This is a genomic window from Rhizobium sp. 007 (assembly GCF_015353075.1).
In the GTDB taxonomy this organism is placed as follows: domain Bacteria; phylum Pseudomonadota; class Alphaproteobacteria; order Rhizobiales; family Rhizobiaceae; genus Rhizobium.
In genome coordinates, this window is sequence record NZ_CP064187.1 from 565,282 (window position 1) to 786,182 (window position 220,901).

220 protein-coding genes, 2 tRNA genes and 2 pseudogenes (1 of these 224 running past the window's edge) are annotated in these 220,901 nt (G+C 61.5%); 122 read left to right on the forward strand and 102 right to left on the reverse strand.

Annotated elements, in window-relative coordinates; genetic code table 11:
- The 5 genes from ISN39_RS02680 to ISN39_RS02700 all read right to left on the reverse strand — a co-directional run.
- On the reverse strand, positions 1–208 hold the beginning of the coding sequence (locus tag ISN39_RS02680; RefSeq protein ID WP_194729094.1) for a PRC-barrel domain-containing protein. Its footprint begins 395 nt before the window's first position; only the first 208 of its 603 coding nucleotides appear in the window; its start codon is at positions 206–208; the stop codon falls past the left edge of the window.
- A gap of 277 nt (positions 209–485) precedes the next feature.
- Positions 486–1,373 (reverse strand): SMP-30/gluconolactonase/LRE family protein, encoded by an 888-nt coding sequence (locus ISN39_RS02685; RefSeq protein ID WP_194729095.1) that lies wholly within the window; start codon positions 1,371–1,373, stop codon positions 486–488.
- Between the two features lie 4 nt (positions 1,374–1,377).
- A complete protein-coding gene (locus ISN39_RS02690) occupies positions 1,378–2,010 on the reverse strand; it encodes a 2-dehydro-3-deoxy-6-phosphogalactonate aldolase (protein WP_074070177.1) in 633 nt (210 codons plus the stop codon).
- 13 nt (positions 2,011–2,023) lie between these two features.
- On the reverse strand, positions 2,024–2,941 hold the full coding sequence (locus ISN39_RS02695) for a 2-dehydro-3-deoxygalactonokinase (RefSeq protein WP_194729096.1): 918 nt from the start codon (positions 2,939–2,941) through the stop codon (positions 2,024–2,026).
- Complete coding sequence (locus tag ISN39_RS02700) at positions 2,941–3,711, reverse strand: SDR family oxidoreductase (RefSeq protein WP_246763269.1); 771 nt, start codon at positions 3,709–3,711, stop codon at positions 2,941–2,943. The genes ISN39_RS02695 and ISN39_RS02700 overlap by 1 nt, the downstream gene beginning before the upstream one ends.
- Positions 3,712–3,809: 98 nt before the next feature.
- Here ISN39_RS02700 and ISN39_RS02705 point away from each other — a divergent pair, with 98 nt between their 5' ends.
- Together ISN39_RS02705 and ISN39_RS02710 are read left to right on the forward strand one after the other, a co-directional pair.
- Positions 3,810–4,604 (forward strand): IclR family transcriptional regulator, encoded by a 795-nt coding sequence (locus ISN39_RS02705; protein WP_194729098.1) that lies wholly within the window; start codon positions 3,810–3,812, stop codon positions 4,602–4,604.
- A 236-nt stretch (positions 4,605–4,840) separates the two neighbouring features.
- The gene (locus ISN39_RS02710) at positions 4,841–5,572 is read left to right on the forward strand and encodes a LuxR family transcriptional regulator (protein ID WP_194729099.1); all 732 of its coding nucleotides are present in this window, start codon (positions 4,841–4,843) and stop codon (positions 5,570–5,572) included.
- A 63-nt stretch (positions 5,573–5,635) separates the two neighbouring features.
- Here the strand turns inward: ISN39_RS02710 and ISN39_RS02715 are convergent, their stop codons facing one another.
- On the reverse strand, positions 5,636–6,610 hold the full coding sequence (locus ISN39_RS02715) for a small ribosomal subunit Rsm22 family protein (protein WP_194729100.1): 975 nt from the start codon (positions 6,608–6,610) through the stop codon (positions 5,636–5,638).
- Between the two features lie 501 nt (positions 6,611–7,111).
- Between ISN39_RS02715 and apbC the strand changes: the two genes are divergently transcribed.
- The 11 genes from apbC to ISN39_RS02770 all read left to right on the forward strand — a co-directional run bounded on the left by apbC (position 7,112) and on the right by ISN39_RS02770 (position 17,324).
- The gene (apbC, locus tag ISN39_RS02720) at positions 7,112–8,269 is read left to right on the forward strand and encodes an iron-sulfur cluster carrier protein ApbC (RefSeq protein ID WP_074066838.1); all 1,158 of its coding nucleotides are present in this window, start codon (positions 7,112–7,114) and stop codon (positions 8,267–8,269) included.
- 412 nt (positions 8,270–8,681) lie between these two features.
- Positions 8,682–9,659 carry a magnesium transporter CorA family protein gene (locus ISN39_RS02725; RefSeq protein WP_194729101.1) on the forward strand — a complete coding sequence of 326 codons (978 nt, stop codon included), beginning with the start codon at positions 8,682–8,684 and terminating at the stop codon, positions 9,657–9,659.
- An 18-nt stretch (positions 9,660–9,677) separates the two neighbouring features.
- Positions 9,678–11,576, forward strand: coding sequence for a potassium transporter Kup (locus tag ISN39_RS02730; RefSeq protein WP_074066840.1), 1,899 nt, complete (start codon positions 9,678–9,680; stop codon positions 11,574–11,576).
- Positions 11,577–11,723: 147 nt separating this feature from the next.
- Positions 11,724–12,902, forward strand: a complete 1,179-nt coding sequence (locus tag ISN39_RS02735) for a cell wall hydrolase (protein ID WP_194729102.1) — start codon at positions 11,724–11,726, stop codon at positions 12,900–12,902.
- A gap of 282 nt (positions 12,903–13,184) precedes the next feature.
- Positions 13,185–13,529 carry an AtpZ/AtpI family protein gene (locus tag ISN39_RS02740; protein ID WP_074066842.1) on the forward strand — a complete coding sequence of 115 codons (345 nt, stop codon included), beginning with the start codon at positions 13,185–13,187 and terminating at the stop codon, positions 13,527–13,529.
- Between the two features lie 70 nt (positions 13,530–13,599).
- The gene (locus tag ISN39_RS02745) at positions 13,600–14,352 is read left to right on the forward strand and encodes a F0F1 ATP synthase subunit A (RefSeq protein ID WP_022716552.1); all 753 of its coding nucleotides are present in this window, start codon (positions 13,600–13,602) and stop codon (positions 14,350–14,352) included.
- 68 nt (positions 14,353–14,420) lie between these two features.
- On the forward strand, positions 14,421–14,648 hold the full coding sequence (locus ISN39_RS02750; RefSeq protein WP_027507791.1) for a F0F1 ATP synthase subunit C: 228 nt from the start codon (positions 14,421–14,423) through the stop codon (positions 14,646–14,648).
- A gap of 78 nt (positions 14,649–14,726) precedes the next feature.
- The gene (locus ISN39_RS02755; RefSeq protein ID WP_039844133.1) at positions 14,727–15,368 is read left to right on the forward strand and encodes a F0F1 ATP synthase subunit B; all 642 of its coding nucleotides are present in this window, start codon (positions 14,727–14,729) and stop codon (positions 15,366–15,368) included.
- A gap of 3 nt (positions 15,369–15,371) precedes the next feature.
- A complete protein-coding gene (locus ISN39_RS02760) occupies positions 15,372–15,857 on the forward strand; it encodes a F0F1 ATP synthase subunit B (protein WP_074066844.1) in 486 nt (161 codons plus the stop codon).
- An 80-nt stretch (positions 15,858–15,937) separates the two neighbouring features.
- A complete protein-coding gene (locus ISN39_RS02765) occupies positions 15,938–16,699 on the forward strand; it encodes a phosphotransferase (RefSeq protein ID WP_194729103.1) in 762 nt (253 codons plus the stop codon).
- Between the two features lie 184 nt (positions 16,700–16,883).
- Positions 16,884–17,324 carry a DUF4168 domain-containing protein gene (locus ISN39_RS02770; RefSeq protein ID WP_074066845.1) on the forward strand — a complete coding sequence of 147 codons (441 nt, stop codon included), beginning with the start codon at positions 16,884–16,886 and terminating at the stop codon, positions 17,322–17,324.
- Between the two features lie 131 nt (positions 17,325–17,455).
- Here ISN39_RS02770 and ISN39_RS02775 read toward each other — a convergent pair whose 3' ends face one another.
- Positions 17,456–18,148 (reverse strand): ribonuclease HII, encoded by a 693-nt coding sequence (locus ISN39_RS02775; RefSeq protein ID WP_074066846.1) that lies wholly within the window; start codon positions 18,146–18,148, stop codon positions 17,456–17,458.
- A gap of 193 nt (positions 18,149–18,341) precedes the next feature.
- Positions 18,342–19,499: a PA0069 family radical SAM protein gene (locus tag ISN39_RS02780; protein WP_194729104.1), complete on the reverse strand. Its 1,158-nt coding sequence runs from the start codon at positions 19,497–19,499 to the stop codon at positions 18,342–18,344.
- A gap of 137 nt (positions 19,500–19,636) precedes the next feature.
- Between ISN39_RS02780 and ISN39_RS02785 the strand changes: the two genes are divergently transcribed.
- Complete coding sequence (locus ISN39_RS02785; protein ID WP_074066848.1) at positions 19,637–20,155, forward strand: glycosyl transferase; 519 nt, start codon at positions 19,637–19,639, stop codon at positions 20,153–20,155.
- 185 nt (positions 20,156–20,340) lie between these two features.
- A complete protein-coding gene (locus tag ISN39_RS02790) occupies positions 20,341–20,655 on the forward strand; it encodes a hypothetical protein (RefSeq protein ID WP_194729105.1) in 315 nt (104 codons plus the stop codon).
- Positions 20,656–20,701: 46 nt separating this feature from the next.
- Here ISN39_RS02790 and moaB read toward each other — a convergent pair whose 3' ends face one another.
- From moaB to ISN39_RS02810, 4 genes are all read right to left on the reverse strand, one after another.
- Positions 20,702–21,253: a molybdenum cofactor biosynthesis protein B gene (gene moaB / locus ISN39_RS02795; RefSeq protein WP_074066850.1), complete on the reverse strand. Its 552-nt coding sequence runs from the start codon at positions 21,251–21,253 to the stop codon at positions 20,702–20,704.
- Positions 21,253–22,140, reverse strand: a complete 888-nt coding sequence (locus ISN39_RS02800) for a 4-(cytidine 5'-diphospho)-2-C-methyl-D-erythritol kinase (RefSeq protein ID WP_074066851.1) — start codon at positions 22,138–22,140, stop codon at positions 21,253–21,255. The genes moaB and ISN39_RS02800 overlap by 1 nt, the downstream gene beginning before the upstream one ends.
- A gap of 6 nt (positions 22,141–22,146) precedes the next feature.
- Entirely contained in the window at positions 22,147–23,979 is a 1,833-nt protein-coding gene (locus ISN39_RS02805; protein ID WP_194730088.1) for a tetratricopeptide repeat protein, read from the reverse strand.
- 131 nt (positions 23,980–24,110) lie between these two features.
- Positions 24,111–25,127 (reverse strand): polyprenyl synthetase family protein, encoded by a 1,017-nt coding sequence (locus ISN39_RS02810; RefSeq protein ID WP_074066852.1) that lies wholly within the window; start codon positions 25,125–25,127, stop codon positions 24,111–24,113.
- Between the two features lie 108 nt (positions 25,128–25,235).
- Between ISN39_RS02810 and ISN39_RS02815 the strand changes: the two genes are divergently transcribed.
- Positions 25,236–25,463, forward strand: coding sequence for a DUF2007 domain-containing protein (locus tag ISN39_RS02815; RefSeq protein WP_194729106.1), 228 nt, complete (start codon positions 25,236–25,238; stop codon positions 25,461–25,463).
- Positions 25,464–25,470: 7 nt separating this feature from the next.
- Entirely contained in the window at positions 25,471–26,262 is a 792-nt protein-coding gene (locus tag ISN39_RS02820; protein WP_194729107.1) for a methyltransferase, read from the forward strand.
- Here ISN39_RS02820 and ISN39_RS02825 read toward each other — a convergent pair.
- Entirely contained in the window at positions 26,240–27,580 is a 1,341-nt protein-coding gene (locus tag ISN39_RS02825; protein WP_092583473.1) for an Nramp family divalent metal transporter, read from the reverse strand. The two genes, ISN39_RS02820 and ISN39_RS02825, sit on opposite strands and share 23 nt — an antisense overlap.
- Positions 27,581–27,746: 166 nt before the next feature.
- Between ISN39_RS02825 and ISN39_RS02830 the strand changes: the two genes are divergently transcribed.
- The 8 genes from ISN39_RS02830 to ISN39_RS02865 all read left to right on the forward strand — a co-directional run bounded on the left by ISN39_RS02830 (position 27,747) and on the right by ISN39_RS02865 (position 36,441).
- The gene (locus ISN39_RS02830; protein WP_022716538.1) at positions 27,747–28,607 is read left to right on the forward strand and encodes a S49 family peptidase; all 861 of its coding nucleotides are present in this window, start codon (positions 27,747–27,749) and stop codon (positions 28,605–28,607) included.
- Between the two features lie 19 nt (positions 28,608–28,626).
- The gene (locus ISN39_RS02835) at positions 28,627–28,818 is read left to right on the forward strand and encodes a hypothetical protein (protein WP_194729108.1); all 192 of its coding nucleotides are present in this window, start codon (positions 28,627–28,629) and stop codon (positions 28,816–28,818) included.
- Between the two features lie 540 nt (positions 28,819–29,358).
- Positions 29,359–30,318: a glycine--tRNA ligase subunit alpha gene (locus ISN39_RS02840; protein WP_022716535.1), complete on the forward strand. Its 960-nt coding sequence runs from the start codon at positions 29,359–29,361 to the stop codon at positions 30,316–30,318.
- A gap of 329 nt (positions 30,319–30,647) precedes the next feature.
- Positions 30,648–31,199, forward strand: coding sequence for a LemA family protein (locus ISN39_RS02845; RefSeq protein ID WP_194729109.1), 552 nt, complete (start codon positions 30,648–30,650; stop codon positions 31,197–31,199).
- 92 nt (positions 31,200–31,291) lie between these two features.
- Complete coding sequence (gene aroA, locus ISN39_RS02850; RefSeq protein WP_194729110.1) at positions 31,292–32,554, forward strand: 3-phosphoshikimate 1-carboxyvinyltransferase; 1,263 nt, start codon at positions 31,292–31,294, stop codon at positions 32,552–32,554.
- Positions 32,555–32,597: 43 nt separating this feature from the next.
- Positions 32,598–34,532, forward strand: coding sequence for a DUF2207 domain-containing protein (locus ISN39_RS02855; protein ID WP_194730089.1), 1,935 nt, complete (start codon positions 32,598–32,600; stop codon positions 34,530–34,532).
- Positions 34,533–34,598: 66 nt separating this feature from the next.
- Positions 34,599–35,870, forward strand: a complete 1,272-nt coding sequence (gene purD / locus ISN39_RS02860; RefSeq protein WP_194729111.1) for a phosphoribosylamine--glycine ligase — start codon at positions 34,599–34,601, stop codon at positions 35,868–35,870.
- A gap of 106 nt (positions 35,871–35,976) precedes the next feature.
- Positions 35,977–36,441, forward strand: coding sequence for a plant virulence effector HPE1-like domain-containing protein (locus tag ISN39_RS02865; RefSeq protein ID WP_074066861.1), 465 nt, complete (start codon positions 35,977–35,979; stop codon positions 36,439–36,441).
- A 198-nt stretch (positions 36,442–36,639) separates the two neighbouring features.
- Here ISN39_RS02865 and ISN39_RS02870 read toward each other — a convergent pair whose 3' ends face one another.
- Positions 36,640–37,134: a DUF523 domain-containing protein gene (locus ISN39_RS02870; protein WP_194729112.1), complete on the reverse strand. Its 495-nt coding sequence runs from the start codon at positions 37,132–37,134 to the stop codon at positions 36,640–36,642.
- Between the two features lie 202 nt (positions 37,135–37,336).
- On the reverse strand, positions 37,337–39,649 hold the full coding sequence (glyS, locus tag ISN39_RS02875) for a glycine--tRNA ligase subunit beta (protein ID WP_194729113.1): 2,313 nt from the start codon (positions 39,647–39,649) through the stop codon (positions 37,337–37,339).
- 369 nt (positions 39,650–40,018) lie between these two features.
- Here glyS and ISN39_RS02880 point away from each other — a divergent pair, with 369 nt between their 5' ends.
- The 5 genes from ISN39_RS02880 to ubiA all read left to right on the forward strand — a co-directional run bounded on the left by ISN39_RS02880 (position 40,019) and on the right by ubiA (position 45,938).
- Positions 40,019–42,328 (forward strand): Tex family protein, encoded by a 2,310-nt coding sequence (locus ISN39_RS02880; protein WP_194729114.1) that lies wholly within the window; start codon positions 40,019–40,021, stop codon positions 42,326–42,328.
- 136 nt (positions 42,329–42,464) lie between these two features.
- On the forward strand, positions 42,465–43,724 hold the full coding sequence (locus ISN39_RS02885; protein WP_194729115.1) for a cyclopropane-fatty-acyl-phospholipid synthase family protein: 1,260 nt from the start codon (positions 42,465–42,467) through the stop codon (positions 43,722–43,724).
- Between the two features lie 49 nt (positions 43,725–43,773).
- A complete protein-coding gene (locus ISN39_RS02890) occupies positions 43,774–44,355 on the forward strand; it encodes a histidine phosphatase family protein (RefSeq protein ID WP_194729116.1) in 582 nt (193 codons plus the stop codon).
- Positions 44,356–44,433: 78 nt separating this feature from the next.
- Positions 44,434–44,919 carry a class I SAM-dependent methyltransferase gene (locus tag ISN39_RS02895; RefSeq protein ID WP_194729117.1) on the forward strand — a complete coding sequence of 162 codons (486 nt, stop codon included), beginning with the start codon at positions 44,434–44,436 and terminating at the stop codon, positions 44,917–44,919.
- A 59-nt stretch (positions 44,920–44,978) separates the two neighbouring features.
- The gene (gene ubiA / locus ISN39_RS02900; protein WP_194729118.1) at positions 44,979–45,938 is read left to right on the forward strand and encodes a 4-hydroxybenzoate octaprenyltransferase; all 960 of its coding nucleotides are present in this window, start codon (positions 44,979–44,981) and stop codon (positions 45,936–45,938) included.
- Positions 45,939–45,995: 57 nt separating this feature from the next.
- Here ubiA and ISN39_RS02905 read toward each other — a convergent pair whose 3' ends face one another.
- Positions 45,996–46,562, reverse strand: a complete 567-nt coding sequence (locus ISN39_RS02905; protein ID WP_039846650.1) for a DUF6101 family protein — start codon at positions 46,560–46,562, stop codon at positions 45,996–45,998.
- A 306-nt stretch (positions 46,563–46,868) separates the two neighbouring features.
- Between ISN39_RS02905 and ISN39_RS02910 the strand changes: the two genes are divergently transcribed.
- Entirely contained in the window at positions 46,869–49,082 is a 2,214-nt protein-coding gene (locus tag ISN39_RS02910) for a DUF1217 domain-containing protein (protein WP_194729119.1), read from the forward strand.
- 12 nt (positions 49,083–49,094) lie between these two features.
- On the opposite strand, the gene ISN39_RS02915 is transcribed toward ISN39_RS02910, so the two are convergent.
- From ISN39_RS02915 to ISN39_RS02925, 3 genes are read right to left on the reverse strand one after another with little or no spacing between them, the layout of a single operon-like run.
- Positions 49,095–50,525 carry an FAD-binding oxidoreductase gene (locus ISN39_RS02915; protein ID WP_194729120.1) on the reverse strand — a complete coding sequence of 477 codons (1,431 nt, stop codon included), beginning with the start codon at positions 50,523–50,525 and terminating at the stop codon, positions 49,095–49,097.
- Between the two features lie 19 nt (positions 50,526–50,544).
- On the reverse strand, positions 50,545–51,519 hold the full coding sequence (locus ISN39_RS02920; RefSeq protein WP_194729121.1) for an L-threonylcarbamoyladenylate synthase: 975 nt from the start codon (positions 51,517–51,519) through the stop codon (positions 50,545–50,547).
- A 55-nt stretch (positions 51,520–51,574) separates the two neighbouring features.
- Positions 51,575–52,183, reverse strand: a complete 609-nt coding sequence (locus ISN39_RS02925) for a DUF6656 family protein (RefSeq protein WP_194729122.1) — start codon at positions 52,181–52,183, stop codon at positions 51,575–51,577.
- 381 nt (positions 52,184–52,564) lie between these two features.
- On the opposite strand from ISN39_RS02925, the gene ISN39_RS02930 reads away from it, so the two are divergent.
- Both ISN39_RS02930 and ISN39_RS02935 read left to right on the forward strand, forming a co-directional pair.
- The gene (locus ISN39_RS02930; protein WP_194729123.1) at positions 52,565–53,809 is read left to right on the forward strand and encodes an aromatic ring-hydroxylating dioxygenase subunit alpha; all 1,245 of its coding nucleotides are present in this window, start codon (positions 52,565–52,567) and stop codon (positions 53,807–53,809) included.
- 160 nt (positions 53,810–53,969) lie between these two features.
- On the forward strand, positions 53,970–54,449 hold the full coding sequence (locus ISN39_RS02935) for a BA14K family protein (RefSeq protein ID WP_194729124.1): 480 nt from the start codon (positions 53,970–53,972) through the stop codon (positions 54,447–54,449).
- 428 nt (positions 54,450–54,877) lie between these two features.
- Here ISN39_RS02935 and ISN39_RS02940 read toward each other — a convergent pair whose 3' ends face one another.
- A complete protein-coding gene (locus ISN39_RS02940) occupies positions 54,878–55,873 on the reverse strand; it encodes a transporter (protein WP_039844162.1) in 996 nt (331 codons plus the stop codon).
- A gap of 200 nt (positions 55,874–56,073) precedes the next feature.
- Here ISN39_RS02940 and ISN39_RS02945 point away from each other — a divergent pair, with 200 nt between their 5' ends.
- The 3 genes from ISN39_RS02945 to ISN39_RS02955 all read left to right on the forward strand — a co-directional run bounded on the left by ISN39_RS02945 (position 56,074) and on the right by ISN39_RS02955 (position 60,914).
- Positions 56,074–57,852 carry an acyl-CoA dehydrogenase gene (locus tag ISN39_RS02945; protein WP_194729125.1) on the forward strand — a complete coding sequence of 593 codons (1,779 nt, stop codon included), beginning with the start codon at positions 56,074–56,076 and terminating at the stop codon, positions 57,850–57,852.
- An 8-nt stretch (positions 57,853–57,860) separates the two neighbouring features.
- Positions 57,861–58,613, forward strand: coding sequence for a crotonase/enoyl-CoA hydratase family protein (locus ISN39_RS02950; RefSeq protein ID WP_074066873.1), 753 nt, complete (start codon positions 57,861–57,863; stop codon positions 58,611–58,613).
- Between the two features lie 207 nt (positions 58,614–58,820).
- Positions 58,821–60,914, forward strand: a complete 2,094-nt coding sequence (locus ISN39_RS02955) for a methyl-accepting chemotaxis protein (RefSeq protein ID WP_194729126.1) — start codon at positions 58,821–58,823, stop codon at positions 60,912–60,914.
- A 94-nt stretch (positions 60,915–61,008) separates the two neighbouring features.
- Here the strand turns inward: ISN39_RS02955 and ISN39_RS02960 are convergent, their stop codons facing one another.
- Together ISN39_RS02960 and ISN39_RS02965 are read right to left on the reverse strand one after the other, a co-directional pair.
- The gene (locus ISN39_RS02960; protein WP_194729127.1) at positions 61,009–62,259 is read right to left on the reverse strand and encodes a class I SAM-dependent RNA methyltransferase; all 1,251 of its coding nucleotides are present in this window, start codon (positions 62,257–62,259) and stop codon (positions 61,009–61,011) included.
- Positions 62,256–63,002 (reverse strand): TlyA family RNA methyltransferase, encoded by a 747-nt coding sequence (locus ISN39_RS02965; protein WP_194729128.1) that lies wholly within the window; start codon positions 63,000–63,002, stop codon positions 62,256–62,258. The genes ISN39_RS02960 and ISN39_RS02965 overlap by 4 nt, the downstream gene beginning before the upstream one ends.
- A 321-nt stretch (positions 63,003–63,323) precedes the next feature.
- Here ISN39_RS02965 and ISN39_RS02970 point away from each other — a divergent pair, with 321 nt between their 5' ends.
- On the forward strand, positions 63,324–65,249 hold the full coding sequence (locus ISN39_RS02970; protein ID WP_194730090.1) for a methyl-accepting chemotaxis protein: 1,926 nt from the start codon (positions 63,324–63,326) through the stop codon (positions 65,247–65,249).
- 547 nt (positions 65,250–65,796) lie between these two features.
- Here the strand turns inward: ISN39_RS02970 and dxs are convergent.
- From dxs to ISN39_RS02995, 5 genes are all read right to left on the reverse strand, one after another.
- Positions 65,797–67,713: a 1-deoxy-D-xylulose-5-phosphate synthase gene (gene dxs / locus ISN39_RS02975; protein WP_194729129.1), complete on the reverse strand. Its 1,917-nt coding sequence runs from the start codon at positions 67,711–67,713 to the stop codon at positions 65,797–65,799.
- Between the two features lie 101 nt (positions 67,714–67,814).
- Complete coding sequence (locus ISN39_RS02980) at positions 67,815–68,738, reverse strand: pirin family protein (RefSeq protein ID WP_074066878.1); 924 nt, start codon at positions 68,736–68,738, stop codon at positions 67,815–67,817.
- Between the two features lie 72 nt (positions 68,739–68,810).
- On the reverse strand, positions 68,811–69,578 hold the full coding sequence (locus ISN39_RS02985) for an SDR family oxidoreductase (RefSeq protein ID WP_074066879.1): 768 nt from the start codon (positions 69,576–69,578) through the stop codon (positions 68,811–68,813).
- A gap of 88 nt (positions 69,579–69,666) precedes the next feature.
- Positions 69,667–69,918 carry an exodeoxyribonuclease VII small subunit gene (locus tag ISN39_RS02990; protein WP_022716503.1) on the reverse strand — a complete coding sequence of 84 codons (252 nt, stop codon included), beginning with the start codon at positions 69,916–69,918 and terminating at the stop codon, positions 69,667–69,669.
- 2 nt (positions 69,919–69,920) lie between these two features.
- Positions 69,921–70,856 (reverse strand): histone deacetylase family protein, encoded by a 936-nt coding sequence (locus tag ISN39_RS02995; protein ID WP_194729130.1) that lies wholly within the window; start codon positions 70,854–70,856, stop codon positions 69,921–69,923.
- 162 nt (positions 70,857–71,018) lie between these two features.
- Between ISN39_RS02995 and ISN39_RS03000 the strand changes: the two genes are divergently transcribed.
- On the forward strand, positions 71,019–71,420 hold the full coding sequence (locus ISN39_RS03000; RefSeq protein ID WP_039844171.1) for a thioesterase: 402 nt from the start codon (positions 71,019–71,021) through the stop codon (positions 71,418–71,420).
- Positions 71,421–71,429: 9 nt separating this feature from the next.
- Here ISN39_RS03000 and ISN39_RS03005 read toward each other — a convergent pair whose 3' ends face one another.
- The 3 genes from ISN39_RS03005 to ISN39_RS03015 are packed head-to-tail and all read right to left on the reverse strand — an operon-like array spanning position 71,430 to position 73,300.
- Entirely contained in the window at positions 71,430–71,993 is a 564-nt protein-coding gene (locus ISN39_RS03005) for a biotin transporter BioY (protein ID WP_092583447.1), read from the reverse strand.
- A 24-nt stretch (positions 71,994–72,017) separates the two neighbouring features.
- Positions 72,018–72,626 carry an energy-coupling factor transporter transmembrane protein EcfT gene (locus ISN39_RS03010; protein ID WP_194729131.1) on the reverse strand — a complete coding sequence of 203 codons (609 nt, stop codon included), beginning with the start codon at positions 72,624–72,626 and terminating at the stop codon, positions 72,018–72,020.
- Positions 72,626–73,300, reverse strand: coding sequence for an ABC transporter ATP-binding protein (locus tag ISN39_RS03015; protein ID WP_194729132.1), 675 nt, complete (start codon positions 73,298–73,300; stop codon positions 72,626–72,628). Before ISN39_RS03015 ends, ISN39_RS03010 begins: the two co-directional genes overlap by 1 nt.
- 98 nt (positions 73,301–73,398) lie before the next feature.
- On the opposite strand from ISN39_RS03015, the gene ISN39_RS03020 reads away from it, so the two are divergent.
- Entirely contained in the window at positions 73,399–74,589 is a 1,191-nt protein-coding gene (locus ISN39_RS03020) for a winged helix-turn-helix domain-containing protein (protein WP_194729133.1), read from the forward strand.
- Between the two features lie 121 nt (positions 74,590–74,710).
- On the opposite strand, the gene ribB is transcribed toward ISN39_RS03020, so the two are convergent.
- The 4 genes from ribB to ISN39_RS03040 form a co-directional block, all read right to left on the reverse strand.
- The gene (gene ribB, locus ISN39_RS03025; protein ID WP_022716496.1) at positions 74,711–75,814 is read right to left on the reverse strand and encodes a 3,4-dihydroxy-2-butanone-4-phosphate synthase; all 1,104 of its coding nucleotides are present in this window, start codon (positions 75,812–75,814) and stop codon (positions 74,711–74,713) included.
- A gap of 10 nt (positions 75,815–75,824) precedes the next feature.
- A complete protein-coding gene (gene aroC / locus ISN39_RS03030; RefSeq protein ID WP_194729134.1) occupies positions 75,825–76,922 on the reverse strand; it encodes a chorismate synthase in 1,098 nt (365 codons plus the stop codon).
- Between the two features lie 58 nt (positions 76,923–76,980).
- Positions 76,981–77,160, reverse strand: a complete 180-nt coding sequence (locus ISN39_RS03035) for a hypothetical protein (protein WP_194729135.1) — start codon at positions 77,158–77,160, stop codon at positions 76,981–76,983.
- Between the two features lie 132 nt (positions 77,161–77,292).
- Positions 77,293–80,472, reverse strand: a complete 3,180-nt coding sequence (locus ISN39_RS03040; protein ID WP_194729136.1) for an EAL domain-containing protein — start codon at positions 80,470–80,472, stop codon at positions 77,293–77,295.
- A 245-nt stretch (positions 80,473–80,717) separates the two neighbouring features.
- On the opposite strand from ISN39_RS03040, the gene ISN39_RS03045 reads away from it, so the two are divergent.
- On the forward strand, positions 80,718–80,978 hold the full coding sequence (locus ISN39_RS03045) for a DUF1344 domain-containing protein (protein ID WP_022716492.1): 261 nt from the start codon (positions 80,718–80,720) through the stop codon (positions 80,976–80,978).
- Between the two features lie 7 nt (positions 80,979–80,985).
- Here the strand turns inward: ISN39_RS03045 and ISN39_RS03050 are convergent, their stop codons facing one another.
- The 4 genes from ISN39_RS03050 to ISN39_RS03065 all read right to left on the reverse strand — a co-directional run bounded on the left by ISN39_RS03050 (position 80,986) and on the right by ISN39_RS03065 (position 84,410).
- Positions 80,986–81,576, reverse strand: coding sequence for a histidine phosphatase family protein (locus ISN39_RS03050; RefSeq protein ID WP_194729137.1), 591 nt, complete (start codon positions 81,574–81,576; stop codon positions 80,986–80,988).
- A 27-nt stretch (positions 81,577–81,603) separates the two neighbouring features.
- Positions 81,604–82,422 carry an enoyl-ACP reductase FabI gene (gene fabI / locus ISN39_RS03055; RefSeq protein ID WP_039844179.1) on the reverse strand — a complete coding sequence of 273 codons (819 nt, stop codon included), beginning with the start codon at positions 82,420–82,422 and terminating at the stop codon, positions 81,604–81,606.
- A gap of 122 nt (positions 82,423–82,544) precedes the next feature.
- Positions 82,545–83,696, reverse strand: a complete 1,152-nt coding sequence (locus ISN39_RS03060) for a DnaJ C-terminal domain-containing protein (RefSeq protein ID WP_194729138.1) — start codon at positions 83,694–83,696, stop codon at positions 82,545–82,547.
- A 255-nt stretch (positions 83,697–83,951) separates the two neighbouring features.
- Positions 83,952–84,410: an RT0821/Lpp0805 family surface protein gene (locus ISN39_RS03065; protein WP_074066891.1), complete on the reverse strand. Its 459-nt coding sequence runs from the start codon at positions 84,408–84,410 to the stop codon at positions 83,952–83,954.
- Positions 84,411–84,476: 66 nt separating this feature from the next.
- Between ISN39_RS03065 and pdxH the strand changes: the two genes are divergently transcribed.
- Positions 84,477–85,097 carry a pyridoxamine 5'-phosphate oxidase gene (gene pdxH, locus ISN39_RS03070; protein ID WP_039844182.1) on the forward strand — a complete coding sequence of 207 codons (621 nt, stop codon included), beginning with the start codon at positions 84,477–84,479 and terminating at the stop codon, positions 85,095–85,097.
- 4 nt (positions 85,098–85,101) lie between these two features.
- On the opposite strand, the gene ISN39_RS03075 is transcribed toward pdxH, so the two are convergent.
- Positions 85,102–86,148 (reverse strand): polysaccharide deacetylase family protein, encoded by a 1,047-nt coding sequence (locus ISN39_RS03075; RefSeq protein ID WP_194729139.1) that lies wholly within the window; start codon positions 86,146–86,148, stop codon positions 85,102–85,104.
- A 220-nt stretch (positions 86,149–86,368) separates the two neighbouring features.
- Here ISN39_RS03075 and ISN39_RS03080 point away from each other — a divergent pair, with 220 nt between their 5' ends.
- Entirely contained in the window at positions 86,369–87,637 is a 1,269-nt protein-coding gene (locus ISN39_RS03080) for a D-alanyl-D-alanine carboxypeptidase family protein (protein ID WP_194729140.1), read from the forward strand.
- A gap of 74 nt (positions 87,638–87,711) precedes the next feature.
- A pseudogene (locus tag ISN39_RS03085) lies at positions 87,712–88,010 on the forward strand (pyrophosphatase).
- A 108-nt stretch (positions 88,011–88,118) separates the two neighbouring features.
- Here the strand turns inward: ISN39_RS03085 and ISN39_RS03090 are convergent.
- The 3 genes from ISN39_RS03090 to ISN39_RS03100 form a co-directional block, all read right to left on the reverse strand.
- Positions 88,119–88,607: a GNAT family N-acetyltransferase gene (locus ISN39_RS03090; protein WP_074066895.1), complete on the reverse strand. Its 489-nt coding sequence runs from the start codon at positions 88,605–88,607 to the stop codon at positions 88,119–88,121.
- Positions 88,608–88,623: 16 nt separating this feature from the next.
- Positions 88,624–90,039 (reverse strand): metalloprotease TldD, encoded by a 1,416-nt coding sequence (tldD, locus tag ISN39_RS03095; RefSeq protein ID WP_194729141.1) that lies wholly within the window; start codon positions 90,037–90,039, stop codon positions 88,624–88,626.
- A 76-nt stretch (positions 90,040–90,115) separates the two neighbouring features.
- Positions 90,116–90,757, reverse strand: a complete 642-nt coding sequence (locus ISN39_RS03100; protein WP_074066897.1) for an invasion associated locus B family protein — start codon at positions 90,755–90,757, stop codon at positions 90,116–90,118.
- 341 nt (positions 90,758–91,098) lie between these two features.
- On the opposite strand from ISN39_RS03100, the gene coxB reads away from it, so the two are divergent.
- The 6 genes from coxB to ISN39_RS03130 all read left to right on the forward strand — a co-directional run bounded on the left by coxB (position 91,099) and on the right by ISN39_RS03130 (position 96,417).
- Positions 91,099–91,989, forward strand: coding sequence for a cytochrome c oxidase subunit II (gene coxB, locus ISN39_RS03105; protein ID WP_194729142.1), 891 nt, complete (start codon positions 91,099–91,101; stop codon positions 91,987–91,989).
- An 18-nt stretch (positions 91,990–92,007) separates the two neighbouring features.
- Positions 92,008–93,705, forward strand: a complete 1,698-nt coding sequence (gene ctaD, locus ISN39_RS03110; protein ID WP_022716479.1) for a cytochrome c oxidase subunit I — start codon at positions 92,008–92,010, stop codon at positions 93,703–93,705.
- A gap of 66 nt (positions 93,706–93,771) precedes the next feature.
- Positions 93,772–94,728 (forward strand): heme o synthase, encoded by a 957-nt coding sequence (locus tag ISN39_RS03115; RefSeq protein ID WP_194729143.1) that lies wholly within the window; start codon positions 93,772–93,774, stop codon positions 94,726–94,728.
- Positions 94,728–94,865: a hypothetical protein gene (locus ISN39_RS03120; RefSeq protein ID WP_022716477.1), complete on the forward strand. Its 138-nt coding sequence runs from the start codon at positions 94,728–94,730 to the stop codon at positions 94,863–94,865. The genes ISN39_RS03115 and ISN39_RS03120 overlap by 1 nt, the downstream gene beginning before the upstream one ends.
- Positions 94,866–94,869: 4 nt before the next feature.
- Entirely contained in the window at positions 94,870–95,478 is a 609-nt protein-coding gene (locus ISN39_RS03125) for a cytochrome c oxidase assembly protein (protein ID WP_194729144.1), read from the forward strand.
- Between the two features lie 60 nt (positions 95,479–95,538).
- Positions 95,539–96,417, forward strand: coding sequence for a cytochrome c oxidase subunit 3 (locus tag ISN39_RS03130; protein ID WP_074070190.1), 879 nt, complete (start codon positions 95,539–95,541; stop codon positions 96,415–96,417).
- Between the two features lie 56 nt (positions 96,418–96,473).
- Here the strand turns inward: ISN39_RS03130 and ISN39_RS03135 are convergent, their stop codons facing one another.
- Positions 96,474–97,115 (reverse strand): chloramphenicol phosphotransferase, encoded by a 642-nt coding sequence (locus tag ISN39_RS03135; RefSeq protein WP_194729145.1) that lies wholly within the window; start codon positions 97,113–97,115, stop codon positions 96,474–96,476.
- A gap of 127 nt (positions 97,116–97,242) precedes the next feature.
- Between ISN39_RS03135 and ISN39_RS03140 the strand changes: the two genes are divergently transcribed.
- The 11 genes from ISN39_RS03140 (at position 97,243) to ISN39_RS03190 (ending at position 105,706) form a co-directional block, all read left to right on the forward strand.
- Entirely contained in the window at positions 97,243–97,626 is a 384-nt protein-coding gene (locus tag ISN39_RS03140) for a DUF983 domain-containing protein (protein ID WP_194729146.1), read from the forward strand.
- Positions 97,619–98,374 carry an SURF1 family protein gene (locus tag ISN39_RS03145; RefSeq protein WP_194729147.1) on the forward strand — a complete coding sequence of 252 codons (756 nt, stop codon included), beginning with the start codon at positions 97,619–97,621 and terminating at the stop codon, positions 98,372–98,374. Before ISN39_RS03140 ends, ISN39_RS03145 begins: the two co-directional genes overlap by 8 nt.
- Positions 98,375–98,436: 62 nt before the next feature.
- Positions 98,437–99,441 carry a 4-hydroxy-3-methylbut-2-enyl diphosphate reductase gene (gene ispH, locus ISN39_RS03150; RefSeq protein WP_074066905.1) on the forward strand — a complete coding sequence of 335 codons (1,005 nt, stop codon included), beginning with the start codon at positions 98,437–98,439 and terminating at the stop codon, positions 99,439–99,441.
- Positions 99,442–99,669: 228 nt separating this feature from the next.
- Positions 99,670–100,635, forward strand: coding sequence for a homoserine kinase (locus tag ISN39_RS03155; RefSeq protein WP_194729148.1), 966 nt, complete (start codon positions 99,670–99,672; stop codon positions 100,633–100,635).
- Positions 100,632–101,072, forward strand: coding sequence for a ribonuclease HI (gene rnhA, locus ISN39_RS03160; RefSeq protein WP_074066907.1), 441 nt, complete (start codon positions 100,632–100,634; stop codon positions 101,070–101,072). Before ISN39_RS03155 ends, rnhA begins: the two co-directional genes overlap by 4 nt.
- A 24-nt stretch (positions 101,073–101,096) precedes the next feature.
- On the forward strand, positions 101,097–101,900 hold the full coding sequence (locus tag ISN39_RS03165; protein WP_194729149.1) for an endonuclease/exonuclease/phosphatase family protein: 804 nt from the start codon (positions 101,097–101,099) through the stop codon (positions 101,898–101,900).
- Between the two features lie 164 nt (positions 101,901–102,064).
- The gene (locus ISN39_RS03170; RefSeq protein ID WP_074066909.1) at positions 102,065–102,811 is read left to right on the forward strand and encodes a GntR family transcriptional regulator; all 747 of its coding nucleotides are present in this window, start codon (positions 102,065–102,067) and stop codon (positions 102,809–102,811) included.
- A 4-nt stretch (positions 102,812–102,815) separates the two neighbouring features.
- Positions 102,816–103,601: a transporter substrate-binding domain-containing protein gene (locus tag ISN39_RS03175; protein WP_194729150.1), complete on the forward strand. Its 786-nt coding sequence runs from the start codon at positions 102,816–102,818 to the stop codon at positions 103,599–103,601.
- A gap of 74 nt (positions 103,602–103,675) precedes the next feature.
- Positions 103,676–104,347, forward strand: coding sequence for an amino acid ABC transporter permease (locus ISN39_RS03180; protein ID WP_022716465.1), 672 nt, complete (start codon positions 103,676–103,678; stop codon positions 104,345–104,347).
- Positions 104,344–105,003, forward strand: a complete 660-nt coding sequence (locus ISN39_RS03185; protein ID WP_194729151.1) for an amino acid ABC transporter permease — start codon at positions 104,344–104,346, stop codon at positions 105,001–105,003. The genes ISN39_RS03180 and ISN39_RS03185 overlap by 4 nt, the downstream gene beginning before the upstream one ends.
- Entirely contained in the window at positions 104,981–105,706 is a 726-nt protein-coding gene (locus ISN39_RS03190) for an amino acid ABC transporter ATP-binding protein (RefSeq protein ID WP_194729152.1), read from the forward strand. Before ISN39_RS03185 ends, ISN39_RS03190 begins: the two co-directional genes overlap by 23 nt.
- A 21-nt stretch (positions 105,707–105,727) precedes the next feature.
- On the opposite strand, the gene ISN39_RS03195 is transcribed toward ISN39_RS03190, so the two are convergent.
- A complete protein-coding gene (locus ISN39_RS03195; RefSeq protein WP_194729153.1) occupies positions 105,728–106,498 on the reverse strand; it encodes an alpha/beta hydrolase in 771 nt (256 codons plus the stop codon).
- A gap of 274 nt (positions 106,499–106,772) precedes the next feature.
- Here ISN39_RS03195 and ISN39_RS03200 point away from each other — a divergent pair, with 274 nt between their 5' ends.
- Positions 106,773–107,459 carry a GntR family transcriptional regulator gene (locus ISN39_RS03200; protein ID WP_074066914.1) on the forward strand — a complete coding sequence of 229 codons (687 nt, stop codon included), beginning with the start codon at positions 106,773–106,775 and terminating at the stop codon, positions 107,457–107,459.
- 88 nt (positions 107,460–107,547) lie between these two features.
- Here the strand turns inward: ISN39_RS03200 and ISN39_RS03205 are convergent, their stop codons facing one another.
- Complete coding sequence (locus ISN39_RS03205) at positions 107,548–108,747, reverse strand: NAD-dependent formate dehydrogenase (RefSeq protein WP_194729154.1); 1,200 nt, start codon at positions 108,745–108,747, stop codon at positions 107,548–107,550.
- A gap of 275 nt (positions 108,748–109,022) precedes the next feature.
- Between ISN39_RS03205 and ISN39_RS03210 the strand changes: the two genes are divergently transcribed.
- A complete protein-coding gene (locus ISN39_RS03210; RefSeq protein ID WP_074066916.1) occupies positions 109,023–109,331 on the forward strand; it encodes a Dabb family protein in 309 nt (102 codons plus the stop codon).
- 17 nt (positions 109,332–109,348) lie between these two features.
- Here the strand turns inward: ISN39_RS03210 and ISN39_RS03215 are convergent, their stop codons facing one another.
- The 5 genes from ISN39_RS03215 to ISN39_RS03230 all read right to left on the reverse strand — a co-directional run bounded on the left by ISN39_RS03215 (position 109,349) and on the right by ISN39_RS03230 (position 112,803).
- Positions 109,349–110,248 (reverse strand): metal ABC transporter substrate-binding protein, encoded by a 900-nt coding sequence (locus ISN39_RS03215; RefSeq protein WP_074066917.1) that lies wholly within the window; start codon positions 110,246–110,248, stop codon positions 109,349–109,351.
- Between the two features lie 16 nt (positions 110,249–110,264).
- Positions 110,265–111,137, reverse strand: coding sequence for a metal ABC transporter permease (locus ISN39_RS03220; RefSeq protein ID WP_194729155.1), 873 nt, complete (start codon positions 111,135–111,137; stop codon positions 110,265–110,267).
- Entirely contained in the window at positions 111,134–111,874 is a 741-nt protein-coding gene (locus tag ISN39_RS03225) for a metal ABC transporter ATP-binding protein (RefSeq protein WP_194729156.1), read from the reverse strand. Before ISN39_RS03225 ends, ISN39_RS03220 begins: the two co-directional genes overlap by 4 nt.
- Entirely contained in the window at positions 111,871–111,993 is a 123-nt protein-coding gene (locus ISN39_RS37570) for a hypothetical protein (protein WP_281438303.1), read from the reverse strand. Before ISN39_RS37570 ends, ISN39_RS03225 begins: the two co-directional genes overlap by 4 nt.
- 372 nt (positions 111,994–112,365) lie before the next feature.
- The gene (locus tag ISN39_RS03230; protein ID WP_194729157.1) at positions 112,366–112,803 is read right to left on the reverse strand and encodes a helix-turn-helix domain-containing protein; all 438 of its coding nucleotides are present in this window, start codon (positions 112,801–112,803) and stop codon (positions 112,366–112,368) included.
- A gap of 86 nt (positions 112,804–112,889) precedes the next feature.
- Between ISN39_RS03230 and ISN39_RS03235 the strand changes: the two genes are divergently transcribed.
- Positions 112,890–113,705 carry an oxidoreductase gene (locus ISN39_RS03235; protein ID WP_194729158.1) on the forward strand — a complete coding sequence of 272 codons (816 nt, stop codon included), beginning with the start codon at positions 112,890–112,892 and terminating at the stop codon, positions 113,703–113,705.
- 47 nt (positions 113,706–113,752) lie between these two features.
- Here the strand turns inward: ISN39_RS03235 and ISN39_RS03240 are convergent, their stop codons facing one another.
- Together ISN39_RS03240 and ISN39_RS03245 are read right to left on the reverse strand one after the other, a co-directional pair.
- Positions 113,753–114,238, reverse strand: coding sequence for a peroxiredoxin (locus ISN39_RS03240; RefSeq protein WP_074060477.1), 486 nt, complete (start codon positions 114,236–114,238; stop codon positions 113,753–113,755).
- 68 nt (positions 114,239–114,306) lie between these two features.
- On the reverse strand, positions 114,307–115,149 hold the full coding sequence (locus ISN39_RS03245; protein ID WP_194729159.1) for a protein-disulfide reductase DsbD domain-containing protein: 843 nt from the start codon (positions 115,147–115,149) through the stop codon (positions 114,307–114,309).
- Between the two features lie 141 nt (positions 115,150–115,290).
- Between ISN39_RS03245 and ISN39_RS03250 the strand changes: the two genes are divergently transcribed.
- Together ISN39_RS03250 and ISN39_RS03255 are read left to right on the forward strand one after the other, a co-directional pair.
- Complete coding sequence (locus tag ISN39_RS03250) at positions 115,291–115,896, forward strand: YqgE/AlgH family protein (RefSeq protein ID WP_039844208.1); 606 nt, start codon at positions 115,291–115,293, stop codon at positions 115,894–115,896.
- 132 nt (positions 115,897–116,028) lie between these two features.
- Positions 116,029–117,114, forward strand: coding sequence for a putative zinc-binding metallopeptidase (locus ISN39_RS03255; protein ID WP_194729160.1), 1,086 nt, complete (start codon positions 116,029–116,031; stop codon positions 117,112–117,114).
- A gap of 107 nt (positions 117,115–117,221) precedes the next feature.
- On the opposite strand, the gene ISN39_RS03260 is transcribed toward ISN39_RS03255, so the two are convergent.
- From ISN39_RS03260 to thrC, 4 genes are read right to left on the reverse strand one after another with little or no spacing between them, the layout of a single operon-like run.
- Complete coding sequence (locus ISN39_RS03260) at positions 117,222–120,134, reverse strand: sensor domain-containing phosphodiesterase (RefSeq protein WP_074066922.1); 2,913 nt, start codon at positions 120,132–120,134, stop codon at positions 117,222–117,224.
- A complete protein-coding gene (locus ISN39_RS03265) occupies positions 120,131–120,745 on the reverse strand; it encodes a GNAT family protein (protein WP_022716447.1) in 615 nt (204 codons plus the stop codon). The genes ISN39_RS03260 and ISN39_RS03265 overlap by 4 nt, the downstream gene beginning before the upstream one ends.
- A gap of 28 nt (positions 120,746–120,773) precedes the next feature.
- Positions 120,774–122,072, reverse strand: coding sequence for a pitrilysin family protein (locus ISN39_RS03270; RefSeq protein ID WP_022716446.1), 1,299 nt, complete (start codon positions 122,070–122,072; stop codon positions 120,774–120,776).
- Between the two features lie 25 nt (positions 122,073–122,097).
- Positions 122,098–123,498, reverse strand: a complete 1,401-nt coding sequence (gene thrC, locus ISN39_RS03275; protein ID WP_194729161.1) for a threonine synthase — start codon at positions 123,496–123,498, stop codon at positions 122,098–122,100.
- 197 nt (positions 123,499–123,695) lie between these two features.
- Here thrC and ISN39_RS03280 point away from each other — a divergent pair, with 197 nt between their 5' ends.
- Complete coding sequence (locus ISN39_RS03280; protein ID WP_170250151.1) at positions 123,696–124,346, forward strand: hypothetical protein; 651 nt, start codon at positions 123,696–123,698, stop codon at positions 124,344–124,346.
- A gap of 19 nt (positions 124,347–124,365) precedes the next feature.
- Here ISN39_RS03280 and ISN39_RS03285 read toward each other — a convergent pair whose 3' ends face one another.
- Entirely contained in the window at positions 124,366–125,055 is a 690-nt protein-coding gene (locus tag ISN39_RS03285) for an HAD family hydrolase (RefSeq protein WP_194729162.1), read from the reverse strand.
- A gap of 120 nt (positions 125,056–125,175) precedes the next feature.
- Complete coding sequence (locus ISN39_RS03290) at positions 125,176–125,862, reverse strand: metalloregulator ArsR/SmtB family transcription factor (RefSeq protein ID WP_194729163.1); 687 nt, start codon at positions 125,860–125,862, stop codon at positions 125,176–125,178.
- Positions 125,863–125,935: 73 nt separating this feature from the next.
- On the opposite strand from ISN39_RS03290, the gene ISN39_RS03295 reads away from it, so the two are divergent.
- Positions 125,936–126,265: an NIPSNAP family protein gene (locus ISN39_RS03295; RefSeq protein ID WP_074066926.1), complete on the forward strand. Its 330-nt coding sequence runs from the start codon at positions 125,936–125,938 to the stop codon at positions 126,263–126,265.
- Positions 126,262–126,609, forward strand: a complete 348-nt coding sequence (locus tag ISN39_RS03300; protein WP_194729164.1) for an antibiotic biosynthesis monooxygenase — start codon at positions 126,262–126,264, stop codon at positions 126,607–126,609. Before ISN39_RS03295 ends, ISN39_RS03300 begins: the two co-directional genes overlap by 4 nt.
- A gap of 211 nt (positions 126,610–126,820) precedes the next feature.
- Here the strand turns inward: ISN39_RS03300 and ISN39_RS03305 are convergent, their stop codons facing one another.
- Complete coding sequence (locus ISN39_RS03305) at positions 126,821–127,228, reverse strand: nucleotidyltransferase domain-containing protein (protein ID WP_348651966.1); 408 nt, start codon at positions 127,226–127,228, stop codon at positions 126,821–126,823.
- A 142-nt stretch (positions 127,229–127,370) separates the two neighbouring features.
- Here ISN39_RS03305 and ISN39_RS03310 point away from each other — a divergent pair, with 142 nt between their 5' ends.
- Entirely contained in the window at positions 127,371–128,519 is a 1,149-nt protein-coding gene (locus ISN39_RS03310) for a site-specific DNA-methyltransferase (protein ID WP_194729165.1), read from the forward strand.
- 102 nt (positions 128,520–128,621) lie between these two features.
- Here ISN39_RS03310 and ISN39_RS03315 read toward each other — a convergent pair whose 3' ends face one another.
- Positions 128,622–129,239, reverse strand: coding sequence for an HAD family phosphatase (locus ISN39_RS03315; protein ID WP_194729166.1), 618 nt, complete (start codon positions 129,237–129,239; stop codon positions 128,622–128,624).
- Between the two features lie 26 nt (positions 129,240–129,265).
- A complete protein-coding gene (gene mutY / locus ISN39_RS03320; protein WP_194730091.1) occupies positions 129,266–130,357 on the reverse strand; it encodes an A/G-specific adenine glycosylase in 1,092 nt (363 codons plus the stop codon).
- A gap of 97 nt (positions 130,358–130,454) precedes the next feature.
- Between mutY and ISN39_RS03325 the strand changes: the two genes are divergently transcribed.
- The 4 genes from ISN39_RS03325 to ppdK all read left to right on the forward strand — a co-directional run bounded on the left by ISN39_RS03325 (position 130,455) and on the right by ppdK (position 138,537).
- Complete coding sequence (locus tag ISN39_RS03325; protein ID WP_194729167.1) at positions 130,455–130,943, forward strand: DUF721 domain-containing protein; 489 nt, start codon at positions 130,455–130,457, stop codon at positions 130,941–130,943.
- Between the two features lie 285 nt (positions 130,944–131,228).
- The gene (locus ISN39_RS03330; protein WP_074066931.1) at positions 131,229–131,921 is read left to right on the forward strand and encodes a DsbA family protein; all 693 of its coding nucleotides are present in this window, start codon (positions 131,229–131,231) and stop codon (positions 131,919–131,921) included.
- Positions 131,922–131,999: 78 nt separating this feature from the next.
- Entirely contained in the window at positions 132,000–135,461 is a 3,462-nt protein-coding gene (locus ISN39_RS03335; protein ID WP_194729168.1) for a chromosome segregation SMC family protein, read from the forward strand.
- A 403-nt stretch (positions 135,462–135,864) separates the two neighbouring features.
- Positions 135,865–138,537: a pyruvate, phosphate dikinase gene (gene ppdK / locus ISN39_RS03340; protein WP_194729169.1), complete on the forward strand. Its 2,673-nt coding sequence runs from the start codon at positions 135,865–135,867 to the stop codon at positions 138,535–138,537.
- On the opposite strand, the gene ISN39_RS03345 is transcribed toward ppdK, so the two are convergent.
- Together ISN39_RS03345 and ISN39_RS03350 are read right to left on the reverse strand one after the other, a co-directional pair.
- Positions 138,525–138,794, reverse strand: coding sequence for a hypothetical protein (locus tag ISN39_RS03345; RefSeq protein WP_074066934.1), 270 nt, complete (start codon positions 138,792–138,794; stop codon positions 138,525–138,527). The two genes, ppdK and ISN39_RS03345, sit on opposite strands and share 13 nt — an antisense overlap.
- 87 nt (positions 138,795–138,881) lie before the next feature.
- Positions 138,882–139,271 (reverse strand): hypothetical protein, encoded by a 390-nt coding sequence (locus ISN39_RS03350; protein ID WP_194729170.1) that lies wholly within the window; start codon positions 139,269–139,271, stop codon positions 138,882–138,884.
- 221 nt (positions 139,272–139,492) lie between these two features.
- Here ISN39_RS03350 and ISN39_RS03355 point away from each other — a divergent pair, with 221 nt between their 5' ends.
- The gene (locus ISN39_RS03355) at positions 139,493–140,398 is read left to right on the forward strand and encodes a DUF1499 domain-containing protein (protein ID WP_074066936.1); all 906 of its coding nucleotides are present in this window, start codon (positions 139,493–139,495) and stop codon (positions 140,396–140,398) included.
- Between the two features lie 9 nt (positions 140,399–140,407).
- Here the strand turns inward: ISN39_RS03355 and ISN39_RS03360 are convergent, their stop codons facing one another.
- Genes ISN39_RS03360 through ISN39_RS03375 form a run of 4 tightly spaced genes read right to left on the reverse strand, consistent with a single transcriptional unit; the run spans position 140,408 to position 143,774 of the window.
- Positions 140,408–142,105: an SDR family oxidoreductase gene (locus ISN39_RS03360; protein ID WP_194729171.1), complete on the reverse strand. Its 1,698-nt coding sequence runs from the start codon at positions 142,103–142,105 to the stop codon at positions 140,408–140,410.
- Positions 142,102–142,554 (reverse strand): DCC1-like thiol-disulfide oxidoreductase family protein, encoded by a 453-nt coding sequence (locus ISN39_RS03365; RefSeq protein WP_194729172.1) that lies wholly within the window; start codon positions 142,552–142,554, stop codon positions 142,102–142,104. Before ISN39_RS03365 ends, ISN39_RS03360 begins: the two co-directional genes overlap by 4 nt.
- Positions 142,551–143,474 carry an MBL fold metallo-hydrolase gene (locus ISN39_RS03370; RefSeq protein WP_194729173.1) on the reverse strand — a complete coding sequence of 308 codons (924 nt, stop codon included), beginning with the start codon at positions 143,472–143,474 and terminating at the stop codon, positions 142,551–142,553. Before ISN39_RS03370 ends, ISN39_RS03365 begins: the two co-directional genes overlap by 4 nt.
- Positions 143,475–143,477: 3 nt before the next feature.
- Positions 143,478–143,774, reverse strand: coding sequence for a cupin domain-containing protein (locus ISN39_RS03375; protein ID WP_194729174.1), 297 nt, complete (start codon positions 143,772–143,774; stop codon positions 143,478–143,480).
- Positions 143,775–143,937: 163 nt separating this feature from the next.
- Between ISN39_RS03375 and ISN39_RS03380 the strand changes: the two genes are divergently transcribed.
- Positions 143,938–144,012 (forward strand) — tRNA-Gln (locus tag ISN39_RS03380).
- A 449-nt stretch (positions 144,013–144,461) separates the two neighbouring features.
- Here ISN39_RS03380 and ISN39_RS03390 read toward each other — a convergent pair.
- On the reverse strand, positions 144,462–144,872 hold the full coding sequence (locus tag ISN39_RS03390; RefSeq protein ID WP_074066941.1) for a hypothetical protein: 411 nt from the start codon (positions 144,870–144,872) through the stop codon (positions 144,462–144,464).
- Between the two features lie 269 nt (positions 144,873–145,141).
- On the opposite strand from ISN39_RS03390, the gene ISN39_RS03395 reads away from it, so the two are divergent.
- Positions 145,142–145,218 (forward strand) — tRNA-Pro (locus ISN39_RS03395).
- 137 nt (positions 145,219–145,355) lie between these two features.
- Here the strand turns inward: ISN39_RS03395 and cysN are convergent.
- The 3 genes from cysN to ISN39_RS03410 form a co-directional block, all read right to left on the reverse strand.
- The gene (gene cysN, locus ISN39_RS03400) at positions 145,356–146,840 is read right to left on the reverse strand and encodes a sulfate adenylyltransferase subunit CysN (RefSeq protein WP_194729175.1); all 1,485 of its coding nucleotides are present in this window, start codon (positions 146,838–146,840) and stop codon (positions 145,356–145,358) included.
- A 1-nt stretch (position 146,841) separates the two neighbouring features.
- On the reverse strand, positions 146,842–147,795 hold the full coding sequence (gene cysD, locus ISN39_RS03405) for a sulfate adenylyltransferase subunit CysD (protein ID WP_194729176.1): 954 nt from the start codon (positions 147,793–147,795) through the stop codon (positions 146,842–146,844).
- Positions 147,796–147,953: 158 nt separating this feature from the next.
- Positions 147,954–148,694: a phosphoadenylyl-sulfate reductase gene (locus ISN39_RS03410; RefSeq protein WP_194729177.1), complete on the reverse strand. Its 741-nt coding sequence runs from the start codon at positions 148,692–148,694 to the stop codon at positions 147,954–147,956.
- A gap of 422 nt (positions 148,695–149,116) precedes the next feature.
- On the opposite strand from ISN39_RS03410, the gene ISN39_RS03415 reads away from it, so the two are divergent.
- The 5 genes from ISN39_RS03415 to ISN39_RS03435 all read left to right on the forward strand — a co-directional run bounded on the left by ISN39_RS03415 (position 149,117) and on the right by ISN39_RS03435 (position 151,203).
- Positions 149,117–149,563, forward strand: a complete 447-nt coding sequence (locus ISN39_RS03415; protein ID WP_022716377.1) for an Rrf2 family transcriptional regulator — start codon at positions 149,117–149,119, stop codon at positions 149,561–149,563.
- 139 nt (positions 149,564–149,702) lie between these two features.
- Positions 149,703–150,089, forward strand: coding sequence for a DUF6152 family protein (locus tag ISN39_RS03420; protein WP_028739821.1), 387 nt, complete (start codon positions 149,703–149,705; stop codon positions 150,087–150,089).
- A gap of 4 nt (positions 150,090–150,093) precedes the next feature.
- On the forward strand, positions 150,094–150,570 hold the full coding sequence (locus ISN39_RS03425; protein WP_194729178.1) for a DUF6644 family protein: 477 nt from the start codon (positions 150,094–150,096) through the stop codon (positions 150,568–150,570).
- 58 nt (positions 150,571–150,628) lie between these two features.
- Complete coding sequence (locus ISN39_RS03430) at positions 150,629–150,844, forward strand: CopG family transcriptional regulator (RefSeq protein ID WP_194729179.1); 216 nt, start codon at positions 150,629–150,631, stop codon at positions 150,842–150,844.
- Positions 150,838–151,203, forward strand: a complete 366-nt coding sequence (locus ISN39_RS03435; RefSeq protein ID WP_194729180.1) for a type II toxin-antitoxin system VapC family toxin — start codon at positions 150,838–150,840, stop codon at positions 151,201–151,203. Before ISN39_RS03430 ends, ISN39_RS03435 begins: the two co-directional genes overlap by 7 nt.
- Before the next feature lie 437 nt (positions 151,204–151,640).
- Here the strand turns inward: ISN39_RS03435 and betA are convergent, their stop codons facing one another.
- From betA to betI, 3 genes are all read right to left on the reverse strand, one after another.
- Positions 151,641–153,290 (reverse strand): choline dehydrogenase, encoded by a 1,650-nt coding sequence (gene betA, locus ISN39_RS03440; RefSeq protein WP_074066969.1) that lies wholly within the window; start codon positions 153,288–153,290, stop codon positions 151,641–151,643.
- Positions 153,291–153,351: 61 nt separating this feature from the next.
- Positions 153,352–154,815: a betaine-aldehyde dehydrogenase gene (gene betB, locus ISN39_RS03445; RefSeq protein WP_194729181.1), complete on the reverse strand. Its 1,464-nt coding sequence runs from the start codon at positions 154,813–154,815 to the stop codon at positions 153,352–153,354.
- A 64-nt stretch (positions 154,816–154,879) separates the two neighbouring features.
- Positions 154,880–155,464, reverse strand: coding sequence for a transcriptional regulator BetI (gene betI, locus ISN39_RS03450; RefSeq protein WP_074066971.1), 585 nt, complete (start codon positions 155,462–155,464; stop codon positions 154,880–154,882).
- 142 nt (positions 155,465–155,606) lie between these two features.
- Here betI and ISN39_RS03455 point away from each other — a divergent pair, with 142 nt between their 5' ends.
- The 5 genes from ISN39_RS03455 (at position 155,607) to ISN39_RS03475 (ending at position 160,544) form a co-directional block, all read left to right on the forward strand.
- Positions 155,607–156,161, forward strand: coding sequence for an HdeD family acid-resistance protein (locus ISN39_RS03455; RefSeq protein WP_194729182.1), 555 nt, complete (start codon positions 155,607–155,609; stop codon positions 156,159–156,161).
- Positions 156,162–156,338: 177 nt separating this feature from the next.
- The gene (locus tag ISN39_RS03460) at positions 156,339–156,581 is read left to right on the forward strand and encodes a type II toxin-antitoxin system ParD family antitoxin (RefSeq protein WP_022716366.1); all 243 of its coding nucleotides are present in this window, start codon (positions 156,339–156,341) and stop codon (positions 156,579–156,581) included.
- Between the two features lie 147 nt (positions 156,582–156,728).
- Positions 156,729–158,534 (forward strand): EAL domain-containing protein, encoded by a 1,806-nt coding sequence (locus ISN39_RS03465; protein ID WP_194729183.1) that lies wholly within the window; start codon positions 156,729–156,731, stop codon positions 158,532–158,534.
- A gap of 76 nt (positions 158,535–158,610) precedes the next feature.
- Positions 158,611–159,609 carry an NAD(P)H-quinone oxidoreductase gene (locus tag ISN39_RS03470; protein ID WP_194729184.1) on the forward strand — a complete coding sequence of 333 codons (999 nt, stop codon included), beginning with the start codon at positions 158,611–158,613 and terminating at the stop codon, positions 159,607–159,609.
- A gap of 212 nt (positions 159,610–159,821) precedes the next feature.
- Entirely contained in the window at positions 159,822–160,544 is a 723-nt protein-coding gene (locus ISN39_RS03475; RefSeq protein WP_246763270.1) for a class I SAM-dependent methyltransferase, read from the forward strand.
- 19 nt (positions 160,545–160,563) lie between these two features.
- Here the strand turns inward: ISN39_RS03475 and ISN39_RS03480 are convergent, their stop codons facing one another.
- Positions 160,564–162,018 (reverse strand): MFS transporter, encoded by a 1,455-nt coding sequence (locus ISN39_RS03480; protein ID WP_194729186.1) that lies wholly within the window; start codon positions 162,016–162,018, stop codon positions 160,564–160,566.
- 104 nt (positions 162,019–162,122) lie between these two features.
- Here ISN39_RS03480 and ISN39_RS03485 point away from each other — a divergent pair, with 104 nt between their 5' ends.
- From ISN39_RS03485 to ISN39_RS03495, 3 genes are all read left to right on the forward strand, one after another.
- The gene (locus ISN39_RS03485; RefSeq protein ID WP_194729187.1) at positions 162,123–162,743 is read left to right on the forward strand and encodes a MarR family transcriptional regulator; all 621 of its coding nucleotides are present in this window, start codon (positions 162,123–162,125) and stop codon (positions 162,741–162,743) included.
- Positions 162,744–162,858: 115 nt separating this feature from the next.
- Entirely contained in the window at positions 162,859–163,866 is a 1,008-nt protein-coding gene (locus tag ISN39_RS03490; protein WP_074070197.1) for an asparaginase, read from the forward strand.
- Positions 163,867–164,007: 141 nt separating this feature from the next.
- Positions 164,008–164,745: a hypothetical protein gene (locus ISN39_RS03495; protein WP_194729188.1), complete on the forward strand. Its 738-nt coding sequence runs from the start codon at positions 164,008–164,010 to the stop codon at positions 164,743–164,745.
- On the opposite strand, the gene ISN39_RS03500 is transcribed toward ISN39_RS03495, so the two are convergent.
- Positions 164,720–165,475: a DeoR/GlpR family DNA-binding transcription regulator gene (locus ISN39_RS03500; RefSeq protein WP_194729189.1), complete on the reverse strand. Its 756-nt coding sequence runs from the start codon at positions 165,473–165,475 to the stop codon at positions 164,720–164,722. The genes ISN39_RS03495 and ISN39_RS03500 overlap by 26 nt on opposite strands.
- Positions 165,476–165,594: 119 nt before the next feature.
- Here ISN39_RS03500 and ISN39_RS03505 point away from each other — a divergent pair, with 119 nt between their 5' ends.
- Positions 165,595–165,960: a DUF4406 domain-containing protein gene (locus ISN39_RS03505; RefSeq protein WP_194729190.1), complete on the forward strand. Its 366-nt coding sequence runs from the start codon at positions 165,595–165,597 to the stop codon at positions 165,958–165,960.
- Positions 165,961–166,049: 89 nt separating this feature from the next.
- Positions 166,050–166,670 (forward strand): glutathione S-transferase family protein, encoded by a 621-nt coding sequence (locus tag ISN39_RS03510; protein ID WP_194729191.1) that lies wholly within the window; start codon positions 166,050–166,052, stop codon positions 166,668–166,670.
- A 175-nt stretch (positions 166,671–166,845) separates the two neighbouring features.
- Here the strand turns inward: ISN39_RS03510 and ISN39_RS36055 are convergent, their stop codons facing one another.
- Positions 166,846–167,028 carry a hypothetical protein gene (locus tag ISN39_RS36055; protein ID WP_074066982.1) on the reverse strand — a complete coding sequence of 61 codons (183 nt, stop codon included), beginning with the start codon at positions 167,026–167,028 and terminating at the stop codon, positions 166,846–166,848.
- Between the two features lie 141 nt (positions 167,029–167,169).
- Here ISN39_RS36055 and ISN39_RS03515 point away from each other — a divergent pair, with 141 nt between their 5' ends.
- The 5 genes from ISN39_RS03515 to nadC all read left to right on the forward strand — a co-directional run bounded on the left by ISN39_RS03515 (position 167,170) and on the right by nadC (position 172,488).
- On the forward strand, positions 167,170–168,066 hold the full coding sequence (locus ISN39_RS03515; protein ID WP_194729192.1) for a LysR substrate-binding domain-containing protein: 897 nt from the start codon (positions 167,170–167,172) through the stop codon (positions 168,064–168,066).
- Positions 168,067–168,160: 94 nt separating this feature from the next.
- Positions 168,161–169,048, forward strand: a complete 888-nt coding sequence (locus tag ISN39_RS03520; RefSeq protein WP_194729193.1) for a hypothetical protein — start codon at positions 168,161–168,163, stop codon at positions 169,046–169,048.
- Positions 169,049–169,116: 68 nt separating this feature from the next.
- Positions 169,117–170,088, forward strand: a complete 972-nt coding sequence (gene nadA, locus ISN39_RS03525; RefSeq protein ID WP_194729194.1) for a quinolinate synthase NadA — start codon at positions 169,117–169,119, stop codon at positions 170,086–170,088.
- Positions 170,085–171,623: an L-aspartate oxidase gene (locus ISN39_RS03530; RefSeq protein WP_194729195.1), complete on the forward strand. Its 1,539-nt coding sequence runs from the start codon at positions 170,085–170,087 to the stop codon at positions 171,621–171,623. The genes nadA and ISN39_RS03530 overlap by 4 nt, the downstream gene beginning before the upstream one ends.
- Before the next feature lies 1 nt (position 171,624).
- Positions 171,625–172,488, forward strand: a complete 864-nt coding sequence (gene nadC, locus ISN39_RS03535) for a carboxylating nicotinate-nucleotide diphosphorylase (RefSeq protein ID WP_194729196.1) — start codon at positions 171,625–171,627, stop codon at positions 172,486–172,488.
- Between the two features lie 21 nt (positions 172,489–172,509).
- On the opposite strand, the gene ISN39_RS03540 is transcribed toward nadC, so the two are convergent.
- The 3 genes from ISN39_RS03540 to ISN39_RS03550 form a co-directional block, all read right to left on the reverse strand.
- A complete protein-coding gene (locus tag ISN39_RS03540) occupies positions 172,510–173,169 on the reverse strand; it encodes a glutathione S-transferase family protein (protein WP_194729197.1) in 660 nt (219 codons plus the stop codon).
- A gap of 96 nt (positions 173,170–173,265) precedes the next feature.
- Positions 173,266–174,591 carry a TIGR03808 family TAT-translocated repetitive protein gene (locus ISN39_RS03545; RefSeq protein ID WP_194729198.1) on the reverse strand — a complete coding sequence of 442 codons (1,326 nt, stop codon included), beginning with the start codon at positions 174,589–174,591 and terminating at the stop codon, positions 173,266–173,268.
- Between the two features lie 84 nt (positions 174,592–174,675).
- Positions 174,676–175,650, reverse strand: a complete 975-nt coding sequence (locus tag ISN39_RS03550; protein ID WP_194729199.1) for a glycerophosphodiester phosphodiesterase family protein — start codon at positions 175,648–175,650, stop codon at positions 174,676–174,678.
- Between the two features lie 135 nt (positions 175,651–175,785).
- On the opposite strand from ISN39_RS03550, the gene ISN39_RS03555 reads away from it, so the two are divergent.
- The 6 genes from ISN39_RS03555 to ISN39_RS03580 all read left to right on the forward strand — a co-directional run bounded on the left by ISN39_RS03555 (position 175,786) and on the right by ISN39_RS03580 (position 181,761).
- A complete protein-coding gene (locus ISN39_RS03555) occupies positions 175,786–176,796 on the forward strand; it encodes a ligase-associated DNA damage response exonuclease (protein ID WP_194730092.1) in 1,011 nt (336 codons plus the stop codon).
- 223 nt (positions 176,797–177,019) lie between these two features.
- Positions 177,020–178,666 carry a cisplatin damage response ATP-dependent DNA ligase gene (locus ISN39_RS03560; protein ID WP_194729200.1) on the forward strand — a complete coding sequence of 549 codons (1,647 nt, stop codon included), beginning with the start codon at positions 177,020–177,022 and terminating at the stop codon, positions 178,664–178,666.
- Between the two features lie 92 nt (positions 178,667–178,758).
- Positions 178,759–179,685 (forward strand): alpha/beta fold hydrolase, encoded by a 927-nt coding sequence (locus ISN39_RS03565; RefSeq protein WP_194729201.1) that lies wholly within the window; start codon positions 178,759–178,761, stop codon positions 179,683–179,685.
- A 41-nt stretch (positions 179,686–179,726) separates the two neighbouring features.
- Positions 179,727–179,948 (forward strand): hypothetical protein, encoded by a 222-nt coding sequence (locus ISN39_RS03570; protein ID WP_194730093.1) that lies wholly within the window; start codon positions 179,727–179,729, stop codon positions 179,946–179,948.
- Between the two features lie 117 nt (positions 179,949–180,065).
- Complete coding sequence (locus ISN39_RS03575) at positions 180,066–180,872, forward strand: L,D-transpeptidase (protein WP_074066993.1); 807 nt, start codon at positions 180,066–180,068, stop codon at positions 180,870–180,872.
- A 175-nt stretch (positions 180,873–181,047) separates the two neighbouring features.
- Complete coding sequence (locus ISN39_RS03580; protein ID WP_074066994.1) at positions 181,048–181,761, forward strand: L,D-transpeptidase; 714 nt, start codon at positions 181,048–181,050, stop codon at positions 181,759–181,761.
- 50 nt (positions 181,762–181,811) lie between these two features.
- Here the strand turns inward: ISN39_RS03580 and ISN39_RS03585 are convergent, their stop codons facing one another.
- Both ISN39_RS03585 and ISN39_RS03590 read right to left on the reverse strand, forming a co-directional pair.
- Positions 181,812–182,684, reverse strand: coding sequence for a cell wall hydrolase (locus ISN39_RS03585; protein WP_194729202.1), 873 nt, complete (start codon positions 182,682–182,684; stop codon positions 181,812–181,814).
- A gap of 149 nt (positions 182,685–182,833) precedes the next feature.
- A complete protein-coding gene (locus tag ISN39_RS03590; RefSeq protein ID WP_194729203.1) occupies positions 182,834–183,799 on the reverse strand; it encodes a LysR family transcriptional regulator in 966 nt (321 codons plus the stop codon).
- Positions 183,800–183,915: 116 nt separating this feature from the next.
- Between ISN39_RS03590 and ISN39_RS03595 the strand changes: the two genes are divergently transcribed.
- A complete protein-coding gene (locus ISN39_RS03595) occupies positions 183,916–185,316 on the forward strand; it encodes an MFS transporter (RefSeq protein WP_074070200.1) in 1,401 nt (466 codons plus the stop codon).
- Between the two features lie 39 nt (positions 185,317–185,355).
- Here the strand turns inward: ISN39_RS03595 and ISN39_RS03600 are convergent, their stop codons facing one another.
- On the reverse strand, positions 185,356–185,823 hold the full coding sequence (locus ISN39_RS03600) for a MarR family transcriptional regulator (RefSeq protein ID WP_022716337.1): 468 nt from the start codon (positions 185,821–185,823) through the stop codon (positions 185,356–185,358).
- A 124-nt stretch (positions 185,824–185,947) separates the two neighbouring features.
- Here ISN39_RS03600 and ISN39_RS03605 point away from each other — a divergent pair, with 124 nt between their 5' ends.
- From ISN39_RS03605 to ISN39_RS03615, 3 genes are all read left to right on the forward strand, one after another.
- A complete protein-coding gene (locus ISN39_RS03605) occupies positions 185,948–186,370 on the forward strand; it encodes an organic hydroperoxide resistance protein (RefSeq protein ID WP_074060536.1) in 423 nt (140 codons plus the stop codon).
- Between the two features lie 226 nt (positions 186,371–186,596).
- Entirely contained in the window at positions 186,597–186,980 is a 384-nt protein-coding gene (locus tag ISN39_RS03610) for an MbcA/ParS/Xre antitoxin family protein (RefSeq protein WP_074070201.1), read from the forward strand.
- Positions 186,940–187,692, forward strand: coding sequence for an RES family NAD+ phosphorylase (locus ISN39_RS03615; RefSeq protein ID WP_074067000.1), 753 nt, complete (start codon positions 186,940–186,942; stop codon positions 187,690–187,692). Before ISN39_RS03610 ends, ISN39_RS03615 begins: the two co-directional genes overlap by 41 nt.
- Here ISN39_RS03615 and ISN39_RS03620 read toward each other — a convergent pair whose 3' ends face one another.
- Positions 187,693–188,139 (reverse strand): MarR family winged helix-turn-helix transcriptional regulator, encoded by a 447-nt coding sequence (locus ISN39_RS03620; protein WP_194729204.1) that lies wholly within the window; start codon positions 188,137–188,139, stop codon positions 187,693–187,695.
- 89 nt (positions 188,140–188,228) lie between these two features.
- On the opposite strand from ISN39_RS03620, the gene ISN39_RS03625 reads away from it, so the two are divergent.
- The 3 genes from ISN39_RS03625 to ISN39_RS03635 are packed head-to-tail and all read left to right on the forward strand — an operon-like array spanning position 188,229 to position 190,287.
- The gene (locus tag ISN39_RS03625; protein WP_194729205.1) at positions 188,229–188,954 is read left to right on the forward strand and encodes a thioredoxin family protein; all 726 of its coding nucleotides are present in this window, start codon (positions 188,229–188,231) and stop codon (positions 188,952–188,954) included.
- Between the two features lie 31 nt (positions 188,955–188,985).
- Entirely contained in the window at positions 188,986–189,453 is a 468-nt protein-coding gene (locus ISN39_RS03630; protein WP_194730094.1) for a DUF1579 domain-containing protein, read from the forward strand.
- Positions 189,454–189,498: 45 nt separating this feature from the next.
- Positions 189,499–190,287, forward strand: a complete 789-nt coding sequence (locus ISN39_RS03635) for a VOC family protein (protein ID WP_194729206.1) — start codon at positions 189,499–189,501, stop codon at positions 190,285–190,287.
- 306 nt (positions 190,288–190,593) lie between these two features.
- Here ISN39_RS03635 and ISN39_RS36060 read toward each other — a convergent pair whose 3' ends face one another.
- From ISN39_RS36060 to ISN39_RS36075, 4 genes and pseudogenes are all read right to left on the reverse strand, one after another.
- The gene (locus ISN39_RS36060; protein WP_246763271.1) at positions 190,594–191,043 is read right to left on the reverse strand and encodes a transglutaminase-like cysteine peptidase; all 450 of its coding nucleotides are present in this window, start codon (positions 191,041–191,043) and stop codon (positions 190,594–190,596) included.
- Between the two features lie 473 nt (positions 191,044–191,516).
- Positions 191,517–191,664: pseudogene (locus ISN39_RS36065) on the reverse strand (transposase); the annotation flags it as partial.
- 155 nt (positions 191,665–191,819) lie between these two features.
- Positions 191,820–192,638, reverse strand: a complete 819-nt coding sequence (locus tag ISN39_RS36070; RefSeq protein ID WP_246763272.1) for a hypothetical protein — start codon at positions 192,636–192,638, stop codon at positions 191,820–191,822.
- Positions 192,639–192,939: 301 nt separating this feature from the next.
- Positions 192,940–194,484 (reverse strand): ABC-F family ATP-binding cassette domain-containing protein, encoded by a 1,545-nt coding sequence (locus tag ISN39_RS36075; protein WP_246763273.1) that lies wholly within the window; start codon positions 194,482–194,484, stop codon positions 192,940–192,942.
- Positions 194,485–194,897: 413 nt separating this feature from the next.
- Here ISN39_RS36075 and ISN39_RS03660 point away from each other — a divergent pair, with 413 nt between their 5' ends.
- On the forward strand, positions 194,898–195,200 hold the full coding sequence (locus ISN39_RS03660; RefSeq protein ID WP_194729209.1) for an alkylphosphonate utilization protein: 303 nt from the start codon (positions 194,898–194,900) through the stop codon (positions 195,198–195,200).
- A 115-nt stretch (positions 195,201–195,315) separates the two neighbouring features.
- Here the strand turns inward: ISN39_RS03660 and ISN39_RS03665 are convergent, their stop codons facing one another.
- Positions 195,316–196,884, reverse strand: coding sequence for a helicase HerA-like C-terminal domain-containing protein (locus ISN39_RS03665; protein ID WP_194730095.1), 1,569 nt, complete (start codon positions 196,882–196,884; stop codon positions 195,316–195,318).
- A gap of 235 nt (positions 196,885–197,119) precedes the next feature.
- Here ISN39_RS03665 and ISN39_RS03670 point away from each other — a divergent pair, with 235 nt between their 5' ends.
- Entirely contained in the window at positions 197,120–197,512 is a 393-nt protein-coding gene (locus ISN39_RS03670; RefSeq protein ID WP_039844279.1) for a hypothetical protein, read from the forward strand.
- A gap of 54 nt (positions 197,513–197,566) precedes the next feature.
- Here ISN39_RS03670 and zwf read toward each other — a convergent pair whose 3' ends face one another.
- Both zwf and tam read right to left on the reverse strand, forming a co-directional pair.
- Positions 197,567–199,078: a glucose-6-phosphate dehydrogenase gene (gene zwf, locus ISN39_RS03675; protein ID WP_194729210.1), complete on the reverse strand. Its 1,512-nt coding sequence runs from the start codon at positions 199,076–199,078 to the stop codon at positions 197,567–197,569.
- A gap of 368 nt (positions 199,079–199,446) precedes the next feature.
- A complete protein-coding gene (gene tam / locus ISN39_RS03680; protein WP_194729211.1) occupies positions 199,447–200,217 on the reverse strand; it encodes a trans-aconitate 2-methyltransferase in 771 nt (256 codons plus the stop codon).
- Between the two features lie 161 nt (positions 200,218–200,378).
- Here tam and ISN39_RS03685 point away from each other — a divergent pair, with 161 nt between their 5' ends.
- Complete coding sequence (locus tag ISN39_RS03685) at positions 200,379–201,041, forward strand: EF-hand domain-containing protein (RefSeq protein ID WP_194729212.1); 663 nt, start codon at positions 200,379–200,381, stop codon at positions 201,039–201,041.
- 24 nt (positions 201,042–201,065) lie between these two features.
- Here the strand turns inward: ISN39_RS03685 and ISN39_RS03690 are convergent, their stop codons facing one another.
- Positions 201,066–201,692 carry an isochorismatase family protein gene (locus tag ISN39_RS03690; RefSeq protein WP_194729213.1) on the reverse strand — a complete coding sequence of 209 codons (627 nt, stop codon included), beginning with the start codon at positions 201,690–201,692 and terminating at the stop codon, positions 201,066–201,068.
- 79 nt (positions 201,693–201,771) lie between these two features.
- Here ISN39_RS03690 and ISN39_RS03695 point away from each other — a divergent pair, with 79 nt between their 5' ends.
- Entirely contained in the window at positions 201,772–202,656 is an 885-nt protein-coding gene (locus tag ISN39_RS03695) for a LysR family transcriptional regulator (RefSeq protein WP_194729214.1), read from the forward strand.
- 84 nt (positions 202,657–202,740) lie between these two features.
- Here ISN39_RS03695 and ISN39_RS03700 read toward each other — a convergent pair whose 3' ends face one another.
- Both ISN39_RS03700 and ISN39_RS03705 read right to left on the reverse strand, forming a co-directional pair.
- Positions 202,741–203,472 carry a metallophosphoesterase gene (locus tag ISN39_RS03700; protein ID WP_194729215.1) on the reverse strand — a complete coding sequence of 244 codons (732 nt, stop codon included), beginning with the start codon at positions 203,470–203,472 and terminating at the stop codon, positions 202,741–202,743.
- Between the two features lie 13 nt (positions 203,473–203,485).
- Entirely contained in the window at positions 203,486–204,526 is a 1,041-nt protein-coding gene (locus ISN39_RS03705) for a zinc-dependent alcohol dehydrogenase family protein (protein ID WP_194729216.1), read from the reverse strand.
- Between the two features lie 251 nt (positions 204,527–204,777).
- Between ISN39_RS03705 and ISN39_RS03710 the strand changes: the two genes are divergently transcribed.
- Entirely contained in the window at positions 204,778–205,671 is an 894-nt protein-coding gene (locus tag ISN39_RS03710; protein ID WP_194729217.1) for a branched-chain amino acid aminotransferase, read from the forward strand.
- Positions 205,672–205,707: 36 nt separating this feature from the next.
- On the opposite strand, the gene ISN39_RS03715 is transcribed toward ISN39_RS03710, so the two are convergent.
- Entirely contained in the window at positions 205,708–206,274 is a 567-nt protein-coding gene (locus tag ISN39_RS03715) for a hypothetical protein (protein WP_246763274.1), read from the reverse strand.
- Positions 206,275–206,310: 36 nt separating this feature from the next.
- On the reverse strand, positions 206,311–207,594 hold the full coding sequence (locus ISN39_RS03720) for an adenylate/guanylate cyclase domain-containing protein (protein ID WP_194729218.1): 1,284 nt from the start codon (positions 207,592–207,594) through the stop codon (positions 206,311–206,313).
- A 442-nt stretch (positions 207,595–208,036) separates the two neighbouring features.
- Between ISN39_RS03720 and ISN39_RS03725 the strand changes: the two genes are divergently transcribed.
- Positions 208,037–210,130 (forward strand): catalase, encoded by a 2,094-nt coding sequence (locus ISN39_RS03725; protein ID WP_194729219.1) that lies wholly within the window; start codon positions 208,037–208,039, stop codon positions 210,128–210,130.
- A 153-nt stretch (positions 210,131–210,283) separates the two neighbouring features.
- On the opposite strand, the gene ISN39_RS03730 is transcribed toward ISN39_RS03725, so the two are convergent.
- Entirely contained in the window at positions 210,284–211,513 is a 1,230-nt protein-coding gene (locus ISN39_RS03730) for an MFS transporter (protein ID WP_194729220.1), read from the reverse strand.
- A gap of 167 nt (positions 211,514–211,680) precedes the next feature.
- On the opposite strand from ISN39_RS03730, the gene ISN39_RS03735 reads away from it, so the two are divergent.
- The gene (locus ISN39_RS03735; protein ID WP_194729221.1) at positions 211,681–212,022 is read left to right on the forward strand and encodes a nuclear transport factor 2 family protein; all 342 of its coding nucleotides are present in this window, start codon (positions 211,681–211,683) and stop codon (positions 212,020–212,022) included.
- A gap of 359 nt (positions 212,023–212,381) precedes the next feature.
- Here ISN39_RS03735 and ISN39_RS03740 read toward each other — a convergent pair whose 3' ends face one another.
- On the reverse strand, positions 212,382–213,113 hold the full coding sequence (locus tag ISN39_RS03740) for a sulfite exporter TauE/SafE family protein (protein WP_194729222.1): 732 nt from the start codon (positions 213,111–213,113) through the stop codon (positions 212,382–212,384).
- 743 nt (positions 213,114–213,856) lie between these two features.
- Here ISN39_RS03740 and ISN39_RS03745 point away from each other — a divergent pair.
- The gene (locus ISN39_RS03745) at positions 213,857–214,006 is read left to right on the forward strand and encodes a hypothetical protein (protein WP_022714476.1); all 150 of its coding nucleotides are present in this window, start codon (positions 213,857–213,859) and stop codon (positions 214,004–214,006) included.
- 74 nt (positions 214,007–214,080) lie between these two features.
- Positions 214,081–214,401 (forward strand): DUF2613 domain-containing protein, encoded by a 321-nt coding sequence (locus ISN39_RS03750; RefSeq protein ID WP_039844293.1) that lies wholly within the window; start codon positions 214,081–214,083, stop codon positions 214,399–214,401.
- A gap of 61 nt (positions 214,402–214,462) precedes the next feature.
- Here ISN39_RS03750 and ISN39_RS03755 read toward each other — a convergent pair whose 3' ends face one another.
- The 3 genes from ISN39_RS03755 to ISN39_RS03765 all read right to left on the reverse strand — a co-directional run bounded on the left by ISN39_RS03755 (position 214,463) and on the right by ISN39_RS03765 (position 217,011).
- Positions 214,463–215,266 (reverse strand): hypothetical protein, encoded by an 804-nt coding sequence (locus tag ISN39_RS03755; RefSeq protein WP_194729223.1) that lies wholly within the window; start codon positions 215,264–215,266, stop codon positions 214,463–214,465.
- Positions 215,263–216,564 carry a hypothetical protein gene (locus ISN39_RS03760; protein WP_074067022.1) on the reverse strand — a complete coding sequence of 434 codons (1,302 nt, stop codon included), beginning with the start codon at positions 216,562–216,564 and terminating at the stop codon, positions 215,263–215,265. Before ISN39_RS03760 ends, ISN39_RS03755 begins: the two co-directional genes overlap by 4 nt.
- Positions 216,565–216,681: 117 nt before the next feature.
- A complete protein-coding gene (locus tag ISN39_RS03765; RefSeq protein ID WP_194729224.1) occupies positions 216,682–217,011 on the reverse strand; it encodes a hypothetical protein in 330 nt (109 codons plus the stop codon).
- 211 nt (positions 217,012–217,222) lie between these two features.
- Between ISN39_RS03765 and ISN39_RS03770 the strand changes: the two genes are divergently transcribed.
- The 3 genes from ISN39_RS03770 (at position 217,223) to ISN39_RS03780 (ending at position 219,350) form a co-directional block, all read left to right on the forward strand.
- On the forward strand, positions 217,223–217,825 hold the full coding sequence (locus tag ISN39_RS03770; protein ID WP_074067023.1) for a superoxide dismutase: 603 nt from the start codon (positions 217,223–217,225) through the stop codon (positions 217,823–217,825).
- Between the two features lie 107 nt (positions 217,826–217,932).
- Complete coding sequence (locus ISN39_RS03775; protein ID WP_194729225.1) at positions 217,933–218,778, forward strand: metallophosphoesterase; 846 nt, start codon at positions 217,933–217,935, stop codon at positions 218,776–218,778.
- An 80-nt stretch (positions 218,779–218,858) separates the two neighbouring features.
- Positions 218,859–219,350, forward strand: a complete 492-nt coding sequence (locus tag ISN39_RS03780; RefSeq protein ID WP_194729226.1) for a DUF1772 domain-containing protein — start codon at positions 218,859–218,861, stop codon at positions 219,348–219,350.
- A gap of 34 nt (positions 219,351–219,384) precedes the next feature.
- On the opposite strand, the gene ISN39_RS03785 is transcribed toward ISN39_RS03780, so the two are convergent.
- Positions 219,385–220,086 (reverse strand): YafY family protein, encoded by a 702-nt coding sequence (locus ISN39_RS03785; protein WP_074067025.1) that lies wholly within the window; start codon positions 220,084–220,086, stop codon positions 219,385–219,387.
- Positions 220,087–220,213: 127 nt separating this feature from the next.
- On the opposite strand from ISN39_RS03785, the gene ISN39_RS03790 reads away from it, so the two are divergent.
- Positions 220,214–220,852, forward strand: coding sequence for a LysE family translocator (locus ISN39_RS03790; RefSeq protein ID WP_194729227.1), 639 nt, complete (start codon positions 220,214–220,216; stop codon positions 220,850–220,852).
- The last annotated feature ends 49 nt before the right edge of the window (positions 220,853–220,901 follow it).

The following is a 220,901-nucleotide window of genomic DNA, read 5'->3' on the forward strand; positions in this document are numbered from 1 at the left end:
TATCAGTCGACGGAGCCGGAGCCGGAGCCTGGGCGTCACCAGCCGGAGCGGTTGCATCCGGCATCTTTGGTGCTGCCGGGTCGGCCGGAGCCGTCTGGGTTGCATCAGGGGTGGCCGGCTGCGGTGCAGTCTGCGAGAACGCCGCCGGCGCGAAAGCCGTGGCAAACAAGGCGCCAGCGGCAACGGTCGTCAAAAGTTTGCGTGTCATTTCGAACCTACCTTTGTGTTCCTCGATTGGTCTTAAGCGCGGCCGCCGGTTTTGTTCTTTGGCGTCTTTTTCCGTGCCGGTTCAAAAGGAAAATGACTGGATAGGCTTTTAGTTCCGGGAACGAATACGGAAAGTTCGATGATCTTCGCAAAATTCTATCGAAATGCGTGTGATTTTGACGGCTACAACAAAGCGCGGCGGCTTTTGTTCGACCGGAATGAAGATGGACTGAAGGCATTTCGCCTTCAGCTTGCTTCAAACGTCCGCGTTGCGTTGTTCAGAGCACGTAGACTGGGTCGAAAACGCCTTTTACCGCCACACCAAGCTCCAGCAGCGCACCAGCTTGCGGCTGCGACGAGCGCGCGGTGTCGTCGAGCCCTTCCCAGGCGGTTGTCACCGCCAGCCGGTCCGCATTGACGCCGATAAAGGCTGGGCAGGAGGGTTGTGCGGCAGGAACCTTGTAACGGGCGATGCGCAGGCCGTCCGGGCTGTACCGGTCGACGACGCCTGCACCCCAGCGTGCGTTCCAGATATAGCCATCCGAATCGCAGACGGAACCGTCGATGCCGCCGGGATCATCCATGCTGTCGACCATGACGATCGGCTCGCCCGTCGGAAGCCCGGTCTGCGGATCGACCATGACGCGCATGAGACGGCTGATGCGCGTGTCCGTGTAATAGCCGATCGTGCCGTCGGGCGAAAAGCAGATCGAATTGGGAATGCTGATGCCGCTGAAGATCTTCGTCACCCTGCCACCGGCGACGTGATAGATCGCGCCTGCCTGGGGTTCCGCCCGTTTGCTCATCGTGCTGATCCACAGTGCGCCGGATGGGTGCGTGCGGCCGTCGTTCGAGCGGTTTTCCGGGTTGTCGTTTTCGAATGCGGCATAGAAGGTCAGATTGCCGCTGCCAATATCGCGGACGAAAAGTCCTTCTTCGGTTGCGAGCAGCTGGCGGTTGGCGTCGATGCGTGCGAGCACGCTCGCCATCATCGGAAGCGGATGCACCTTCTTTTTTTCGGTGGTGAGGTTCAGTTCGTGCAGTTCCTTGCCGAGAATATTGAACCACCAGACGGTGTCGGTATCCGGATCGTAGGTCGGGCCTTCGCCAAGTACCGAACTGGTATTGCAAAGCGTCTTGCCCTCGAACTCGTAAATCTCAGTCATATGCCTACGCTCCTACGGCTGCGTCATAGGCGTAAATGGTGGCCTTGGCGCGCTCGGCAACCTCTGCGGCCGTCATTCCGGGCTTGTAAATGCTGGTGCCGAGGCCGAAGGCCAGAATGCCCGCTTTCGTGTAGTCCGCGAAATTTTTGTCGGAGACGCCGCCGACCGCCGCGATCACCAGTTCGGGCGGCAGAATGGCGCGGATGGCCGTGATGCCCGAAGGACCGAGCACGCTGGCGGGGAAGAACTTCAGGCCGGTTGCCCCGGCGCGGGCGGCGGCGAGCGCCTCGGTCGGCGTGAAGACGCCCGGCATCGAGACCATGCCGTAGCTGCGCGCGCGAATGATGACGTCAGGCTCGACATTCGGTGTGACGAGCAGCTTGCCACCGGCATTGTGAAGGCTGTCGACAGCATCGACCGTCAACACGGTGCCCGCGCCGATCAGGCATTCCGGCGGCGCCATTTTCGCAGCGATCTCGATGGATTTGAAAGGGTCGGGCGAGTTCAGCGGGATTTCGATCGCGGCGAGGCCGTTCTCGATCAGTGCGCCGACGACGCTTTCGGTTTCCTCCGGCTTGATGCCGCGGAGAATGGCGATGAGCGGACGCTTCATGGAGGGAAAGGGAATGCGGTTGATCATGAGAATTTCCTCAATTCGGCCAGATAGCTTCGGCGGCGGCCGAAAGCCCACGGCGCACGGCCGTGTCGGCATCGATGACGGTGTACTTTAGAGACAAGAACTTGAAGGCCGTTTCATAAAGGCCCTGGAGGCGGCCCGACGCGACGAGCGTGACAGGCGTGTCGTTCGGTGCGTCGAAAAGCGCACCGGCGATTTCAAGCCCGATCAGAGTGCCGGAAATCCTTGCCTGTGCACCGGCCGCCGTCAATGCGTGAAGAAGCTGGCCCGAGCGGGCGGTAAAGAGAAGGTTCGACGCCATAACAGGCTGCCTGAAAGCGGCCGAGACTGCCGCTCTGAAGGCGGAATTGTCTGCTTGCGCCTCCTCGGCGCTCGCAACGGCATGCGAGAGGATCGTATGCTTGCTGATCGCGTCGAAGAGTTCACCAGTCATGAAGGTCGAAAACCCGATCACTTCGCCGTCCTGAACATGAACCCATTTCGAGTGCGTGCCTGGCATGCAGACGGCCTGCAATCCCCTGCTGTCGGGGCCAAGTGCGCCAAGCAGCTGTGTTTCCTCTCCGCGCATGACGTCGGGCGATGCCTTGTCGCGCTGGGCAAGGCCGGGGAGGATACGGACATCCCGGCTTTGGCCCGGAACGGAAACCGCGCCGGTGAGGATCGAGGAGATCGACGCGGGAACGTCGATATAGCCCGCCTCGACCCAGCCCTGCTTGGCGCCGACCATGCCGCAGGCGATGACCGGCACGTTCTGTGGGACCGAGAGTGCGGCAAGATGCGACGCCAAGACATCGGCAAAGCCGGTCTTGGCCGCCGTCGTCATGCCTTCGCCGCTGCGGCGTTCGCCGAGAATACTGCCGTCCTTGCCGATCAGCCAGAGCCTGAAACTGCTCGTACCCCAATCCACCGCGACATAAACGGGATTTGCCATCAGAAAATGCCTCCGTCGACAATCAAGGACTGCGCCGTCACCGCGGCCGCGCAGTCGGATGCAAGAAACAGACAAGGGCCGACGATCGCGTCGCCATGCAGGACCTTCTTCAGGCACTGCCGTTTGATGGTCTGCGCAATGCCTTCTTCGGTCAGCCAGAGCTTCATCTGCCGTTCGGTCACGATCATGCCCGGTAAGATGCAGTTGACGCGGATATTGTCGGGGCCGAGCTTGCCCGCAAGGCTCTTGGTGAGACCGATCACGGCGGCCTTGGCCGTGGAATAGGCCGGGAAGTCCGGCATGTTCAGGAGAAAGGCGATCGACGACATGTTTATGATCGCGCCGCCGCCTGCCGCACGCATGGAAGGCGCTACGGCCTGGGCGGTGAAGAAGACATGGCGGAGGTTTGTCGCCTGGTTGTTGTCCCAGTATTCTTCGGTCACCGTATCGAATTCATGCCGGTCGTCCCAGGCAGCGTTGTTGACGAGAACGGTGATCGGCCCTGATTGCGCGACCACCGCATCAACCGTCTGCCGGATCGCGCCGATATCGCGAAGATCGGCCTTGAAGAAATGCACCGGATGTTCCGAATCGCGGGAAAGCCGCATGGCAAGTTCGCGGCTTTCCGTTTCGGCTATGTCGATGAAGGAAACCTTCGCGCCCTGCCGGGCAAAGCCCTCGACGATCGCGGCGCCGATGCCGGAGCCGCCACCTGTCACGAGCACGCAACGATCCCTGAATTCCGGAAACTGCGCGACTACGCTCGTCACCGTATCCTCCCGATTTTCCATTATTTGGAACTCAATTTGACTATGTGGAATTATCTGATTACGCTGCCATTCGTGTCAAGGCCGACGGTAGGCGATCAATGGCTCCACGAAAAGATATATCGAGAGAAAGTGAAACGGGGACATTGGGTAAGGCGATGGCGCTGCTCGAGCTCGTGACGCATGCCGAACGTCCAATGCGCTTTACCGATATTCTCGCGCTCGTCGGCCAGCCGCGCGGCACGCTGCACCGCCAGCTCGGTCATCTCGTCGAGGAAGGGCTTCTGGAATTCGACGTAGACGGCCGCTATGCGCCGGGGTTGCGGCTTCTCGATTTGGCGTCGCGAAGCTGGGCGAAGAATGAGTTCCGGCTGATTGCCGAACCGCACCTGAGGCACCTACAGCAGATGAGCGGCGAGACGGTCCATCTCGGCGTCCTGCGCGAAACCTCCATTATCTACCTCGACAAGATCGAAGGCCAGCAGTCTATTCGCATGTATTCCCAGATCGGCAATGCCTCGCCCGTCTATTGCACCGGCGTCGGCAAGGTTGCTCTTTCGATTTTGCCGGATGATGCGCTGGAGACGCTGGTGCGAAGCCTCTCCTTCCATAGCTTCACTCCACAGACATTGGTCTCGGCCGAGGCATTGCTGACCGAGGTGGCGGCAATCCGCAAAGCCGGCTTCGCCTTCGACCGCGAGGAGCATGAGCCGGGTATCCGCTGCGTTGCGGCGCCAATCCGGATGGAGGATGGAAGCTTTACGGGCGGCGTTTCGATCACCGGTCCGGCTTACAGGCTCACGCTTGAGCGTCTCGAAGAATGGGCTGCACCCTTAAAGCAGACGGCAAAATGCATCGCGGATGCGATGCGCGTCCGTCTCGGCCCGCGCCGATAGCAGCCTACGTGGCGATGCAATCGGCTGGACGCTCCCGCAGAGCGCACTTATGATGAGCGCGATATTGAGATTTGGCTGCGAATCACGCCAACTGCGGTAGTTTGTTAAAACGAATAGTCTCTTCGGCCATTGTATTTCGGCCAGGTTGTTTTTCATTTCATGCTGGCGCGTGGTTGGCTTGCAGGCACACATCGATCTGAAACGGCGCCGCCGCTCTTGAGAAGACGAAAAAGTAGATGACAGCACTGTCACGGGCATCTTTCGATGCAGATGGATACATTCAGGAAATCGGGGGCCTGAAGACCCAATTCGATATCTTCCGCTTCATGAAGCGCCTGACGGAAGTCTGCCGAAGCCGCGCGTTCATGGTCCTCAACCTGCCGCCGGTCACGTCATTCGAACTGCAAAGCGCGACGGTGATCACCAGTTGGCCGGCCGAGCTGCTGGCGCTTTATGATCAGGAAAACCTGCTGGTGAGCAGTCCCGTCATACGCCGCCTGCGCACGTCGTCGGTCCCCTTTTTCGTCGACGTGACCAAGGGCCATAGGAGGGATGACGGCAAGACTGCGATGGCCGTGGCGCTTTTCGAGCGTTTCAAGATGATGCGCTGCGCCTTTTTCCCGACGCACGAGCCATCGGGCATGCGCGGCGCAGTCTCGTTCGCCGGTGATCGCGAGCCCTTCGCGTCGGAAGAGATGCGCGATCTTTCCTATATCTCGATCCATGTGTTCGACAGGCTTGCCGAAATCCGCAGTCTCGATACGCGCATGACGGATGCGCTGACGGACCGCGAAATCGATTGCTTGAACTGGACGGCGGCGGGAAAGACCAGTGCGGAAATCGCCGATATCCTCAACCTCTCGGAACATACCGTCAACCACTACCTGAACCGCGCAACGAAGAAGCTCGACACGGTCAACCGGACGCAGGCGGTCGCCAAGGCACTGCGCATCGGCATCATCAAGTAACCCTGCTGAAAATATTGGCAGTTTGGCTCAAAAGATGGGCAGGGCCGTGTCTTTCATCCGTTGCTACTCTCCGTCGCGTTCCGGCCCGTCGCCCCAATTCGCCCGTCGCGCCCATTTGAAGGTGGCGCCGTCGCGTTTGGAGAAGGTGCGCTCGCCCGCCGTCCCGTCGCTTTGACAGAGCTTCAGCCGGATCACTCCGCCCGAGCCCTGAGGCGGTGCGATGATGCGGGCCTGGGGAGCCTCGCCTGCAAAACGGCTTGCGGCGATGAAAATATATTTCTCGTCCTCCCACGGCACGTCCGCATCCTTGACCAAGCGGTGCATTTTCGAGCGGGCGACCCGGCGCGAAAAATGACACCAATCTGGCCGCGCGAGAGGACAGTCCGATGCATGCGGGCAGGGCGCGATCAGATGCGCCCCTTTTGAGAGCAGTAGGTCACGCGCGGCGAGGATGCGGTCCCAACCGGCCGGCGTTCCGGGTTCGATGATGACGATCGTGTCGAGCGTCATCGCCCAGAGCTTATCGATCGACGCGTCGATCTGATGCGGCTCTATCTCATCGAGCACATAGGCGATAGTGACGAGATCGGCGGGCGCAATTTTCGGCAACGCCTTGATAAGATTGCCATCCAGCCATTCCGTCTGAAGGTCGAGCCGCCCCGAGAGGCTTCTTCCGACGTTGCGGATCGCATCGCTTGCCTCCACCATCACGGCGCTTTTGATCTCCGGCCAGCAGTCGGTGGCCGCCCAGAGTGCCGAGCCTGGACCAGCCCCGATATCGACCAAATACTCAGGGGCGAAATCAGGCCGGGCTTGCGAAATCATTTGATAGGCGGCGCGGATCGCGGCATAGGTGGCGGGCAGCCTGGCGGCGAGATAAGCCTTGGCTGCAAGGCTGTCGCTGATGTGGAAACTGCCGTCACGCAGTTCCTGGCGATAGCGGCTGGAAAGGCGTGCCGCGGCGCGCTTCAGCCCATCGAGCGGCTGGCCCTCCAGCATCTCCTCCACCTGTTCCCGCAAGATCCTTGGCAATTCCATCGCTGTCGCCCGCATTGATCGATCACGCCATACAGCCGGGTGCGATCCATGCCAAGCGGCATATGAAGCGCTTGCCGATCATCATCTGGCACGAGCCTTGCTTCTTATTCCGCAGAGGTCCAGAGGGGACTTTGAAAGAGCGCCAAAAAAGAACGGCGCCATCGGCAACCCGCCGTCGGCAGCGTAGATGCATGTCTCCTGCATCCGTTGCCGGCGGCGGTTGTTGCCTTTTTGTAACGGCCCTCCCGGGATGACGCTCCAACCCCGTGGTTTGGGGTGATTTTTCCTCTGGTCATTTCCCCACATTGTTCTACTTCGGCCTGCATTGCGCCGGGTATCGGGCAGACCGTTGCGGCCATCGGGGCGAAAGCCCGGCGGACCAGATGGCCGCAACGGATTTCGATAGAGCGCGATTTCCGTTGCCCTTGATGCCGATTTCGTTTGGCGAAGCCGCAGCCCTCCACTATCTACGTCTCTTCAAAGACTATGCGTGAGGGTGGAATGACGGACGTCACCAAGGAACAAGTTCTCGAAACGCTGAAGACCGTGCGCGGTCCCGATCTCGAACATAATATCGTCGAGCTCGGCATGGTTTCCGATGTCTTCATTGCAGACGGCAAGGTCTATTTCTCGATCACCGTTCCGGCCGAGCGAGCCAAGGAGCTTGAGCCGCTGCGTCTCGCGGCCGAACGCGTCATCAAGGAACTGCCCGGCGTCAAGGGTGCGCTCGTGGCGCTGACCGCCGACAAGAAAGCGGCCCCTGCCTCCGCACCTGCCGCCCGTCCTGCTGCCCATGCCGGGCACGGCCATGAAGGCCATGCGCACGCGCCGCAGCAACAGCCGCCGCGCGCCGGCAAGATCGGCGTTCCCGGCATCAAGTCGATCATCGCGGTTGCCTCCGGCAAGGGTGGCGTCGGCAAGTCGACGACGGCCGTCAATCTCGCGCTCGGCCTACAGGCGAACGGTCTGCGTGTCGGTATTCTCGACGCCGACATCTACGGTCCCTCCATGCCGCGCCTTTTGAAGATTTCCGGCCGGCCGACGCAGGTCGACGGCCGCATCATTAATCCGATGGAGAATTACGGCCTCAAGGTCATGTCAATGGGCTTCCTCGTCGATGAGGAAACTGCGATGATCTGGCGCGGCCCGATGGTGCAATCGGCGCTGCTGCAGATGCTGCGCGAAGTCGCCTGGGGCGAACTCGACGTTCTTGTCGTCGACATGCCGCCCGGTACCGGCGATGCGCAGCTGACGATGGCCCAGCAGGTGCCGCTCGCCGGCGCCGTCATCGTCTCCACGCCGCAGGACCTTGCATTGATCGATGCCCGTAAGGGGCTCAATATGTTCCGCAAGGTGGAGGTCCCGGTTCTCGGTATCGTCGAGAACATGAGCTATTTCATCGCGCCCGATACCGGCACCCGCTACGACATCTTCGGCCATGGCGGCGCGCGCAGGGAGGCCGAGCGCATTGGCGTGACCTTCCTCGGCGAGGTCCCGCTCACGGTGAGTATCCGCGAAACCTCGGATGCCGGCACGCCGCTTGTCGCATCCGAACCGAACGGCATCGTTGCGGGCATCTATCGCGACATCGCTTCGAAGGTGTGGGAACAACTCGGCGGCCAGCCGCAGCGCCAGGCGCCGGCGATCATTTTCGAATAGCTGTTTCGGCGCGCCGAATTCCCCAAATTGTGGGGGAAATGTGGTGATATCGCCCAGTTCACCTAAGATGACTTGATTATTTCACAGCTTTCCGTCATATGGCCCGCCGTCGCCATGATGGCGGTTTCTGCGGATGCTCGATGATGGCCGCCCTTGCTTGAAAAGTTTCGGCCAGCCTGCATGTTCGGAGTTATCTTGTCGATCGAAGGATTGGTGACTGCGATGCGGTTGAGCAGAATGCATGGCCGGGTTCTGACCGGATGCAGCTGGAGTTGTATGAACCTTTTTCCGCGTCCGGTAAGATCGAAGACTATTAGCCTGTACGGCGCCGTGACGGCTGCCATTCCAGTGAAAGGCTCTCGATGAAAAGCGCAGGCATTGCAGGACGTGCCGGCGGCTGGAGCAACGCCCGGTGATCACGGCCTATTGTTCAAATTGCAAGTCGGTCGAAATCCGTGACCTATCGCACGCCGCGGAGTTTCCGGACGATGTGGTATGGATCGATATGCTCGAGCCAACCCGTGAGGAGGAACTCTACGTCGAAAAGATCGTCGGCATCGAGGTTCCGACCCGCGACGATTTGAAGGATATCGAGCCGTCCGCACGCCTCTATACCGAGAATAATGCGGTCTACATGACGGCTTCGTTGGTCTGGAAAGCTGAGACAGAGGCGCCGACGCTGACGGATGTTGCCTTCATCCTCGTTGGGAACCGGTTGATCACCATCCGCTACGCTCATCCAAAATCCTTTGCCCTGTTCATCGCCGCCCTTCATCGCGTGCCGGAAGAGTGGCGCAGCGGTGCCGCTCTCCTTGCCAAGCTGCTCGAGACGATCGCCGACAGGACTGCGGAAATTCTCGAACTCTCGGTCGCCCGCATCGATGTCCTTTCGACGCACGTTTTCGGCGACCGCGCCAGAAAGGTTCGCAAGCCTTCGAACTATCTCGAGGAGAAGCTTCGCGATATCGCCGGCCACCACCGCCTTGTCAGCAAGGTGCGCGAAAGCCTCGCCTCGCTCTCACGCCTCATGACCTTCTTCTACACCATCCCCGCAGTTCAGAAGGACCAGGCGACGAAGGAACTGTCGCGCACCGTCTCGCGCGATATCCAGTCGCTGACGGAGCATGCGTCCTACATCGCCGGAAACATCACCTTCCTCCTCGACGCCTCGCTCGGCCTCATCAACATCGAGCAGAACTCGATCATCAAGATCTTCTCGATCGCATCCGTCGTCTTCTTGCCGCCCACCCTTGTCGCATCCATTTATGGTATGAATTTCGAATTCATGCCGGAACTGCACTGGGTCGCGGGCTATCCCTCTTCGCTGGGCCTGATGGTGATGTCCGCCATCATTCCGTTTTTCTTTTTCCGATGGAAAGGCTGGCTCTAAGGAGCCTGTTGTCACTTTATGTCCGACGAAAGCCATTCACACGATCGCCACATGACGCCGCGCAAACTCTTCTATCTTACGCTCGGCTCCGTCGGCGTCGTCTATGGAGATATCGGTACCAGCCCGCTCTACGCATTCCGCGAAGCGCTGAAGCCGGTCGCGCACGATGGGATCACCCGTTTCGAGATCATCAGCCTTATCTCGCTGATGCTCTGGGCACTGACGATCATCGTCACCCTCAAATATGTCCTGCTGCTGCTGCGCGCCGATAACGAAGGCGAGGGCGGCACACTCTCCCTGCTTGCCCTGTTGATGAAGACGGCGAACGGGCACACCGCATTGCTGCTTACACTCGGCATGGCAGGTGCGGCTCTGTTCCTGGGCGATGCGATGATCACGCCGGCGCTTTCGGTTCTGTCTGCCGTTGAAGGCGTTAAGTTGATGGCCCCGAGCCTGTCGGCCTACATCGTGCCGATTTCGGCGGCCATTCTTGTCTTGCTGTTCGTTTTCCAATCGCACGGCACCGGCGCCATGGCCCGTTTTTTCGGACCGATCACCGCGCTCTGGTTCATCGTCATGGCGATTGCCGGCATTTCGCATATCTCCGACGACTACGGGATCTTGGCAGCCTTCAATCCGTATTATGCCGTCAGCTTCCTACTCCACGAGGGATTCTTCGGCATCGTTGTTCTGGGTGCGGTCTTCCTGACGGTGACCGGCGCCGAAGCGCTTTACGCCGACCTTGGCCATTTTGGCCGCCGCCCGATTCAGTGGGCCTGGTTCGCGCTGGTCTTTCCTTCGCTCGCGCTGAACTATCTCGGCCAGGGCGCACTCGTTCTCGGCAATCCGGAGGCGATGTCCGACCCCTTCTATCTCATGTTCCCGAAGTGGGCGCTGCCTTTTGCCGTCATACTGGCGACGGCTGCAACGATCATCGCCAGCCAGGCGGTCATCACCGGCGCCTTTTCGCTCGTGCGCCAGGGGATCAACCTCGGTTTCCTGCCGCGCATGGAGATCCTCTTCACATCGGAGACCAATACCGGGCAGATTTTCCTGCCGACGGTCAACACAGTGCTCTTCCTGGGCGTCATGTTCCTGGTCATCACGTTCCAGACGTCGGAAGCTCTTGCAACGGCTTACGGCATCTCGGTCACCGGCGCGATGGTCGTCACCACAATCATGGCCTTCGAATTCGTGCGGACGCGCTGGAACTGGTCGGCTTCGATCGCAACGATCGTTCTGTTGCCGCTGCTTGTGCTGGAACTGATCTTCCTCGGTGCCAACCTGCTCAAAATCCACGACGGCGGCTATATTCCGATCCTCATCGCCACCGCCTTCATCGTTGTCATGTGGACCTGGCGCCGCGGCACGGCGCTCCTCATGGAAAAGACCCGCCACACGGATATTCCGCTGCCTTCCTTTGTCAGTTCCATCGAGCGCAAGAGCGATCATTCGCCTGCCCATGTGCCGGGCACCGCGATTTTCCTCACCAGCGATCCGGAATCGGCCCCCGCAGCCCTGCTTCACAATCTAAAGCACAACCACGTCCTGCATGACCGCAACGTCATCCTGACGATCCGCACGGTCAACAAGCCGCGCGTTGCGAACTCCGAACGCTACAAGGTCGAGCAGGTTTCCGAGCGCTTCTCGCGTGTCGAACTGCTCTTCGGCTTCATGGAAACGCAGAACGTCTCCCAGGCGCTCGCAGCACTTAGAAAGACCGGGCTGAAGTTCGACATCATGACGACCTCCTTCTATCTCGGCCGGCGCAAGCTGGTGCCGGATGCGAAATCCGGAATGCCTTACTGGCAGGACCGGCTCTATATCGCGCTCGCCAACGCGGCAGCGAACCCCTCCGACTACTTCCGTCTTCCGGCGAACCGCGTAGTCGAACTCGGCTCGCACGTCATCATCTGACACGCTTTCCAAACAGTCTTCTCCCCGCGCGGGAGAAGACGAAAAACCGCTCACGGATGCATTCTGGGACACCGCATTAACCAAGCATCAAGGTTAATGGGTGATTTTCGTCTGACTGTTGAAGCGTCCCGTGTCCGGAGTCTGGCGTTGCGTCGAAATCGCGTTGTCCGCAGCAAGCTGCGTTTTCTCCCTCAGAGCTGGATTTCACCCGCCATCTTCGGCATTTGCGGGTGGCTCGCATTCCCCACCATCGCATCGCATGCCGATCTCGCCGCCATGCTCGCCGGGCTTGATCAAAGCCGCGACAACTGGCGCATGGTGATGACAAATTCTCCGGCGGGCTCCATTCATCAGGCCGAACTCGCTTTCGCGGATCCGATCGTGACGGGAACGATCGCGGCCGGCGCGGGCATGGTTCTTCCCGATGGCCGCAAGGTTGCCTTTGTCGCGAAAGGCAAGGGCCACGAGGAAACGCCGGACGAAGAACGCGTCAACCGCGGTACCAAGAAAGGCCGCATCGTCGCCGTCGAGAAGATGCAGCCGCCGAAGGATTTCTCCGCCGGCTCCATTCTCCAGCGCACGCAGCTCCTTTTCCAGCCGAGCTTCGACATCAAGGACAAGTCCGCCTTCGTGAAGCCGAAGATCATGGGCAAGGAAATCGAGATCGCCACCAATTTCTACAGGAAGCAGCCGGTCATGCCGGAACCCGGCGTTCCGGCGATGCTTGCAGGCCTCGTCACAAGCAACAAGGCCGACGTGCTGGCGACCGCTTATGCGCCGGCAGCCCCGGACTACGCCCGTCAATCGCCCTTCGACACGATCCTCGCCGATCAGGCAAATGACGGCCGCTTCGTTCCGCAGATCGGCGCGGGCGATCATGCATGGGCGGCGAGCATCCTGCCTGCCAGCGCGTTTTCGGCGCGCGAGCAGCAGTGCCTTGCATCCGGCATCTATTTCGAAGCTCGCGGCGAATCGGTAAAGGGGCAGGCCGCAGTCGCGCAGGTCATCCTCAACCGCGTCAGGAACCCGGCCTACCCGAAAACCATCTGCGGCGTCGTCTACCAGAACGAAGACTGGCGGAACCGCTGCCAGTTTTCCTTCGCCTGCGACAACATCCGCGATCGCGTGAACTCCGAAAATCACTGGCGCGTTGCCCGCGACGTCGCCATGGCGGTCACGGCCGGCAAGATCTGGCTTCCGCAAGTCGGCTCGGCTACACATTATCATGCCGTCTATGTCCGGCCGAAATGGGCAAGGACCATGGAAAAGGTCGGCCGCATCGGCCTGCACGTCTTCTACCGCACCTATGGCGGTGGCTGGAGCTGAGGAAAAGCCGGTCCGGCAGCGGATTTCCCCGCCGATCATCGGCTTCGAAAGCGGATTCTTTCGCTCGAATTTTCAAGGCGGTGTGAAATTCGGATCAAATCATTGATTCGGAACGATAATTTTATGGCTGGACATAAGCTTCCTACGCCTTGACTATGGTTTCCCCTAAAACTATGTTGCGCGCGACTTCAGAACGGGCCGAAAGGTTTTCAGACCTTGTGTCCGTTGTCCTGAAAACCGGGGTAGCGGGGATCGCGGACAGCGGAAGACGAGGAGGAAGCCATGGCGGATGACCGCGAGGAAAGTCTTGAAAAGCGCCGTGCGCAGCTGGGAGCGAAGCTCAAAGCCAAGCGCATAGATGCGGGAGAGGACGAGGCGAACGAAGCCCGCGCCGAGGTAAGCCGCAAAGGCTATGCTGAGGCGATGAAGCTTTCGAGCGAGTTCATTTCCGCCATCGTCGTCGGTGCCCTTCTTGGCTATCTTTTGGACCGTTTTGTCGGCACGGCGCCTTGGGGGTTGATTGTTCTTCTGCTTCTCGGATTCTGTGCCGGTGTTTTGAACGTTCTTCGTGCTGCGGGCAAGGTTGCAAAACCGGAGCCTGGAGAGGCCGAAAACGGCAAGAAATAGGGCAGGGTGCCAGGCGCTTTGTCCAGTGTGATGATCCCGCAATCGCGGGCCAAAGAAGAGAGAACAAGCGGTGTCTAACGATCCGACCCATCAGTTCCTGATCCAGAAGATTGTGCCGATCGAAATCGGCGGAATTGATTTCTCGTTTACCAACGCTTCTCTCTTCATGGCGGCATCCGCTGCCGTTGCCGCAGGCTTCCTTTATTTCTCGACGTCAAACCGCGCGATCGTTCCCGGCCGCTCGCAGTCGGTCGCGGAAATGTCTTACGAATTCATCGCCGGAATGCTGAAGGAAGGCGCAGGAACCAAGGGGATGAAGTTCTTCCCGCTGGTCTTTTCGCTCTTCATGTTCGTGCTGACGGCAAACCTGCTTGGCATGTTCCCGTATTTCTTCACGGTGACGAGCCAGATCATCGTCACCTTCGCCTTGGCGCTGCTCGTCATCGGCACGGTTCTCGTCTACGGCTTCTATAAGCACGGCTTCCATTTCCTGAATGTCTTCGTGCCCTCGGGCGTGCCAGGCATTCTTCTGCCGCTGGTGGTGGCGATCGAGATCATCTCCTTCCTGTCCCGCCCCATTTCACTTTCTGTTCGTCTTTTCGCCAATATGCTCGCCGGTCACATCACGCTGAAGGTGTTCGCAGGCTTCGTCGCCTCGCTTGGAGCCCTCGGTGCAGTCGGTGTCGGCGGTGCCATTCTTCCCCTCATCATGACGGTCGCCCTGACCGGTCTCGAGTTCCTCGTCGCCTTCCTTCAGGCTTACGTCTTTGCGGTGCTGACTTGCATGTACCTCAACGACGCAGTTCACCCGGGTGGCCACTAAGGATACCGACATTGACGTCAAAGGGCGTCAGTCAATTCGCCGCAACAACCATTTCAAAGGAGTTCAACATGGAAGCGGAAGCAGCAAAGTTCATCGGTGCAGGTCTGGCTTGCTTTGGTATGGCCGGTACGGCTCTCGGCCTCGGCAACATCTTCGGCAACTACCTCGCCGGCGCTCTGCGCAACCCGTCTGCTGCTGACAGCCAGTTCGGCCGTCTGGTTTTCGGCTTCGCCGTTACGGAAGCTCTGGGCATCTTCTCGCTGCTCGTCGCTCTCCTTCTGCTCTTCGCCGTCTAATATCGGTGGATTGAGGGATCACGGCCTGCGACCAGCAAGCCGTGATCCTTTGTATTTGCAGTACACCTGGAGGTGAGCATGTTTTTTGTGACCCCGGCCTATGCTCAAGAAGCTCCGGCGGGAACGGCAGAACCGGGTGCAGCGCCCGCCACGGACCCGCATGCCGCTCCGGCGCCCGGCGAGGTCCATACCGAGACCGGCGTTCCCGGTGGCGAGCATGGCGGCGGTGTTTTCCCGCCTTTCGATTCGTCGACTTACGCATCCCAGCTTCTGTGGCTGGCGATCACCTTCGCCGTTTTCTTCTTGCTCATGCAAAAGGTCATTACGCCGCGAATCGGCGGTATCCTCGAGCAGCGCCATAAGCGCATCTCGCAGGATCTCGACGAGGCAAGCCGCCTGAAGGCGGAAGCCGATGCGGACGTTGCAGCCTATGAAGCTGAACTCGCTGCGGCCCGCGCCAAGTCGAACTCGATCGGCTCTGCCGCGCGCGACGCCGCCAAGGCCAAGGCCGAAGAAGATCGCCGCTCCGTCGAAGCGAGCCTCTCCGAGAAGCTGAAAGCTGCCGAGGGCCGCATCGCCGACATCAAGGCGAAGGCATTTGCAGACGTCGGCACGATTGCCGAGGAAACGGCCGCTGCCGTTATCGAACAGCTGATCGGTGGCACAACGGCCAAGACCGACGTTGCCGCTGCTGTCGCAGCCGCCAAGAAGGAGGCTTGATCGATGGAATTTGATGCAACTTTCTTCGCCTTTGTCGGCCTCGTCTTGTTCCTGGCCCTCGTCGTCTATCTGAAGGTTCCGGGCATGATGGCAAAGTCGCTCGACGACCGCGCCGACCAGATCCGCAACGAGCTGGCCGAAGCCAAGCGTCTGCGCGAAGAGGCTCAGCATCTGCTGGCCGAATACCAGCGCAAGCGCAAGGAAGCGGAAGCGGAGGCTGCGCATATCGTCGCCGCCGCCGAGCGCGAAGCCGAGATGCTGACTGCCGAGGCGAAGAAGAAGACGGAAGAGTTCGTCGCCAACCGCACGGCCCTTTCGGAACAGAAGATCAAGCAGGCGGAAGCCGATGCGATGAAAGCCGTCCGTTCGGCTGCCGTCGATCTGGCGATCACCGCGGCCGAAACGGTTCTCGCCAAGAAGGCCGACGGCAAGGTCCAGGCCGACCTCTTCAAGGGTGCCGTCGGCGAAGTGAAGACGCGCTTGAACTGAGCGTTCTTTCATGTTGATCTGGAAAGGCCCCGGCATCGGGGCTTTTTTTATTGGCGGCGGTGCGGCTGCCGGAGTTGCTGATGCTGAAGGATGAGGCAGGTTCCGGACCGATCTTGCGTGACGGGCTTGTATGGCGCGCCACGCGTCCATGGACTGCGAATGTGCATTCTCTCTTTGGGCACCTGAAGCAGTGCGACTTCGCTTCAGCGCCGCGATCTGCAGGCTATGATGAGAATTTCGAGCGCGTGACTTTTATTGAGGGCGAGTGCGGCGACCTCGATAGTGTCCAAATGCGCTTGGACACGGTACTGACTTCTGCGGCGCGATTGCTGCGCATCTACCACGATTGCTCGGCATCCTTTCAGGGGGCCGCTGAAGGCGCCTGGCAGCTTAAGCCGAAGCCGCCGTTTGAAGTCATCTGTCATGGCGATTTTGCACCGTACAACGTCGTCATGCGCGACGGCAAAGCGATAGGCATCATCGATTTCGAAGCGGCACATCCCGGTCCGAGGCTCTGGGATATCGCCTATGCTGTCTATCGATGGGCGCCGCTGTCGAGACATATCGCGGTAGAGAGCATTGTCACGATCGAAGAGCAGATCAACCGGGCGCGGGACTTCCTCGACGCTTACGGCTTGCCAGCCGATGAACGCGCCGCTTTGCCTGATCTTGTCATCGAGCGTTTGAAGGGGCTTGTCGCTTTCATGGAAGCGGAAGCGGCGCGGGGATCGGAAAAATACCGCAAGGATATCGAAGAGGGCCATCATCGGCTTTTTCGCGATGACATCGGCTACATCCACGTTCATCGGGATCAAATCGCGGCCGGACTCATGGCCACTTGATTGAGCCGGCAACAAGCCGAAGTGGTGAATCCTGCCACAAATCCGCCGCTCGATGGTCGGCAGATCGCCTTCCTATTGCCGCACCGAAAACGTCTGAGAGTCACATTGTCGCCGGATCGTTCCTCAACCCTAACCGGCGGCCAAGGCAGTATGTCGCCGTCCACGCCACCACAGAGGAATGAATATGATCACTCGTTATACCCCTGTTGCATCGTTGACCGCTGCAGCTCTCAGCTTGATGTTTCTCGGCAACCCCGCGTCCGCACAGCAGGCAGCTCCAGCCCAGCAACCGGTTCAAGCGCAACCAGAAAGCAAAGGCGCGACCGCAGCCGTCAGCGATCAGAAAATCGAGGCCTTTGCGGTCGCCTATCTCCAGGTTGACCAGGTTAGGCAGGAATACTCGGCCAAGATCGGAGCCACACAGGACACGGCAGCGAAGCAACAGCTGCAGACTGAAGCCAGTAAGCAAATGGTTCAGGCCGTGGAAGCCTCTCCAGGCATCTCGCTAGATGAGTATAACTCAATTCTAACCGCCGCGCAGAACGATCCGGCGCTCGTCAAGAGAGTTCAGGAAAAGCTCCAGGAATCTGCACCCGCGCAGCCGGCGCCCGCGAAGCAGCAGTAAGCCGTGCGCCGGGACTGCACTTCAAATTGGTGCTGTTTTGGTTCCATTGAAGCGGTCTGAATGACCGCTTCAATCATCACGTGCGAACGCGAGATGCTGCTTCGAGTTCGACAGGTCTGCAGCGGCAGCAGTTACTCTTCCAGCATTTCGTCCATCGTGGCGCCTTCGGTGCCGTTCTTCTTCAACGGCCGGAAGCTCATGCGGTGAAGCGAGCAGGGGCCATGCCGCTCGATGCGGGCGCGGTGCTGCGCCGTGCCATAACCCACATGCGCGGCAAAGCCGTAATCGGGGAAGACGGCATCTGCACGCGCCATCATCCGGTCGCGGGTCACCTTGGCAACGATAGAGGCGGCGGCGATCGAGACCGAGCGCGAATCGCCCTTGACCACCGCTTGGCCTGGGCACTCCAGCCCCGGCGGCACGTCGAGGCCATCGGTCAGGACATAGCTTGCAGGGATGGCAAGGCCGCAGATTGCCCGGCGCATGGCGTCGAGGCTTGCCTTGCGGATATCCGTGAGGTCGATGTGTGTGGAACTCGACGATGCGATGGACACCGTCGCGGTTGCGAGGATTTGGGCGAAAAGTTGTTCGCGCCGTTGCGCCGAGAGCTGCTTGGAATCGTTCAGCCCGTCCGGGATACGCCTGGGATCAAGAATGACGGCAGCGGCGACGACAGGTCCGGCCAGAGGGCCGCGCCCTGCCTCATCGGCGCCAGCGACCGGCCAGTGACCGGCCTTGCGTGCCTTCAGTTCCAGCTTGAAGTCCGGGACGAGCGGCACCTCTTCGAAAAGCAGAGGAGAATCGGGTGACGTGCGAGGTTTCATGCGGCTGAACCTCGCACGCCAACCCGATTTCCTGCAAGCCCCCGGATCAGGGCGGCGCACCGGGGGCTCAGGCCGCGAAACGGGCAGGGGGCCGTTTGCGGCAGCAAGAGGCCAGGGCGGCGGCCTCCTGCGGGGTAACTCGTTATGGCATTCGCCGGACGGCCTCAGGGAACCCCCGCGTGCGGACGGGCGGCTAAAGCAGCGAAAGCTGCACGCCGCTGCCATCCGGCGGCACGAAAAGATCGTCGCGAAGCGGCATGCTGCGCCTTGTCATGCCGAGCCGTTTCGTCGCCATCTCGAAGCGGCGGGCGAGCTGCCAGGCATAGGGGCCGGCGCCTTTCATGCGCTTGCCGAATTCGGCGTCGTAGTCCTTGCCGCCGCGCATCGAGCGGACCAGCGACATGACGTGCCGGTAGCGATCCGGATAGTTCTGCAACAGCCAGTCGCGGAAGAGCGGAGCGACTTCCAGCGGCAGGCGCAGGATCACGTAGCCCGCCTCCAGCGCACCGGCAACCTTTGCCGCGTCGAGAATGCGTTCCAGCTCGTGGTCGTTCAGCGCGGGGATCATCGGAGCGGCCATCACCGAGGTCGGGATGCCCGCCTCTGTCAGGGCCTGGATCGCCTCCAGCCGGCGCGGCGGCGTTGCGGCGCGCGGTTCCATCGCACGAGCGAGCTTGCGGTCCAGCGTGGTCACCGAAAGCGCGGCACGCACAAGGCTCTTGGCTGCCATCTCCTGCAGGATATCGATATCGCGCAGAATCAGCGCCGACTTGGTGACGATCGAGACCGGATGGTTCGCCTTGTTCAGCACTTCGAGGATCTGCCGCATGATACGCCATTCCTTCTCGATCGGCTGGTAGGGATCGGTATTGGTTCCGATGGCGATGACCCGCGGCTTGTAGCCGGGCTTCGCAAGCTCGCGCTCCAAAAGTTTGGCCGCATCCGGCTTGGCAAACAGCCTGGCTTCGAAATCGAGGCCCGCCGAAAGCCCCAGATAGGCGTGCGTCGGCCGGGCGAAGCAGTAGATGCAGCCGTGTTCGCAGCCGCGATAGGGATTGATCGACCGGTCGAACGGAACGTCCGGCGACTCGTTGCGAGTAATCGCCGTGCGCGGCTTTTCGATCTGCACTTCGGTCTTGAAGGGCGGCAGTTCTTCCAGCGTCTGCCAGCCGTCGTCGAAGGTCTCGCGGTGCATCGGCTCGAAGCGCCCGCTGGGGTTCAGTCCAGCCGCGCGGCCGCGGCGCCGGTCGCCCTCGATGCGAAGGCCGGAAGAGGCGATCAACACTTCGGCAACATCCGCCGTATTGGCAGGCGCAAACGCAGCCTGCCCTGCAAGGGACTGTTCGTTCATCCGATTCTCCCGCGACAAGGCAATTGCCTTCGTCCGTCTTGATGATTAAATTCCTATCGAGAAAAAGAGAACAATGCAAGAACAAAATGAGGAAAGTCACGCTGGCAAATTTTTGTGCGGCGCTTTATAAATAGGCAATGTTGACGGTTGTTCTGGAGTGCCAGGATCAGGAACCTGAGCTGGCGCAGACTTTATCGGTGCTGGTGGCGGGTGCAGTCGAAGGGCTCGTAAGCGACGTGGTCGTGCTCGATCACGGCTCGCGCGATGGTACATCCAGGGTGGCGGACGCGGCTGGGTGCCGGTTCCATTCGCAATGGGATATCAAGGATATATTGCGCTCGGCCCGCGGCGAGTGGCTACTTTTCGTCGAACCTGGCGCCCGGCCGCAGACTGGTTGGATAGACGAGATCGCCGAATATGTCGCCCTCAACAAAGTCCCGGCGCGTTTCACCGCCTCGCGCGGATACAGGCGCCCGTTTTTCCAGCGTGTAGGCCGGTCGCTGCCGCCGCTGGAACTCGGCCTTCTCCTGTCGAAGAAACACGCGATTGCCGCCGCAAGAAGCGGAATGCGCCTTTCGGAATTTGCCAAGGGGCAGAAGCTGCGCAAGCTTTCCAGCGAGCTGATTCCCTCCTGGGTCGCCCGCGCCGCACGATAGCGCGCAAACTTTTCAGCACTCGCGCTAAAGATGGCGCCCGATACGATTTCGCGCTATAATTCAGCCATGGCGCCGCCCGAGCGCCCCGCTTCTTGGCGGCCGACCATGGAATGCCGACAGGCGGCAGAACAGGTCACAGCGGAAGTCTCCTCTTCTGCCGGGTTTCCGGCGAAAGGAGGTGCGTCATGAAACGCAATATGATCCGCGGCCTGCTGGCCGTCATATTGACGACATTGGTGATCGCGCATCCGCATTCGGCAGCATCGCAGATGATGCGCAGTTGCGCAGGCCGATCCGAGGTCGTCAAGTTCCTGGACAAGAACTTTGCCGAAAAGCTCACCGCGGTCGGACTGATCAACCAGAACGCCATTCTTGAGGTCTATGCCGCCAAGAGCGGCACCTGGACACTCATCATAACGGATGTTCACGGCGTCAGCTGCTTCCTGCTGTCGGGTGACAACTGGGAAACGATACCCACTTTGCCGGGCTTGGATACATAGCGAACGCAGGCTGCTGCCATGGCGCACCCGGGCAGCAGCGCGCCTTCTACTTCCCCACGCCGCGCTTCATGTGCTCGTCGAGCCGCGGCATGATCTCCACGAAATTGCAGGGCATGTGGCGGTAGTCAAGCTGCGCCTTCAAGATGCCGTCCCAGGCGTCCTTGCAGGCGCCGGGCGAGCCCGGGAGCACGAAGATGAAGGTAGCCTTGGCAACCCCTGCCGTTGCCCGCGATTGGATCGTCGATGTGCCGATCTTGTCGTAGGAGACGCGGTGGAAGACTGCCGAGAAGCCGTCCATGCGCTTTTCGAACAGCGGCTCCAGCGCCTCGGGCGTGACGTCGCGGCCGGTCAAGCCGGTGCCACCGGTGGTGATCACGACGTCGATGCCGTGAGTCTCCGTCCAGGCGTTGACCTGGGCTGCGATGGCCACCTTGTCGTCGCGCACGATGGCGCGGTCCATCAGCTTGTGGCCGGCCTCGGCGATCCGCGCCACAAGCGTGTCGCCGGATTTGTCGTTCTCCAGCGTGCGCGTGTCCGAAACCGTCAGCACGGCGATGCCGACGGGAATGAACGGCCGCTGTTCGTCGATACCTGTCATCACCTGTCTCCCGAAAGCGTTTCCGTCGCCTGGAAATACCAGTCCGGCCGTTCGCTGTGAAGCTTTGCCGCGGCCGCTCCGGCTGTTTCAATCGAGCCGAAGATGCCGAAACAGGTTGCGCCGGAGCCGGACATGCGGACAAGTCTTGCGCCTGCGCCCTTCAATGCGGCCGACACATCTTCGATCTCGGGAACAAGCTTGCGGGCAGGCGGCTCGAGATCGTTCCGGTTGGCCCCGATCGCCGCCAGCCAGTCGCTGCCTCGCAAGGCAAGCGGCGGGTTGTTCTTCGCCGTCAGCAGCCGGAATATCTCGGGCGTCGAGACCGCCTTCAGCGGATTGGCCAGCACGATCGCAAAAGAGGGCAAGGCAACGGGCTCGATCTGTTCGCCAATCCCGCGCGCAATCAGCGGCCGGTTCGCAAGGCACATGGGAACGTCGGCGCCAAGTCTGAGAGCGATCGCTGACAGCCTCCCGCCGGGCAGGCGGAGGCTCCAAAGCCGCATGAGGCCGCGAAGGGCGGCTGCCGCATCCGCGGACCCGCCGCCGATACCAGAGGCGATCGGAAGGTTCTTTTCGAGATGGATATGGACCGGCGGCGCATGGTCGCCCTGCGCCAGCGCTGCCTGCCGAAGCATGTCGCGCGCCTTGAGCACCAGATTGCTGCGGGATTCGATGTCGAGAGCGGGGCCGAACCGTCCGCTGATCGTGAATTCGTCCGATGGCGAAGCGGCAAAGCCCAGCCTGTCGCCGTGGCCGGCAAAGGTCACCAGCATGTCCAGCAGATGATAGCCGTCGGCTTTCTGGCCCGTCACGTGCAGGGCAAGATTGATCTTAGCGAGAGCATCTTCGGTAACCGCAAAGCCGCCGCTCATGCCCGCATCAGGCATGGGTTGTCAGGACTTCTTGTCGGCCGGCGGCGGCGTAACAGGCACCGGATCCGGCTGCTTCTTGTCGGCCGCCTTGGCGTCGTCGTTGTCCGTCGTCAGACCGTTCGCGATCTTGTTCTTGATTCGCGGAATCTCGGTCTCTTCCGGTGCCGAACTTAGCGCCCGGTTCCACTGATAAACGGCCTCGAGCTTGCGTCCGACGCGCCAGTAGGCGTCGCCCAGGTGGTCGTTGATCGTCGCATCACCGGCCTTGATCTCGGCGGCCTTTTCCAGTTCGGCAACGGCATCGTCGTAACGGTTCAGGCGGTAATAGGCCCAGCCGAGCGAGTCGATGATGTAGCCGTCGTCCGGACGAAGGTCGACGGCCTTCTTGATCATCGTCAGGCCCTCGTCGAGGTTGCGGTTCATGTCGATCCATGAATAGCCGAGATAGTTCAGAACCTGCGGCTGATCCGGATTGAGGTCGAGCGCCTTGCGGAAGTTCGGCTCGGCCTGATCCCACTTCTTCAGGCGCTCATAAGCGATTCCGCGCTGGAAGAAGACGGTCCAGTCGGCGCGGCGCGGCAGCGGGCCGATCACCTCCACCGCCTTGTCGTAATTCGCCGCCATTTCCGCATAGTTCTTGGCGTCGGAAAGCACGCTGCCATAGGCGAGATAGGAGCGGACGTCCTTCGGGTCAGAAACGATCAGCGCCTTGAGGTGTTTGCGTGCCTCGTCGGTCTTGCCGCCCTGTGCCAGGGCAAGGCCGAGCTGAAGCTCCGAGATGCGTCGCATCGGCGAGTTTTCCGGCACGCGCCTGTAGAATTCGATGGCGCGGTCCGTCTGGTCCTGTTTTTCAGCAATGCCGCCGAGAAGGACCAGCGTATCGGCGCTGTTCGGGTCAAGCGTATTGGCCGTCTGCAGATAGAGCGAGACGATGTCTTCGGCGCCGTCGCGGTTCAACGCGCTGCCGATGGAGAAAAGCACGGCGGCAGCGCCCTGCGCGGCGTTGCGCACCTGCTGTTCCGGCTTTTCGCCCTTCTCGATGCTCTGGCGCAGCGCATTCAGCGGCGCATAGTTCGGCAGCATGTTGTCACCGACCGAGATCGCGTCGAGCGCCTTCTGCTTGTTGCCCTGGGATGCTTCGAGGCGGGCAAGCGCCATGACAGCGCGCATGAAGGTGTCGGGTGCGGTCGCGCCGCCATCCTTGTCCAGCACTGCATCGTTGAGATGTCTGCGCGCGGCCGCCACGTTGCCGGTTACGATCGCAATTGCGCCCGCATGATAGTTCTGGAAGATGCCGAACCATTCCGGGCCCTTCATCTTCTCGACCATCGAAAGAGCTTCCTTGTTGCGGCCGGCGCCGGCGCGCGCCCAGGCGAGCAAAAGGTCGTTCATCATGCGGTCGAGGTCGTTCGGGCCGTCATATTTCAGGATCGCTTCGGCGGTCTTGAACTCGCCGCGGCGCATCGCGTCCATGCTGCGCACGACGGTGGTGATGCGCTCGACGGAAGGATCCTTCTTCAGGTCGTTGGCATATTTCACGCCATCTTCGATATTGCCGTTCAAAAGCAGCGAGATCATCAGGCGCTGGCGGATCTCCGGGTTGCCCGGCTCGATCTGGAGGGCCTTCTTGTAGAGCTCGATCGCCGTCTTGTAGTCATGATCGACATCGGCCGTGCGGGCAGCGAGAAATGCGCCTGCAAAAGTACCGACCGTATCCGGGTCGAAGATCACGTTCTTGCTGGCATCGTCCGTCTTGGCCGCTTCTTCGGCATTCACGCCGCCAAGCGCGCCGAGCGAAATGACCGCTGCAAGGGCTGCGCTCGAAAGAAGACGGATGGCATATCTCTGCCGCATTAGAAAACCTTTCATCAGGGCAGCCGATTCATCCGGCGGCTGCGAAATCAGTTGAAAATACTGATTCACAATAGGATGGCTTTTTTGAAGCGGCCCTGCAAGAAAATCAGCCCGCGATCAAGGACCTTTGATCAGTTGACCCGCTCGATGCAGAAATCGATCACTTCCATGAGGGCCGATTTCCAGGCCGTTTCGGGGAGCGGCGCCAGCGCGTCGCGGGCGATCGTGCCGTAATGAACGGCCCGCGAGATAGTGTCGTTCAGCGTGCCGTATTTGGTGATCAGGCCGAGGGCCTTTTCCAGGTTGGCATCGGTGCTGTTGTCGCCTTCGATCGCATCACGCCAGAAGGCGCGCTCGTCCTGGGTTCCGCGGCGATAGGCCAGGATGACGGGAAGGGTGATCTTGCCTTCGCGGAAGTCGTCGCCGACATTCTTGCCGAGATCGGCAGCCTTGCCGCCGTAATCCAGCGCGTCATCGACAAGCTGGAAGGCGAGGCCGAGATTCATGCCGTAGGATTTCAGCGCATTGCGGCCTGATTTGCCGGCGTCTGCGACAATCGGGCCGACTTCGGCAGCAGCGGCAAAGAGTGCTGCCGTCTTGGCCCGGATAACGGAAAGATAGTCGTCCTCCGTCGTCTCCATGTTCTTGGCGACCGAAAGCTGCAGCACTTCCCCTTCGGCAATGACGCAGGCGGCGGACGAAAGGACATCGAGCGCATCGAGTGAGCCGACATCCACCATCATGCGGAAGGCCTGGCCGAGCAGGAAATCGCCAACGAGAACGCTCGCCTGGTTGCCCCAGATCGTGCGCGCCGTTGATTTGCCGCGGCGTAGATCGCTTTCGTCGACGACGTCGTCATGCAGCAGCGTTGCCGTGTGCATGAACTCGACGCTGGTCGCGAGCTTGACATGGTTTTCGCCTCGATAGTCGAAGAGACAGGCCGATGCGAGCGTCAGCATCGGGCGCAGGCGCTTGCCGCCGGAAGAGATCAGGTGATTTGCGACCTCCGGAATCATCTGCACGTCGGAACCGGCCTTCGAAAGGATAAGCTGGTTGACCCGCTCCATGTCCGCCCGTGTCAAATCGACCAGCGGCTTGACGGATGCCAGTTTGTTTTTGCTTTCTTCAAGCGGTATGACCACGCCCAACGACCCGGACTCCTGTTCATTCTTTGGAATTGACAATAGAAAGGGGCGATTGAAGCGGCAAGGGGTGAATTGTCGCGCAACACAGAATTGAAAGGGAATTGACCGCAAATGCATGAACTTATCCGCGCCAATGACCCTGTTCTATTGTCCTATGCGCAGAGTCTTCTGAAGGATGCGGGAATTCACAGCTTTGTCGCGGATCAGGATATGAGCATTCTCGAGGGCTCGCTCGGCATGCTGCCGCGCCGTCTGCTCGTCGAGGAGGAGCGAGCCGATCAGGCCCGCCGCATCCTGACGGATGCCGGTCTCGCCGGCGAATTGCGTATCGCGAAATAATGTGGCCATGAACGGCGCTTCCGACACGATCGATGCCTTCCATCGCGGCGGCTTTTACATCGTCCAGCCGAAGGGCAGGGGGCACCGTTCGGGCATGGATGCCATGCTGCTCGCAGCACTCGTTGCCGATGACCGTGCGATCAAGGTTGCCGATCTTGGCGCCGGCGCCGGCGCCGCCGGACTGGCCGTGGTCTGCCGGCTGCAGAAAGCGCAGGCCGTGCTTTTCGAACGCTCTTCGGAAATGGCCGATTATGCCCGCCGAAGCATTGCCTTGCCGGAAAACGCCCATGTGGCAGGCCGCGTTTCGGTCGTCGAGGCGGATGTTACGCTCACGGCAAAGGCGCGCAACGACGCGGGCCTTGCCGACGAGGTCTTCCATCATGTCATCATGAACCCGCCTTTCAACGACGCGGCTGACCGGCGAACGCCGGATGCGCTGAAGGCTGAAGCCCATGCGATGACGGATGGTCTTTTCGAAAGGTGGATTCGTACCGCGGGCGCGATCATGATCCCCGGCGGGCAATTGTCGCTGATTGCGCGGCCGGAATCGATCGCCGACATCATCACCGGCTGCGTCAGGCGCTTCGGCGGCATCGAGATTACCGCCATCCATCCGCGCAAAGGTGAGAATGCCGTACGCATCCTGGTGACGGCGATCAAGGGGTCGCGGGCGCGGCTTTCATTGCGCGCACCCCTTATCATGCACGAAGAAGGAACGCATAAGTTCTCCCCCTTCGTCGACGATCTGAACAATGGCCGCGCGGCCTATGCAAGGCTTAGCCGGTCACGAAGTCGATAAGCAGCTTGATGTTCAATCCGGCGATCACGACTGCGATCACATAGGCAATAGTGCTCAGCCAGCGCGGCGCGACGAGCTCACCCATCTTCGCCTTGCTGGCGGTGAACATCACCAGCGGGAAGACGGCGAAGGAAAGCTGCAGGCTGAGCACGACCTGCGTCAGGATCAGCAATTGTGCCGTGCCCTGGTTGCCGTACCAGATCGTCACGATCGCCGCCGGCACGATTGCGATGGCGCGGGTGATCAGACGGCGCACCCATGGCTGAAGCTTGATCTTCAAGAAGCCTTCCATGACGATCTGGCCCGCAAGCGTTGCCGTCACGGTCGAATTCAGGCCGCAACAGAGCAGGGCGATGCCGAAAAGCGTGGGTGCGATCGCAAGCCCGAGCAGCGGTGACAGCAGCGAGTGCGCCTCGCCGAGTTCGACGATGTCCGTCCGGCCGTGGGCGTTGAATGCGGCTGCGGCCAGGATCAGGATCGAGGCGTTGATCAACAGCGCAAAGCAGAGCGCAAAGGTCGAGTCGATCGTCGCATAGGTCAGCGCTTCCCGCTTTTCCGGCACGGTGTGCCCGTAGGCGCGGGTCTGCACGATGCCGGAATGCAGATAGAGATTATGTGGCATGACCGTCGCGCCGAGAATGCCGAGCGCCAGATAGAGCATTTCCGGGTTGCTGACGATTTCCGTCGTCGGGAAGAAGCCCGTGATGACGGCGCCCCACTGCGGGTCTGCGAGGAAGATCTGTACGCCGAAGCACAGCGCAATGACGCCGAGAAGCGTGATGATGAACGCTTCGATCCAGCGGAAGCCGAGCTTTTGCAGATAGAGGATAAGGAAAACGTCGAGCGCCGTAATCAGCACGCCGAGTTCCAGCGGAACGCCGAAGATCAGGTTGAGGCCGATTGCCGTGCCGATCACCTCGGCAATGTCCGTCGCGATGATTGCGATTTCCGCAAAGGCCCAGAGCGGTACGGAAACGAATTTCGGGAAGGCGTCCCGGCAGGCCTGCGCCAGATCGCGGCCAGAAGCAATGGCAAGCCGGGCGCAAAGCGATTGCAGCACGATCGCCATGAGGTTCGAAAGCAGCGCCACAGTCAGCAGCGCGTAGCCGAATTTCGAGCCGCCGGCGAGCGAGGTCGCCCAGTTTCCGGGATCCATATAGCCGACCGCGACCATGTAGCCAGGGCCGGCAAAGGCGGCAATCCGCCGGAGTTTCGATCCCGGGCGGCCTGTGCCGATCGTGCGATAAACGTCTGAAAGCGAGGCTTCTTCGCGGTCGTGCCGCCAGCCGCCTTTTGGAGTACGATTCAAAACATCCATATGATTACCGCTTTTGGGACCAATGCCCCGCACTATGCCCGATTAGAATGATAATGCAAGTCATTCGCAAAATGAAAAATCGGATGCATGTTGGGAAGGTGGCCCATTGCGTTTGCTGCTCCATTGCATACATGGATTGCGATGCCGAGAGCGAGAAGGATTTGAAATGGCCGGATTTTTGAGAAAACTAGTACCGAAGCGTTTCCGCAAGGAAGGGGTGATCATCCCGGTCGTCAGGCTTCAGGGCGCAATCATGAGCGGCGGTGGCCAGTTCCGCCCGATACTCAATCTCGCCAATGTCGCACCGGTGCTGGAAAAGGCCTTCTCTGACAAAGAAGCTCCCGCTGTTGCCATTGCCGTCAATTCGCCGGGCGGTTCGCCCGTTCAGTCGCGGCTCATCTTCACGCGCATCCGGGAGCTTGCCCGTGAGAAGCAGAAGAAGGTGCTGGTCTTCGTCGAGGATGTGGCGGCCTCCGGCGGCTACATGATCGCGCTTGCCGGCGATGAAATCATTGCCGACCCGACCTCTATCGTCGGTTCGATCGGCGTCGTTTCCGGTGGCTTCGGCTTCCCCGAACTCCTCAAGAAGATCGGCGTCGAGCGCCGCGTCTATACGGCCGGCGAAAATAAGGTCATCCTCGATCCCTTCCAGCCTGAAAAAGAGAAGGACATCGAATATCTGAAGACACTTCAGCTCGAGATCCACGAGGTCTTCATCACCATGGTGCGCGAACGCCGCGCCGGCAGACTGAAGGATGACGAAACCGTCTTTTCCGGCCTGTTCTGGAGCGGCACGCGCGGGCTCGAACTCGGCCTCGTCGACAGCCTCGGCGACATGCGCCAGGAACTGAAAAGGCGCTACGGCCCGAAGACCAGACTGCAGCTCGTCACCGCCGCCCGCAGTCTCTTCGGCCGGCGGATTCCCGGTGTCTCGCCCGTCTCGATTGATGGCTTGGCATCAGGTCTCGCGACGGGACTTGTCGAAGCGGCGGAAGAAAAGGCATTGTGGAGCCGCTACGGACTGTGAGAGGAGAAGAAAAAGGGAGATGGCGCAGCTTATAACAATCATAATCCTGGTCGGTGCTGCCTGGTGGCTCTACCGCCGCTTCATCTCCGATGCCAAGCGCCTGCAGGAAAAATCCCGCCGTGCCGAGAAGGAGCGTCAGACCGGCGCCGTCGGCACGCTTGTCAAGGATCCGGTGACCGGCGAATACCGCGTGAAGCGGGATGATGAATGATGGTGACCGCTGAAGAACGCTGAAGAACGCGAGCAGGCTCTCGAATGAATAGGCGCTTTCCGGCTGCAAGTGCCGGCCGACTACAAGTTCGGTCGCGACAAGGCGATTTCTCGCAATAGAGCGTGCTTAGCCCCGCGCGACAGCGAAGCAATAACCGCTTTATCCGAAGCCGGAATTGCCCGGAGCCCGGGGTGAGCGTCGTTTCTTATGGTTCGATATGGGAAAAGTCGTGTTCGCCTGCGCTCTCCGCAGGTCGGAATAGTTTGACTTTAAATCGCCGATATTAAGCAGATCGGCCATTGACCTGCTCCTCAAGCCGCATCCGGGCGATACCCTCGCCAATGACATCGGATGCGCTTGGAAACGCCCGTTCTCGACGAGCTCTTCTGCAACGCGTAAATCCTTATGAGACAAGGTGACCGTTGTCTTGACGTTCGTGGAACTCCTTCCAAAACATGGTCCGATCATGCGTTATGTATTGACCCTTGTCCTCTCCCATGGCACCTGTCCGGCAAAATACGCAACCGGTGGCTTGTCTCCATGTCTGCATCGATTCCCGACCATATGAACCCGAAGCGCTCGTTCCAGGCGCTGATCCTGACGCTTCATAACTACTGGGCGGACAAGGGTTGTGCGGTTCTGCAGCCCTATGACATGGAGGTCGGCGCCGGTACGTTCCATCCGGCGACCACGCTGCGCGCGCTCGGCCCGAAGCCGTGGAAGGCTGCCTATGTCCAGCCGTCGCGCCGTCCGTCGGACGGCCGCTACGGTGAAAACCCAAACCGCCTGCAGCATTATTACCAGTATCAGGTCATCCTGAAACCGAACCCGCCGAACCTCCAGGAGCTTTACCTCGGCTCGCTGGCGGCGATCGGCCTCGATCCGCTGCTGCACGACATCCGGTTCGTCGAAGACGACTGGGAAAGCCCGACGCTGGGCGCCTGGGGGCTGGGCTGGGAGTGTTGGTGCGACGGCATGGAAGTCTCGCAGTTCACTTACTTCCAGCAGGTCTGCGGCATCGAATGCGCGCCGGTTGCCGGCGAACTGACCTATGGCCTCGAGCGTCTGGCGATGTATGTGCAGGGCGTCGACAACGTCTACGACCTGAACTTCAACGGCCGCGAAGGTGACGAAAAGATCAGCTACGGCGAAGTCTTCCTGCAGGCCGAACAGGAATACTCACGCCACAACTTCGAATTCGCCAATACCGAGATGCTGCATCGCCATTTCATCGATGCGGAGAAGGAGTGCCAGGCGCTTCTCGCCGCCGGTGCGCCGAGCGACAATGCCAATCAGCTGCTGCACAAGTGCGTATTTCCGGCCTATGACCAGTGCATCAAGGCAAGCCACGTCTTCAACCTCTTGGATGCACGCGGGGTGATCTCGGTCACCGAGCGTCAGAGCTATATCCTGCGGGTGCGCACGCTCGCCAAGGCTTGCGGTGAGGCCTTCCTTTTGACGGATGCCGGCGGCATGAATATCGCCAGGGCCGCCGCCTGAGAATGCCGCTTAGCGGCGGTGGTTGGACCGTACGACGACGCGCCGGGGCGCCGGCCGTGGGGTCTTTTGGAAGACGACAAGAGATGCGATCGCCGACAGGCTCAATAGGAAGATTGCTGCGCTCATTGTCTGATTATTTCCTCGTCATGAGTTGCGAGTGCGCCGTAACCAGCCGGCACAATAAGAAAGATACAACCGGCTATGTGTGTGCGGTATCGTGATATTTCGCTAGTCGCTGATGTAAACCGCAGCCCGGAAATGCGGGATGACAATCCAGCGGAAGCCGCATAGTCTCCGTCCAGACTTTGCGTCGTTGCGGGGGATTCGCGATGTATATCGTTCTCGGTGTGATCGTTCTGATCGCGCTTTATCTTGTCTTTATCTATAACGGTCTTGTCCGTGCCCGGCAGATGGCCGAAGAGGCCTGGTCCGGCATCGACGTGCAGCTGAAGCGCCGCGCCGATCTGATCCCAAACCTCATCGAGACCGTCAAGGGCTACGCTACCCACGAAAAGAGCACGCTGGAAGAGGTCGTTGAGCTGCGCAACAAGGCGCAGGCGGTGCCTTCTGGCGATGTAGCGGGCAGGGCGCAAGCGGAAGGCCTTCTCGGCCAGGCGCTCGGCCGTGTTTTGGCGCTTGCCGAAGCCTATCCGGACCTGAAGGCGAACGAGAACTTCTCCGAGCTTCAGGCCTCGCTCGAGACCATGGAAAGCGAAATCCAGATGGCACGCCGGTATTACAACGGCGCTGCCCGTGATCTCAACGTCAAGGTTGAAAGCTTCCCCTCCAATCTGGTCGCCGGGCAGCTCGGCTTCGAGAAGCGGGAATATTTCGAGATCACCAACGAGGCCGACCGCGCCGTTCCGGCCGTCAAATTCTGATATGGGCGTTTGCCTTTGCGCAAAAGCTGCTATGAGCAGGGCCGGTCAAGGCCGCAGGGCGGCTAGCGCAATGGACGGAATAGACAAGCGTCATGAGCAAGGACAAGAAACTCACCATCATCCCGGCTAAGGCTCCGCTCGTGGGGCGCGCCGTGCCGCCGGGCTCGAAGTCGATCACCAACCGCGCACTGCTCCTGGCTGGCCTCGCCAAGGGTATCAGCCGCCTGACCGGCGCGCTGAAGAGCGACGATACGCGCTACATGGCGGATGCGCTGCGCGCCATGGGCGTCGTCATCGACGAACCGGACGATACGAGCTTCGTCGTCACCGGAAGCGGCCAGCTGCTGGCGCCGAAAGCGCCGCTCTTCCTCGGCAATGCCGGCACTGCAACACGCTTCCTGACGGCCGCTGCCGCACTCGTTGATGGCACCGTCGTCGTCGACGGTGATCAGCACATGCGCAAGCGCCCGATCGGCCCGCTCGTTGATGCGTTGCGGTCTCTCGGAATCGATGCGACGGCCGAAACCGGCTGCCCGCCTGTAACCGTGAAGGGCACAGGCCGCTTCGAGGCGAGCCGTATCGGGATCGATGGCGGTCTCTCCAGCCAGTATGTGTCCGCGCTGCTGATGATGGCGGCCGGAGGCGACCGCCCGGTGGATATTGAACTCCTCGGCGAGGACATCGGTGCCCTCGGCTACATCGATCTCACGACCGCCGCGATGCGAGCCTTCGGCGCCAAGGTCGAGAAGACGAGCGCGGTCACCTGGCGCGTCGAGCCGACCGGCTACACGGCGGCCGATTTCGGCATCGAGCCGGATGCGTCGGCGGCAACTTATCTCTGGGCTGCCGAAGTCCTGACCGGCGGCTCCATCGATCTCGGCGTGCCGAACGGCGCCTTCACGCAGCCAGATGCGCGCGCCTATGAGATGATCGCCAAATTCCCGCGCCTGCCGGCTGAAATCGACGGCTCGCAGATGCAGGACGCGGTTCCGACGCTCGCAGTCCTTGCCGCCTTCAACGAAACGCCCGTCCATTTCGTCGGCATTGCCAATCTGCGCGTCAAGGAATGCGATCGCATCCGCGCGCTGTCGACCGGCCTGACGCAGATTCGCCCGGATCTGGCACGCGAGGAAGGCGACGATCTCATCGTCCAGTCTGATCCGTCGCTTGCCGGAAGGCGTCTTCCTGCCGAGATCGACACTTTCGCCGACCACCGCATCGCCATGAGCTTCGCGCTCGCCGGGCTGAAGATCGACGGCATCACGATCCTCGATCCGGACTGCGTCGGCAAGACGTTCCCTGCCTATTGGCGGACGCTGGCAGGACTGGGCGTCAAATATGCGAACGAGGGCTGACATTGTCTGAGGCGGCAGCGCGCCGCCGGCGGGGAGAGGTATGATGATCCGGCGGCTTTTCGGCCTTTGCTTCATTCTGTTTCTGGCGCTTGCAGCATATGGGGCAAGTGCCGCGGAGGTCATCAACTCCTTCGCATCGGATATAAAGCTCGAAAAGAGCGGCGCTGTGACGGTGACCGAGACAATCACCGTCAATGCCGAGGGCAATCGGATCCGGCGCGGCATATTCCGCGACTTTCCGCTGACTTTCGTCGATGAAGAAGGTCGCCGCCGCAGCGTCGACTTCGACGTTGTATCGGTGAAACGCGACGGCAATGACGAGCCGTGGAAGACGGAATCCGTCTCCGGCGGCATCCGTATCTATGCTGGGTCGGAAGACGTCATGCTTCCACCAGGCCGCCATCAATATGCCTTCACCTACACCACCAATCGCCAGATCCGCTATTTCGCCGATCACGACGAACTCTATTGGAATGTGACCGGTAACGGCTGGATCTTCCCGATCATGGCCGCGACCGCGACCGTGAACCTGCCAGATGGTGTCACCGCAACCGATACGAATGTCTTCACCGGTGCGCTTGGCGCAAAGGACAAGAATGCCCGGATTTCAGGCGGCAATGCCCGGCCGGTCTTCTCGACGACCATGCCGCTCGATGCCAACGAAGGTCTGACGATTGCCGTCAAGCTTCCGAAAGGCGCGATCGATCCGCCGAGCGAATCCGATCAGAACATCTGGTGGCTGAAGGACAACCGCGACTATTTCATCGGTTTCGGCGGCCTCCTCCTTGTTTTCCTTTACTACACCCGCTCCTGGCTGAAGGTCGGACGCGACCCTTCCCGCGGCGTCCTTGTGCCGCGCTGGGATCCTCCCGAAGGCATCTCGCCGGCGCTCGTCAACTACATCGACAACAAGGGCATTTCAGGCGGGGGTTGGACGGCGCTTTCGGCAACGGCGCTGGACCTGGCGGTTCGCGGCTATGTCGTTCTTGAAGACCTCAGGCAATCGATCATCGTACGCCGCACGGAAAAGCCGGTGGGTAAGGAGAAGCTGGAAGCCGGCGAAACCAGCCTCCTGAGCGCCGTCGCCAACAAGGGCTCGCTGACGATCGACAAGGCAAACGGCGAACGCGTGAAGTCGGTCGGCCAAAGCTTCCGCTCGGCGATCGAGCGGGAACATCGCGGCAAGTACTACAATTCAAATACCGGCTATACGACCGGCGGCGTCGCGCTCAGCGCTGCCGCACTTGTCGCGCTCTTCGTTTTCGGCACGCTGGAACCCGATGCGATCGTCTTGATGATCATCCCGATCGTCGTTTCTGTCTTCGTCGCCATCTTCGTGGCCGGCTTTGCACGGTCGTTCCGCCCTGGCCAGTCCCTGGGCGGCAAGATCGCCGCTGTGATCGCGATCGCCATCATCGTTTTTGTCGGCTTCAGCATCGTTTCATCGCTGGCTCTGGCACTTTTCTCCACGCTCTTGGAATTCCACGAGACGCCGATGCTCTTTGCCGTCGGCGGCATCGTGCTGCTCAACCTGCTCTATGTCTTCATCATGGGTGCGCCGACGCCGCTTGGTTCGAAGATCATGGATGGCATCGACGGCCTTCGTCAGTATCTGACCCTTGCCGAGAAGGACCGGATGAACATGGCCGGTGCGCCAGAAATGTCGCCCCAACATTTTGAGAGGCTGCTGCCCTATGCGGTTGCGCTGGGTGTCGAGAAGCCCTGGACGCGCACCTTCGAAACCTGGCTCGCGGCGGCCGCTGCCGGTGCGGCTGCGGCCTATGCCCCGTCCTGGTATTCCGGCAACTTCAGCAGCGGCAGCTTCTCCGACCGCATCGGCGGCTTCTCGTCGTCGATGGCGTCCACGATCGCCTCGACCATTCCCTCGCCTGCGCCCTCCAGTTCCTCGTCCGGTTTTTCCGGTGGCGGCGGTTCTTCGGGTGGTGGCGGGGGCGGCGGCGGCGGTGGCGGCTGGTGAGCTTTCCCGCTTGACCTTTGGCTTCCCGCCCCTTAACCGCCAGACAGAAAACGGAAAGGATCAGGCATGAAGGTTCTGTTGATCGGCTCGGGCGGACGCGAGCATGCGCTTGCCTGGAAGCTGGCACAATCGCCGCTGATGACGGAATTCTATGCCGCGCCGGGCAACCCGGGCATTGCGGAACATGCGAGGCTCGTTTCCCTGAAGGTTGAAGATCACGAGGCAGTCGCCGCCTTCTGCGCGCAAAAGGCGATCGACTTTGTCGTCGTCGGCCCCGAGGCGCCGCTGGTTGCCGGCCTTGCCGACCGCCTGCGAGCCGATGGGCTGAAGGTCTTCGGTCCCTCCGCTGCAGCAGCCCAGCTCGAAGGTTCCAAGGGTTTTACCAAGGATATCTGCGCCCGCTACAACATCCCGACCGGTGCCTACCGGCGCTTCAACAACGCCCCGAAGGCAAAGGCCTATATCCGCGAAAAAGGCGCCCCGATCGTCGTCAAGGCGGATGGTCTTGCCGCCGGCAAGGGTGTGACGGTGGCGATGACCGTCGAGGAGGCGCTTGCCGCAGTCGACGATTGCTTCGAGGGTGCGTTCGGCGCAGCCGGCGCCGAGGTCGTCATCGAGGCTTATCTCGACGGTGAAGAGGCAAGCTTCTTCTGCCTCTGCGACGGCAGCAACGCCCTGCCGCTGGCGACCGCACAGGATCACAAGCGTGTGGGCGAGGGTGATACCGGCGTCAACACCGGCGGCATGGGCGCCTATTCGCCGGCTCCGGTGATGACGGCCGAGATGATCGAACGGACGATGAAGGAAATCATCGAGCCGACGATCTGCGGCATGGCTGAAAGCGGCTATCCCTTCTCCGGTGTTTTCTTCGCCGGGCTGATGATTACGGCAAAGGGCCCGGAACTCATCGAATACAATGTCCGCTTCGGCGATCCCGAGTGCCAGGTACTGATGATGCGCTTGAAGAGCGATCTGCTGCCGCTGCTGCTGGCAGCGGCCGAAGGCACGCTCGACAAGGTTACAGCCGAGTGGAGCGACGATCCGGCGCTGACCGTCGTGATGGCCTCTAAGGGGTATCCGGGCTCCTACGAGAAGAACACGCCGATCCTCTCGCTGCCGGAGGCAGGCGACGGCGCGAAAGTATTCCATGCCGGCACGTCTTTGAAGGACGGCGAGCTTGTCGCGACCGGCGGCCGTGTGCTGAACGTGACCGCCACCGGCCGATCAGTCGGGGAAGCGCAGAGCCGCGCCTATGCGCTGCTCGACAAGGTGGAATGGGAAAACGGTTTCTGCCGCCGCGATATCGGCTGGCGGGCGATCGAGCGCGAAAAAGCTTAACTCTGGCCCGAAATCGGGTCAGTTCCCTAAATTTTTACCCTTTCCCCTGACGGGATGGAAATAAAGGCGCGCTATTCTGTTCCCATAGTAAGTCGGAGCAGTTTCCATGCGTCAATTCATTCTCGGTGCGGCAATTCTTCTGGCAGCCGGCTCGGCGATGGCATCCTCGATCGAGGTGATCGGCAAGACACCGCGCACCGGCGGTGAAAGCATCGTGACCGAGACCTGCACGACCTGCCCCCCGCTGCAATCGACCGAACGCAAGAAGGATTACACAGTCCCGGCCTTGCCGCCCGGCGCCATCCAGGCCAGCGCGCTCCGCGATGTGGCCGGAGAGCAGAAGCTCTACCGTACCGAAGGCTGGATGGGCGGCTCGCCCGTCGTTTTCGTGACCAAGGCAACCCCTGAAGTCCTGGCCGCCTTCAAGGTGACGGTCCCCGTCGAAGGCATCGACCCGACGGCAACTACCTCTGTCATCGGCGGCGATGCGAAGCCTGTTGTTGCAGGTATGTCCGCTCCTGCGGAACAAACGGCGCCGCTCGACGTTTCCGACTTTAAGCTAAGGATGTGATTTTTAGTTCCCTGCCCCTGACCCGGCCAAGGTTTTGGTCGTACGGGGTCCGCCGTATGGCGGATTGAATGCGCTCCTGAAGAGAAGCAGGAGCGCATTCTTTATTTCAATTGATTTCAAAGTACTCATGCAACCTGAGTAATCATACAAGAAACATGATTCAGTTTCGTCGGCAGAGCACAAGGACATGCCTTTTGATCAGACGGGCGTCGCGAGGCTTTCCACCAGCCGGTCGATCTCCCGGTCCGAGAAGACCTGGATTCCCGCGCGCTTCAGCAGGGCAGCTGTAACACCATTGCCGTCCCGCCGCGCTCCGCTGAAAGACCCATCATAAATGACACCGGAACCGCACGAGGGGCTGCCGTCGATGAGTAGCGCATGGGTGCAGCCCGTCTCCTGAGCCAGCCTGAGCGCATTCTGCGCCGCTTCTCGGAATGCCGCCGTCACATCGCCTCCGGTGATCTCCAGCACACGTGCTGCTCCCGACAGCACGTCCTTGCCGCTCGCGCCGCCCTCGATTTCCGCCGGCGGCCGCGGCACCGGCATGCCTGCCGACATTTCCGGACAGATCGTCACCAGCCTCCCCTCCGCCCGCCACCGCTCGAGCGCCGGATGTGCCAGGGGCTTCGCCCGGCCGTCATAACGGACGGCATGGCCCATGAGACAGGCGCTGACGAGGATTTTGGTGGTCATGATTGTCTGATAGCGCGAGCGCTGGTGAATGACCAGTGGGATGCGCTTTTCCTCCACCTCATCCCTGTGCCTGTCGCAGGGATCCAGCAGCGCATGTCCATCGCGTGGGAGACCTCATTCAAAGGGCAACAGAACCATTCACGGCGCAACGCGCCGTGAATGGTTCCTGTCACAAGCACAGGAATGAGGTGCCGAGGAACCGTTACCCTGCGATCTTCGAGAAGTCCGCAACCGTCCCCGTCGCCTCGCGGATCAGCCGCAGAAGGGCGAGGCGGTTGGCGCGGATCGCCGCGTCCTCGTCGTTGACGAGCACGTCGTCGAAGAAGCGGTCGACCGGGATGCGGAGCTTCGAAAGCGCCTCCATAGCCGAGCGGAAGTCTTCCCTGGCGATTGCGGCGGAAGCCTCGGCCGAGGCTTTGGCGATGGCGGCAAAGAGCTCCGTTTCGGCATCCAGCCGGAACAGCTTTTCCGAAACGCCGTCGGCGATGACGGTGCCCTTCTTCTCCTCGGCGGCCAGAATCTGCGTGGCGCGCTTGGTGCCGACCAGGAGGTTCTTGCCGTCTTCCGAGGTAATGAAAGCCGTCAGCGCCTCGACGCGGCGGGCGATCATGAGAAGGTCGTCGGCCTCGGATGTGACGACGGCATCGATCAGATCGTAGCGAGCACCCTGGTCGCGGAGATAGACCTTGAGGCGGTCGTGGAAGAAGGAGAGGAGGTTGATTGCCAGCTCATATTCTTCTTCGATTGTCTTTGGATGGCCGTCAGCAAGATAATTCTTGCAATATTTGATAGCTTCGCGCTGTTCTTGTACGAGCCTCTCGTGGTCGAGTCTTTCGTTATCCTGTTGGATTTTAAGCTCGAAAAGGCTTATCGAAGCTTCATGGCTAGCAATGGCCACAGCCCATTCGCTACGAAATGCAGAGCGAAACAGCGGGATGAGGGATGCTCTGATTCCCCGTTCCAACAGCAGCCGTATCGATCCTAGCGCTGCCCTTCTTAACGCGAACGGATCCTTTGAACCGGTTGGTTTTTCGTTTATTCGCCAAAACCATACAAGTGTGTCGATCTTGTCAGCAAGCGCTATGGTTATGGCAACATGGTCGGTAGGCACTCGGTCGGTAGGACCCTGAGGCTTATAATGGTCCTCCAGTGCCGCCGCCACTGTTTCATCTTCACCTTGCAGCAGCGCATATTTCTTCCCCATTGCACCCTGTAGTTCGGGGAATTCGCCCACGACCTCAGTTCGCAGGTCCGCCTTTGCCAACGCTGCGGCCCGACCGACCTTTAGGGGATCTGCATTGACGATTTTACCGATTTCGCCGGCAAGGGTGCGAACGCGTGTTACCCGCTCGCCCTGCGTTCCGATTTTCGCGTGGAACGTCACATGCAGCGCATCGAGCTTCGCCATCCGCTGATCGAGCGGCTTCCTCAGATCAAGCCCGAATTTCTTCGCCGATGCCTCCAGCGTTTCGAGGTCCGGCAAGTTCCCCTGGTCGCGCTTCCAAAAATGTAGCGCGTCTGAAAGGCGGGCGCGGACGACTTTGCCATTGCCGTGGATGATTTCCTTGCCGCCGTCGGTCGCCTCAACATTGGAGACGAGGATGAACTTGTTCGAAAGCGTCTCTTCGCCCTGTTTGCGCGTTACGAAACACTTCTGGTTCGTCTTGATCGTCAGCCGGATGATTTCGGAGGGGATCGAGAGGTAATCCTCCTCGAAGCTGCCCATCAGCACTTGCGGCCATTCGACGAGGCCGGAGACTTCCTCCAGCAGACCGTCGTCCTCGACCAGTTCCAGTCCGCCGGCAAAGGCGATGTCGCGGGCATCATGCAGGATGATGTTCTTGCGCCGCTCGGCATCGAGGATGACCTTCGCTTTTTCGAGGCTCGCGGCATAGTCGTCGAAACGCTTGACGGTGATGGCGCCTGGCGCATGGAAGCGGTGCCCGTAAGTCACATTGGAGGCGACGATGCCGTCGATCTCGAAGGGGATGACGGAGGTTTCCTCATGCTCGGTGCCGAAAGTGCAGACGATCGATTGCAGCGGGCGCACCCAGCGCAGCGAGCCAGGTTTGGAGGACGCCTTGCCCCAGCGCATGGATTTCGGCCAGGGGAAATCGCGGATGATGCCGGGCATAACGTCGCTGATGATCTCTTCCGCAGCGCGGCCGGGCCTTGAAATCACGGCAATGTAGAAATCGCCCTTTTTCGGGTCGCTACTCACCTGCGCCTCGGAAATCGAGGAAAGGCCGGCGCCGCGCAAAAAGCCTTCGATCGCCTTTTCGTTGGCATCGGTGCGCGGGCCCTTGCGCTCTTCGCGCACATCGGCGGAGCGGGCAGTCAGTCCGCGGATATCAAGCGTCAGGCGGCGCGGCGTCCAGTATTCGCGCGCGCCCTCATAGGAAAGTCCTGCCTCCACCAGCGCATCGGTGACGAGCTTCTTCAGGTCGCCGGCAGCCTTGCGCTGCATGCGGGCCGGAATTTCCTCGGAGCGAAGTTCTAGAAGCAGATCGGGCATGACACTTTTCCTTGCCTCCATTAGGGGGCGGTCCAAAACGGTCGCCTCTGCTACCAAAGAATGCCGCATCTGCACAACCGCAAAAACGGGAAATCCAGGCGCGCCAAGTGAGGAGACAATCGCCCTTCTGCGTCGCGCGGCCCCCGCATCCGCCCTGCCGGGCACCTTGTCCCTCGGGGAGAAGGAGATGAGGCCGCTGCGCTTTGTCGTCCCTTCTCCCCAGCGGGGAAAAGGTGGCCCGAAGGGTCGGATGGCTGCGAGCGCAAACCTGTATGAAGGCGTCAGTCTGCTGTGGAAAGCTCTGCCGGGCATTGCCTTGCCGCTTTTCGCCGCTATGGTCCCGCTACCTTCGTTAGTTCAGGAAATCCCATGGCCGCAGACCTCCGCTCGCTTGCCGCAGTCATCGCCTCCGAAATCAATGCCCGGCCGGACCAGGCCAAAGCCGCGATCGAGCTGCTTGACGAGGGCGCGACCGTTCCCTTCATCGCGCGCTACCGCAAGGAAGTGACGGGCGGCCTGGATGATACCCAACTGCGCAATCTGGCAGAACGCCTCGTCTATCTGCGCGAACTGGAAGCCCGCCGCGACACGATCGTCGAATCGATCGCCGGCCAGGGCAAGATGACCGACGAATTGATGGGCAAGATCGTCGGCGCCGCCACCAAGGCAGAGCTCGAGGATCTCTACCTGCCCTATAAACCGAAGCGCCGTACCCGTGCCGAGATCGCCCGCGAGCGCGGCCTCGGACCGCTGGCCGACGCGATCCTCGCCGATCGCTCGAAGGGACCGGCGGTGCTGGCGGAGGGCTATATCACTGCCGATGTGCCGGATGCGAAGACGGCGCTCGAAGGCGCACGCGATATCGTCGCCGAAGGCATTGCGGAAAATGCCGATTTGCTCGGCAAGCTCCGTGCCCATATGCGCAGCGCCGCGTTTGTGAAGGCCAAGGTCGTGGATGGCAAGCAGACGGCCGGCGAGAAGTTCTCCGACTATTTTGACCATTCGGAGCGCTGGGCGACCGCGCCCGGCCATCGCGCACTCGCCATGCTGCGCGGCTGGAACGAGGAAGTGCTGACGCTGACGATCGAGGCCGATGCCGAGACCGCCTCTCCCAACAAACCTGTCGAGCGCATGATCGCTGCTGCCTATGAAATCGGCGCGAGCCGCCCCGGCGACCGCTGGCTGATGGATGTCGCAAGCTGGACCTGGCGCGTCAAACTTTCCATGTCGCTGTCTCTCGACCTGATGCGCGAACTGCGCGAACGCGCCGAAGAGGAGGCGATCCACGTCTTTGCGCGAAACTTGAAGGATCTGCTGCTGGCGGCGCCTGCCGGATCGCGCGCCACAATGGGCCTCGATCCTGGCATCCGCACTGGCGTCAAGGTCGCAGTGGTCGACGGCACCGGCAAGGTCGTTGCGACCTCCACGGTCTATCCCTTCCAGCCGCGGAACGACGTGCGAGGCGCTCAGGCAGAACTCACCGCGCTGATCCTTAAGCACAATGTCGAACTGATCTCCATCGGCAACGGCACTGGAAGCCGCGAAACCGAAAAGCTGGTGGCCGACATGCTGGCCGATCTTCCGGGCGCAAAGCCCACCAAGGTCATCGTTTCGGAAGCCGGCGCGTCGGTCTATTCCGCCTCCGCGACCGCCGCAGCTGAATTTCCGGATCTCGACGTGTCGCTGCGTGGCGCGGTTTCCATCGCCCGCCGCCTGCAGGATCCGCTGGCCGAACTTGTCAAGATCGAGCCGAAATCGATCGGCGTCGGCCAGTACCAGCATGACGTCGACCAACAGAAGCTGTCGCGCTCGCTGGACGCTGTCGTCGAAGACGCGGTGAATGCCGTCGGCGTCGATCTCAACACGGCTTCGGCGCCGCTGCTTTCACGCGTTTCCGGCCTCGGCCCGTCGATCGCCGAAGCCATCGTCGTCCATCGCGACCAGAACGGTCCCTTCCAAAGCCGCCGCGACCTGCTCAAGGTCGCGCGTCTCGGCAACCGCACCTTCGAGCAGGCGGCAGGCTTCCTGCGCATCCCGAACGGCAAGGAGCCCCTCGACGCGTCCTCGGTGCATCCAGAAGCCTATGGCGTGGCAAAGAAGATCGTTGCCGCCTGCGGCCGCGACCTGCGGTCGCTGATGGGCGACAGCGTGGCGCTGAAATCGATTGATCCGCGGCAGTTCATCGACGAGAAGTTCGGCCTGCCGACGGTCAAGGATATCCTCGCCGAACTGGAAAAGCCCGGCCGCGATCCGCGCCCGAGCTTCAAGACGGCAACCTTCGCAGAAGGCGTCAACGAAATCTCCGATCTCAAGCCCGGCATGATGCTGGAAGGCACGGTGACCAATGTTGCGGCCTTTGGCGCCTTCGTCGATATCGGCGTGCATCAGGACGGCCTGGTGCATGTCTCGCAGCTTGCCGACCGCTTCGTCAAAGATCCTCACGAAGTTGTGAAGGCCGGCGATGTCGTTAAGGTGCGGGTCGTCGAAGTCGATGCAAAACGCAAGCGCATCGGTCTTTCGATGCGCAAAGACGATGGCTCCTCGGCTTCAGCGCCCCGCGGCGAGCCCCGTGTAAATCAGGGCGCACGGCCGCAAAACGACCGGCGTCCGGCTGTCCCGAAACAGGAAACCCAAGGCGCCTTCGGCGCTGCCCTTGCCGAGGCCATGAAGCGAAAATAATAGCTTAACGGCAGGCATTGCAAAAATGTCACAGTTCGGCGGCCTTGTTGCGGAACTGCCAAATACGGCGCTTGTGTGGCGGATGAGAGCGACTAAGTTTAACCCATAACATCCTGTCACATATGCGAGGCCTTTCATGGCGTCGGGATTTTTATCAATTGTCCAAAAAATCATCCGCAAGGGTAATCTGAAGCTCACGCTGGCCAATGGCGAGACACATGCGATTGGCGATGGCACCGGGGATCTGGTCGTCGTCCGGGTTGCCGACGAGGAGGCGGAGAAGCTTATCCGCCGCGACCCCACCCTCAAGCTCGGCGAAATGTACATGGACGGCCGGTTCATTCTTGAACAGGGCAACATCTACGACTTCCTTTCGATGGTGAAGCAGAACACCACCAACGAAATTTTCGATATTCCGATGGCCGCACTTCTGGTCGGCCGCATCGCACTGCAGCAGCTGAAGAGCCGGCTGCCGGTCAATCACAACAAGCGCAATGTCGCTCATCATTACGACCTGTCGGAAAAGCTCTTCGAACTCTTCCTTGATGAGGACTGGCAATATTCCTGCGCCTATTTCGACCCGCCGGGCATCAGCCTGGAGGAAGCACAAGTCGCCAAGAAGCGCCATATCGCAGCCAAGCTTCTGCTGGAGCCCAACCAGCGTGTTCTGGAAATCGGCTCCGGCTGGGGCGGCATGGGGATGTATCTGGCGGAATCGACAAAGGGCGTTGACGTCACCGGCATCACGCTCAGCGAAGAGCAACTGAAGTTCTCGCGCGAGCGCGCCCAAAAGCGCAGTCTCGCCGATCGCGTCCGCTTCGAGTTGCAGGATTACCGCACGATGACGGGCATGAAGTTCGACCGCATCGTCTCGGTCGGCATGTTCGAGCATGTCGGCATCGGCAATTTCAACAAATACTTCCGCAAGGTGCATGAACTTCTCGCCGACGACGGCGTCATGCTCCTTCACTCCATCGCCCGGCCGAAGCCGAGCTTTGCGACAAATGCTTTCATCGAGAAATACATTTTCCCACAGGGCTACATCCCGTCGATCGGCGAGACGGTGCCTGCAATCGAGAAGGCCGGGCTGCTGATCCGGGACATCGAGGTCCTGCCGTTGCATTATGCCTATACGCTCCGCCATTGGCGCGAGCGCTTCATGGCGCGCAAGGCGGAAGCCGTCGCTCTTTACGACGAGCGCTTCTTCCGGATGTGGGAATTCTATCTCGCCGGCTCCGAAATAGGCTTCCGCTGGGACGAACTCTTCGTCATGCAGATCCAGGTTTCCAAGAACCAGTATTCGACACCGGACAACCGCAATTACATTGCCGAGAACGAGGCGAAGCTGAAGGAATTCGAGGCCACGCGGCCTCCCTTGGAAAAGGTTGTCTTCTGATATCGCGGCGCGGCTTCGGCCGCGTTTTTCTACAAGGAAAGGCGTGCAGATGAACAGTGCATTTCCCGAAATCCATCTTGTCCGCCACGGCGAAACAGAATGGAGCCTCTCCGGAAAACATACCGGCAGGACTGACATTCCGCTGACCCCGAATGGCGAGACGGCCGCCCGCAAACTCGCGGATCGCCTGAAGGGACTGATTGTCTCGGCCGTCTGGTCGAGCCCTTCTCAAAGGGCGACGAACACCTGCGCCCTTGCCAATTTCGGCGCAGATGCCGTGATCAAGCCCGATCTCGCCGAATGGGATTATGGTGCCTATGAGGGCATCACGACGAAGGAAATCCTCGCGGCCCGCCCCGGCTGGCAGCTCTTCCGCGACGGCTGCCCGGACGGAGAAATGGCCGCAGATGTCGGCGCAAGGGCGGACCGTATCGTCCGCGAGCTTCGCCAAGCCGGCGCGTCGATCCTGATCTTCTCCAGCTCCCACTTCCTGCGCGTGCTCGCTGCCCGCTGGCTCGGCCTGCCGCCGGAAGACGGCTCGCGCTTCGTCCTCGATACTGCAAGCATCAGCATCTTAGGCTATGAGCACGACCTGACGGAGCCGGTGATCCGGCGCTGGAACCAGCGGTAAGGATCTGTTGCGCTTTCGCGCGGCGCGATGAACGATTGAATGTAAAGCTTGTTTCGAGTTCAAGCTTCGGAGCTGCCTATGCGAACACGTCTCGACGATTTCATCAGCAGGATTTCCGCACAGAGGGATATTCTCGATCACATCGCGGCAAGGCAGGCGAGCCTGCCCGGTGGACCGATCCTGGAAATCGGCCTCGGCAATGGCAGGACCTACAGCCATTTGCGGGTGCGCTTCCCGGATCGGCATATCATCGCATTCGACCGCGAAAACGGCGCGCATGGAAGCTGCCGGCCCGATGACGGCGATGTCGTCATCGGCGACATCAGGGAGACTTGCCTGAGTTATGCCGGCACTAGGGCAGCCGTCGTTCATGCCGACATCGGAACCGGTTATCGGGAGCAGGATGCAATCATCCGCGAGTGGTTGCCCTCTCGCGTGGTCGCCGTGCTGGCCCTTGGGGGATTTGTAGCAAGCGGCCTGGAATTGAAGCATTCCGAACTGGAGGAAATGCCGCTACCTGCGTCTGTCGAGAAGGGCCGTTATTTTCTCTATCGGCGAAGATGAACGCGGAGGCAGGCCACGCTGCTATTGACCCGCGCCTTCGCCCGTCGCTAGATGGCCGCATGCAACAGATTGGCGGCTTGAACGGGCGCGTTGCCGATGCGCCTTCGGACAATTGGGTTTACCGGGTTTTGCCCTCATGGCTCTGGCCCTATGCGCAGCTGGCGCGCTGGGACAGGCCGATCGGCTGGCAACTCCTGATGTGGCCCTGCTTCTGGTCGGTGGCGCTTGCCGCAAATGTGGCCGCGGGACAAGGCCTGTTTTCCGGCTCGCAGACGCTGTTTCACCTGGTTCTCTACTTCATCGGCGCCGTCGCCATGCGCGGGGCAGGCTGCACCTACAACGATCTGGTCGATCACAGGATCGACATGGAGGTCGCACGCACCCGCTCGCGGCCCCTGCCTTCGGGGCGCGTCACGCGCACCCAGGCAAAGATATTCATGGTGCTTCAGGCGCTTGCCGGTCTGCTGGTGCTTGCGCAGTTCAACTGGTTTGCAGTCATTCTCGGCGTGCTCTCGCTCGCCATCGTTGCGCTCTACCCGTTTGCCAAGCGCTTCACAGACTGGCCGCAGTTTTTCCTCGGCCTTGCCTTTTCCTGGGGCGCACTGATGGGTTGGGCTGGCATATTCGGCGGCCTGTCTTTCGCTGCGATTGCGCTCTACCTTTCTTCCGTCGCCTGGACGATCGGCTACGACACGATTTATGCGCATCAGGACAAGGAAGACGACGAATTGATCGGCGTGCGTTCCACCGCCCGGCTTTTCGGCGATCGGACGCGGCAGTGGCTGATCGGTCTTTATGGCGCAACACTGGTCCTGATGCTGCTCGCCTTTGTTTTGGCCGGCGTCGGTTTCGCGGCTTATCTCGGGCTGCTGATTGCCACTGGCATGTTCGCCTGGCAGATCGCCAGGCTCGACATCAACGACGCGACGCAATGCCTGGCGCTTTTCAAGTCGAATAACCGTGTCGGGCTGATCATCTTTGCGGGACTGTTCGTCTCGCTGCTCTTTGGGCTTCCCTGATTGAAACGAAAAACCCGGCGCTAGGCCGGGTTTCAGATTGGGTCACTCGCCGAATTCTTAATTGCGGGCGATAATTTCCTTGCCTTCGATCTTCATTGTCACGCCGAGCTTGCCGGTCGTGCGGCGCACGAGGAAGCGCGGACGGCGATTGGCGAAATAGGAATGGCGCCGGCGCGGTTTCATGTGGCTGGTACGCAAATCGCCGAGGTGCTCCTCGAGCGGGCGTGCAATGCCGTCGGCCTCCACCATCAGCATCGGAATGCGGAATGCCTCCGACCAGCCCCGCCAATCGGCCGCGATATCGGACAGATCGTGGGCGACAAGCAGCGGAATGCAGAGATCCGGATCTTCGTGGTGCAATTCCAGCGTTACGGTCACTTCCCCGTTGCCGTGGTCGATCGCCCGGGCTGCAACGCCTTTGAAGGCGCGCTTCGGCAGGGCAACGGAAAGTGGCAGGCCGCTGGAGGGAAGGGTCTTGCGGAGGACGGCGCCGCGTTCATCGATCGTTATGCTGACGTCACTTGTGGAGTCGTGGATGGCGTAGCTGACCTGCTGGGGAAAGCGCGACGGATCGAGACGCAGTGTCGTTCCAGCCCAAGCGGGCTTCATAACGGTGTTGTTCATGTTCATTTCTACCCTTGTCTTACCTGAGAGCCGGTTTCCGGTCTTCTCCTCGGGGCTTTTTCGCCCTCTACGCCTCGACAATAGGCGGGGCCTCTTCCGGACCACTTAAAATTTGCGGTTAAGAAAACTTTGCCTTCCCCGATGGTTATCAAAAACCAATGTGGCAGGGTTTCCGGACCATGAACGGACCGGCGAGGATGGCTGCGCCAAAGCGGGACGGCGTCAGGTAAGTCTCGGGTAAGCTTTGCGTGGCAAAATGCGCGCAGAATCCTGCATTATTCTCTTAGGTTGTTTAAGGGCGCATTCATGATTTCCGCCTCCGTTGCCTACGCGATCATAAGTCGCGACCCGAAGACGAGTCTTGATCGCATTGCCTCGCAGGCGACGGTCAAAAGGGACGCCGAATACTACGCCGAGAATATCAACAAGGTGAAGGACGTCGACGACTTCCTCGGCAACTACAAGCTCTACAGCTACGCGATGAAGGCCTATGGCCTCGACGACATGACCTATGCCAAGGCCTTCATGAAGAAGGTGCTGGAAAGCGACCTGACCGACCCCGACAGTTTCGCCAACAAGCTTTCGGACCAGCGCTACAAGCAGTTCGCGGCGGCGTTCAATTTTAATGCGCCCAAGCCCGATGCGCAGACGGATGCGCAGGAAGACGACCTGATCGACAGGTACAGCGCATCCTTCACCGATCAGGAAAAGCAGGCGATCAAGGACACCGACTATTACAGCGCGGAGATCGCTGACGTGCAAACAGTCGATGATCTCGTCAGTAATACGCGGCTGCGCACCTATGTGCTGAAGACGTTCGGCATCGATACGACCTACGCGTCCAAGCAGTTTCTGCGGGATGTGCTGACCAGCGATCTCAACGATCCGAACAGCGTGGTGAACCTTCAGGGCGGTGAGAAGTACCAGGCGCTCGCGGCGCAGTTCAATTTCAATGCAGACGGCACCGTGAATGGCTCGGCCCAGACCGCGACCCAGAAAAACACGGTCATGGAGCAGTACAATCTGAATTCGTCGACCGTCATTGTCGACAACGACGTGTTTCCGGATATCGTCTATACGACGAAGGCCGCTGCCGACTACAACAAGGCCTATTACGAATCCAAGATCAAGACGATCACCAATGTTGACAGCCTCATCGCCGATGAGCGCCTGACGGACTACATCAAGGCCGCTTACAGTCTTGGCCCGAGCAGCTTCGGCACGGACCTGAGCGACACGGCCTTGAGGCAAATCCTTGTCGATCCGGCCTATGCCAATACGATGGGTGCCACGGCCGTCCATCAGGCCTTCAGCTTTGAGGCTGATGGAAGCGTCCTCGCGCCTGACGGCCCGCAATCGGATTCCCTGATCCAGGCAACTTCCGTAAACTACATGGCCCGTTACGACGACGAGGCGAAAGCGGCCATCGAGGAAATCGTCGCCAACTACAAGACACGCATGTCCGATACCAGGACGCTGGACAATTTCTCCGACGTCGACAGCATCAACGATTTCCTGAAGACCAACAAGACCGGCGATCTAGACAAGACGAACGACGATCTGCCCGACCTCTATCAGGTTGCGCTTCAGGCCTACGGCTTGACGGAAGAGGAACTGTCGAAATCCGTCATGCGCAGGCTGCTGGCAAGTGATCCTTACGACCCCGAGGGCTATGTCGCGTCCTTCAAGGACGACCGCATCACCCAATTGGCGAGAGCCTTCAATTTCGATGGCGAAGGTAACGCGTCGATCCAGCTGCAGCCACTGTCGCCCGCCGCGATGGCCAAATATGCGACGAACTATAAGTCGCATGTCACAATGCTGATGAAGGACGGTCCCCTGAAGGAGAAGGCATCCAAAGATGCGACCGAGGAAGTCGACTATTTCGCCAAGACCATGGAATCGGTGCAATCTCTCGATGATTTCCTGGAGGACGACCGGTTGACCGGTCTGATTCTCAAGTCTGTCGGTCTCGATCCGAAGGACTACGACGAAGAGACGCTGCGCAAGATTTTCACATCCGATCCCGACGATGCAAACAGTTATCTGAACACCAAGGCGGACTCGAAGTTCAAGAACCTCGTCGCCGACTTCAACTTCGACACGGCCGGCAATCTCACGCGCGCCAAGCTGGGCATCGTCCAGGATCAGGGTGCACTCGATCGCACGCAGGATGCCTATCTGCAGCAGACCCTCGAGACGCAGGAAGGCGAGACGAACGATGGCACGCGCTTGGCGCTTTACTTCGCCCGCAAGGCGCCGGATATCACCTCGCTCTACTCCATCCTCGGCGACAAGGCGCTCTTCCAGGTCATCACCACCGCCTACAACCTGCCGAGCCAGATCTCCAGCATGGATGTCGAGAAGCAGGTTGCGCTTCTCGAAAAGTTTGTGGACCTGAAGGATCTTGGCGACTCGAAGAAGGTCGACAAGTTGGTGAAGCGGTTCACGGCGATGTACGACATTCAGAACGTCACGACCCAATCGCCGGCGCTGCAGATTCTGACCGGTGGCGGTTAAGCCGCCACGTTCTTACGCCACGCTGACCACTTTCCCCGGGTTCATGATGTTCGCCGGATCAAAGGCACGCTTGATGCGGCGCATCAGGTCGATCTCTATGGCGGGGCGGATCGCGGCGAGCTCGTCGCGCTTGAGCTGACCAATGCCGTGCTCTGCCGAGATCGAGCCGCTGTGTGCCAGAACGATGCCGTGCACAATCTCGTTGATCTCATGCCAGCGGGCGATGAAGGCGTCCTTGTCGGCGCCGACCGGCTGGGAAATGTTATAATGGATATTGCCGTCGCCCATGTGGCCGAAGGCGCATATGCGGGCGCCGGGCATTGCCGCCATCACGGCCTCGCCGGCCTCGTGCATGAAATGGGGGATCTTCGAGACCGGCACAGAAACATCGTGCTTGATCGAACCGCCTTCGGGCTTTTGGGCCTCCGACATGCTCTCGCGCATATGCCACAGCGCCTTCTGCTGCGCGACGGATGAGGCAATCGCCGCGTCCTGCACCAGCCCCGCCTCAAAACCCTGTTCGAGCAGCGCATTCATCATCCGCTCGGCGGTTTCCGCCGAATCCGAGGTCGAGATGTCGATCAGCACATACCACGGGTAAGCCGATTCCAGCGGATCGCGCACGCCCTCGATATGTTTGGCGGTGATCTCGACACCGAACCGCGGCATCAGCTCGAAGCCGGTCAGCGAGGTGCCGCAGAGGCTGCTCGCTAGATTGAACAGGGCAAGCGCCTCCTCCACGGAGTTGAGTCCTGCAAAGGCGACCTGATGGCCGAGCGGCTGCGGGTAAAGCTTGAGGACGGCACCGGTGATGATGCCGAGCGTGCCTTCGGCGCCAATGAAGAGATCGCGAAGGTCGTAGCCCGTATTGTCCTTCTTCAGGCGGCGAAGGCCGTCCCAGATTTCGCCGGTCGGCAGCACGACTTCGAGGCCAAGGCAAAGCTGGCGCATGTTGCCATAGGCCAGCACCGCCGTTCCGCCGGCATTCGTCGAGAGGTTGCCGCCGATCCGGCAGGAGCCTTCGGCGCCGAGCGAGAGCGGGAAAAGTTTGCCATGCGCCTCGGCCGCCTTCTGCACCTCGGCGAGGATTGCGCCGCCGTCGGCAACCAGCACGTTCGCCACCGGATCGACGTCGCGGATCCTGTTCATCCGCTCGAGCGAGACGATGATGTCCGACTTGCCCTCGCGCGGCGTCTGGCCGCCGACGAGGCCGGTATTGCCCGTCTGCGGTACGACCGCAGTGCCGGTTTCCGTCGCAAGCTTCAGGATGGCCGAAACCTCCTCGACATTCGCGGGCTTGAGCAGGAGAGGGGAAGAGCCGTGGTAGAGGCCTCGGTTCTCAATCAGGTGCGGGGCAAGCTCGGCCTCGCTGCGCAGCGCGTATTTCTCGCCGACGATTGCGGCGAAGCGGTCGAGAAGTTCGGGCGAGACGCTGGCGCTCATCGAGCTCATTCCTTCCTTGTTATTCGCGCGGCGCGGCGGCACGCCGCAAACGGTCGTTGATCGCTTCGCCAAGACCCTCGTCCGGTATCGGCGAAAAGGCGATCGTCGCTGCGCCGCTGGCATCGGCCTTCTTCATGTAGTCGAAAAGATTGGCAGCCGCCTCCGCCAGATCGCCACAGGGGCTGAGGTTGAGCACGATGGCGGCATCGCTCGCACCCGCGACATCGGCCGCGCCGAAGGCAATCAAGGCCTCGTCGCTTCTAACAGCCCCGGCATCGAGACGGACATTGGCACCGGGCGCATAATGCGAGGCGAGCATGCCGGGAGCCTCGATTGCTGCGGATGCCTTGCCGGCACGCCGCAGCCGCTTGCCGGCGACGCGCTCGATCTCGGAAGCGGGAAGCCCACCAGGCCGCAGCAGTTTCAGTTCGCCGTCCTCGACCTTGACGATAGTGGATTCGACGCCGACGGTGCTGGCGCCTGCATCGACGATGAGCCGGATCTTGCCGCCGAGATCGGCGTCGACATGCGCTGCGCTGGTGGCGCTGATCCTGCCCGATGTGTTGGCGCTCGGTGCGGCGAGCGGTTTGCCGAAGGCGCGGATCAGCTCGCCCGCAAACCCCTTCGGCACGCGGATACCAACCGTATCCAGACCGGCAGTTGCCAGCGCATGGATCCGGCTTTCCGCCTTCAAGGACAGGACGATCGTCAGCGGCCCTGGCCAGAAGGCTTGCGCCAATGCGCGCGAGACCGGATCGAACTCCGCATATTCTTCCGCCATCGCCAGATCGCTCATATGGCAGATCAGCGGATTGAAGCGGGGGCGGCCCTTGGTCTCGTAGATACGGGTTATCGCCGCCGCATTGGTGGCATCGGCAGCAAGGCCGTAGACGGTCTCAGTCGGGATGGCGACCGGAAAACCTTCCGAAAGCACGGCGGACGCCATTTGCAGCGCTTCATGTCGATGTTCTGCGATGTCGATTATGCGTGCCATGTGCCGCCCGTTGTTCCAGGCAGTCCCATAGGCCTTTGAAAGCTTGCGATCAATATCAGAGCTGGCGGATGATTTCGCGAAGCTGTTCGTTGCGGGCGCCAAGCAGAAGCACATTCCTGATCGCCACCTGCGGATCGTCGGTTCTGAAGAGCACGCCATTGCCGCGAATGGAGCGGTCGATCGTCATTTTCTCCGGCGTATGCTCGCCGGGCTTGATTGCGACGGCGAAATACATGCGGGAATACTTGATATCGATGTGATGGAAGAAATTGTCGTTGTCGCCGATGTCTGCGTAGAAATTGGCGATGTAGAAGGCCCAGCTGACCTCCTCGTAGCGGGCGAATATCGTCCGCGCCGCCGTGACATGGCAGTAGCCGAGATGCGGGCTGTCGGCGAGCGTCCGGTGGAACACCATCTTTGGGAAGTGGATCGTGCGGTGGAAGCCATTGATCTGCTGATGCGCCTTGATGCCTGCCGTGTGCAGTTTTCGGCCGGTTTGCTCGCTTACTTCGCGGTAGCTCAGGTAGCGGCGTTCTTCGGCGAGCCAGTGCGCACGATCGCGGGTGATCTTGCCGGTGCGGAGAAATTCGGAATGCGGCGCTGCAGGCTTCATGTCCTGCGGCCTGGCATCTCCTTTGGCGTCGAAATAGCGAAGTTTCGCCATGGCTCGCATTCCATCTGCTTTGTCCGATAAGGGAAACATAGGAGTTTATGCTTAATGGCCCGTTAAAGCGCCTCTCTTGCGCATGATGGCGGGAGCGTGTGGCGAAAGGGCGTCGCAGATGCGATAATGACGGCGAATGCAGGTGGATTGTGCTGTCAGGTTTGAGTTTGTCGGATGTCGCATTTGAAGGCTCTGGGGCGGAGGCGAAAATCGTGTTGCCTCGCCACGCTGTCGTCAATTTCGAAGCCGATGTCGCATTACAACCAAGCGGCAGTCATGGCCGGTGTTTAAATGACGCCATGATAGTTCTCCCGCATGGAGAAGAAGCGGGCGCTTCCATCCCGCCTTCGCGGCGGCAGCCTATGGCACGAGGATAAACAGATGGATATTCGCAGCAACGTTTTGCGGCAGCTCAAGAATCGGCGCGCAGGCTTCAGCCTTGAGCAGCCTTTCTATATCGACGAAGATTATTTCAAGCTCGATATGGAGATGATCTATTATCGCGACTGGCTGTTCATGGGCCATGATTGCGAACTGCCGAAGCCAGGCGCCTATTTCACGGCTCAGATCGGCCAGTATCCCGTAGTCATCGTACGTGGCCGCGACAACGTCATCCGTGCCTTTCACAACAGCTGCCGCCACCGCGGCTCGCGGGTCTGCACCAAGGAACACGGCTCGTCGGTCCGCCTCGTCTGTCCCTATCACCAGTGGGCTTATGACCTCGACGGCAAGCTCGCCTTCGCCCGCCACATGGGCGATGATTTCGACAAGAGCGGCTACAACCTGAAGCCCGTGCACTGCGAGAACTTTGCGGGCTACATCTTCATCTGCCTGGCAGAAAAGGCACCGGACTTCCAGCCGATCCGCGACATGGTCGGCCCCTATCTGCTTCCCCACCGTCTGAACGATGGCAAGATCGCCTTCCAGAGCACCATTATCGAAAAGGGCAACTGGAAGCTCGTTTGGGAAAACAACCGCGAGTGCTATCACTGCGCCGCCAACCATCCGGAACTCTGCCGCACCTATCCGGAAGCCCCGAGCGTCACCGGCACGGACGGTGGTGCCGACGACCCGGAAATCGCCGGTCACTGGGCGCGCTGCGAGGCGGCGGGCCTTCCGAGCAAGTTCCAGATCTCGCCGGACGGCCAGTTCCGCACCGCCCGCATGCCGCTGATCGAGGATGCCGAAAGCTACACCATGTCCGGCAAGAGTGCCGTCAAGCGCCCGCTTTCGGAGGATGTGAAGATCGACCGCATCGGAACCATGCTGCTCTTTCACTATCCGACGACCTGGAACCACCTGCTCGGCGACCACGCGATCTCGTTCCGCGTCCTGCCGCTCAGCGCCAACGAGACAGCCGTCACGACGAAGTGGATCGTCCACAAGGACGCCGTCGAAGGCGTGGACTACAATCTCGAGGAACTCACGCACGTCTGGACGGAAACCAACGATCAGGACCGCCGCATCGTCGAAGAGAATGCCTTCGGCATCCACTCGCCGGCCTACGAGCCAGGTCCCTACTCGATGCTCCATGAAGGCGGCGTCATGCAGTTCCTCGAATGGTATTCGAACTTCATGGTGAACCGCCTCCAGGGCGATCAGGCGAAGCTTTCCGACGTCGCCTGACTCTTCCCGTTCCAATTGCGGAAAATGAACCGGTTAATCCCCGGTTCATTTGCGTTCCGGTAGAAACTCAATCCATGCCGAACGGCGCGTGTTGGGAACATTTTCCGCACTCATACGTTTCAGGCGAGGCCAGATTCGCGCTTGGGGATTGGAGAATACAATGAATGTGCTCAGTAAGAAAATTGCCAGTGCCTTCTTTTCCGCCGCTGTTGTCCTGACGAGCTTCGTGCCGTCCCAGGCCATTCAGATGCCGGCAGCACCGCAGATGGAAAAATCCTCGGACGTGCAGAACGTTCAGTATCGCCGTTACTATCGCCCGGGCTATCGTCCCGGATACTATCCGGGTTACCGTCCCGCATATCGTTCTGGTTACTATGGCGGATATCGCGGCTATCGCTATTCGCGCCCTGGCTATCGTCACTATAACGGCTACTGGTATCCGCTGGCTGCTTTCGGCGCCGGCGCCATAATCGGTGGCGCGATCGCCTCGCAGCCGCGCTACGTTGCCCCGCCGGCCTACAGTGGCGGCGGCGGTCACGTCGCCTGGTGCGCAAACCGCTACCGTTCATATCGGGCTTACGACAATACGTTCCAGCCCTACAACGGCCCGCGTCAGCAATGCTATTCGCCTTACAACTGAGGCTTAATACAATTTTTGAACCGATCAGCCCGGCAACCACTGCCGGGCTGTTCGATATTGAATATAAATGCCGCCAGTTCACCTCGAAAGGACGGCACAATGGCGGCTGCTTTGCGCCAGGGAACGAACGCGCAACACCGCAAAGCCTTCGTCTCGACTCGATGCGGTCATTCTAGAGCTGGTTGGTCACCTCGACGAGGTTGCCGTCCGGATCCTTGAAGTAAACGGACAGGATTTACCCATCGCTCCGGCCCGCTCGCCCGGCCCGTCGACAATTTCTATGCCTTGGCGCCTGATCTGCAGGATGACCGAATCCAGCGGGTTGTGATCTTATGCTTCTGCGGGACGAAGTGCGAGCCGGCACCCAAAGTCTGCGCTATTTCGATATGCGTCCATGGCAGCAGTGCTTTGAACAGCGATTTTTCTTGTCAGAGAATATTGACCCGCTTGAGCAGCCACCAGGCAAGCAGCACCGAAGCGATAAGGAGCGCCACCGCGTATTCCGTACCGCCAGGTCCTTCGGCGAAGGGTAGATTAGCCGTATTCATGCCGAAGAAGCCGGTCACCAGCGTAGGCGGCAGCAGGAAGGCGGTCATGATCGAAAGAATGTAGAGGTGACGGTTGGTCTCGGAGGACTGCTTCGAGTCGATTTCCTCGTGCAGCAAGCGGGCGCGTTCCTGCAATGCATAGATATCGTGGTCGACCGATTCCAGCCTGCTCGTTAGCCGGCCGGCGATATCCTCGAAGCCGAAGGGCATTTCGTCCTCGTCGGAGGCCGAGGCCCGCCGCATGAGCGTCAACACGTTTCTAAGGTGTCGGTGGAGGCGTACGATTGTGCGGCGTGCCGGCGCCAGCCGCCGCCGCTCATCGCGCGAAACGTTGTCGTAGACGAAGTCTTCGATGAGGTTCAGCTCTTCGGTGAGCTCCATGACAACAGAAATCAGCGTGCGCTGAAACTCGATCACCAGCAGTTCGAAGAGGTCCACCGGCCGGGAGAATTTTGCCGGATTCTTTTCGATCATCGCGCGCGCCCGCTCGACACTGCGCAGCGGCTGCAGACGGGTGGTGATGATGAAGCGATCGGCGATGGCGAAATGCAGCCAGCCGAGATCGTTGGTATCCTGATCGAATTCACGCTGGCAATCGATGAGCGTGCCGTAGAGCATCTGCTCGTCCACGGTAAGCGCAGCATGCGTATCGCGCGTTGTGAGAGCCGTCTTGGCATCTTCGGAAAGGCCGTCCAGCGTCTCGAGCAGGGCAGGGACTCGTGCATCGGCGAGATTGAGATGCAGCCAGTAAAAGCCGTTGCCGGACACCAGTTCTGCCGGAAACGCGCTGTTGTGCAGGCGCACTGCCTTACCGCTTCCTGCCGGAAAACTGTAGGCCCAGACGAGGCCGGGTATATTGGCGGGCAATGTATCCATCGGTCTCGATCCTTTCGATGCGATCAGTCTGTTTAGAGATTCTCCATGACGGTTGTTTGTGCAAGTGTGAAGACCTGCGAGCGGCAAGATGTCGTCAATTCTGAAACGCCGAATTCGAAATTGACGTTTACGTAAAAATCAATTAGCTCTTCCACCGGAGGCTTGGAACCACGGTTCCGTTTGAGATGCGAGGAGATGATATGTACAAGGCGCCCGTCGAGGACATCGCGTTTACTCTGAGACATGTCGCAGGGCTGAGCGACGCGATCGATAAAAGCATGCTCGGTGAGCTCGGCGAGGATCTCGTCGATGCGATCCTGAACGAAGCCGGTCGTTTCGCGACGGAAGAAGTCGCCCCGCTGGCCGAGATCGGCGACAGGCAGGGCGCTCGTCTGGTTGACGGCGAAGTGAAGACCCCGGATGGCTGGGCGAAACTCTATCAGGACTGGATCGCAGGTGGCTGGAACGGACTGACGGGCCCCGAGGAATATGGCGGCCAGGGCCTGCCCAACATGCTGAACGTCGCCGCTCTTGAAATGTGGAATTCCGGCGCCACAGCCTTCGCGCTCTGCCCGACGCTGACGATGGGTGCGGTCGAGGCGCTGAGCGCCCACGGCAGCCCGGACCTTCAGCAGAAATACCTGGCGAAGCTCATCTCCGGCGAGTGGACTGCCACCATGAACCTCACCGAGCCGCATGCAGGGTCGGACGTCGGCGCGCTGAAGAGCCGGGCCGAGCGGCGCGATGACGGCACCTATCGCCTGTTCGGCCAGAAGATATTCATCACCTGGGGCGAGCACGACGCTACGGACAACATCATCCATCTCGTCCTCGCCCGCCTGCCTGATGCACCGGCCGGCACGCGCGGCATTTCGCTATTCCTCGTGCCGAAGTTCCTTGTCAACGACGATGGCTCGCTCGGTCGCCGCAACGACGTCTTTTGCCATTCGCTGGAACACAAGATGGGCATCCACGGATCGCCCACCTGCACGATGATTTATGGCGATGGCAGGTTCGGCGGCGAGAAGGGGGCGGTCGGCTGGCTCGTGGGCGAGGAGAACAAGGGTCTCAACTGCATGTTCACGATGATGAACAACGCCCGCCTGACGGTCGGCATGCAGGGTGTCGCGATCGCCGAAGCCGCGACGCAGAAGGCAATAGCCTATGCCATGGAGCGCACGCAGGGCAGGGCGCCCGGCTGGAGCGGTAGCGGCATGAGCCCAATCATCGAACATCCCGACGTTGCCCGCATGCTGCTGACGATGAAGGCGCTGACGCAAGGCTCCCGCGCCATTTCCTATGCCTGCGCCCACGCGATCGACATGTCGCATCGCGCCAGTGGAGACAAGCAGCATTGGCAGGAACGCGCTGCGCTTCTAACGCCGATCGCCAAGTCCTTCTCGACCGATGCGGGCGTCGACGTCGCCTCGCTCGGCATTCAGGTCCATGGCGGCATGGGCTTCATCGAGGAGACGGGCGCTGCCCGCTTCCTGCGCGACGCTCGGATCGCGCCGATCTACGAAGGTACCAACGGTATCCAGGCGATCGATCTCGTCAGCCGCAAGCTGCCGCTTTCGAACGGCGATCACGTGAAAGGCTTCCTCGCCGAACTTCGCGATATCGCCGATCAGGTGCGCAGTTCCAATCTCGATGGCTTTGGCGAAACGGCAGCGCGGCTTGATTCGGCCATCGCCGATCTCGAACAGGCAACCGGCTGGCTTTTGAAGGTGCAGGCAGATGGCAAGGTGGCCGAAGCCCTTTCGGGAGCGACGCCCTATCAGCGCCTCTTCGGGCTCGCCCTGACCGGCTCCTACCTCGCCAAAGGCGGGCTTGCCAGGGTCTCTGACGGCGCGAACGAAAGCCGCATTGCGCTTTGCCGCTTTGCCGCCGAAAATCTGTTGTCGGAAACCGCAGCCTTGAAGGATCGCGTCATCAACGGCGCAGATAGTCTCGCCGCCGCCCGCATTGCTCTTGCCTGAGGATCATCATGTCCGACCACATCATCGTCGAACAATCCGCTGCCCATCCCGGCGTACAGATCATTCGCTTCAACCGCCCGGAAAAGAAGAACGCGATCACCCGCGCCATGTATGTGCGGATGACTGAAGCGCTGAAGGCCGCGAATGAGGACATCGCCATCCGGGCGACGGTCTTCCTCGGCACGGAAGGCGCTTTTTCCGCAGGTAACGATATCGGCGACTTCCTTGCGGCGGCGATGGGTGGCTCCCTTGGCCCGGAGCTTCTCGATTTCCTCAATGCGCTCGTCAATGCCGAAAAGCCGCTGGTTTCCGGCGTCGATGGGCTGGCGATCGGCATCGGCACGACGATGCACATGCATTGCGATTTGACGGTCGCCTCCGACCGCAGCCAGTTTCGCACACCTTTCGTCGATCTGGCGCTCGTGCCGGAAGCTGCCTCCAGCTTGCTTGCGCCGCGCATCATGGGTCATCAGCGCGCCTTCGCCCTGCTTGCTGCAGGTGAAGCATTCTCCGCGCAGGAGGTAAAGGATGCCGGGCTGGTCTGGAAGGTTTGCTCCGCGCCGGACGTTGAGCCCCTAACCCTTGCGGCCGCCGCAAAACTCGCCGCCAAGCCGCCGGAAGCCTTGAAGATTGCTCGTGATCTCATCCGCGGCGACCGTGCCGAGATCATTGCGCGCATCGATGACGAGGCCCGGCATTTTGCCGCACAGTTGAAGAGCGCGGAAGCCCGTGCGGCTTTCGAGGCCTTCATGCGACGCTGATGCCGGGCACAGGATTTTTGCTAAATTTTAAGCCTGTTTTAATTAACCCCTAATAATCAGGGGGTGACGAGTTGATTCCATTCGGTCGTCCGGGCGCATGAGGCGCTTTGCGCATCCTTGTCTCCATGAGCCCTCTGCCCGTTCCGCGCTCCCGCCCCGCGTTCCTGCGCGCCGACGGGACGGCAGACGATCCGAAAGGAACGCATCTTGAAAAAGAAGACGAATTTGCTGACGCGCATCCTTGTCGCCGCGTCCGCCGTCGTTCTCGCGGCCTTTGTCGCCTTTTCCTCCTATATCAATTCGGTGCAGCGCAGCGTCACGACGGCCTCGATCGAAGCGAATATCCAGTCTTCCGGCGAGCAGGCTGCACGCAGCCTTGCCAACTGGATGAACGGTCGCGTTACGCTGACCGCGATGGTCGCGAACGCCTCCGCAAAGGCTGTCGATCGCGCCGGCGTTGTCAGCGTGCTGCAGAACGACGTCCTGACGAAGCAGTTCGTCAGTACCTATCTCGGCGACGAACAGGGCGTCTTCACGTCCTGGCCGGACCTGCCGCTCCCGGCGGACTACGATCCGCGCAAGCGCCCGTGGTATCAGGATGCTGTCAAGGCCGATGCGCCCGTCCTGACCGAGCCCTACACCGACGCCTCGAGCGGCGATCTCATCATCAGCGCTGCCGTTCCGGTCAAGCGCGACGGCAAGCTCGCCGGCGTGGTCGGCAGCGATTTCTCGCTCGATACCATGGTGAAGATGATCAAGGAGATCGATCTCGGCGGTCAGGGCATGGCTTTCCTGGTCAACAAGAGCGGCCAGATTCTCATCCATCCGGATGCCAAGCTTGTTACCAAGACGATTGCCGATGCCTTCCCGGACGCGACGCCGTCGATCGGTCCCGGCCTGGTCGAGAGCGAATTCGACGGCAAGCCGGTTCTCGTCAGCTTCCTGCCGGTTGACGGCCTGCCGACGGTCGAGTGGCATCTCGGCTTCGTCGTTGACGGCGACAAGGCCTTCGCGTCCCTGAACGAATTCCGCATTGCAGCGACCATCGCCACGCTTCTCGCCGTTGGCCTGATGATCGTCGCCATGGCTTGGCTGCTGCACGGTCTCGTCATCCGCCCGGTCACCGCCATGACGGCTGCGATGCAGAACCTGGCAGCCGGCAATCTCTCCGCCGCCATTCCCGGTGAGGAACGCCGCGATCAGATCGGCTCGATGGCCGAAGCGGTCGCCGTCTTCAAGAACAACGCAATCGACCGCGAGCGCCTGGAAGGAGAGGCCGAGACCAGCCGCGCACTGACCGAGCGCGAGCGTCAGGATCGCGAAGCGCAAAAAGCGCTGGAGGCGGCGGAAATCCGTACCGCCGTCGATGCGCTGGCGGGTGCGCTCGGAGCGCTTTCGGAGGGTAATCTCGCCCACCGCATCGAAACGCCGTTCGCCGTGCATCTCGACCGTCTCCGCAGCGACTACAACACGGCCGTCGGCAAGCTGCACGCCGCACTCCAGACCGTCGGCCGCAACGCGCATGCGATCGATGCCGGTGCGTCGGAGATCCGCACGGCTGCCGATGGTCTCGCCCGCCGCACGGAGCAGCAGGCAGCGTCAGTCGAAGAGACTGCCGCAGCACTCGAGGAGATCACGACCACCGTCAAGGACACCGCCCGCCGCGCCGAGGAAGCAGGCAATCTCGTCAACCGCACACGTGCCGGCGCCGAAGAATCCGGCGAGATCGTCCGCAAGGCGGTCGATGCGATGAACGGCATCGAGCAGTCGTCCGAGCAGATTTCGAACATCATCAGCGTCATCGACGATATCGCGTTCCAGACGAACCTTCTGGCGCTCAATGCCGGTGTCGAAGCCGCACGCGCCGGCGAGGCAGGCAAGGGCTTTGCCGTCGTCGCGCAGGAAGTTCGCGAACTGGCGCAGCGTTCCGCCAAGGCGGCCAAGGAGATCGAAAGCCTGATCACGGCCTCGAATTTCCAGGTTCGCTCCGGTGTGACGCTGGTCGGCGATACCGGCAAAGCACTGGAGGGGATCGTTCTAAAGGTGCAGGAAATCAGCCGCCATGTCGGCGCGATCGTCACGGCCACCCGTGAGCAATCGACCGGCCTCCACGAGATCAACATGGCCGTCAACACAATGGATCAGGGCACACAGCAGAACGCTGCCATGGTCGAAGAGCAGACAGCGGCAAGCCACGGCCTCGCAACCGAGGCCGCAAAGCTGATGCAGCTTCTGGCGCAGTTCAATCTACAATCCGGGGCGCACGCAATGACGGCTTCGGCTAGCCGCCGCGCCGCCTGATCCCTGCCGCTTCAAACCAAAAAATGCCCGCGTTGGTGCGGGCATTTTCGTTCGCGCGCTGGATCGCAATGGTGGCTCAGCGAGAGCCTGGGGCCTATTTTTCCAGCGTCGCCACCACCTCGACATGCGAGGTCCAGAGAAACTGGTCAATCGGCGTGACGCCGGTGATCCGGTAGCCGCCCTCGATGAGAATGGTGAGGTCGCGCGCCAGTGTCAGCGGATTGCAGCTGACGGCGGCGATCTTCTTCACTGTCGAACGGGCGAGCTCGCGGCACTGGAACTCCGCTCCGGCGCGAGGCGGATCGAAGACTACCGCGTCATAGACTTTCAGTTCGGACGTCATCAGCGGGCGGCGGAAGAGGTCGCGCTTCTCGACGCTGACCGGCTTCAGCCCTTGTGTCTTGCGCGCCGCCTGGTCGAGGGCGGCGAGCGCCTTCTCCTCGCCTTCGACGGCATGCACGCGTCCGATCCGGGCAAGCCGAAGAGAGAAAGTGCCGGCGCCCGCAAAGAGATCGGCGATGCGCTTTGCCTTGCCGACATGGGCAAGCACCAGCTCGGCCATCGTCTCTTCGGCTGGCTTCGTCGCCTGGGTGAAGCTGCCAGCCGGCGGCGAGACCTGCACACCGCCGAAGTCGACGATCGGCTTGGAGGGCTCGACCAGGATTTCGCCATTCAGCGAAACGCGCGCGATGCCGCGAAGGCCAAGCACGGTTTCAATCGCCTTGCGCCGCTGCGGGTCCGGCATTTTCTTGATCCCGTCGACGGCGAGATCGAGCCCGGAAAGTGATTCGAGAACCGAAATGCGAAAGGCCTCGGCGCTGGTGGCAAGCGCTGCGCCAATTGCCTTGATTGCCGGCAGCCGTGCAAGGATCGCTGCCGACGAGATGGGACATTCCTCGATCGCAACGATATGGTGGCTTTCGGCCTGGTTGAAGCCGATCAGCATATCCTTCTCGGTCTTGCGTGCCGCAAAGACGACGCGCCGCCGCTCGCCGGGATGTGCCGGGACGAGTTCGCCGACCTCGGCCGATATGCCCTTCGATTTCAGTGCGTCGATCACCAGCTGCCGCTTGAAGGTCCGGTAGGGCTGATACGCCATATGCTGCAGCGTGCAGCCGCCGCAAGTTCCGTTGACGCCGTCCGGGCCGAAATGGCGGCAGGGTGGCTCCTGCCGGTCGGCTGAAGGCTTGGCAATCGACATGATCGTGCCGTGGTTCTTGACGCGCGCGATCGCCACGCTTTCGCCGGGCAGCGAGAAGGGCACGTAGATCGGGCCATCTGCGCCGTCGGCAATGCCGTCGCCCTGGCCGCCGAGTTTCTGGATGGTGACTGTTTCGGTGCTCACGGCTTCGTTCCTGCGAGTAGAAATTCCTGATTGCCGTCGCCGCCGGCGATCGGCGAAGCGATGAGCCCGAGGCTCTTCCAGCCCATGTCTTCGGCGAACCAGCGCTCGAGCTCCGCCGCGACCGCGGGCGCGGAGGAAGGGTCCTTCAACAGTCCGCCCTTGCCGATCGCATCGCGCCCGGCTTCGAATTGCGGCTTTACCAAAAGCGCTGCAATGGCGCCAGGCTCGGCGATCTGCAACGCAGGCGCCAGCGCCAGCTTCAGCGAAATGAACGAAACATCCGACACGACGAAGGTTGTTGGCCGGCCGATATCCTCTGCCGTCAAATTGCGGGCGTTCAGCCCCTCGATATTCGTGACCCGCGGATCGCCTGCGATGCGCGGATGCATCTGCCCGTGACCGACATCGATGGCGGTCACATGCGCCGCGCCGCGCTCCAGCAGCACTTCCGTGAAGCCGCCCGTCGAAGCGCCGATGTCGAGACAGTGGTGGCCCGCCGGATAGAGTTGGAAATGATCGAGCGCCGCAATGAGCTTGAGCGCGGCACGGGAGACGTAATCCTGCGCCGGATCATCGACCTCGATTTCGGCCTCTTCGGCAAAGAGAGCGCCCGGCTTTGTCACGACAGCGCCGCCGACCTTCACTGTGCCACGGCTGACGGCATCGCGTGCCCGCGAGCGGCTGGAAAAAAGGCCGAGGCTCACGAGAAGCTGGTCGAGGCGCTGGGTATTCTGATCGGACATCGGCTGTCCATGACCGGCAAATCCGCTGCTTGCAAGCCTTTTGTTGCCGTCGCCGCAGATGAGATGAGGGCTTTCGAGGAAATGCAGAGCGCGTGGAAACAATTCCTCCCCCAAAATTTTGGACAGGACAGATTAAGTAAATTTAAAGCCGGTGCCCGTAGCGTCGCAGTGATTGCAGCGGTCCGCCCGGGCCGTTCCCTGCCATGATGGCATCATAACCTCCACCTGCAGATCATGATTCAGTTTAATTCGCTCTGCCGCTGCGTCTCGCGCGGCTTGTTTCGCCGTTTTTGTCAGGAGAGTTGACCGGTGTTCGCCAACATGTCCTTGAAGGGAAAGCTTGCCGCAACCTTTGCAGCGCTGATTCTCATCTTCATTTCCGTCTCGGCCCATGTGTACAGCAAGGCGAACGCTTCGGCGGCTGCTGCTGCCGAACAGGAGAAATCGGAGCTCCTCGTCAATCACATCGACGACGCGCTGCAGGCGATGCTGGAGCAGGCCGTCAACCTGCGGGGCTTCATCCTCTTCCGCAGCGACAGCACCTATGGCGATATCTTCGCCAATCGCGAACGCATGCTGAAGGCGATTGCTGCCGCCAAGCAGACAGCTGCAGGCGAGGCGGAACTGATCGGGATGATCGACGGCATGCAGAAGGCGGCCGATCTCTATTTCCGCGAACTTGCCGAACCGCAGGCCAAGGCCCGCAAGGAAACCGAGACGCCGATCGCAGACGTCGTCAAGATCGGTGTGAACGCCACGAAAGGACAACTCGACGGCTTCCGTCAGGCCTCCGCCAAGATCAAGGCTGTCGCCCGTGAAAAGTCGGCGGCCTTTGCCACAACCCAGCTCGACGCCAACAAGGATCTGACCTTCACGCTGATCGTCGGTGGCATCGCTGCATCGCTTGCCGCAGCCATGCTCGCCTGGCTTCTATCACGGACCATCGCGCAGCCGATCGTCGGCATGACCGTCGCCATGGGCCGCTTGGCAGCTGGCCACAACGATATCGACGTGCCGGCGCTCGACCGCGGCGACGAAGTCGGCCTGATGGCGAAGTCGGTGCTGGTCTTCAAGGAGGCCGCAATCGAAAAGCAGCGCCTTTCCGGCGAGACGGACCGCATGCGCGACGAGGCCGAGCGCCAGCGCCAGCTCTCCGACGAGGAGAAGGCCCGCGAGGCAGCCGAGATCCGCTTTGCGATCGACAGTCTGGCGGGCGGTCTTTCGAACCTCGCCAACGGCGATGTCGCAAGCCGGATCGCAACGCCCTTCTCCGCTCACTTCGACAGCCTGCGAAACGACTTCAACCATGCCGCTGAAAAGCTTCAGTCGGCTCTCCAGGCGGTTGGCCGCAATGCCTCGGCGATCAATGCCGGCGCCGGCGAAATCCGCTCCGCCGCCGACGACCTTGCCCGCCGCACCGAACAGCAGGCTGCTGCCGTCGAGGAAACTGCCGCAGCTCTCGAAGAGGTCACGACGACGGTCCGCGACAGCGCCAAGCGCGCCGAAGATGTCGGCCATCTGGTCGAGCGTGCGCGTCTCGGTGCCGAGCGCTCCGGCGATGTTGTCCGCAAGGCCGTCACCGCCATGCAGCAGATCGAGAAGTCCTCGGGCGAGATCAGCAACATCATCGGCGTCATCGACGACATCGCCTTCCAGACGAACCTGCTTGCCTTGAACGCGGGCGTCGAGGCCGCCCGTGCAGGTGATGCGGGCAAGGGCTTTGCCGTCGTCGCCCAGGAGGTGCGTGAACTGGCTCAGCGCTCCGCCAACGCCGCCAAGGAGATCAAGGCGCTGATCACGACCTCAGGCGACCATGTCAACACCGGCGTCTCGCTTGTCGGTGAAACCGGCAAAGCGCTTGCCGAGATCGTGAGCGAGGTCCAGGAGATAAACCGCCATATCGGCGCGATCGTCACCGCGACGCGCGAACAGTCGATCGGCCTGCAGGAGATCAACACCGCCGTCAACAATATGGACCAGGGCACGCAGCAGAATGCTGCCATGGTCGAAGAACAAACGGCGGCAAGCCATGCGCTGGCTCAGGAAGCCAACGCGCTGGACGCCTTGCTGCAACAGTTCAAGCTCGGCCAGGCCGCACCGGCGGCCGCGCCCCGTGCGAGTGCCGCGCAATCCGGCGCCCGCCCTGTTGCATCGCCCGCCCGCGCGCTGACCAACAAGCTCGCCAGCGCCTTCGGCGGCAAGGCGGCAACCGCCGCAGCTGTCCAAGACGATTGGACGGAATTCTGAGATCGTTGATCGATCTGGCATATAAGAGGGGCGGCCGGTTTGGCCGCCCTTCTCGTTGTTGCGTGCTAAATGCCGTCGATGCCGCGCATCCGCTCGACGTCGCGTTTCGGTGGCATATGGGCGAACCGGACATAGTCGCCGCTGAACTGGGACGGGCTGTCGTAGCCGACGCGAAATCCCGCTTCGGCCGCCGTCGCCTTCGACGATCATGATGCGCCGCGCCTCCTGCAGCCTGATCTGCGCACGAAATCGATTGCGCGGCCATCTGGTTCAGTCGGCTTTCGCCATTGGCGATCTGCTCAAGCAGACCCGCCTGCGACCCGCTCAGCAGCGTGTACAGGATCTCGCCTTCGAAAAGGCGGTGCCAGGACCTCCGCATCTTCCGGCGCGCGCGCAGCAATCGGACACCTGCGTCGATAAGATGCGGCGTCGCCACGCTGACTCTTGCGGCTGACCTGCCGCCGCCTCGGTGCGGCCGCATACCGGACGGAAAAAGTAGATTGGTAGATTTGGGGCGCCTGAGCGCTGCCGAAGGCTCCGGATGGCGTCAGCCCGCAACCCCCACGGCCGCGCCGTGGCCGAGTGTCCGGAAGACGGTGGAAACGATGCCTGCGCGGTCGAGGCCGGCATGGGCGTTCATCACCTCTGGTTTCGCCTGCTCCATCCAGATATCGGGCATGGTGAGCGAGCGGACCTTCAGGCCGCTTTCGAGCAGGCCTTCCATCGCGAGGAAATGCAGCACATGACTGCCAAAGCCGCCGATGGCGCCTTCTTCGACGGTGATCAGCATTTCGTGGTGGCGGGCGAGCTGGCGGATCAGGCCGTGGTCCAGCGGCTTGGCGAAGCGCGCATCGGCAACCGTGGTCGAAAGGCCGGCAGCCTCAAGATCTTCGGCCGCAAGCAGGCAGTCCGCGAGCCGCGAGCCGAAGGAGAGCAGCGCAACCTTGGTGCCCTCCTTGACGATGCGGCCCTCGCCGATCTGCAGGATTTTGCCGCGAGTCGGCATTTCGACGCCGACACCTTCGCCGCGTGGATAACGGAATGAAATCGGGCCGGCGTCATAAGCCGCCGCCGTACGCACCATGTGCTTCAGTTCCGCCTCGTCGGCCGCAGCCATGACGACGAATCCGGGAAGCGTCGCAAGGAATGTCGTGTCGAAGGAGCCCGCATGCGTCGGGCCGTCGGCGCCGACGAAACCAGCGCGGTCGATCGGGAAACGGACCGGCAGGCCCTGGATTGCGACATCGTGGACGACCTGGTCGTAGGCGCGCTGCAAGAAGGTGGAATAGAGCGCCGCAAACGGCTTGTAACCCTCGGTGGCGAGGCCGGCCGCGAAGGTGACGGCATGCTGCTCGGCGATGCCGACATCGAAACAGCGGGCAGGAAAGACTTCGGCAAGCTTGTCCAGGCCAGTGCCGTTCGGCATGGCCGCCGTGATGCCGACGATCTTGTCGTCGAGCGTTGCCTCCTGCACCAGCGCCTCGGCGAAGACGCTCGTATAGCTCGGCGCGTTCGGCTTCACCTTGGCCTGCGCCCCGGTGATGACGTCGAACTTGTTGACGCCGTGGTACTTGTCGGCGGCGGCTTCGGCAGGCGGATAACCCTTGCCCTTCTGCGTGACGACGTGGATCAGCACCGGACCTTCGGCGTTGTCGCGCACATTGCGCAGCACTGGGAGCAGATGCTCGAAGGAATGACCATCGATCGGGCCGATATGGTAGAAGCCCATTTCCTCGAACATGGTGCCGCCAGTGACATAGCCTCGCGCATGCTCGACGGCGCGGGTGAGCGCCCGGTCGACTTTCTTGCCGAGATAAGCCGTCAGCTTCTTGCCGAAATCGCGAAAGCCCATATAGGTCCGTCCGGAGGCGAGACGGGCGAGATAGGCGCTCATGGCACCCGTCGGCGGGGCAATCGACATATCGTTGTCGTTGAGGATGACGATGAGCCGCGCATCGAGCGCGCCGGCATTGTTCAGCGCCTCGTAAGCCATGCCGGCCGACATGGCGCCGTCGCCGATGACGGCAATCACGCGCCGGTCTGTCTCGCTGAGTTCCGCGGCGACCGCCATGCCGAGACCCGCGGAAATCGAGGTCGATGAGTGCGCCGCCCCGAAGGGATCGTATTCGCTCTCGGCGCGCCGCGTGAACCCGGAAAGGCCGCCTTCCTGACGCAGCGTGCGGATCCGCTCGCGGCGGCCGGTAAGGATCTTGTGCGGATAACACTGGTGGCCGACGTCGAAGATCAACCGGTCCTCGGGCGTATCGAAGACGCTGTGGATGGCGATCGTCAGTTCGACGACGCCGAGACCCGCGCCCAGATGTCCGCCGGTGCGCGAGACCGCATCGATCATCTCGTCTCGGACTTCGCGCGCAAGCTGCGGCAGGTCACGATCCTCGAGCTTGCGCAGGTCGGCGGGATATTTGACCTGGTCGAGCAGCGGGGTTTTCGGCTGATGTGTCACGGGCGGGAGCTCTTTCTTATGGTTCTTGCTTTGCTTATTCGATTAGATTGCGGCAAAACAAGTGCATTTCAAGAACCGCAACCCCATAATTCTAAAGGAGTTCATCCTTCAGGCAAAGGTACGAATTCCTCTTCGTCCCCCGGAACGATGTCGAAGCGGCCGGTGCGCCACTCCTCCTTCGCCATCTCGATACGCTCCTTGGAGGAGGAAACGAAGTTCCACCAGATGTACCGCTTCGAATTCAGCGCCGCACCCCCAAAGAGCATCAGATGACAGCCCGCAGGACCTGCCTCAAGCGTGATCGCGTCGCCTGGCCGGAAGACGAGCAGCTGATCCGCGGCAAAGCGGTCGCCGGCGATGATGACTTCGCCCGAAAGCACATAGGCTGCGCGCTCTTCATGGGCCACGCCGAAGGGGAACCTGGCGCCTGGTTCAATATCGAGGTCGGCATAGAGCGTGTCCGAAAACACCTTAACCGGCGACGTCATGCCTTCGAAGGAGCCGATGACGACGCGCCCTCTGACGCCACGTTCATAGATCAGCGGCATCTCGCTTTTTTCCGTATGGGCAAAGGAGGGGTCGATTTCTTCCTTGTCGTCCGGTAGTGCCAGCCAGGTCTGCAGGCCCGACATCAGCAACGGGTGACCACGCAGATTGTCGGGCGTGCGCTCCGAATGCACGATGCCGCGTCCGGCCGTCATCAGGTTGATGTCGCCGGGCCGTATCACCTTCTCGGTACCAAGACTGTCCATATGCCGGATTTCGCCATCGAAAAGGTAGGTGACTGTCGACAATCCGATATGCGGATGCGGCTTCACATCCAGCGCCTCGCCAGGCTTCAGAATCGCCGGTCCCATCCGGTCGAAGAAGATGAACGGCCCCACCAGCCGCCGCTGGCGCGTCGGAAGCGCCCGCCGCACCTGAAAACCGCCGATATCGCTGGTGCGCGGAATGATCAGATTCTCGATGGCGTCGCAGGCGAAGGCGTCACCGGGCAACGGGTCTTTACCGGGGAAGAAGGACATGGCGGTTCTCCGAGCACGAGGGCGCGACCAGCAATAGCGCCTGGAGGGCCGCCGCGAAAGGGTTCATGTTCGTCAGATGGCTGTGAAGCCGTTATCGACGAAGAGATGGGCGCCGTTGACGAAGCTGGATTCGTCGCTCGCCAAATAGAGCGCCGCCCTCGCCACATCTTCCGGCTCGCCGATCCTCCCCTGCTGCGCAGCAATCGCGGCGTCGGAAACATCGACCCCAAACGCCTGTAAGTCGGCCACCTCACGAAGGCCGTGCGGCGTGCGGATGAAGCCGGGGCAGACAGCATTGCAACGGATGTTGCGGTCGCGGAATTCCACCGCAATCGCTCGCGCGAACATATGCACTGCACCCTTGGTCGTGTCATAGAGCACTTCCATCGGCGTCGCGGCAACGGCGGAGATGGACGAGGTACAGACGATCGATCCGCCGCCTGCCGAAATCATCTTCGGCAACACGGCCTTTGTCATCAGGAACATCGAGCGCACGTTGACGGCATGCAGCCAATCCCATTCCTCAAGCGTCGTTTCCAGGAACGGCTTGATGACGATGGTGCCCGCATGATTGAAGAGCACGGTAACGGCGCCATAGCGCTCCTCGATACCGGCAACGGCCGTGTTCACCGCTTTCTCGTCGGAAACGTCGGCAATCCAGTAATCGGCTTCACCGCCTGCATCCCGGATGGCCGTGGCGGTCTGCGCCGCCGCCTCGCCATTGCGGTCTATGATCGCGACACGAGCGCCTTCGGCCGCAAACAGCTTTGACGCTGCGCCGCCCATCCCGGTCGCACCGCCCGAGATGATGGCAACCTTGCTCTTCAGCCTATCCGTCATTCTGAACTGTTCCCTCTGCTGTTGTGTGGGGGATGTTAGACTGACGATTTGCTTCCGGCCAGAAGTCCTGGGAGAATGTTTTAAGGGCTCACGCCCCGTCAAGCGGCTCCGTGCCCTGCGGTTTGCCGGCGCGGTCGAGCCGGATCTTCTCGATGCGGTTTTCGGCCGCCGAAAGCAGCGTCTCACAATGCTTCTTCAGCGCTTCGCCGCGCTCGTAGATCTCGATGGATTCATCGAGCGCCACGTCGCCGCGCTCCAGGCGGGCCACGATGCTTTCGAGTTCGGCAACCGCCTTTTCGAAGGAAAGACCGGAAACCTCCGGCTTGGCGCTGTCAGTCATACTCAACCCTTCATCAATCGAAGCACATGCAGGCCTGCCGATTCGGCAAGCCCTTCCAGATCATAGCCGCCTTCCAGCAGGCTGACGACCCGGTTGGAGGCGCTTTTGTCGGCTATCTCCAGCAATCGTCCAGTCGCCCAGTCGAAATCCTCGCCGACGAGATTGATCTGCGCCAAGGGATCGCGGTGATGCGCGTCGAAGCCGGCAGAGATGATGATGAGGTCCGGCCGGAAATCGACAAGCGCCGGCAGCACGCGCGATTTGAATGCCTCGCGGAAATGATCGCTGCCGACATTCGGCGAAAGCGGCGCATTGATGATCGTGCCGTGCTTGCCGCTTTCGTCCTTCGCTCCCGATCCCGGATAGAGCGGCATCTGATGCGTCGAGCAGAAGAGCACGGAGGCGTCGTCCCAGAAGATGTCCTGCGTGCCGTTGCCGTGGTGCACGTCCCAATCGACGATCGCGACACGCTCGGCGCCATGGCGCCTCTGGGCATGGCGCGCGGCGATCGCCGCATTGTTGAAGAAGCAGAAGCCCATCGCCGTCATCTTCTCCGCGTGATGCCCCGGCGGGCGGGCGGCGACGAAGACGTTGTCGGCCTTGCCGGTGAAGACGTCATCCACCGCAGCCATGGCCGCACCGACGCCCGTCAGCGCCGCCTGCAGGCTTTTCGGGCTCGCATAGGTATCGGCCTCGATCTGGTTGATCTCGCCGTCTTCTTCGGGAATCTGGCGCATGACGGCGCGCAGATGTTCCTCGGGATGGGCAAGCAGCACGGCCTCCTCGTTCGCCTGCGGCGCCTCCTTGCGCTCCAGCCGCTCGAAATTCGGATGGCCGAGCGCGACGTTGATTGCCCGCATCCGGTCCGGCCGCTCGGGATGGCCCGCGGGCGTGACATGTTCGAGAAAGATCGGGTGTTCGTAAAGGCGGGTGCTCATGCGGATACTCTTATCGCTTGCCCCAGTCATGATCCACAGCAGATGGCGCGAATGCCGGCAATTTCAACATACGCGCGGTGTCGTGCGCATGTTACCTCCACCGTTTACTTCGGCCTGTGTCGCCATTAGTCTTTCAGCAGGGAAGTGAGGATAGGCAGGCAGATGGCAAAATCAGCGCGCTCGAACGTAGCGGAAATACGTGTGCCGTTTCGGGATGTCGACATGCATGGTGAGATGTTCATCTCGTCCTATATTTCCTATGCCGAATCCGTACTTGCAAATTTCTGGCTGACGCGGCCGGAAGTGGAAGGCGAGCCAATTTATACTGCAAGCAAGATTTCCTGCATCCTGCACCGGCCCTTGCACTACGACGAACTGATGGAATTCACCACTGCGGTCGACAAGATCGGCGTTCGCTCCGTCGGCTTTCTGATTGCCGTCGAGGCGGAAGGCGAACGCGCCGCCGAGGTCGAGATTATCTGGCAGGCGCGCAATCGCGAAGACCTGTCGCCGGCCGCGCTCCCTGAAGAAACGCGCGACTGGCTTTACACCTTCGTTGATTAGGCTCCGATCCTAAGCACGTGCAGGCAGCAGCGGATAGCCGACCATGACGGCGCGGCCGGCGAGCGCTGCGACGAACGCCTTGATGACATCGCCGGGGACGAAGGCCATCGAGCCGACGAACGCCTGTTGCAGGCCGACGCCGGCAGCGACCGCGAGATAGGCGATCCCGAAAGCATAGAGAACGACGATGCCGCCGATCGCGGATGCGAGGAAGAAGCCGACCGTTTGCACGAGGCCGGACTGCTCGGCCTTCACCAGGCGCTCGGCGACATAGCCGGTGACGAAGGCGGCAAAGAGCCAGCCGATGAGGAAGCCGGTCGTCGGTGCGGCAAATGCCGCAAGGCCGCCGCGGCCGCCTGAAAGCACCGGAAGGCCGATCGCAACAAGAACAAGCACGATCAGGACGGCGATCGCGCCGCGGCGCGCGCCGAGCACGACGCCTGCCATCATGACGCCAAGCGACTGCGCGGTGATCGGCACCGGAATGAAGCCGAGCGTGATCGGCGGCAGAATGCCGAGCGCCACGATGATTGCGGCAAAGAGGGCTGAGAGAACGAGGTCGCGGGTGCTCATCATGGGCTCCGTGTTTACAGAATGTTAACTGACATGCCGCCGAACGCCGCGCGCGTCAATCGCTGCGGCAATATTATCTGCATCTCTGAGCGTGAGGATGATCAGCGGCGCAAGCACCGTGACGGGCCGCACCTTAATGCCGCGGGCTGCATGCGCCTCCTTGATCGCCTGGTAGCGGCCAAGGATTTCCGGCACGAAACGGACGACGAGACCGACCGCAAGTCCGACATCGTTCGCCGCCACCAGGCCGGCCCGCTCCAATGGGCGGGCAAGCAGCGTGATCTCGTCGATGAACTCGCTGATCGTCGTTGTTGCCGTCACCGCCGCCGCAAAGAGCATCAGCGCCGTCAGCCGCAGCAGCGCCTCGACCGCGCCATGCCAGGGATTGAAGGCGAGGCTGAAAAGTGCCACGACGAGGATCGTCAGCAGCACGGGCTTCAGCCGTGCAATCGCCTGCCCGAAAGGCAGGCCGAGGCTGAAATAGACGGCCCCTGTTATCAGCACGCCAAGCGAAAGCAGCGGAATGTTGCGGGTGGTGAAGAGAATGACGCCGAGGATCGCAAGAACAAGCAGCTTCGAGCGCGCCGGAAGCCGGTGCATGATGCTGGTTCCCTCGACATAAAGCGATTGCATCAGGCGGTAATCTCCCGGTAGCGCGCGATTGCCTCGGCCGCCGGCGCATCGGCGGCAAGCCTGCCCTCGTGGAAGAGCAGGACGCGGCCGAAATCCGCGACCAGTTCCAGATCATGGCTGATCACGATGGCGTTTTCAGGCAGGCCCTCGATGATCTTCTGCACCAATGCGCGATTCTTGAGATCGAGCTGGTTCGTCGGCTCGTCGAGGATCAGGATATCCGGGCCGGTCACCAGAACCGCGCAGAGGGCGGCGATCTGCAGCTCGCCGCCAGAAAGCTCGTGCGCCCGGCGCGCTGCCAGATGGGCGGCATCGAAGCGGCCGAGTGCAGCTTCAACCTTCGCTTCGATCTCGGCCTTCGAGAAGCCGCGGCCCTTCAATCCGAAGGCAATGTCGTCGCGCACGATCGGCAGGATGATCTGGTTCTGCGGCTGCTGGAAGATGAAGCCGACATCCGGAAGGGCCGAATGGGAGTCGGCCGTGTCCCGGCCATTGACGATCACGCGTCCGGCTGTCGGCTTCGTCAGACCATTGATCAGCCGCGCGAAAGTGGTCTTTCCCGAACCGTTGAGGCCGATTACGCCGATGCGGTTTTCCGTGAGAGTGAGGGTCAGCGGCGAGAGCGCTTCGCGCGCCCCATAAGTGACTGCAGCCCCTTCGAAACGGATCTCCAAATCATTCCCCTGTCACCATCCGATGCTGCTTCTATAGCCGCAGCGTCAAAAGTGCAAAACCGGGTGGCTAGGAACATTTTCCCGAATATGATGTGCCCATGACGAATCTCTTTTCGAACAGCGATGCCCGCCGCGTCTTCCTCGCCAAACAGGGCCTCAGCTCTCCGCCGAACCGCGCCCTGACCAAGGCCGGGCTGCTGCAGCTGATCCATGATATCGGTTTCGTGCAGGTGGACAGCATCCAGACGGTGGAGCGGGCGCATCACCAGATCCTCTTTTCCCGCAACCAGACATACAGACGCGAACACCTGACCGCGCTCCTGGAGAAGGACGGCGCGCTGTTCGAACATTGGACGCACGACGCCTCCATCCTGCCGAGCGCCTTCTTCAAATACTGGAAGCACAAATTCCGGCACCAGGAAGAGGTGCTCGTCGAGCGCTGGCGCAAATGGCGCGGCGAGGGTTTCGAGCATGCCTTCGACGAGACCTACGAGCGCGTGGCGCGCGACGGCGCGATCATGGCGCGCGAGATCAAGGCCGACGGACACACCTCGGGCGGCTGGTGGAACTGGCATCCTAACAAGACCGCGCTCGAATATTTCTGGCGCACCGGCAAGTTCGCCATCGCCGGCCGCTCCAACTTCCAGAAGATCTACGATCTGGTCGAGCGTGTCATCCCCGCTGAATTCCGCGATCCGGAAGTAAGCCGGGAGGAGTTTGTCGATTGGGCGTGCCGAAGCGCGTTGAAACGGCTCGGTTTTGCGACACACGGCGAAATCGCCGCCTTTTGGAATCTGCTGTCGCCGGACGAGGCCAAGGCCTGGGTTTCAACCCATCGCGACGAACTGACCGAGATCCTGATCGAACCGGCGCTCGGCGGCAAGCCGCGCCCCTCCTGGGCCTTCGCGGATTTCCTTTCGACGCTGGATGGCTATCTCGAGGCTCCGGCGCGCATTCGCGTCTTGAGCCCCTTCGATCCGACGATCCGCGACCGCAACCGCACCGAACGCCTGTTCGGCTTCTTCTACCGCATCGAGGTTTTCGTACCTGAGCCGAAGCGCGAATACGGCTATTACGTCTTTCCGCTGCTCGAAGGTGACAAACTCATCGGCCGCATCGACATGAAGGCCGACCGCAAGCAGGGGACGCTGGATGTGAAGCGGCTATGGTTGGAGCCCGGCGTGAAGGCTTCTGCGGGACGGATGGAGAGGCTGCGAGCGGAACTGGAGCGCGTGGCGAAGTTTGCGGGGGTGGAGAAGGTCGTGTTTCTCAAGGGGTGGAGGGGTTAGCCGCGTGGCACTTCTCCCCAGCGGGAAGAAGTGCCGGAGCCTAGCTCGGCACGAGATTGTCGGAACGCCCCGCTCATCCGGCCCGCAGGGCTGCCTTTCTCCCCGGGCAGAAGGGAACCTCTCACCAAATCTCCGTCTTTGAAATCTTGATTCCAAATCCCTCCAGGCCGACATAGTGTCGCTCGCGGCTGGTGAGCAGCCTGATCGAACTGACGCCGAGGTCTTTCAGGATCTGCGCGCCCAAGCCGATTTCCAGCCATTCGCTTTCGCGGCTCTTGGCTTCGGCGTGGGCTTCGCGTCCCTGGCTGCGGGCCTTGCGGCCGTTGTCGTAGTGGCCCACGCCCACGGAGCCTTCACGGAGGTATACGATGATGCCGCGGCCTTCCTCGGCGATTTTCTGCATATAGTGGTCGACCGGGCTCTTCTTGCCGAAGAGGTCCTCGGCGACATTTTCCGGGTGCAGGCGCACTGGGATGTCGATGCCGTCGCGTATATCGCCGAAGACAACGGCGAGGTGCTGCATCGGATCCCAGGGGAGCGAGTAGGTGTGCGCCTTGGCCTTGCCGAACGGCGTCTCGATATCGAAGCTGGCGCCGAGTTCGATCAGCGTTTCCTTGCGCTGGCGATAGGCGATGAGGTCTGCGACCGAGACGAGCTTCAGGCCATGCTTTTCCGCAAAATCGATGACCTGCGGCCCGCGCGTCACCGTGCCGTCGTCATTAACGAGCTCGCTGATGACGCCGATCAGCGGCAGTCCGGCGAGCCTGCAGAGATCGACGGCCGCTTCGGTATGGCCGGAACGCATCAGAACGCCGCCTTCGCGGGCAACTAGTGGAAAGATGTGGCCGGGCCGGACGAAATCGCTTGCACCGACATTCGGATTGGCGAGATTGCGCACCGTCAGCGTGCGGTCGTCGGCGGAAATGCCGGTGGTCGTGCCGTGCTTGAAATCGACGGACACGGTAAACGCCGTCGTGTGCGCGGAGTCGTTTTCGGCCACCATGGCGTTGAGGTTCAGGCGCTTCGCCTCTTCTTTCGGCATTGGCGTGCAGACGATGCCGGAGGTATGGCGGACAATGAAGGCCATCTTTTCCGGTGTGCAATGGACGGCGGCGACGATCAGGTCGCCTTCGTTCTCCCGGTCGTCGTCATCCATGACGACGACGATTTCGCCGGCTTCGAAGGCCCGGATGGCATCGACGACGCGCTTCTGGTCATAAGGCATGGGACAGTTCCTATTTCAGCCGGCCGGTCTGGCCGCGGTCGCGAAGGTAGTGGTCGGCGATGGCGCAGGCGACCATGGCTTCGCCGATCGGCACGGCCCGGATGCCGACGCAGGGGTCGTGCCGGCCCTTGGTGCGGATATCGACATTGTTGCCGCCGGCATCAATCGAGCGCCGCTCGGTGAGGATGGAGGAAGTCGGCTTGATCGCAAACCGCGCGATCACCGGCTGACCGGTCGATATGCCGCCTAAAATACCGCCGGCGTGGTTGGAAAGAAACAGCGGCTTGCCCTCATTGCCCATGCGCATCTCGTCGGCGTTTTCTTCGCCGGTGATTTCGGCGGCGCCGAACCCATTACCTATCTCGACGCCCTTCACGGCATTGATCGACATCAGCAGCGAGGCGATGTCCTGGTCGAGCTTGGCATAGATGGGCGCACCAAGCCCGGCCGGAACACCTTCAGCCACGACTTCGACGACGGCGCCGATTGAGGAGCCGTTCTTGCGGATGCCGTCAAGATATTCCTCCCATACGGGAACGATCTCAGCATCCGGCGAGAAGAAGGGATTCTGGTTCACCTGATCCCAATCCCAGTTCTGGCGGTTGATCTTGTGCTTGCCGATCTGCACCAGAGCTCCGTGAACTCTCATGTTCGGCACGACGAGACGGGCAATCCCGCCGGCGGCGACACGTGCCGCGGTCTCGCGAGCGGAGGAGCGGCCGCCGCCGCGATAGTCGCGGATGCCGTATTTGACGTCATAGGTATAGTCGGCGTGGCCGGGGCGGTATTGCCGGGCAATCTCGCCGTAATCCTTGGAACGCTGGTCCGTGTTCTCGATCATCATCGCGATCGGCGTTCCGGTCGTCGTCATCGTCTCGCCGTCGGCATCCAGCATCACGCCGGACAGCACCTTCACGAGGTCCGCCTCGCGGCGCTGCGTCACGAAACGCGACTGGCCGGGCTTGCGCTTGTCGAGCCAGGCCTGAATGTCTTCCAGCTTGAAGCGCAGGCCGGGAGGGCAGCCGTCGACGACGCAGCCGAGCGCCGGGCCGTGGCTCTCGCCCCAGGTTGTTACGCGGAAGAGGTGACCGAATGTATTATGCGACATGTGTTCCGACCACGCGCGGCAACCCGCGCCATTCTCCAAAATGCGCGACACTCATAGGCTAAAAAGAGGTTGGGGCAAAAGCCTTTCTTTGCGCGAAATTCACGTGAGGAAGAAATGCTGTTTCCGCAATTTGCAAACGATGCGGGTTTTGGACGTCATCGGCAATGAGAAATGCCGCGGCCCCTTCGTCCGCCACTGCTGGCACCTTCTCCCCGTTCTGACGGGCAGAAGGGGGCATGCCCACCCTTCTTCAAATCTCGGCGCTGGGTATGGCAAGTTCCCTCGCCCGTTTACGGGGAAAAGCGTTAGGGCGGTGGCAAATCATGCGATGGAGAGCGGCACAAAATCGCAAACAGCTATTTAAAGCCGCTCAGGAAGCGATCCGCCATGCCGCACCATCGGCTGCGGCGGCCGTGAAGTCGTCGAAGGAGAGGGGACGGGAGAAGGCGTAGCCCTGCAGCAGGTCGCAGCCAAGATCGCGCAGCATATCGGCGTGCGAGATCGTCTCGATCCCTTCCGCCACCGTTTCGACGCCGAGCGAGCGGGCGATGTCGATGATCGAGCTTACCAGTGCGCGCTCCTGCGGAGAGTTGAGGATCGGCTGCACGAGCTGGCGGTCGATCTTGAGCCGTTTCGGCTTCAGCTTCAACAGGCTGACGATCGATGTATGGCCGGTGCCGAAATCGTCGATTTCGATGTCGATGCCGAGCGCCTTGATGCGGTCGAGGTTGTGAGCCGCCACATCCTCGCTTTCGTCGAGGAAGATCGATTCCACCAGTTCGAATGAAAGCTCGCCCGGGCGTATCTGCAGGTCGCTCAGCGATTCGAAGAGGCTACCGTCATGCAGCCGCCGCGCTGAAACATTGACGGAGACCTGCGGCACTGAAACGCCGAGTGCTGCCCAGCGCATCTTGTCCTTCAGTGCGGTTTCGAGAACGATGCGGTCCAGCGCCTGCACCACGTTGATCTCGTCGGCGATGCGCAGGAACTTGTCCGGCGTCAGCAGGCCGCGGGCCGGGTGGTTCCAGCGCACCAGCGCTTCGACACCGGTGAGCCGCATCGTCCGCGCGCAAAATTGCGGCTGGTACCAGGCGGTGAATTCGCCATTCTCGATGCCGGCAAGGATCTCGTCGGCGATGCGCTTGCTGTTGATGATGTCGGCCTGGAGGTTCTGGTTGAAGAATTCGTAGCGGTTCCGGCCCAGGCTCTTTGCGCGGTAGAGGGCGATATCGGCGTTGATCAGCACCTTGCGCGCGTCGACATGGATGCCGTTGGCAAGCGCGATGCCGATCGAAACGCCGCAGCGGCAAGGGAAGCCCTGGAAATTGACGGGCTGGCGCATTTCTTCGATGATCCGGCCCGCCAGCGCGGCCATATCCTCGTCGCTGGCATCGAGTGCGAGGATGACGAACTCGTCGCCGCCGATGCGCGCGACGACATCGCTGCCACGGACATTCTTCGAAAGAACCTTCGACGCATGCACCAGCATCGCGTCCCCGGCTGCGTGGCCGAGCGTGTCGTTGATTTGCTTGAAGCGGTCGAGGTCGATGTGGAGGATTGCGAATTTCTGCCGCTGCGACCGGCTGCCGGCCGTCAGGTTTTCGAGCGCGATGTCGAGCTTGCGGCGGTTGGCCAGTGCCGTCAGCGGATCATGCAGCGAATTGTGCTCGATACGATTCTTGGCAAGTTCGAGCTCGATATTCTTGGCAACCGCTTCGTCCTTCGCTGCCTTCAGCTCGGCGGTCAGCAGCGCATCTTCCGTGACGTCGAGCGCGACGCCAATGAGCTTCAGCTGACCTGTCGCCGTCTGGTGCACCTTGCCGGTCGAGCGGACGTAGCGAATGCTGCCGTCCTCGGCCGGCACGCGGCAAATGAGCGTGTGCTTGTCGCCGAGCTGCTTGAAATGCCGTGCGCTTTCCAGCGCAAAAGCACGATCTTCCGGGTGAATGCAGGAAAGCCAAACATCCTGGGGCATGAATCCCTGCCGTGGTTCCAGCCCGTAGAGCTCGTGCATGCGTTCGTCCCAGACCGAGCCGGCAGTGCCGAGCGTCGTTTCCCAGATGCCGCACTGATAGGAATCGAGCGCCAGATCGAGTCGGGTTGAAAGTTCGGCAAGCTGCGTCTCGCGGCGGGAGAGCTCGTCCAGTGCCAGTTCCAGCTCGGCATTCTTGATATCGCTGTTTTCTTTTGCCTTGCGCAGCATATCGGCTGCCTCCGCGTCTGCGGTCACGTCCGCGACGATGCCGATCGTCCTGCCGGTTCCGCCCGCATCCGTGTAGAAGGAGCCCACCGAGCGCAGATACCGGATGCGGCCGTCCGAAAGCCTGATACGGTACTGCGCCGTGCAGGACGTACCTGCCAGGCTGCAGTTGAAAAAGTGCGTCTCGGCGATTGGCCGGTCTGCCGCCACGATTGCCTCGAGCCAGCTTTCAAGCGGATGGCTGCCCTCGCCGGCCGGCTGGCCGTGAAGGCCCGAGGCGCGCGTGTCCCAGTAAAGGCTGTGGCCGTGATCCTGCAGTTCCCAGATGCCGATATTGGAAGAATCCAGCGCCAGGTTCAGCCGCTGCGAAAGTTCGAGCAGCTTCGTTTCGCGGGCCTCGAGTTCGTTGACATTGCGGGTGCGCTCGCCAAGAAGCAGAGTCGCGAGGAAGATCGGCACGATGATGACGCAGCCGGCAGCGATGATGATCAAGCGAAGCTGAAGCTGGTTCGGCGGAGCTTCGTTCCATCCGGTCGTCGGCACGGCCGAAAGCTCCCAGCGCCCGCCCGCGAAGGTGATCTTGCGGCGGAGCGGCTGCTTGTCGAGCACATCGGCGCTGCCGAAGAAGGGAAGGGCGCGTTGCTCGGCCACAGTCCCCAGGTCGCGCACCGCGATCGAAAGATGGTCGAGATGCGGGTAGCGTTCCTGGTTTTCGCTATTGCGCGCGGGTTTGAGGCCAGTGTTCTCGTAGAACATATCCTGGTCGATCGTGACTTCGACCGCACCCCAGATCTTGCGCTGCCCGTTCTCCTTGATGAAGATCGGGAAGAAGATCGCGAAGGCATCCCTTCCGCTGCCGATCTTGACCGGGCCGTAGAAACGCGCCTGCTGGTCTCCCGTATTGCGTCCGACGGACTGGCGCAGCATCAGCTTTTCACGCACGTCCTTGCCGATGCGGCTCTTGTCGGATTGCGGCGGGAAGACGTTGCCGACGACGAAATCAGGTGCGACGGTGATGCTGACGAAATGGGGATTTTGGATGAGCAGCCAATTGATCTGGCGCTCCATTTCTTCATCGTTGGCTTTCGCGCTCACGGAAATCATGTTGGACAGATCGCGGACGACGGTGACGTCCATATTGATCTGTGCCGCCATGCGGGCGCGAATGAGGTTCGTCTCGTTTTCTGTGCGGATCTGCAACTCTCGCAGATAGGCCGCAGTATTCGCACGGTCGAGCGTGAAGCCGACCGCAACGACCACAAATGCGACGAGGGTCGAAACCAGCAGTGAAACCCAGGTATTCTTGAGTACCCGCCGCAATTGAATATTGGCGCCCAGCCGGAAAAGCAAAAATATGTCTCCCTGTTCGGCGGAACTCTAAGGAGGAACCGGTTAATTTACGATTTCCCGATGGTTCATCTTTGCGGCTTGCAATTAAGAGCACTCTAATGGTTAGCGGCTGCTTTTGATTGTTGTTAAAATGCTATTCATCAATGAGGCGCGGAAAGCCATTCTTCCGGGCAATTTTCGCCATATTCAGGAGCTTATCTGTGTTTCACCGGATTTTTGCGTCGAGTTTCAAGAGGGTTGCCGCGATGCGTTTTTTTGTTGCCACGCTGCTGGCCACAGCAAGTTTCCTGTCGCCCATCAGCAGCTTTGCGGAAAGCGCCGACGTCGAAGCGACCATCAAGAAAGTCGACATGAGCAGCCTCAGCCTGACACTCGATGACGGCAAGACATATCAGGCGCCCGAGGAGTTCAACTTCGATGGGCTGAAGGCCGGTGTGAAAGTGGTGATCTTTTACACGGAAGTGGACGGCAAGCGGGTGATCAACGACCTCGATATCGTGCAGTAATTAGAGACTATATCCAGCCGATCAGTCTTTTCGCGGTGTCGATCTTCAAGATTCGGTCCTGCGGAATTTCCCCCTCGGCAGCCTCGTGCTTCGGCAGATCGGCGATCATCTTGAAGAGGCTGCGGATGACGCCGCCATGCGTGACGCAAACGGTCGGGCGCTCGACGGAGTTCAACCATGATCGGATGCGCCACGACATGATTTCGTAGCTTTCGGCATAGTCGCCCGGCGGGATGAAATCCCATTTGTTGATATTGCGCTCGATGATGCGTTCGCGCTGGGTCGCCTTCAGTTCCCGGATGGTGAAGCCTTCCCAGTCGCCGAAGGAAACTTCGACCAGCCGGTCGTCGCTGCGGTAGTCCTTGGGCGGCAGGCCCATTGCCGTGCGCATGATCTCCATCGTCTCGCGCGTGCGCTGGAGCGGGCTTGCAACGAAATCGAAGGAAATGGCTTCGACCCCGAGAATCTCGGCCATGTCGATGCCGTTCAGCCGCGCCTGTTCGCGGCCGATGACATTCAGCGGAATATCCTTCTGGCCTTGCAGACGGCGTTCGGCGTTCCAGTCGGTCTGACCATGTCGGACCACATAGATGAGCAAGGCAGATTCCGCTTGATTGGACTTCGATCAGTCCTTGATAACTGAAATATCCGGCGCGTCTACCGCCTTCATGCCGATCACATGATAACCGCTGTCGGCGTGGTGTACTTCGCCGGTGACCGAACGCGAGAGGTCAGACAGCATGTAAAGGCCGACATCGCCGACGTCTTCGATGGTGACGGTGCGGCGGAGCGGAGCGTTATACTCGTTCCACTTCAGGATATAGCGGAAATCGCCGATGCCGGACGCTGCCAGCGTCTTGATCGGGCCTGCCGAAATCGCATTGACGCGGATGTTCTTCGGTCCGAGATCGACGGCGAGGTACTTGACGCTCGCTTCGAGCGCAGCCTTTGCAACGCCCATGACATTGTAGTTCGGCATGACCTTCTCGGCGCCGTAATAGGTGAGCGTCAGCAGCGAGCCGCCCTCCGTCATGAGCTTCTCGGCGCGGCGTGCGACGGACGTGAACGAGTAGACGGAAATCTGCATCGTCTTGGAAAAATTGTCCGGCGAAGTATCGACGTAGCGGCCGGTCAGCTCGTCCTTGTCCGAGAAGCCGATCGCGTGAACGACGAAATCGATCTTGCCCCACATCTTTTCGATGTTCTCGAAAACCGCATCGATGCTCGCTTCATCACTGACGTCACAGTGGCCGGCGAGTACGCCGCCAAGTTCGGCAGCCAGAGGCTCGACGCGTTTTTTCAGGGCATCGCCCTGATATGTAAAGGCAATTTCGGCGCCCTGTGTATGAATGGCTTTGGCAATGCCCCACGCAATCGAACGATTGTTGGCGACGCCCATGATGACGCCACGCTTGCCTGACATGAGGCCTGTTGCTTGAGCCATATTTTGCCCCCTAATGAACCAATTGGAAATTGCCTATGGCATAGGCCGTTAATCGGTTCAAGATTGCGGGCAATCATCAACTGTTAGGGATCGTAACAAAGGGTGCGCTTGTCACGAAAATTTCACAGAAACAGCCCTTCGCGCATGCTTCTCATGAGATCCGTGACCTTATCATCCGGCGTTTCCCACAACATAATGCGTAGCTCGACGATCAGGTCGCCCTTTCCGCCTGTGTCGTCGGGCAGGCCCTGGCCGGAGATTCGGATCGTCTTGTCGGATCCTGACCAGGGGGGAACGGTGACGTCGACCGGCCCGTTCGGTCCGTCGATGCGCGCTTCGGTTCCAAGGACGGCATTCTCGATCGTCACCGGCAGCACGGTACGCAGGTCGAAGCCGTCGACGGTGAAACGCGCATCGGATGCGATGTGGATGCTGACGACCGCGTCGCCTCGCTGCATGTTCGGCAGCTTGTAGCCTTGGCTCTTCAGCCGGACCTGATGGCCCTCCCGTGTCCCGGCCGACAACGCGAAGCTTGCCTCGCGGCCCTCGGCGAGCTGCACCGTGGTCCAGCTGCCCTTCAATATGTCCTCGATCGTGACCGTTACCTGCGCGAATTGATCCGGGGCCTTTTCCGGTGCGGGCGCGCTGCCGGTAAAGCGGCGCACAAGCGATGTCAGTATGCTCAAGGGCTGAAGTATGCCGCCAGCGGCCGCAACCGTCTCCGTGCTTTCTTCCTCGGGCTTTACAGCTTCCGCTTCGAGTTTGCCGGCCTCCGCCTCTGTCCGCTTGCCGGCATTTGCCTGTGGATGAGCCGTCGCGCCGGCGCTTGCAGCCTTGGCCTGCGCGCCAAAAATGCGCTCGACCATGTCTTCGGCGGATTCCGGGCTGACGTGCTGCTGTTTTGCCGCCTCGGCGGCGGCCTTCGCCGCCTTCTGCGCGTTGGCGCGGGCGAGTTCTTCCATCACGCGTTCGGCATTCGCCTGCGCGGCCTTCGCCCTGACTGCCGCCTCGCGGGCCGCCTGGCGCTGCTGCATGATCGTCTCGCCGTTCATTCGCGCCTCTGCCATCCGTGCGGCCGTATCGAAAAGGCTGCGCTTCTTGGGGTCCTTCAATGTCTCATAGGCACGACCGACCTCGGCGAAACGAGCCGTTGCCGTCGGATCGCCCTGGTTGTGATCCGGATGAACGGCCTTGGCCATGTTGCGCCAGGCCGCCTTGATCTCGTCTGTCCCTGCGTTCTGAGGAACGCCCAAAATCTTGTAAGGATCGCGCATTTAATAACCGCCGGTGTTGCGATGCGGCGTGCCTGTCCTTGCCCAGCACCCCGAAGCCCAATGACAACTCTCCGCGCGCCTTCCGGTCCATTTCAGAAAAACCGGAACACGCGTCTATGAGCCGATCGTGCGTCAGAGTTACTAATCAGTCCTTATTTTTCGGGGAGGGGAATGCGGCTTTCGCCGCAAATGGTTAGCTTTCTGCTAAGCATTGCGGCTGCGGTCCGGCTGCGATTAACCATGTCTTGAAGCGGGTCAGCCTTCCGGCTGGAAGCTCAGCAGTTGCCAGTTGCCGCCGCCGACGAGGCAGGTCTTGCCGTAGAATTTGGCAATGCCCGCATAGGAGTGCCGCGTCGTGCGGAACTGGCGGCAGACCTGGCCCTGATCGTTGTTTTCGACGATCGTGTCGATGACGCCGGCGCTGCCGGTGGAGGAATTCGCCCAGGGCAGCGGCTGGCCGGCCATTCTCTGGATGTCGGCAGAGGTGACCGCGTTGCGAACCGTCATTTCGTCGGAAAGCGTATCGGTGCTCGGCGGCGTCTGCGGCACGGTTCCGGTGGCAACCGAACGGTCCACCTTCGAATCGCTCAGGAAGTCAAAACCGCCCGTCATGCAGCCAGAAAGCGGCAGCATCGCCGCGCCGATGACGAACAACATGGCACAACGGCACAGCAGGCCCTTTGTATGGCGATTTGACTTTGCTATGACTTCCACCCTGCGTCCCGTCCAGTCGTGAAAAGCTGGGCATGAAACCAATAAACCCGGGGCATTTGAGCTAATATGTCGGCAAATGAGTTAATAAGCGGTGACTTCACTGAGCGCGACGAGCCGTTCAAGCTTTTCGCGGAATGGCTAAAAGATGCCGAGGGTTCCGAGATAAACGATCCGAATGCGGTAGCGCTTGCGACGGTCGATGAAGATGGCCTTCCCAATGTCCGCATGGTTCTCCTGAAGGGATTCGATAGCGACGGATTCGTCTTCTACACCAATTTCGAGAGTCAGAAAGGCCGCGAAATCTTGGGGCAGAAAAAAGCGGCCATGTGTTTTCACTGGAAAACGCTGCGACGGCAAGTGCGCGTGCGCGGTCCTGTGGAAATCGTGACCGAGGAGGAAGCCGACGCTTATTTCCAGACGCGCGCCCGCGGCAGCCGCATCGGCGCCTGGGCATCCAAGCAGTCCCGTCCGCTGGAAAGCCGTTTTGCGCTGGAAAGAGCCGTGGCCGAATATACGGCGCGTTATGCCATTGGCGAAATCCCGCGGCCGCCCTACTGGTCGGGTTTCCGCATCAAGCCGGTTTCGATCGAATTCTGGAAGGACCAAAACTTCCGCCTGCACGACCGCATCGAATTCCGCCGCAAGGCCCCGGAAGGCGATTGGCAAAAGATCAGGATGTATCCTTAAGCGGTTAACGGCCCATCAGCTTCAGCGGGATGCCGGAGGCGAGTGCCGAGACATAGCGCGGCTTCTGATAAAAGCCATTGAGAGAGAGCCGCGGCAGATAGGTGGTGCTGCCAGGCAGGTCCGGCCGCATGACGCCCGGCCGGGTCGTCACCGCGACCTTGAACCTGAGTTCGGCTGCGATTGCCGCCTCGCGACGGGTTGCTGCTTCGGGTGTGCCATATGGGAATGCGAAGGTTTCCGGCCGTTTGCCGGTAATCGCCTCTACATGGTCGGCGGAAAGCGCCATTTCCTCCCGTGCTTCGGCTTCCGGAAGCCGCGCGAGCGCGCGGTGGCTGACCGTATGGGCGCCGATGGAGGCGAGGGGGCTTGCGTCGAGAAGATTGAGTTCCGCCGCGCCCATCACGAGATCGTCGACGAGTTCGGCCGGATCGATCTCATGGTGACGGGCGAGCGCATCGATCTTCGCAACCGCCGAGGCCTCGTCGGTGCCGTGGACATGGGCTGCGAACCGCGAGAATGCCGCATGCTGATCGGCCAATGTGAAAAGCGTGATGCTCTCTTCGCCTCCGCCGAAATCGAAGTGGACCTTTTCGGCCTTCCGCAGGACGGCGGCAAGCGTCTCCCACCAGATCGTGTGCGTGCGCTCCGTCAGGCCCTTTGCCACGAACACGGTAAAGGGTGCCTCGTGCTTCTCGAAGATCGGATAGGCGTGAACGAGGTTGTTGCGGTAGCCGTCGTCCAGGCTAAAGGCTGCAAAGGGCTGGTCGCCGTCCGGTCCGGAAAGCAATGCCGGAATCTCGTCCAGCGCGACGAAACGGTACCCGTCATGCGCAAGCCGCGTCAGTGCCGCATCGAGAAATGCCGGCGTGATTTCGAGGTGTGCATTCGGCTCGAAAGCATGTGGCTCGTGCGGCCTGACATGATGCAGGGTGAAGATCGCGCCGCGCCCGCGCGCGCTGCGCATGAGCCGAAGAGCAGCGATGAGATGCGCAGCTTCGAGCCCGCCGGTAATGGCGATCCGTTTCGCGCGACTTTTCCACAGCCTGTGCATTCCGCCTCCCTGAAGACGGGCGAACCTATCAATTATGGTGTTAAGCGTTGTTGAACGTTGCATTTTCGGGTGAAATCTTTACGTTCCGTTCACCAAGAGCAAAGAAAACTCAAAAAATCAGTGTCCGTTGCGTCAAAGTCGCGCCAGATTAGCGGCTTCTGTCGCAGAACGGGACATGTTTTGACTTCGCCGCAGTCGGCACTTGTATTGAGGGGACTTCATGAAAAGGTTGTTGGCCGCATTTCTAGCTGTGACGCTTGCCGTTTCGGCACCGATCGCGGCCATGGCCGGCAGCGCCTCCCTCATCCTCGATGCCAGGACAGGCAAGGTTCTCGCGTCCGAGAACGGTGATGTGCTGAACCACCCGGCGTCGCTCACCAAGATGATGACGCTCTACCTCACCTTCGAGGCGCTGAACCGCGGCAAGATCACTTGGGACACGCCGATCGTCATGTCGAAATACGCATCCAGCCGCCCGCCGACAAAGCTCGGCGTGAAGGCGGGCGGAACGATCACCGTGCGCGAAGCCGTCTATGGGATGATCGTTAAATCCGCGAATGATGCCGCGGCCGCGGTGGGCGAAACGCTCGCGGGCTCCGAAAGCAACTTCGCCCGCGTAATGACGCAGAAGGCCCGTCAGCTCGGCATGAACCGTACCGTCTTTTATAACGCTTCCGGCCTGCCGGATAAGCGGCAGGTGACGACGGCCCGCGACATGTCCACCCTTGGCGTCGCGCTGCTCAAACACTATCCGAGGGAATACCGGCTCTTTTCGATGACGGCGTTCACCTTCCGCGGCAAAACCATCCGCGGACATAACAACCTGATGGTTCGCTACCAGGGTATGGACGGCATCAAAACGGGTTACACGAACGCCTCCGGTTTCAATCTCGTGAGCGCCGTGCGCGATGGCAACCGCCGCGTCGTCGGCGTCGTTCTCGGCGGCCGCACGGCTCGCAGCCGCGATGCCCAGATGGCCGCACTACTCGACAAGTATCTCGGCCGCGCTTCCAGCGGCGGCAGGCTGCTTGCAAGCGTCGGCGCCAAGCAGCCGGTCGAAGTCGCCTCCGCCGCCGCCGATACGGATGCGCCGCTTGCAGCCGCCGCGCCACGAAGCGAAGGCGAAACCGGCAACGCTCCTTTCGCGCTCGGTTACTCTGACACGGCAGCCGTTCCCTTGGAGCGTCCGGCAGCACTTGAGGAAATGGCCAATGCTGGCAAGCCGCAGCCGTCGACCCGCGGCTGGCAGATCCAGATTTCCGCCGCTCCAAGCGCCGATGCCGCCCGTGCGCTGCTTGCGCAGGCAAAGTCCGCAGGCGGCACGGCGCTGAAATCCGCAACGCCCTATACGGAAGCCTTCGGCACCGGCGCCAACGCCATCTACCGCGCCCGCTTCGTCGGGTTCGAAAGCGAGCAGGCCGCCACCGCCGCCTGCGAAGCCCTCAAGAAGCGCTCCTACGACTGCGTGCTGCTCGCCAACCAAGGCTAAGCTCCGAACACCCTTCGCTGGACAATCCGGACGAATCGGCATTCTCCTGTTTTGGATACAAAAGGAGAACGCCGATGCTTGCCGATCTCGCGGAAAAGTTCGAATCCTCTTCCCGCCGTTATGCTGAAGTGAATGGCATCGAAAGAGATCCGGACTGGTATCTCCTGAAGCTGCAGGAAGAAATGGGCGAACTCACGCAGGCCTGGAACCGCGTGAGCGGCAGAGGGCGCCCGAAGGCAAGGCGCCGGACGAACTGAAGCAGGACCTCGCCGACGAAACGGCCGACATGCTCGGCCACATCCTGCTTTTCGCCCGCCAAAATGGCATCGACCTCGCACGAGCGATCGAGCGCAAGTGGCTGTTTAGGCCGTGAGCTCTTATGTTCGTTTCAGGGAAGTCGCCTTGCCACGCCGCAAGCTCTCGGCGATCCACCACCCGCACTGTTCTTCGGTATAAGACGGCGCTCCCCAGTGGACGATCGCTAGACTGCCCTCCGGTAGAACTTGTTGTCCACGGCCATCAAGGGGAAGGAGCGAGGAAGGTCGCCGCGCTTGATCTCAGTGAAGCCGTTCTTCTCGTAAAAGCGATGCGCTGCCAGGAACCTGTCGGTCGTGCCGAGGAAGATCTCGAGAATGCCGTGTGCTTTGGCATGGGTAAAGAGCGTGTCGAGCAGCCTTGCGGCAACGCCGTGCCGCGGGCCACGCACGGGCGCGGCGACGAACATCTTGCGGAGCGCTGCGCGGTTGTTGCCGATATCCTTGAGGCCGATCGTGCCGACGATGACGCCGTCAAGCTCCGCGACCCAGAACTGGCCTTTGCCGGACTGGTAGAAATCCGGGATGACCTGTAGATCCGGTTGGTCGTCGGCTGTGATCGCGAAGCCGAATTCGTCGCGCTGGATCGGCAGGATGACCGAAAAGACGCCATCGATGTCAGGGGCGGCGAAGGGTCTGATCTCGATCTCGCTCATCGCCACCTCCGGATCGTTAGGCTTTCGTGCCGCCGACGGTCACCTGGTCCATGCGCAGATGCGGCTGTCCGACGCCGACCGGAACCCACTGCCCGGCCTTGCCGCAATTGCCGATGCCGGTGTCGAGCTTCATATCGTTGCCGATCATCGAGACGCGCTTCATCGCATCCGGGCCGTTGCCGATCAGCATCGCGCCCTTGATTGGTGCGCCGATTTTACCGTTCTCGATGAGGTAAGCCTCGGTGCAGCCGAAGACGAACTTGCCGGAGGTGATGTCCACCTGGCCACCGCCGAAGGAGACGGCATAGATGCCCTTCCTCACGGAAGCGATGATCTCTTCGGGCGTCTTGTCGCCGCCGAGCATGTAGGTGTTGGTCATGCGTGGCATCGGCACATGGGCATAGCCCTGGCGGCGGCCGTTGCCGGTCGGCTGCATGCCCATCAGCCGGGCGTTCTGGCGGTCCTGCATGTAGCCGACGAGCTTGCCGTTCTCGATGAGCACGTTGTAGCCGGAGGGCGTGCCCTCGTCGTCGATGGTGATCGAGCCGCGTCGGCTGTCGATCGTGCCGTCATCGACCACGGTGACGCCCGGTGCAGCCACCATCTGGCCAAGCAGGCCGGCGAAGGCCGAGGTCCTTTTGCGATTGAAATCGCCTTCGAGGCCATGGCCGACCGCTTCGTGCAGCATGACACCCGGCCAGCCGGAGCCGAGAACGACATCCATTGTGCCGGCCGGCGCCTCGATCGCTTCGAGATTGACGAGTGCCTGACGAAGCGCCTCGTCGGCACCGTACTGCCAATTGCCCTCCGCAATAAAATCGCCGAAGCCGATGCGCCCGCCGCTGCCATAGGAGCCGCTTTCCTGCCGATCGCCTTTCCCGACGATGACGGAGATGTTGATGCGCGTCATCGGGCGGATATCGCGAACGCGATGACCATCGGCGCGCAGGATATCGACAACCTGCCAGCTTGCGGCGACCGACGCCGTCACCTGGCGCACCTTGTCGTCCTTGCCGCGCAGGTATGCGTCGATATCGGTCAGGACTTTAACCTTCTCTTCGAAGGTTGGCGAGCCGATCGGGTTCTCGTCGCCGTAGAATTTCTTGTTGGTGCGCTGGGGCGCTGCGGCGTAGCTGCCGGAATAGCCCTTCGTGACCGCTCCGACGGCCTCTGCCGCCCGCTTTAGCGCCGCAACCGAAAGATCGCCTGCATGCGCGTAGCCGACCGCTTCGCCGGCGACGGCGCGAAGGCCGAAACCCTGCTCGGTATTGAAGCTTCCGCCCTTGAGGCGGCCATTGTCGAACATCAGCGATTCCGCCTGCGCATGCTCGATGAAGAGCTCGCCGTCATCGGAGCCGGAAAGCGCCTCGGCAACGTGTTTGCGCATCGTCGTTTCGTCGGCGTCGAACAGCGTCAGCAGGTCGGTATTCATAGTCGTATTCTCCGCTTCGAAGCAGAAACGCTTCCAGGCCGATGTAGGTCCGCAGAGCTGTTCGAGCAAGCCCTTATCAGGGCAGGGCGTCGTAGCCTTCTGCAAAGCCCTTGAGGTCGACCGGAATGCCGATGCCTTCTTCGGGCGTCTGGAAGACTATGAAAGTGGCGCTGGTGCCGCTGCGGAATGTCTTCAGCAGCTCGTCCTCGAGCACGACTTCGGCGTAGCAGCCGTCGGCAAAGCAGCGCACGAAATAGGCGCGGCCGATGTCCTTGCCGTCGACATTGAGGCCGAGGCCGTTCGGCAGCAGGACACCGAGCGGGGCCAGAACGCGGAGGATCTTCGACTTGCGGTCGGCGGTCTTCAGCACGACGACCGAGAGGCCGACCTCCGGCCGGTCTTCGGCAATCACGTTCTGCATCAGCGCGCATTGCTCGGCCGAAGCGCCAGCCGGCTTGTCGCAGACGACCGACCAAGCGCCGTGGTTGGACTTCACGGTTCCGGGGGCCTGCGGTTGGCTTTGTCCGGGCGTTGCCTGCTGCGGGCGATCCGCTTGCGCTGGTGCCGTCTGTGCCGGCGCCGGTTGCTGGGCAGGCGGCTTCGGTTGCTGGGCAGGCGGCTTCGGCGCAGGCTGCTGCTGGGCAAATACGGGGGTTGTCGCCGCGGCTGCGATGCTGGTGATCAGAATAAGCGACCGCGCGAGGGAACGGAAACCCATGGAAACCTCTGGAATTCGAATCAGTGCCGCTATTGTTGAAGGCCGCCATCGGAAATGAAAAGCCCCGCCCCGTCAAAACCGGGGGACTACGGCAGAAATAGGACCTTTCGCCGATATTGTCGGGAGGGCGGATTGGTTACAACCGGTCTTTTTCATATGACCATGAAAATCTTCAGCAATGTTTTGCCCTGGCTGCGGAATTTGACTTTAGGCAAAAATGCCGCATAGACAATCGCTCTGGCCTGTTGCGGTAGATGGCAAACTGTGGTTTGAAGCGCTGAAGATGGCAAGGATTCTGCGTTCGATTTGTGGCAGATCAAGCGCTCGAGGGAGATACTAAGGTGATTAAGAAGGCTTATGCAGCACTGGCCGCGCTGGTCTGTCTGCTTTTTGCTTCCGGCAGTTTTGCCGATCAGCCGCTGCCGTGGCAGGCAACGCTGCAGCCGGCGGCAACGCCGATCATGCGGGAAATCCGCTGGTTCGAACAATATACGCTGTGGTTCATCGTTCCGATCACGCTTTTCGTTCTCGTGCTGCTGATCGTCGCCTGTTTCAAGTTCCGCGCCAGCGCAAATCCGGTGCCTTCGAAGACGAGCCACAACACGCTGATCGAAGTCATCTGGACCGTCGGACCGGTTCTCGTTCTTCTCTTCCTTGCCGTTCCGTCGTTCAACCTTTTGACGGCGCAGCTCACCCTACCGGAAAACCCGGATGTCACGCTGAAAGCGACGGCCACCCAGTGGCAGTGGAATTACGAATACGCAGGCACCGGCGAGACGCCGCTCACCTTCGATTCCTTCCTGCTCAAGGATCCAGATCGCGCAGCTGCCGGCAAGTCCGACCTCGCCACCTATCCGCGTCTGCTCGCCGTCGACAACGAAGTCGTTCTGCCGGTCAACAAGACGGTCCGTGTTCTCGTGACTGCTGCTCCGACCGACGTCATTCACGCTTTCGCCATGCCGTCCTTCGGCATCAAGATCGACGCCGTTCCCGGCCGTTTGAATGAAACCTGGTTCAAGACGGAGCGCGAAGGCCTGTTCTATGGCCAGTGTTCCGAGCTCTGCGGCAAGGACCACGCGTTCATGCCGATCGCGATCCGCGTCGTCTCCGAAGACAAGTACAAGCAGTGGCTGACGGCTGCCGCTTCTGATCTTCCTGGAGCCTACAAGGCTCTCATGGCTGCCACCGACGGTCCTGCAAAGACCGTCGACGTCGCCGAAAACGTTCAGTAATAGAAGGGGCTCGGGACAATGGCTGGACCTTCCGCTCACGATCATTCTCATGATCACTCGCATGACGCTCATGCGCATGACGATCATCACGACCACTCGCACAAGCCGAGCTTCGTCAACCGCTGGTTCTTTTCGACGAACCACAAGGACATCGGCACGCTCTACCTGATCTTCGCGATCATTGCCGGCATCGTCGGCGGCGCGCTCTCTGTTGCCATGCGCATGGAGCTTCAGGAGCCGGGCATCCAGATCTTCCACGGCCTGGCCTCGATGGTCTATGGTTACGAAGGCGACGCCGCCATCGACGGCGCCAAGCAGATGTTCAACATGTTCACGACTGCGCACGCGCTGATCATGATCTTCTTCATGGTCATGCCCGCGATGATCGGCGGTTTCGCCAACTGGATGGTGCCGATCATGATCGGTGCGCCGGACATGGCATTCCCGCGTCTGAACAACATTTCCTTCTGGCTGATCGTTCCTGCCTTCCTTTTGCTCGTGCTTTCGATGTTCGTCGAAGGCCCGGCGGGCGCTTACGGTGCCGGCGGCGGCTGGACGCTCTACCCGCCGCTTGCCACCTCCGGTACGCCCGGTCCGGCGGTCGATCTTGCGATCTTTGCGCTGCATGTCGCGGGGGCCTCCTCGATCCTCGGTGCGATCAACTTCATCACCACGATCCTGAACATGCGCGCTCCGGGCATGACGCTGCACAAGATGCCGCTCTTCGCCTGGGCCGTTCTGATCACGGCTTTCCTGCTGCTGCTCTCGCTGCCGGTTCTGGCAGGCGGCATCACCATGCTGCTCACCGATCGCAACTTCGGCACGTCGTTCTTCGCGCCGGAAGGCGGCGGCGATCCGATTCTTTACCAGCACCTGTTCTGGTTCTTCGGTCACCCGGAAGTCTACATCCTGATCCTGCCAGGCTTCGGCATGGTCAGCCACATCATCTCGACCTTCTCGCGCAAGCCGGTCTTCGGCTACCTTGGCATGGCATATGCCATGGTCGCGATCGGTGCCGTCGGCTTCGTCGTCTGGGCCCACCACATGTATACGGTCGGCCTGTCGCTCGATGCGCAGCGCTACTTCGTCTTCGCAACGATGGTCATCGCCGTTCCGACGGGCGTGAAGATCTTTTCGTGGATCGCAACGATGTGGGGCGGCTCGATCACCTTCCGCACGCCGATGATCTGGGCGATCGGCTTCATCTTCCTGTTCACGGTCGGCGGCGTGACGGGTGTTCAGCTCGCTAACGCCGGTCTCGACCGCTCGCTGCATGACACCTATTACGTCGTGGCTCATTTCCACTACGTTTTGTCGCTCGGTGCCGTCTTCGCCATCTTCGCAGGCTGGTACTACTGGTTCCCGAAGATGACCGGCTACATGTACAACGAGTTCGTCGGCAAGCTGCACTTCTGGGTCATGTTCATTGGGGTCAACCTGGTGTTCTTCCCGCAGCATTTCCTCGGCCTTGCTGGAATGCCGCGCCGTTACATCGACTATCCGGATGCATTTGCCGGCTGGAACTACGTTTCCTCGATCGGCTCCTACATCTCGGCCTTCGGCGTGCTGATCTTCCTCTTCGGCGTTTTCGAAGCCTTCGCCAGGAAGCGCGTCGCCGGCGACAATCCGTGGGGCGAAGGTGCCACGACGCTCGAATGGCAGCTGCCTTCGCCGCCGCCGTATCACCAGTGGGAACAGCTCCCGCGCATCAAGTAAGATGCTGATATTCCGGGCGCCGCATGCAAATGCGGCGTCCGGCCTTGAAGAATGCAGGACGGAAGAATGAGGGTCATAAACAATCACGAGGTACTTGTGAACGACGGCGAACATCTCCTGTCGGAAGCCAGTGCGCGCGATTATTTCGAGCTTCTGAAGCCGCGCGTGATGTCGCTCGTGGTCTTCACGGCTTTTGCTGGCCTCGTGCTGGCACCCGGCCACATCAATCCCGTGCTCGGCCTGATTTCGATCCTCTGCATTGCCATCGGCGCAGGCGCCTCGGGTGCGCTCAACATGTGGTACGATGCCGATATCGACGCCATCATGACCCGCACCGCGCGCCGCCCGATTCCGGCAGGTCGCATCACGCCGAAGGAAGCACTGGCCTTCGGCCTGATCCTCTCCTGTTTTTCGGTTGTCATCCTCGGCCTCGCGGTCAACTGGCTCTCGGCTTCGATCCTCGCCTTCACGATTTTCTTCTACGTCGTCATCTACACGATGTGGCTGAAGCGTTCGACGCCGCAGAACATCGTCATAGGCGGTGCCGCCGGCGCCTTCCCCCCGATGATTGGCTGGGCGTGCGTGACGAATTCGGTGACAATCGAAAGCACCGTCCTGTTTCTCATCATCTTCCTCTGGACGCCGGCGCATTTCTGGGCGCTCGCGCTGTTCAAGATGCGCGATTATGAGGCCGTCGGCGTGCCGATGCTGCCGAACGTATCTGGCGAGCGCGCCACCAAGCACCAGATCGTCGCCTATGCCGTAATGACGGCCGTGTGCGGCGTAGTTCCGTCCTTCCTCGGCTTTGCGAGCGCCGGATACGGTCTTGTCGCTGCATCGCTCGGCGCGGTCTTCATATACTGTTCCATCGCCGTCTGGCGCATGCCGGATGGCGATCCCAAGATGATCCCGGCGAAGAAGCTTTTTGCTTTCTCGATCTTTTATCTCTTCGCCATCTTTTCTGCCCTGTTGATAGACCGGCTCGCTTCCATGCTGGTCTCGCATGCAGGAGGTTTGCTCTGATGGAAACGGTCAAGCTCACGGAAGCGCAGCGCAAGTCGCGCCGCAACCGGAACATCGCTCTCGGCCTCGCGCTTGCTGGCCTTTGCGTTCTCTTCTACGCCATCACCATCGTGAAGTTCACCGGGCACGGAGGCTGAACCGATGAGCGATGCCGTAAACGCACACAACAAGCAGGGCCGCAACAACGGCGCCGTCGTCTTCATGTGCCTGAGCTTCGTCATCGGTATGACGGCGATGAGCTATGCCGCGGTTCCGCTCTACCGCATCTTCTGCCAGATGACGGGTTACAACGGCACCACCCAGCGCGTCGATCAGGCGTCGAGCGTCATCCTCGACCGCAAGATGCGCGTGACCTTCGACGCCAATGTGGCGTCGGGCCTGTACTGGGACTTCAAGCCGGTGCAGCGCGAGGTCAATCCGCGCATCGGCGAGACCATCCAGGTCAATTTCGTGGCGGAGAACAAGTCGAACGAGACGCAGCGCGGCCAGGCAGTCTTCAACGTGACGCCGGGCGAGGCGGGGGTCTACTTCAACAAGATCCAGTGCTTCTGCTTTACCGAAACGGATCTGAAGCCGGGCGAGACGCTTGAAATGCCCGTGGTGTTCTATATCGATCCGGATATTACCAAGGCCGTCGAGTCGAAAGACATCCACACGATTACGCTGTCATATACGTTCTACCCGAAAGAGGGACCGAAGCCGGTGGCTTCGAATGAGGGTAGAGCGCAGAAGGTTGAAAAGAAACTTTGATTGAAGATCGTTTCCGGCTATGCCGGAGGCGAAGCGAAGGAAGACATCCGGGGATCTGACATGGCCGATGCGCATCAGAAAAATCACGACTACCACATCATCGACCCAAGCCCGTGGCCGATTCTGGCGTCGCTTGGCGCCTTCATCGTAACATTCGGCGGCGTCGGCTATATGCGCTACCTGAACGGCGGTTCGCTGCACCTCTTTGGTGTCGAATGGGCCCAGCCCTGGCTGTTTTACATCGGCCTCGTACTGATCCTCTATGTCATGTACGGCTGGTGGGCCGATACGGTGAAGGAGGCTCATGAGGGTGCCCATACCCGCGTCGTCTCGCTGCATCTGCGCTACGGCATGATCATGTTCATCGCCTCGGAAGTGATGTTCTTCGTCGCCTGGTTCTGGGCCTATTTCGACGCCAGTCTCTTTGCGAATGAAGCGATCCAGGCGTCGCGCCTCGCATATACTGGTGGCCAGTGGCCGCCGAAGGGCATTGAGGTCCTCGATCCCTGGCACCTGCCGATCTACAACACCGTCATCCTGCTGCTGTCCGGCACGACGGTCACCTGGGCGCATCACGCGCTACTGCACAATGATCGCAAAGGTCTCATTCAGGGCCTGACGCTCACCGTCCTGCTCGGCGTCCTGTTTTCCGGCGTCCAGGCTTACGAGTACATGCACGCGCCCTTCGCATTCAAGAACTCGATCTACGGCGCCACCTTCTTCATGGCGACCGGCTTCCACGGTTTCCACGTGCAGATCGGAACGATCTTCCTGCTGGTCTGCCTGCTGCGCGCGCTGCGTGGCGACTTCACGCCGAAACAGCACTTCGGTTTCGAAGCCGCCGCCTGGTACTGGCATTTCGTCGACGTCGTCTGGCTCTTCCTGTTCTTCTGCATCTACGTCTGGGGCGGCTGGGGCGCTCCTGTCGCGGCAGGCTGATGGACCGAAAGAAAATCAGAAAGGCGGGAGCCATCGGCGCCCGCCTTTTTTCATCGCTACCTTGAAGCAGCGATCCGCTCGAAGGCCGATGGCTCCGCAATTCCGAGATCGAGTTGGTGCCGGATCGCCTCGGCGCATTCATATGGCGTCAACACCGAGGTATCGAGCTCGAGATCGTAGATACCCGGCCTGTGCACCTCCTCCTGCCAGCGCCGCACGGGGACTGGAACAGGGACCTCGCCATTGCCTCTTTCGTAAAGATTCTCGCGCCCGGGCTCGTCGATGTTGCGGCGCTTCATGATGACGTCGAGCGGGCAGCGCACACCGACGAAGAGAACCGGGAAACCTTCAAGCCGCCGGGCGCAATCGGTGAGAATCCCGAGCGGCTGCGAATAGGCGTCGTGATGACCGAGGTCGGCAACGACATTCAGCCCGAGCCCGGCATGGATGGCGATGGACTCGTAGAGTGCCGCGTAGAAGAACGGCACCAGTTCCTCAAGATCGGGGCGCTCGCCGCCGGGGCGAAGGCCGATGCCCGGCAGGTAGCGCGCCGGCGTCGCGGCATTGTAGATGTCGACGCCGAGGTTCATCCACGGTCCTTCGAACTGCTGCTGAACGGCTCTCGCGATCGTCGTCTTGCCGCTTCGCGGTGCCCCGTTCAGGATCACGATCTGGCCTGCAGGGTTCTCGTTGCTCATCAGCTTCTTCTTCTGTTTGGCGCGAATCGCTGACGCGAAATCGCGCAGCTATTTCCTTTCGTCCTGCAGATACTTTATGGGAGAGTTAAGGCGCGGCTGAAAATGATCTCCGGCCGAAAGGAAGACGATGTGCGAAGACAGTGCATATTTTCCCCCTGTGGATCCCGTAAGGACCGGGATGCGGGGCTGCTGCCCGCGCTGCGGACAGGGAAAATTGTTCGATGGCGTGCTCGCGGTGAAGCCACGCTGTGCCGCCTGCGGCCTCGACTATTCCTTTGCCGATTCCGGCGATGGCCCCGCCGTCTTCGTCATTCTCATCGTCGGCTTCATCATCATCGGCTCCGTGCTCTGGCTGGAGGTGAACTATTCGCCGCCGATCTGGCTGCACATTCTGCTGTTCGCTCCGTTGACGATCGCTCTTTCGCTGGTGGCGCTGCGCTGGTGCAAGGGCATCCTGATCGCCATGCAATACCGCCACAATGCCCGTGAAGGACGCATTTCCAGTGACTGATATCCAGGCCGTGGCTGCACGTCGCAGGCTGCCGGTCTTCACCGGCATTGCCGTGCTGATTGCTCTCGCCATCCTCGTCTCGCTCGGCACCTGGCAGGTGGAGCGCCTGCATTGGAAGGAAGGGCTGATCGCCGATATTGCGCAGCGCCGCGCCTCGGCGCCGATGCCGCTCGCCGATATCGAGCGGATGCTCGCCTCGGGCGGCGACATCGAGTACCGGCCCGTCACGACGACCGGCCGTTATGTGAACAACAAGGAGCGGCACTTCTTCGCCACCTGGCGCGGCCAGACGGGCTATTACATCTACACCCCGCTTGAGCTTGCCGGCGGACGCTACCTCTTCGTCAATCGCGGCTTCGTTCCTTTTGAGAACAAGGAGCCGGAAATGCGCATGCAGGGCCAACTGACCGGCGAGCAGACGGTCATCGGCCTGACGCGCAACAAGCTGCCTGGAAAGCCTTCCTGGCTCGTACCGGACAACGATGTCGCTAAGAACATCTTCTACTGGAAAGACCTCGACGTGATGGCCGCAAGCACCGGTCTCAACAAGGCGAGCATCTTGCCCTTCTTCGTCGATGCCGATTCGACGCCCAACCCGAAAGGCCTGCCGATCGGCGGCGTCACCGACGTCGACCTGCCGAACAACCACCTGCAATATGCCTTTACTTGGTATGGCCTGGCGGCGGTGCTGGCCGTGATCGTTGCGATCTCGTGGTTCCGCGGGCGCGGCAAGCCGGCCTCGCAATAGTATCGCTTCAATTCCTTCTTATATTGGGCTAGACAGCCCTATCCCAGATTACCGGACATGACATGAACATAGCGGCGAAACCTCCATTGACGATCAGGCTTTGCGGACCGCGCGGCTTCTGCGCCGGCGTCGACCGCGCCATCCAGATCGTCGTGCTGGCGCTGAAATCCTATGGCGCCCCCGTCTATGTCCGCCACGAGATCGTACATAACCGCTACGTCGTCGAGGGACTGGAGGCCAAGGGCGCGGTCTTCGTTGAAGAACTCGATGAAATACCGGCGGAGCACCGCGCCCAGCCCGTCGTTTTTTCCGCACACGGCGTCCCGAAGTCCGTTCCCGAAGATGCGAACGCCCGCAATCTTTTCTACCTCGATGCCACCTGTCCGCTGGTTTCCAAGGTTCACAAGCAGGCGATGCGGCACAATCGCCTCGGCCGCCATGTCGTGCTGATCGGCCATGCTGGTCATCCGGAAGTCATCGGCACGATGGGTCAGCTTCCCGAGGGCTCGGTCTCGCTGATCGAGACGGTCGAAGACGCCGATGCCTATCAGCCTGCCGATCCCGACAATCTGGGCTACGTGACCCAGACGACGCTTTCGGTTGACGACACGGCCGGCGTGATTGCGCGTCTCGAGCAGCGTTTCCCGAAGCTGACGGCACCCGCCGCCGACTCGATCTGCTATGCCACGACCAACCGCCAGGAAGTGGTCAAGCAGGCCGCACCCGGCTGCGACCTCTTCATCATCGTCGGTGCGCCGAATTCCTCTAACTCCAAGCGCCTTGTCGAAGTCGCGCTGAGGGCAGGGGCAAAGATGTCGATCCTCGTGCAGCGCGCCGCTGAACTGGACTGGAACGAGATAGGTCCGATTTCGACGCTTGGCCTTTCCGCCGGTGCCTCCGCGCCGGAAGTGATCGTCAACGAGATCATCGAAGCCTTCCGGGCACGTTTCGACGCCAGGGTGGAGCTTGCCGAGACCGTGCAGGAAAACGAGCATTTCCTAGTCAACCGGGAACTGCGCAACATCGAGCTGACGACGGCCGACATGGCTTTTGTGAACGGGGATTAGAGGCTTGGATCGTGCCGCTTACCCTCCTCTGCCGTGCCGGGCATCCCCCCGGGGGAGATCGGCAGTAGCACCGTCTCCGGCAATCGCGACGAAGACGATAGATTGCAAGGCAAGACGCATGCTTTTAATCTCCCCCCTTGTGGGGGAGATGTCACGAAGTGACAACGGGGGGGTATATCCCCATGCGTTTCATCACTCCCCTTAGCGTATTTAATGTGAGAGCCCTCCTTGGCAGTCTATACCGATATTTCAGAAGACGATTTGAAGTGGTTTTTGACGGAGTATGATGCCGGCACCCTGCTTTCCTACAAGGGGATTGCGGAAGGCGTCGAAAATTCCAACTTCCTGTTGCACACCACCAAAAAGCCGCTGATCTTGACGCTCTACGAAAAGCGCGTCGAAAAGGCCGACCTGCCGTTCTTCCTCGGTCTGATGCAGCATCTTGCCGACCGCGGCGTGTCCTGTCCGCTGCCGCTGCCGCGCAAGGACGGTGCGCTGCTCGGTACGCTTTCGGATCGACCGGCGGCGCTCATTTCCTTCCTTGAAGGCATGTGGCTGAGGAAGCCCGAAGCCAAACATTGCCGCGAAGTCGGCAAGGCGCTGGCGCAGATGCATATCGCCGGCGAAGGTTTCGAACTGAAGCGGCCGAACGCGCTGTCGCTGGAGGGCTGGAAGTTGCTTTGGGATAAGTCCGAGGCGCGCGCCGACGAAGTCGAGAAGGGCTTGTTTGCCGAAATCCGGGGCGAGATCGATTTCCTCTCCGCCCACTGGCCGAAGGACCTTCCGGCCGGCGTCATTCATGCCGATCTCTTCCCCGACAACGTCTTCTTCCTCGGCGATGAGCTGTCCGGCCTGATCGATTTCTATTTCGCCTGCAACGATCTGCTTGCCTACGACGTCTCGATCATTCTCAACGCCTGGTGCTTTGAAAAGGACGGCGCCTACAACATCACCAAGGGCACGGCCATGTTGGAAGGCTACCGGAGTGTTCGGCCGCTCAACAGTGCCGAACTCGCAGCGCTTCCTGTGCTTGCGCGTGGTTCTGCGCTCCGCTTCTTCCTGACCCGCCTCTATGACTGGCTGACGACGCCGGAAGGCGCAATGGTCACCAAGAAGGACCCGCTCGAATACCTGCGCAAGCTGCGCTTCCACCGGCAGGTCGCATCGGCTGCCGAATACGGGCTTTCGCCATGAAGCACGTCGAGATTTTCACCGACGGCGCGTGCTCGGGCAATCCCGGTCCTGGCGGTTGGGGCGCAATCCTGCGTTATGGCGACATTGAAAAGGAACTCTCCGGCGGCGAGGCGGACACGACCAATAACCGCATGGAGTTGATGGCGGCGATTTCGGCGCTCTCGGCGCTGAAGACGCCCTGCGAGGTCGACCTCTACACCGACAGCGCCTACGTCAAGGACGGGATTTCCAAGTGGATTTTCGGCTGGAAGAAAAACGGCTGGAAGACCGCGGACAAGAAACCGGTGAAGAATGCCGAGCTCTGGCAGGCGCTGGAGGAAGCCCGCAACAAGCATAAAGTGACGCTCCACTGGATCAAGGGCCATGCCGGCCATCCGGAAAACGAGCGTGCCGACGAACTGGCGCGCATGGGCATGGCACCCTTCAAGAAGCGGTAGGGCGGCAAATCCGGGGAGGCGATATTGCGCATCATTTCGCTGAATGCCTGGGGCGGCAAGCTGCATCGGCCGCTGATGGACTATTTCCGGGCTGCTGAGGCGGACGTGCTCTGCCTCCAGGAGGTTACCCGTTCCGTCACCGTCAAGAGCGACTGGCTGGAATATCGCGATGGCAGCCACATCCTGCCGCAGCGCGCCAACCTCTTCGAGGAGATCAAGGCGGTTCTTCCGGAGCATGACGCCTTCTTCGCGCCGACGGCGAGAGGCGAGCTTTTTGATGACGAAAACAGCGTGCCTTCGGAATTCGGTCTTGCGACGTTCGTGCGTCGGTCGGTTGCGGTCATCGGCCACGCCGCAGATTTCGTGCATGGCGATTTCTCAGCAGATAGCTACGGAGAGCATCCGCGCGCCCGCAACGCCCATGCCATCCGCCTTTTCGACTACGGGGCCGGTCAAGCGATCACGATCGCCCACCTGCATGGCCTGCGTGACATGGCCGGCAAGGGCGATACGCCCGCACGCCGGGGTCAAGCCGATGCGCTGGTCAGCCTGATCGGGCAGATCTGGCGCAAGGGCGAGCGTCTCGTCGTCTGCGGCGACTTCAACGTGCTGCCCGGAAGCGTCATGTTCGATGTGCTCGGTGGACTCGGCCTCACCGATCTCGTCACTTCCCGCGGCTTCACGGATACGAGAACATCGCACTATGCCAAAGACGGGCGCTTTGCGGACTATATGCTGGTGACGCCTGAAGTCGGCGTCGTGAGCTTCGACGTCGTAGGGGAACCGGAAGTGTCCGACCATCGGCCGCTCCTGCTGGACCTTGGGTAGCCGTCAGCACGGCTGCCTCCAATATCGACGCCTCGTCGTTATTCAGAATATGAAACTGCTTAAATAGCGGGCATTGCAACGGACTGTTTCGCGGTCCAGGTGGGAAAGCCGTTGTAAATGAAGCATTTGCGAAAACTGGCATATGGCTTGCTTACCCGTCTTGTATGCAAGACAGCCATACATCCGAAAGCACACAGAGCAACATCGAAGAGGCCATCGTTTCGGGCATTCTTTCCGCCCGGATCCGGCCCGGCACGCGGCTGAGCGAAAACCAGCTTGCGTCAGTCTTCGGCGTTTCGCGAACCCGTGTGCGCGAGGCGATGATGAGGCTCGAAACGCGCGGCATCGTCACCGTGAGCCCCCGGCGAGGTTGGTTTGTGGTCGAGCCGTCCGCCGAAGAGGCGATGACCGTCTATGAGGCAAGGCGTGCTATCGAATCCGGCCTGCTGCGTGGCATGCGCGCGCTGACGGACGAGGGCCGCACGGTTCTCGTCTCCCACCTCGACGAGGAAAAGGCTGCGATGGCTGCAGGCGACCGCCAGCGCCTCACCTGCCTCATGGGTGACTTCCATATCCGCATCGCCGAACTCGGCGGCAACCCGATCCTTGTCGACATCCTGCGCGATCTCACTGCCAGGACAATCCTGATTTCGATGCTCTATCAGTCGGAATTTCACGCAGTGCAATCTCATGAGGGGCATTGCCGCATCTTCGAGGCCATGGCAGCAGGCGATTTCGTCAAGGCCGCCGAGCTCTCCGTCGAACATCTGGACGAGGTGGAAACGGGCCTGGACCTCACGACCCGCCCGGACCCACTCTCGGAATTGCGCAGTTCCCTGTCGCTCCCTCCCAGGACCGTGTCTTCCCAACCGGCAGGCACACGAAAAACCGCAACTTCAAAGGAGAAATGAACACATGCTGACAAGAAGAACATTCTTTGCAATCGCAACGCTCGCAGCCGCTGTCGGCTTCGGTTCCGCTTCCCATGCCGATGCGCTTGCCGACATCACCGCGCGCGGCACGCTGCGCGTCGCCGTCCCGCAGGATTTTCCGCCCTTCGGCAGCGTCGGCACCGATATGGCGCCGATGGGCTATGACATCGACATGGCCAATCTGATTGCCGAAAAACTTGGCGTCAAAACCGAACTCGTGCCGGTCACCAGCGCCAACCGCATTCCCTATCTGCAGACGAACAAGGTCGATCTGGTTATTTCCAGCCTCGGCAAGAATCCGGACCGCGAAAAGGTCATCGATTTCTCCGCGGCCTATGCTCCCTTCTATAACGGCGTGTTCGCACCAGGCGATCTTTCCGTCGCCAAGGTGGAAGATCTTGCCGGCAAGACGGTCGGCGTCACCCGCGGCGCCGTCGAAGACCTCGAACTGACGAAGATCGCGTCTGCCGATGTAACGATCAAGCGCTACGAGGATAACAACGGCACGATTTCCGCCTTCCTCTCCGGTCAGGTCGAGGCTGTTGCAACCGGCAACGTGGTTGCCGCCGCCATCCTTGCCAAGAACCCCCCGAAGCGGCCCGAACTGAAGTTCCTGATCAAGAACTCGCCCTGCTACATCGGCCTCAGCAAGGAGCAGCCAGCGCTTCTCGAAAAGGTGAACGGCATCATCGCCGCCGCCAAGGCCGATGGTTCGCTGAACGCCATTGCCCAGAAGTGGCTCGGCGCCGACCTCCCGAAAGACCTCTAAAAACCGGTCCAGCATGGTCATCCCGCGCCGCGGGGTGACCACTCGCCGTCGGTATTCAAAGAGGGGACAGTGTCTTGAGCTACCATTTCGAATTCGGTTGGCTGCTTCAATATTACCCGCAGATAGTCAAGGGCATCGTGATCACCATCGAGCTGATCTCGATTGGCGGCGTGCTCGGCATTTTGCTCGGCACCTTCTGTGCCTGGGTGCGCGCGCTCGGCCCGGCTTGGCTGAAGCCCGTCGTTGCGGCCTATGTCGAGCTGATCCGCAATACGCCGTTCCTGATCCAGCTCTTCTTCATCTTCTTCGGCCTGCCGTCGCTCGGTCTGCAGCTTTCTGAGCTGACGGCCGCCAATCTTGCCATGATCGTCAACCTCGGGGCCTATAGCTGCGAGATCATCCGCGCCGGCATCCAGGCGACGCCGAAGGGGCAGTTCGAGGCGGGCGCAAGCCTCGCCATGACGCCATTCGAAACCTTCCGACATGTCGTTCTCGTGCCGTCGCTCCAGCGCATCTGGCCGGCACTCTCCTCGCAGGTGGTGATCGTCATGCTCGGCTCCTCCGTCGTCTCGCAGATCGCCGCCGAGGACCTGACCTTTGCCGCCAACTTCATCCAGTCGCGAACCTTCCGCGCCTTCGAAGCCTACATCGTCTCGACGGCCATCTATCTGGCGCTGGCGATCCTGCTCCGGCAGCTTTTGGTGGTGGCCGGCGGGTTCATCTTCCCGAGGAGGCTTGTCCGATGATCGAGTTCACACTCTGGGATATCCTGCGTAACCTGCTGCTCGCCACGCGCTGGACGGTTCTGCTCTCGCTCGTTTCCTTCATCGGGGGCGGCGCGGTCGGGCTCGGCCTGCTCTTCCTGCGCATCAGCAAGCGGAAGTCGCTGCGGGCGCTTGCAAAATACTACATCGAGCTTTTTCAAGGCACGCCGCTCCTGATGCAGCTCTTCATCGCCTTCTTCGGTCTCGGCCTTTTCGGCGTCGACGTGCCGGCATGGCTTGCCGCCGCCCTGGCATTGATCCTCTGGACCGCTGCCTTCCTCGCCGAAATCTGGCGCGGCTGCGTCGAAGCGGTTGCGAAAGGCCAATGGGAAGCCTCCGCCAGCCTCGGCATGGGAAGGTTGCAGCAGATGCGCTACGTCATCCTACCGCAGGCGCTGAGGGTCGCCGTGCCGCCGACCGTCGGCTTCTCCGTCCAGGTCGTCAAGGGAACGGCACTCACCTCGATCATAGGCTTCGTCGAACTATCGAAGGCAGGCACCGTCGTCACCAACGCCACCTTCCAGCCCTTCACTGTCTACGGGCTCGTCGCTCTTATCTATTTTGCGCTTTGCTGGCCTCTGTCGAAGAGCAGCCAGATCCTCGAAAGGAAGCTCAATGTCGCTCATCGAAATCACTGAAGTCCGCAAGAGCTACGGCACGAACGAGGTGCTGAAGGGCATCGACCTGGATGTGGAGCCGGGCGAGGTCATTGCCATCATCGGCAAGAGCGGCTCGGGAAAATCAACGCTGCTGCGCTGCATCAACGGCCTCGAGACCATCACCCAAGGCTCGATCTCGGTAGCCGGCGCCCAGCTTCTGGACGACGAATTGCATCTGAAGGCGCTCAGGCTGAAAGTCGGCATGATCTTCCAGCAGTTCAATCTCTTCCCGCACCTGACGGCCGGCGGCAATGTCATGCTGTCGCAGTCGGTCGTCAAGAAGACGCCGAAGGCAGAGGCTGAAGCGGTCGCCCGCAAGATGCTCGACCGCGTCGGTCTCGGCCACAAGTTCGATGCCTATCCCGACGAGCTTTCCGGCGGCCAGCAGCAGCGTGTCGCGATTGCCCGGGCGCTTGCCATGCAGCCGATCGCCCTGCTGTGCGACGAGATCACCTCCGCGCTCGACCCGGAACTCGTCGCCGAGGTTCTGGCTGTCGTGCGCGAGCTTGCCTCCGAGGGCATGACATTGCTGATGGTGACGCACGAGATGAAATTCGCCCGCGACGTCTGCAGCCGCGTCGTCTTCATGCACCAGGGCCGCGTCCACGAAATCGGCCCGCCGGAAGAAGTCTTCGCCAACCCGAAGACCGCCGAACTCAAGCAGTTCCTCGGCGTGCATTAGTGGGCGGCCAGATCGCGTGTGCTATCCCGCCGCCTCGATGATCAGTTGGGTAATCTCATCCGGATGGGAGATCAGCGAGAGATGGCTGGCCTTCAGTTCGATGGTCTTGGCTCCCATGCGCTGGGCCATGAAGCGTTCGAGGTCTGGATTGATCGTGCGATCTTCCGTCGAAACGGCATACCAGCTTGGCTTCGAACGCCAAGCCGCCTGTGTGGTCTTGCCCGTAAGGAGAGCCTTGTTGAATGGCTCCTGGACTGCATAAAGCACCTTCGCCCTTGCTTCTGGTAGGTCGCCCGCGAAATCATGCAGGAATGCCGCCTCGCTGAGGCGTCCTTCGTCACCATCGAAAACGATGCCTGCGGAGGCCGGCGGCGTGGGAAATGTCTTGGCCAGTGCGGCATAGTCCTCGCCCGCATCCGGCGCCCGCGCTGCGACATAAACGAGTGCCGACACGTTCGGATGCATACCAGCTTCAGTTACGATCATCCCCGCGAAGGAATGCCCGACCAGAACCGTCGGGCCATCCTGCCGTGCCAGCACCCGCTCAACGGAGGATACCGCTTCAGGCAGCGTCGTTAGCGGATTTTGCACGGCCGTGGCATTGAACCGCGCTGCCTGCAGTCGGGCAATCACCTCGGACCAGCACGATCCATCAGCGAACAGCCCATGCGCCAGGACGACGTTGCGCGCCTTCACCGCACCAGAGGGCGCGGCCATGCTGCGGGTTGAGAGAAGAGAAGTGGCCGCGCCGGCAACAAAGGCGGCTGAGAAAGTACGTCTTGTCATCATCATGAGATGGCTTCCTTCTGCGTCGAACAGTTTGAAGGCTTGCGTACGACGTGTCTCAAGCGTGGCTGCGAGAGCTTTTCCAGCTCTCCAGCTCGCATTCTTAGAAAGTCGATGCGTATGCAAGATATATGATGTCCCGGTAATATGTATTCTTTATGCGGAAATGTTTCAATAATTGAATGCGTAACTGTTCCGTGATGACTAATTTGTATGCGGTCACTTTTCCGGTTGTGCATATTCGCGTACAAAAGAGCCCGAAGGGTAAGGAAGATTATGCATGGTCAAGGGATCAGACGCTCGAGATGATGTCGATGATCGGGAGCTCCTGTCTGACCGCATTCGCAACGCGCTGACGGATGAGATCGCTGCGGGCACGCTGGTAGCGGGTGCTTCGCTGGACGAACAGCAGCTTGCCGACCGTTTCGGCGCCTCCCGCACTCCAGTTCGAGAAGCGCTGCGTCAATTGGCGGTCAGCGGGCTCGTCGAGGTTCGCGCACGGCGAGGCGTCGTCGTGGCTCGCTTGACCCCCGAGCGCATCATGGACATGTTTGAGACGTCGGCCGAGATCGAGGCCATGTGCGTGCGGCTTGCGACCTACCGTATGACTCCGCTCGAGCGAAGCCACCTGATCGGACTGCACGACATGTCTGACGAGATTGTCGAGAAAGGTGATTTTGACGCGTATGATGCTTTCAACCGCGAATTCCATGAGACGATCTATCGCGCTACCCACAACGGCTTTCTTGCCGAACAAGCGATAGCGGTGCGCACGAGGCTGAACGCCTTTCGGCGCACGCAACTTCGGCAAGGCGATCGGATGCGTAAGTCCCGGGATGAGCACGATGCCATCATGCAGGCGATCGCGGAGGGCGACGGCGAAATGGCATCTCGGCGCATGCGAGCACATATGCTGAACGCTGCCACAGCGCTGCGTCGTTTCATTGAAGCGAACAAGTCGGCATAACATTGCTGACGACAACGCATGCCTGCAACCGCTTCGGCTCTCGGCAGGCAACGAGAGCCGGTCGAGCCTTCCGAGCAACCGGGCGCCTTCAGCTTTTGAAGCGCGCTGCCTCTTCAGACCCACGCGTCGCGTCTCCGGCGCTGTAGGAGTGAGCACCGGCGCCGGCGAGTTTGCCGCCGTCGACGATCAGATATTCCTCGCGGATCGGCTTGCCTTCGAACCAGCATTCGAGAATTTCCCGCGTGCCAGCGGCGTAGCGCGCCTGGGCGGAGAGCGACGAGCCCGAAATATGCGGCGTCATGCCGTGATGCGGCATCGACCGCCAAGGATGGTCCTTCGGTGCGGGCTGCGGGAACCACACGTCGCCGGCATAACCGCCAAGCTGGCCGCTCTCGAGCGCCCGCGCGACGGCATCGCGATTGCAGATCTTGCCGCGCGCCGTGTTCACCAGGTAGGCGCCGCGTTTCATCTTGGCGATCATCGCTTCGTCGAAGAGGTTTTCCGTCTCCGGATGCAGCGGCGCGTTGATCGTGACGACATCGCAGACGGGCACCATCTCAGTTGGCGTCTTGTGGAAGGTAACGCCGAGCTCCTTCTCGACTGCATCGGGAAGCCGGTGGCGGTCGGTATAGTGCAGCTTGACGTCGAACGGCTTCAGCCGGCGAAGCACCGCGCTGCCGATCCGCCCGGCACCCACCGTGCCGATCTCCATGCCCTCGATATCGTAAGAGCGCGCGACGCAGTCGGCGATGTTCCAGCCGCCTTTCACGACCCACTGGTAGGAGGGGATATAGTTTCGCGCGAGGCTGAGGATCATCATGACCACATGTTCGGATACGCTGATTGAGTTGCAGTAGGTCACCTCGGCGACGGTGATGCCGCGGTCCATCGCGGCCTGGAGATCGACATGGTCGGAGCCGATGCCGGCGGTGATCGCCAGCTTCAGCTTGGCCGCCTTGGCGATCCGCTCGGCGGTCAGGTAGGCCGGCCAAAAAGGCTGCGAGATCACGATCTCGGCGTCGGCAAGCTCGCGTTCGAAGACGCTGCCGGGACCGTCCTTGTCCGAGGTCACCACCAGATTGTGCCCCTGGCTTTCGAGAAACTTCCTCAAGCCCAGTTCGCCGGAGACGCTGCCCAACAGGGCGCCCGGCTGAAAATCGATGGCTTTCGGGGTGGGAAGCGTCTGGCCGCCGGGATAGTGTTCGAGTTTCGGCAGGCCATCCCGCGCATAGGCGCTCGGATATCCATCGACCGGATCGTCATAGAGGACGCAAACGACCTTTGCCAAATCCATCTCCCTTCATTTGAAAACGAAGAGGGAGGGCCTCGAATTCTTCAAAGCTGCCGGTCAATGCGGACGAACAGCAGGGCAATGTGCTCTGTTGAATGATCTGTGGCCAGCAGGCTCGCTCGCAGCGCTCCCGCGTTCGTAATTGGCACCACTGTGGAAAGGTGGAGGAGCCGGACACGGTTTCAAGTAGAGCCGCCGGGAAGTCACCGTAATCCCCTTGCCCTCTGCCTCGTTCCCTCTATTCTGCCGGCAACGCCATAGGAGGCCACCATATGATCCTGCATTGCGTATTGCTGCGGCTGAAGGCTGCTATGACGGGCGAGGAGAAGCAGGCGTTGCTCGAATCGGTCGTCGCGCTGAAGCAGGTGATCCCGGGCATCCTCGATGTCAGATATGGCCCAAACGTCTCGCCGGAAGGGCTGCATGGCGGCTTCGTCGACGGCTTCGTGGTGACCTTCGAAAATGCCGCGGCGCGGGATGCCTATCTCGTGCATCCCGAGCATGTGGCCGTCGGCGAGCGCATCGTCTCCTCGACGGATGGCGGCCTTGCCGGCCTCCTGGTCTTTGATTTCAATCTCTGAGGGAAGCCGCGGCGCAATCAGCTCGACTTTGCCATCGCCGCGGCGATCTGGTCGACATTGTAGCGGAACATCTTCTCGTAGGTCGGCGCCGGTCCCTTCGCATCCGAAAGCGATTCGACATAGAGCTCGCCGCCGGGTTCTGCACCCGTTGCCTTGGCGACCTGCCTGACGAGGCGGGGATCGTTCGAGTTTTCGAAGAAATAGCTCTTCACGTGCTCGGCCTTGATCTGCTCGATCAGCTTGGCGACGTCTGCGGCAGACGCCTCCGTTTCGGTTGACATGCCCAGCGGCGCTAGGAAGCTGACATTGTACTCGCGGCCGAAATAGCCGAAGGCGTCGTGGCTCGTCAGCACCTTGCGCCGGTCGTCCGGAACCGTGTCGAATTTGGAATGGGCATAGGCGTCAAGCGCGTCGAGCGTCTTCGTGTAGCGCTCGGCATTCGCCTTGAAGATGCTGGCATCCGCCGGATTGGCGGCCGATAGCGCCTTCTCGATATTGGCGACCCAGACCTTCACGTTGACCGGACTGTTCCAGACGTGGGGATCCGTGACAGTCTCGCCGTCCTCTTCCATCGTGCGGGTCTTGATGCCGTCGGAGACGGTGACCGGCGTTCCCTTGTAGCCGGAAGCGGAAATCAGCCGGTCCATCCAGCCCTCCAGGCCTTCGCCGCTGACGAAGGTCACCTGCGCGGCCTTCAGATGCTTGGCGTCGGCAGGCGACGGCTCGAACTCATGGGGGTCGCCATTCGGGCCGACGAGGCTCGTGACGTTCACGTGGTCGCCGCCGACCTGGCTGACGACATCGGCAAGCACGGTAAAGGAGGCAACCACCTTCAGGGTTTCGGCGGAGGCTGGTACGGACGAAAAGGCGATCAGCGCGGGAAGGGCCGCGGAAAGAAGTAGTCTGCGGGAAATCATCGAAGTCTCCTTGAGTTCAGCCCGTAAGACGCGGGCGGGGAAAGAGGCGCTGGGCAAGGCCCGACGGCGCGAAGAGGATGGAAAGCCCGTAGATTGCCGCCGCCGTCATGATGATGGTCGGGCCGGAGGCGAGCTCGAGATGGTAGGAGGCGATAAGCCCGAGATAGCCGGAGAAGGTGGCGCTGATCACCGCGATCGCCATCATCGACGGCAGGCTGCGCGACCAGAGCTGCGCGATTACCGCCGGCAGCATCATCAATCCGACGGCCATCAGCGTGCCGAGCGCCTGGAAGCTGGCGACGAGGTTGAGCACGACGAGCAGCAGGAAAAGCACATGATAGACCGGTCCCCGGCCGCCGACGGCTTTGAGGAACCCCGGGTCGAAGCATTCGGCCACCAGCGGCCGGTAGATCGCGGCGAGAACGACGAGCGTGATCGAGGTGATCGCGCCGATCTGGACGAGGGAAGGAGCGTCGATCGCCAGAATGGTGCCGAAGAGCACATGCAGCAGGTCGATATTCGATCCGCGCAGCGAAACGATCAGCACGCCGAGCGCCAGCGACGCGAGATAGAAACTTGCGAAGCTGGCATCCTCCTGCAGCACCGTCGTCCGGCTGACGATGCCGGAAAGCAGCGCGACGGAGAGCCCGGCGATAAGGCCGCCGATGCCCATGGCTGTCAGCGACAGCGATCCCGCAACGAGGTAGCCGATCGCCGCACCCGGCAGCACGGCATGGCTCATCGCATCGCCCATCAGGCTCATGCGCCGCAGCATCAGGAAGACGCCGATCGGGCCGGCGCCGAGGCCGAGGCAGAGGCAGGCGACGAGCGCGCGGCGCATGAAACCGTAGTCCGCAAACGGCGCGAGGAAGATGTCGTAGGCCGTCATCCCGCAGGCTCGCAGGCTCTCGCATCCTCGTCCCAGCGCTCGGCCATGGCGCGCGCCTTGAGAAGATTGGCGGGCGACATGATGTCGCCGGTCGGCCCCCAGCCGATCAGCGTCCGCGCGATCAGCAGTGTCTCCGGGAAATGCGCCCGCACCTGGTCGAAGTCGTGAAGCACCGCAATGACGGTTCGCCCGTCGCCGTGCCAGCGCGCGACGATATCGAGCAGATCCTTTGTCGTGCGGGCGTCGATGGCCGTGAACGGCTCGTCGAGCAGGATGAGCTTGGCATCCTGCAGCAGCAACCGGGCAAAAAGCACGCGTTGGAACTGCCCGGCCGACAGCGAACCGATATGGCGTTTCTCGAAACCTTCGAGCCCGACTGCGGAAAGTGCTTCGCGAGCCTTGCCGGTCTCATGCGCCAAGACGCGCCCGAAGGCGCCGCTGCTACGCCAAGCACCGAGCAGCACGGCGTCAAAGACCGAGATCGGAAAGCGCCGGTTGATTTCGGCCGCCTGCGGCAGGTAGCCGAAATCGGTGCGCTGCAGCCTATGGGAAATCCGCCCCTCGGCGGGCCGCAGCTCGCCCATAATGGCTTTCAGAAGCGTCGATTTACCTGCACCGTTCGGCCCGGCGATCGCCGTCAGGCTGCCTGCGAGAATGGAGCCGGAAACGTGATGCACCGCTGGGTGACGATCATAGGCGACGGTCAGGTTGTCGAGGGTGATCAGCGCGCCGCTCATGGCAGGACAATTGCCCAATGGATCGCCGTCCAGAGTGCCCCGACGAGAACGAGCACGCAGGCGACGCGGGTCACAGCAGAGGGCAGGAGCAGACCGGACGCGAAAGGCAATCTTTTCATAGGTGATGCTTCTTAAATGTAATAACATTACACGTTATGCTGTAACGAATATGGCAAATTGACGGCGTTGGCGAGCCGGCCGAAAAACAAAGGCCGGATACCAATACGGACTGGAAGTCAAACGGCTTGCCTTGTCATGTTGCAAAAGTCAGACGTAGACAATGTGGCTTTTAGCCGGGAATTCCGCGGGAGGAGGGGCTCATGGATGAGAGCGGCCACCCACCAGATCCCGATGGTTGGGGTACCGGGCTTTACGGGGGCCTGTTTAACAAAAGGCGCATGCAATTTGCGTCCCGACGACCTCATGAAGGGGCCATAATCTGCCCATGCGTATCTGGTGGCAGCAAGCATCTCCTGCGAGCATTCCTGAAATCATTCAGGTTTAACAATGCGTATCGCCCGAGTTCCGATCCTTGCGTTGGTAACACCATCCACGGCGACGGGCTCAATCTCCGTTCCAGTTTCAGCGTCCAGGAACCGTGTCAGCTTGCCGCCGCCACGGTGCTTGCGTCCCCATGCGCCAATCATGAAGAGCACCGGTAGAAAGTCGCGTCCGGCAGCCGTCAGCACGTATTCTTCCCGCGGGGGCCGCTCCAAGTAGCGCCGCTTTTCCAGCAAACCCTCCTCCGCCAGCATGGCGAGACGACGTGTCAGGATCGTGGGCGCAATGCCGAGACTTTTGCGGAACTCGTCAAAACGAGTGAGGCCTGCGTTCGCGTCCCTGAGGATCAAGATGCTCCACGCGTCGCCGACCAATGCCAGGCTGCGCGCGATTGGGCACGGTTCATTTAAAAGATTCTGATTGTTCATATCATTTTGATAGTGACTTACTCTCGAAATGATACTAACCTCATAGTGACAGACAGTCCACCCCGTAACAGGAGAATTGAAGTTACATGAGCAATACGGAACGTGGCGTAGCCTTGGTCACAGGCGCATCATCAGGCATTGGGCTGGCAACGGCCAAAGCCCTAAAGCGCGCTGGCTATCGCGTGTTCGGAACCAGCCGGAAAGCGGTAGCCGAAACGGCAGACGGTGTTACGATGTTGATCTGCGATGTGACCGATGACGCTTCTGTAGAGAAGATCGTGGATGAGATTCTAAGCAGAGCTGGACGCATCGATTTGCTCGTCAACAATGCCGGCATTGGCTTGCTCGGCGGCGCCGAGGAATCCTCGCCTGCGCAGGCTCAGGCCTTGTTCAATGTGAATGTCTTCGGCGTTCTCCGCGTGACAAATGCGGTGTTGCCGGTCATGAGAGGCCAACGCATGGGCAGAATCATCAATATGAGTTCCATCCTGGGCCTGATTCCGTCTCCCTATAACGCTCTTTACGCATCGACCAAGCATGCGATCGAAGGATATTCGGAATCGCTCGATCATGAACTGCGCACGTTCGGCATTCGGGTTGTGCTTGTCGAACCTGGCTTCACCCGCACGTCGTTTGAAGAAAACCTCACTAGGCCTGATCGGTTGCTGCCCATTTACGACACGGTTCGCGCTCAGATGGAGGGGCAAATGCGGAGCGGAGTCGAAACCGGCGACGCCCCCGAAGTTGTGGCAGAAGCCGTCGTGAAAGCCGCCGCTGATCCCGCGCCGAAAAGGCGCTACACCGCGGGAAAACTGGCGGGCCAAGTCAGCCTCATGCGTCGTTTCCTGCCGGAATTCCTGGTCGACAAGAACCTACGAAAATACAATAATTTACCGGTCTGAGGCGGCTGGGTTCGGCCGCCTCTCCACGCCTTCTCTGTGGCTCTCTCTCAGAGCTGCTCTATCATCGTGGCCGCACCTGAGATCGTGGCTTGGCCGGGGCTCTCCTCGACGTTCAGCGATTTCACGACGCCGTCTTCGACGAGCATCGAATAGCGCTTGGAGCGCACCCCGAGGCCGCCGGCGGAAAGGTCAGCGTCCAGGCCGAGCGCCTTGGTGAAGCCGGCGTCCCAGTCGGCGAGGAAGTGGATCTTGCCCATGCCGCCGGACTGCTCGGCCCAGGCGCCCATGACGTGCCAGTCGTTGACAGAGAGAACGGCGATATCGTCGACGCCCTTGGCGAGGATGGAATCGCGGTTTTCGAGATAGCCCGGCAGATGGTTCAGCGAGCAGGTCGGCGTGAAGGCGCCGGGTACGGCGAAAAGCACGACGCGCTTGCCTTTGAAGAGCTGATCCGTCGAAACCTCGACCGGTCCGTCGGCCGTCTTTTCCTTGAATGTGGCGGCAGGAAGCTTATCGCCGATCGCGATGGTCATGGGGTTCTCCTTGGTGTTTATGATTGCGGCGGGGGCAGCCGCGGGGTCGAGCCGACTATAAAAGCCGGTCAGTCAAAGGCAAGCGGCGTCTCCATGGCGCGGCCGCCGTCGATGATCAGAACGCTCCAGCTTTTGCGGGCGATTTCATAGTTCTTCGGCAGCTTGTCGACGGCAATCGACGTTGAAAAATTCTTTCCGTCGCGCTTGCTCATCAGCTTCCTAGTGAAGACATATCCGCTTGGCCCCGTGAGGATCACCTCCGGCGCGGTGTCGCCGCCGTCGGGCAAGGCAACTTGCAGCCAGAGCTCTTTCATGTCCTCAGAGAACTTGTGGGAGATCACCTTGAACTGCGACGACGGCTTTTCCGGCAGGGAGGCCTCGGCATTCTTGAGGATCGCTTCCTCTTCCGGCCGGGACTGATTGGCGGCAGCGATGGGAAGTGAGAATTCGGCCTGGAACGGAATGCAGATATCCTTGCAGATGCCGATGAACGCGCTCGCCTTCAGTTCGAGCGACCGGGAGGCGTCTTTCGCCGAGAAGGTCAGCGGCAGCGAAACGGGCGCGTCATAGGCGATGTCGTCTATCTTGCCGTCGACGAGATGTTTTGGCACGGGATAGCGGATTGCAGTCAGCGTGATGCCGCTTTCCGGCGCGACCGTGATCTGGGGCGGTATTCCGCTGTTGCCGGGCTCGCGCCAATAGGTGATCCAGCCGGGCTTCGGCTCGATCTGCAGCGCACCGCGCATCGTGCCGTCGCGGCCGGGCGGCAGCGCGATCAGCCGCATCCGGCCGCCCTCATTGTCGATCCAGCCGCTCATCTCGGCGCGCGCCGGCCCAAGCGAACCGGCCAGCGCGGCGGCGCAGATCGTGGCGTTCAGAAACTTGCGAAACCCGAGAAAAATAATCGTCATGGAACAACGGTTTATCGAAAATCGCCTTTCGCTGCCAGAAGTTCGGCCATCTAATTCTTCATTTTCAGTTGATTGATCTGCCGCATTGCCCCATGTTTCTTTTATAGGGCTGTTGGCAACGGTCTGGCAGCAGGAGGAAGTATGTCCTTATCCACGCTGAAAAACAGACGGGAACGCGGCTTTTTCGACGGGCAGTTCCTGATTGCCATGCCGGGCATGGAAGATAGCAACTTCTTCCGCACGGTCATCTATATCTGCGCCCATTCCGATGCCGGTGCCATGGGCTTCATCATCAATCGCGCCCAAAGCCTCACCTTCACGGACGTGCTGCTGCATCTCGAAATGGTCAACGACCAGGAGCCGATAGTCCTTCCGGAGCATGCCCGGGACTTCCCGATCCAGACAGGCGGGCCCGTGGAAAGCGGCCGCGGTTTCGTGCTGCATTCCGATGATTATATAAGCGACTCCAGCATCCCGATCAGCGATGATATCTGCCTGACGGCGACGCTCGACATCGTCCGCGCGATTTCCAAGGGCGGCGGGCCGAAGAGGGCCACGATGATGCTCGGTTATTCCTCCTGGGGTGCCGGCCAGCTCGAAATGGAAGTTGCCAGCAACGGCTGGTTGACCTGCGCCGCCAATGAGGCGCTGATCTTCGACCGCAATCTAGACGACAAATACGAGCGCGCTCTCGCGGGCATGGGCATCACGGCCGCCATGCTTTCCGCCGAAGCCGGACATGCGTGATATCTAATCCAGGAACGATTTCGTTGACGTGACGTTTTCTTCCGGCAAGCGTGCCAGATGGCGCGCCGCCGAAATGCCTGTTGCGCGCCGCGCAACAGGCATTTTGGTTCGTCACCATTCGTCGAGGTAATCATGAGGCTCTTCGCCTGCGATAATTGCGACCAGGTCGTCCACTTCGACAACCGCCATTGCGTCCGCTGCAATCATCGCCTGGGCTTCATGCCGGATGATCTCTGCGTGCACGCGCTCGAGCCGCGCGATGAGATGCAGTGGCAGCTCGTCGCACGTCCGGAGCGCAGGATCCGCTTCTGCGCCAATGCCGGTCTCGATATCTGCAACTGGCTGCTTGCGGATGAGGACCCCCATGATTTTTGCATCGCCTGCCGCCACAACAGACTGGTGCCGAACACCGGAACCCAGGACGGCATCGCCCGCTGGCGCCGCATCAGTCAGGCGCAGCGCCATCTGTTCTATTCGCTGCTGCGCTGGAACCTGCCGCATCCGGATCGCGAGGAAGATCCCGTCGGCGGCCTCGTTTTCGATATCCTCGAAGATACGGTTCAGAACGACGGCAATATCCTCCCCGCGATGACCGGACATGAGGAAGGCCTGATCGCCATCCGTGCGGCGGAAGCCGATGACGCCACCCGCGAACAAGCGCGCACCATGATGAACGAGCCTTACCGCACGCTGCTCGGCCACTTCCGCCATGAGGCCGGCCACTTCGTCTGGAACAAGCTGGTGCGGGACAGGAATGGCTTAGATGCCTTCCGCGCCGACTTCGGCGACGAACGACAGGATTACGGCGCAGCCCTTCAGAACCATTATGCCAGCGGTCCGCCCTTCGGCTGGCAGGAGAGCTTCATCAGCGCCTATGCATCCTCACATCCGTGGGAAGATTTTGCCGAGTGCTTTGCGCACTACCTCCATATCGTTGATACGCTGGAAACGGCCCGCGCCTTCGGCATCGCCATCGATCCCCGCGGCCATGAGGAAATGGCCTCGGAAGTGGATTTTAATCCATACAGGGCGGAAAGCGCTGAACAGCTCGTCAGCGCCTGGGTGCCGCTCAGCGTCGCGATCAACGCCATTCAGCGCAGCATGGGCCAGCCGGATTCCTATCCCTTCGTGCTGTCGCGGGCTGTCGTCGCGAAGCTGGAATATCTGCACAAGCTCATTCAGGTCGCGTCTGCGATGTCGCGGAAGGCTGCGGCGTAGCCCCTCATCCGCCTGCCGGAGCCCTTCTCCCCGACGGGGGAAGGGCCATGCGGTTGACGCGGGGACAGGACAGGTGAGGGGTAGTCGCCAGCATTGATTTGAAAGGCCTAAGCCCGCTTCGTCAGTGGAAAACGTTCCTTCAGCAGGCGCAGCACGGAATCGGAGCCCATCGGCGGGCCGAAGAGGTAGCTTTGCCCGTAGCTGCAGCCCATCTTGGCGAGCTCGATGGCATCCTCGTTGGATTCGATGCCTTCGGCGACCACCTGCATCCCCAACTCGCGCGCCATGGAGATGACCGACCTTAGAATGGTTGCCTTCTTGTCGCTGTCATCGCGAACGAGCGCTTTGTCGAGCTTGATCGTGTCGAAGGGGAAGCGGGTAAGATAGGCAAGCGACGAGTAGCCCGTGCCGAAGTCGTCGAGCGCCAGTCCGAGGCCAGCTTCCTTGAGCTTCTGCAGCACGAGCCGTGCCTGTTCCGGATTTTCCATGACCATGGATTCCGTCAGCTCCAGCTTCAGGCGCGACGGCTCGCAATGAGTCTTCGAAAGAACTGAGCGCACGTCGTCATAGAGTTCGTTGTTGAGGAGCTGCACGCTCGACAGGTTGATCGAGACGAAGATCGGCAGCTCGCCGGTCTGGTTCTGCCAGGCCATCAGGTCGCTGGTCGCCTGTTCGAGCGCGAACATGCCGAGCGGACCGATGATGTCCGAGGCCTCGGCTATCGGGATGAATTCGGACGGCGGGATGTTGCCGCGCTTCGGATGCTCCCAGCGCATCAGCGCCTCGAAACCGGCAATCTCGACATCCTCCAGCCGCGCGATCGGCTGGTAGACCATCGAGAGCTCCTTGCGCTCGATGGCGCGGCGGAGATCGGATTCGAGCTGCAGGCGGTCGGCGCCGAAATCGCGGAAGGCGGGGCGGAAGGGTTCGACGCGGTTGCCGCCGGCGCGCTTAGCGCGATACATGGCAAGCTCGGCATCGCTCAGCATTCCGGCTGCGTTTTCCTGCTGGTCTACCCAGGAGGCGAGACCGATCGAGGCCGTCAGAATAATTTCGCGATTGCCGAAATTGATCGGCACCATGATCGCCTTGCTGACGGCATCAGCAAAATCGGCGACCTTCGTCGGATCGCGCTCGGAAACGAGAATGAGACCGAACTGGTCGCCCGCAAGGCGCGCCAGCGTATCCTGCGGCTTCAGCAGGCGACGCAGGCGGCGGGTCAGCGCGATCAGAATGTTGTCGCCGGCTGCGACGCCAAGCGAATCGTTCACCAGCTTGTAGCGGTCGATATCGATCACCATCACCGTCGGCCTGAGCGTTTCGCCGCCGGGCGCAAGCGCCAGCACCGATTGCAGGCGGTCGATGAAGAGCTGGCGGTTCGGCAGGCCCGTGAGATTGTCGTGCAGTGCATCATGCAGCAGCCGCTCGACGGAATTCTTCTGCTCGGTGACGTCTACGATCGTGCCGACGCAGCGGATGATCTCGCCGTTCGAGCCGAGCACCGGCCGCGCGCGGATCAGCAGCCAATGGAAATGCCCGTCCTCGGCGCGGATGCGGAACTCGTGGTTCAGCCGTCCGCGACGATGTTCGAGCAGCACGTCCAGCGTCGCGCGGAATCGGTCGCGGTCGTCCGGGTGAAGCCGCGGCAGCCAGTTGCGGGCTGCGCCATGCATGGTCCCCGGCGACAAGCCCAGCTTGATGGAAACATCCGGGATGGTGACGACGCGGTCGCGCGCCACGTCCCAGTCCCACACCATGTCGCCGGAGCCGGTCAGCGCCAGAGACTGGCGTTCGAGATCGGAAAACAGACCCTGCTGAAAGGCGCCGCCCGCAAAGGCGTGCTGCATCACCGTAAAACCGATCAGCAGAACGATGAGGACGAGGCCGCCGCCGAGCGCCGGCTGGATGATGTCGTTGTCGAGCCGGCCGGTAACGGTCAGCCAAGCCCCGAATATCCACACCAGGATCAGCGCCCAGGCAGGCACCAGCAGGATGGCGCGGTCGTAGCGGTTGAAGCCGAGATAGATGATGAGCACGATGCCCATCGTCGCCGTCAGCGCGAAGGAAAGTCGCGCAATACCGGAGGCGATCGACGGATCATAGATCGCGACACCGAAGAGCAAAGCCAGGCCGAGCACCCAGGCAAGCGTCGCATAGCCGAGATGCGTGTGCCAGCGGTTGAGGTTCAGATAGGTGAACAGGAAGATCACGAAACTCGACGCCAGCGCCACTTCCGCGCAGGCGCGCCATATTCGTTGGTCCGCCGAGGCGACGCTGACGAGTTTGCCGAGGAAACCGAAGTCGACGCAGATGTAGCCGAGCACCGCCCAGGCAAGTGCCGCCGTTGCCGGCAGCATCGAGGTTCCCTTGACCACGAAGAGGATCGTCAGGAACACGGCCAGAAGTCCGGCAATCCCGAGCACGATGCCGCGGTAGAGCGTGAAGGCGTTGATTGTGTCCTTGTAAGCGTCCGGCTCCCACAGGTAGATCTGCGGCAGGTCGGGCGTCGCAAGCTCGGCCACGAAGGTGATGACAGCGCCGGGGTTCAGAGTGATGCGGAAGACGTCGGCCTCGTCGCTCGGCTGGCGGTCGAGCGCAAAGCCCTCGCTCGGCGTGATCGCCATGATGCGCTGCGAGCCGAGGTCCGGCCAGAAAAGCTTGGAATTCACGAGGCGGAAATGCGGAGCGACGATGACGCGCTCGAGCTGTTCTTCCGAGACGTTGGCGAGCGCAAAGACGGCCCAGTCGCCCTGGTGGTTTTCGGAGCTGGCACGCACCTCGATGCGCCGGCGGATGCCGTCTGCGCCTGCGGCCGTCGAGACCTGGAAGGCCTCGCCCTGATTGGCATAGATTTCCGTCGTCGCGGTCAAATCGAGCGCGGTGTCGTCGCGGGAAATCTTCACGGGTTCCGCCGCCTGCGCAACGCCTGCAGCCAATGCAAGCATCGACAGGAAAAGAGCTGCGATCACCGCGATCAATCGGCCGGACGGTGATTTGGGCAGCATGCGGTTCGTGGTCATCGGCTGTCGGTTTTCCTGCCTGTATCCGTATCGGTGGCAAGCAGTGAATACATCACGTGGTCATGCCACTGACCGTTTATTTTCAAGTATCCGCGCAGATAGCCTTCCCGCTGAAACCCGGCTTTCTCAAGCAGGCGAATGCTTCGTGCGTTCTCCGGAATACAGGCTGCCTCGATACGGTGCAACTCAAGCCCTGCGAAGATATAGGGTATAACCAACTGAAGTGCGGCGAACATATGGCCTTGGCCGGCATGCTTCTCGCCCATCCAGTAGCCGATCATGCAGCTCTGCGCCGCGCCGCGGCGGATATAGCCGATCGTGATCCCGCCGAGCAGTTCCATGTCTGGTTTTAGGAACAGGAACAGCGGGATCGCCTGGCCGGACGCGTACTCCTGCTTGCCGCGGATGACGCGGGCGCGATAGGCGCCCTCTGTCAGCTCGTCGCGACGCCATGTCGGTTCCCAGGGCTCCAGGAACTTGCGGCTGGCGGAGCGCAGCTTGTGCCACTGGTTGAAATCCTGATAGCGCGGAAGTCTCAGCGCATAGCGGTCGTTCTCGAGCTCCACCGCCTCCGGCTGCCGCGACAGGAATCGAAAAACCGATTTTGGCATCGATCACTCCCGGCAGATGGAACGCGGCTCAGCGGCTTGCAGTTTTCGACTGCGGCAGGGGAGCGGACAGCGAGGCGACGATATCTTCCGTCGGTGCCAGTTGCTCCAGCGGGCCGATTGCCGAAAGCGTCGGCACAGTGTCGAAGAACAGTCGGCCGGCGAGGTCGGTGAGTCGCTCGATGGTGATGCCCTCGAGCCGTTCCATCATTTCCTGATTGGAGATCGGGCCGCCGTAGAGCATCATCTGGCGGGCGATCTGGCCGGCACGGGCGGCAGGGCTTTCCTGTCCCATCAGAAGCTGTGCGCGGATCTGCGCGCGGGCACGCTCGATCTCCTTCTGCTCGATGAAGCCGGCCGACTTATGCAACTCGTCGATGATCACCGGTACGAGTTCAGGAAGGTTCTCGCCGCCGGTTGCGGCATGGATGCCGAAGATGCCGGTGTCGGAAAAGCCCCAGTGGAAGGCATAGATCGAATAGCAGAGGCCGCGGATTTCGCGCACTTCCTGGAAGAGGCGGGAGGACATGCCGCCGCCGAGGATGTTGGCAAGGATCTGCGAACAGTAGAAGTCACGGGCATGATAGGCCTTGCCCTCGAAGCCGAGCAGGATCTGCGCGTCCATCAGGTCGCGCGTCTCGCGCACGCTGCCGCCGATATAGCGGGCGGTCTCGATGACCGGCGGCGCGCTCGGCGCGGTCGGCAGGCTCGCGAAGCGCTGTTCCACCATGCGCACGAATTCGTCGTGATCGACTGCACCGGCGGCAACGACGAACATGCGATCGGTCGTATAGTTGCGGCCGAGATAGTTGCGGATCTGTTGCGGCGAGAAGGAGACGACGGTCTCCGGCGTGCCGAGGATGGCGCGGCCGAGCGTCTGGTTGCGATAGGCGGTTTCGGAAAACTTGTCGAAGACCACGTCGTCTGGCGTGTCGTTCGCCGCATTGATCTCCTGCAGGATCACCTGCTTCTCGCGTTCGAGCTCGTCTTCCTCGAAGGCCGATTCGGTCAGGATGTCGGCGAGAATATCGACGGCGAGCGGCACGTAATCCTTCAGCACGCGGGCGTAGTAGGACGTCGTTTCGGTCGAGGTGGCCGCGTTCACTTCGCCGCCCACATCCTCGATTTCCTCGGCGATGTCGCGGGCCGAGCGGCGTGCGGTACCCTTGAAAGCCATGTGTTCGAGCAGGTGGGCTATGCCATGCTCGTCTTCCGTTTCGTTGCGCGAACCCGATTTGATCCAGACGCCCAGAGCGACGCTTTCAAGATGCGGCATGGTCTGGGTTACTACTGTCAGCCCGGATTTGAGCCGGGTGCACTCAACTGTCATTGGCTATCTTTCTGCGCCTGCCGCATCACGTCCGGGCGTGCTTGCCGATAAAACCTTCAACGGCCTTAAGTTCCGGATCGACGACTTGGAAGCGCTCCTCCTTAAGCATCAGTCCAGCAAGCCACGTCGGAAGCGCCGGGTCAATACCGGAGGCGGATTTTACCGCGGCGGGGAATTTTGCCGGGTGCGCGGTCGCAAGCGTCACCATCGGAGTGTTCGGCTTGTCGTGCTTGGCGGCAACGAAGACGCCGATTGCCGAATGCGGGTCGAGAAGGTAGCCGGTTTCGGCGTAGGTATTCTTGATCGTCTGCGCCACCTGCTTCTCGCTGGCGCGGCCGGCGCGGAAGTCCTTCTTGATGGCGGCAAGCGCCTTCGGCGCGATCTCGAAGCCATTCGACTGCTTCAGGCTGTCCATCGCATGGCGCACCTTGGAAGCGTCCCGATCATAGGCTTCGAAAAGCAGGCGCTCGAAATTCGAGGAAATCTGAATGTCCATCGACGGCGAGGTCGTCGCCTTGACCTTCTTCATGTCGTAGCGGCCGGTCTTCATCGTGCGGGCGAGGATGTCGTTCTCGTTGGTCGCGATCACCAGCTTGCCGATCGGCAGGCCCATGCGTTTGGCCGCATAGCCCGCGAAAATGTCGCCGAAATTGCCGGTCGGTACCGTAAACGAAATCTTACGATCGGGCCCGCCGAGTGTGATCGCCGTCGTGAAGTAATAGACGATCTGGGCCATGATGCGCGCCCAGTTGATCGAGTTGACACCGGAAAGGCGAACCTTGTCGCGGAAGGCGGCGTCGTTGAACATCGCTTTGACGAGATTTTGGCAGTCGTCGAAATTGCCCTTGACCGCCAGCGCATGGACATTGGGAGCCGTCGAGGTCGTCATTTGCCGCTGCTGCACCGGCGAGATCTTGCCGTGCGGGAAGAGGATGAAAATATCGGTGCGCTCGCGGCCGGCGAAGGCGTCGATGGCCGCACCGCCCGTATCGCCCGACGTTGCGCCAATGATCGTCGCGCGCTCGCCCCGCTTTTCCAGCGCATAGTCCATCAGGCGTGCCAGAAGCTGCATCGCCACGTCCTTGAAGGCGAGCGTGGTGCCATGGAAAAGCTCCATGACGAAGCTGTTCGGTCCCGTCTGGACGAGCGGGGCGATCGCCGGATGGCGGAAGGTGCCGTAGGCCTCGTCGATCATCGCCCGGAATGTGGCGGCGGGGATTTCGTCGTTCGTAAAGGGCGATAGGATCGCAAACGCGATCTCCTGGTAGCTCTTGCCGCGCAGCGCCCGGATTTCCTTCTTGGAGAAATGCGGCCATTGCCGCGGGACATACAGGCCGCCGTCGCGCGCAAGACCCGTCAGCAACGCATCGCAAAAGCCGAGAGATGGGGCCTCGCCGCGGGTCGAGATATAGTCCACGTTCTTCATCCTTGACGTTATGGCCGGAGGAAATCCGGATAGAGGATCCAGGCGCCGAAGTTGCAGCAGATCGAAATGTGCGTCAAAACGGTGCTTACCCAATCGATTTTTCTTTGCGCCGCTGATATAGACCATCGCAAACTGTCACGAAAGGCCCTGCAAGCAAGACTTCGGGCCTGCCAGAAACTTTGTAAGAGGGTGGAATAATCGTGTTCGGCAAAGTCTCGCGTCTCATCGTTTCCGTATCAGTCGCCGCTCTGCTTGCAAGCTGCAATTCGCTGGGCGTCGGCGGTGAAAGCAAGTCCGCCGAAGCGCCGGCCCAGCCAAACGGCAATGCCCAGATCATGCCGCTTGCGCCCGCCAATCCGTCTTCCAGCGACAAGCCGATCGGCACGGCGACCAACGTCCAAGGTACTGCGCAGCCGGTCGTGCAGGGCTCCTGCCCGCAGATTTTCATGAAGGATCAGGACGCGATCTTCCGCACCTATGCCAAGGGCAAGACGGGTGACAACAGCCAGATCGTCCATCAGGCGGCAATCGGGGACTACACGCGTCAGTGCACGCTGAACGAACAGAACCTGACGATGACTGTCGTGGCGCAGATCCGCCTGATCGCCGGCCCGGCCGGCGGCCCCGGCCGCGTCACGCTGCCGGTCCGGATCACCGCCTTCGACGGACAGGATGTGGTCACTTCGGAAGTGGTTCCGTTTACTGCCGAAATTCCGGCAGGGCAGACGGCCGCTCAGGTCCTCTTCCGCAAGGACGGCTTCAAGCTGCCCGTCGGCTCCGGCGCCCTGGTTCGCGTCAATATCGGTTTCGATCAGGGCCCGGCCGCGAAGACCAAGAAGAGCAGCTAAGAGCCGGCCTGTCCCTCTTTTAGAGAACGCCAGCCCATTCCGAAAGAGCATCAACGACGCCCGGCAGATCCTTCATCCGCGAGATGACCGTCTCCGCGCCGGCATCCGTCAGGCGGTCGGCGTGCGAGGAATAGGTATGTGATGCGCCGGTGAAGCCGATGACGCGCATGCCGGCATCGCGTGCCGCATGGATGCCATGGACAGAATCTTCCACGACGACCGTCTTCGACGGCGAGACTCCCATCGTCTCGGCGCCATGCAGGAAGATGTCCGGCTTCGGCTTGACGCGATCCGGCCCGAGATCTTTTGCGGAAAAGACGTTTGGAGCAAATAGCTCCTTCAGTCCCACCTTGCCAAGCATCATGTCGAGTCGGTGCGCGCTGGAATTCGAGCAGACGCAACGCTTCAGATCAAGGCGCGAGATGGCGAACTCGACGCCGGGAATGGCCTGCACGTCCCGTTCGAGGCGCAGGTCGAGCAGCTTTTCGGATTTGTCGAGCAGCGAGGCGGAAAGCGGAATGCTCGCTTCGCGTTCTACCTGCAGAAGAATGTTCTTCCAGGTCATGCCTGCGAAGCGCTCCGCCATCTCTTCGACGCTGATCGGATAGCCTGCGTCGGTCAGAAGCTTGGACTCCACATCCGCCGCTATGATTTCGGAATCGACCAGAACGCCGTCGCAGTCGAAGATAATGAGGTCGAAGCCGTCCATGTACTCTCAAGCCTTGTTGGGGGATGATGCGACTTACACGATGGCCGTCGAAAGCTCAACCGGCACGCCGGCATGGCTGGAATGCGCCGCGCGGGCGGCTCGCGGCTGACGTTTGGCGGCTCAGGCTTCCAGCGGAAAGAGCGACAGGAACTGCTGCTCGCCTTCGGGCGAAAAGATCACCGAGCGGCTTCCCGCCGTCCGCCGCGCCCAGCCCCTGTCGAAGAAAGTCGAAAGCAGCGCCTTGCCGAGACTGCCCGCCAGATGCGCGCGGCGCTCGCTCCAGTCGAGGCAAGAGCGGCAGAGCGGGCGGCGGGACGATTTGAGGCCGGAGACATCTATTCCGATGCATTGCAGCCGGCTCTCGCCTTTCGGGGTGACCGACAATCCTTCGCCGATTGCGTCGATCGCACCCGAAGCCATCAGACTGTCGAGCATGCGCACGCCGTAATCGCCGGCCAGATGGTCGTAGCAGATGCGCGCCTTGCGCAGCGCCGGTTCCTTCGGACCCGGCCGGTGGCGCAGATGTCCGCGGCTGGCGGCGAAACCCATCATGCTCTCGATCAGCAGGGCAGTTGCTTCGTCTGCGAGTGTGAAATAGCGGTGGCGGCCCTGCTTTCGCTGAGTAAGCAGGCCGCCGGTTTCGAGCTTGGCGAGATGCGTGCTCGCCGTCTGAAGGGTGATGCCACCCACTTCCGCAAGCTCGGTCGCCGTCAAGGCCCGGCCGCCCGACAGCGCAGCCAGCATGTTGGCGCGGGCAGGATCGCCGATCAGCGCTCCGATCTGGGCAATATCCGGTCCTTCTTTCATACTTCGATCGTAACCGAAGCATTGTCGTCGCACAATGTGCGAAAACGCCTTTCACAAGCAAAGGAGAAAAGTGATGCTGACCTGCTTCATCCGCTACGAGATCGACCCGTTCAAGAAGGATGCCTTTACCGAGTATGCCCGTGCCTGGGGGCAGGCGATACCGCGCAACGGTGCCGATCTCATCGGCTATTTCGGCCCCCACGAGGGGTCCGCGACGACCGCCTACGGCGTCTACAACATCGAAACCCTCGCCGCCTATGAGGCCTATCGCGCCCGCCTCGCAGCCGATCCGCTCGGCCAGGAGAACTACGAATTCGCCAAACGCGGGCGCTTCATCCTGAAGGAAGACCGCATCTTCCTGAAGAACGTGTCCGTCCCTCATTCTCCGCTGGTGCTGCCATGATCGCCGTCATCTTCGAAGTCGTACCCTATATGGGCGAACGCCACAAATACCTCGACCTCGCCGGCGACTTGCGCGCCGAACTGGAAAAGATTGACGGCTTCATTTCCATCGAACGCTTCGAGAGCCTGACGATGCGCGGCAAGCTGCTATCGCTATCCTTCTGGCGTGACGAGGAGGCGGTCAAAGAGTGGCGCAATCTCGAAGCCCACCGCGCCGCGCAGAAGGCCGGCCGCAACGGCATCTTCGCCGACTACCGCCTGCGCATCGGCCATGTGGTTCGAGACTACGGCATGTTCGAGCGGGGGGAAACGCCGGTCGATAGCCGGCAGGTGCATGCAGCTTAGTCAGGCTTCATCCACCTGCCTTTGAATGGCCGCGACAGCGATCCGGATTTCGGGACGTTCATTCACGATGACGCCCCAGATGATCCTGCCGGAAAGGCATGATACTCGTGCCTCAGCACGTTTCCGATCGCCTTGGCGCTGGGCCCGGGCAATTTCCGGCCTCGCGTTCTTGAGATCGTCCGAATGCCGCGGCTGGCTTTCGAGATGATCTCTATGGCGCGCTCCAGAGCGAGACAGGATTGTCGTTCCGGCAGTCGTCGAACGGCTTGCCGGCGATTTCCGTCTCGATGATGGCAATTGCCCGAAGAATGTCATGGGGCGTCATAAGACCTGCGAGGCGAAATTTTCGATCCTGTCCTTCGACAGGGGATGAAGGTTGTCCCGTGTCGTGAACATCGACGGGCAGATGCAGCTCGTCTTCTAGGAAGAGTTTGATGCCGATGAGGCCGAGGGCGTTGAAGCGGCTTGCCGGATCGGAGTCGATGAAGAGGTCGAGGTCACTCGCCGGGCCTGTCTCGTCACGCGCGACCGAACCGAAAAGGTAGAGCGAAGTTGCACCGAGCGCCCGGATGGCGTCGGCCCGTCGCTTCAGTCTCTCAATGGCTTCGTTTCTCTTCACGAAGGAAGTCTAGCGCGGCGGCGACTTTATTTCCGCGTCCTGCATTTATTTCCCGAAATCATCCACCGGTTCAGGCTTTGGTAACCAACTTGAGTAACCATAACGGCGAGTAAAAGCGTAATGTGTATAAGCGAGTATCCATATGGCGTCAGTTTTTCCGCTTGCCGATCTCAAGACCTCCGCAACACCGGGTTCTTGGATCGACACGATCATCAAGGGTGATTGTGTTGCAGCCCTCGAAGCTTTGCCGACCAATTCCGTCGATGTCATATTCGCTGACCCTCCGTACAATCTCCAGCTCGGCGGCACGCTTCATCGCCCGGATCAGTCGCTTGTCGATGCCGTCGATGACGCGTGGGATCAGTTTGCGTCCTTCGAAGCCTACGACGCGTTCACCCGCGCTTGGCTGCTTGCCTGCCGCCGCGTGCTGAAGCCTACCGGCACGATCTGGGTCATCGGCTCCTATCACAATATCTTCCGGGTCGGCGCGACCCTGCAGGACCTGAACTTCTGGATTCTCAACGACATCATCTGGCGCAAGACCAACCCGATGCCGAACTTCAAGGGCCGCCGCTTCCAGAATGCCCATGAGACGATGATCTGGGCGAGCCCGGACGCGAAGGCCAAGAGCTATACCTTCAACTACGATGCGATGAAGGCTGCCAACGACGACGTGCAGATGCGCTCCGACTGGTTGTTCCCGATCTGCAGCGGCGGCGAACGGCTGAAGGGCGACGATGGCAAGAAAGTTCATCCGACGCAGAAGCCGGAGGCGCTGCTCGCCCGTGTCATCATGGCGTCGTCGAAACCCGGCGACATCATACTCGATCCGTTCTTCGGCTCCGGCACCACCGGTGCTGTCGCCAAGCGCCTCGGCCGCCACTTCGTCGGCATCGAGCGGGAACAGGACTATATCGATGCGGCCTCTGCCCGCATTGCCGCCGTCGAGCCGCTCGGCAAGGCAGAGCTGACCGTCATGACCGGCAAGAAGCAGGAGGTTCGCGTCGCCTTCAATGCACTATTGGAAAGCGGCCTCATCAAACCCGGCCAGGTGCTGACTGATGCCCGCCGCCGCTACAGTGCGATCGTCCGCGCCGACGGCACGGTTGCCTCCGGCGGCGAGGCTGGTTCGATTCATCGTCTCGGCGCGAAAGTGCAGGGGCTCGATGCATGCAACGGATGGACATTCTGGCACTTCGACGACGGGCAATCCCTGCGCCCCATCGATGATTTGCGGTCTGTGATCCGCAGTGATCTGGCGAAGGCGGAATTGAGCAGCGGCCTGACCTGATCGAGACTACCTTCTTCCGGTTTTTGTACCTCCAGTTGCGGAAGAAGGCCTACGGCGCCCGGGATCAACACCCCGGGCGCCTTTCTTTTCAACGCCAGTCCGTCACCTTGCCCTTACGCCATAGTCAGCAAGATCGCTGCGCAACTGGTCGGCACCGGTGAAAAGCACGGCGTTCCATCCTGCCGCCCTTGCGCCTTCGACATTCGCAGGCGCGTCGTCGATGAAGATCGTCGCCGCCGGCTCGAGGCCGAAGCTCCTCGTATGCGTTTCATAGATCGCGATATCCGGCTTGATTAACCCGACATCGCCGGAAACGGTGACGCCGCGCGGTTTCGTCAGGAAGGCAAAGCGCTTCTGCGCCTCGCGGAACGTATCGGATGCGAAGTTCGTCAGCATTGTGACATCGCGGCCCTCCGCAATCAGCGCTTCCATGATCGCGACGCTGTCCTCGTAGGAATGCGGCACCATTTCGTGCCAGTACTTGCGGAAGGCGCGGATATGCTCTTCCCGCATCGGATGGGCTTCAATCAGAAGAGCTTCGGCATCCGCCCAGGTGCGTCCGCGGTCCTGCTCGACGTTCCAATCATGGGTGCAGACATTGTCGAAAAACCACTTGCGTTCGGCCGCGTCGGGAATGAGGCGGCTGTAGGGAATATTCGGATCGTAGTGGAGAAGAACTTTGCCAATATCAAAAACGATATGATGGATTGATGCAGTCATATGTCATCCCTTGTGCATTGCAAATGTCATCCCTTGTGCATTGCAAACACAAGAGGAATAGCCGTGGCGATTGCCTTTTTCATGATGGTCGGCAGCGCCTGCGCTTCAAGATTTGTAACCGGCTCCCACCATTTGTCATCAGTCTGAATTCGTGATGGGATCGCGGCGCGGTAGATCGAAAGCCGGAGTTCGAAATGCGTGAAGACATGGGTGACGCTGCCGCATGGTTCCCATTGTGCCGGGAAGGGCGCTGCATCCGCGGAAGTTTCCCCATCCGCGCGCGATGTCCAAGCGGTCGTCGGCACCTCCGTCATGCCGCCGAGCAGCCCGCTTGCGATCCGCCGCCGCAGGAGGATTTCGCCGTCAGCGGTCACGGCGACGAAAGCTGCACCGCGCCGGACCGGCCTTTCCTTCTTTGCCGCCTTCACCGGAAACTGCTCGGGATCATGCAGGCGAAGCGCCTCGCACGATCCCCTGAACGGACAGAGCGAACATGCCGGCCGTTTCGGCGTACAGATGGTTGCGCCGAGATCCATCATCGCCTGCGCGAAATCGCCGGGTCTGTCGGCTGGCGTCAAGAGCGCCACCTTCTGCTTCATCAGCGGCTTGCCGGCCGGAAGCGGAGTCGCGATCGCGTAGAGCCTGGAGATCACACGCTCGACATTGCCGTCCATGACGGCAGCCTGCCTGTTGAAAGCGATCGCCGCGACCGCCGCTGCCGTATAGTCGCCGATGCCCGGCAGCGATTTCAGGCCGTCCTCCGTGTCCGGAAAGACGCCGTCATGTTGCGTGGCGACCGCTTCTGCGCATTTCTTGAGATTGCGGGCGCGGGCGTAGTAGCCGAGCCCCGCCCAAGCTGCCATGACATCGTCGTTCGGCGCCTCGGCGAGGTCGCGAACCGTTGGCCAGCGCGCCAGGAAATTGGCAAAATAGGGCTTCACGGCCTGCACGGTCGTCTGCTGCAGCATGACTTCCGAAAGCCAGACGCGATAGGGATCGGCCCTCACGCCACGCGCCGCCATCGGCGGGGAGACGCGCCAGGGCAGGTCGCGGTGATGCCGGTCGTACCAGTCGAGAAGAGGCGTTGCGGAAGGGGCGTCGAGTGTCGTTGATGTCATCATTTGCCGCGGGACGGGGAAGTGCCCTATACTTGGCGGAGCAATGCTGCGCGATCAAGGTGGTAGCGCCGATTGGCGGCGGCATCCGAAGGTTTCGATGAGTTATCCACGTAAAGCTGAAAAGCAGATATCCGAACTGGCGAACGGCCTGATCGACCCGGTGCTTGCAAAACGGGCCGGCATCAACACCGCGCTGCTTGGTTCCTGGGATGAAATTGCCGGCGAGGATTTCGCCGACTGCACACGTCCGGAAAAGATCGCCTGGGCGCGCGGCAATGAAGTCGACACCTATAAACCCGGCGTCCTGACGATTGCCTGCGAAGGCGCGCGCGCTCTGTTTTTGACGCACGCGCAGGGCGAACTCATCCAGCGCATCAACAGCTTCTTCGGCTTTGCTGCCGTCCACCAGATCCGCATCGTCCAGAAGCCCGTTTCGCAAGCGGCAAAGCGCTCCCGCACTCCGCCGCCACTGAAGGGCGAGGCTGCCCGAAAGCTTGAAGACATGATGGAAGGCATCGAGGGCGACAAGCTGCGCGAGGCGGTGAAGCGGCTGGGCACTGCGGTGCTGGGCAAGCGGAGCAGATAACGCACTTTGAAAAACCGTCTTCGTTCGCATTCTTGTATTCGAGAAACGGGTCCCCATCGCTTATAGAATTGAGAAAAGCAGCGTTCAATACTCAAGCTGTTCCATACTGGCAGAAATACGCCTGCCGCTTTTTGGCAAAACTGAAATTGCAGATGCGGCTCGCAACGTCAGCTTTCGTCCCACCAAGGTCACAATTCTTTGAAGAAAGTTGCCGAAGCGTGCCTTGTTCGCGGCCGCGTGCCGTTATATCGCACATTCAGCCGCCACTCTCGATTAGGGGAACCCATGCTGATCTCTGAAATGCAACTGACGAAACGCCAGCTTCTGAGCGGCATGGCCGCCGCGACCGCGACACTTGCGGTTACCGGCACGGCAAACGCAGCAGCCGAACTTCCGCAGCCGGCTGGTGATGTCGACATGGCGGAAGTGCTGAAGCCCGGCCCGCTGCCAGAAATGGGGCTCGGCAAAGAAGATGCGCCGGTGACCATCGTCGAATATATGTCGATGACCTGCCCGCATTGCGCCCACTTCCACAACACAACCTTCGACGAGATCAAGAAGAAATACGTGGACACCGGCAAGGCGCGTTTCATCATCCGCGAATTCCCGTTCGATCCGGCCGCTGCAGCAGCCTTCATGCTCGCTCGCTGCAACGCTTCCAAGCCGGAAGAATTGAGCACGCCGGAACAGTATTTTCCGATGGTTTCCATGCTTTTCAAGCAGCAGGAAACCTGGGCCGCCGCTGAAGATCGCCGTGCTGCACTTCTCCAGATGGCCAAACTCGCTGGATTTAGTGAGGATAGTTTTACGAAGTGCTTGACGAACCAGAAGCTTCTGGATGAAGTGAACGCCACGCGGGAAAGGGGCTCCAAGGAGTTCGGCATCGATGCCACGCCGACTTTCCTCATCAACGGGAAGCGTTATTCTGGAGACATGCCGGTTGACACCATGTCGGCCCTCATCGACAGCCTGCTTTGATCCGAACCGTTTCAAGATGACGGTCGGCGGCGAAAGCCGTGCGCCCGTTTTTTGTTCTGCGCGCCGTGAGGGCGCCGCATGAAGTTCAACAAGCTCCGCGTCATCGGCTTCAAATCCTTCGTCGAGCCGACGGAATTCATTATCGAGCGGGGCCTGACCGGCGTTGTCGGGCCGAACGGCTGCGGCAAGTCCAATCTTGTCGAGGCGCTGCGCTGGGTGATGGGCGAGAACTCGTACAAGAACATGCGCGCCTCCGGCATGGACGATGTGATCTTCTCCGGTTCGGGAAACCGCCCGGCGCGCAACACGGCCGAAGTCGCGCTCTATCTCGACAACAGCGAGCGTATGGCGCCCGCCGCGTTCAACGACAGCGACGAAATTCAGGTGACCCGCCGCATCGAGCGCGAACAGGGTTCGATCTATCGAATCAATGGCAAGGAAAGCCGTGCCAAGGACGTGCAGCTTCTCTTCGCCGATGCCTCGACCGGCGCGCGCTCGCCGTCGATGGTCGGGCAGGGGCGTATCGGCGAGCTGATTTCGGCAAAGCCCCAGGCCCGCCGCCAGTTGCTGGAAGAGGCCGCCGGCATTTCCGGCCTGCATTCCCGCCGTCATGAGGCCGAACTGCGGCTGCGCGCCGCCGAAGGCAACCTCGAACGCCTTGATGACGTGACCTCGCAGCTTGAAGGCCAGATCGAGAGCCTGAAGCGCCAGGCGCGTCAGGCGAACCGCTTCAAGACGCTGTCTGCCGAAATCCGTGCGCGCGAAGCCACACTTCTGCATATCCGCTGGGTGCAGGCGAAGGAGGCGGAAGCCGAGGCCGACAGCGCCCTTAACCAGGCGACCGTCGTCGTTGCGGAAAAGGCCCAGATCCAGATGGAGGCCGCAAAGGCTCAAGGGGTGGCCAGCCTGAAGCTTCCGGAGCTCCGCGAGAGCGAGGCGCGTGCCGCCGCTGCCCTCCAGCGGCTGCAGATCGCAAAGTCGCAGCTCGAGGACGACGCAAACCGCATCCTGCGCCGCCGCGACGAACTGAACCGCCGCCTGGCGCAACTCGCCGAGGACATTCAGCGCGAGGAGCGGCTGGTGTCGGACAATGCTGCGATCCTTTCGCGGCTCGATGCCGAGGAGGCGGATATTGCGGAGATATTGGCCGATTCTGGCCGCCATGCCGACGAACTGCGCGAGGCTTTCGAAGGTGCTGCGGCAAAGCTTGCCGACAGCGAGCGCGTTTTCGCGGCGCTGACCGCCGAGCGCGCCGAAGCTGCCGCTGGACGCCATCAGCTGGAACGGGCGATCCGCGATCTCGCAGACCGCAAGATGCGCCTCGAACGGCAGATGAACGAAGCAAACCGCGAGTTCTCCAGTGTGGTTGAAAAGATCACTGCGCTGCCCGATCCCGATGAAAAGCGGGCAGTGGTCGAAGCTGCGGAGATGGCTGTCGCCGAGGCCGAAACGGTGATCCAGGCGGTCGAACAAGCGCTCTCCGCAGCGCGAGAGACCGAAGCGCTTTCACGCGCGCCGGTCGATCAGGCGCGCTCGAAGCTGAATGCGCTGGAAACCGAAGGCCGCACGATCTCGCGCATGCTTGCTGCGGGTGCGGCGGCAGGGCAATTCCCGCCGGTTGCCGATGAGCTCCGCGTCGATCGCGGCTTCGAAACGGCCTTGGGCGCCGCACTCGGCGACGATCTGGAATCGCCCCTTGATGCGAAGGCGCCTGCCCACTGGTCGGGAAATGGTGATGGCACTTCCGATCCCGCACTGCCGGCCGGTGTCGTGCCCTTGCTGAACCATGTCGGCGCGCCGGCTGCACTGACGCGCCGCTTGAAGCAGATTGGCCTCGTCGCCGATGGCGACGCGATGCGGTTGATGAACGACTTGAAGCCCGGCCAGCGCCTGGTGACGAAAGATGGCGCCGTCTACCGCTGGGATGGCCATGTGACCGGCGCCGATGCGCCGAGTGCCGCCGCTTTGCGCCTTGCCCAGAAGAACCGCCTCGGCGAGCTGGAAAGCGAAGTTTCGCTCGCTCGCGATGTTCTGGCTGAAGCGGAGGAGCGGCTTGCCATGGCGAGCGAAGCCATTCGCGGCGAGGAACGCAAGCTCAACGAAGCCCGTGACATGAGCCGCCTTTCAGCCCGTCATCTTGCCGAGGCGCGCGACGCGCTGGCTGCCGCCGAACGCGCCTCCGGCGATCTCATCCGCCGTCGCGACGTGGTTGCGGAAGCCGTCAACCAGCTCCAGTCGCAGCAGGAAGACCTCGCCGTTCAGGAAGAGACCGCGCGCATCGAGCTCGAGGATGCGCCGGATCTCACCGCACTCGACGACCGGCTGCGCATGCAGCAAGCCGAGGTCGCGACCGATCGCGGTCTTGCGGCCGAAGCGCGCGCCCGCCACGAAAGCCTGAACCGCGAGAACGAGGCTCGCCAGCGCCGCATCATTGCGATCGGCCAGGAGCGCGAGACCTGGCGCCAGCGCGCCGCAAGCGCCGAGGATCACATCGCGACTTTGCGCGATCGCGAGGAGGAGGCACGCGAGGAAGCGGCCGAACTCGAAATGGCGCCGGATGAATTCGAGGACAAGCGCCAAGCGCTGCTGAACGAATTGCAGAAAGCAGAAGCCGCCCGCCGTGGGGCCGGCGATCTTCTCGCTGCCGCCGAACTCGTGCAGCGCGAAGCCGATCATAAGGCCGCCACCGCGCTTTCCGAACTTGCCGAAAGCCGCGAGCGCCGGGCCCGCGCCGAAGAGCGCCTCGTCTCTGCGCGCGAGAAGCGGCAGGAGAGCGAAAGCCGAATCCGGGAAATGCTCAATGTTCCGCCACATGAGGCGTACCGTCTGACAGGCCTGCAGGCTATGCAGTCCGTTCCCGACTTGCGCGAGGTCGAGCGTGAGCTGGAGCGATTGAAGATGGAGCGCGAGCGCCTCGGAGCCGTGAACCTCCGCGCCGAGGAAGAGCAGAAGGAACTCACCGAAAAGCTCGAGGCGCTGATCAGGGAGCGTGACGACGTCATCGACGCCATCCGCAAGCTACGCGGCGCGATCCAGAGCCTCAACCGCGAGGGCCGCGAACGCCTGATCGCCGCCTTCGACGTCGTCAACGGCCAGTTCCAGCGCCTCTTCACCCATCTTTTCGGTGGCGGCACGGCGGAGCTTCAGCTGATCGAATCCGATGATCCTCTTGAGGCGGGCCTCGAAATCCTCGCCCGCCCGCCCGGCAAGAAGCCGCAGACGATGACACTGCTTTCGGGCGGCGAGCAAGCGCTCACGGCCATGGCCCTGATCTTCGCCGTCTTCCTCACCAATCCGGCGCCAATCTGCGTGCTGGACGAGGTGGATGCGCCGCTGGATGATCACAATGTTGAGCGCTATTGCAATCTGATGGATGAAATGGCGGCCTCGACCGAGACCCGATTCGTGATCATTACTCACAATCCAATCACCATGGCGCGCATGAATCGACTTTTTGGTGTAACGATGGCTGAGCAAGGTGTATCGCAGCTTGTTTCCGTCGACTTGCAAACCGCCGAACGCCTTCGCGAAACGGCCTGAAAAATAAGCACTTTCATAAATACCCAAAAAAGGTCACGTCCCAAAGGGCGCGTTAACCCAATTGGGTGATGCTCTTTTTCCAGAATTGAATTAGAAGTTGTTTCTAGATGGCGGACCTGAGATGCGGGCTTATGCGCATGTTGGATCGACCGGGTGGCATACCGAATAAGGGCAGTCGGATTTTCCCGGTTTAACGTACCCCCCGTCCAGTTTCCTGGCTGGACGGAAACAAGGCTTTGCGGGACGGTTGTTGCAGTCCCGCAAAGCTTTTTTTCTTCCCAATTCCAATCAATCGGTTCGAAACGGCGAGCATCCATTGTGCGGTGCAACATTTCGCCGTATTTGTCGATTTTCATTTCAGGACCAAGGGAATAAGCTGGTCCTGATTTTGATCGGGGGGAAGATGACCAAACTGGTCTATACGTTCGGCAACGGGCAGGCGGAAGGTCGCGCACGGGACCATGACGTTTTGGGCGGTAAGGGCGCCAATCTGGCCGAGATGTGCAGCCTGGGCCTGCCGGTGCCGCCGGGCTTCACCATCGTCGCCGATGCCTGCAGCGCTTATTACACGCTCGGCAGACGGATCGATGCCGGCCTGAAAGATGAAATCCGCCGCGGACTGGAGACGATCGAGAAGGCGACTGGCCGGCAGTTCGGCGCAAAGGACCGGCCGCTGCTCTTGTCCGTCCGCTCAGGCGCCCGCATTTCCATGCCGGGCATGATGGATACGGTTCTCAATCTCGGCCTCAACGACGAAACCGTGCAGGCGCTGGGACATGATGCGGGCGACGCCCGGTTTGCCTGGGATAGCTACCGCCGCTTCATCCAGATGTATGCGGATGTCGTCATGGGCCTCGATCACGAAATTTTCGAGGAGATCCTGGAAGACCAGAAGGCGCGTCTCGGCCATGAGCTCGAAACCGAGCTGACAGCCAGTGACTGGCAGCATGTCGTTTCGCTGTATAAGGAGCTGATCGAGGAGGAACTCGGCGAGGAATTCCCGCAGGATCCCGAAGAGCAGCTCTGGGGTGCCATCGGTGCCGTCTTCGCAAGCTGGATGAGCGCGCGCGCCGTCACCTATCGCCAGCTCCACAACATTCCGGGAGGCTGGGGCACGGCCGTCAACGTCCAGGCCATGGTCTTCGGCAATCTCGGCAATGCGTCGGCAACCGGCGTCGCCTTTACGCGCAACCCCTCGACCGGCGAAAGGTCGCTCTACGGCGAATTCCTTGTCAATGCGCAAGGCGAAGACGTGGTCGCCGGCATCCGCACGCCCCAAAGCATTACGGAGGAGGGACGCATCAACTCCGGTTCCGACCGTCCGTCGCTGGAAAAGCTGATGCCAGAGGCTTTCGAGGAACTCACCCATATCTGCACCGAGCTCGAAGCGCACTACCGCGACATGCAGGACATCGAATTCACCATCGAGCGCGGCAAGCTCTGGATGCTGCAGACGCGCTCCGGCAAGCGCTCGACAAAGGCGGCGATGAAGATCGCCGTCGATATGGTGGATGAAAAGCTGATCACCGAAGAGCAGGCGGTGCTGCGCATCGAGCCGTCAACGCTCGACCAGCTTCTGCACCCGACGATCGATCCGCGCGTAGACCGCCAGGTGATAGGCACCGGATTGCCGGCTTCGCCGGGGGCTGCGACCGGCGCGATCGTCTTCACCGCGGAAGAGGCGGTCGAGGCGGAGGAGGAGGGCCGCAAGGTCATTTTGCTCCGCGTCGAAACGAGCCCGGAGGATATCCACGGCATGCATGCCGCAGAAGGTATCCTCACCACGCGCGGCGGTATGACCAGCCACGCCGCGGTGGTCGCCCGCGGCATGGGCGTCCCTTGCGTGGTCGGCGCCGGAACCATGCGCATCGATCTCCGCAACGAGCGCCTTATCGGTGTTGGCGTGACGCTGAAAAAGGGTGACATCATCACCATCGATGGCTCGGCCGGGCAGGTGCTGAGGGGCGAGGTTCCGATGATCCAGCCGGAGCTTTCCGGGGATTTCGGCCGCATCATGGGCTGGGCCGACAGGCTCCGCCGCATGACGGTGCGCACCAATGCCGATACCCCCGCCGACGCGCGCGCTGCGCGTGCCTTCGGCGCGGAAGGTATCGGCCTTTGCCGCACCGAACACATGTTCTTCGAAGGCGAGCGCATCCATGTCATGCGTGAGATGATCCTTGCCGAAGACGAGAAGGGCAGGCGTGCCGCGCTCGACAAGCTGCTGCCAATGCAGCGGTTGGATTTCACCGGCCTCTTCACCGTCATGCACGGCCTGCCGGTGACGATCCGCTTGCTCGATCCGCCGCTCCACGAATTCCTGCCGAAGACCGAGGAAGAGGTCGTGGATGTCGCGGCTGCCATGGGCATGGAGGCGGCCGCACTCCGCCAGCGTGTCGATGCGCTGCACGAATTCAACCCGATGCTCGGCCACCGCGGCTGCCGGCTTGCCATTTCCCATCCCGAAATCGTCGAAATGCAGGCGCGCGCCATTTTCGAGGCGGCTATTGCCGCCGCGCAGGAAACGGGGGCGGCCGTCGTCCCGGAAATCATGGTGCCGCTCGTCGGCCTTCGTTCGGAATTGGATTATGTCAAGGAACGGATCGACGCGGTTGCCGGGGAAGTGATGACCGAGGCTGGCATGAAGATCGATTATCTCGTCGGCACGATGATCGAGTTGCCGCGGGCAGCCCTGCGCGCGCACAAGATCGCCGAGGCCGCCGAGTTCTTCTCCTTCGGCACCAACGACTTGACGCAGACGACCTTCGGCATTTCGCGCGACGATGCCTCCGCCTTCCTCCCGACTTACCAGCGCAAGGGGATCATCGAGCACGATCCTTTCATCTCGCTGGATTTCGACGGCGTCGGCGAGTTGATCAGCATCGCTGCAGAACGCGGCAGGCGCACACGCAACGACATGAAGCTCGGCATCTGCGGCGAGCACGGCGGCGATCCCGCCTCGATCCATTTCTGTGAGACAATCGGCCTCGATTATGTCTCCTGTTCGCCGTTTCGCGTGCCGATTGCCCGGCTCGCGGCAGCTCAGGCGGTCATCAGCAACGGTCAGCGGCGGTAATAGCGCGGATAGTAGATCGGCCGGGTGAAGTCGTCGAAGTTTTCATCTGCCTGCGCGCGAAATGCCCGCGCGTCGGCGCGCCTGTCGAGATCAATGCGCTGCAGGCAGGTGGCAAACGCGTCGGTGCCGCGCCTGAAGCCGTAGCTGAGGCATCGCCGCTCGTCGGCAGCCCGCTGTTCTTCCGGCGTGAGAGTCTGGCAGGCCGAAAGGCTGATCGCGATGGCGGCGAGGGACAGGGAAAGAGCGGAAAGACGCATAGCACATTCTCCGATGCATGAACCGGTCGCCAGACAAGAGGCGATTTGCCGGCTCACGTCAACAAACATCGGAAAACGCGGCTGAGTTCAGATTCGTACCAGCACCTCGATGAAGGCATCGGCGAACTGCACGAGATGTGCGGTCTCCTGATCCGGCGCCTGCACGCGGATTTCCGAGCCATTGGTATCGAGAACGGCAAGCACGACACGCATTTTGGTGCTCGCCGACGGGATGCGCAGAACCGCGATGCGCCGGCAATCCTCGATGAGCCCGGCTGCCGGAAGATCGAACAGGAATTCGCCGTTTGCATTGGCGGCAGCCGCGCGCACGGCCTCGCAGAAGCCCTCTTCGCCGCCGTCGTAGCCTTCGAGCGAAAGCTCGAGCTCAAGAAGCTCCATCGGCAGGAAGGACTCGGATGGATCGCTTGCGCCAAGCGATGATGCCTGTGGTCTTTCGGTTGTTTCCGATGAAAGCATCACTCTTCTCCTGATCCTTCCCGTTATCGGCAAATCCGCCGGAGCCGTCTTTTTAGTGACATATCAGATGTTACTTATTAAAGCCACCACCGCCTTTTGGTGGATTGCGGCCCCTGCGCGGAGACAACAGTTTTAATTTAGGCGAATCTTGCCATAAACAAGTGTGGGTGCTTCTTGCGCCCTCGCAGGCGGTTTGCGCCCGCGAATAACCGGTAAGTTTGATGGCCATCCGCTTTGACCGCCCCGTTTCCAATTCGGCCCGCTTTGCGCGGCGCTTCGGGGCGTTTGCATTGGTCCTCTGGGTCGCGGTGCTGGTCGCGCACCGGTTCGGCGGGCTTGCCACGCCCTATCTCGTGCTCCTGCTGCTTGTCTCCATCGGCTTTGCGCTGCTTGCCGCCATGCTTGCGGCCGTCGGTCTCAGAAGCCTCTGGGCGACCGGAGCGGAAGGCGGCCTCGATGCGTTGAAAGCGCTGATCTTTGCGATCCTTCCCTTGGGTTTCGGCGGTTTTATCGCTGAGCGCTATTTCACGCTGCCGGCCATCTATGACGTGTCGACGGATGTCGTTTCAGCGCCAGACTGGCTTTCGTCGCCACATGCCGATCAGATCTGGATGAAACGCAATCCCGACGTGTCGCCGCAGGAGCGCGAACAGCAGCTCCTCGCTTATCCGGAACTGACCGGCCGGCGTTATGAAGGCGCGATCGACCGCGTGCTCGAAGCGGTCAGGAAAGTGGCGAAGCTGGATGGCATCACGATCACCGGAAGTGCCGGCGAAGGCGAACCGGTCCGCGATCTCGAGGATGCGCCGGCAAGGCCCCAGCCCGATGGCGATGCCGTCGCCGAAGCGCCCGATCAGGTTCCCGTTCCCACGCCGAGGCCCTATGAGGATGATGTCGCAAAGCTTATTCGCGACGCAAACGGCGTGACGCTTCAGGGCGAAACCCGCACGCTCATCACCGGCCTGCACTTCGACGTCGTCATCCGGCTGCGCGAAGAAGCCGAAACCACTTTCGTCGACATCCGCGTCGCCTCCCGCTACGGCCAGCACGACCTCGGCTTCAGCACCGAAATCGCCGACCATTATCTCGAAGCCCTCGATATGGAATTGCTGGGCATTGCGGGGTAAGACGAAGGCTCAACCGCCTTCTTCTTCCAGCCATCCGGCATACCTCACGATCAGCCCGGTCAGCGGCCCGCCGACCTCCACATGAAAATGGAACCGGCTTTCGCGCTCCTCCTCGTAGATATCGCCGCCGGGCGCTAGCACCAAAGGCAGGGGGATGCCGAAAAATCGCCAGCCGCGAACGACGAAACGGAGCTTAGCGCCATCCGGGACCACAGCCATGAGAATCCGGAAAGGCCCGAAATCTTCAGCGAGCAGATGCGCATCGCGCCCATGGCCCTCCAGTTGTACGCTGCGAAACTCTGCACCGCCGAAATCGCGTGTCCAGAACTCTATTCTACCTTTGGTGGTGAAACATACGCGGACCGCAACATCATCCTGCGCTTTCGGAAAGCCCACGGCGGCAGCGATGATCGAGGCCAGGAAGCCGGTCCCGCGCTCCACGCGTGCACGGCCGGAGAGCCTGTGCCCGCCTTCGCTTGTGTCATGCGTCGCGGCAATTGCACGGGGCAGCCGTTCCCAGGCCGAGCCGAGCAGGCGCCGGTAGAGAGGCAGGTCCACCTCTCCCGGCCGAACGTGGCGCGTGCCGCTGTGGATGGCGAAACGCTCGAAGCATCTTTCGAACGCTTCAAGAAGAAATTCGCCGGCCGCCGACCGCGCACCATCGGCCGGTCGATTGCCATTCGCCAGCTTTCGGATCATGGCCTCCAGCCCGGTGACAGGGATGAACGGTCCGTCATCGCCTTCCGCGACCAGATGCCAGCTTGCTTCGAGCGGCTGGCCGGCCCGATCCGATCCCGAGGCGCGGACGAACATGCCGCCCCTGTGTTCGCCGGAGGCGAGGAGCTTGCTTGCCCGATGCATCAACGGGGCAAATGGCAGCAGGGAGGGAAGAAGCTTGAGCCGCACCAGTTGCGCCGTTGCGGCCAGCAGCCGTTGCAAGCACTGCGGCTTTGTTGCCGCACCGGTGAATATTGATGACAGGCCTTCGAACCGCTGAGGCAGAAGATCGAGGTCCGGTGCGTCAACCAGTCTGAAACGTCCGCTTTTGAGCGGGATGCATCCCGGCGGTGCGACCGTCACCCGATGCCATTCGATCAGCCCAAGGCCGGTCGCGGAAATGCCGTTGCGAAGGACCGGCACGGGCTTTCCGGCATAGCTCGCAATCGCCCGGATGACGTTGGGGCCGATGTCGGCATGCGGCGAGGGCGCGATACCCGATGAAACATGGTCGATCCGCGAAAAATCCTGTGCCAGACGCTCGAGGGCGGCAAAGGAGAGAGCGGGAAAGCTGCTCAGCCCCGACAGAACGAATACGCCTGCCGCCCGCGCTTCCGCGTCGAGCTCTGCGATCCCGCGGACGAATTCGCGGCTGTCTGCCAGATCGGCGTAGTCGATGCCGAGAAATATGCAGGCTCTCGGCACGCGATAGGTGTCGCCGCCCATCGTCTGAAACGGGCCGGAAGCGTCTACGGTCACGGCGGGCGCGACCGCTGACAGCTGCTTGTAAACATCGCCGTTGCGGTCGAACTCCACCGGCTCCTTGCCGGCTTTGCCGCCCAGGCTGGACACGAAAGCAACCGCCTTGGCAAGCGAACGTCCTCCAATCAGCAGGCAGAAGCGCTCGTCGTCGCAAAGAAGCTGCGACAGCCTGGCGCCGAAGGTGCCATAGCCGCCGATGATGAGAATGCGAAGTGCTGCACCGCTCATCCCAGGAAGCGGCTCCGTTCCTCGGGCGAAGGCACATAGCAGGTTGTCCGGCGCCCGGCGATCTTCAGGCGGTTTCTGGCGACGAACTCATAGAGCCGGTCGGCAAACGGGCGCGGCAGGATATAAAGGATACTGACGAGCGACCAGGGAAAGCCGAGCCGGGCAATCATGCGGATCGAACCCTCGGATTTGAAATGCGCGCGGCCGTCTTCGAGCAGGATATTCGTCTCGTAGTGCCGCTCATCCAAGCCGTAGTGCCGGTAAAGTGCCGTGCCGAGCGGCGATTGCGCGGCAAGGAAGCGGTAACGCCCGGCCTTGTCGTGCTTCAGCGCAAATTTCACCCAGCGGGAGCAGAAGACGCATTCGCCGTCGAAGATGATGAGCGGCTTGTCGTCCGGAAAGGCCGGAACAGCGGCATCGCTCCGATAGCTATAGTCATTCCGTCTCATCGTCCCTCTCCAGCAGACAGTTGATACGCCCCGAAGAGCGAAGGCGGTCCGTCCGCCTGCACGATGCCGCGTTCCACCAAGTCCTCGATATGCGCGAAGACGGAGAGTGCCGCCGCGCCGTGCAGCCTGGGATCTGTGTCGCGGTAGATCACCTTCACCATGTCGGGGATCAGCCGGTCGCCCGCCTTAATCCGCTCCACGACGGCGCGCTCGCGCATGCGCCGGTGCGTCTTCAGCGCCCGCATGAAGGAGACGGGACGTTTCACCGGCCCGCCATGGCCCGGTAAAAGCAGGTGGTCGCGGCGTGCGATAAGCTTGTCGAGCGAGGCCATGTAATCGGCCATCGAGCCATCCGGCGGCGCAACGATGGAGGTCGCCCAGGCCATGACATGGTCGCCGGAAAAGAGGATGCCGGTGCCTTCGAACGCGAAAGTCGCGTGGTTTGCGGCGTGTCCCGGTGTCAGCACCGCCGTCAGCGCCCAGCCGTCACCCTTGATGGTCTCGCCGTCGCCAACCGAGATATCCGGCACGAAACGCGTATCGGAGCTTTCGGCAAAGGGATTGACCTCGCCGTCATAGAGCGGCCTTGCTGCGCGGTGCATACCTTCGCCGACGGTGATGGCGCCTGTCTCTTTCTGCAACTTCGCGGCAAGCGGCGAGTGGTCGCGATGCGTATGGGTGATGACTATATGCGTGACCGTCCGGCCGTTGAGCGCCTTGATCAGTGCCTCAAAATGCGCCTCGTTCTCAGGCCCCGGATCGATGACGGCGACGGATGAGGTACCGACGATGTAGCTGTTGGTGCCGTGGAAGGTGAAAGGGCTCGGATTGTTGGCCGTGATGCGCTGGACCCCCGGCGCAACGTCCACCGCGCGGCCATAGTGAGGCTCGAAGGCAAGATCGAATGTCGGGCTGGGCATGGTTTACTTGTATTCTATCTCGATAAAGGACATCGGCTCGCTTCCGGCATTGACGACATTGTGCTCCGCGCCCGCCTCGCGCCGGTAGGCAGCACCCTTGGCCACGTCGACGCGCCGGCTGCCATTCCGATCCTCGAGCAGGAATTTGCAATCAGTCATCGGCACGACGACATAGCCGAGCCCGTGGGTATGCACGCCGGTATCCGCGCCCGGCTCGAAATCCCAGCGCGTGATGCGCACCACGGCATCGTCGAGAAGAAGCGTCGCAAGGGCAGGCGGGCGGGCACGGTACTGGCTCATCATCTCTCCTGAGACTTTGATCGGGCGAACCAAGACGTAGCACGGCGCAGGAAGAAGCGCATAGAAATATGCCGGAAGCGCAAGTTAGTGATTGTGAGGCGGCCGGACCTTTGCTAATCAGGCCTCGCTTCCGGCAAAGCGGGTTTCCGCTCTCAAGCTGTGGTGGGGCGTCGCCAAGCGGTAAGGCACCGGTTTTTGGTACCGGCATTCCCAGGTTCGAATCCTGGCGCCCCAGCCAAGACTGTTCGTGTCCATACCGGACACATAGGTTACGGTTTATTCCTGAGACATAGTGGACTGCGCCCCTTTGGTGAGACAGCAATCGGTAACAGTTCTCCCGGCCGTGAATTGCGTCTGGTGTCTCTTGCCGCTGTTGCAAGAGCTTTTGCCACTGATAAAGGCCCTTGCGCGAAATCCCCAACTCGCGAGCAAGCTTGCTGACATTGGCGCCTGCAGCCATTCGCTGAACCGCTGCCAGCTTAACCTCGCGACTGAACCGCCGCCCAGGATCGTCCGTCCTCATTAGTCCTCCTAACGGAGAACTGTTACCATGCTTGTCTCAAAATCGGGGAGCACTACAGTTTGGAAGTTGTTCCAGTCTGCATGTCTCGTCGTCGAAATAGCCAATGAAAGAAAAGGCAGCCTGCAGGCTGCCTTTTCCGCACTGATTCTAGCCGCGATACTCGACTACTGAGCCGTTTCCGGCGCCAGAAACTCCGCACAATAGGACTTGCTGTTTTCGCCCGGGATGTCGCCGACTGTGCGGATGGAGCGGATGGTGTAGCTGGAATCGGCGGTGACTTCGGCCTGGCAGCGGAGATAGAGCGTGCGGGCGGCAGCGATCTGCTTGCCGCGCTTGCCGTTTTCGCCTTCGGCATATTTCGCCGGGACGCGGATCCTCTTGTAGCCGCCCTTCCAGGTATAGACGGTGGCCGAGCCGTTTTCGGTATCTGCGATCGGCGGGCCGTAGGCAGCGAAGAACTTGCCGGCCGACTGGCCGGTCCAGCGTGCGGAAATCGGATCGCCTGCAGAAGGAATGGTCGTGCAGCCGGCAAGCGCAATGGCAAGCCCGACCGCGGCAGTGGTGCGGAGTTTCATCTAATCGTCCCTGAATTTGTCGCGCATTCGACGGCGGGAATCGCTGTCTGCCAACGGTTTCCGCTTGTCCCGTGGAGCGCTTTAGCGCGGAACCCGGTAAAAGAAAATTGCCCTGTCTTCGCAATGGCGAAATTTGCCGCGAGTGTGGCTTTTTGTTGCAGTTTTAGGCTGCGCCGGGCCCTGTCACCCCTCTGTCAAAAATGCGCCGGGTTTTGAAATTTGGTGCTTGCGCAATAAGATGGGCCGGTCTATAGAGGCGCCGCTGGTCACGGAGTGTAGCGCAGTCTGGTAGCGCACCACGTTCGGGACGTGGGGGTCGAGTGTTCGAATCACTCCACTCCGACCAGTCGATTTTCCCGAATTTCCCTGATCCCGGGCGAGTATTTGCGCCGCACACTGCGTGCAGCGATCCGGTTGCGCCAGATGCGTAACGCGCGCCTCGACACGGCAAGAAAAAGGGGCCGTCCGGCCCCATCTTCAGTCTCAGATATCGCTTGCGGCGTTTTTCCAGAGTTCCGCCGCTTCCGCTGCGGTCATCCGGTGCACATGCGCCTCGTCGCGGCGGGTTGCGAAGATCTCGCTCGCCATAATCTGCTCGGCGAGGTCGGCGGGAAGCGAGAGGATGACGCGCGCGTCACCGGTGTGAAGTCCGCCGAGTTCCGAGCGCTTGCCGGTCACCATGCCGCCGGCGACCGTATTGTTGGTGTCCGGGTCGATGAGGATGAAGGAGCCGGAGGAGCGGTTCTGCTCATAAGGATCGAAGATCGCCGCTTCATCGAAGGCGAGGCGCACTTTGCCGATGGCATTCATGTAAAGCCGCTCGGCCACGTTCCAGGCGCCCGTCTTCAGCTCCAACTGGCTGAGGGGCTGCACCTGGACGCGCTGGCGGCGGCTGCCGCTCTTCAGCCAGTAGCGCTTACCGGCCTCGATGCCTTCCGGCTGCAGCGCCACGATCTGCGCGTCGAAGGCAAGGCCGACCTGCGGCTGGCTGTCGATCGAGACGATCATGTCGCCGCGCGCGACGTCCACCTGTCGGTCGAGCACGAGGGTAATTGCGTCGCCCGCGACGGCCGCGTTGCGCACGAGGTCGAAGGTGACGATCTTGGAAACATTGGCGACCATGCCCGATGGCAGGATCATGACGCTGTCGCCCGGCTTCACCGAACCGCCGGCAACGGTGCCTTGATAGCCACGGAAGCTTTCGCCGGGACGCGACACGCGCTGCACTGAGAGACGGAAGCCGACGGTTTGCGACGAGCGCACCGTGGCAAGCTCCAGCGTCTCGACCAGCGTCGGTCCCGAGTACCAGGGCATGGCGGCCTGGCCGGAATAGACGACGTTTTCACCCTTCAGCGCCGACATCGGGATCGCGGTGATCTGCTTGACGCCGAGCGACAGGGCGAATTCCTTGAACTCGTGCGTGACCTTCTCGAATCCGGCGCGGTCGTAGCCGGTCAGGTCGATCTTGTTGACGGCAAGCACGAACTGCTTGATGCCGAGCAGCGAGGCGATCGTCGCGTGGCGTCGCGTCTGCTCGAGGATGCCGGCGCGGGCATCGACGAGCAGCACGGCAAGATCGGCGGTCGAAGCGCCGGTTGCCATGTTACGGGTGTACTGTTCGTGGCCGGGCGTGTCGGCGACGATGAAGGCGCGCCTGTCGGTCTGGAAATAGCGATAGGCGACATCGATGGTGATGCCCTGTTCGCGCTCCGCCTGCAGGCCGTCCAGAAGCAGTGCGAAGTCGGGCAGGCCGAGATCGTTTTGCTTGCCGGTGGAATCGCGCTGGAGCGTCGCCGCCTGGTCTTCCTTGACGGCCTTGGTGTCCCAGAGCAACCGGCCGATCAGCGTGGATTTGCCGTCGTCGACGCTGCCGCAGGTGATGAGGCGCAACGGCCGCGTGTCGCGCGTGGCCTTCAGCGGCTCGGCGGCAGGCAAGGCGATGGCGGTTGCAGGTGCTGCTGCAGTCATCTCAGAAATATCCTTCACGCTTCTTCTTTTCCATGGAGCCGGACTGGTCGCGGTCGATGGCGCGGCCCTGGCGCTCGGAAACGGTTGCGATTTCCAGCTCCGCTATGACGTCTTCAAGGGTGGTGGCGGTGGAGCGGATGGCACCCGTCAGCGGGAAATCGCCAAGGGTGCGGAAACGGATCATGCCTTCCCGGCGGACTTCGCCGGGAAGGAGTTCCAACCGCGGGTCTTCCGCAAGGATCATCATGCCGTCGCGCTCAACGTAGGGGCGCTTCTTCGCATAGTAGAGCGGCACCAGCGGAATGTCTTCGGCCTGGATGTAGCGCCAGATATCGACTTCGGTCCAGTTCGACAGCGGGAAGGCGCGCACGCTCTCGCCCTTGCGGATCTGGCCGTTGTAGATGTTCCAGAGCTCGGGCCGCTGGTTGCGCGGATCCCAGCGGTGGTCCGGCGTGCGGAAGGAATAGATGCGTTCCTTGGCGCGGCTTGCCTCCTCGTCGCGGCGCGCGCCGCCGAAGGCTGCGTCGAACTGTCCGGCGTCGAGCGCTTGGCGCAGCCCCTCGGTCTTCATGATGTCGGTGAAGGTCGCGGAGCCGTGGCTGAAGGGTGTGATTCCTTCTGCGGCGCCGCGCGGATTGATGTGCTCGACCAGGTCCAGGTCATACTTCTTCGCGGTCTCGTCGCGAAAGGCGATCATCTCCTGGAATTTCCAGCCGGTGTTCACATGCAGCAGCGGGAAGGGCACGCGGCCCGGATAAAAAGCCTTACGTGCCAGATGCAGCAGCACCGACGAGTCCTTTCCGATCGAATAGAGCATCACCGGACGCTCGAATTCGGCCGCAACCTCGCGGAAGATATGGATGGACTCGTTTTCCAGAGCCTTCAGGTGCGGATCGAGCGGCGGCTTGGCGCTCTGTGGATTGTTGAGTTCCGTATCCGGACGGCTATCGGGCATTTCCTACTCCAGACTTTCGATCATTGGCAAGGACGCATTTGCCCCTCACCCCAATGCCGCGCTCGGCGGCTCGTTTTCCGTCCCCTCGCCCCGCTTGCGGGGAGAGGGCTAGGGGTGAGGGGCCTTGCAGTCCGGCCCGTCAAACTCACCCTACCTGGCTATCGTGCTGCAACCGCTGTCGCCTCTTCGCCGACATGCAGGCCGCATTCGCGCTTTTCATCCTGTTCCCACCACCAGCGGCCGGCGCGCTCCGGCTCGCCGGGCTTGATGGCGCGCGTGCACGGCTCGCAGCCGATAGAAGGGTAGCCGCGGGCATGCAGCGGATTAACCGGCACGCTATTGTCGGCGACGTAGGACTTGATTGTCTCGATATCCCAGTCGGCAAGCGGATTGATCTTCAGGAGGTGCCGTTCGGCGTCATATTCCGCAAAAGGCGTTTCCGCGCGGTTGGCGGACTGACCGCGGCGCAGCCCGGTGATCCAGATCGTTGCGCCTGCCAGCGCCCGCGCAAGCGGCTTGAGCTTGCGCACGCCACAACAGGCATGCCTGGCTTCGACGCTCTCGTAAAAGCCGTTCATGCCGTATTTCGCCGCATAGGCGTCGATATCGGCCTGCTCTGGCTCGTAGCGGGTGATGTGGAGGTCGTACTGGCTTTCGGTTTCGTCGATCAGCGCCAGCGTCTCGGGGAAGAGGCGGCCGGTCTGCAGCGTTACGACGTCGATCGGTAGGCGATGATTGCCGATTTCGGCGGTGATCACCTGGTCTTCGATACCAAGCGATGTCGTGAAGACGACTCTTACGTCTAGGCCGGCGACAAACGACAGACGTTCGGCCAGGCTCAAGGTCGCAAGTTTCGCATTCAGCGTTTCCGCTTCTTCGATGATATTGACAACAGTCATGGGAAACCCTGTCCTCGATGTTGGCCGGAGTATCGCAGCTTGAGGGCAGATCGCACAGAAAAACGGATTTCGAAAGCGGCGCATACGGGAGCAAATATCTCTCCGAAGCCGCTGCAATGCAGAAAAGCAGCCGCGTCAGGCCAGCAATCTGTCGAGGCTGTTTTAATCTCTATAAGATTAGTAGGGTTACACGCTGCCTGTCAATTCGAAATCTGAAGTGATGTCGAAAAAGATGCAGGAAGCGCAATTCCAGCGTAGAGTTCTGTCCGTTGGCCGGGCAAGAAAAACAAGGCCAAAATGCTTGTCTTCCAAGGCTTTCGCGGGCGCGTTCAAATTCCGTTCATGCTGGCTGTGCAATAGGAGATAGGTAGCTTGTGAAGTGGTGCGGCACGTCGCATCGCTCGTGTGTGTGACGGTCCAAAATGATTACGCAGAAAGCAAAATACGCGCTCCGGGCGCTGACGGTACTGGCGGAAGCCGATGCCGGCGAGCCCGTCATGATTTCGGACATCGCAGCGCAGCAGAAAATTCCGAAGAAGTTCCTCGAGCAGATCCTGCTCGATCTTAAGCATCAGGGCATCGTCGCGAGCCGACGTGGCAAGGCGGGCGGCTATCTGCTGTTGAAGCCCGCCGACATGATCACCTTCGGCGAAATTTTGCGCATCGTCGACGGCCCGATCGCGCCGCTCCCATGCCTTTCGATCACCGCTTATCGCAAGTGCGACGATTGCGACGGCGAGCAGACCTGCAAAATCCGCAGCGTCTTCGCCAAAGTTGCGGATGCAACGCGGAAGGTGCTGTTCTCGACGACGATCGCCGACGCGGTCGCGCCGGCAAAAGGCGCAGAGGTCACCCGCCTTCTCGCCTGACGGGCGGCTTCTTCCCTTTCCATAGACAGCCGAAGGTTCGCGAAATCATCTCCCTGCTTCAAGATTTGGTGAAAAGCCTTTCAAAGCCGCCGGCATGCGCCAGTTCGGACCTGTTCGGAAAAGGGCAGGGAGAACTGAAATGCGTGTCTTATCCACAAAGCAGATCGTCTTGAGCGCGGCCCTCGCGGCAGCTTTCGCGACCGGCGCTGCGGCGCATCACGGCTGGTCATGGGCCGAGGCCGAGCAGATGGAGTTGAGGGGGACGATCCAGAAGATTTCCATGGGCGGCCCGCATCCCGCGCTTGACGTTGCGACCGCCGATGACGGCGTGTGGCGCGTCGAACTCGGCAATCCGCGCCAGACGGAGCGCTCCGGCTTCGTCGAGGGCTCGGCGAAGAACGGCGATCCGATCGTTGCGATCGGAAACCGTTCGCTGGATCGGAATGAAAAGCGCATGAAGGCCGTGCGAATCACGGTCGGCGAGAAGCGCTACGATATCTATCCCGACCGAATCCAGACGAATTGACCGCATGGCGATCGAACTTCTGGAATGGCTTGCCACAACGCCGCTCGCCGCAGGGTTGCGGCGTTCAGCGCTGCTTTACATGTTCGTCAATGCTTCGCATATCCTGTCTATCGGTTTGCTGCTCGGCGCCATCCTGCCGCTCGATCTCAGGTTGATGGGCTTCTTTCCGTTGGTCCCGCTTTCGGTGGTCGGACCATTCCTGTCGCGCGCAGCGGCGGTCGGTTTGACGGCGGCGATCGTCACAGGCTTCTGCCTCTTCAGCGTCCGGCCGATGGAATATGCCGGAAACCCAGCATTTTTGGCAAAGATCGGATTGCTGGCAGTGGGCGTTGCCAATGCCGCCATCGTGCATGCCAGGGACAGCTGGCGAAAGGCGATTGCCGGAGTGGTCGTTGCAGCGAGCTTGCGCATTGCAGCCATGGTTTCGGCGGCGGTATGGATTACCGCTCTCATCGCCGGGCGGTGGATCGGTTTCATATAGTCTTGATTGCGTGCGTAAGGTGATATATGCATATATATATCATATATAAAGGAGCGTTATGCGTATCCTGGTCGATATCGTCGAATCCGAGTTGAAGGCGCTGGATAAGATGGCGAAGAGCGAGAAGGTTTCCCGCGCTTCGCTCATCCGCAAAGCTGTCAACGATTTTCTGGATCGTCATGATCGGACAAAAGAGGCAGAAGCTTTCGGGCTCTGGGGTAATAGAAAGATCGATGGGCTCGAATACCAGGATAAAGTTCGAAGCGAATGGTGAAAGCGCTCTTCGATACGAACATCCTTATCGACTATCTCAACGCCATACCGGAAGCCCGCGACGAGCTTGACCGCTATGGACGCCGTGCCATCAGCGTCGTCACTTGGATGGAGGTGTTGATTGGCGCTGATCCCGACGTCGAAGCAGCGACGCGAAGCTTCTTGAATAACTTCCAGATCATCGCGGTTGATAATGCGATAGCGGAAGGCGCTGTTCGCTTAAGACAGCACCACCGGATCAACTTGCCGGACGCGATAATCTGGTCGACCGCCGATGCGCATGCGTTGCTCCTGGTGACGCGCAACACCAAGGACTTTCCGGCGGATAATCCTGGAATCCGCGTCCCATATCTGCGTTGATTTGAGGACGTCAAAAAAAGACGGCTAAATTGCATCGCAATTGCAACGCATGCGGTCCCATGAAAACCGCGTCCCTTCCGTCGCTTCGCTTCGAACCGGTCGTTCCATCGGCTCTGCCGCTACGTCGTCCTGTTCGAGATAGAGGGGCGATCACGCCGTGACGGTGCTCGCCGTGCGCCACCAACGCAAGGAAGACGATCACTGAACTTGTGCGAAGGCCGAGGTTTGCGGATGCCCACGCTGTTTCTGCTTTTGAAGTTGTTGCGTTCGATCATGAAAATAGCCGAGCGCGCGGTGCATCTGGCAGCTTCATCACATGAAACTGCCAGGTGCCACCATCGGGGCAACTGCGGATATCCAGTCGATTGATATCGGGCAATAGGCGCGAACACCGTCCCACGAGACTGCTGGGCATTCGTGTGCCCTACCAGCTCTGATTACCGGTCGCTCAGTGCCCAGCGCGGATTGACCCAGGGCTCCTGGTTCGAGCGCGGCAGCGGTTGCTTGCCGAGGATATGGTCCGCCGCCTTCTCGCCGGTCATGATCGAGGGGCCGTTGAGGTTGCCGTAGGTGATGTGTGGGAAGATCGACGAGTCGGCAACGCGCAGGCCGTCGACCCCAATGACGCGCGTCTCCGGGTCGATCACCGCCATCGGGTCGTTCTTAGCGCCCAACTTACAGGTGCCGCAGGGGTGGTAGGCGCTTTCCAGATGTTCGCGCAGGAAGCCGTCGATCTCGTCGTCCGTCTGCACCTTCTCGCCCGGCTGGATTTCCGACCCGCGATAGGCGTCGAAAGCCTGCTGGCCGAAGATCTCGCGGGTGAGGCGCACACAGTGGCGGAATTTTTCCCAGTCATCCGGATGACTCATATAGTTGAAGCGGATGATGGGATCGGCCTTCGGATCGGGCGAGCGCAGGGTGACGGATCCGCGCGACTTCGAGAGATTGTAGCCGACATGCACCTGAAAGCCGTGGCTCTTGGCCGCCGCCTTGCCGTCATAGCTGATCGCCACCGGCAGGAAGTGATACTGGATGTCCGGCTGCTTGATGCCGGCTGCCGAGCGCAGGAAGGCACAGGCTTCGAACTGGTTGGAGGTGCCGAGGCCGGATCTCGTGAACATCCATTGCGCGCCCGCCACGCCCTGCCAGAACCATGGCAGCCAGGAATAGAGCGAAACCGGCTTGGTGCTGACCTGCTGGAAATAGAATTCCATATGATCCTGCAGGTTGGCGCCGACGCCTGGCCGGTCGGCCTTCACCTCGATGCCGTGCTCCTGCAAATGAGCGCCAGGGCCGATACCGGAAAGCATCAAGAGCTTCGGCGAGTTGAAGGATGAGGCGGAAACGATCACCTCGCGGTTCGCCTTGATGATTTCGACCTTGCCCCGGCGCTCGATCTCGACGCCGGTCGCGCGGCCGTTCTCGATAACGATCCTGCGCGCCAGGCCGTAGGCGATGTCGACATTTGGCCGCCTCAGCGCCGGCTTCAGATAGGCGCTCGCCGCAGACCAGCGACGGCCGCGGAAGATGGTCTGCTCCATCAGCCCGAAGCCTTCCTGCTTCGAGCCGTTGTAGTCGTCCGTCGCCTCGAAACCCGCCTGCTTGCCGGCTTCGATGAATGCATGGAACAGCGGGTTGCGAAAGCCGCCGCGTTGCACATGCAGCGGGCCGTCGGTGCCGCGCCAGCCTTCCTCGCCGCCGTGCGAATGCTCCATGCGCTTGAAGTAGGGCAGCACGTCCGCATAGGCCCAGCCGTTGGCGCCGAGCTCTTCCCAACGGTTGTAGTCCTCGGCATGGCCGCGCACATAGACCATGCCGTTGATCGAGGAGGATCCGCCGATCACCTTGCCGCGCGGCGCGGTGATGCGCCGGCCGTTGAGGTTCGGTTCGGGTTCGGAGAGGTAGCCCCAGTTGTAGCGCCTCATGCTCATCGGCCAAGCAAGGGCTGCCGGCATCTGGATGAACGGCCCGAAGTCGCTGCCGCCCGCCTCGATGACGATCACGCTGTTTCTGCCGTCTTCCGAGAGACGATAGGCGAGGGCCGACCCTGCCGAGCCGGAGCCTATGATGACGAAGTCTGCTTGCATGATGTACACTCAGTATGTGTTGGCCTTCCCCCTCCCCACAAGCGGGAGGGCTTGGCTCTTCTCAATAAGGCGCCGCCACCGGCCCCATGCCCACGTAAACCGTTTTCAACTCCGAATAATGCTCCAGCGCCGCAAGCGAGTTCTCCCGCCCGAAACCGGATTGCTTCGAGCCGCCGAAGGGAATTTCGACCGGGCAGAGATTGTAGGTGTTGATCCAGAGCGTGCCCGCCTCGAGCTGGTCGGCGACGCGGTGGGCGCGCGTAAGATCGGCGGTGAAGACGCCACCCGAAAGGCCGAATTCGGTGGCGTTCGCACGTCCGATGACTTCGGCTTCGTCGTCGAAATCGAGCACGCACATCACCGGCCCGAAGATCTCCTCGCGGGCAATGGTCATGCCGTCGGTCACGTCGGCAAACACGGTCGGCTGGACGTAATAGCCTTCGCCGGAAACATTGTTCGGAATGCCGCCGCCGGTGACGAGTGTCGCACCCTCGGCCTTGCCCTTGTCGATGTAGCTCAAGACCTTCTGTCGCTGGTCGAAGGAAACCATCGGGCCGAGCTGCGTCGCCTCGTCCATCGGGTCGCCGATCAGGATCGCCTCGGTGCGGGCCTTCAGCCGCTTCAGGAACTCGCCCTTGATCTTCCGCTGCACAAAGACGCGGGTGCCGTTCGAGCAGACCTGGCCCGTCGAATAGAAGTTGCCGAGCATGGCGCCGCCGATTGCGCTGTCGACATCGGCATCGTCGAAGACGATCAGCGGCGACTTGCCGCCGAGCTCCATCGTCACATGTTTGAGCTGGCCTGCCGCGGAGGCGGCGACCTTGCGGCCGGTCGGCACCGAGCCGGTGAGCGACACCTTTGCCACGTCCTTATGGTTGACGAGCAGCGGGCCGGTGTCGCGGTCTCCCTGGATCACATTGTAAAGGCCCTTCGGCAGGCCTGCTTCGTGCAGGATTTCGGCAATCTTCAGCGCGCCGAGCGGCGTGTTTTCCGAGGGCTTGAAGACCATCGCATTGCCGGCGATCAGCGCCGGCGCCCCTTTCCAGCAGGCGATCTGCTGCGGATAGTTCCAGGCGCCGATGCCGACGCAGACGCCGAGCGGCACGCGCTTCGTATAGGCGAAATCGCCGCCGAGCGGGATATAGGAGCCGTTGAGGCCGGCTGCCGCGATGCCGCCGAAGAACTCGAAGCTGTCGGCGCCCGACGTCGGATCCGCGACGATCGTTTCCTGGATCGGCTTGCCGGTATCGAGCGTTTCGAGCTCGGAAAGCGCGCGATTGCGCTCGCGCATGATCTCGGCGGCGCGCTTCAGGATGCGGCCGCGGGCCGTCGGGCTCATCGCCGCCCATTCCGGCTGTGCGCGCTTGGCAGCCGCGATCGCTTTCTCGACGATGGCAGGCGTTGCCGCATGCAGCCGCGCGATCACTTCGCCGGTTGCCGGATAAATGCTTTCGATGACGCTGCCCGCTTCGTCCTCGACATATTCGCCGTCAATGAAGTGCGACGCTTTCGGCTGGGCTTTCATAATTCAATCCTTTGCTTTGTCCGACAGGGCAAAAATAAGGCTCCTCATTCCTGTGCGGTTGGCCTCATTCGATCCCCCTTAATTGCATCGTCACATAATCCTCCGTCAGCCCGATCGAAGCCTCGATGTTGATCGGCGCCGATTTCAGACTTTGGCGGATATAGAGCCCGTCGATCATCGCAGCAGCGCCTTCGGCGATGCGTCCTGCGGCATCCGGCGGGCAAAGCTTCTTGAGGTTGGCCAGCAGGTTCGAACGCAGCCGGCGGGCATAGATGACTAGGAAATGGCGCGTCTCTTCCGAGCGCTGCGCCTCGGCATAGAAGGCGAGCCATGCGGCGATCGTTTCCGGCGCGAACTGATCGGCCTGGAAGCTGACGCGGATGACGGCAGAGAGCTTTTCGCGTGGTGTCCGGGCAGCCTTCAGCGCCGTCACCGTGTCGTCACGCAACTGCCTGAGCAGCGAACGGACCGTCTCGATCAGCAGTTGCTCCTTGCTGCCGAAATAGTGGTGCGCAAGGGCAGGAGACACGCCGGCCTGGCGGGCGATATCGGACATGGTGACGCTCAGCGTGCCGTGATCCGCGATTACGCGCAGCGCAGCGTCGACGAGCGCCTTTCGGCGTAGAGGTTCCATTCCGATTTTCGGCATGAGGGCAAGCTCCGACAGTTCAGCACATATTATTTTTGATTGACTGATCAATCAACAAAAATCTTTTGACGGAGTTTGAGAAGCCTCAACCCTTTCCGGCCCGCGATTCTGCAGCATATCAACACCTATCAGGAGGTGTGTCATGGCTAACGTCTTCGATGGAGCGCCGTCCTCGTCCCTGCAGTCGAAATGGATATGGTTCGTGGGTCTCGGCGTGCTGCTATTGATCTGCGGCCTGATCGCGGTCGGAAATCTGCTTCTCGCCACCGTGGTGTCGGTCTATTCCGTGGGAATGCTGATGGTCTTCGGGGGGATCGTCTATCTCATCCACGCCTTTCAGGTGCGCGGCTGGGAGCACATCCTTTTCTGGGCGCTGAGCGGTGTACTTTACGTCCTCGCAGGCATATGCGCTTTCATCAATCCGATCCTTACCTCCGCTGCTCTGACGCTCTTTCTCGCCGTCGCTCTGCTTGTCGCCGGCGTCTTCCGTGTCTTTATCGGCCGCCGCATGAAGCCGCTCAAGGGCTGGGGCTGGATTGTCGTAAGCGGCGTGGTCACCGCGCTCGCAGGCTTTATCATCGCGCTCGGCTGGCCGGTGAACAGTCTCTGGGTCCTCGGTCTTTTCCTCGCGGTCGATCTTATTCTGCAGGGATGGACGATGATTGCGTTCGGCATCGGCCTTCGAAGCGTGCAATGAGGCTGTCCACAGGCTGTGCTCACGGAATGTTTCTTTTTTTGACAAGCATGTGAGGCGGGACTAAAATTCAGATACCAAGGCGCCGGCAGACGACATTGCCGGAACAGATGTCATGAGTGGTCATGCATCCCGCGTAGGGCAGGTTCTGTCCCATAGAAAAACGAAGGGAGGAAGTTCATGCCAATGGTCACAGTTTCCATATCACCGGTCCAGGCAGCAGGCATTCGCGATGCCGTCGATCATGGCGGCTATGCATCGAGCAGCGAGGTTGTCCGTGAGGCGCTGCGCCTCTGGGATGCCGCCCGCAAGCTCGCAGAATATCGCAATGACGTTCTAAATGACGAAGACCGCGCGAGTGGAGGCCGCTGCGTTGCAGATATGTTTGCCGATCACGAAGCGGAGCGCCGCCGATCCGCCTGATAGGGTCGGGACCTAAGCCATTGATCGGAATGCTGAAACATTCCAGTCCGCAACTTTCACAAAAGTTTCACATTGGCGAAAGGGTTCGTTGATGCTTTTTCACCATCTTCGCTGCGAAAAAGAAGACTTCGCAGTGGAGAATTTGGCATGTCTTTGGCTGCCGCCGTCGAACCGGGCGTATTACGCCGTTATGCCAGCGATCAGATCGTGACGCTCGCGAAACTCGTCATCGAAAATGCTTTCCAGCCAATTGTCGAAGCAGGGACGGGCACGGTCTTCGGCTACGAGTCCCTGATGCGCGGGCAGGAACGCCTCGGCTTCGATTCCCCTGTTGAAATCCTCGATGAGGCGCATCGCGCCGCCCAGCTGCTGCAGCTGGAGCAGATGGTCGCCAGCCGCGCGCTCGCCAAGTTCGCGACGCTCGGCAATTATTCGACCTCGACGCTTTTCCTCAATCTCGACGTCCGGCTGATCCCGCACGGCGACCGCTTGGTTGAAACCCTCCTCCAGCACCTGAAGGCCGCCAACATCCCGCCGTCCTCGGTCTGCTTCGAATTCTCCGAGCGTTTCGACAATACCAGCGTGCCGGAATTCGAGGCGCTGGTTTCCAAGCTCCGCAAGACCGGCTTCAAGCTGGCAATCGACGACTTCGGCGTCGGTCACGGCGAAATGAAGCTCCTTTGCGACTATGCCGTCGATTACCTCAAGATCGACCGTCACTTCGTCGCCGACATCGACCGCAAGCCGCGCAAGCGCCACCTGTTGAAGAATATCGTCAACATCGCCCATGTGCTCGGCACCCGGGTGATCGCGGAAGGCATCGAAACCGAAGCGGAATTCCTCGCTTGCCGCGAATATGGCGTCGATCTCGTCCAAGGCTGGTTCATTGCCCGGCCGACGCCGCATACCTCCGAGCTCGTTTCCTCGTTTCCGCATCTGCAGGATCTCGGCAAGAGCAAGCACAACACGCAATCGCTCGATGAAATCCTTATTCGCAAACAGATTGAAGTGCTGCCGACGGTCTATGAGAACGACAGCATCGACACGGTCTTCGAGCTCTTTCGCCGCAATCCGCGCCAGGCGTTCTTCCCGGTGTTGAATGCCAATGGCGAGCCGCGCGGCATCATCCATGAGCACCATATCAAGGAATATATCTACCAGCCCTTCGGCCGCGATCTCCTGAAGAATAAGGTCTATGGCCGCACGATTTCACACTTCGTCGAAATGGCACCGATCGTCGGTCTTGATTCCGACGCCGAGCGGTTGATGACGATCTTCGCCAATATGGAAGGCAGCAACTGCCTGATCCTTACGGACAACATGCGCTATGCCGGCGTCGTCTCCGCCGCCTCGCTCATCAAGGTCATCAACGAAAAGCAGCTGAAGACCGCGCAGGACCAGAACCCGCTGACCGGCCTGCCGGGCAACCGCGCCATCCGCGATTTCATGCGCCAGGCCGGTCGCGACGGCGACGAGGTACGGCATTTCTGCTATTGCGACTTCGATAACTTCAAGCCTTTCAACGATGCTTATGGTTTTCATCTCGGCGACCACGCGATCTCGCTCTTCGCCGCGCTGATGCGCCGTTACTTCTTCGCCGAGCGTCATTTCCTCGGCCATGTCGGGGGCGACGACTTCTTCATCGGCGTCATCGGATGGACGAAGGAGGAACTGACCGAGATTCTTGACCGGCTCATCAGCGATTTCCACGAAGACGTCCGCGATCTCTATTCCGACGAGGACCGCGCTGCCGGGCGCATTCGCGGTCATGACCGTGCCGGTGCGGAAGCGCTTTTCCCGCTGATGCGCTGCTCGATCGGTGTCCTTGAACTGCCGGAAGGCTTGGTGATCGACGACATTAATCGTGTCAGCGCCGAAATAGCGCACATCAAGGCCGAAGCGAAGGAAAGCGCCGACGGGCTGATCTTTCATCCGCTGGGCGAGGCGAATTGACGCCTTTGCCACTTCTCTCCTTCCCAAGCACCCGGCGCTGAATTATCTCCTGGGCTTTCGGAAAGAGGAGACCGTCATGCCCTTGCCAGCGAACATGCGTTTCGTCGACCTGCCGAGCTTCGGCGCGCCGGAAGTCATGAGGATCGCGACCGGACCTGTTCCGGTGCCCGGCGAGGGGCAGATACTCGTTCGCATGCAGGCGATCGGCATCAACCGTCCGGATGTGGCGCAGCGCCAGGGAACATACCCGCCGCCGAAGGATGCAAGCCCCATTCTCGGGCTCGAGCTTTCCGGTGAAGTGGCCGCGATCGGTCCGGGCGTTGCCGGATACTCGGTCGGCGACAAGGTCTGCGGCCTCGCCAATGGCGGTGCCTATGCCGAATATTGCTTGCTGCCCGTTGGCCAGGTTTTGCCGTTCCCGAAGGGCTACGATGCGGTGAAATCCGCAGCCCTGCCGGAGACCTTCTTCACCGTCTGGGCGAACCTCTTCCAGATGGCCGGCTTGACGGAGGGTGAAAGCGTTCTCATCCACGGCGGCTCCAGCGGCATCGGCACCACGGCGATCCAGCTCGCCCGCGCCTTTGGCGCCGAGGTCTATGCGACCGCAGGCTCGGCGGAGAAATGCGAGGCCTGCGAAAAGCTCGGCGCGAAGCGGGCGATCAACTACAAGAGTGAGGATTTCGCCGAAGTCATCAAGGCCGAGACCGGTGGCGATGGCGTCGATGTCGTACTTGACATGATCGGCGCTGCCTATTTCGAAAAGAATATCGCATCGCTCGCCAGGGACGGCTGCCTGTCGATCATCGCCTTGCTGGGCGGCGCGGTCGCTGAAAGGGTCAACCTCGCGCCGATCATGGCCAAGCGCCTCACCGTCACCGGCTCGACGATGCGCGCGCGCACTGCAGAAGAAAAGCGCGCCATCCGCGACGACCTTTTCTCCCAGGTCTGGCCGCTTCTCGAAGCCGGCAAGGTCGCCCCCGTCATCCACAGGACCTTTGCCTTCGAGGATGTCGTCGAAGCGCACAGGCTGATGGAAACGAGCAGCCATATCGGCAAGATCACGCTGACCGTTTGAGGTCAGCTTCGGACCAGCATCGGTGCACAAGGTAAAACTGATCCTGGCCGTAAGTGAGTCTCCGGGGTCGCTGAACTGTCGTCTGAGCGAAACCCGGACCCCGAACTGCGCATCTTGATGTGGCGTTGATTGCGCGTCGTACGGTCCCCACGAGGAATGCAATGGCTCTATTCCACTCTTGCCCCATCTGCCGCAGCAGGATTCCGCATTTCGTGCCGCTTCCGCGGTATTATATCGACAAGGCGACCGAACATGGCTTTCCTTATGGGGTCGATGAATTCGAAACGATCAATCATCAGGCCTATAGTTGCCCCAACTGTCACTCGAGCGACCGCGACAGGCTCTATGCCCTGTTCCTGACGCCTGTGTTTCAGCGCCTCAACCAGGCGCAGCCGTTTCGGTTTCTGGATATCGCCCCAGGCCGCTCTTTGAGCTTCTGGCTGAAAAGCCATCCGCACATCTTCTATCGCAGCTGCGACATGTATATGCCGGAGGCGGACGACAAGGCGGACATTCACAATCTGCCTTATGCGGACGAGACTTTCGATTTCGTTCTATGCTCGCATGTGCTCGAACACGTCGACGATCCGGTGCGCGCCACCTCAGAAATACGGCGTGTTCTCAAGCAGAACAGCATTGCCATCCTGATGGCGCCGATCTGCCTGTCGATCCAGGACAACTATGAAAATCCCGAAGTGACGACGCCTGAGGGGCGCTGGCAGCATTTCGGCCAGGATGACCATGTACGCATCTTCTCGAAGCAGGGATTCGTCGATGTGATCCGGCGGTCAGGCCTTGCGGTGCAGGAGGTTCCGGTCAGTGAGTTCCTGACGCCCGAAGTCTGCGACACCTACGGCATCGGCCTCCGCTCCGTTCTTTATCTCGGCGTGAAGCAGCAGGCTGTCCAGCAAGAGCCGGAGCGCAGTGTCGCCTGAGATCGCGCGAAGCTCTCAGTCATGGAAGAGGCGCCCCGAGGCGCCTCTTTTCAATTTCGGCCTTCTCTCTCAGCGTCAGTGCCGCCGCAATCGTGACGATGCCCGGGAGCGCCATGGCGGCGTAGAGCCAGCGGGCTGCCGAGATGCTGCCGGCAATGCCGCCCGGTGTGACGAGCCCGGTGCTGTTGGCAATGACGCCTGCGACCGCCGCGCCGAAAGCGCCGCCGAGCGACTGCACGGTGGAGATCGCTGCCGATGCCTTGTCCTGCTCGGCGCTGCTGACAAGGCGCAGCACCTTTGTCACCAGATGCGCCCATCCGAGGCCGACGCCGAAACCCATCATCAGCATTGCGACAGCCGCCGGTCCGAGAATTGCAAGGCTCGCCATCTGGTTGTCTCGGGCGAGAAAGAACGCCAGGAAAACGGTCGCCAGCGCTTCGATGATACAGCCGGCGACGATCGCGTTGCTCGCGCGCCTGCCGGTCAGAGAGCCGCTGAAGAAGGCGGCGATCGTCCATCCGAGCGCGACAAGGGCGGTCAGATAGCCGGAAATCAGCGGCGTCACGCCATGCAGGGCCTGCAGGAAATAGGGAATATAGATGTCGCTGACGAGGATGAACAGCAGCGCGAACATGATGAGGTAGACGCGCGCAACCGGCTTTGCGAGCATGACCGCGCCGGTCGGCAGAAGCCGGTTGTTGCCTCGACGTTCCGTCACCAGCATCAGTGAGATCGAGAGGATGGAAACGGCAATCAGCGCAGCCTTCGTGACCATATGCTCGACGGTGCCCGCGATGCTGACGAACAGCACGGCGACAAGCAGCAGGCAGATCTGCAAGGCCGGCGTCTTGCCGTGGGCGCGGTCGTCCGTCGCTTTCGGTAGCAGCCATGGCGCAAGAACGGCCATCAGCAGACCGAGCGGCACGATGATGATGAAGGCGTATCGCCACGCACTCCCTTGCGAAAACAGGCCGCCTGCACTCGGCCCGAGTAGGGTCGCAACACCCCAGATCGCGGCATAGAGCGTGGAGGCTTTTGGCCAGAGCGGCTCCGGATAGGCGAAGCGGACGAAAGCATAGGCGAGCGCGGCAAGGATGCCGGCGCCGAAACCCTGAATGGCGCGCCCGGCGAGCACTACTTCCATGACAGGTGCGGCGGCGCAGATGAGGCTGCCTGTTGCGAATATCAGGGCGCCGCAGACATAGGCGCCGCGCAAGCCCATACCGCGCGGCCGCATGGCGACGAAGATCGAGCCGAGCACGGCGGCGGCAACGAAGAGCGTCGTCACCCAGGCAAGGAGCGGCAAGCCGCCGATATCGCGGACGATCGAGGGGGCGACTGTGGCGGTGATATAGCTTTCGATTGCATAGAGCGTCACTCCGCCGCCGAGCATCAGCGTGGCGGGTAGCAGGGACGACGTGAAAAGCTGGAAGACGGATGACTGCGGCGCAGCGGCCTGATCGGCACTGGTCATGATAATTACCTTGATGTTTTCGCTAGCGGATCATTATTTTCCAAGTTATAAATTGGAAAATTACATGCCTGTGTTATTAAAGCAAGTAACGACTTGGAAAAATAATGCGTCAATCGCCTGCCAACCGCATTCTGCTTCTGCTAAAGACCGAAGGGCCGCAGCGCGCAGCGTCGATCGGCGATGTGCTGGGCACTACGTCTGAAGCGGCGCGCCAGCACCTGACGAAGCTTGCCGAGGACGGTCTTGTCGAGCCGCTTACCGAGCCGGGTTCGGGCAGAGGACGGCCAGGCCAGCTCTGGCATCTGACCCTGGCCGGGAACCAGACCTTTCCGGACGGCCACGCGGAATTGACCGCGACCCTTCTGAGCACCATGGTCAAGACGCTCGGCAGGGATGCCCTGGATACCATCATCTCGGCACGCGAGGCAGAAACCGTGAAGCGCTATCGCGAGGAGGTCTCGGCTTCCGATCTCGCTCTGCGCATCCGCCAGCTGACAGCGATCCGGACGCGCGAAGGTTACATGGCCGATAGCTGGATGGAAGAGGACGGCACGTTTATGCTTGTCGAAAACCACTGCGCCATCTGTGCGGCGGCCCGGGCCTGCGCCGGCTTCTGCCGTTCCGAGCTCGAGACCTTCCGCAATGTGCTTGGCGCCAATGTCGAGCGGTCCGAGCACATTCTCCTCGGCGCCCGCCGCTGCGCCTACCGGATCAGTCCGCTTTAGGCTTCGGGACGAAACGGGAATGCAATTGCGCCGCAGCGCGGCCAAAAGGCGTTGCTTTATCGGCGCAACGCGCTATGGCTTTGCTCTCCCCAAAAACCGATCCGGATTCCTGCCCATGTCCAATCCCGTCACTGTCGAAGTCACTCGCGGCTCGCTCGTCGAAAGCTGCCATCGCGGCACGGTCGTTGCCGTCGACGGCGATGGCAAGGTCGTCTTCGGGCTTGGCGATATCGATGCCGGCGTTTTCCCGCGGTCTTCCTGCAAGGCTATGCAGGCGCTGCCGCTGGTCGAAAGTGGTGCGGCCGATGCCTATGGCTTCGGCAACAAGGAACTGGCGCTCGCCTGTTCTTCACATAACGGCGAGGACGAGCATGTGGCGCTTGCCGCCTCCATGCTGGCGCGCGCTGGAGGGAGCGTCGAAACGCTGGAATGCGGTGTCCACTGGTCATCGGACCGCAAGACTCTGATCCACCAGGCGCGCACGATCACAGCGCCGACGGCGCTCCACAACAATTGTTCCGGCAAGCATGCAGGCTTCGTCTGCGCCTGCTGCCATCAGGATATTGATCCGAAGGGCTATGCCGGCTACGACCACCCGCTGCAGCAAGAGATACGCGGTACGATGGAGAGCCTCAGCGGCGCCGTGCTCGGCCGCGACAATTGCGGCACCGACGGCTGCTCGATCCCGACCTATGCCGTGCCGCTCCGCGGCCTCGCGCATGGCTTTGCCAAGATGGCGACCGGCAATGGCCTTGAACCGCTGCGCGCCAAGGCCTCCCGCCGCTTATTTGACGCCTGCATGGCGGAGCCCTTCTATGTCGCGGGTACGGGCCGCGCCTGCACCGAGCTGATGCAGATCGCGCCGGGCAGGATTTTCGCCAAGACCGGCGCCGAGGGCGTCTTCTGCGCTGCAATTCCCGAAGAAGGGATCTCGATTGCCGTAAAGTGCGAGGACGGGACCACTCGCGCCGCCGAGGCCATGGTGGCGGCAGCGCTCGCCCGGTTCTTCGAAAGGGGCAGCGAGGTTCACGCGAAGCTGATTTCGATGGGTGTCAAGCCGATGCACAATTGGAACGGCATCCATGTCGGCGACATTCGCGTCACGGCTGCGCTTCTCGCATAGGCCGTGCCGTTACGGCACAGGCTGTTTCGGATAATCAGCAATTCCTAATATGCGTTAAACCAAATCCTGCGAGAGGAGATGCGCGGCGGCGCATTTGTCCTACTATGGTGCGCCGTTCAACCCGTGCCGCGAGGGCAGGATATGTTTGCAGGCCGCTATCTCTGGTGGATGCTGATCGCCGTCGCGATCTTCCTGTTCTTTTCCATGTGCTTCGATTACGTGACCTGGGCGATCGTCGCCATGTCCGGCTGCGCCGAGATCGCCGGTTCCTGCGGGCCGATCGTGCTTGCCATGTCCGGCGCGATGAAGCCTTCGGGTATCGGGCTTGCGGGGGCAATCATGGTGATCTGCACATTCGCCCGTTTGCGTTACCTGTCGGTCAACTGGCTCTGGGGGCCTGTCGCGCTTGTCTGGTTTTCGGCGTCGGCGGCCTTCCCGGGGATTCTCGCGGGCGGCTGGACGGGCCAGTTGCGGCCGGAAATGGTCGTCGAAAGCCTGCCGGTGGCCTTCCTCTTCGTCACGGTGTTCTGCGGTTATCTCTTCATCGCCTTCGAAGAGGGGAGGATGGTTCCCTTTGGCCAACGGGCCTGGCTGCGGGCCGTCATCTGGATTGCCGCGTGCTACGGCGTGCTTGCGGCAATCGTGGAAACGCCAGGCTTCGGCGCCCTCCCGGCGCGCATGCTCGGCATGCCGTGGATCGCCTCAACGATCGCGGCATTCCAGCCGATTTTGGCGGCAATCTTCGATCTCGGAACCGGCAGCATGATGCCGGCCTATGCTATGCTGGCGGTCTTCGTGGCGGCTCTCTCCGCAAGCCTACTGCCGCAGGACATCGCGCGGCTCGCCGCGCCCTTCATGCTTCGAGGATCGCGGCATTGAGCGCCCGGTAGGGCGCAAGCCGCTCTTCCGGCACTCCCGCCGAAACGATCAGTCCGGCAACATCGGCAATGCCGAGCACAGCGCAGGGCGAAACGAGATCGAATTTCTCCTCGGTCAGCAGGACATATGTTTCGGCCGCGCAACGGGCGATATGGCGCTTGATCGCCGCCTCCTCGAAATCGCCCGTGGAGAGCCCGTGCACGGGATGGGCGGCGGTGACGCCGAGGAAGAAGATATCGGGTCTGAGCTGCGAGATCGCCGCCATGGCCGCAGCGCCGGTTGCCACCATCGAGTGCTTGTAGAGCCGCCCGCCTATAAGAATGATGTCGGCGGTCGGGTGATGCTCCAGTTCCGTGGCGATCGTCGGGCTATGCGTTGCGACGGTAAAGGCGATGTCGCGTGGCAGATACCGGGCGATCTCCGCCGTCGTCGTCCCGCCGTCGAGAAAGATCATCTGCCCCGCTTTCACCATTTGCACCGCCCTGGCGCCGAGCCGCTGCTTGGCATCGGACGAAACGCTCCGCCGCGCCGAGAAATTTTGCAGGTCGGGCGCAATCGGCATCGCGCCGCCATGCACCCGCTTCAAGAGCCCGTCAGCCGCCATCTCCCGCAGGTCGCGCCGGATCGTGTCTTCCGACAGCGCTAAATCTTCGGCGACGCGCTTGGCGATGACCTGGCCGTCACGGCGCAGGATGTCGAGGATCAGGGATTTGCGTTGTGTTGTCAGCATCACTCTGCACGAAATTGAACGAATTATCACGATAATGCCTGAAATGACTCGACATGCAAGCAATTTCACGCATTATCGTGAAATCCCGTGCATGAGGCCGGGAGTGATGGAGTTTGACGATGTTGATCTTGATTGCAGGGCCGTACAGGTCCGGAACCGGCGATGATCCGGGAAAAATGACGGCCAACCTGAAGCGACTGGAGGAACCGGCTTACGCGCTCTTCAAGGCAGGCCATGTGCCGATGATCGGCGAATGGGTGGCCTTGCCGGTCTGGAATGCAGCCGGAGGCAAGTCGATCGGCGATGATCTCTACGAGGAAATCTTCCACCCCGTCGCCCACCGGCTTTTGGAGCTTTGCGAGGGCGTGCTGCGGCTGCCGGGGGACTCCAAAGGTGCCGACAACGACGTCCGCATCGCGCGCGAGCGCGGCATTCCGGTCTGGTACAAGCTGGAAGAGGTGCCGGGCTGCGCGAGAGCCGCGTGATGGCGCCGGGGCCGGCAACGGCCCCGATTTCCGCCATGGGCAGGGTGTGACGGCTGCGCTATATAAAATCCCGAAAGGGAGTCTCGACCATGCTGACATTTTATTTCGCGCCAAGCACCTGTGCGCTGGCAAGTCTCATCGCGCTGGAGGAATCCGGCCTTGCCTATGAAGCAAGGATGATCAGCTTCAAGGACAACGAGCAGCGCTCGCCGGAATATCTGAAGATCAACCCGAAGGGCCGCGTCCCCGCCCTCGTCACCGATCGCGGCATCGTCACCGAAACGCCGGCGATCCTCGCCTATATCGCGCAGACCGCCCCGGCGGCCAGGCTCGCGCCCCTCGACGACTCCTTCGAGTTTGCCCGACTGCAGGCCTTCAACAGCTACCTCTGCTCGACCGTGCATGTGAACCATGCACATAAGCGCCGCGGGCCCCGCTGGGCCGACGATCCCGCCGCGCACGAAGCCATGCAGGCCAAGGTGCCGCAGACCATGACGGAAAGTTTCGAACTCATCGAGGAGACGATGCTCGCCGGCCCCTGGGTCATGGGCGAGCAGTATTCCGTCGCCGATCCCTATCTCTTCACGATGACCGGCTGGCTGCGCGGCGACGGCGTCGACCCGATGCGTTTCGCCAAGGCCACCGCCCATTACGCCCGGATGATGGATCGCCCGGCGGTGCAGCGGGCGCTGACGATTGAAAAGGGATGAGGGCGCCCCTTACTCCCTCGTTCATCATGTCGGTCGGCGAGAGGAAATGGGGGTGGCTCATGCGGGCAACCCTCGCCGTGGCTGTGTTGCCGTCACAAGGACAGGAATGAGGTGCAAGGAGGGCCGGCGGCATCCAATCCATTGCCGTTGTTTGCGCAAAAGACCCCAGCAGCAATCATGCACATTTCGAAAGCGGCCGCGTCTCATATCGCGTTGGCTTCGGCGCCGGATAGTTTAAAGGCAGATCGGCCATTTGCCGCAGCGACATTGCGGCGATCTCCGGATGCGACAGCGGATCGTCGGCCTCAGGAGCCTTCGCGTCGGATGCCTTACTCAAGAAAAACTTCAGCAATGACATGGCATGCCTCGCTTTCTCTGGTTCGCAAATGCACAGTGTGCGGCGAGAATACCTCGCCGTTACAGGTGCTCCGCCTCAATATCGGAGCCATGAGGAACCTTTTCAATTGAGATTATCAGCGACGCGCTATAGAAAATATATATGCGGAATCTCAACTCGGTGCATTTGAACGGGCTGCGCGCGCTGGAGGCCGTCGGGCGTCTCGGTTCGCTGCAGCTTGCCGCGGAGGAACTCGGGGTCTCGATCGGTGCTGTCAGCCAGCAGGTCATCAAGACCGAAGCGCAGCTCGATCAGCTGATTTTCGAGCGCACGTCGAAGGGCATGGTGGTGACGCAAGCGGGCGCGCCGGTGCTTGCCGCTCTGACGGAGGGCTTCAACCGTATGTCGCAGGCCGTCTCGATCGCGCAGCGCCGGGACGACGCGACGCTGACGATCTCCGTGGCACCCGTCTTCGCCGCCCGCTGGTTGGTGTGGCGGCTCGATCGTTTCGCCGCGCGTTTTCCGGATATCAAACTGCGCATCGATGCGACGACATGCCTCGTCAATCTGTCGACATCCGACGTCGATATCGGCATCCGCGTCGGTGCCGGGCGGTGGCCCGGCGTCACGGCCGAACTGCTTGTGGAGCAGGAAGTATTCCCGGTCTGTGCACCGCAGATGGCGCGCGATCTGAAGGAACCCGCGGATATCCGGAAGCTGCCTGCCGTCATCGATGGCCGCGCCATGTTCGGCTGGGAGGTCTGGATGCAGGAGGCGGGCCTCTCAGGTTCGGCGCCGGCGACGCGCCACGTCTTCAACGACGCCTCGCTCTGCCTCGATGCGGCCATCGCCGGGCAGGGCGTCATGCTCGCCTGGCAGACGCTGGCAGACTATTCGCTGCAGGCCGGCCAGCTCGCCGTCCCCTTCGGCATCCGCGCGAAAACCGGTTTCGGCCATTATTTCGTGACAGCCGAAGGCGCGCGCGAGCCGAAGAAGGTGCGGGACTTCAAGGCCTGGATCCGCGAGGAGATGGCCGGAACGGTGAAGCTCTTTTCTTGAGGGCGTGACTGACAGCGGGCTGGCATTGGCATTGTTTAGCTCGTGTGGCAAAGCTGTTTGCTAGAACCACATTCGCAGAGGACGATCCATCACAGTGCCCATCGGCGTCGCACACGCAGAACTGATCGCGGTCCTCGCCGCCGTAACCGACGAAGACGCGCGCATCATGACGGTCAGGACTGGCGAGGCGCTGCCTTCCGGATCCTTCGAGATGGGGCATCGCACGCTGCAGAGCGGGCTGCGGGAGTGGATTCAGGAGCAGACGGCGCATCCGGTTGGCTATCTTGAACAGCTTTATACCTTCGCCGACCGCGACCGGCAGAACGAGATCCTCGGTGGACGGACGATCTCGATCAGCTATCTGGGGCTGGTGCGGGAGCACCCGGCGCCGGGTTGGCATAGCTGGTACGAATATTTTCCGTGGGAGGATCACCGCAAAGGCAAGCCGCCGGTCTTCGATGCGCTTGTCGACCGGCTGCGGCGCTGGGAAGCGACGGATGCCGCTCGCCAGCAGAACCGCAAGCGCCGGATCGCCTTTACCTTCGGCCTGGATGGCGCCGCATGGAACGAAGATCTCGCCCTGCAACGCTACGAACTGCTGTACGAGGCGGGACTGGTGGGGGAGGCGGGCGCAACCGTGGCGGAGAACCCGGGCCGCCGGATGTTTGCCGATCACCGGCGGATTCTCGCGACCGGAATAGCCAGGCTTCGCGCGAAGATCAAGTATCGCCCGGTCGTCTTCGAGCTCATGCCGGAGAGCTTCACGCTGCTGCAGCTTCAGCGCAGCGTCGAAGCGCTGGCGGGCCTTACGCTTCATAAGCCGAATTTCCGCCGGCTGATCGATCAGCAGCAACTGATCGAGGAAACCGGCGAGATGGCCAGCGAAACCGGCGGCCGCCCGGCGAAGCTCTTTCGCTACCGGCATGCCGTTCTCGAAGAACGCGCGCTGTCCGGCTCGAAACTCCCGCTCTCCCGCGCTTGACATAAACTCAAACTGAGAATAATTGATTTGTCAAGAAATACTCGTTTCGAGTATAAAAGGAGCTCGCCGTGAATTCTCCCGTGTCCGCGTCCTCTCTCTATGACCGTGTCAGCCGCGTCATCCCCAAGGCGGAATGGCTGACCTTCCAGGACGATGTCGAAGCGATCCTCGATCTGAAGCGCCGCCGCAACGCCGTCATCCTCGCCCACAATTACCAGACGCCGGAGATCTTCCACGGCGTTGCCGATATCGTCGGCGATAGCCTGGCGCTGGCGCGCAAGGCGATCGAGGTGGATGCCGAGGTGATCGTGCTTGCCGGCGTCCACTTCATGGCCGAGACCGCGAAGCTGCTTAATCCCGGAAAGACGGTACTCATTCCCGACATGGGCGCCGGTTGCTCGCTGGCGGATTCGATCAGGCCGGAGGATGTCGCGCTGCTGCGCCAGGCCCATCCCGGCGTGCCGGTGATCACCTATGTCAATACCTCGGCGGCGGTGAAAGCCGCCTCGGATATCTGCTGCACCTCGGGCAATGCGAAGCAGGTGGTCGAATCGCTTGGTGTGCCGCGCGTGCTGATGATCCCGGATGAATATCTTGCCCGCAACGTCGCAAAGGAAACCGATGTTGAGATCATCGCCTGGCATGGCCACTGCGAGGTGCATGAGCTCTTCAACGCAGATGATGTCCGCCAGCTTCGGGAAAATTATCCGGGCGTCACCGTGCTCGCCCATCCGGAATGTCCGCCGGACGTCGTCGCCGAAGCGGATTTCGCCGGCTCCACCGCCATCATGTCCGACTATGTCGGGAAGAAGCGACCGGCGCGTGTCGTACTGCTCACCGAATGTTCGATGAGCGACAACGTCGCCGTGCACCATCCGGATGTCGAATTCATCCGGCCCTGCAATCTCTGCCCGCACATGAAGCGGATCACGCTTTCGAACATCCGCACGGCGCTTCAGGAAAACCGCCACGAAGTCACCGTCGAGCCCGCCATTGCGGTTGCCGCGCGGCGTGCCGTGGAAAGGATGCTGGCGATATGACCGAAATCCTCACCCACCTTGCCGGCCGCCCGGTCATCGTCGGCAGCGGCATTGCCGGGCTGATGGCGGCGCTCACGCTGGCGCCGCAGCCGGTCGTCCTGATCACGCAAGCCGCCCTGGGCGCCGAGACCTCGAGCGCCTGGGCCCAGGGAGGCATCGCAGCAAGCATCGGCGCGGATGACAGCGCGGAACTGCACCTTGCCGATACGCTTGCTGCCGGTGACGGCCTATGTGACCCTGAGACCGCCGCCGGAATCGTGAGCGAAGCGCCAGCGGTGATCGCGGCGCTTGAGAAATTAGGCGTCCGCTTTGATAGGAATGCCGAAGGTAGGCTAGCGCTCGGGCTGGAGGCCGCTCATTCCTGCCCGCGCATTGTACATGCCGAAGGCGACGGCTCCGGTGCCGCCATCATTCGCGCGCTGGTACGAGCCGTCTCGGCCACGCCGTCGATCACCGTGCTTGCCAATTTCGAAGTCCGGCGTCTGGCGCTCGCAGACGGTGCGATCGGCGGCGTCCTTTGCGCGTCCGGCGGAAAGGCTTTCATCGTGCCGACGCCGTATGTCCTCTTGGCAACCGGCGGCCTCGGCGGCCTCTACGACGCGACGACCAATCCGGTCATCAATTTCGGCCAGGGCATCGTCCTCGCTGCAAGGGCAGGCGCCGTGCTTGCGGATATGGAATTCGTGCAATTCCACCCGACGGCACTCCGCTCGAAGCGCCGGCCGCTGGCGCTCGTCAGCGAAGCGGTGCGCGGCGAAGGGGCTATGCTGGTCAACGAGCGCGGCGAGCGCTTCATGGCGGATCAGCCTGCTCAGGAACTTGCACCGCGCGACGTGGTGGCGCGCGCGATCAGCGCCGAGATCGCCCGCGGCGGCAAGGTCTATCTCGATGCCCGCGAGGCCCTCGGCGCTCGCTTTTCAAGCCGCTTTCCGGTGATCGATACTCTCTGCCGCGAAGCCGGGGTCGATCCGGCGCGGCAGCTGATCCCGGTTGCACCGGCCGTGCATTACCACATGGGCGGTGTCGCCACGGACAAGAACGGCCGCAGTTCCCTCCCTAGCCTCTGGGTCGCCGGCGAAGCAGCATCGACTGGCCTGCACGGCGCCAACCGCCTTGCCAGCAATTCGCTGCTCGAAGCCGCGGTCATGGGCATGCGCTCGGCCCGGGATATCGCCGGCACGACCGTATCCCTGCGGCCAACAGTGATCGAAGCGCTGCCGCCGCAACCCGACGCATCGCCGATCCGGCGGATTGTCTCCGCGCATCTCGGCGTGCTGCGGAACGGTGGTACGATCCATGGCGCGATCGGCGCGCTCCTGCCCTTCGTCGAGAAGGAGGGGCCGGCAACGGATCCTGCCACCGTCGCGCTGTTGATTGCCGCCTTTGCGGCGCTGCGGACGGAGTCGCGCGGTGCCCATGCCCGAACCGATTTTCCGCTCAAGCACGTGCATGCAAAGCGCCAAAAGATGAATTTTCCTCAGGTTTTAAGCTTTGCGCGGGCCGTTGCATCCGACCCCCTTGCCAGGAGTGCCTGACATGACGCTTGTTCCCCTGCCTCGGCTGCTGATCGAGTCGCCCGTCCGCAATGCGCTGCTGGAAGATCTCGGCCTTGCTGGCGATATCACCTCGGCTGCCGTCATTCCGCACGATCACCGCTCCACGGTCGTCATGGTGTCCCGCCAGCCGGGCGTGATCGCTGGGCTCGACGCTGCCGCGCTGGCGTTTGAGCTTGTCGATCCCGCGATCATCATGACCCCTCATGTCGAGGACGGCGCGGCGGTGAAACCCGGGGACGTCATCGCCACGATCGAAGGTCGCTCGCGCGCCATTTTGACCGGAGAGCGGACGGCGCTGAACTTTCTCGGCCATCTTTCGGGCATCGCCACGGTGACGGCCGGGATCGTGGCCGCGATCGGCGGTACGAATGCCTCGGTCGCCTGCACCCGCAAGACGACGCCGGGACTGCGCGCCCTGGAGAAATATGCCGTGCGCGCCGGTGGCGGCGTCAACCATCGCTTCGCGCTTTCCGATGCCGTGCTGATCAAAGACAATCATGTCGCCATTGCCGGCGGCGTCGCCGAGGCCATTTGCCGGGCCGAGGCCGGTGCCGGCCATATGGTGAAGATCGAAGTCGAGGTCGATACGCTCGACCAGTTGCGTGAAGCGATGGAGACCGGCGTGGATGCCGTCCTGCTCGACAATATGACCCCGGACCAGCTTCGCCGGGCGGTTGAAATCGTCGCCGGCCGTGCGATCACCGAAGCTTCCGGGCGGGTGACGCCGGAAACCGCAGGTGCGATTGCCGCTTCCGGCGTCGATCTGATCTCGGTCGGCTGGCTGACGCACAGCGCGCCGACGCTGGACATCGGGCTCGATTGGAAATCCAGCCAATCGGAATAGGGTGATCGAACTGTCGTTGGTTCAGACCGGCTCTTTCGAGCGTATCGCCTGCATGGCGAGATAGGCCGGGCGGGACTGGCAGCGCTTCAGCCAGGCGTTAACCTTCGGATGAGCGTCGAACAGTGCCTGTTCCGTCTGGCCATAGCGCAGCACTTCCGCAACGTTGAGATCGGCAACGGTGAAGCGGTCGCCGACGATCCACTCCTTGTTGGCGAGGTGCTTTTCCAGCACCGCGAGGGGGCGCTTCATGGAGCGGCAGGCGACGTCGATCGTGGCCTTTCCGGCTTCGGTGTTTTCGTGCTCGTTGTCATAGGTCACGACGATCCTTACCGTATGCGGCTCGAGTTCCGCCAGCGCCCAGATGGTCCACATCGTCAGCAAACCGTCCTCCTCGACGGTTTTGCCGGAAATCGGACCGCCGTGCTTGCGCACGAGATAGAGATTGATCGCCAGCGACTCGTGCATCACCAGCTCGCCGTCCTTGATCGAGGGGATCCGCGCCATCGGATTGATGGCGATGAATTCGGGCGAGAGCGTATTGATCGGTGCGTCCGGCGCCAGCGGATTGGCAAGCCGCTTCGCCTGGATCACCGGAACGGAGGTGAAGGCGATGCCGAGTTCCTCTGCCGTCCAGTAGACGCGCGCAGCGCGCGAACGGTAAACGCCGTAGATTGTCAGCATGCTTGTCCCCCTTGAACGTTGCGCGCAAATTAGAGCGCGGCCGGGCGAAGCGAAAGCGGCTGGTCCTGATGGATCAATGAAAGCTTTTGATGCATCCTAGCTGATGCGGTTCCGTTCGATGGAGAGATGCGGGTATCGCTCGCTCCCCGCTTGCGTGAGATCCCCGGAGACCTTTTTTTCCCATTCGAAGCCTAAGACTGCGCCCTCGGTCATTTCCTGGAAGACGTTGTCGGTGATCACCGCCGTGCCTGAACCCTCCGCCACCGAGACCGCACAGCCGACAGGCGCCTTGCGTACGACATTTCCGGTGACAACGAGATTGCGCAGATATGGCCCCCAGCCGAGCTGCATCGCCCAGAGCGGCGCGTTTTCGATGACATTGCCCGAGATGGTCGTGTCGGCTTCCGCGGCAATTCCGATGCCGAAACCGACCTCGGATTTGTAGGGGCCGTCGCGCCTCAGGTTCCGCACGATGTTGCCGATGACGGTGGCTAACCTTCCGCCTTCGTTGAAATTGGCGATCGAGATGCCGTTCGCAGCACCATCGACGAGGTTGGCGGATAAGACGGCGCCTTGAAAATCGAACTCTGCATAGATCGCCGTCTCGCCGGAGCGCAGGCATTGATTGCCGGTGATCTGCACGTTGTCGGCGGAATTGGCCCGCACGGCGGTAAAGGCGCAATCGGAAATCTGGTTATTTGCCACCATCACGCCGCCGGCGCGGAAGACATTGATGCCGTTGCCGTTCTGCCCCGTGCCGCCGTCATCCGCCCTAATGCGCCTAACGCGGTTGCCGGTAACGACGGTGCCATCCTGGCCCTTTTCCCAGCGGTGCACGAGGATGCCGCCATTGCCGCAATCGGCAACCGTGTTTCCGGTGATCGCAAGCCCGGTGGAATCGACTGCGAAGATACCGGCCTGCGCCACCCCTGAAATACGGCTGCGTTCGATCCGGCCGCCGCAGCGCTCCAGGCGCAGGCCATGCTTGCCGGCCTCGGCAATTTCGCAGTTGTCGATCTGCACGTCGGCAATGCCGGTCAACTGCACGAGGCCGCTATTGTCCTCGCCGCTCATCCCGCCGCCACCCTCGATGACGATGCCGGAAAGCTCGATGCGCCGGGCGCCCTCCGCCGAATTGACACTGCCTTGATGAAGAATCCGCGACGCACCCGGAACGCCGATAATGCGGGCATTGTCCGGTAGCACGAGGTTCGAAGCTTCATAGGTCCCGGCCGGAAGATAAAGAGGCGTGTCGCTGCGTGCCGCCTCGTCGATCAGAGCCTGCAGCCCGCTCTTTGCCGCGCCGGATGCATCCAGCGCCCCGCGCAGTGCGGGCCGTTTTGACGTAGCGAAGGCGCGACCGGCCATCGGCAGGACCAAAGCCGCACCGACAAAGCCGAGCATATCGCGCCGCAGATACATCAAGGAGCCTTTCGCCGTCATCATTCGTGCCAAACGAATATATGTTCTGACACAGAATCCTTGCCGCGAAGTATCTTGGGGAGCCTAATTTTCCCTGAGCTTGCCGATCGCCTCGATCTCGTTCGTCCAGATGCCGCCGGAATAATCGGCAGGCAGCTTTTCCAGCATTTCGGGCGTATCGATCCCCGTCGAAAAATCGCCGCCGCGATAAGGGCCGAGCGCAAAGACCACGCTGTTTCCAGCCTCCATGCGATTGAGGAAACGGTCCGGCCAGCCCCAGAGCCACGGAGCGATATTGACCGGCACCAGCATCATCGTGTTCTTGCAGGCTTGCGGCACCATGCCCGTCCAGCCGTAGCCGATATAGCCGAGCAGGCAGGCTTTGAGGCTTGCGCGCGATGCCGTCTTGATGTCCGGCGCCAGGCGGCGGATGGTTTCGATGGGCTCGTCGCCGCCATAGACCATGATCAGTTCCCGGCGCTCGGCGGGCAGGGCATTGAGGACGACAGCCAGTTTCTCGCCTTCGGACGGATCCCGGCTTTTGACATTGATCAGCAGCCGCCTGTCCGGAAACGTCTGAAGCACCTCCGCAAGCGTCGGCATCTGGCCGATGCCGGTACCTCGGAAAGGAAAGGTCTTCCCGCCGTCGGCCGTATAGCCGTAGCCGATATCGAGCGCCTTCATCTCCGCCATCGCGTGCTCGCGGGTGACGCCGTGCCCGTTCGTGCGGCAGTCGAGCGTCCAGTCGTGGAAGATCGCGAATTCCCCATCCGTCGTCGGATGGACATCGACCTCGACGATATCCGCACCCAGATCGAAGCCTGCGCGCATCGAGCGGATGGTATTTTCCAGATAGTCGTGCTTCGGCGGCAGCATGCGCGCCGCCGTGCAGGTGTCGTTCGTCAAATTGCGCTCGTCGAAACGCTGCGCGATCCCGCGATGTGCCAGCAGCACCGGCTTGCCCTCCTGGTGCGATGCCAAAAGATTGGTATTGTTCAGATAAACGGCTGCGGCGAAGACGGCGATTGCCGCTATGCTATAACGCAATTTCTTTCTCAAAACGGTTCCCTCCCAACGAATGTGGCGAATCGCTAAGGCGAGATTTGGGTCGATCTGCGGCAGCCGGCGGCAGGCAGACGGAATTGCGGGAAGCTACTGGCTCTCCGCCCATTTCCCGCTATCTTCCCGTTGATGATGCGACCCGATGCTCTTCTTTTTCCGGCTCCCGAAGGGCTTTATTGCCCGCAGGGCGGATTCTATGTCGATCCGGTGCGGCCGGTGGAGCAGGCGCTCGTTACTCATGGCCATTCCGATCATGCCCGCCCGGGCCACCGGCATGTTCTCGCGACGCGCCAGACGCTCGACATCATGCGCCTGCGCTGCGGCGACGGGTTCTGTGGCAGCGAGCAGGCCGTCGGCTTCGGCGAAGAGCTGGATTTGAACGGCGTCAAGGTAAGCTTCCATCCGGCAGGCCATGTCCTCGGCTCTGCTCAGATCGCGATTGAAAAGAGCGGCACCCGCATCGTCGTTTCCGGCGATTACAAGCGCCGTCCGGACCCGACCTGTGCGGCCTATGTGCCGGTGCCCTGCGATGTCTTCATCACCGAAGCGACCTTCGGGCTGCCGGTGTTCCATCATCCCGATCCGATGGAGGAGATCGGCAAGCTGCTTGCCTCGCTCCGGCAGTTTCCGGAGCGCACGCATCTGATCGGTGCCTATGCGCTTGGCAAGGCCCAGCGCGTCATCCGTCTGCTGCGCGATGCCGGTTACGGCGAGCCGATCTATATCCACGGGGCCATGGAACGGCTCTGCGAATATTATGTCGGGCAGGGCGTCGACCTCGGCGACCTGCGGCCGGCCACCGTTGAAAGCCGCGACAAATCCGCCTTCAAGGGCGCCGTCGTCGTCGGTCCGTCTTCGGCCTTCGCCGATCGCTGGGCGCGCCGCTTCAACGAACCGCTCCCCGCCTTCGCCTCCGGCTGGATGATGGTGCGCCAGCGCGCCAAGCAGCAGGGTGTCGAGCTGCCGCTCGTCATCTCCGACCATTGCGACTGGCCGGAACTCACCCAGACGATTACCGAACTCAGCCCCGCCGAAGTCTGGGTCACCCACGGCCGCGAGGAAGCGCTCGTCCGCTGGTGCGAACTGCAAGGCATCAAGGCGAGGCCGCTGCATCTGGTGGGTTATGAGGACGAGGGGGATTGAGGAAGATGTGTGGGACTATTCGCAACGACCCCTCCCCAACCCTTGACCAGAAGGGGCAGGGGTTACGATGCGGCTCCCTTTCGCCCCAATACAGCGTCGCTTCGTGCTGCATCGTTGCGAATGGGACGCGGTGGGCACGGCGTCTAAGCCGCTCCTCCTTGTTGGGAGGGGTTGGGGAGGGGTCTTCAGAAGAAATGGCTTCTCGACCGGCCGGAGCGGCCCCATGAAACCCTTCGCCGATCTCCTCGACCGTCTCGTCCTGACGCCCAGCCGCAACGGCAAGCTGAAGCTCCTGACCGACTATTTCCGCGACACACCCGACCCGGACCGCGGCTATGGCCTTGCGGCGATCGCCGGCACGCTCGAAGTGCGCAACGTCAAGCCTGCCATGCTCCGCGATCTGACGCTTGAGCGGATGGACGAGGTGCTGTTCCGCTACTCCTACGACTATGTCGGCGACCTCGCCGAAACGATCTCGCTCGTCTGGGACAACGAAAAGGACATCGAGCGCTCCGCCTTCGTCCAGCCACGCCTCGGCGAGGTCATCACCCGTATGAATTCGCTCGGCCGCACCGAGGTTCGCAGTTTCGTGCGCGATACGCTGGACCGGCTGGATCCGTCTGGCCGCTTCGCCTTCATCAAGCTTGCCACCGGCGCCATGCGCATCGGCGTCTCGGCACGGCTTGCCAAGCAGGCGCTGTCCGATCTCGGTGGAAAGGACGTGATCGAGATCGAGACGCTATGGCACGGTCTGGAGCCGCCCTATGAATCACTTTTCGAATGGCTGGAGGGCAGGGGCGGCAAGCCAGTGCTCGCGACGCCCGCGATCTTCCATTCCGTCATGCTCGCCCATCCGGTGGAAGACAACGATCTCACCAGCCTCGACCCGGCGGATTATGCGGCGGAATGGAAGTGGGACGGTATCCGGGTCCAGCTTTCCCGCTCCGGCGAAACGCGCAAGATCTATTCACGCTCCGGCGACGACATCTCCAATGCCTTCCCGGATATTCTGGAGTCCATCAGCTTCAACGGCGTGCTCGACGGCGAACTGCTCGTCGGCGGAACCGCACGCTCGAACAGCCCGACGAGAACCTTTTCCGACCTTCAGCAGCGATTGAACCGCAAGACGGTGACGGCGAAGATGCTCGACGAATACCCGGCCTTCATCCGTGCCTACGACCTGCTGTTCGACGGCGAAGAGGATGTGCGCGGCCATAGCTTCATCGACCGCCGCGACCGGCTCTCGGAGATTATCGAGCAGGCGCCGCACGATCGGTTCGACCTCTCGCCGCTCGTCGCCTTTTCGACATGGGAGGAATTGGACGAGCTGCGGACTTCGCCGCCCGACCCGGTGATCGAGGGCGTGATGATCAAACGTCGGGACAGCATCTATCAGGCGGGCCGCATGAAGGGCCCGTGGTTCAAGTGGAAGCGCAATCCTTACAACGTCGACGCCGTCTTGATGTATGCCCAGCGTGGCCATGGCAAGCGCTCGAGCTACTATTCCGATTTCACCTTTGGTGTCTGGGCCGAGACGCCGGACGGCGAACAGCTGGTGCCCGTCGGCAAGGCCTATTTCGGTTTCACCGATCAGGAATTGGAGCTGCTCGATAAATTCGTCCGCAACAACACCATCGAGCGTTTCGGTCCGGTTCGTGCCGTGCGCGCAGATCGGGAGTTCGGCTTCGTCGTCGAGGTCGCCTTCGAAGGCATCAACCGCTCGACGCGGCACAAGTCCGGTGTGGCGATGCGCTTTCCGCGCATCTCCCGGCTACGGCCGGACAAGCCTTCCTATGAGGCAGACCGCCTCGAAACGCTGGTCGCGATGATCGACGAAAGCCGTGGAATAGGCCCGCCTGCGCGACAATGACGCAGGGCCGGATTTCAACGCAATATGTATTGGCCGAAATGCCGTTCTGGTGCAGATATTTGAGTGCCCCGGGGGCTATCGGGTGCTGTGTCATGTCCTTTGACGACGATCGAAATGCCTTTTTCCGCAAACGCCGCGCTGTCCTCGCCGGTATCGCGGGTGCCCTCATGCTCCCCCGCGCCGCCTCCGCCTTTAATGTTCCGGATCAGCCGCGCCTGATCACCCACGACTATGCCAAGGTTCGCCGCCGCTTCCGCACGAAGCTGCTGCAGAAGGGGCCCGCGCCGGACAAATACGAGGCATTGGCCACGCCGCCGGATGGCGAGCAGATATTCTACCGCTCGGGCGCTGGCGGCGAGCTCGAACTGGCGGCCTGGGTCAGCAAATACAAGCGCGGGCACCACGCAAAGCCCGGCGTGCTTTTCCTTCATGGCGGCAATGCCATGGGTGCTGGCCAGTGGCAGCTCCTGAAACCCTATGCCGAGGCGGGTTTCGTGGTGCTGATGCCGTCTGTCCGCGGTGAAAATGGCCAGATGGGCAATTTTTCCGGCTTCTACGACGAGGTGGACGACGTTCTTGCCGCCGCCGACCGGCTGGCGCATCTGCCGGGTGTGGACCCAAGCCGGCTTTTTGTGGCGGGCCACAGCATCGGCGGCACGCTGACTATGCTTGCCGCCATGAGCACGCACCGTTTCCGCGCCGCCGCCCCGATTTCCGGCAATCCGGACGCCTTCCGCTTCTTCAATCGCTACCCGCAGGACATGCGCTTCGACGACGGCAACAAGCACGAATTCGAGGTCCGCTCGGCGCTCTGCTACGCGCAAAGCTTCAAGTGCCCCGTCCACGTCGTTCACGGCACGGAAGAGGATCAATTCAACGACCGTGCCGGCCTGCTCGCTGCCCGCGCCCGTGCGGCCGGTATCCGCATCGAGACCGATAGGGTGGCCGGCAACCACACCTCCGCGCTGCCGGCCGAGATCGAGCAAAGCATCCGTTTTTTCCGTGGGGTGGCCGCTTGAACGCGTCTTCAATTTTCGCCGCGACGGTCTATATTGGACGCATGATGGCGCAAATGGCAGACGAGATCATTCCGAACGACTTCCCGGAGCTGAAATCGCTCCTGATGGATCGCGATCCTCTATGCGCCATTTCCGCAAAGGAAGCCTTCGCCCTTTATGAGCGCAACTGGCGCTTTGTGGATGTTCGCAAGCTCACCGAACATGAAGCGCAGCTTGTGCGCGAACTGGCGACCGTCTACGGCCACGGCGTTGTGCTCGTGTGATGTCCAGTCTCGTGAAGCCGGCAAGTTTTCCGGTGCTGACGCCAGCTTCACGCCAGCCGCAAATGCCATCCTCCCGCCAGATATCGCTCCGCTGACAATGGATAAAAGGGTGGCTTTATGGATTTTTCGCGCCGGGTGTTTCCCTTTGCCGGCCTTGCCGTGGCGGTCCTTGGCCTCAGCGGCTGCAACGTTCTTGTTCCTGATACGGGCGCGACCGACCCGGCCCGCTTCGTGCAGGAGACTTCGCCGGTCTTCTATGAGCCGCCGGGCGTTGATCCGCGCAAGGTAAGGGCGATCCCCGATCCGCCGGTGCCGCAGGTGCGCGATCTCTACTCGACGCAATTCAACCAGACCTACGGCCTGCCGGTCACCAATCCGGTGAACGCCGCCTTGTACGGCGAGCTTCGCGATGGCGATTTCCTTTTGCCGGCCATTCCGGTCAGCCGCGTCAGCCCCGAGTATCTCCGTCAGGAAGTCGACTACCCGACGCAGGAGAAGCCGGGCACTGTCATCGTCGATACGCGCGCCCGCCATCTCTATCTCGTCGAGCCGAACGGTAAGGCGATCCGCTACGGCGTCGGCATCGGCCGCGAAGGCTTCGCCTGGTCGGGCCGCGGCGTCATCCAGTGGAAGCAGAAATGGCCGCGCTGGACGCCGCCTGCCGAAATGGTCTCGCGCCAGCCGGATATCCGCCCCTTCTCGGCCGAAAACGGCGGCATGAATCCTGGCCTCGGAAATCCGCTCGGCGCCCGCGCCATGTACATCTTCAACGACGGCCAGGATACGCTCTATCGCGTGCACGGCACACCGGATTGGCAATCGATCGGCAAGGCGACGTCGTCGGGCTGCGTGCGCATGCTCAACCAGGACGTCGTCGACCTTTACGACCGCGTTCCGGCCAAGGCCGAGATCGTTGTGATGTAGCGGCGCAACAGGGCAGGCGATATCGTCTGTCCGCACGGGGACACGACTTCGTGAGGGTATGGTTTATTTGGCAGCGGCAGATAGATTTCCGACTCGTCACCGGCGTTGAATGAACCAACCGGGGTGCGTGCCGCATGCCGGCTCTCCCCGCGACAGAAGGAAATCCGTCCCGCGCATGAGTCTCGAAAAATCTCTCTCCCGCCGCAACTTTCTCTCCTTTTCGGCTTTGACGGCGGCCTCCGCGCTCGCTGGCTGCGCTTCCACGTCGGCACCGAGCGTCCAGCCCGTCGGTTTCCGTTTCCCACGCCCTTTCGAGACGACGCCCGCTCCCACGGATGCCGAGCTTGAGGTGATATACGGTCCCATCGAGGACGGCGGCTTCCTGATCCCCGCCGTCCCCTACCAGCAGATCGATCCGCGCTACTATCGCCAGCAGGTCATCGACCCGACAGGCGAGCGTCCAGGCACGATCGTCGTCGATACGCCGTCGCGCTTCCTTTATCTCGTCCAGCCGGGCGGGACAGCGATGCGCTACGGCGTCGGCATCGGACGCGAAGGCTTTGCCTGGTCTGGCAACGGCGTCATCCAATGGAAGCAGAAGTGGCCGCGCTGGAAGCCGCCGAATGAGATGGTTGCCCGCCAGCCGGAACTCGCAAAGTATTCGATCGAACGCGGCGGCATGGAGCCTGGCCTGCTGAACCCGCTCGGCGCGCGCGCGCTCTATATCTTCTCGAATGGCGAGGATACGCTCTACCGCCTGCACGGCAATCCGGAATGGCGGTCGATCGGCAAGGCCGTTTCGTCCGGCTGCGTCCGCCTGCTGAACCAGGATATCATCGATCTCTACGACCGCGTGCCGAACAAGACGCCGATCGTCGTCTGGCAGTGATGAATGAACTCGACTTCCTTCCGATCGGAAGGAAGTCTTTCTGATCGGCCTCAGCCGCCCGCCGGCAGATGGCCGGCAGCGAGTCCTGCGCTGTTGTAGGCGGGGCGGGGCGTCGGCAGTGCGATTGGCGATCCTTCCGGCGGCATGACCGTGCCTGGAGTCGTCGATGCCGGGGGAGCGGCCGGAATGGCGGAGGTCGTGGTGGCATCCGGTATCGATGCCACATCGGGCATGGCCCTCGGGATTGGCCCCTTCTCCGGGAGCAACACGTCGATTTGTGTGGAAGTCGCGAACGGCTGCACGCCTGCGAACTGAACCGGACCCGATAGCCGCGGGTCGGAAACGTAGTTCATTGCGACGTCATAGGCCGGCAGAGGTGCCGGCGTTTGCAAGGCTCCGTCCCTGCCGCGCTTTTCATAAAAGACGTTGCCGCCGGCCTCGACGACATAATGCATGTTGCGATAGGGGAATTTCAGGCCGTCGGTGTGGAAAAACATGGCGTTCTGCACGCCGGGATGCCGTTCCCCGCGCAAGATTCCGTCCACGGCGGAATCAAGTTCCGGTCCGGCCTTCGGGTCGACGACCCTGGTCATGACGCCGGGCGCGAACTGCTTTTCCTGCGCTACGACCTCGCAAATCGTGTCGGGATAGGCGGGCGATGTGAGCCGGTTCATTACCACGGTTCCGACCGCCATATAGCCATCGCGATCCGAGTGTTCGGATTCGAAATACATGGCGCGCTTCAGACAATCGCGGTCCCGTGCCGTGTAATTATAAGTCACTTTGGCTGATGCTGGTTTCGCGGTGGAAGAAGGACGTGCAGTCGGCGGTGGCGCCTTGGCGGCCGTCGTGCACCCTGTTGCAGCCAGTCCGGCGAAGAGAATCCCGGAGATGGTTTTGCCCAATGCGTATCGCGCCCTCAACGGCCGGTGCCTCCTATTGTGATAGTTCAGCCCAAATCACGTCGCGAAAACGTTTTACCTCACGTTCGTAAATATTCCAAACACATTTCGTGATTTAGGAAAAATCCTTATATTTCAAAGGGAAGATGAGGTCTCCAGCGGCTGATTCGCTAGGCGGCCGCCCTGGAAATGCCCATCCGGCAGCCGGATGCTTCGAGTGCAGCGCTGGCAACGTCGATGAAGAGCCGGCGGAACCAGACGGAGCGTCCGTCCGCCCGGTCGACGCGGCGGTAAAGCATGGTGACCGGTTCGGCAGGCAGCGGGATTGGCGGCACTGAAACCGTTAGCCCATGCAATTGCGCCATGCAGCGGGCGATCGATTCCGGGATCGTCGCGATCGCCGGCATCGCCCGCAGCGCCGTCGGCAAGGCGGAAAAGCGGGGCACGGTGGCCACCACCTGCCTGCTGTGCCCCAAGCGGGCAAGCGCGATATCGACATTGGTCGAGCCATTGCTGCCTTCGAACGAGACGCCGACATGGTCTGCCTTGGCGAAGTCCTCAAGGGTCAGCGGGGTCTTCAACCTGAGCTGCTTCTGATCGTAGATCGAGATCGAACACTGGTCGAAGAGCGGATCGCGGATATGCCAGGAAGCGGGCTCGTCGTGGATCGAGACACTGAAATCATAGGCGCCCTCGTCGAGCAGGCGTGCGGCGTCGCGTTTGTGGAAAGCCACACCGACCAGCCGGGCGCCCGGCGCCAGTTCCCGCAGGCGCGCCGCGAGCGGACCGAAGAAGGCTGATTCGAGATTGTCGCACAGGCCGATGCGGAATTCGCCCTTCCAGCTGGCGGGGTCAAAGGCGGCGGGCGGGCGGATGGCCCGCTCGATGCCGGAAAGCGCATCCTCGATTGCCGGCGCGATGGCAAGCGCGCGCGGCGTCGGTTGCAGGCCGCGTCCGACGCGGACGAACAATTCGTCGTCGAGTGCTTCGCGCAGCCGCCGCAGCGCCGCCGAAAGTCCCGGCTGGCCAAGCAGCAGCCGCTCGGCCGCGCGGCTGACATTGCGTTCTTGCATCAGCACGGAAAAGGCCAGCAGGAGGTTCAGGTCGATTTTCCGAAGGATCGCGTCATTCATCATTATCAGTAATACCTGGCATGGTTACTATCAATTTGCAATAGGATTCGGAGATGATCATTTTCTCGATCCTCTGCCGCTTCCTCCCAACCAGCGCGGCAGCAAAAGGAACGATCTCGATGACTCTCACACAATCTCGAAGAGGGGCGGGGCTGGCATTGCTGTTGCTCTGCGCCGCCAATTTCCTTGACGCCATGGACGTTTCGACCATCGGCGTCGCGCTTCCCGCCATTCAGGCCGAACTCGGCATGCAGGCAACTTCGCTGCAATGGGCCGTCAGCGCCTATGTCCTCGGCTACGGCGGCTTCCTGCTGCTCGGCGGTCGCGTTGCCGACGTTTTCGGCCACCGCCGCGTCTTTCTCTGGTCGCTTGCCGTCTTTGCAGCTGCGAGTATCGCGGGCGGCTTTGTCGACAGCGGGCCGACGCTGATTGCCGCCCGTCTGATCAAGGGCATCGCCGCGGCCTTCACTGCACCGGCCGCTTTGGCGCTTCTGCTTTCCGTCTTCGGAGAGGGCAGCGCCCGCGCCAAGGCGCTCGGGGTCTTCTCCTCCACCGGCGCCGCCGGCTTCGTGCTTGGCATGGTGCTCGGCGGTGCGGCCACCATTTTCAGCTGGCGGGCGACACTCGTCATGGGCGCTCCGGTGGCGATCCTCACGCTGGCGATCGCGCCATTCGTCCTGCCCGCAGACGAGCGCCGGGGAGCCGGCCGTCCGCGCTTTGACTGGGCAGGCGCCTTGACCATCACCCCCGGCCTGCTGCTCTTCGTCTTCGGCATCACCAACGCCGCAGCCGACGGCTGGAGCGCCTTTCCCACCTGGGGCGCACTGACTGCGGCCGCCGTCCTGATCCTGCTCTTCCTTGCCGTTGAGGCCCGACATGCCGATCCGATGGTGCCGCTTGCGATGTTCCGCCGGGCAAAACTCAGCCATGCCAATGCCGTCGCCGCCCTTTTCCAGGGCGTCTATGTCGGCTTCCAGTTCATCGCGACGCTCTATTACCAGAACGAGCTCGGCTGGTCGGCCTTCAGCACCGGCTTCTGCTTCGCTTTAGGCGGCGTCTTCGTCATGTTCCTGGCGCCACGCTTTGCCGCGATCGCGCAGAACCGCGGCACCACGGGCCTCATGGCGCTCGGCGTGGCGCTGCAGGCAGCAAGCTATATCTTCTGGGTCGCGGCTGTCGGTGACATCAATCCGATCCTGCTCGTCGTCCTGTCGCAGGTCCCGCTCGGCCTCGGTTACGCGCTGACCTATCCCTCCGTTCAGGTCGCGGCACTCGCTGATGTCGAGGAAGACAAATCGGGCCTGGCCTCCGGCATGCTCTTTGCCGCCTTCCAGATCGGCGGCGGCATCGTGCTCGCGGCCGCCTCCGCGGTCTTCGGCGCGGCGCCGTCCTTCGGCTGGGATCCTTATGTGGCAGGCGTCGCCTTCACGGCGTTGCTTGCCGTTGCGGTCGTGCTTCTCGCCGCCATCGGTCCGAGGACGTCGCCGTTGCGCGCCGCAGCCTATCAGGCCGCCGAGTAAAATCTGCGAACGCCCGCGCTTAAAGGCGCGGGCGATTTCTCACACGGCTGCATTCAGGTTCCCGCGCAGCTTCTGCAAAGATCCGCGGATTTCCGCCATTTCCTCGAGCGTGCAGCCGGCCGCCTGGCCGATGGCCGTCATGATCGTTGCCGCCTCGCTCTTCATCGACCGGCCCTTCGGCGTCAGCGAAACGATCACCTGCCGCTCGTCGCGTGCGTCCCGGGTGCGCTTGATCAGCCCGGTCTGCTCCAGCCGCTTGAGCAGCGGCGAGAGCGTGCCCGAATCGAGGTCGAGCTGCTCGCCGATCGTCTTCACCGGAAGTTCGGCTTTTTCCCAGAGCACGAGCATCACCAGATATTGCGGATAGGTGAGGCCGACCTTGTCGAGGATCGGCTTGTAGGCGCGCGTGAAGGCATGCGCCGTCGCGTAGACCGCGAAACAGAGCTGTTTCTCCAGCCGCCTCTCCTCTTGCGGGATTTCCATCGTCTTTGCCATCTGCGCTTTCATGGTCCTGTTCCTTTGAGGTGCAATTCTCCTCTTTTCAGATTCCGAATGCAATTTGCGAAATTCACTTGCGTACAATTTAATTGTGCAATATATGAAATCCAGCCCCAACGCAAAGGAGACTGACATGCCTATCCTCTATACGACCCAAGCTTCCGCCACCGGTGGCCGCGCAGGCCGCGCCGTTTCCGAAAACGGCGTTCTCGACGTGACGTTGACTGTTCCGAAGGAACTCGGCGGCGATGGCGCCACCGGCACCAATCCCGAACAGCTCTTCGCGGCCGGCTATTCCGCGTGCTTCCTCGGTGCCTTGAAATTTGTCGCGGGCCAGCAGAAGGTCAAGATTCCGGAAGACACGACGGTTTCCGCCAAGGTCGGCATTGGTCCGCGTGAAGACGGCACGGGCTTCGGCATCGACGTGGCGCTCACCGTCAATATCCCCGGCCTGGATAAGGCCGAGGCTGAAAAGCTCGCCGCCGCCGCCCACATCGTCTGCCCCTACAGCCACGCCATGCGCACCTCGACCGAAGTTCCGGTCACGGTGGCCTGATGCGGAATCACCTTCTCCCCGCCGGGGAGAAGGTGGCCCGAAGGGCCGGGATGAGGGAGCGACACGGCAAATGTCGTCTTCGCTTTTGCCTCAGACGCTCGCTCATGGCGTTCTCATCGCCTCGGCTTCGCTCCGGCACTTCTCCCCAGCTGCGGAAAGGAAACAAGCGGCACCCTTTTCATCTGAAATATAATCGCTATATTATTTCCAAGGAAAGGATATGCCGATGACCTCGTTGCATCTTCAGGACAGCCGCCGGACATCCGAAGCCGCGGTGATCACCAAGGCGGCGGTCAATGCCGCAGACCGGCTCGGCATCAGCGCCCGCGTGCTTGCCGTCGTTCTCGGCGTATCGGAAGCCACTGTCTCGCGCATGAAGCGGCAGGATCATCTTCTGGAGCCTGGCAGCAAGTCCTTTGAGCTCGCTGTCCTGCTTGTCCGTCTCTTCCGCTCGCTGGATGCGATCGTCGGCGGCGACGAGGCGGTTGCCAGGCAATGGTTGCGCAACGCCAATACCGCGCTCGGTGCCGCACCGCTTGAAAAGATCGCCAGCATTTCCGGATTGACCGATGTCCTTGCCTATCTGGACGCCCGCCGCGCTCTCGTCTGAGGCGCGCGCGATATCCGGCAGTTTCTGGCGCCTGGTGGAGGCACAGCATCATATCTCGACGCTGAAGCTCGTCGATACGCTGGAAGAGCAGGCGCTGCTCGAAACACTGCTCGAGGAGAGCAAGCCGGCGCTGCCGCCCGAATGCGCCGGTCTCGACTATCTGCTCGCCACGCCCTTCCGCTACGGCGCTGTCTACCCGCATGGCTCGCGCTTTCGCAGGGCAGGGCGCACGCTCGGCGTTTTCTACGCTTCGGAAAAGGTGGAGACGGCGCTTTCCGAGATGGCCTTCTACCGCCTGCTCTTCTTCGCGGATTCTCCTGAGACGCCTCTGCCTGCGAATGCAGCCGAATACACCGCCTTTGCGGCTCTCGTCGGGACGAAGGCCGCGCTCGATTTGACTTTGCCGCCGCTCAACCGCGATCGCCCGACATGGACCGATCCTATGAATTGCGAACCCTGCCAGGCGCTTGCCGATACCGCCCGCGCGATCGGCACCGAAGCGATCCTTTATGAATCCGTCCGCGATCCGCATCACGGCAAGAATATCGCGCTGCTGACGGCCAAGGCCTTCAGCGCCCGCGAACCGGCCGAGCGCCAGACATGGCGCATTCGCCTGTCGCCGGCAGGCGTTCAGGCGCTGTGCGAATTTCCGAAGATGCGGATCGGCTTTGCCAGGAGCGATTTCGGCAACGATCCACGCATCGCCCGTTGATCAGGCGAGCGCCTGCAGCGCGCTCCGCAGCCGCTCGCCACTGCCGCCAGGCAGCTTCTCTTCCAGCGCTGCATGCGTCCTTTCCCAGATTGGCAGCGCTGCGGCGAGCACCGCCTTGCCCTCCGGCGTCAGGCTGAGCAGCCGCCCCCGCTTGTCTTTCGGATTTTGCGTTACATTTACCCAGCCACGGCGTTGCAGCGGTTTCAGCGCGGCCGTCAGCGTCGTCTGGTCCATGGCGAGAACATTGGCCACAGGCCCCATCGGCGGCGGCTCCGGCCGGTTGAGGGACATCATCAGCGAGAACTGCCCGTTGGTGAGCCCGACCGGACGAAGCGCATCGTCGAAAAGCCGTGCGAGTGCTCGCGCGGCGCGCTGAACATGCAGGCACAGGCAGGTGTCCCGTACCAGCAGTGTCGTCGAAAAGGGAATTTCTATCGCGTTTGACATGCCCTATTTCTATTGATATCAATGTATTTAGTCAAGCGAATGAGAACGAATGCCGGTCTTGCCGGCGGCGCCGGAGGAGGGCGCTCGCGATGCAGAATCAAGTCGTTTCCCGTGAACAATGGCTGGAGGCCCGCCAGGCGCTGCTTTTGAAGGAGAAGGAAGCAACGCATCTCAGAGACAGGATCAATGCCGAGCGCCTGGCCATGCCCTGGGTCAAGGTCGACAAGGACTATGTCTTCAACACGCCGCAGGGAAAGAAGGGCCTATCCGATCTCTTCGACGGCCGCAGCCAGCTGATGATCTACCATTTCATGCTCGGTCCGGATTGGGAGGCCGGTTGCACCGGCTGCTCGTTCCTTTCCGATCACGTGGATGGCGCGCTGCCGCATCTCAACCATCACGACGTCACCTGGGTCGCGGTTTCGCGCGCGCCGCTCGCCAAGATCGAGGCCTACAAGAAGCGCATGGGCTGGAAGTTCCCCTGGGTTTCGTCCTTCGGCAGCGATTTCAATTTCGACTACCACGTTTCCTTCAGCCCGGAAGATCTCGCCAAGGATAAGGTTTTCTACAATTTCACCGCGATCGAACCCGCCGAGGCCCATGACGAACTGCCGGGGCTGAGTTCCTTCTACAAGAACGAGCGGGGTGAAATCTTCCATACCTACTCTAGCTATGCCCGTGGGCCGGAGGAACTGATCGGCACGCTGATGATCCTCGACCGCGCGCCGAAGGGCCGCAACGAGGAAGGCACGATGGATTTCGTCAAGCGCCACGACGAATACGAGGGCGCTCGAAAGACGCAATCCCGTCACTGAAATCTGCGAACATCGCCAAGGGAGAAGGATGATGGAAACTGCAAAAGCGTTGGAGGAGCACCGCTTCCTCGAGAGGTTGGTGGGCGTATGGGATGTCACGGCATCCGAAATGACCGCTGACCAGCAATGGACGGAGATCGTGCGCTCGCTGCACGGCATCTGGTTCGTTGCCGAAGGCAATGGCGAGATGCCGGGCGGCGGGGCTGCCACCACCATGCTCACCCTCGGCTACAATGCGGCCAAGGGTAAATATGTCGGTAGCTGGATCGGCTCGATGATGGACCACATGTGGGTCTACGAGGGTGATGTATCGCCCGACGGCAAGGTGCTCAGCCTCTATACCCGTGGCCCCGATTTCCAGAACCAAGGCGCCGAGCAGGACTACCGCGAGCAGATCATCTTCGCCGATGACGATCACCGCACCTTCAACTCGGCGGCCAAGCAGCCGGACGGCAGCTGGAAGCAGTTTATGGAGGCGCATTACACGCGCAAGCCGTGATCGCGAACCAAACCCGATTCCATAGGCACGAAAAGGAAAAAGATCATGGCTTCCGACACGCATGGCAAATTCATCTGGTGCGAACTGATGACGACGGATACCAAGGCTGCCGCCGGCTTCTACAGCTCTGTCGTCGGCTGGACGACGAAAGAGATGCCGATGGAGGACCTTCCTTCCCCCTATACCATCTTCGAGGCGGACGGCCGCGGCGTCGCCGGCATGATGACCTTTCCGGCCGAGCTCGAAGGGCAGGGCATTCCGCCGAACTGGACAGGCTATGTCTGTGTCGACGATGTCGACCAATCCGCGAAGGATTTCGAGGCGAACGGCGGCCAGATCCGCCGCCCCCCCGAAGACATCCCGACCATCGGCCGCTTTGCCGTCGTCGCCGACCCGCACGGGGCCGTCCTCTGCATCATGACGCCGCTGCCAATGGAGGGCGATAGCGGCTGGGAGCCGGAAATGGGTACGCCCGGCCATATCGGCTGGCACGAACTGATGGCCGGCAACATGGAGGAAGCCTTCGCCTTCTACTCGAAGGTCTTCGGCTGGACCAAGGACCACGATTTCGACATGGGCGAGATGGGCGCTTATCGCATCTTCGCCGAACATGGAAAACAGATCGGCGGCATGATGACCAAACCCGCCGGTGTGCCGATGTGCTATTGGGGCTATTACTTCAACGTGCCGGCGATCGACAGCGCCATCGAACGCGTCAATGCGGGCGGCGGCAAGGTAATCGTCGGTCCGATGGAAGTGCCCGGCGGCAGCTGGATCATCAATGCGACGGACCCGCAGGGCGCTTTCTTCTGCCTCGTCGCGCCGGGCCGCTGACCTCGCAGCAACATCCCGGAAACGGCGAATCGAGATACGGAAAGTGATCGGCGGCGGCCCTTGGAAGCGGGCCGCCCCTTTCATTTGAGCGGCAAAATCCGTCCCGCTAATCTCTAAATTTTATGCAAATTTTATCGTTCCCGCCCGAAAAGCGCCCCGCAAGGTTAACCCTTCCTGAACATTTTTGGGTGGATGCATAATCGGCTATATCTGCGTGGTTATATTTCCCGCTACTGACCGACGCATGAAACGAAAAAAGCGGCCGGATCATGCGACCGCTTTGAACGTCATGCGTTTTGGTTTGTCTCAGTGTGCCGCGCCTTCGCCCGGTGCGACCTTTTCCAGCGGCATGCGGGAGGCAACCTGCTTGTTGCCGGCCCGCAGCCCGTGCAGATACCCTTTGCCGCGGGCGATCGAAAAAAGCGGCTGGTAGTCGGGCAAGCGGCTGTCGGGCAGCACCCGGTCGCGCATGTTGTCCAGGATGAAGTAGTTGCCATCGACGGCGACCGAAAGCACCGCATGGTAGAAGTGGCGCTTCTGGCCGGTACGGAGATTACGCTGCTGCTGCCGAGAGGTGCGAGCGGCGTTTACGAGGGTGCCGCCCGCGATGTGCGCGACGGCGCAGCCCTCAGCGTCGGCGAGCTCCGCCACGGCCAGGTCTTCATCAAGGTCGTCGATGTTTCGAACGGCGCAGGTGCCGTGCCTGTCGCCGTCAGCGCCGCCAAGGGGCGCAATTCGTCGCTGCTCATCAGCCATGCTTCGCCCGCCGTCACATCGGCAATCGCCGCTATGTCTTCCGATCAGCGCCCGCCGTTGGTCAATCTTGGCGACGACGTTCCGGCAACTGCCGGCAATGTCTACAACTTCGCCTCGGGCGAACTCGACAGCGCGCTCGAAGGCATCCGGGCGGCTGCCGCGGGCGGCCACAAGAAGGTGATGGTTTTCGCGCCGAAGGATTTTCCGCCTGCGTCTGAGATGCGGCTCGCGGATGCCATCCGCGCAGGCGGCTGCACCTATGCCGGGACGCACGTTTCGATCTCAGCGATGCGGCCGCCGCCAATGTCGTGCAGAAGTCGAAGGCCCAGCTTCAGCCGGCCGATACGGTCGTCATCCTCGGCAAGAGCGTCATCGTGCCGACGGTCGCCGGTGCGATCAAAGCAAGCGGCCAGGCGAATCTCGTTCTTGTCGGCACCAGCGCCTGGCTGTCCCATGCCTACGCGGACCCGGCCGTCGTCCTCGCCGTCGCATTCGATCAATTCGGCCTCGAAGTCGCGACACACCTTGGCGAAGATGCGCCGCCGGTGGCGGATTGCCGGTTCTGACAGAACGTCACGGCGGTATTTCGTGACAAAGGCCTGCCAAATGACCATGGAGCATGTAGACGACATGCCTGCCGGTGCGATCCACGGTTGCGCTCCTTGGAGCAATTGATAGAATCGTAACATGATCCACCGCGCTTTCCGCTACAAGCTCGCTCCGACCGCCGAACAGGAAGTCCTGTTGCGGCAGTTCGCGGGTGTTGTGCGGCTGGTCTATAATCTGGCGCTGGAGCAGCGCAGGGACTGGAGACCGGTAACCGCTTGAACGACATCGCCCAGGCGCGGGAATTGACCGCCCTGCGGGCCGCGTTCGACTGGATTGCCGCCGTGCATGTGACGCCCCAGCAGCAGGCCCTGCGCGATCTGGATAAGGCGTATGCCAACTTCTTCGCCGGGCGCGCAGGATATCCCTCGCCCCGCAAGAAGGGCGTGAACAGCGCCTTCCGCTTTCAGGGGCGGGAGATCGAGGTCAAGCGCCTGAACGGCAAGTGGTCCGCCGCGCGCCTTCCCAAGATCGGCTGGGTGAAGTTCCGCGACACGCGGCGCCTGCGTGGCAAGACCATGAATGTGACGGTGAGCCTGGCGGCGAACGGCTGGCACATCGTCTTCGCCTGCGAAATCGACCATGCCGTCCCGCAAAACGATTTGCCCGCCGTGGGGATCGACCGGGGCGTGGCGAACACGCTGACGCTTTCGACCGGGGAGCATTGGTGGATGCCTGCCGGCCTTGCGGAGATCGAGCCCAGGAAGCGCCGGGCCCAGCGCGTTCTGGCGCGGCGCAAGCGCGGGTCGCGTCGCCACGCGAAGGCCCGCCGCCGCGTTGCAGCCTTGCAGGCCCGTGCTGCCCGCATCCGGCAGGATTGGCGGCACAAGGCCAGTCTTGATATCGCCCGTCGCTTCGCAACGGTCGTGCTGGAAGACCTCGCCACGCGCAACATGACGCGCAGCGCCAGGGGAACCGTGGACGCGCCCGCAACCAACGTCTGCCAGAAGGCGGGCCTGAACCGGGCGATCCTCGAACAAGGCTGGCACGGCTTTGAAACCGTGTTGGCCTACAAGCTCGAAGAACGGGGCGGATACCTGTGCAAGGTCGATCCCCGCCACACCTCGCAGACCTGTTCGGCCTGCGGAGCCGTGGACAGGGAAAGCCGCGAAAGCCAAGCGTCTTTCCGCTGTTGCCAATGCGGCTTGCGCGCCCATGCCGACCACAATGCTGCAATCAACATCCTGCGTCGGAACACGGCGTCTATGATCGTGGAGGAAGGGCAGCCGCTCTCCGTTGAAGCGATAACCATCGGCGGAGCTTCGCGCCCCCTCGGAAATCCCCCCGCTTTCAAGCGGGGGAAGATGTTAACCCTACCAGCTGCCGACGCAAAAAGAACCTTTCGGGGCTCTCCACTTCCACAAGCCGCCGCTTCTCGATCAGCCAGAAGCGGCTGCCGACGGCGCGCACGAAGCTGCGGTCGTGGGAAACGAGCAGGCAGCTTGCCTGGTGCGCCATCAGCTCGCCTTCCAGCGCTTCCTGCCCGTCGATGTCGAGATGGTTGGTGGGTTCGTCGAGCAGGTAGAAGTTCGGGTTGGAGAGCCGGAGCACCAGCATGCCGAGCCTTGCTTTCTGCCCGCCGGAAAGCTGGCCGATGGGGCGGCCCTGCATCTCGATCGACATGCCGGCGCCGGCCAGCAGTGTGCGCGCGCGCTGGTCACCGACGTCGAAGCGGCGGATGATCGTGTCCATCGGCGTGTCGGCATCGCGCAGATCGGCAAGCGCCTGGTCGCCGTAGCCGAGCGCCAGCGAAGGCGTGGCCTTGATGCCGTTCTCGGCCGTCTCCGGGTTCGCGATCGCCTTGCGCAGCATGGCGATCAGCCGCGTCTTGCCGGCGCCGTTTTCGCCGAGCAGCACGATCCGGTCTCCCTGGCAGATGAACTGCCTGCCGGTCTTGAAGAGCAGCGTGCCGTCCGGCGTCTCAACCGCCGCATCGTCCAGCGTCACCAGCACCTTGGCATGCGTGCCGCGATTGGCAAGCCGGATCGCACCCGCCGAACGCTCCAGATGCGCGGGTTTTGCCGCATCCTCGAGTTTTTCGGCGCGCTGCTTCAGCTGCTTGGTCTTGACGACCAGCAGGTCGCTGCCGGAATTGATGCCGATATTGTTGAGCTTCGCCGCCTGCTTGCGCAGTTGCTCCGCCGTCTTCATGTCGCGCTCGTAGCGGCGCGCATCTGCCGCATCGAGCTCGTCGATCGAAGCCCGCGCCCGGGAATAGGGCAAAGCGAAGATCTGCGATTGCTCCGGCCGCAGGAAGAGCGTGCGGTTCGTCACGGCGTCGAGGAAGGCGCGGTCATGGCTGGCCAGGATCACCGGCACGTCGCGGGGGAGCGCATTCAGCCATTCCTCCAGCCGCGCGATCTTGCCGAGATCAAGATGGTTGGTCGGCTCGTCGAGCATCAAGAGGTCGGGTTCGGTCACCCAGACACGGGCAAGCATCGCCAGCCGCTGCCACCCGCCGCTGAGCGCCGAGAGCGAACGCCGGTGCAACTCCTCCGGCACCTCCAGAGATCCCAGCACGACATCGACGCGCCAGCTCTCGGTTACCGCCTGCTCCGGAGCGAGCGCATCGAGAACGGCGTCGTAGAATGGCTTGGCGAATAGGGCAGGCGGCACATTCTGCTCGACATAGCCGACCGTCAGCCCGCGCGCCCTGGTGATGTCGCCTTCGGTCGGCTCCAGCGTGCCGGCGATGCAGCGGAAAAGCGTCGATTTCCCGCGGCCGTTGGCGGCCACGATGCCGATGCGGTCGCCAGCATTGACGACGAGATTGAGCCTGGAAAACAAAGGGCTCGACAAGGTGATGCCGAGATTGCGGATATTGAGGAGAGTCATGATCGTTCTCTGGTCTTGACCGCGCGATCATCCATCGAGGGCTCCTGGGCCATCATCGATGCGATGCGTCAGCCGTGGATCGAAATCGCAGACGCTCAAGCGATAAAGCTCGGCGCTGCAGGCCACAACGGGCAGACCAGAAGAGAGGTTTTGCGAGAAAGGTCTCTGGTCAGCCCTGCAAACGCATTTGCAGGGCGTTGACGGGGCCGCGCTGACGGTTGAACCGGAAATAGTAATTATGCACGCGACCCTCCTTTCTCTTTAGAGTGCAAGCATGAAATATCATCACCTATGCAGGAATGCAACCAAAGCGGTCGCATCAGGCACTTGCTCTGCGCGGCCGAACTTGCGCAGGACAGGCTGGCTGTTATAAGCGGCCCGACCGGGAAATTCTTGATTTAGGAGAGACGACCATGGCGGGCGATGACGACGAATACGTCTATGACGAAGTGACGGGCGAATGGCGTCCGGCTTCGGAATTGGCTGCCGCCGCGCAGGCGGCCGTCGAGGTCCGCGACGCTGCCGGAAATATCCTCAACGACGGCGATTCCGTCACGCTCATCAAGGATCTGAAGGTCAAGGGTGCCAATCAGACCCTGAAGCAGGGCACGGTCATAAGGTCGATCCGGTTGACGGACAACCCGGAAGAGATCGACTGCCGCCACGACACTATCAAGGGCCTTGTCCTGCGCACGGAATTCGTCCGCAAGCGTTGAGGATACAAATCTCGCCGAGCCAGGCCTGATATACCCTTTGGCATCCCATCTGCCCGGCAAGGCACAGGGAGGTAAGCTGCCGAATGGCTTCACCCTTCAGGCTTGCCTCCGCGACCTACCGCTTCAAACTCCCCAGAATGCCGCGCACCAGCGCCCGGCCGACCTGCGTCGCAACCGTCCGCGCCACGCTTTTCATCGCCGCCTCGACGACCGTCTCTCGCTGATAGCCGGACGAACGCCCGCGCGATTGGCCGCGGTTCGGCTGTTCGTCGTCGCTGCCGCCGAAACCGGGCAGAGTCCAGCCAGAGGTCGTTCCGGCGCTCGTCTGCTGCGCTTCGGCCTCTGCCTGCGCCCGCTTGGCGGCTTCCGCTTCGGCAGCCTTCTTCGCGCGGGCTGTGAGCATTTCGAAGGCAGAGTCACGGTCGACATCCTCGTCATAGATCCCAAGTACCGGGCTCCGGTCCATGATCTGACGGCGTTCCGCTTCCGTTACCGGGCCGACGCGGCCGGATGGCGGGCGGATCAGCGTGCGCTCGACGATCGATGGCGCGCCCTTGGTCTCCAGCGTCGAAACCAGCGCCTCGCCGGTGCCGAGATTGGTGATCACGGTGGCGCAATCGAAGGTCGGGTTGGGGCGGAAGGTATCGGCGGCTGTCCTGACCGCCTTCTGCTCGCGTGGCGAATAGGCGCGAAGCGCATGCTGCACGCGGTTGCCGAGCTGGGCGAGGACCGTTTCCGGCACGTCGAGCGGGTTTTGCGTGACGAAATAGACGCCGACGCCCTTAGAGCGGATCAGCCGCACGACCTGCTCGACGCGTTCGGTCAAGACACGCGGCGCGTCGTTGAAGAGCAGATGCGCCTCGTCGAAAAAGAAGACGAGCTTCGGCTTGTCCGGATCGCCGACTTCGGGCAACTCTTCGAAAAGCTCGGAAAGCAGCCAGAGAAGGAAGGTGGCGTAAAGCCTGGGGTTCATCATCAGCTTGTCGGCCGCAAGCACCGAAATCTGGCCATAACCGTTATTGCTGGTGCGCATGATATCGGTGATCTTCAGCGCCGGTTCACCGAAGAAATGCTCGGCCCCCTGCTGTTCGAGAACGAGCAGCGCACGCTGGATCGAGCCGATGGACGCCTTGGAGATCAGGCCGAACTGGCTGGAAAGCTCGCTCGCATTCTCGCCCATGTAGTTCAGCAGCGAGGAGAAATCCTTGAGGTCGAGCAGCGGCAGGCCCGCCTGGTCGGCGATCTTGAAGGCGATATTGATGACGCCCTCCTGTGGCTCGGAGGCATCCATGAGGCGGGCCAGAAGCAGAGGCCCCATTTCGGCGATCGTGGTGCGGACCCGGTGGCCCTTCTCGCCGAAGAGGTCCCAGAAGATCACCGGGAACTGGTCGAACTGGTAATCGGCAAAGCCGATCTGCTCGGCCCGCTTGGTGAGGAAATCCTTCGCTTCGCCCTTGGCGGCAATGCCGGAAAGATCGCCCTTGATGTCGGCGGCAAAGACCGGGACGCCAGCCTTGGAAAAACCTTCCGCCAGCACCTGCAGCGTTACGGTCTTGCCGGTGCCGGTCGCGCCCGTCACCAGGCCATGGCGGTTGCCGAATTTCAGGTCCAGATATTCCGGCTTGTTGATGCTGTCGTCCGTATTGCGGCTGGCGCCGATGAAAATCTTGCCTTCCTCGAGCATGAAGCAGTTCTCCCTTCGGCCGATGCCGCCGCTTGCGTTTGAAATGCGGAGATCGCAATAAGCCGCAGCATTCATCTTACTATCGTCCACCTGTTATATGCAGGGACCGGGATGCCGACAACTGTTTGCATTGAAAGCAAATCCGGGGAAAATGCCGGCTCTCGGCGGCGCGGCTTGAGTTGCGGACGAAACTCGAATAACGTTGACGTCAACGTCAAATAACAGGAGGCTGACGATGAATGAAGTTGTGACCCAGATTGCCGATCGCGTGGGCATTGCGCCCGATCTGGCGGAGAAGGCGCTGGGCATGATGCTCGGCTTCCTGCAGCGTGAAGGGGATGATGCAGCAGTCGCCAAGATGATAGAAGCCATTCCCGGCGGCGCCGATCTCGTCGCCCAGTATAACGGCGAAGGCGCCGGTGGCGGCGGTCTGCTCGGCGGTTTGATGGGCGCGCTCGGCGGCGGCGGAATCATGGGCCTCGGCCAGCAGCTCATGAGCCAGGGCCTCGGCATGGGCGAAATCACCTCGCTCGCGAAGGAAACCATCGCCATTGCCAAGCAATATGCCGGCGAAGAAGTCGTCGACGAGGTCGTCGCCTCGGTCCCGGGCTTGAGCCAGTTCGTTTGATCCGGCCTTCATGCCGAATCGGAAAGAGCCCCGCTTCCATGTGAAGCGGGGTTTTTATTTGTGCTTCGCATGCACCACGTCCAGCGCATGCCATTGCCGCCCGTCGCGTTCGATGAGGCCGTCGGCGCAGGCAGGCCCCATGCTGCCGGGGGCGTAGGCTTCCGGCTCGCCGCCCTTCGCCCACAGGTCGAGAAAAGGCTGCACCGCCGCCCAGCCGGCTTCGATGCCGTCGGCCCGCTGGAACAGCGTCTGGTCGCCGATCAGCAGGTCGTAGATAAGGGATTCGTAGCCGGTCATCTTACCGATGTCGAACTGGTCGGCATAGCGGAAGTCGAGCGAAACCGGCACGGTATCGACCGAAAGCCCTGGCGATTTGATGGATATCTCCAGGCTCATGCCTTCGTCCGGCTGCACTTGTATGACCAGCCTGTTCGGCGGCAGCCGGCGCGTGACGTCGGTCTCGCGGAACTGCGCGAACGGCACGGGCTGGAATTCGACGACGATTTCCGTGTCGCGCGCTGTCATCGCCTTGCCGGTCCGCAGATAGAAGGGCACGCCCGCCCAGCGCCACGTATCGGCATAAAGCTTCAGCGCCACGAAGGTCTCGGTCCTGCTGTCAGGCACCACTTGCGGCGTCTGGTGATAGGCGGGGATTTCAGCGCCGTTCAGCGTCCCGCCGGAATAGACGCCGCGAACGCCGTGTGTTGCCGCCTCCTCGGGCGTAAAGACGCGCAGCGCCTTCAGCACCTTGCTCTTCTCGTTGCGGATCGCTTCGGCGTCGAAGCTGTTCGGCGGCTCCATGGCGATCATGGCGAGCAGTTGGAACAAATGGTTCGGCACCATGTCGCGCAGTGCGCCCGTCGCGTCGTAGAAGGCGCCGCGGCTGCCGACATCGACGGTTTCGGCTGCGGTGATCTGCACATGGTCGATATAGCGGCTGTTCCACAGCGATTCGATCATCATGTTCGCAAAGCGCGCCGTCAGCAGGTTCTGGACGGTCTCCTTGCCGAGGAAATGGTCGAGCCGGTAGACCTGGCTTTCGCCGACCTTGCTCAGGATCTGCGCGTTCAGGGCACGGGCCGAAGCGAGGTCCGTTCCAAAGGGCTTTTCGATGGCGATGCGACGGAAGCTATTTTCACTCTCGGCGGCAAGTCCGTGAGCCGCGAGCTTCTCCACGATACCGCCGAAGAAGCGGGGCGGCACGGCGAGATAGAAGGCCGCATTGCCGCCCGGCGCCGAAGTGAGGCGTTTGGCGATCTCCAGATAAATATCGTCGCCGGTGAAATCGCCGGAAATATAGCTGATCCGCTGCCGCAACCGTGCCCAGGCCGGATCCTTGACGAGCGGTTCGCCGTCGCCGAGGCCGGCCAGGAAATCGTCTAGCCGTTTGAGCAGCATCTCGTCGCCGCCGGGCTCGATGCCGATGCCGAGAATGTCGAGATCGTCGCCAACCATGGCGCCGCGGGTGAGATTGATGATCGCCGGAACGAGAAGCCGCCGGGTAAGGTCGCCGGTCGCCCCGAAGATGACCAGAGTGGTGGGCGGCGTTGGCTTGGCGTCTGGCATAGGGATCGCTCTCCGTGATTGTCAGCGCCGGAATATAAGGCCGCCGGGCGCTACCGCAAGCGTGGCCTGTTGTCACCAGGTCTGCTTCTCCTACCCTCATCAAGTCAGTTGATGGGCAACATTCCAAGCGCTCGATCTCAGGCAAGGCTGCGGCAAGCAAGAGGTTGCCCTCGGCGCTGTCATTTATCCTTCCCTCATCGAGCGCGCCCAAGTCTTTCGGCGCAGGTTCCCTTCAAGGCAAATGAGTCCTTCACGGCGCGGACGCGCAGTGGCTGGATCTCTGTGACAAGCACAAAGATGAGGGAGAGCCGAACCATCCCCCGGGGACGACGCGGCGACTGCGCGGCACTCCATGAAACGTGCCGCGCTTAACCCTTCACTGCCACCATGAAAATCCGCGGGAAGCCGAGCAGCACCCGCCCGTCCGCCATCTTCGGATAGGCCTTCTCGACACGCCCAAGATAATCCGCGAGAAACGCCTCGCGATGCTCTTGGCCGGCAGCCGCGAGGTAGGGCATCAGACCCGTTGCCTTCACCCATTCGACGATGGCCGCGGCATCCGCCATCGGGTGGTTGTAGATCGTGTGCCAGATATCCAGGCGCGCGGATTTGCCGATCAGGCGGCTGTAATAGGCCGACGGCTGGGAAAGGGGATTGCGGCGCACGCTCTTCTTTTCGAAGGCCGTCTTCCATGGTCCGGCATGGGCGCTTTCCTCCATCAGCAGATGCGTCGGCTCGCCGAGATTGTCGGGCATCTGCACGGCGAGCACGCCGCCCCTGGTAAGCCCGTCCATCAGCCGGTCGAAGATGTCGAGATGGTTGGGCAGCCACTGGAAGACGGCATTGGCGAAGAGCAGGTCGGAAGGCTCATTCGGCTGCCAGGTGGCAAGGTCAGCCTCGGTGAAGGTGGTGCCCGGAAGCCGCTTGCGCGCTGCCTCCAGCATGTTGAGGTCGCTGTCGAGGCCGGACACGCCATCCTTGCCGTAGCGGTCGATGATGAGTTCGGTCGAATTTCCCGGCCCGCAACCGAGATCGATCGCCTTGCTGACCCTTTCCAGCGGCACCTGCGCCAGGAGATCGCGCGCCGGGCGCGTCCGCTCATCCTCGAACTTCACATACTGGCTGGCAGACCAGGCCATGGGCACCTCCTGTTTTTCCCGTGTTCCGATACGGCAATGATTCAAAGCGCGTCATGCTAGCAGCAATTCTCGGCCGCTTGTATGCGGCGTGGTGCAGCTGTCTTCGAATTGCCTGCACGAGCGGGTTGCATTATTGATGTCGTTTCTGGGTTGGGGGATTCATGAGAGCCGGTTTCGTCTTTGCCGCAGTCTGCCTATCGGTCGCCGCAATGTCCGCAAGGGCCGAGACGCCGGCCGCTCCGCCGATTTTCCTTGTGGAAGACATGGGCAATGCGCGCGACCAGTATGTGTCCAGCCATCTGGAGCCCTTTGCCGTCTACAGCGGTGCCGACCGTGCCCTCGATGAAGACGATATCGCCAGGCTCCGGCAGGTCGATGCCGCACGCCAAAGGGCGGCCGCCGCAATGCCGTTCTTCACCGGTGATCTCGATGCCGACGGGCGCATGACGCTCGACGAGTACAAGCTCGCCAACCTCTATGAAAGCCGCAACGAGGCCGAACTCGGCATGAAAGCGCGCTTTGCGAATTTCGATCGCAACGGCGACGGTATCGTGACGCTCGACGAAGCGCTGAAATCACCGCCGCTGCCTCGCATGCCGCTCGCTTACGGACTGAGCGATACGGAACGCGTCGCCGCCCTGCTGGCGATCGACCCCAACAAGGACGGCAAACTGACGGAGGATGAGTTCAAGGCGCTCCTCCTTTCCGCCTTCGCCTTCTACGACAAGAACGGCGACGGCGCTCTTTCGAAAGCCGAAAAGACGGAGCGCGCCGCAACCGTCAGGCAATTTAGGGAAGAGCAGGAAAAGCGGGCGAAGCCGTAGAGGGAGACGGCTTCTTGCGGCCCGTCAGGCCGTTGCGGCCCGTTTGACAATCGCCGCTATATCCGGGACGACCGTCGCGAAACGGTCGGCGATCTCCGCCAGCGCCGTACGATGTACGGTCTCGGCCGGAATCATGCCGCCGAGCGGATCCGGCAGATCGCGGCTTAAGGCGGCGGATGCGATGACGGTCGCCTTGATGCCGAGATCGAGTGCCGCACGCGCCGCAGCGCTGACGCACATATGCGTCATGAAGCCTACGAGGATCACATCGGAGCGCCCTGTCTGCTTGGCAATTGCTGCGAGAGCTGCGGCAAGCGTGGTTCCGGCAAAGGCATTGGGAAGCGTCTTCGGGATGACGGCTTCACCGTCAGCCGGCGTCAACGTGGGAATGATCTTCGCGCCATGCGAGCCGATCGCGAAGTGGCCGCTGCCCGGCGCCGCGTGGTGAACGATATGAATAACCGGAACGCCATCACGCCGGGCCGCATCGAGCAACTTGCGAATTTCGCCGACGGGTGCCGCGATGCCATGAAGCGGCAGTCCGCCGTCCACATATTCGTTCTGGGCGTCGATGACGACAACGACCGACTTCGACCAGTCGGCAGCTTTCGGCGTGACGCCCGCATGCTGAAGAAGGGTGAGGGGAACCATTGGCATATCTCCTTGGATGGATCGATGCCAAGGACGCTAACCGCTTTCGTACTGAGCGAATATTCGCTATCAATTCACAATGCCTGAGCAAAAGCGCACAGATATCGATTGGGAGGACCTGCGTTTTTTCGCGGCGCTGGCAAGGCACGGCAGCCTTTCGGCAACGGCGCGTGCGCTGAAGGTCAACCATGCGACCGTCGCCCGCCGCGTTGGCGCGCTGGAAAGTGCTCTCGGCTTCGCGCTCTTCGAGCGGCGCGCCGACGGCTACCAGCTCAGCCGCCACGGAACCGCGATCCTGTCCGAGGCGGGTGCCATGGAGAGTGCCGCTGGGGCGATCCGCGACCGGCTGGCTTATTCGAACGGCCCGAGCGGTCGCGTGCGGCTGACGACGACCCGTTCGATCGCCGATCTCGTCATCGCGCCGCGGCTCGGCGATGTGCTGCGCGGGCTTGCTGACGTCGAACTCGAAATCGTCACCGATATCCGCGTGCAGAGCCTTGCCCAGCGCGAGGCCGATATTGCCCTTCGGCTGGGGCACCCGAAGGACAGTGATCTCACCGGAAAACGCGTGGCGACGATCGGATACGCTTTCTACGCCTCGAAAGCGGCCGCCGAGACTGTTGCGGAAAGCAGGCCAGCCCGCCTCATCGGATTTGACCTGGATAGCGACGGCGTGGCCGAAGCGCGCTGGCTGGAAACGAAATTCGGCCCGGATGCCTTCGTCTTCCGCTCGAGCAGCAATGTCGTGCAGGCAAATGCCGCAGCCGCCGGGCTCGGCATCGCCATGCTTCCGCGCTTCGTCGCGAAACAGAATCCGGCTCTGGTCGAGATCGATTGCGGCGAGGCAATGCCCGATCGCGAACTCTGGATGCTTGCCCCGGCCAATCTGGTCGATATCCCGCGCATCCGCGCGGTATGGGATGGCTTGGCTGAGATATTCGCTGTGTCGAAGGACAGGCTCTAAGCCGATCTTATGCGCATGAGGCGGACGCTGGCGGATGCCTCGATCTCTCCGGGCCCACGGTTGGTCATCCACCAGATCTCTCTATCAGAGGGAAACGTGACTGCTGACCAGCCGGCCATTCCGAAGATCATGGATCATGAGGCCTGGAGGATCGGTGACAGGCGGTTCACGTGTGGGATCGAGCAGCAAAGGATTTGCGGGACAGATCGAGCCGCATATGTAGGCCGGAATGCCTGCGATCAGGCTCGACATCGGCCGATGGACGTGGCCGCTGCAGATTGCGATGGGGCGCCTTATGCCACTCGATAGCAGGTCGCCCAAGGCATCTGCACCCCTGCACATGACATCATCCAGAGGCGATATTCCCGTGGGGAAAACATGGTGATGCGTGAAGAGCAAGGGTATGCCCGATGGACCGCTCGCCAGCGTCTGCCGCAACCACGGAAGGTGCTCCGTAACGTCACCATGGGCATGTCCGTCGACGCATGTGTCAAGGCCGACGATCAAAGCGTCTCCATGGGGTTCGGCAAAATGCATTTTCTCGTCATCGCCCCAATGGCCGGCCTCGGGCATCGCCTCGCGCATGACGGTGCGGTCGTCCACGTTGCCGGGGAGAATCAAGGTGCGGCACGCGAGGCTTTCCAACGCAGAAATGATCTGCCGGTAGCCCTCCCGCCAGCCGCCGTTGACAAGATCCCCGGACACCACGACGATAGCCGGCTGCATCGTGGCGAGCCAGCAAATTGCCCTCTTAAGCCGGGCAAGGCCGTCATTGTCGGGGCTGGCGTGGATATCGCTTATCTGGGCGATCAGCATGGCGCCACCTCATTCAAAACCGCGTAATGACGCTGATCCCGGTTCCTTCCGCCCGGTCCATCGCCATCAGCGCCGGCACAGCCTCTTCCAGGCTGATTGTCCGGCCGATCAGTTTCTGCGGCGCGATCTTGCCGGCGGCAAGCATGGAGAGCATGGCGTCGTAGCGCCATGCCTGCATGCCGTGGCTGCCGTAGATTTCCAGTTCATGGCCGATCACCAGCGCCATCGGGACTTGCGGCGTGGCATATTCGCCGAGCATCAGGCCGATCTGCACATGGCGGCCGCGGCGGCGCAAGTTCTTGATCGAGTTGAAGCAGGTCACGGGATGGCCGAGCGCGTCGATCGAAACATGCGCGCCGCCCTTGGTGATCTCGCGCACGGCTTCCGCGACATCGGCAACCGCCGCCGCATTAATCGTCGCCACCGCCCCGCATTCGCGCGCAAAGGCAAGCTTCTCCTCCGAAATGTCGATCGCGATCGGATTGGCGCCGAGCGCGCTGGCGATCATGATCGCCGAGAGGCCGACGCCGCCCGCGCCATGGATGGCGATCCACTCGCCGGGGCCGGTGCGTGCCTGGTCGGCAACGGCGCGGAAGGAGGTGGCGAAGCGGCAGCCGAGGCTCGCCGCCGTCGCATCGTCGACGCTGTCGGGCAGATGCACGAGATTGGTGTCGGCATAGTCGATCGCGACATATTCGGCGAACGAGCCCCAATGCGTGAAACCGGGCTGGAACTGGTTCGGGCAGACCTGCTGATTGCCGGAGTGGCATTCGCTGCAATGGCCGCAGCCGGAAACGAACGGCACGGTCACCCGGTCGCCCGCCTTGAAGCGCACCACGCCCTTGCCTGTGGCGACGATCTTGCCCGCAAGCTCGTGTCCCGGCACATGCGGCAGGCAGATATCCGGATCATGTCCCATCCAACCGTGCCAGTCGCTGCGGCAAAGGCCGGTCGCGCCGATGGCGATGACGACGCCGTCCTCGGTCGGCGTCGGGTCGGGCACCGTGCGAATGTCGGGTGTCTGCTCGAAGGCTTCGTAATACATGGCTTTCATCGGACGGCCTCCAGCTCTTTTGTTTGAGATTCCGCCGCCATGATGCCACGCGGGAGCCTGCGGTTCCAACACTCCGTTCGATCATTTTCGCTGATGGACCCATCGCTTTCATGCGGGCGAACGCGCATGATTGTTGCGGCGATATGGGCGGTTGCGGCATTTTTCGTGCGTCCCGCTTGAGCGACCGAATTTCCGCTTGACCCTGCCTGCCGGGAAGGATTTTGCTTCTCGGGCTTTGGAAGGAGAAGATCATGCCCGTCGATACATCGCCCCGCACGACCACTTGGACCCATGTCGAGGGCGAGTGGCTTGCCGGCAACCCGCCGCTGATCGGCCCGACCTCGCATGCCATGTGGCTCGCGTCCACGGTCTTCGACGGTGCCCGCTGGTTTGATGGCATCGCGCCGGACCTCGACCTGCACTGCCAGCGTGTCAACCGCTCAGCCGTCAATATGGGGCTGAAGCCCATCAAGACGGCCGAGGAGATCGAGGCGCTCGCCTGGGAAGGCATCAAGAAGTTCGATGGCAAGACGCCGATCTATATCAAGCCGATGTATTGGGGCGAGCACGGTTCGCCGGGCAGCGTCGTCTCCGTCGATGCGGAATCGACCCGCTTTGCGCTCTGCCTTTTCGAAGCGCCGATGGGCGGCCATAGCGGTTCGTCGCTGACCGTTTCGCCCTTCCGCCGCCCGTCGCCGGAAACGGCGACGACGGATTCCAAGGCGGGCGGGCTCTACCCGAACAGCGGCCGCGCGATCGCCGAGGCGCGAAGCCGCGGCTTCGACAATGCCCTGATGCGCGACCTGAACGGCAATGTCGCCGAAACGGCATCCTCCAATATCTTCATGGTGAAGGACGGCGTGGTCTTCACGCCGGTTGCCAACCGCACTTTCCTCGCCGGCATCACCCGCGCCCGCGTCATGGGGTTGCTGGACCAGGCAGGATTCGACGTGCGCGAGGTGACGCTCTCGGTCGAAGACTTCATGAATGCCGATGAGATATTCACCAGCGGCAACTATTCAAAGATCGTCGGCGTCAACCGCCTCGACGGCCGCGATTTCGAAGACGGCCCGGTCACCCGCAAGGCGCTCGATCTCTACATGGATTGGGCCAACGGGCGCAGCCATAGCCAAAGCGGCGAGTAGCGATCCGCGCGCAGGGGAGTGCGAACCGTTGCAGTCTCACGAGAAAGGTACGCGCGGATCCTGCACCAAGTAGAACTCGGTAACCGGCGTGACGTCAGTGATAAAAAAGCCAAATGCCGGTCGATCGAGGGGATCAACGTGACCGCTGGCGAAGCGCAGCCGGTCGAATTTCTCGAAGTGGTTCTCGAAACGGGCAAACCGGTTGGACGAAATGAGGTCCGGATTGGGGTTGGTCTGATCAAATGACAGACCGTCATAAAAGTCGCTCGGTTTGCCAAGGATCTCTTGAAGTTCGAATTCGAACTCGATCCAGGCCAATCCGCTCTTGTTGAGAGTGACAACGCGCAGGTGGAAGGCGCCCTCAGGAAACCCGTGATGTTGAATTGGCCTTGCGGCCCTAATCACCAGAGTGACGGGGCTGGCCGAGTTAAGTTCCTCGTGGATTTCGATTGGATCGGCTTTTGTACCTGAGCCTGTAACTGACAGGATGCGGAAGCCGCCAAGCTCATCGGAGAAGGAATAATCCCCAGCATAGAAACGTCCGTCGTCAGCCGGTCCGGCACTGATGAGTGACAGTGTCAGCAACGCAGCCAGGATTCGCAAGTGACGCCTCATCGTGAGTTCCTCTGGGAGCGCGGTCTATCCGTGCAGCGACCAAGTGACCGAAGTACCGGCGAGAGTTTTCCTCAGATGCTCGTTCGCCTCCACGCCCGCAGCATCCGCGGCATATTCCGGTTTCAGCCGGTCGAGGAAATACATCGTCATCTTACCCTTGTTTTTCACGTCAAGGGCACCTCGCGGGGTGCAGTCGAAATATGATTTTACGTGCTGGTAGGTGCTTTCGGAGATGTTCACCCGGTCTGCTTCGTCCGTGCTCTCCATACGAGCCGCGATATTCACAGCGTCGCCCCAGACGTCGTAGGCGAACTTCTTCCGGCCAACGACGCCGGACATCACACTGCCGGTATGCAGGCCGACGCGGAGGTGCCAGGGCCGCTGCCCGACCGCGGCCCAGCGCTGGTTCGACGCCACGACAAAGCGTCGAATCTCGAGAGCAGCAAGGCAGCTGCGGATCGCATGGTCCTTGCGGCCCTGCATCAGACCGCCGGCGCACATGTAGGAGTCACCGATGGTCTTGAGCTTCTCCAGCCCATGTCGCGCGACAATGTTATCGAACTCGGAGAAGTACATGTCGAGGTCATCGACCAACTCCCGAGGGGAGAGTTCAACGGCTGATTTGGTAAAGTCGACGAAGTCCGTAAAGAGGATCGTCGTCGAAGGGTGGTGGCGGGGCTCGACCGAGCCCTTCTCTGTCAATTCCGCGGCTACCTTGAGTGGGAGGATGTTGAGGAGCAGGCTGTCCGCGCGCTGCTTCTCAGCGGCCAGTTCCTGCTGCGAGCGCAGCACCTCGGCCATCCTCAGGCGCAGTTCGAGCTGGGCGATGGTCTGGCGCGCGAGGCGACGGATGCCTTCGGCAGCCTCGAAGGCGAGCTCGCGCGGGGTGAGGTCCAAGATGCAGAGCGTGCCCAGCGCATGGCCGCCTGAATCGATCAGCGGCATGCCTGCATAAAAGCGGAAGAAGGGTTCAGTCGCGATGAACGGCAGTGCCTTGAAGCGATCGTCGGCGCGGGTGTCGGGAACCACCAGCATGTCGCTACGGCAGAGTGCATAGGCGCAGCAGACGCCGCTGCGGGGCACTTCTTCAATGCCGGGAGGAACGCCGTGACGGGATTTGAGCCATATCTTGGTGTCGCCGACGATGTTGACCATCGCGATCGGGGCACTGGCAATCAGGGCGGCGAGATCGGTGAGATCGTCGAATCCGGCTTCCGGGTCGGTGCCGTAAACATCATAGGCCCGTACCGCGGCCAAGCGTTCAGCCTCGTTGTCAGGTAGAGGGAAGTCCATGCCGGCGCCCTCCATTGTGCGAGGCCAAAATGGCCCGCCCGTTCAGATCGGGCGGGCGCGGCTCCGCTCTTGTCGATCATCCGGTGTTGTTCTCGGGCCTTGCCGTGGCGAAGCACTCACGCCGCCCATCCGACACCTACTGCCACCCAAAAACTTACTCTCGCTATCTCACTTAATCAATGACGCGGCCGCTATCCAGAGAAGCTGAGCGCCTTCGATCGCGATCAAGTTAGGTCGGGCGCAACCATGCGCGTCTCGCCGCTTCCTGCACGCGGGGCGAGCTCGGCCCACATTCGTTCCAAGTGTCCGCTTCGCGCGTAGGCGGACGGTGCGCCAGCGCCAACTATGGGCCGAGTCCGGCGGCTAGACTGCCTTTCGCCTTATCCGACCGTCATTTCAGGAACATTAGGCCACTGTCCTCGTTTGGCGTCTATCACCCCAAAATGAGGGACGTATCATGTCCGACAACCCGTTCGACACCAGCCGCGGCAATGGCGGCGAGACGCATCAGCATATTCCGGAAAAAGGCCCGCACGAGGGCCTCGACCATCTGACCACCAATCAGGGCATCCGCATTTCCGACAATCAGAACAGCCTGCGCTCGGGTGCGCGCGGCCCGACGCTGCTCGAGGATTTCGTGCTGCGCGAGAAGATCTTCCATTTCGATCACGAGCGCATTCCGGAGCGGATCGTGCATGCCCGTGGTTCGGCAGCGCACGGCTATTTCGAGCTGACGGAAAGCCTTTCCGGCATCACCAAGGCCGATCTCTTCCAGCGCAAGGGCGAGAAGACGCCGGTCTTCGTGCGCTTCTCGACGGTCGCCGGCGGCGCCGGTTCGGTCGACACCCCGCGCGACGTGCGCGGCTTTGCGGTCAAGTTCTATACGAAGGAAGGCAATTGGGATCTGGTTGGCAACAACATCCCGGTCTTCTTCATTCAGGATGCCATCAAGTTTCCCGATCTCGTCCATGCGGTGAAGATGGAGGCTGACCGCGCCTATCCGCAGGCCGCCAGCGCCCATGACACTTTTTGGGACTGGGCGTCCCTGATGCCCGAAAGCACCCACATGCTGATGTGGGCGATGTCCGACCGCGCCATCCCGCGCTCTTTCCGGATGATGCAGGGCTTCGGCGTCCACACGTTCCGCTTCGTGAACGCTGAGGGCAAATTGACCTTCGTGAAGTTTCACTGGAAGCCTAAGCTCGGCCTCCAATCGACCGTCTGGGACGAGGCGCTGAAGCTGCAGGCGGCCGACAACGATTTCCATCGCCGTGATCTTCACGAGGCGATCGAAGCCGGAAACTTCCCGGAATGGGAACTCGGCCTGCAGCTTTTCGACGAGGACTTTGCCAGCAAGCAACCTTACGACGTGCTCGATGCCACCAAAATCATTCCGGAAGAAGTGCTGCCGCTGAAAATCGTCGGCCGCCTCGTGCTGGACCGCAACCCGGACAATTTCTTTGCCGAAACCGAGCAGGTCGCCTATTGCCCCGCCAATATCGTGCCTGGCATCGATTTCACCAATGACCCGCTGCTGCAGGGACGCCTCTTCAGCTATCTCGATACGCAGAAATCGCGCCTCGGCACCGCTAACTTCCACCAGCTGCCGATCAACGCGCCGAAATGCCCGGTCATGAACTTCCAGCGTGACGGGCAGATGCAGATGAACGTGCCGACGGGTCGAGCCAATTACGAGCCGAACAGCCTTGGCGCGCATGGCGAGGGAGGCGGGCCGCGCGAATGTCCCGTCACCGGCTTCCCGACATTCAGCGCCGCGTCCGGAAAAGAGGAGCAGGGCGACAAGCTGCGCATCCGCGCCGAGCTCTTTGCCGACCACTACAGCCAGGCGCGGCTGTTCTGGAAGTCGCAGACGCACTCGGAACAGGCCCATATCGCCTCGTCCTTCGTCTTCGAGCTTTCCAAGGTCGGCCTGAAGCAGGTGCCACCACGCATGGTCGGCAACCTGCTGAACGTCGATCCGGAGCTTGCCAATCGTGTCGCCGAAGGCCTCGGCATCGATCTGCCGCAGAAGAACCCGGCCGCCCGCGAGCCGATCGACATGCCCCCGTCGCCGGCGCTCTCGATCCAGAAAAACATGAAGCAGACGATCGAGGGCCGCAAGATCGGCATCCTGATCGCCGACGGCAGTGACGCTCACGCCCTGCAATCCCTGGTGAACTCGATCGAGGATGCGAATGCCACGGCTTTCGTCGTAGCTCCGAAGGTCGGGAAGGCGAGGCTTTCGGACGGCAGCACGATCAAGGCCGATGGCCAGCTCGCCGGTTCCCCGTCGCAGATATTCGATGCGGTCGCGGTTCTCCTGTCCGGTGAGGGCACCGGGATACTGCTGAAGGAAGGTGCCGCCGTGCAATGGGTGATGAATGCCTTCGTGCATCTGAAGGCGATCGGCCACACGCCGGAAGCCCTGCCCCTGCTTCAGAGGGCCGGCGTCGAACCCGACGAAGGTGTCGTCGCGTTGGACGGCGCTTTCTTCGAGGCCGCCGCCAAGCGCTACTGGTACCGCGAGCCGAATGTGCGCATGCTGGCATAGATGTGTCGCGCCGCGGAGCGCTTCCTGCCATGGACAAGTGCCGGGACGCCACGTCAAATCACCTTCTCCCCCGGGGGAGAAGGTGCCCGAAGGGCGGATGAGCGGCCGCTCCCTCGAGCCTTGCGGTAGGCGACGCACAAGCAGCCAATGGAGCTAGCTCGTTTTCTCCCTCGGCCGCACCATCCACGCATAGGCAGCACCCGCCAACAGCAGCACGCAGGTGCCGAGAAAGACCGCCCGCATGCCGATATGCCCGCCCACGAAGCCGCCGAGCACGGGGCCTGCGACCTGGCCGACATATTGCGTCGAGATGGAGTAGCCGAGTATGCTGCCTGCGGCACTGTCCGGCACGCTGTGGCGGATGACGGCGGTGATGCAGGGCAACAGCCCGCCGAGCGCAATTCCCATCAGCAAGCGCAGCGCAATCAGCTGCCACGAATTGGTGACGAAGGCCTGCGGGATCAGGAGCAGCGCCGCAACAGCAAGCGCACCCGCAATCACCGGCCAATGCCCGATCCTGTCGGCGAGCTTGCCGAGGCGCGACGCCGAAAGGATGCTGCCGAGTGCTGTCGCCGACATGACGATGCCGGCGGTCATCGTTACGCGTCCCTGGTCTTCGACCAGTTGCGCCACGTAGACGGTTATGATCGGTTCGATCGACATGTTGGCGAGCATCAGAAGCAGGCCGGTCGCCAGCATCGCGACCACCGGGCCCTTGTCTGGTATCGCGCGCCAGCCGCCGCTTGCCTTCGCCGCTTGTCTGCGCGCAGGGGACTTCTCCTCCTTGATCAGGAAGGTGGTCGTCAGGAAGGCGAGGAAGATGACGCCGCCCGCCGCCAGGAACGTGCCGCGGATGCCGATGATGGGCGGCAGCGCCCCGCCGATCAGCGGTCCGACGAGATTGCCCGCCATGATGCCCGACGACAGCACGCCGAGTGCCCAGGCCGAGCGGTCCTTCGGCGTCTGCGTCGCGACCAGCACCATGGAGCCCGAGGCGTAGCCGCCTGCAAGTCCGACGAAGAGCCGGAGCGCCACCAGCTGCCAGACGTTCTCCGCCATGCCCATCAGCGAGATTGCGATCGTCATGCCGAGGCTGGCGCGCACCAGCATCAGCTTTCGCCCGTAGATATCGCCGAGCCGGCCCCAGAGCGGCGCGACGAGCGCGGCGGCAAAGAAGGTCGCGCCATAGGCGATGCCCGACCACTGCACGATCGCGGCATGCTCGCTGACGCCGAGTTCCGCGACATAGAGCGGCAGGAAGGGGAGCAGCAGCGTCATTGCCACGATGGTGGTGAAGGAGCCGGTCAGCGAAATCGCGAGGTTTCGTTTCCAGTAGGCGGACCCGGCCGCCGCATCTGCCGCGTCCATCTGCGTCTCTGTCATGTCGGGATCTCTATGGGTACCGGTTTGGAAGAAGCGGAAACTTACGCCCCGCCGGCTCCGGTGCCAAGGACGGATCGGGCTTGAACCGTCCGGCAATTTGCGTTTCGCCCTATTTCTTGTTATAAACTGATTGCAATTCGCAATCTGATTTCAAAAGGAGAGCGGCAATGACCGCAACGACCCGCGAAGACACCGTGCGGGGCCTTTACAAAGCCTATGTCGAAGGCCGTAAGGGTATCGTCGGCGGCATGCTGAGCGAGGATTTCACCTTCTCGAGCCCGCGTGACGATCATATCGACCGCAACGCCTATTTCGACCGCTGCTGGCCGGAACCGCCGTTCTTTCGCGGCATGGAGATCGAATTCCTGGCGATCGACGGCGACGAGGCCGTCGTCCGCTACCGCGCCGAAAAAGCTGACGGCACCGCCTTCCGTAACATGGAGGCGCTGCGCTTCAAGGACGGCAAGCTTGCGTCGGTGGAGGTCTATTTCGGGCGTGAGGTTGTCTGACCGCATTTGCCTTGGTCAAGGTGGGCTGGGCAGTCGGCAGCCTCGTGTTGCACAACAGGCAAACGCGGCCTAAACTGATGGGTTGGATCGGCCCTCAGCGGCAATGGTTTCTTCAGAGCTCTCCGGTGCCCGGGAGCAGGTTGTATCTGCGGTCGCAAGATATGGCCGTGATAATCAACATCGCCTGACTGGTAGCGCCGCGTTGTCAGCCCGAGCCAGGCGCCAACCGAACGCAAAGTTCGGAGGTTTTCTAGCATTGATCGAGGCTTATTTCGGCAACAGCGACCCATAGAATCTTAGGGCTCGCGCTAAAATCGGAAGTGCCGACCGTCGTGTAGTTGATCATGCGCCATTCGTCCCTAGAAAAACCGGATCGCCGACGTCGAGATGATGACGAGCGAGACGGCGATCATCAAGGGCCTCACCGGCAGGCGCTTGACGAGCATCGCGCCGAGCGGCGCGGCGATCACGCCGCCAACGATGAGGCCGACAGCCGAACGCAGTTCCGACCAGCCGAGCGTCAGAACGAAGGTAAGCGAGATGGTGAGCGTCACCGCGAATTCCGTAAGGCTGGTAGAGCCGATTACCTTCTTCGGATCGTGCCCGCGACTGACCAGCGTGCTGGTGACGATCGGCCCCCAACCGCCGCCGCCGATCGCATCGAGCACGCCGCCGCATAGCCCGGCCGGCGGCACGATCCAGTCCTTGACGTCGCGCGGCCAGTGCGGCTGGAATGCCTTGAAGAGGATGACGAGGCCGATGGCGATCAGATAGGCCGAAACGAAGGGCTCGATCGCCTTGCCTTCGACAGTGGCGAGGATATAGGCTCCGACCGCCCCGCCGATCATCCCTGCCGGCGCCAGACGCGCCACGAGTTTCCAGTCGACATTGCGGTGATAGACATGCGATGCGCCTGATGCTGCGGTCGTGAAGATCTCCGCCACATGTGTCATCGCGCTGGCATTGGCGACCGGCACGCCAAGCGCCAGCAGGCTCGTCGTCGAAAGCACCCCGAACGCCATGCCGAGCGCGCCATCGACGATTTGCGCGCAGAAACCGACCAGCACGAAAAAGAAGAAATCAAGCGTCATTGAACTCCCCGAGCTGGCGGCTTCGCAAGGGAACACGCAAAAGGCGAGAAAAGTTCCTTTCGCAATGTCCGGCAAATTGCTTGCTTCAGGCGCCAAGTTTCGCGCGATAACGCCTTTGGAGCAATGGAAGAATCGTATGTGGCTGAAGCGGTCGAAGCGTTCACCAAGCGCTGGCAGGGCCAGGAAGGCGGCCAGTAAAGACCGCTCTTCCTGACGGATCTTTGCGGCCTGGGCCTGCCGCAGGGCGATCCCGCCTCCACGGCCACCGAACGGCTACGTCTTCGAAAAGGTCATGCGCGAAACAAGAGGGCTCGGTCTTCAGTAAGCGCATCGCTCTTTACAAGCGCGACTGCTTCATTCTCGAAGCCAAAAGAAGCTCGCCGGCCATCAGGATGCGCCGACGCTGCTGCGGCATCGCTTGAGGCCTCTGCCGCAGTCGCAAAAGAACTTGGCACGAGGGCGGGCAGCATTGGCGGCGGGTAACTAACGACGTGATGACCCGTCGCGCTGATTGCGGGTTCATCCCCGAGGGTTTCACCAGACCAAAGCTGCAATGGTTGCAGAAAATAGAAGGAAGAGGCTCTCTTTCACGCCGCGAGATGAGTTGCCTTGGCGCATGGATTCGACTTGTGGCATTTTGCTACAATATTTTGCGCTTAACCATATCGCTTAGGCTTTCGTTCATCCTCCCGCATCAGTTTGCGCCCCGGTGGCTGGGAACCAACCATTGAGGATCGGAAGCTATGACCCATGCACTCGTGCTTTTCTCGGCCGTAACCGCGATCGTCGTATCGATATCGGCGATCGGCAGTCAGCCGGCGCCGAACAATTCGAAATGGCCGGAAATCCATCCGGCGAAGACCTCGCGCGTTCTGCCCGCGCCTGAGCGTTGATGAACGGGCAGTTCATTATCGGTTCAGGACCGCACGGCTAAATCTCGCTTCGGCTGGATTTATGGAGACTCGCAATGAAGATTATCTCGCTGGCAGCAGCGCTCGTTATCGGAGGCCTTTCGGCAGTTTCCGCCGAAGCGATGCCGATGGCGCCGGCGCGTGCCGATACCGCCGCCCCGTCTGCGATCACGAAAGTCGATTATGCCTGCGGGCCCGGATGGCGCCTGAACCGCTGGGGCGAATGCCGCCCGCGCTTCCACCGTCCGCCGCCGCCGCGCTACTGGCATCGCCCGTCGCCACGTTGGGGCTGGGGCTGGGAGCGCCCGCGCCATCGACGCGACCGCGACTGGGGCCGCTACGACCGTTATGACCGCTATGAGCGCAGCAGCTTTTGAGCGGCGCAGCGATCGGTAGACGCTGAGATTGACGAAGCCGGGACGAAATGTCGCCCCGGCTTTATTTTGCTTTCCGGGTTGCCACCTTCTCCGGCGTCGTCGCTAGCGCGAATTTCTTGATTTCCTCCGGCGTCAGATAGTAGAGCCGGTCGGGTGGCGTCTCCATCGCATGCAGCCAGAGGCCGGGCTTGATGCCCATGTCGCCGAGATGGCGGGTGACGCCGGCGGTCGTGCGCTGCGCCTCCGACATGGCGCGCTCCGGCGAAAGCTTCTCCTTCGAGCCGTTGAAGACCTGATGCACGCCGATGACGGCGCCGTCCTCGGCCTCTCGGGTCACGCCGCCGGCCATGATGATCGGGCAGGACGAGGCGCAGAGCGCGCCGCTTGCCACCCTGGTACCGATCTTCCGTTCGCGAATGAGCTTCGACATCGCCAGCGCATCGCCGACGGCGCCGCCCGGCGAATCCAAAGAAACGGTCTTCACATATTCGCCGCGCGCCGCAATCTCCTGTTCGAAGCGGGCGGCAGCGCCGAGCTCGATTGCCCCCTGCGCCAGAAGCACACCGCCCGGCTGTAGCTCGAAACGGATCGGCTGCTTGAGCAGCTCGATGCTGGTCGTGATCTCGGAAGGTGGCGCCTGCGGTCCACCCTCCGTCAATGCCGGCGGCAGCACCGGCATGGTCTCCGGCTGTGCCGGATCGAAGCCCGGCAGCTCGGCGTTGGCGGCGCTGATCTCGCGCCAGTCGATGACCGCAAGCACGATCGCAGCGGCAAGCAGGGCGTGGAAGGCGTGCCGTATCAGCGTGCCGTCCTCTGTGGAAAGCAAGTAATCCTTCAGCCGCTGCCCTGCCGTTTCCAGCCTCATACAGGCGGCCCCTTCCTCGGTCCCTTCCCGGAGAGATCGAAGCTCGCAATGTTCGATTGGTCCGGCGTTTCCGTTTTCTCTGCCTGAGTGAGCGCGGCTTCGAGATCGACGCCGCGCTGCTGGACGGCCCGCTGCACCTCCAGCGCCTGCAGAAGCTCCGCCGCGGTGATCCGCTCGGCAAATGGCAGGCGCTGTTCCTGGCGCCGCAGCGTCGAGTGGACGATCGACAGCATGAAGACCAGCACCGCCGGCAGGATATCGATCGAGATTGCGCCGGCCCAGCTCGGGATGAAGTCGGAAGCATAGCGCAACACCGCTTCGGCAGAGGAGAGGGGCACGAACCGCCGCTCGGCGACCGGTTCGCGCGAAAGGATCTGGTCGGCTGCCTGCGACAGCACCTTGGATTGCGCCGCAACCGAGGAGCGGATCGTCTCCATGACCTGATCCTGCCGGTTGGCGAGATCGACCTCGCGGCCGTCGGCGACGGGGGCGATGAAGCCGAGCGAAAGGTCTTCGGCCGCACGCTTTACCGAAGGGGCGATGGATGTCTGCTCCAGCGAGGTGATGACGCCGGAAAGCCCGACGGCTTCGGCGGCGAATTGGTCGGCGCGCGGATCGATCGCGCCGGGGGCCGAAACCAGCGTACGCATCGTTTCCAGGTGCTTGCGGCCCTCGTCGAAGAGCGAGGTGACCCGTTCGCGAGAGGCATTGATGCCGTTTTCGAGCTCCGTCAGCTGCGAGGCCATCTGCGAGAGAAGCTGCACGACGCTGCCTGCGCCGGTCGTGCCCGTCAGCGCGCCGGTTTCCCGCTCCTGGTCGGCCAGCCGCTCGAAGCGCTCCTGCGTGCGCTGGATGTCCGGCAGCAGGCTCTGGGCCGCAAGCGCGTTCTGATGCGCCTTGTCGAGGTCGGCGGTGTAATCCTCCAGCGTCTCGGCAAGATGCTGTTCGAGTGCGGCCGATCCTGCAAGGGCAGCCGCATTCAGCCAGCTCGACATGGCGATGATCATCGCGCAGCCGAGCGCCATGACGCCGAGCATCGCGCCGCGTCCTGCCGCACCCGTCACATGCGGATAGAAGCGCGCCATATAGGTCCAGAAGGCATAGATCGCCACCGAAACCGCGCTGGAATAGATGAGGGCGGCGAAGAACACGGCCGTTGCCGAACCGTCGAGGATGCTGCGCACGCCGAGATAGGTGTAGACGCCCGACGCGAGCGCCAGAACGGCGAGCGCGAAACGCGTCATTGTTTCGACGGCGTCGATGCCGTCCTGCAGGCGATGGGATGCGCCGAGCGCCATGGCTTTCCTCCCGGTGGTATTCTCTTAAGAAACCATTAAAATCCCGGCGAAAACAAGGCCCGCAAAAGCAGCGGATCGCTTACGCCGCAGGAGGTACGCCCGGGCAGGCGCCGCACCTTACTCTTCCGGCAGCAGGTTGAGCGTCTGCGTGTCCAGTTCGCTGCCGATTTCCGCGCCTTTCGATTGCTTGTCGTAGACACAGATATGGGTGACGAAGCCGTTGGCGCCTTTCGGCCTGCCGGTGACCAGCGCCAGCCCATAATGCGCGCTGCCGATCGGATCGACGACGGCCCTTGCATCCGCGATGGATCCGGCCGCCGCTTGCCTGCACTTGGCCTCCACATCCGCGGCAAATTCCTTCCATGCCTCGTCGGAGGAGGCAAGTGCACTACCTGCCGTCATAAAAAGGAGGATCGTTGCGTAAAGGCGGATATTATTCCTCTGCATCTTGGTTTCCTTGGGCGTGGTGTCTGCCGCAAGCGCGGTTATATGCCGATGATGGGCGATTTTTGTCACCGAAGCCAGGCCTGCAGGCGAGGCAAATTTTCCTCGCAGGCGGCCGATTTTTGATGCTTCCACCGTTGCCTCCCTACGTTTCCGCTCCTATGTTCCGCCTCACCTGCCGATCCCGCAATCTTTTGCCAAGAGGAGATCTACAATGGCTTTCGAATTGCCCGCACTCCCGTACGACTACGAAGCTCTCGCACCTTTCATGTCGAAGGAGACGCTGGAGTTCCACCACGACAAGCACCACAAGGCTTACGTCGACAACGGCAACAAGCTGGCGGCTGAAGCGGGCCTGGCCGATCTCTCGCTCGAAGAGGTCGTGAAGAAGTCCTTCGGCACCAATGCCGGCCTCTTCAACAACGCGGCCCAGCACTACAACCACGTCCATTTCTGGAAGTGGATGAAGAAGGGCGGCGGCGGCAACAAGCTGCCGGGCAAGCTGGAAGCGGCGTTCAGCTCCGACCTAGGCGGCTATGACAAGTTCAAGGCCGATTTCGCCAATGCCGGCGCCACGCAGTTCGGCTCGGGCTGGGCCTGGGTTTCCGTCAAGAACGGCAAGCTCGAAATCTCCAAGACCCCGAACGGTGAAAACCCGCTCGTGCACGGCGCCACCCCGATCCTCGGCGTCGATGTCTGGGAGCATTCCTACTACATCGACTACCGCAACGCCCGCCCGAAGTACCTGGAAGCCTTCATCGACAGCCTGATCAACTGGGACTACGTCCTGGAGCGCTACGAAGCCGCCACTAAGTAAGCGGTCTATTGCGTTGAAATCCAGCACCCGGCGCCTTGAAACGCCGGGTGTTTTCGTTTCCGCTCCCTGTCACGGCCCTGTCATCCGACGCTCCTAAAGCAACCGCCATGCCTTCCTCGGACACTCTCCTTTTCCGCTTCGGCATCATTGCCGACCCGCAATATGCAGCGATCGCGCCGAATGCCGCGATGGACCGCTATTATGCCAACAGCCTCGCGAAGCTCGCCGAAGCGATCGAGGTTTTTAACGGCGAGGAGCTGAGCTTCGTGATGACGCTCGGCGATCTCATCGACGGGATTTGGGAGAGCTTCGACGATATCCTGCCGGTCTACGAAAAGCTCCGCCACGAAAACCTCTTCCTGCTCGGCAATCACGATTTCGCGGTCCCGGCGGAGCATCTTGCCTCTGTTTCCGCGCGCGTCGGTCTGCCGTCGCCCTATTACGCCTTCTCGTGCCGTGGCTGGCGTTTCGTCGTTTTGAACGGCAACGAAGTCAGCACGTCCGCGCCGCCGGAAGGGCATCCATACCGCGAACTCGCAGCCGAGCGTCTGGCGGCGTTGGCGGCAACGGGCGCGATCAACGCCCATCGCTGGAATGCATCACTGAGCGACGAGCAGTTCGCATGGCTTGCGGCCCAACTGGATGCGGCAGAAGCCGCCCGCGAGCGTGTAATCGTGATGAACCACTATCCCGTCTATCCGCCGAACGAGCACGACATGTGGGATCGGGAACGCATCATCGATCTCATCTCCGGCCATGACAACGCCGTTGCCTATTTCTGCGGCCACAACCACGTCGGCAACTACGGCAAGACCGGCGGCTGCCACTTCGTCAATTTCAAGGGGATGGTCGACACCGAAACGGAAAACACCTTCGCCATCGTCGAGGTCTTCGAAGGCCGCCTCGAAATCCGCGGTTTCGGCCGCGAGGAAAGCCGCACGCTGGCGCTGTAGAGCCGCCATCGTTATCCCCCGGATGGAACCGATGCTGCTCCTGAAAAGTTAGGCATGAGACCCTTCAGGAGGCCATACAGATGTTCCAGGCTCTTGAAATACTGACTGTTCTCATCGTCGCCGTCGCGATGGCACTGGCCCTTGCCCATGCGCTTGAGCTGCCGGGCAAGATGCGGCTTTCGAAGGAGCAGTACCTTGCCGTGCAGCCCATCTATTATCCCGGCTTTACCTTCGGCGGCGTCGCCGAGCCGCTCGGCCTGATCATGATCCTGGCGCTGATCGTGCTGACGCCGCCCTTCAGCGGCACCTATTGGCTGACCGCCGGCGCTTTCGTGGCGCTGCTCGCCATGCATGCGATCTATTGGATCGTGACGCATCCGGTAAACAATTTCTGGCTTAAGGAAAATCAGCCGGAAGGAGCCGGGAAACGCTTTTTCGGCTTCAGGTCCCATCGGGACGCCGAAGCGCCGGACTGGACCGTCCTGCGCGACCGCTGGGAGCGCTCCCACCTTCTGCGCGCCGTCTTCGGCCTGGTCAGCCTGATCCTGCTCGTCGCCGCCGTCGCCGCCTGACACATCGCCGGGCAGAGCCCTGCCGTGTTCAGCGTTAGGATGAGACGGCAAGCGGTCTTTCCGCCCAGCCGTTCATCCATTCTTCGCGCAACCCGTCGCCTTCGCCCCGGAAGAAGGCGCCGGCCGCTTCGCAATGCTCGACGCGGTCGCTGCGGAAATTGCGGATGGCCTGGCGCAGTTCGCACCAGCCGACGATATTGGCGTAGTGTGAATAGTAGATCAGCGCGATCGGGCGGATGGTGCGCTCGGTGGCGCGTCCCAGTTCGTCGCGGTAGTTAAGCGCCAGCTTCTGCTCGTCGCGGATCGCCCGGCGCACCATGCCGAGATCAAAGCCCGCAGGCGGCTGCGCGACGGTGCCCCAGGCAAAGAGCGCCTTGTTCTCCATCGCCTGGCGAAGCGGTACCGGCACCGCGCCTGCGATCTTCTGGTTCACCCGCTTTGCCGCCTGCTTCAGCTCCGCGTCGCCGGTGCGCTCCAAAAGCGCCAGCGACAACACGATCGCCTCCAACTCCTCGATAGAAAACATCAGCGGCGGCAGGTCGAAGCCGGGGCGCATGATATAGCCGATGCCGCGCCCGCCCTCGATCGGTACGTGCATCGCCTGCAGTGCGGCGATATCGCGATAGATGGAGCGCACCGTCACTTCCAGCGCGTCCGCCATCGCCTGCGCCGTCACCGGTTTCTTTGCCAACCGCAGGATCTGGATGATCTCGAAAAGGCGTGACGCCTTGCGCATTTTGCCGGTTTCCTCCAAGGCTCCTGACAATACACTGTCAGTTGGGCTTTGGTATAGCACTGCCTATCGAATTGAAATCAAAGGCGGTCCGCCAAAATGGCCGCCGGCTCGAAGGCAGACAACTGACATGACTTATACGGAAAACCTCTGGCTCTACTTCACCCTTCTCTTCGGCATCATCATCGTGCCGGGCATGGACATGCTCTTCGTGCTCGCCAATTCCCTGACCGGCGGCAGGAGCCGCGGTATGGCGGCAACGGCAGGCATCATGGCGGGCGGCGCGGTGCATTCGCTCTATGGCGCAATCGGCGTTGGCATCCTCGCGAGCCTGCTTCCTTCGCTCTTCAACCCGCTGCTTTTCCTGGGCGCTGCCTACATGATCTGGATCGGCTTCACGCTGATCCGCAGCTCGATCACGGTGGATACGGTCGGCGAGGGGAGCCTGCGCTCCGGCTGGCGCGCCTTCCGGCAGGGCGCGATCACCTGCCTCATCAATCCGAAGGCCTACCTCTTCATGCTCGCCGTCTATCCGCAGTTCCTCAAACCCGTCTACGGGCCGATCTGGCTGCAGGGCCTTATCATGGGCGCCATGACGCTCGCGACCCAATTCGCGATCTACGGCGCAGTGGCGCTCACCGCCTCGCGAAGCCGAACGCTGCTGATCTCCAATCCCGGCGCTACCATCATCGTCGGCCGCGCCGCCGGAGCACTGCTGATCGCCGTCTCGCTGCTGACTGCCTGGCATGGCTGGAAGGCGGTGGCATAGTGCGAGGAGCAGATAGGTAGCGAGACTTTGCCGAGCGCATCTTATTCTT

Excerpts from the sequence above, each read along its gene's own strand:
- ISN39_RS02685 (WP_194729095.1), bottom strand. The coding sequence starts at position 1,373 with ATGACTGAGATTTACGAGTTCGAGGGCAAGACGCTTTGCAATACCAGT.
- ISN39_RS02695 (WP_194729096.1), bottom strand. The coding sequence starts at position 2,941 with ATGGCAAATCCCGTTTATGTCGCGGTGGATTGGGGTACGAGCAGTTTC.
- ISN39_RS02705 (WP_194729098.1), top strand. The coding sequence starts at position 3,810 with ATGGCTCCACGAAAAGATATATCGAGAGAAAGTGAAACGGGGACATTG.
- ISN39_RS02710 (WP_194729099.1), top strand. The coding sequence starts at position 4,841 with ATGACAGCACTGTCACGGGCATCTTTCGATGCAGATGGATACATTCAG.
- ISN39_RS02715 (WP_194729100.1), bottom strand. The coding sequence starts at position 6,610 with ATGGAATTGCCAAGGATCTTGCGGGAACAGGTGGAGGAGATGCTGGAG.
- apbC (WP_074066838.1), top strand. The coding sequence starts at position 7,112 with ATGACGGACGTCACCAAGGAACAAGTTCTCGAAACGCTGAAGACCGTG.
- ISN39_RS02730 (WP_074066840.1), top strand. The coding sequence starts at position 9,678 with ATGTCCGACGAAAGCCATTCACACGATCGCCACATGACGCCGCGCAAA.
- ISN39_RS02740 (WP_074066842.1), top strand. The coding sequence starts at position 13,185 with ATGGCGGATGACCGCGAGGAAAGTCTTGAAAAGCGCCGTGCGCAGCTG.
- ISN39_RS02750 (WP_027507791.1), top strand. The coding sequence starts at position 14,421 with ATGGAAGCGGAAGCAGCAAAGTTCATCGGTGCAGGTCTGGCTTGCTTT.
- ISN39_RS02755 (WP_039844133.1), top strand. The coding sequence starts at position 14,727 with ATGTTTTTTGTGACCCCGGCCTATGCTCAAGAAGCTCCGGCGGGAACG.
- ISN39_RS02760 (WP_074066844.1), top strand. The coding sequence starts at position 15,372 with ATGGAATTTGATGCAACTTTCTTCGCCTTTGTCGGCCTCGTCTTGTTC.
- ISN39_RS02765 (WP_194729103.1), top strand. The coding sequence starts at position 15,938 with ATGCTGAAGGATGAGGCAGGTTCCGGACCGATCTTGCGTGACGGGCTT.
- ISN39_RS02770 (WP_074066845.1), top strand. The coding sequence starts at position 16,884 with ATGATCACTCGTTATACCCCTGTTGCATCGTTGACCGCTGCAGCTCTC.
- ISN39_RS02775 (WP_074066846.1), bottom strand. The coding sequence starts at position 18,148 with ATGAAACCTCGCACGTCACCCGATTCTCCTCTGCTTTTCGAAGAGGTG.
- ISN39_RS02780 (WP_194729104.1), bottom strand. The coding sequence starts at position 19,499 with ATGAACGAACAGTCCCTTGCAGGGCAGGCTGCGTTTGCGCCTGCCAAT.
- ISN39_RS02785 (WP_074066848.1), top strand. The coding sequence starts at position 19,637 with ATGTTGACGGTTGTTCTGGAGTGCCAGGATCAGGAACCTGAGCTGGCG.
- ISN39_RS02790 (WP_194729105.1), top strand. The coding sequence starts at position 20,341 with ATGAAACGCAATATGATCCGCGGCCTGCTGGCCGTCATATTGACGACA.
- moaB (WP_074066850.1), bottom strand. The coding sequence starts at position 21,253 with ATGACAGGTATCGACGAACAGCGGCCGTTCATTCCCGTCGGCATCGCC.
- ISN39_RS02800 (WP_074066851.1), bottom strand. The coding sequence starts at position 22,140 with ATGCCTGATGCGGGCATGAGCGGCGGCTTTGCGGTTACCGAAGATGCT.
- ISN39_RS02805 (WP_194730088.1), bottom strand. The coding sequence starts at position 23,979 with ATGCGGCAGAGATATGCCATCCGTCTTCTTTCGAGCGCAGCCCTTGCA.
- ISN39_RS02815 (WP_194729106.1), top strand. The coding sequence starts at position 25,236 with ATGCATGAACTTATCCGCGCCAATGACCCTGTTCTATTGTCCTATGCG.
- ISN39_RS02820 (WP_194729107.1), top strand. The coding sequence starts at position 25,471 with ATGAACGGCGCTTCCGACACGATCGATGCCTTCCATCGCGGCGGCTTT.
- ISN39_RS02825 (WP_092583473.1), bottom strand. The coding sequence starts at position 27,580 with ATGGATGTTTTGAATCGTACTCCAAAAGGCGGCTGGCGGCACGACCGC.
- ISN39_RS02830 (WP_022716538.1), top strand. The coding sequence starts at position 27,747 with ATGGCCGGATTTTTGAGAAAACTAGTACCGAAGCGTTTCCGCAAGGAA.
- ISN39_RS02835 (WP_194729108.1), top strand. The coding sequence starts at position 28,627 with ATGGCGCAGCTTATAACAATCATAATCCTGGTCGGTGCTGCCTGGTGG.
- ISN39_RS02840 (WP_022716535.1), top strand. The coding sequence starts at position 29,359 with ATGTCTGCATCGATTCCCGACCATATGAACCCGAAGCGCTCGTTCCAG.
- ISN39_RS02845 (WP_194729109.1), top strand. The coding sequence starts at position 30,648 with ATGTATATCGTTCTCGGTGTGATCGTTCTGATCGCGCTTTATCTTGTC.
- aroA (WP_194729110.1), top strand. The coding sequence starts at position 31,292 with ATGAGCAAGGACAAGAAACTCACCATCATCCCGGCTAAGGCTCCGCTC.
- ISN39_RS02855 (WP_194730089.1), top strand. The coding sequence starts at position 32,598 with ATGATCCGGCGGCTTTTCGGCCTTTGCTTCATTCTGTTTCTGGCGCTT.
- purD (WP_194729111.1), top strand. The coding sequence starts at position 34,599 with ATGAAGGTTCTGTTGATCGGCTCGGGCGGACGCGAGCATGCGCTTGCC.
- ISN39_RS02865 (WP_074066861.1), top strand. The coding sequence starts at position 35,977 with ATGCGTCAATTCATTCTCGGTGCGGCAATTCTTCTGGCAGCCGGCTCG.
- ISN39_RS02870 (WP_194729112.1), bottom strand. The coding sequence starts at position 37,134 with ATGACCACCAAAATCCTCGTCAGCGCCTGTCTCATGGGCCATGCCGTC.
- glyS (WP_194729113.1), bottom strand. The coding sequence starts at position 39,649 with ATGCCCGATCTGCTTCTAGAACTTCGCTCCGAGGAAATTCCGGCCCGC.
- ISN39_RS02880 (WP_194729114.1), top strand. The coding sequence starts at position 40,019 with ATGGCCGCAGACCTCCGCTCGCTTGCCGCAGTCATCGCCTCCGAAATC.
- ISN39_RS02885 (WP_194729115.1), top strand. The coding sequence starts at position 42,465 with ATGGCGTCGGGATTTTTATCAATTGTCCAAAAAATCATCCGCAAGGGT.
- ISN39_RS02890 (WP_194729116.1), top strand. The coding sequence starts at position 43,774 with ATGAACAGTGCATTTCCCGAAATCCATCTTGTCCGCCACGGCGAAACA.
- ISN39_RS02895 (WP_194729117.1), top strand. The coding sequence starts at position 44,434 with ATGCGAACACGTCTCGACGATTTCATCAGCAGGATTTCCGCACAGAGG.
- ubiA (WP_194729118.1), top strand. The coding sequence starts at position 44,979 with ATGCAACAGATTGGCGGCTTGAACGGGCGCGTTGCCGATGCGCCTTCG.
- ISN39_RS02905 (WP_039846650.1), bottom strand. The coding sequence starts at position 46,562 with ATGAACAACACCGTTATGAAGCCCGCTTGGGCTGGAACGACACTGCGT.
- ISN39_RS02910 (WP_194729119.1), top strand. The coding sequence starts at position 46,869 with ATGATTTCCGCCTCCGTTGCCTACGCGATCATAAGTCGCGACCCGAAG.
- ISN39_RS02915 (WP_194729120.1), bottom strand. The coding sequence starts at position 50,525 with ATGAGCGCCAGCGTCTCGCCCGAACTTCTCGACCGCTTCGCCGCAATC.
- ISN39_RS02920 (WP_194729121.1), bottom strand. The coding sequence starts at position 51,519 with ATGGCACGCATAATCGACATCGCAGAACATCGACATGAAGCGCTGCAA.
- ISN39_RS02925 (WP_194729122.1), bottom strand. The coding sequence starts at position 52,183 with ATGGCGAAACTTCGCTATTTCGACGCCAAAGGAGATGCCAGGCCGCAG.
- ISN39_RS02930 (WP_194729123.1), top strand. The coding sequence starts at position 52,565 with ATGGATATTCGCAGCAACGTTTTGCGGCAGCTCAAGAATCGGCGCGCA.
- ISN39_RS02935 (WP_194729124.1), top strand. The coding sequence starts at position 53,970 with ATGAATGTGCTCAGTAAGAAAATTGCCAGTGCCTTCTTTTCCGCCGCT.
- ISN39_RS02940 (WP_039844162.1), bottom strand. The coding sequence starts at position 55,873 with ATGGATACATTGCCCGCCAATATACCCGGCCTCGTCTGGGCCTACAGT.
- ISN39_RS02945 (WP_194729125.1), top strand. The coding sequence starts at position 56,074 with ATGTACAAGGCGCCCGTCGAGGACATCGCGTTTACTCTGAGACATGTC.
- ISN39_RS02950 (WP_074066873.1), top strand. The coding sequence starts at position 57,861 with ATGTCCGACCACATCATCGTCGAACAATCCGCTGCCCATCCCGGCGTA.
- ISN39_RS02965 (WP_194729128.1), bottom strand. The coding sequence starts at position 63,002 with ATGTCCGATCAGAATACCCAGCGCCTCGACCAGCTTCTCGTGAGCCTC.
- ISN39_RS02970 (WP_194730090.1), top strand. The coding sequence starts at position 63,324 with ATGTCCTTGAAGGGAAAGCTTGCCGCAACCTTTGCAGCGCTGATTCTC.
- ISN39_RS02980 (WP_074066878.1), bottom strand. The coding sequence starts at position 68,738 with ATGTCCTTCTTCCCCGGTAAAGACCCGTTGCCCGGTGACGCCTTCGCC.
- ISN39_RS02985 (WP_074066879.1), bottom strand. The coding sequence starts at position 69,578 with ATGACGGATAGGCTGAAGAGCAAGGTTGCCATCATCTCGGGCGGTGCG.
- ISN39_RS02990 (WP_022716503.1), bottom strand. The coding sequence starts at position 69,918 with ATGACTGACAGCGCCAAGCCGGAGGTTTCCGGTCTTTCCTTCGAAAAG.
- ISN39_RS02995 (WP_194729130.1), bottom strand. The coding sequence starts at position 70,856 with ATGAGCACCCGCCTTTACGAACACCCGATCTTTCTCGAACATGTCACG.
- ISN39_RS03000 (WP_039844171.1), top strand. The coding sequence starts at position 71,019 with ATGGCAAAATCAGCGCGCTCGAACGTAGCGGAAATACGTGTGCCGTTT.
- ISN39_RS03005 (WP_092583447.1), bottom strand. The coding sequence starts at position 71,993 with ATGAGCACCCGCGACCTCGTTCTCTCAGCCCTCTTTGCCGCAATCATC.
- ISN39_RS03010 (WP_194729131.1), bottom strand. The coding sequence starts at position 72,626 with ATGCAATCGCTTTATGTCGAGGGAACCAGCATCATGCACCGGCTTCCG.
- ISN39_RS03020 (WP_194729133.1), top strand. The coding sequence starts at position 73,399 with ATGACGAATCTCTTTTCGAACAGCGATGCCCGCCGCGTCTTCCTCGCC.
- ribB (WP_022716496.1), bottom strand. The coding sequence starts at position 75,814 with ATGCCTTATGACCAGAAGCGCGTCGTCGATGCCATCCGGGCCTTCGAA.
- aroC (WP_194729134.1), bottom strand. The coding sequence starts at position 76,922 with ATGTCGCATAATACATTCGGTCACCTCTTCCGCGTAACAACCTGGGGC.
- ISN39_RS03035 (WP_194729135.1), bottom strand. The coding sequence starts at position 77,160 with ATGCCCCCTTCTGCCCGTCAGAACGGGGAGAAGGTGCCAGCAGTGGCG.
- ISN39_RS03045 (WP_022716492.1), top strand. The coding sequence starts at position 80,718 with ATGCGTTTTTTTGTTGCCACGCTGCTGGCCACAGCAAGTTTCCTGTCG.
- fabI (WP_039844179.1), bottom strand. The coding sequence starts at position 82,422 with ATGGCTCAAGCAACAGGCCTCATGTCAGGCAAGCGTGGCGTCATCATG.
- ISN39_RS03060 (WP_194729138.1), bottom strand. The coding sequence starts at position 83,696 with ATGCGCGATCCTTACAAGATTTTGGGCGTTCCTCAGAACGCAGGGACA.
- pdxH (WP_039844182.1), top strand. The coding sequence starts at position 84,477 with ATGTCGGCAAATGAGTTAATAAGCGGTGACTTCACTGAGCGCGACGAG.
- ISN39_RS03075 (WP_194729139.1), bottom strand. The coding sequence starts at position 86,148 with ATGCACAGGCTGTGGAAAAGTCGCGCGAAACGGATCGCCATTACCGGC.
- ISN39_RS03080 (WP_194729140.1), top strand. The coding sequence starts at position 86,369 with ATGAAAAGGTTGTTGGCCGCATTTCTAGCTGTGACGCTTGCCGTTTCG.
- ISN39_RS03090 (WP_074066895.1), bottom strand. The coding sequence starts at position 88,607 with ATGAGCGAGATCGAGATCAGACCCTTCGCCGCCCCTGACATCGATGGC.
- tldD (WP_194729141.1), bottom strand. The coding sequence starts at position 90,039 with ATGAATACCGACCTGCTGACGCTGTTCGACGCCGACGAAACGACGATG.
- ISN39_RS03100 (WP_074066897.1), bottom strand. The coding sequence starts at position 90,757 with ATGGGTTTCCGTTCCCTCGCGCGGTCGCTTATTCTGATCACCAGCATC.
- ctaD (WP_022716479.1), top strand. The coding sequence starts at position 92,008 with ATGGCTGGACCTTCCGCTCACGATCATTCTCATGATCACTCGCATGAC.
- ISN39_RS03115 (WP_194729143.1), top strand. The coding sequence starts at position 93,772 with ATGAGGGTCATAAACAATCACGAGGTACTTGTGAACGACGGCGAACAT.
- ISN39_RS03120 (WP_022716477.1), top strand. The coding sequence starts at position 94,728 with ATGGAAACGGTCAAGCTCACGGAAGCGCAGCGCAAGTCGCGCCGCAAC.
- ISN39_RS03125 (WP_194729144.1), top strand. The coding sequence starts at position 94,870 with ATGAGCGATGCCGTAAACGCACACAACAAGCAGGGCCGCAACAACGGC.
- ISN39_RS03130 (WP_074070190.1), top strand. The coding sequence starts at position 95,539 with ATGGCCGATGCGCATCAGAAAAATCACGACTACCACATCATCGACCCA.
- ISN39_RS03135 (WP_194729145.1), bottom strand. The coding sequence starts at position 97,115 with ATGAGCAACGAGAACCCTGCAGGCCAGATCGTGATCCTGAACGGGGCA.
- ISN39_RS03140 (WP_194729146.1), top strand. The coding sequence starts at position 97,243 with ATGTGCGAAGACAGTGCATATTTTCCCCCTGTGGATCCCGTAAGGACC.
- ispH (WP_074066905.1), top strand. The coding sequence starts at position 98,437 with ATGAACATAGCGGCGAAACCTCCATTGACGATCAGGCTTTGCGGACCG.
- rnhA (WP_074066907.1), top strand. The coding sequence starts at position 100,632 with ATGAAGCACGTCGAGATTTTCACCGACGGCGCGTGCTCGGGCAATCCC.
- ISN39_RS03170 (WP_074066909.1), top strand. The coding sequence starts at position 102,065 with ATGCAAGACAGCCATACATCCGAAAGCACACAGAGCAACATCGAAGAG.
- ISN39_RS03175 (WP_194729150.1), top strand. The coding sequence starts at position 102,816 with ATGCTGACAAGAAGAACATTCTTTGCAATCGCAACGCTCGCAGCCGCT.
- ISN39_RS03185 (WP_194729151.1), top strand. The coding sequence starts at position 104,344 with ATGATCGAGTTCACACTCTGGGATATCCTGCGTAACCTGCTGCTCGCC.
- ISN39_RS03190 (WP_194729152.1), top strand. The coding sequence starts at position 104,981 with ATGTCGCTCATCGAAATCACTGAAGTCCGCAAGAGCTACGGCACGAAC.
- ISN39_RS03195 (WP_194729153.1), bottom strand. The coding sequence starts at position 106,498 with ATGATGATGACAAGACGTACTTTCTCAGCCGCCTTTGTTGCCGGCGCG.
- ISN39_RS03200 (WP_074066914.1), top strand. The coding sequence starts at position 106,773 with ATGGTCAAGGGATCAGACGCTCGAGATGATGTCGATGATCGGGAGCTC.
- ISN39_RS03210 (WP_074066916.1), top strand. The coding sequence starts at position 109,023 with ATGATCCTGCATTGCGTATTGCTGCGGCTGAAGGCTGCTATGACGGGC.
- ISN39_RS03215 (WP_074066917.1), bottom strand. The coding sequence starts at position 110,248 with ATGATTTCCCGCAGACTACTTCTTTCCGCGGCCCTTCCCGCGCTGATC.
- ISN39_RS03220 (WP_194729155.1), bottom strand. The coding sequence starts at position 111,137 with ATGACGGCCTACGACATCTTCCTCGCGCCGTTTGCGGACTACGGTTTC.
- ISN39_RS03225 (WP_194729156.1), bottom strand. The coding sequence starts at position 111,874 with ATGAGCGGCGCGCTGATCACCCTCGACAACCTGACCGTCGCCTATGAT.
- ISN39_RS37570 (WP_281438303.1), bottom strand. The coding sequence starts at position 111,993 with ATGAAAAGATTGCCTTTCGCGTCCGGTCTGCTCCTGCCCTCTGCTGTG.
- ISN39_RS03230 (WP_194729157.1), bottom strand. The coding sequence starts at position 112,803 with ATGAACAATCAGAATCTTTTAAATGAACCGTGCCCAATCGCGCGCAGC.
- ISN39_RS03235 (WP_194729158.1), top strand. The coding sequence starts at position 112,890 with ATGAGCAATACGGAACGTGGCGTAGCCTTGGTCACAGGCGCATCATCA.
- ISN39_RS03240 (WP_074060477.1), bottom strand. The coding sequence starts at position 114,238 with ATGACCATCGCGATCGGCGATAAGCTTCCTGCCGCCACATTCAAGGAA.
- ISN39_RS03245 (WP_194729159.1), bottom strand. The coding sequence starts at position 115,149 with ATGACGATTATTTTTCTCGGGTTTCGCAAGTTTCTGAACGCCACGATC.
- ISN39_RS03250 (WP_039844208.1), top strand. The coding sequence starts at position 115,291 with ATGTCCTTATCCACGCTGAAAAACAGACGGGAACGCGGCTTTTTCGAC.
- ISN39_RS03255 (WP_194729160.1), top strand. The coding sequence starts at position 116,029 with ATGAGGCTCTTCGCCTGCGATAATTGCGACCAGGTCGTCCACTTCGAC.
- ISN39_RS03260 (WP_074066922.1), bottom strand. The coding sequence starts at position 120,134 with ATGACCACGAACCGCATGCTGCCCAAATCACCGTCCGGCCGATTGATC.
- ISN39_RS03265 (WP_022716447.1), bottom strand. The coding sequence starts at position 120,745 with ATGCCAAAATCGGTTTTTCGATTCCTGTCGCGGCAGCCGGAGGCGGTG.
- ISN39_RS03270 (WP_022716446.1), bottom strand. The coding sequence starts at position 122,072 with ATGACAGTTGAGTGCACCCGGCTCAAATCCGGGCTGACAGTAGTAACC.
- thrC (WP_194729161.1), bottom strand. The coding sequence starts at position 123,498 with ATGAAGAACGTGGACTATATCTCGACCCGCGGCGAGGCCCCATCTCTC.
- ISN39_RS03285 (WP_194729162.1), bottom strand. The coding sequence starts at position 125,055 with ATGGACGGCTTCGACCTCATTATCTTCGACTGCGACGGCGTTCTGGTC.
- ISN39_RS03290 (WP_194729163.1), bottom strand. The coding sequence starts at position 125,862 with ATGAAAGAAGGACCGGATATTGCCCAGATCGGAGCGCTGATCGGCGAT.
- ISN39_RS03295 (WP_074066926.1), top strand. The coding sequence starts at position 125,936 with ATGCTGACCTGCTTCATCCGCTACGAGATCGACCCGTTCAAGAAGGAT.
- ISN39_RS03300 (WP_194729164.1), top strand. The coding sequence starts at position 126,262 with ATGATCGCCGTCATCTTCGAAGTCGTACCCTATATGGGCGAACGCCAC.
- ISN39_RS03310 (WP_194729165.1), top strand. The coding sequence starts at position 127,371 with ATGGCGTCAGTTTTTCCGCTTGCCGATCTCAAGACCTCCGCAACACCG.
- ISN39_RS03315 (WP_194729166.1), bottom strand. The coding sequence starts at position 129,239 with ATGACTGCATCAATCCATCATATCGTTTTTGATATTGGCAAAGTTCTT.
- mutY (WP_194730091.1), bottom strand. The coding sequence starts at position 130,357 with ATGACATCAACGACACTCGACGCCCCTTCCGCAACGCCTCTTCTCGAC.
- ISN39_RS03325 (WP_194729167.1), top strand. The coding sequence starts at position 130,455 with ATGAGTTATCCACGTAAAGCTGAAAAGCAGATATCCGAACTGGCGAAC.
- ISN39_RS03330 (WP_074066931.1), top strand. The coding sequence starts at position 131,229 with ATGCTGATCTCTGAAATGCAACTGACGAAACGCCAGCTTCTGAGCGGC.
- ISN39_RS03335 (WP_194729168.1), top strand. The coding sequence starts at position 132,000 with ATGAAGTTCAACAAGCTCCGCGTCATCGGCTTCAAATCCTTCGTCGAG.
- ppdK (WP_194729169.1), top strand. The coding sequence starts at position 135,865 with ATGACCAAACTGGTCTATACGTTCGGCAACGGGCAGGCGGAAGGTCGC.
- ISN39_RS03345 (WP_074066934.1), bottom strand. The coding sequence starts at position 138,794 with ATGCGTCTTTCCGCTCTTTCCCTGTCCCTCGCCGCCATCGCGATCAGC.
- ISN39_RS03350 (WP_194729170.1), bottom strand. The coding sequence starts at position 139,271 with ATGCTTTCATCGGAAACAACCGAAAGACCACAGGCATCATCGCTTGGC.
- ISN39_RS03355 (WP_074066936.1), top strand. The coding sequence starts at position 139,493 with ATGGCCATCCGCTTTGACCGCCCCGTTTCCAATTCGGCCCGCTTTGCG.
- ISN39_RS03360 (WP_194729171.1), bottom strand. The coding sequence starts at position 142,105 with ATGAGCGGTGCAGCACTTCGCATTCTCATCATCGGCGGCTATGGCACC.
- ISN39_RS03365 (WP_194729172.1), bottom strand. The coding sequence starts at position 142,554 with ATGAGACGGAATGACTATAGCTATCGGAGCGATGCCGCTGTTCCGGCC.
- ISN39_RS03370 (WP_194729173.1), bottom strand. The coding sequence starts at position 143,474 with ATGCCCAGCCCGACATTCGATCTTGCCTTCGAGCCTCACTATGGCCGC.
- ISN39_RS03375 (WP_194729174.1), bottom strand. The coding sequence starts at position 143,774 with ATGAGCCAGTACCGTGCCCGCCCGCCTGCCCTTGCGACGCTTCTTCTC.
- ISN39_RS03390 (WP_074066941.1), bottom strand. The coding sequence starts at position 144,872 with ATGAAACTCCGCACCACTGCCGCGGTCGGGCTTGCCATTGCGCTTGCC.
- cysN (WP_194729175.1), bottom strand. The coding sequence starts at position 146,840 with ATGACTGCAGCAGCACCTGCAACCGCCATCGCCTTGCCTGCCGCCGAG.
- cysD (WP_194729176.1), bottom strand. The coding sequence starts at position 147,795 with ATGCCCGATAGCCGTCCGGATACGGAACTCAACAATCCACAGAGCGCC.
- ISN39_RS03410 (WP_194729177.1), bottom strand. The coding sequence starts at position 148,694 with ATGACTGTTGTCAATATCATCGAAGAAGCGGAAACGCTGAATGCGAAA.
- ISN39_RS03415 (WP_022716377.1), top strand. The coding sequence starts at position 149,117 with ATGATTACGCAGAAAGCAAAATACGCGCTCCGGGCGCTGACGGTACTG.
- ISN39_RS03420 (WP_028739821.1), top strand. The coding sequence starts at position 149,703 with ATGCGTGTCTTATCCACAAAGCAGATCGTCTTGAGCGCGGCCCTCGCG.
- ISN39_RS03425 (WP_194729178.1), top strand. The coding sequence starts at position 150,094 with ATGGCGATCGAACTTCTGGAATGGCTTGCCACAACGCCGCTCGCCGCA.
- ISN39_RS03430 (WP_194729179.1), top strand. The coding sequence starts at position 150,629 with ATGCGTATCCTGGTCGATATCGTCGAATCCGAGTTGAAGGCGCTGGAT.
- ISN39_RS03435 (WP_194729180.1), top strand. The coding sequence starts at position 150,838 with ATGGTGAAAGCGCTCTTCGATACGAACATCCTTATCGACTATCTCAAC.
- betA (WP_074066969.1), bottom strand. The coding sequence starts at position 153,290 with ATGCAAGCAGACTTCGTCATCATAGGCTCCGGCTCGGCAGGGTCGGCC.
- betB (WP_194729181.1), bottom strand. The coding sequence starts at position 154,815 with ATGAAAGCCCAGCCGAAAGCGTCGCACTTCATTGACGGCGAATATGTC.
- betI (WP_074066971.1), bottom strand. The coding sequence starts at position 155,464 with ATGCCGAAAATCGGAATGGAACCTCTACGCCGAAAGGCGCTCGTCGAC.
- ISN39_RS03455 (WP_194729182.1), top strand. The coding sequence starts at position 155,607 with ATGGCTAACGTCTTCGATGGAGCGCCGTCCTCGTCCCTGCAGTCGAAA.
- ISN39_RS03460 (WP_022716366.1), top strand. The coding sequence starts at position 156,339 with ATGCCAATGGTCACAGTTTCCATATCACCGGTCCAGGCAGCAGGCATT.
- ISN39_RS03465 (WP_194729183.1), top strand. The coding sequence starts at position 156,729 with ATGTCTTTGGCTGCCGCCGTCGAACCGGGCGTATTACGCCGTTATGCC.
- ISN39_RS03470 (WP_194729184.1), top strand. The coding sequence starts at position 158,611 with ATGCCCTTGCCAGCGAACATGCGTTTCGTCGACCTGCCGAGCTTCGGC.
- ISN39_RS03480 (WP_194729186.1), bottom strand. The coding sequence starts at position 162,018 with ATGACCAGTGCCGATCAGGCCGCTGCGCCGCAGTCATCCGTCTTCCAG.
- ISN39_RS03485 (WP_194729187.1), top strand. The coding sequence starts at position 162,123 with ATGCGTCAATCGCCTGCCAACCGCATTCTGCTTCTGCTAAAGACCGAA.
- ISN39_RS03490 (WP_074070197.1), top strand. The coding sequence starts at position 162,859 with ATGTCCAATCCCGTCACTGTCGAAGTCACTCGCGGCTCGCTCGTCGAA.
- ISN39_RS03495 (WP_194729188.1), top strand. The coding sequence starts at position 164,008 with ATGTTTGCAGGCCGCTATCTCTGGTGGATGCTGATCGCCGTCGCGATC.
- ISN39_RS03500 (WP_194729189.1), bottom strand. The coding sequence starts at position 165,475 with ATGCTGACAACACAACGCAAATCCCTGATCCTCGACATCCTGCGCCGT.
- ISN39_RS03505 (WP_194729190.1), top strand. The coding sequence starts at position 165,595 with ATGTTGATCTTGATTGCAGGGCCGTACAGGTCCGGAACCGGCGATGAT.
- ISN39_RS03510 (WP_194729191.1), top strand. The coding sequence starts at position 166,050 with ATGCTGACATTTTATTTCGCGCCAAGCACCTGTGCGCTGGCAAGTCTC.
- ISN39_RS36055 (WP_074066982.1), bottom strand. The coding sequence starts at position 167,028 with ATGTCATTGCTGAAGTTTTTCTTGAGTAAGGCATCCGACGCGAAGGCT.
- ISN39_RS03515 (WP_194729192.1), top strand. The coding sequence starts at position 167,170 with ATGCGGAATCTCAACTCGGTGCATTTGAACGGGCTGCGCGCGCTGGAG.
- ISN39_RS03530 (WP_194729195.1), top strand. The coding sequence starts at position 170,085 with ATGACCGAAATCCTCACCCACCTTGCCGGCCGCCCGGTCATCGTCGGC.
- nadC (WP_194729196.1), top strand. The coding sequence starts at position 171,625 with ATGACGCTTGTTCCCCTGCCTCGGCTGCTGATCGAGTCGCCCGTCCGC.
- ISN39_RS03540 (WP_194729197.1), bottom strand. The coding sequence starts at position 173,169 with ATGCTGACAATCTACGGCGTTTACCGTTCGCGCGCTGCGCGCGTCTAC.
- ISN39_RS03545 (WP_194729198.1), bottom strand. The coding sequence starts at position 174,591 with ATGTATCTGCGGCGCGATATGCTCGGCTTTGTCGGTGCGGCTTTGGTC.
- ISN39_RS03555 (WP_194730092.1), top strand. The coding sequence starts at position 175,786 with ATGCGACCCGATGCTCTTCTTTTTCCGGCTCCCGAAGGGCTTTATTGC.
- ISN39_RS03560 (WP_194729200.1), top strand. The coding sequence starts at position 177,020 with ATGAAACCCTTCGCCGATCTCCTCGACCGTCTCGTCCTGACGCCCAGC.
- ISN39_RS03565 (WP_194729201.1), top strand. The coding sequence starts at position 178,759 with ATGTCCTTTGACGACGATCGAAATGCCTTTTTCCGCAAACGCCGCGCT.
- ISN39_RS03570 (WP_194730093.1), top strand. The coding sequence starts at position 179,727 with ATGATGGCGCAAATGGCAGACGAGATCATTCCGAACGACTTCCCGGAG.
- ISN39_RS03575 (WP_074066993.1), top strand. The coding sequence starts at position 180,066 with ATGGATTTTTCGCGCCGGGTGTTTCCCTTTGCCGGCCTTGCCGTGGCG.
- ISN39_RS03580 (WP_074066994.1), top strand. The coding sequence starts at position 181,048 with ATGAGTCTCGAAAAATCTCTCTCCCGCCGCAACTTTCTCTCCTTTTCG.
- ISN39_RS03590 (WP_194729203.1), bottom strand. The coding sequence starts at position 183,799 with ATGATGAATGACGCGATCCTTCGGAAAATCGACCTGAACCTCCTGCTG.
- ISN39_RS03595 (WP_074070200.1), top strand. The coding sequence starts at position 183,916 with ATGACTCTCACACAATCTCGAAGAGGGGCGGGGCTGGCATTGCTGTTG.
- ISN39_RS03600 (WP_022716337.1), bottom strand. The coding sequence starts at position 185,823 with ATGAAAGCGCAGATGGCAAAGACGATGGAAATCCCGCAAGAGGAGAGG.
- ISN39_RS03605 (WP_074060536.1), top strand. The coding sequence starts at position 185,948 with ATGCCTATCCTCTATACGACCCAAGCTTCCGCCACCGGTGGCCGCGCA.
- ISN39_RS03610 (WP_074070201.1), top strand. The coding sequence starts at position 186,597 with ATGACCTCGTTGCATCTTCAGGACAGCCGCCGGACATCCGAAGCCGCG.
- ISN39_RS03615 (WP_074067000.1), top strand. The coding sequence starts at position 186,940 with ATGTCCTTGCCTATCTGGACGCCCGCCGCGCTCTCGTCTGAGGCGCGC.
- ISN39_RS03620 (WP_194729204.1), bottom strand. The coding sequence starts at position 188,139 with ATGTCAAACGCGATAGAAATTCCCTTTTCGACGACACTGCTGGTACGG.
- ISN39_RS03625 (WP_194729205.1), top strand. The coding sequence starts at position 188,229 with ATGCAGAATCAAGTCGTTTCCCGTGAACAATGGCTGGAGGCCCGCCAG.
- ISN39_RS03630 (WP_194730094.1), top strand. The coding sequence starts at position 188,986 with ATGGAAACTGCAAAAGCGTTGGAGGAGCACCGCTTCCTCGAGAGGTTG.
- ISN39_RS03635 (WP_194729206.1), top strand. The coding sequence starts at position 189,499 with ATGGCTTCCGACACGCATGGCAAATTCATCTGGTGCGAACTGATGACG.
- ISN39_RS36060 (WP_246763271.1), bottom strand. The coding sequence starts at position 191,043 with ATGGCTGATGAGCAGCGACGAATTGCGCCCCTTGGCGGCGCTGACGGC.
- ISN39_RS36075 (WP_246763273.1), bottom strand. The coding sequence starts at position 194,484 with ATGACTCTCCTCAATATCCGCAATCTCGGCATCACCTTGTCGAGCCCT.
- ISN39_RS03660 (WP_194729209.1), top strand. The coding sequence starts at position 194,898 with ATGGCGGGCGATGACGACGAATACGTCTATGACGAAGTGACGGGCGAA.
- ISN39_RS03665 (WP_194730095.1), bottom strand. The coding sequence starts at position 196,884 with ATGCTCGAGGAAGGCAAGATTTTCATCGGCGCCAGCCGCAATACGGAC.
- ISN39_RS03670 (WP_039844279.1), top strand. The coding sequence starts at position 197,120 with ATGAATGAAGTTGTGACCCAGATTGCCGATCGCGTGGGCATTGCGCCC.
- zwf (WP_194729210.1), bottom strand. The coding sequence starts at position 199,078 with ATGCCAGACGCCAAGCCAACGCCGCCCACCACTCTGGTCATCTTCGGG.
- tam (WP_194729211.1), bottom strand. The coding sequence starts at position 200,217 with ATGGCCTGGTCTGCCAGCCAGTATGTGAAGTTCGAGGATGAGCGGACG.
- ISN39_RS03685 (WP_194729212.1), top strand. The coding sequence starts at position 200,379 with ATGAGAGCCGGTTTCGTCTTTGCCGCAGTCTGCCTATCGGTCGCCGCA.
- ISN39_RS03690 (WP_194729213.1), bottom strand. The coding sequence starts at position 201,692 with ATGGTTCCCCTCACCCTTCTTCAGCATGCGGGCGTCACGCCGAAAGCT.
- ISN39_RS03695 (WP_194729214.1), top strand. The coding sequence starts at position 201,772 with ATGCCTGAGCAAAAGCGCACAGATATCGATTGGGAGGACCTGCGTTTT.
- ISN39_RS03700 (WP_194729215.1), bottom strand. The coding sequence starts at position 203,472 with ATGCTGATCGCCCAGATAAGCGATATCCACGCCAGCCCCGACAATGAC.
- ISN39_RS03705 (WP_194729216.1), bottom strand. The coding sequence starts at position 204,526 with ATGAAAGCCATGTATTACGAAGCCTTCGAGCAGACACCCGACATTCGC.
- ISN39_RS03710 (WP_194729217.1), top strand. The coding sequence starts at position 204,778 with ATGCCCGTCGATACATCGCCCCGCACGACCACTTGGACCCATGTCGAG.
- ISN39_RS03720 (WP_194729218.1), bottom strand. The coding sequence starts at position 207,594 with ATGGAGGGCGCCGGCATGGACTTCCCTCTACCTGACAACGAGGCTGAA.
- ISN39_RS03725 (WP_194729219.1), top strand. The coding sequence starts at position 208,037 with ATGTCCGACAACCCGTTCGACACCAGCCGCGGCAATGGCGGCGAGACG.
- ISN39_RS03730 (WP_194729220.1), bottom strand. The coding sequence starts at position 211,513 with ATGACAGAGACGCAGATGGACGCGGCAGATGCGGCGGCCGGGTCCGCC.
- ISN39_RS03735 (WP_194729221.1), top strand. The coding sequence starts at position 211,681 with ATGACCGCAACGACCCGCGAAGACACCGTGCGGGGCCTTTACAAAGCC.
- ISN39_RS03740 (WP_194729222.1), bottom strand. The coding sequence starts at position 213,113 with ATGACGCTTGATTTCTTCTTTTTCGTGCTGGTCGGTTTCTGCGCGCAA.
- ISN39_RS03745 (WP_022714476.1), top strand. The coding sequence starts at position 213,857 with ATGACCCATGCACTCGTGCTTTTCTCGGCCGTAACCGCGATCGTCGTA.
- ISN39_RS03750 (WP_039844293.1), top strand. The coding sequence starts at position 214,081 with ATGAAGATTATCTCGCTGGCAGCAGCGCTCGTTATCGGAGGCCTTTCG.
- ISN39_RS03755 (WP_194729223.1), bottom strand. The coding sequence starts at position 215,266 with ATGAGGCTGGAAACGGCAGGGCAGCGGCTGAAGGATTACTTGCTTTCC.
- ISN39_RS03760 (WP_074067022.1), bottom strand. The coding sequence starts at position 216,564 with ATGGCGCTCGGCGCATCCCATCGCCTGCAGGACGGCATCGACGCCGTC.
- ISN39_RS03765 (WP_194729224.1), bottom strand. The coding sequence starts at position 217,011 with ATGCAGAGGAATAATATCCGCCTTTACGCAACGATCCTCCTTTTTATG.
- ISN39_RS03770 (WP_074067023.1), top strand. The coding sequence starts at position 217,223 with ATGGCTTTCGAATTGCCCGCACTCCCGTACGACTACGAAGCTCTCGCA.
- ISN39_RS03775 (WP_194729225.1), top strand. The coding sequence starts at position 217,933 with ATGCCTTCCTCGGACACTCTCCTTTTCCGCTTCGGCATCATTGCCGAC.
- ISN39_RS03780 (WP_194729226.1), top strand. The coding sequence starts at position 218,859 with ATGTTCCAGGCTCTTGAAATACTGACTGTTCTCATCGTCGCCGTCGCG.
- ISN39_RS03785 (WP_074067025.1), bottom strand. The coding sequence starts at position 220,086 with ATGCGCAAGGCGTCACGCCTTTTCGAGATCATCCAGATCCTGCGGTTG.
- ISN39_RS03790 (WP_194729227.1), top strand. The coding sequence starts at position 220,214 with ATGACTTATACGGAAAACCTCTGGCTCTACTTCACCCTTCTCTTCGGC.